Genomic DNA, 206,947 nt, shown 5'->3' on the forward strand with positions numbered 1-206,947 from the left:
CACGCGCTTTGTCCCCGTTCGACGCCGACGGCGGGCGGGGCCTGCAACGCCAGGCTCCCCGGACACGCTGAAGTAACCCCCTCCAGCCCAGTCCCGCTCGATCGCCCCCCGCCGCCGCATCGGTCGCTGGCCATGCGCCCTTTCCCTGCGACGAGGTGGGTCAAGGATACGGGTGGTTTGGAGGGTGAGGATAAACTCGGGTCGAGAAAGTTCAGGGCGTTGAAATTGCTGAACTCTGATCGCTGAGCGCCGAGCGTATACGCAGGCCGGGCCCCCGCTCACCTGTGCTCTTTGCGTCGCATACCCGACAAAAGCGCCGGAAAGCGCCGCAGGACGGGAACGGTTTGCGGCGTCGCCCGTACATCCCCCCATGTCGCGGGCAAGAATCCTTATCGTCGAAGACGAATACTTGGTCGCCGCTGATCTCGAGGCGGCGCTGGAAGAGCGTGGCTATACATCGGTGGGCATCGCGCCGGACCTGGATGCGGCGCTGCGTCTGGCTGCGGAGAAGCCTGACTTGGCCCTGGTCGACATCCACCTGCGCGACGGTCAGACCGGCCCGCTGATCGCCGAGCGCCTGGCGCGCGATTACGGCATCGCGGTGCTGTTCGTGACGGCCAATCCGCGCATGGCGCTGGCGGCCACGGCGCCTGGCCTCATCGGCGTGTTGAACAAGCCCTGCCACGAAGAGGTCGTCGCGGCCGCAGCGGCCTATGCCCTGGGCGCCGTCAAGGGCGCGCCCCTGCCCTCGCCTCCCGTCGGCCTGACCCTTCTCGAGGGCGCCACCCCGCTCTAGAGCCTTTTCAGGCGAAGCGGACACCGGCTCGAGCCTCGACCTGATGCAATCAGGTCGGGAAATGCTCCAGGTCGCGGCTGAGGCGCTTTATCAGCACCTTGATCTCCAGGCGCAGCCCGTCGCGGCTCCAGTCGCGCTGGATCACCCCGCCCAACTGCTGCTCCACGCTCATCTCGGCCAGTCGCGTGCCGAAGCCGATCCGGCCCGGCGGACCGTCGATGGCGGGCCCGCCGCTCTCGCGCCAGGCGATGCGGATTTCGGGGTCCTGACGCGTGATCTCGATCTCGATCCGCCCGTCGGCCGTCAACAAGGCGCCGTACTTGGCCGCGTTGGTCGCCAGTTCGTGGAATACCAGGGCGATCGGGGTCGCGCCCCGGTCGTCGACATCGACATCGTCGCCGCTGATCGCGATGCGACCCTCGGTGAAGGCGGGATAGGGACTGCAGATCTCGCTCAGCAGGCCCTTCAGCGTCGACCCGCCCAAGGCGGGCCGGGACTCTTCGCTATGGGGTCGAGCGAATTCGTGGGCGCGACCCAGGGCGGCGATCCGCTCCTGAAGGCCCTTGGCGAAGGTCCGCACCGAGGGATCCTGGCGGCTCGACAGGCCGATCAGACCGGAAACGACCGCGAAGATGTTCTTGATCCGGTGGCTGAGTTCGCGGCTGAGCAGCTCGTTCTGTTCGGCGGCCTGCTTGGCGTCGTGGATGTCGGTGCAGGTGCCGATCCAGCGCGAAATGGCGCCGTTGTCGTCGTAGACCGGCAGGGCGCGGCCCAGCGTCCAGCGGTATTCGCCCGACCGATGGCGCAGCCGATACTCGATCTCGTAGGGCTCGCCGGTCTCCAGGCTGCGGCGCCACCGCGCCCAGGCGCGATCTTGGTCGTCCGGGTGGAACATGCCGTTCCAGCCTTCGCCGTCGGTCGAGCCGTCGGGAACGCCGGTGAACTCGTACCAACGGGCGTTGTAATAGTCGTGGAAACCGTCGGCCCGCGTCGACCACACCATCTGCGGCATGGCGTCGGTGAGCACCTGCAGTTGGGCCCTGCTCTGGCTCAGAGCCTCGGCGTCGCTCGGCGCATCCAGCCACGGCGCGCGCATGACTTCCTCGCCCGCGCCGGCCGGGTTGGCGGTCGCCATGGTGTCGCTCTGCTTCAAAAACTCACCTTTCAGACCGCCCATTGCCCCTGCGTGGCGACACATCTCGGGCATGAGGCTCTCGGACGCCACAACAAAGCTGAGCTGGATCGATAAGGTTCCCGACGTTATCGGCGATAACGCTGTTGGGGACATCGCCCGAAAGCGTCGCCTATTCCCCCAGCCACGCCGCCAGCTTCTTCAGGCTTTCCTTCGAGCCTTCCGCATTGTCGGCCGGCTTCAATCCGGGCGGCAGGTTCTCCGACAGCATGGTCACCCGCGTGCCGCCCGGCGCGGGCTCCAGCGACACGGTGATGGTCATCTCGCCTTTCAGCGACGGATCGTCGGTGTCGAACAGCACCGCCCAGACCACTTGGCGGCCCGGCTTGATGGCCGCGAAGCGCACGCGGGTGCGGTCCTCGCGTTCGGCGGTCTTGCCGACGGCTTCGGTCTCGCCCTCCGGATAGTAGAGCGACATCTCGAACCCGCCGCCCACCCGGCCGTCGAAGGCGTGCATCTGGCCGGTCATGTCGCCGGGCGGCAGCCATTGGACCAGGACCTTGGGGTCCATCAGGGCGTCCCAGACGGCGTCGGGCGCGGCGGGGATCAGGCGGCTGGCGTGGGTGGTGGGTGCGGGCATGGGCGAACCTTATACCCTCTCCCATGGGGAGAGGGAGGGACCCAAGCGAAGCTTGGGAGGGTGAGGGGGTAAAACGCCGGACGGCGCGCCGGCAGGGCGTTCGGCGTGAAACCGGACACGGCGTCACCCCTCACCCTCCCACGCCTTCGGCGCGGGCCCCTCCCTCTCCCCTCCGGGAGAGCGTTTCAGGTCAGGGCGCCCTGGCCTTCATCGCGCCACCGCATCCGGTAGGCCATCATCGCCGTCTTCCCCAGGTGCGCCGTCAGCCGCCAGTTGACCACGGCCCCGACCGGCGCGCCGACCACGGGCAGCATCTGGGCCAGCTTGGCCAGGTCGATGTGGTCGCGATACTGCTGCTGGAACGAGCGCCAGTCGAAGTCCTTCAGGTCGGCGGGGTGCGGGCGCGTGTCCCAGTCGTCCATGGCCTCCAGCACCTTGATGCGATGCTCCACGTCCGAGAAGGCCAGCTCGAAGATGTGCAGGATATAGAGCCGCTCGCTCAGCACGCTCCCGTCATGGCCGTAGAGGGCGGCGATCTCGAACAGCAGCTTCAGCTTGAAGCTCATCAGCAGCGGGAAGTCGGCCGCCGCCAGCAGGAACCCGCCCGCCCCGGCCACCCCGCCCTCGGCCCCGGCGGCGGTCTTCCAGCCCTGGATGGCGGTGGCGACCTTGGCCTCGCGCTGCTCCAGGCTGGCGTTCTGGAGCGGAGACGCCGTGGCGAAGTCCGCCCCGGTCAGTATCGCCCGGGTCATGCCCTCCATGGCGGCGGTGATCGCGGCGTGGACCTTCTCGGGAATGATCGTGTTGATCTTCCGCTGGACGGCGCGCGAGGCCTTGCCGAGGGGCCCGGCGGGCTTGGTGATGCGGGCGCGCCAGGCGGCGAGATCTTGAGAGGTGGTCATGAAATCATTTTTGAGCGCGGGAGCCCTGAACTCGATCATCAGTTGTGCATAGCCTCAAGGTTCTGCAAACTCCACGCGACATACAAGCGAGCAAATCGCAGATCCCCGGGGGGAACAATGACCATATTCGAGCTTGTCAAAATAGCACTGGATGAACTCTATGCTGAAGGTAAATCGGAATATGGAGATAAGCTGGACGAAGTTATAATTGAAAGAATTAAGTATCTATCAAAAAGTTACACAGATCTCTGCGACACAAATCGGAATCCGGTGGATTATAAAGACCCTGCCACGCGATTTGCGTATGTTTATAAATATGTTGCCGCGCACGGGGACTATATTGTGCAGGTGATGAATAAGTTTTCGGATAAATTTGGCCCTATATTTTCCTCAGAGACTGCCAGAATTTCGTGTATCGGCGGAGGACCCGGGAGCGATATTATCGCGACGCTTAAATATCTTTCCGAGCACGGGGAAGAGCCAGTCAAGAAGGTCATCTGCTATTTGCTCGACAGAGAGCAAGCGTGGGCTGACACATGGACTGAACTAGATGAATCTCTCGACACAAAGGTGAAGTTGAATGCAAACTTTCAACCACTGGACGTAACAGATACAGAATCCTGGCAATCACAGAAGAAGTTTCTTCAAGCCGACTTATTCACGATGAGCTATTTTGTATCTGAAGTTATGTCGCTTGATAAAGATCATACTGTTACAGAATTTTGGCTTCAGCTGTTTCAGCATGCCAAGCCAGGGGCATTGTTTCTGTACATAGACAATGGGCATGACGATTTCAATAAATACATAGATAAAATATCTGCAGCTGCCGGCCTTGAGATTTTGCAGGGATCAGACAATGCCAGCTACACCCCTAGTTTCAAAGAGCAGAAATCCGAGCTTGATGTTTATAGCAAGAAATTCTCACATAATCCAAAATTGAAATCAACTCTGAGCGTCAGGATAATGCGGAAGCCGTAAAATGGCCGACTTATTTTCAAATGATGCGGAATTTGAAACTTTGCCGCTTCAGGGGGCTGAGGTCCTCATGTTTCGAAATCTACCTCTTAATGCTGGAAGTCCCGAATTCCTGCTTCATTTAATTATGAAGGAGACGACTTGGAAGCAAGAGCATGTCTCGGTTTGGGGCAAGCGGCACCTGCAGCCTCGCCTGATCGCTTGGTACGGCGACGCCGGAAAGGGGTACTCTTATGCCGGAATATCATTAAGTCCTGAGCCTTGGACCCCAACGTTACTTTCGATAAAAACTCAAATAGAAGAATTTTCCAAATCTTCATTTAACAGTGTTTTACTCAATCTTTACAGAAATAACAACGACAGTATGGGGTTTCATAGCGACGATGAACCTGAGTTGGGGGCTAGACCCACGATCGCGTCTCTTAGCTTAGGGGCAACTCGGGTTTTTTCTATGAAGCCGAAGCATGATGACCATTCTGGATCTACCAAGATCACTTTGGAATCTGGAAGCTTGTTGGTGATGAAGGGGGATACGCAAAAAAACTGGAAACACGGGATTGCGAAAGAGTCGAAGCCTTGTGGACCAAGGCTGAATCTAACTTTCCGCCGGATAGTCGGATAGCTCATACGCCCATCCACACCTCCCCGCCTCTCATCCCCAGCCAAGCCGCCCCGCGCCCTCGCCCTCCCCCGCGACGCGGCCTATATCTCCGGATACCGAGTAACCACGTCCGGACGCCGCCTTGCCCCGTCAGTTCCGACTGCCGCTGACCGCTCCGCCCTGTTGGGACCGGGAGTCGTTCGCGTCGTCGCCGACCAATCTGGAGGCGCTGGAGAGCCTGGACGCCTGGCCGGCCTGGCCCGATGGACGGCTGGCCCTGGTCGGGCCGGCGGGCACGGGCAAGACGCACTTGGCGCGCGACTGGGCGGCGCGGACCGGGGCCGTGACGATCGAGGCGGCTTCCAAAGGTAATGCATCCCTCGACCTGGCCTCGCTGCGCGGCCGACCGCTGCTGGTCGAGGACGCCGACCGCCGGTCCGAAGGCGACCTGGTCGACGACGAGACCCTGTTCCACCTGATCAACATGGCCGGGGTCGACGGCGGCAGCCTGCTGCTGACCGGCCGCCTGGCCCCCGTGGCCTGGGAGGCGGCGGTGCCCGACCTGCGCTCGCGGCTCAACGCCCTGACCGTGGCGCGGATCGACGAGCCCGACGACGTGGTGCTGCAGGCGGTGCTGCGGCGCGGCTTCGAGGCCGCGGGCATCCGCCCGGCGGTGGACCTCTATGCCTATCTGATGGCGCGGTTGCCTCGGTCGGCGCCGGCGGCCCTGGCGGCGGTGGCGGCCCTGGACGAGGCGTCCATCGAGCAGGGGCGCGAGGTGAACAAGGCGCTGGCCTTGGCGGTGCTGGATTTCGGCGGGGATCCGGAAGACGACGAGGACTGAGGCGGCTAGCACTTGCCCCCTACGGACCGCTTCGCGGTCGTCTTCCCCCATAGGGGGAAGAGGTGCTTCGGCGCCGGCGCGTGTCCTCCGCCCCCTCGCCGCGACAGGCGACGAAGTCGCCAGGTGGGGGCAAGTGGGTGAGCCTCAAACCTTTGGGAACTTCTCTCAGGCAAAGCTTGCGTCGCCGAAGTGTCCGGGGGCGTTTGTCTTGCTCCTGTCACTCCCCTCGGTCACTCTGTACCCGGTAGACCGGAGCTTTCCATGACCGACGCCGCCACCGCCCTCGACCTGCCCGCCGCGCCCTCGCCGGCCGCGCCGGACCTGGCGGGCCTGCGGCTGGACGAGGAGCTGGCGGGCTCGCCCGAGCGGTTCTTCAACCGCGAGACCTCGTGGCTGGCCTTCAATGTGCGGGTGCTGGAAGAGAGCGCCAATCCGCGCCACCCGCTGCTGGAGCGGCTGCGGTTCCTGTCGATCTCGGCCAACAACCTCGACGAATTCTACATGGTCCGCGTGGCCGGCCTGAAGGGCCAGGTGCGCGAGGGCGTGCGGGTGGTCAGCCAGGACGGGCTGACGCCGGGCGAGCAGCTGGCGCGGATCAACGCCTCGGCCGCCGAGCTGATGGCCGAGCAGCAGCGGATCTGGAGCGGCGTGCGGGCCGAGCTGTGGGGCGAGGGCCTCAAGCTGCTGGACGCCAAGGACATCGTCGGCCCCGACCGCGAGCGGGCCGAGGAGCTGTTCCTGACCCGGATGTTCCCGGTGCTGACGCCCCTGGCGATCGATCCGGCCCACCCGTTCCCGTTCATCCCGAACCTGGGCTTCTGCCTGGCGCTGAAGCTGCGGCGGATCGCCGACGACAAGCACCTCTACGCCCTGGTGCCGGTGCCCAGCCAGGTGCAGCGGTTCTGGGAGCTGAGCCAGGCGCCGGCCAAGAGCACGCGCAAGCGCGAGCGGCGGATCGTGGCGCTGGAAAGCTTCATCATCCTGTTCCTCGACCACCTGTTCCCCGGCTACGAAGTCGAGGGCCGCGGCCTGTTCCGCCTGATCCGCGACAGCGACCTGGAGATCGAGGAAGAGGCCGAGGACCTGGTGCGCGAGTTCGAGGCGCGGCTGAAGAAGCGTCGCCTGGGCCGCGTGGTTCGGGTCAAGATCCAGACCACCATGCCGGAAGACCTGCGCAACTTCATCATCGAGGGCCTGCGCGCCCAGCCCGAGGACGTGATCCTGGTCGACGGCAAGCTGGGCCTGGCCCAGATGGCCGAGCTGATCCCGCCGGACCGTCCGGACCTGAAGTTCAAGCCCTACAACGCCCGCTTCCCCGAGCGCGTGCGCGACCACGGCGGCGACTGCTTCGCGGCGATCCGCGAGAAGGACATCCTGGTCCACCACCCGTTCGAGAGCTTCGACGTGGTGGTGCAGTTCATCCGCCAGGCGGCCCGCGATCCCAACGTGGTGGCGATCAAGCAGACCCTGTACCGGACGTCCAAGGACAGCCCGATCGTCGCGGCCCTGATCGAGGCGGCCGACAACGGCAAGAACGTCACGGCCCTGATCGAGATCAAGGCGCGGTTCGACGAAGAAAACAATCTGAAGTGGGCTCGAGACCTGGAGCGCGCCGGCGTCCACGTGGTGTTCGGCTTCGTCGACTGGAAGACCCACGCCAAGCTGTCGGTGGTGGTGCGGCGCGAGGGCGAGGCCCTGCGCACCTACTGCCACTTCGGCACCGGTAATTATCACCCGCAGACGGCCCGGGTTTACACCGACCTGTCGCTGTTCACCTGCGACCCGGCCATGGGGCGCGACGCGGGCAAGCTGTTCAACTTCATCACCGGCTACGCCCAGCCGCACGGGCTGGAGAAGCTCAGCTTCTCGCCCGAGACGCTGAAGCCGGACCTGCTGACCCTGATCGCGGCCGAGGCCCGCAACGCCCGCGAGGGCAAGCCGGCGGCGATCTGGGCCAAGATGAACGCCGTGGTCGACCCGCAGATCATCGACGCCCTCTACAGCGCCAGCCAGGACGGCGTGCAGATCGACCTGGTCGTGCGCGGCATCTGCTGCCTGCGCCCGGGCATCAAGGGGCTGTCGGAGAACATCCGGGTCAAGAGCATCGTGGGACGGTTCCTGGAGCACGCCCGCGTGGTGGCCTTCGCCTGCGGCGGTCCGATGCCCAGCGCCCAGACCCGGGTCTTCATCAGCTCGGCCGACTGGATGCCGCGCAACCTGGACCGCCGGGTCGAGACCCTGGTCCCGGTCGAGAACCCCACCGTGCATCAGCAGGTTCTGAACCAGATCATGGTCGCCAACCTCAACGACGAGGCCCAGAGCTGGAACCTGGACCCCGAGGGCCACTACGCCCGCGACCCGGCCTGGGACCGCAAGGGCGCCTTCTCGGCCCACGAGTACTTCATGACCAATCCCAGCCTGTCGGGCCGGGGCCACAAGGTGAAGGACCTGCCGCAGGCGTTCGACCACGTCGGACCGCGCAAGCGGGGCTAGAGGCGCGGGTGCGGCCTTTCCTCGTCGTCCTCGCGGCGCTGGGCCTGACCGCCTGCGGGCCGCGCCCGGCCGAGCAGGCGCAGATCTGCGCGATCTTCGCCCTGCCCGGCGTTCCCGGCGACACCGATGTCGGCGACGCGGGCGACCTGGCCTGGGCCAAGGTCCACGAACGCGCGCTGTTCAAGTCGGGCGTGATCTACGGCCCGGGCTGGCAGGTGATGGGTCACGGACGCTCGTGGGGCCATTGCCGGGTCCGGCCCAAGCCGATCGAGCACCTGCTGGTCAGCCCCGACGGCGCCTACGCCATGACCAAGGGCGGGCGCCGGGCGAACGGCCATCCCGTCAGCTTCGGCTCCTGCTACTACGAGAAGGGCCCGGCGGGCTGGCGGCTGCGCGCCTGCCGGCGAACGCTCAACGATCCGGCGCCTTTGGTCGGCTTGAAGCGTTGACCTGTGGAGCTTGAAAGCTTTTTACCCGTCCCGCCTTCCCCTCCCCGCCCAATGCGCTAAACCACCCCCATGCCTTTTGCGGCGCCGCGCGACGCGGCCGTTATCGATATCGGCTCCAACTCGGTCCGCCTCGTGGTGTACCGACTGGAAGGCCGCGCCATCTGGACTGTCTTCAACGAGAAGGTCCTGGCGGGGCTCGGTCGTGACCTGGGAGACGGCGGCAAGCTGAACCCCGAGGGCGTGGCCCAGACCCTGGCGGCGCTCAAGCGCTTCCGCGCCGTGCTGGAGGCCGTCAAGCCGGCCGAGACCTTCATCGCCGCCACCGCCGCCGTGCGCGAAGCCAAGGACGGCGCCGACTTCGTCCGCCAGATCCAGGTCGAGACCGGGTTTCCCACCCGTGTGCTGTCGGGCGAGGAAGAGGCGCGCTACGCGGCCCTGGGCGTGCTGGCGGGCGCGCCCGACGCCACCGGCGTGGTCGGCGACCTGGGCGGCGCCAGCCTGGAGCTGATCCGACTGGAGGCCACCGGCGCGGGGCTGGGCGTCACCCTGCCGCTGGGCCCGTTCAGCCTGGGCCTGTCGGACGGCTTCGACCTGGAGAAGGTGCGGCGGCTGTGCGCCCAGCGCCTGGCTCCCGTGGCCGAGGCCTTCAAGACCGACGTCTTCCACGCGGTCGGCGGCGCCTGGCGCAACCTGGCCCTGCTGCACATGCGCCTGACCGGCTATCCGCTGCACGTGGTCCACCAGTACAGCATCAGCCGCGCCGAGGCCCTGGACGCCGCCCGCCTGGTCGCCCACCAGTCGAAAAGCTCGCTCGAGCGCATCGAGGGCATGAGCAAGAAGCGGTCGGAAACCCTGCCCTACGCCGCCGTGGTGTTGGAGCAGCTGATCGAGAGCCTGGACTTCAAGCGCATCGAGATCTCGGCCTACGGCGTGCGCGAGGGCCTGCTGTTCGAGGCCATGCCGCCCGGCGTGCGGCGGCTGGACCCGTTGATCGAGGGCTGCGCCTCGCTGGGCGCCAGGCAAGGCGTGGCCGACGAGCTGGGCGCGGCGCTCGACACCTGGCTGGCCCCGGCCTTCGCCCAGCTGCCGCCCTGTTTCGGCGAGCGCGACGGCGTCCTGGCCTCGGCCGCCTGCCGACTGGCCGACCTGGGCGCGCGCCTGCACCCCGATCATCGCGCCGACCTGGTGTTCGAGCAGGTGCTGCGCGCCCCGATCGCCGGCCAGACCCATCCCGAGCGCGCCTTCCTGGCCGCCGCCGCCTTCGCCCGCCACGCCACGGCCTTCGATCCTCCGGAGATCGACGTGCTGGAGCGCCTGCTCTCGCCCGCCCGCCTCCGGCGCGCCCGGGCCGTGGGCGCGGCCATCCGCCTGGGCTGCGACCTGTCGGGCCGCAGCGCCCCGCTTCTGGCCCGATCGCGCCTGACCATCGACAAGGGCGACCTGCTGCTGACCGCCGAGCCGGGCTATGCCGACCTGCTTCTGGGCGAGCAGACCGCCAAGCGGGCGGGCGCCTTGGCCTCGATTTTAGGCTTGAAGCTCAAAATTACAGCACTGTGAAATCTTAGGGTGGGTGCGCCCTGAGGTTGCGGCCCTGGCGTCGCAACGCCAAATTTCTGCGCCCGCGCGATTGCACATATCGAATAACGAGCAATTCCACGCCCTGACGTTGAGGGTTGGTAAGTGCCGATATGTGTCTAAAAAACAACGTTACGTTTCAGTAATGCAATGATTGTTGACCGAACGTCCCATCCGTCAGTAGCCCTTCTGCAACCGCACTCAGAAAACCTGAGTCGCTGGCCGCCATAGCGCCGTCAAAAGGCGCCTGAAACATTGGGGGTTACCACCTTGCAAACTAAACCCATGCGCGCGCGCCTCATGGCGTCGACGATGATTTGCGGCGCCGCCTTCGCCGTCCTCGGTGCTGGCCAGGCCATCGCCCAGACCGCACCCCAGGCCGCGCCGGCTCCCGAAGACACCCAGGTCGAAGAGATTGTCGTCACCGGCTCGCTGTTCCGCCGCACCGACACCGAGACGCCCTCGCCGGTCACCGTGATGACCTCGGAGAACCTGCAGCGCGCCGGCCTGACCACGGCCACCGACGCCATCCGCTCGGTTTCGGCCGACGGCGCCGGTTCGATCGGCACCGGCTTCCAGAGCGGCTTCAGCGCCGGCGGTTCGGCCGTTTCGCTGCGCGGCCTGGGCGTCTCCTCGACCCTGGTCCTGATCGACGGCCTGCGCTCGGCCAACTTCCCGATCAACGACGACGGCCACAACGCCTATGTCGACCTCAACAGCATCCCGTTCAGCCTGATCGAACGCATCGAAGTGCTGAAGGACGGCGCCTCGTCGACCTACGGCGCCGACGCCATCGGCGGGGTCGTCAACCTGATCCTCAGGCAGCAGTTCGAAGGCGTTTCCGGCAGCGCCGAAGTCGGCCAGAGCCAGGAGCGCGACGCGCGCCACAAGGCGTTCGACCTAACCCTGGGCTATGGCGACTACGCCGAGAAGGGCTGGAACGTCTATATCAACGGCGAGTACCAGAAGGACGGGCGGGTCACCAACCACAGCCGCGGCTTCCCCTACAACAACCAGGACCTGACCTCGATCGGCGGCCTGGACAACAACACCGCCGACAGCACCCTGACGACCGCCACCCCCACGGCCGTCGTCGTGCGCACCACCCAGAGCGACCTGAACAACCCGCTGACAGGCGGCGTGATCCCATTCGCCGACGGGACCTATATCGACTCCACGGGGGCGACCCAGCCGTACAGCAACTACTCCTCGCTAGGTTTGGGCACGTGCCTGGCCGGGACCTACACCGTCACCGGCGGTGGCGCCCGCGGCACGGGCTGCAAATACAATCTGGTCGATCTCTACAACCAGATCGCCCCGAAGCAGGAGCGCTACTCGGTCAATGGCCGCCTGAGCTTCCGGTTCAACGAGAACGTCGAGGGCTACCTGACGGGCAGCTTCTCGCACGACATGGTCAGCATCAAGAACCAGCCGCGCGCCCTGCGAGCCACCCAGCCGTTCGGCGGTTCGGCGAGCCTGGCCTCGACCAATCCCGGCATCGTGCTGCCGGTCTGGATCTGCACCTCGGGCGTCAACTGCGCCGACCCGGCCGCGGCCGGCCGTCGCCTGAACCCGAACAACCCCTACGCCACGGCCTTCGCCGGCAATCCGTCGCAAGGCGCCGCGCGGATCTACTACCTGTTCGGCGACATCCCGGCCGGCAGCGACCGCACCAACGAGGTCTTCCGCGGCACGGCCGGCCTGAAGGGCAGCATCGACGGCGACTGGAACTGGCGCGTCGAAGCCGTCGGCGCCAAGGACGAGCTGGAAATCGAGCAGTTCGGCTTCCTGAACATCGCCAACCTGCTGAACGCGATCAACACCGGCAGCTACGACTTCGTGAACCCGGGCAACAACAGCGCCCAGGTCCGCAACTTCATCTCGCCCACCGTGACCACGCCGTCGCACTCGACGATGTATTCGCTGGACGCCTCGATCACCAAGAAGCTCTGGACCCTGCCCGGCGGCGACATGCAGCTGGCCGTCGGCGCCCAGATCCGCAAGGAAGAGCTGGTCAACAACAACCAGAACGCCAAGCTGGACACCTATACGCTGACCACCTCCTCGGCGTTCGGCAAGCACACCGTCTCGGCCGGATATTTCGAAATCCTGGCTCCGGTGCTCGACCAGCTCGAGATCAACGCCTCGGGCCGGTACGACCACTATTCGGAAGGCTTCAGCCACTTCTCCCCGAAGGTCGGCGTCAAGTACACGCCGATGCGCCAACTGGCCTTCCGCGGCACCTACTCCCAGGGCTTCCGCGCCCCGACCTTCGCCGAATCCGGCGCCCGGTCGCAGTACGCGGGCTTCTCGACCTTCACCCCGCCGACCTCCTTCCAGAACGCCCACGGCGGCACGGTGGCGGGCGGCAACACCAACCCGTACGCCCAGGCCTATTCGCTGGGCGGCGGTTATGTCGGCAATCCGGACCTCAAGCCGGAAACCTCGCGCAGCTTCACGGCGGGCGTGATCGTTCAGCCCACCCCGTGGCTGAGCATGACGGTCGACTACTACGACGTGAAGAAGTCGGACCTGATCGTCGCCGGTCCGGCGCTCGGCGCGGCGCGCACCGCCTACTACACCAAGACCAATGTCACCGACGCGTGCGCCGCGGTCGCGGCCGTGGGCCCGGGCTATTCGTGCAACCTGGTCGACGGAATCGACCCGCTGTTCCCGACGGCCCTGCCCCGCGTGCTGATCATCAACGCGCCGTTCGTCAACGCCGACTACTCCAAGACCTCGGGCGTGGACTTCTCGGCCACGGCCAGGGCCGACCTGCCCTACGACGCCAAGCTGACCAGCCGCCTGGAAGTCACCCACGTGCTGAAATATGACCTGCACACCGCCACGGGCGTGCAGAAGTACGCCGGTACGCTGGGCCCGTACCAACTGTCCTCGGGCAACGGTACGCCGGACTGGCGGGGCAACTGGCAGAACACGGTCGAGTGGGGCCGCTACAGCCTGTCGGCCACCGCCTACTATGTCGGCAAGATCAAGTCGGTCGCCGCGGACCAGCGGGCCGACGTCAGCTGCGCCACCGGCAATCAGTACTATCCGGGGACGTCCGCCGCGAACCAGGAGATCGGCAACCGCTTCTGCTACATCAAGAAGTTCGTGAACGTCGATGTGAACGGCACGGCCCAGATCACGGACGCGGTTCAGGTCTACGGCAACATCGGCAACGTCTTCGACAAGGAGGCCCCGGTCGCGCCGGGCGCCTATGCCAGCGCCCCGAACTACCTGACGACCTTCCACTATCCCGGCCTGATCGGCCGGACCTTCAAGGTCGGCGTGCGCTTCACCTACTAGGCGCCGCATCCAGACGAAGAGACGGGGCCGGTTCCGAGAGGAGCCGGCCCTTTCTCTTTGGGCGTTTCGGCGCCCCGCGACATGCCGCCACACAGAACCTTGCTCGACGAGCACGGTTTGTTATCCACAGGCGTCGCAAGCTCCACCACATCAAAGGGGAGCACATCCATGCAGAAGCAGCGGATCGCCGAAGTCGAACACGTCGAAGACCACATCGTCGCCTTTCCCGCGCCCCGCGCGCGGCCTGAACTGAGACTCGCCAACGAAAACGACGTGTCGGTCGTCGGTCCTGCCCGCCGCCTGCAGAGCGACCTGGCCTACGCCTTCGCGGTCGACGCCGGTTGGTCGGTCAAGCGCACGGTCATCGTCGGCTGCGTGTTCCACGCCGTGATCCTGGGCTCCCTGGCCCTGGCGGCCAGCAACCTGATCCCGCACATCGCCCGCTAAGGAAGCGGAACGCCCTGTCGTCGAACGACGTTACGCAGGCGCGCAACCTTTACCGTTTCAACACGCGCGCATGCAATCTGGGGACATGGGCAGGGGGATAGACATCTTGAACGGCATGCCGGCGGGTCGCCGCGCGGTGCGCAGTCTGCTGATCCTGGGGGCGATCGTCGTGACGATCGTCGTCCTGGGCGGCTGCGCCCTGCTGGCTTTCGCCGCCGTGGCCGTCGACCGGCTGCAGGCGCGCGAAGAGCACGTCGTCGTCGAGCAGACGCTGGAACGATCCCTGGACCGGCTCGACAGCGACGTGGCCGCCGCGGCGGTCTGGGACCAGGCCTTCGAGACCATCCGTCCAGGCGTCGACCTGGCGTGGATGGACGGCGAGATGGGCTCCTACTACGCCAACAACCGCGGCGACGATCTGTCCGTCGTGCTGGATTCCGGCAACCGCCCTTTCTACGCCTGGGTCGACCAGGCCCGCGCGACGCCGCAAAGCCAGGCGAAGATGGTCGCCGCCGCCGCGCCCCTGATCGCCGAAGTCCGCCGCCAGGAAATCGCGGCGGCCAGGCTTCCCAAACCGACCGATCCGAACATCGCCACGGTCGCCGAAACCGCTCACGGCGTCGTCCGGGTGGACGGGCGGATCTATCTGGTCGCCCTTTCGACGATCACGCCGGAAAAGGCCGCGAGGCCGCGCGGCGAGAGTCCGGCGATGATCGTGATCTGCGCGCAGTTGGCCGACCGACACCTGCTGCCCGCCCTGGCCAGCGAGATGCGCATTCGCGGACCTCGCCTGCTGGCGGACCGTCCCGCCGACGGCGTGGCCGTCGCCCTGCGCGGCGCGGACGGCAAGACGCTGAGCTGGCTGGCCTGGTCGCCCAAGCAGCCGGGCCTGGACGCCGTTCGCCAGGCCGCGCCGCTGGTCCTGCCGGGCGTCCTGCTGCTGCTCGTCGCCGGCCTGGCCCTGGCGCTGCGCATCCGCCGGGTGCTGCGCGAACTGGACGCCTCGGAAGCCGGTCAGAAGGCGGCCCTGGTCGAGGTGCTCGAGGCCCGCGACCGCGCCCAGAGCGCCAACCTCGCCAAGTCGCAGTTCCTGGCCAATATGAGCCACGAAATCCGCACGCCCCTGAACGGCGTGCTGGGCATGGCCCAGGTGATGGAGCAGAGCGGCCTGGGCTCGCCGCATCGCGAGCACCTGAAGATCATCCGCGACAGCGGCGAGACCCTGCTGGCCATCCTCAACGACGTGCTGGACCTGTCGAAGATCGAGTCCGGCCGTTTCGAGCTCGACGACCACGTGTTCGACCTGGCCCAGACCGTGGCCGCCGCCTGCCGGCCCTTCGCCCTGCTGGCCCACCAGAAGGACGTCCAGTTCGTCACCGAGATCGCGCCCGACGCCCATGGGGCGTGGTGCGGCGACAGCGTGCGCCTGCGTCAGGTGCTGTCGAACCTGGCCTCCAACGCCGTGAAGTTCACCCCCGACGGCCGGATCCGGCTGAGCGTGGAGGCGACGCCCGAGGGACTGACCTTCACCCTGACCGACACCGGCATCGGCATCGCCCCCGAACACATCGCCAGCCTGTTCGAGAAGTTCGTCCAGGCCGACAGCTCGACCACCCGCAGGTTCGGCGGCACCGGCCTGGGCCTGGCGATCTCGCGCGAGCTGGTCGAGCGGATGGGCGGGACCCTGCGGATGGACAGCGCCCCGGGCAAGGGCTCGACCTTCGTCTTCCGCCTGCCGTTCGTGCGGGCCGACGCCGCCGACTATCTGGATCCCGAGCCTGGCGAGGGCGACATCCGCTCGCTGCGCATCCTGGCGGCCGAGGACAACGCCACCAACCAGTTCATCCTGCGCGCCCTGCTCGAGCCGGCCGGCGTCGACCTGCACACCGTGGCCAACGGCCGCGAGGCGGTGGACGCCTTCCACGCCGACGACTTCGACCTGATCCTGATGGACGTGCAGATGCCGGTGATGAACGGCATCGAGGCCACCCGGGCGATCCGCGAGCGCGAGACCGAACACCGCCTCTCGCCGACCCCGATCTTGGCCCTGTCGGCCAATGTCATGAGCCACCAGGTGGCCGAGTACACCCTGGCCGGCATGGACGGCGTCGTGGCCAAGCCCGTGGACGCCGGCAAGCTGATCGAGGCGATCGCCGCGGTGATGGAACGCGGGGCCGCCCAGGCGGTCTAGACCGCCTGCCCCTCCAGGGCTCGGGCCAGCGCCGCGTGCAGTCCGACGACCTCGAACGGCTTCTCGACGCAATCGGTCATGCCCGCCGCCGCGCAAGCCTCACGCTCGGCCGGCGAAACGCCGGCGGTGACCGCGATCACCGGCGTGACCGTGTTCGGACCCTGGGCGCGCAGGCGACGCGTGGCGTCCAGCCCGTCCAGTCCCGGCATGTTGACGTCCATCAGGATCACGTCGAAGCGCCGCGCGCTGGCGATCGTCAGGGCCGCCTCGCCATCGGCGGCGGTCTCGACCCGCAGCCCGAGCGCGCGCAGGATCTGGTCGAGAACCCGGCGATTGACCTCGTGGTCGTCGACCACCAGGGCCGTCGGAGCTCCGGTGAAGGCCTGGGGCGCAGTCGCCTGGGGCGTGGGCTCGGTCGGCGCGACGCCTTCCGGGGCCGGCAGGCTCAGAACGAAGCGCGCGCCGCCGCCGGCCGGAGCCTGGGCGATCAGGTCGCCGCCCATCAGCTGGGCCAGGTCGCGGCTGATCGACAGGCCCAACCCCGTGCCGCCAAAGGTCCGCGCGGTGTCGGCGCCCAGCTGGTCATAGGCGGTGAACAGGCGCGACAACTGCTCGGCGGTGAGACCCGGCCCCGTGTCGCTGACCGCCACGCTCAGCAGCCAGGCCTCGCCCTGGCGATGGGCCTCGACGGCGATCTCGACCCGGCCCTCGGCAGTGAACTTGATGGCGTTGGACAGCAGGTTGTTGAGGATCTGGCGGATGCGGACGGGATCGCCGCGCAGCCAGGCCGGCAGATCACGGCCGCCCGTCATCTTCAGCGACAGGCCCTTGGCCTTGGCGCCCGCCCGCCAGAACCGCACGGTGTCGCTGACCAGGGCCTTGGGATCGAAATCCAGGACCTCGACGCTCATGCGGCCGGCCTCGATCTTGGAATGGTCGAGCAGGTCGTTGAGCAGGCTTCGCATCATGGCTCCGGCGTCGGCGATCAGGGCGCCCTTGTCCTGGGTCCGGGCGTCGGCGGTGTCTCGCGCGAGATCAGCGGCCCCGCTGAGGATCGCGCCCAGCGGCGTGCGCAGTTCGTGGCTGACCATGGCGATGAAGGCCGACTTGGCCGCCGTCTGGGCCTCGGCGATCCTACGCGCGGCGCGTTCGGCCGCGAAGGTGCGGTGCGACCAGGCGAACACCAGACCCAGCACCAGGGTGAACAGCCCCACGCCGACGATATAGTACGGCGCCATCCGGTCCTGCGCCGTGTCGCTGACGAACGGCAGGACGAACATGTAGGCCATGTGCGGCGTCACCGCCGCCACGAAGGCCGCCACGCAGCCCTCAGCGCCCATCAGGGCGGTCAGCACCGAACCGGTGGCCAGCACCACGGCGGCGGCGGACGCAATGGGCGTTCCGATCGCCCACATCGGTACGACCACCCAACCGAATACGACGGCCAGGAGGACGTCGGCGGCGATGGCGTACGCCACGGCGCGACCGGGCGCGGGCCGTTTCAGGAAGTCCCTGAGCGCGGCGTATTCGACGAGCTGGGCCACCAAGCTGGCGACGCCCCAGGGGATCAGGAAGGCGAAGGTGGACCGCCACCCCAGCATCGCGCAGAGCACGACGATGATGAAAACGCGCAGCGGAATCTGGCGCTGATGGGAAACCGCCGCGGGCCTATAGGCTTCGGCCAAGCTGTCCCATGTCACACGCACACCAAAGTCCCCCGACCGAGCTGACGCCGGACGCTGGAGGACCGCGATCCTCCCGCGCCCTTAGTCCGGCTTGGGCGCGCGGCGCACTTCCACCACACGAACACGGGTCCCGTCCAGCACTAGAGCCAGTTCGCCGCGCTTGATCTTCAGGGCGTCCGAACCGAACGCCTCCAGACGCCAGCCCTGCAGGGCCGGGGTGTCGGCCTCGTCGTTGGCGGCGATCTTTTCCAGGTCCGAGACCGTGGCGATCAGCTTGGAGGCCACGCCGGCCTCCTCGGCGCGGGCCTTGAGCAGCACCTTCAGCAGTTCGACGACCGCGCCGGCCGAGGCGGGCGGCGGCGGGCCGGACTTTTCGAGCACCGGGGCGTAGCCCTCGGGATCGGCCAGGGCGGCCTTGATCGCGGCCAGCAGGTCGGGACCGAACTTGGAGCCGCCGAAGCCCTTGGGCACGCTGCGCAGGGTGTTGAGCCCGTCCAGCGAGGTCGGGGCCTGGGTGGCCAGCTCGTCGATGGCCTCGTCCTTCAGGATGCGGCCGCGCGGCTGGTCGCGGGTCTGGGCGGTGCGCTCGCGCCAGGCGGCCACGGCCTTGAACACCGCCAGGTACTTGGCGGCGGTCTTGCGCGGACGCAGGCGGCGCCAGGCCTTCTCCGGATCGACGTCGTAGGCCGCCGGATCGTTGAGCGCCTTCATCTCCTCTTCCACCCAGGCCAGGCGTCCGGCCTTTTCGAGGCGGTCGCGCAGGATGGGGAACAGGGTCGCCAGGTGAGTGACGTCGGCGACGGCGTAGGTCAGCTGGGCGTCGCTCAGCGGGCGACGGGCCCAGTCGGTGAAGCGGCTGGACTTGTCCAGTTCGATCTTCAGCATCTGGCGGACCAGGGCGTCGTAGGCGATCTGCTCGCCGAACCCGGCGGCCATGCCGGCCACCTGGGTGTCGAACAAGGGCGTCGGCATGGCGTTGAGATTGTTGAAAATCTCGACGTCCTGGCGAGCGGCGTGGAACACCTTCAGGATCGAGGGATCGCGCAGGACCTCGAGCAGCGGCTCAAGGTCGATGCCATCGGCCAGCGGGTCGATACAGGCTTCGGTGTCCGGCGAGGCCACCTGGATCAAGCACAGCTTGGGCCAGTAGGTGGTTTCGCGCATGAACTCGGTGTCCACGGCGATGAAGGGCTGTCCCTTCAACTCATTACAGAACGCCGCCAGCTCAGCGGTAGTGGTGATCGTCGTCATCGGCTGCTAATAGCCTCGCGCACCCCCGAGTCTGCAAGCACAAGCTTGAGGTGTGCGGCAAGTTTCCTTTCAAAAACGGCCCGTTGGGCCGTCTTCGAGCCAGAGCGAACGCATGAGCGACCCCCAAAACGGCCTTACCTACGCCCAGGCCGGCGTCGATATCGATGCGGGCAACGCCCTGGTCGAGGCGATCAAGCCCCTGGCCAAGGCCACCCGCCGCCCCGGCGCGGACGGCGGCCTTGGCGGCTTCGGCGCCCTGTTCGACCTGAAGGCGGCCGGTTACGACGACCCGCTGCTGGTCTCCACCACCGACGGCGTCGGCACCAAGCTGCGCATCGCCATCGACGCCAAGATGCACGCCACGGTCGGCATCGACCTGGTGGCCATGTGCGTCAACGACCTGCTGGCCCAAGGCGCCGAGCCGCTGCTGTTCCTCGACTACTTCGCCACCGGCAAGCTGGACCTCGAGGTCGCCAAGAGCGTGGTCGCCGGCATCGCCGACGGCTGCAAGCTGGCCGGCGCGGCCCTGGTGGGCGGCGAGACGGCCGAAATGCCGGGCATGTACAGTGACGGTGAGTACGACCTGGCCGGCTTCTCGGTCGGCGCGGTCGAGCGCGACGGCGTGCTGCCCAAGCTGGACAAGCAGCGGGCCGGCGACGTGATCATCGGCATCGGCTCGTCGGGCCCGCACTCCAACGGCTATTCGCTGGTGCGCCGCGTGGTCGAGCGCTCGGGCCTGGCCTGGGACGCCCCCTGCCCGTTCGAGGACGGCAAGACCCTGGCCGAGGCCCTGATGGCCCCGACCCGCATCTATGTGAAATCGATCCTGCCCCTGCTGCAGTCGGGCCGGGTCAAGGGCGGCGCCCACATCACCGGCGGCGGCCTGATCGAGAACCCGCCGCGCTGCATCGCGCAGGGCCTGGTCCCCGAGTTCGACTGGAACGCCTGGCCCCTGCCCCCGGTCTTCGACTGGTTGCAGCGCGAAGGCGGCATCACCGACCACGAGCTGCGCCGCACGTTCAACTGCGGCGTCGGCTTCATCCTGGTGGTCGCGGCATCCGACGCCGAGCCGGTGCTGGCCGCCCTGCTGAACGCCGACGAAGATGCGTTTATCTGCGGGCAATTGGTTCAAGCCTAGCGCCTTCCTTCTCCCCTTGCGGGAGAAGGTGGCCTGCGAAGCAGGTCGGATGAGGGGTCGTACCGCCGTTCGCGGCTGACCTTGCCTTCGACCCCTCATCCGTCGGCCTTCGACCGACACCTTCTCCCGCAAGGGGAGAAGGATTGGGAAGCGATATGACCCAACGCACCAAGGTCGCCGTCCTCATCTCCGGCCGGGGCTCCAACATGGAGGCCCTGGTCCGGGCCGCCCAGGACCCCGCCTGCCCGTTCGAGATCGCCCTGGTGCTGTCGAACAAGCCCGAGGCCGGAGGCCTGGTCACCGCCGCGGCCGCCGGGATCGAGGCCCTGGCCGTCGACCAGAAGCCCTTCGGCAAGGACCGCGAGGCGCATGAACGGGCCATCGACGCCGCCCTGCGCGAGCGCGGGATCCAGGTCGTGGCCCTGGCCGGATACATGCGCATCCTGACGCCGTTCCTGGTCGAGGCCTGGGAAGGCCGGATGCTGAACATCCATCCGTCCCTGCTGCCCGCCTATCCGGGCCTGGACACCCACGGCCGGGCCCTGAGCGCCGGCGAGGTCGAGGCCGGCTGCACCGTCCACCTGGTGACCGCCGGCGTCGACGAAGGCCCGGTCCTGGGCCAGGCCCGCGTGCCGATCCTGCCCGGCGACACCGAGCACATGCTGAGCGACCGCGTGCTGGAGCAGGAGCACAAGCTCTATCCGGCGACCTTGGCCGAGTTCGTTCGGAGCCTCTAGCCGGCGCCAGCCCGCCGCTCGGCCCAGGCGCTGCTCGCCGCCAGGACCGCCAGCAGGCCCGCCGGCGCCCATAGGGCTGAAGTCCCCATCCTGAGATAGGCCGCCGCGCCCAGCGCGCCGCCGAGGCTGAGGCCCGCCCACAGCAGGACATAGGGACCCCAGGCCCAACGATCGCCGCCGCTCAACGCCGCGGCGATGCGCTGCCCGGCCTTGACCAGGGCCCCGGTCATGTAGGTCAGGCCAACCCCCACGTCGCCGTTGCGCTGGAACACCGCGTTCTCCGCGCCCATGGCCAGAACCATCGCCGCCGCCCCGGCCACGTCGAAACCCGTCGCGAAGAGGCCGGCGCTCGCGGTCAGCAGCGCCGCCTCCAGGGCCAGGATGGCTGACCGCCTGTCCTCGCCGACCCGTCGGGCGACCAGCGCGCCCAGGACGACGCCGACGACGAACAGGCCGATCAGCGCCAGGGCGGTCCGCGCCGTCGTCCAATGCCCCATCGCCAGACCGACCCCCAGCCGGGTGGAGTTGCCGCTCATGAACGAGACGAAGAAGCCGCCGAGCTGGAGAAAGCCGATGGCGTCGACATAGCCGGCGATCGCCGACAATCCGGCGGCCAGCACCACCTCGCGTCGGCGATAGTCCTTCATGGGCGCCCCTCGATGGTCTTCGTCCGATCGTCGCCGATCCCCACGCGGCCTGTCATGGAAAATCAGCGACCACCCTTCTCGTGGGGTCTCGGCGAACCGAAACGCCCTCGACTTGCACCAGGGCGAACTTCGGTGCGTTGCGACGCCGGGAAAAGCGGCTGTGGCTGCGTCCCTGGGCGGCGCCTCGCGACAAGCCGTCAAATCGACGCCGCCCTAAATTGACGCACGGTCTGTTGCGGATCTGACTGGCAGTGCTCTCGCGGGAGAGATCGGGCCCCGGCCCGGCGCTGAAGGCGAAACCGCCCCGGAAACGCTCAAGCAGAAGGACCGCGACGGCCTCGAAACGCTGGAAAGCAGGGCGCGTCTGCGTGCGTCCTCGCCGAAGGAGCAAGGCGCCCTCGTCGATCGGACGAGGCGCTGAATCTCTCAGGCGCCAAGGACAGCGGGGGTGCGGAAGGCGAGCCACGTCGGTTCGCCACGACCCTCGCGTGGACCTTCATGACCTGATCCTCAAATCGGATATCGTCATTTCGAACGTATAGACGTTTTGCGTGATAGTTTCCGTAACTATCGCGCCGCAACTATTTGCATCTACAATCTAGCAAATGATCGATGGTCATAATTTATACATGAATGTGCCAATTTTGACCGTGCATTTATATTCGCAACTCGGACAGTCTTTCTAAGTTTACTGCGATAGGCAGACCATCGAGCTTGGCCTCAGTCAAAAGATTGGGGATAATCATGACGAACACGCGTCTTTCACCGGCCTCGCGCCATTTCCGGGCCTTGCTGCTGGCCGCCTCGGTGCTCGGAGGCGCGACGCCCGCCCTGGCCCAGGAAGCCGACAAGAGCTCGACCGTCGACGAACTGGTGGTCACCGGGGCCCGGGTGTCGGAGGCCAGCGTCGCCATCGGCACCGACCACGCCACCGCCACGGTCTCGATCACCCGCGAGGCCCTGCTGTCGGCCCCGGCCGGCGTGACCGGCCTGAAGATGCTGGAGAGCCTTCCCGGCTTCAACGTCCAGGCCAACGACGCCCTGGGCATGTACGAGTTCGGCAATTCGGTCTCGGTGCGGGCCTTCAACTTCCAGCAGATCGGCTTCCTGCTGGACAACATCCCGATGGGCCGCAGCGACCAGTTCGGCGGCAGCCCGATCTACCGCTACGTCGACAACGAGAACCTGCTGCGCGTGACCGCCTCGTCGGGGGCCGGCGACGTCTCGCTGCCCAGCTATGCGTCGCTGGGGCCCATCGTCGACTACTTCACCCAGAAGCCGTCCGACGAATTCGGCGGCGCGGCCAGCGGCACCCTGGGCAGCGACGCCCTCAAGCGGGGCTTCCTGCGCCTGGAGACCGGCAAGATCGGTCCGGTTTCGGCCTATGTCAGCGGTTCGTGGATCAAGGGCGACCTGTGGCGCGGCCCGGGCACGATCGACCGCAAGCACTATGAGGGAAAGCTGCGCTACGAGCTGCCGACCGGCGGCGACATCACCTTCCAGACCGTCCACAACGACTATTTCGACTACGACAGCCCCTCGATCACCAAGCTGCAGTACGGCGGCCGGGCCGGCGACGTGTTCGGGCGATCGGGCCGCGACTTCGCCTATATCGGCTATGTGCCGCCGTCGGGCGCGCCGGGCACCGCGGCGTCGTCCTCGAACCTCCCGCGCACCCTGATCAACGGCGTGGAGGGCCCGACCTATTCCAACGCCAACTACGCCCAGTACTACAAGTTCGCGGTCAACAAGCGGAAGGACCACCTCTACGGCCTGACGATCGACACCCCGATCACCGAAACCCTGAGCGTGGTCGCCACCGGCTATTACGAGGACAAGGGCGGCTACGGCGTGTCGCCCGAGGCCTACGCCACCTCGCTGACCAGCTACAACAACGAGCGCCTGATCGTGCCGGGCCTGACCGCGCCCAAGGGCATCCAGTACGGGCTGTCGGGCGTGGACGGCACGCGCAAGGGCGTGACCGGCAAGCTGGCGTGGGAAGTGGGCTTCAACACGCTGGAGGTCGGCCTGTGGCTCGAGGACGACGACTATCACCGCACCCAGGCGCGCTACAACGTGGAGAACGGCAATCCGGACGGCGCGCCGCTGCTGAACGAGCCGGTCCACCTGCAGCGCAACTACACCTCGACCCGCCAGACCACCCAGTACTTCGTCAAGGACACCCTGAGCCTGATCGACGACCGGCTGAAGATCGAGCTGGGCTTCAAGGGTACGGACATCGACTACGAGATCAGCGGTTACCGCAATCCGGCCGACTACATCAACAAGCGCCAGCCGACCCTGAAGGACAACTGGAAGGACGGCTTCCTGCCGCAGGTCGGCCTGGTCTACAACGTCAACGGCCGCGACCAGGTGTTCTCGTCCTATTCGGAGAACATGGCCCTGCCCCGCGGCGCCGACGACGTGTTCTCGGCCGCCAGCCCGCTGGTGGCCGGCCCCGATCCCGAAACCGCCAAGAACCTGGAACTGGGCTATCGCGCCAACCGCGCGACGTTCAACGCCTCGTTCGTGGTCTACAGCACCAAGTTCGAGAACCGCCTGCAGTCCTTCGCGGCCGAGGTGCCCGGCAGCGGCGGCCAGACCGAGACCTTCTTCCAGAACGTCGGCGCGGTGAAGGCCTACGGGGCCGAGTTCAGCGGCCAGTGGAAGCCGGACCTGCTGGGCGGCAAGGTCTATTTCAACACCAACCTGTCGTACAACAAGTCCAAGTTCCAGGACGACATCCCCAACTACTTCGCCACCGTTCAGCCGGCGACAGGCACGCGCACCCTGTATCTGGACGGCAAGATCGTGCCCGACTTCCCCACCTGGGTGATGCAGGCCGGGGTGACGGTCGAGCCCTTCGACGGTTTCGTGTTCAACTTCTCGGGCCGCCGGATCACCGACCGCTACACCAACTTCGACAATTCCGAGGAGGTGGGCGAGTACACGATCTTCAACGCCTATCTGGACCTCGGCGACGGCTTCGGAGCCGGCCCGTTCAAGCAGATCAAGACCCGGGTCAATGTCGATAACATCTTCGACAAGGACTATCTGGGCACGATCGGGACCACGGTGAACACCGCGGCCACCTTCCGGCCCGGCTCGCATCGGACGATCCAGTTCACCCTCTCCGCCGACTTCTAGGTCCACGATCCGGCCGGTCTCTCGCGAGGCCGGCCGGACAGTTTTCGAGTGCTCGCATGACCCGCTTTCCGCTGTTGGCCGCCGTCTCGGCCCTGGCCGTCCTTGCCTCTTCCTCGCTTTCCTCGCCGGCTTGGGCCGCCGAGACCGCCGCCTCGGTCCGCAAGATCCACGAGGGCCTGCTGACCCTCGACACCCACCTGGACACCCCGGCCAATTTCGGCCGCCCCGGCTGGGACATCCTGGACCGCCACGACGCGGCCAAGGACGGCTCGCAGATCGACTATCCGCGCATGGTCGAGGGCGGGCTGGATGGCGGCTTCTTCGCCATCTACACGCCCCAGGGGCCGCGCACGCCCGAGGCCACCCGCGCCGCCCGCGACGGGGCCCTGATCCGCGGCGTCGAGATCCGCGAGATGGTCGCCAAGCACGGCGACAAGTTCGGCCTGGCGCTGAAGGCCGACGACGCCGCCAAGATCGCCGCCCAGGGCAAGCGCGTGGTCTTCATGAGCGTCGAGAACAGCTATCCGATGGACGGCGACATCACCTTGCTGTCCAGCTTCTACGCCCTGGGCGTGCGCATCTCGGGCTTGGCGCACTTCAAGAACAACGACATGGCCGACAGCGCCACCGACAAGCCCGAGTGGAACGGCCTGTCGCCGCTCGGAAAGTCGTTCGTGGCCGAGGCCAACCGGCTGGGCGTGGTGCTGGACGGCTCGCACTCGTCCGACGCGGTGCTGGACCAGCTGATCGCCCTGTCCAAGACCCCGGTGATCCTGACGCATTCGGGCTGCAAGGCGGTGTTCGACCACCCGCGCAACGTCGACGACGCCCGCATCAAGGCCCTGGCCGACAGCGGCGGGGTGATCCAGGTCGACGCCTATTCCAGCTATCTGATCGACACGCCCAAGAATCCCGACCGCGAAGCCGCCATGGCCGCCCTGATGGCCAAGGTCGGGGCCCGCAACAAGATGACCGAGGAGCAGCGCGCCGCCTTCATGGCCGAGCGCAACGCCATCGACGCCAAGTGGCCGGTGACCAAGGCGACCTTCCAGGACTTCATGAACCACCTCAACCACGCCCTGAAGGTGGCCGGGGTCGACCACGTCGGCATCGGCATCGACTTCGACGGCGGCGGCGGGGTCACCGGCCTGAACGACGCCTCGGACTACTGGAAGATCTCCCAGGCCCTGCTGGCCGAAGGCTACACCCGGGCCGACCTGGAGAAGATCTGGAGCGGCAACGTCCTGCGCCTGCTGCGCGCGGCCGAGGCGGCGAAGGCGCCGGCGGGGTGACCCGCCGGCCCGCCGGTCACTTCCCCGGGAAGACCTCCACGGTCACCTTGTCGATCCTGCCGGTGAACTTGAACGGCAGCTTGTAGGTCCAGTCGACGGGCGAGCCGTTGTCGAGGCCGATGTCCAGCCCCTCGAAGATGGCGAACTGGATCGGCACGGAGTGTTCGATCCGCCCGCCGGCGACCTTCTTGCCGCCGGCCTTGAGCGTGATCTCGCCGCCCTTGCCCATGCCGCCGCCGTCATACTTGAAGTCGACCTCGATCACCGTCTTGCCGGCCGGCAGGGCTTCCTCGGCCGCGAAGGTGGGCCGCGCGAAGCTCAGGTAGTTGTAGACGAACACCGGCTTGCCCTCGCGCAGATACAGGCCATAGCCGCCTTCCGAACCACCCTGGGTGATGATCATGCCGCTGGCCTTGTCGTCGGGCAGATTCACCTCGGCCTTGATCGACCACGACTTGTTGAGCATCGGCAGGCAGGCCGCGCCCGGCAGCGCCGTCATGCCCTCGTAGTAGACGGCCTTGGTCCGCTTGCCGACCGGGTTGGGACGGCCCATGGCCTCGGCGTTCATGCGGATAGTCGCGCGCCAGTCCAGCGGCAGGACGCTGTACTTGGACGCCTCGGCCCACCACAGGTCCTGGAGTTCGCGCAGCTTCTCCGGATTGTCCTTGGCCAGGTCCCTGGCCTGGGAAAAGTCCTCGTCGACCTTGTAGAGCTCCCAGATGGCGTGGTCGGGATTCCAGTTCTCGTCCCGGGCCGGCGCCCAGGGCACGAAGGACGGCGCCGAGGCCATCCAGCCGTCGTGATAGAGGCCGCGGTTGCAGCCCAGCTCGAAGTACTGGGTGTTGCGCTTGCTCGGCGCCTTGGCGTCGTCGGCGGTGAAGGCGAAGCTGATCCCCTCGATCGGCTTCTGCGGCACGCCGTTGAGCTCCACGGGCGCGGTGACGCCGGCCCACTCGTAGAGGGTCGGCACGATGTCGATCACGTGCAGGAACTGGTCGCGCAGTCCGCCCTTGTCCTTGATGCCCTTGGGCCAGCTGATGATCAGCGGATTGCGGGTGCCGCCGAAATGGCTGGCCACCTGCTTGGTCCACTGGAACGGCGTGTTCATCGCGTGGGCCCACGACGACGGGAAGTGGTTGAAGTGCTTGGGTCCGCCCAGTTCGTCGATGGCCTTGAGGTTGTCCTCCCACTTCTCGGGAAAGCCGTTGAAGAACAGGTTCTCGTTCAGCGAGCCCTCCAGCCCGCCCTCGGCGCTCGAGCCGTTGTCGCCGGCGATGTAGAGGATGATGGTGTTGTCGGCGTCGGGCAGCTCCTTCACGGCGTCGATCACCCGGCCCATGGCCTCGTCGACCTGGGCGCCGTAGCCGGCGAAGCACTCCATCATCCGGGCGTAGAGCCGCTTCTGGTCGGCGTTCAGGCCGTCCCAGGCCGGCAGGCCCTTGGAGCGTTCGGTCAGCTGGGTGTCGGGCGGCACGACGCCGAGCTTGATCTGCCGCTCGAGGGTCTTCTCGCGATAAGCGTCCCAGCCGTCGTCGAACTGCCCCTTGAACTTGTCGATCCAGTCCTTCGGCGCCTGGTGCGGCGCATGGGTGGCGCCCGGGGCGACGTAGAGGAAGAAGGGTTTGTCCGGCGCGATGCTCTTGGACCGGCGCACCCACTCGATGGCCTTGTCGGCCAGGTCCTCGGTCAGGTGGTAGTCGGGATCGTCCCAGGCCGGCACGAGGTTGTGGTTCTCGTACAGCACCGGATGCCAGTGGCTCATGTCGCCGGCGTTGAAGCCGTAGAAATAGTCGAAGCCCAGGCCGTTGGCCCAACGCTCGAAGGGACCGATCGGGCTGGTCTCCCAGGTGGGCGTGTTGTGGTTCTTGCCGATCCAGGCGGTCATGTAGCCGTTCTGGCGCAGCACCTCGCCGACCGTGCCGCAGGTCTTGGGCAGCACGCAGCAATAGCCGTCATAGCCCGTGGCCAGCTCAGTGATGCCCGCGAACGAGGTCGAGTGGTGGTTGCGGCCGGTGATCAGGGCCGCCCGCGTCGGGCTGCACAGGGCCGTGGTGTGGAAGCGGTTGTAACGCACCCCCTCCTTGGCCAGCCGGTCCATGGTCGGCGAAGGCACGCCGCCGCCGAAGGTCGAGAACTGGCCGAAGCCGACGTCGTCCAGCAGGATCAGCACGATGTTCGGAGCGCCCTCGGGCGGGGGCGCCGGCTGGGGAAACTGCGCGGGATCGGAGTCCTTGAACGTTCTGCCGACCTGGCCGGTGAAATGGAAATCGGGGCGTGGCAGGTGGTCAGGGGTGGTGGGCGCGGCCATGGCGGGTCCTCGACATCGGAAAAATCGCTGGACCGGACGCTAGGAGGCGAAACCCAAGGGGGACATCGGAGCGATCCCCTCGGCTCGTCGGGAAAATTACGGACCAGGTTTCCCGAGTCGCCTCACGCGCACGAAAAAGGCCGGCGGATCGCTCCGCCGGCCTCTTCGGTGTCGGTAGGGCGCGAGCCTTAGCCGACGATCTCTTCGTCCTTGAAGAACTGGGCGATTTCGATGCCCGCGTTCTCGAGGCTGTCCGAACCGTGGACCGAGTTCTCGCCGATCGACAGGGCGAACAGCTTGCGGATCGTGCCCTCGTCGGCGTTGTCCGGGTTCGTGGCGCCCATCACTTCGCGGTACTTCAGGACGGCGTTGTCGCCTTCCAGCACCTGGACGACCACCGGTTCGGCGGTCATCTGGGCGACGAGTTCGCCGTAGAACGGGCGCTCGGCGTGGACTTCGTAGAACTTCTTGGCTTGAGCGTCGCTCAGCTTCACGCGGCGCTGGGCCACGATGCGCAGGCCGGCTTCCTCGATCACGGCGTTGATCTTGCCGGTCAGGTTGCGACGCGTCGCGTCAGGTTTGATGATCGAGAAGGTGCGTTCGGTCATGATCCGAAAATCTCACAGAGAAAGTTTGTCGATTGGGAGGTTGCGGGCTTATAGCCGGGCGCCTCCTCCCCGCCAACCCGCCGCGTAACCTTAAATCATATGCTCCAGATCAAAGACCTGACGTTCAACGCCTGGGGTCGGAAGTTTTTCGACCGCGCCAGCGTCAGCCTGCCGCCCGGCGCCAAGGTCGGACTGATCGGGCGCAACGGCGTCGGCAAGTCCACGCTGTTCAAGCTGATCCTGGGCCAACTGCACGCCGGCGACGACGAGATCAGCCTGCCCAAGAGCGCGCGGATCGGGTCGGTGGACCAGGAGCACCCGGCCACGCCCTTCACGCTGCTGGAGACCGTGCTGGAGGCCGACGAGGAGCGCCACCGCCTGCTGACCAGCCTGGACACGGCCGATCCCGAGGAAATGGGCGAGATCTGGGCCCGGCTGATCGAGATCGACGCCGACGCCGCGCCCGCCAAGGCCTCTGAAATCCTGGTGGGCCTCGGCTTCACCCAGGAAGACCTGACGCGGCCGATGGCCGAGTTCTCCGGCGGCTGGCGCATGCGCGTGGCCCTGGCCGCGGCGCTGTTCGCCGAGCCGGACATGCTGCTGCTGGACGAACCGACCAACTACCTGGACCTGGAAGGCGCCCTGTGGCTGGAGGCCCGCCTCCAGAAGTACCCGCACACCGCCCTGATCGTCAGCCACGACCGCGAACTGCTCAACAACAGCTGCACCCACATGCTGCACCTGGCCGGCGGCAAGCTGGAGCTCTACACCGGCGGCTACGACGACTTCGAGGAGCGCCGCGCTGAAAAAGCGCGCCTCCAGTTGTCGGCCAAGGCCAAGCAGGACGCCGAGCGCGCCCACCTGCAGGCCTTCGTCGACCGCTTCAAGGCCAAGGCCTCCAAGGCGGCGCAAGCACAGTCCCGCATGAAGCGCCTGGCCAAGATGCAGCCGGTGGCCACCACGATCGAGGAGCGCGTCGCGCCCTTCACCCTGCCCTCGCCGCCCCGCCCGTTGCCGCCGCCGCTCATCCGGCTGGAGCGCGCCAATGTGGGCTACGAGGAAGGCCGCTCGATCCTCAAGAACCTCAACCTGCGCATGGACCTGGACGACCGGATCGGCCTGCTGGGCGTCAACGGCGCGGGCAAGTCGACCTTCGCCAAGATGATCGCCGGCGCGCTGGGCGTGCAGTCGGGCGAGTTCCACCGCGACCGCAAGATGCGGGTCGGCTGGTTCCACCAGCACCAGATCGAGGCGATGGATCCGGACGACACCCCGCTGGAGATCATCCGCCGAGCCATGCCGGACGCTTCGGAGAGCTCGCGCCGTTCGAAATTGGCCCAGTTCGGCCTGGGCTTCGAGAAGCAGGAGACCACGGTCGCCAACCTGTCGGGCGGCGAGCGTGCCCGCCTGCTGCTCAACATGGTGGCGATGGACGCGCCGCACATGCTGATCCTCGACGAGCCGACCAACCACCTGGACATCGACAGCCGCCGCGCCCTGCTGGACGCGCTGAACGACTACGAGGGCGCGGTGATCCTGATCACCCACGACCGCTCGCTGATGGAGCTGGTCGCCGACCGCCTGTGGCTGGCCGCCGACGGCACCGTCAAGCCGTTCGACGGCGACATGGACGAGTACGCCAAGTTCGTGCTGGACCGCGCCAAGCAGGCCGTGAAGCCGACCCAGGTCGACCGCGAGCCCACCAAGGCCGAACCGGCCGCTCCGGCCAGGAAGACCGTCGCCATCGAGCCCCTGAAGCGCAAGATCGAGGCCGCCGAGCAGGTGGTCACCCGCCAGACCCGCCAGATGGCCGAGCTGGACGCCCAGTTGGCCGATCCGCAGCTCTACAAGAACCCGACCAAGGTGGCCGAACTGACCAAGCGCCGCGACAACGCCAAGTCCAAGCTGGACGAGGCCGAGGCGACCTGGATGGCGCTGGCCGAGGAACTGGCGGAGGCCCAGGCCTAGGCTTAAGCTTCCGGGCGTTTCTTGCCCGGAGCCCTCGCCGTGACCGACGTCGTCGACCGAAGCGCCGTCTTCGAGGCCATCTGGGCCGAGAACCTGTGGGGCTCGTCCGAAAGCCGCTCGGGTCCCGGCTCGGAGATCGAGCGGACCGCGCCCTTTCGCGCCGCCCTGGCCGATTTCCTGGTTCGGGTCGGCGCGCGCAGCCTCTACGACGCGCCGTGCGGCGACTACCACTGGATGCGCCGCGTGGCCCTGCCCGAGGGCCTGGCCTATGTCGGCGCCGACATCGTCGCCCCGATGATCGACGCGCTCCAACGCGACCACGGTGGCGAGCATCGCCGGTTCGTCGTCGCCGACATCGTCACCGATCCGCCGCCGGCAGTCGATGTCTGGCTCTGCCGCGAAAGCCTGTTCCACCTGAGCCTGGACGAAGCTCGGCGAGTGATCGCCCACTGGCGGGCCTCGCCGATCACCTACCTGCTGGCGGCCAGCACCCCGACCGTGACTCGCAACGGCGACATCCGGGCGGGCGAGTGGCGGCGCTGAACATGGAGCTGGACGATTTCGACCTGGGCCCGCCCATCGCGCGCATTCCCGACGGCTCGCCGCGCGACGTCCACAAGGTGATCGGGGTCTGGGCGCGGGATTCACGGTAAACGCGTCTAAACCACGTCTCTTAGCCAATATGTGAGATCCAAGGGCCTATTCCTGCTCGCATGAGTTCAGGAACCGCGTCCCGAAATCACATCGTCGCCAACCCGGAAGGCCTGTCGGCCGAGTCGGTGCTGGCGGCTTTCGGCCAATGGCTGGACCAACGCCTGGCCGACGCCATGCGCCTGGACATGGACCTGGCGTTCCGCGACCGCCCGTTCGACATCGAGATCGGCCGCACGCCGCCGCTGGTCGGCTGGGAGCATCGCTATCTGCAGCCCGGCGCCCCGGCCCCGCGCGGCAAGATGTGGACCGTCTATCGCCTGCAGGACCAGACCGGCCGCCCCGCGCCGCTGCTCAAGCACGCGGATGACTACGCCGACACCATGACCCCGCTGCTGGGCGAGCTGGGCTATCTGGGCGTGTTCGACGGCGAGCCGGCGCTGTTCCCGGGTGTTGGAACGCGCTAGCAGCGGACTAGGGCTTCAGCGCCAAGCTCTTCACCTGAACCGCCGCGCCGTTCGAGCGCAACACGATGGTGTTCCGCCCCGCCAGCAGGCGCGCTTTCGACAGCTGAACCGCCGTCCAGGCGGCCCCGGCCGTCGTGACCGCCACGTCGGCCGCCTCGCCGTTCACCGCCGCCGACAGCTTGCCCGCGCCACGCGCCGACACCGTCAGGTCGTAGGCGCCCGCCTTGTCGGCCACGACCGTGTACTTCACCCACTCGCCGTCGCCGAAGTCCTCGACGTAGGGCGTTCCGTCCGCCTCGCGGGCGATGTCGACGCCGTCGTTGCGGTAGGTCCGGCCGTTGTTCCACAGGGTCCGCTGGCCGCCGGTCGAGACGTGGTAGTTGGCCGTGTCCTTGTCGGCATAGGCCTGACCCAAGGCGCCCAGGTCGTAGTCGACGGCGGCGATCGTCGCGCCCTTGGCTCCGATCCGGTGATCCTTGAACGGTCGCGTCGTGTCGTCATGCGGCTGGCGGATCATGGCGTCGACCACGTCCGGATGCTGGAGGTTGTTCTCGAACCGGACGTCCTTGGACGCCAGGGTCATCAGCGCCCCATAGGCCTCGTCGGCGGTCGGCTGCGGGCCCTTCTTGGTCCAGTAGTCGACCAGCTTGGCGTAGGCGGGATTGGGCGTCACCTCGAGCGGCTGGTTGAAGCCGATCTTCTTCAGCGGCCAGAACGCCCAGCCGATCTCGTGCTTCTCGACCAGGGCGATGGCGTCGCGGAACCAGGCGTTGGAGTTCTCGCCGCTCTCGCCCAGCCACAACGGCAGGCCGGTCTCCTCGCGCAACTTCAGAACCGTGGCGATCGAGGCCTCGTCGTTGACGTTCCAGTACTTGTGGAACGACAGGGCCAGGTTGTCGTCCCAGGCCGCCGGCATGCCCTTGTAGTTGTTGCCCCAGCAGTTGCCCTCGAGGATGATCATGTGGCGCTTGTCGATCTCGCGGACCGCCGCCGTCAGTTCTCGGTAGTAGTCCCACAGCGCCGTCTGCTTCTCGTCCTTGCAGCCGTGGTCGCCACCGGGAGCGTCGAAGTCCCAGTTGGGCTCGTTGATCAGGTCGTAGGCCCCGATCGCCGGCTCGTCCTTGTAGCGGGCGGCCAGCTTGCGCCAAAGGGCGACCGTCTTGCGGCGGTTCTCGGGGCTCTGCCACAGCGAGGGCTTGGAAGGGTCGCGGTCGGCGATCGGCAGGTCGTTGCCCTGCCCGCCCGGCGCCGCGTGCAGGTCGAGGATCAGATACATGCCGTTGGCCTTGGTCCAGGCCAGCAGGTCGTCGATGCGCTTGAAGCCGTCCTCCTTCCAGGTTTCTTGGCCCGGGATCGGCTCCTGGTCGGCGGCCAGGGTCAGCAGGCCGTAGTGCATGGGCAGGCGCACGGAGTTGAAGCCCATGGCGGCCATGGCGTCGATGTCGGCCTTGGTGGTGTGGTTGTCGAGCCAGGCCTGGTGGATCGCGGCCTCGCGCTGGGCGCCGACCAGCTTGGCGGTCTCGGCGCGGATCACGTATTCCTGGCCCCGGCCCAGCTCTCCGAGCTTGAGCATGTAGCCTTCCTGCAGCATCCAGCCGCCCAGGCCCATGCCGCGCAGGATCACCGGCCGGCCCGTCTCGTCGACGATCCGCTTGTCCTTCGTCTTCAGCCAGCCGTCGGCCAAGGCCGGCGTGGCGGAGAGCAAGGCGAGCGACGCCGCGGCGGCGAACAAGGCTTTCATCTGGGCAACCTCCCGACGTCGCCTCTGGCGGGCGAACTGGTCAGGCCACTTTAGGTCGCCGATGACAACGTTGTCTAGATTTAGAAGACGATGTCGGTCCGGGCTCCGCGCAGCACCCTGTTCCGCGCCATCGGCCGGATCGGCACGACGCCTTGGCAGGTCGCGCCGGTCGAACTCACCGTGCAGCTGTCGACGACGACGGCCCGGACGGCGAACTGGCTGGTGCTGATCAGGCCCGAGGCCGTCGGGGGCTTCGGCGGTGCGGCAGGCTGCGCGGCGCCCAGGATCAGGGCGGAGATGAGTGTCGGGATCATCGCTCCTCCAGGTCCTCAGAAGATCAGTGTCACGTATACCGTGTCGAAATAGGAGCCGGGCGGAGCGAATTGACGCGGATCGATCGCGCCATACAGGTCCACCTTCTTCGTCCCAAGGCCGCCCCCGACCGCGTCGAGGAATACGGCCGTCGTGCCGGACGAACCGTCCCCGACGATCTGGGTCAAGGCCCGATCGGCGTAGATGTTGTAGGTCAGGACATGCGGGCCCGAGCGCTGGGTGCGGCTGATGAAGCTCTGCGACGAGCCGGTGCTGAGCTCGACCCTGGGCCTGATCCTGCTGTCCTCGCGGCCGCAGTCCACCAGGATGCGGGTGACAGCCTCGGTTGGGCTCGCGCTGAAGACGTCGTACTCGCCGAACACCAGCTCGTAGACCGTCAGGCTGCAGCCGCGACGGCGCGCCTGGGCGTCGCTGGGCGCCGGCAGGGCCAGGGCCATGAGCAGAACCGCGCTCGCCAGGGTCCGGGATGTCAGGAGGTGCATGTGTAGGGTCCCAGCCTGGGGATCGCGCCCAACTCGTCCGGCAGGGTGACGACGACGTCGCAGGTGAATTCGCGCCAGACCACCGTGATCACGTTGCGCCCCACTTCCAAGCCTCGCAAGTAGACCTCGCCGCCATAGCCCAGCGGGAACACCCGGTCGCCGAGATGGACCTCGGCGCCGGCCGGCGGCGTCTTTCCATCCTTGGTCACCAGCGTCACGAGCGCCGAACGCTCCTGGACGACATCGAAGACCACGGGCGCGCCGCCGCCGCGCCGCGGCGCGACGGTCCTGGAGGTGGACTCCAGGGCGGCGTCCAGGGGCAAGGCCGCGGGATCGATCGACAGGCCGTTGCTCTCGTAGGCGCGCAGGTGGTTGACGAACAACCGCCCGCCGGCGTCGGTGCGCCCGACCGACTGGTTCTCGCGGAACACCTCGACGCCCGGGTTCCGGCCCACCTGGACGACGGCGAAGGCCTCGTCGACCCGGTCGGCCACGTACAGCCGTCGGTCGAACAGCACGAACGACTGGGCCGCCTCGACCTGCGCGGCCGAGGTCTTCTCGTCGTTCAGCAGCCTGACCCGGCCGTCGAGGGTCGAACCGTCCCAGCGCAGCTCGGCTGACCGCGCCGGCACCGGCCCTTCCACGTCCCGCAATTGCCAGATCAGGCGGTTGTCCAGCCTGGAGCCGCGCACCTCGGCCTCGTAATACTGCCCTTCCCTGCGCCGCTGGACGCCGCCGGTGACCAGTCCGTTCTCGCCCAGGGGCACCGAGATCGTGAGGCCGACGCCCCATTGGTCCTTCTGGTTCAGAACGTCGTAGGCCGTCGCCGCCAGACGTGCGCGGCGGTTGAACAGGTCGACGCCGTAGCTGGCGGTGGCGACGGGGGTTTTGGAGCCGTCGGCGCGCGTTTCGGACACATAGGCCAGGTTCAGGGTTCCGACGCGCCCCATGTTCAGGCCGACGGAGGCGCTGTCGCGCACGCGGACGTGCGCCTCGTCCTCCAGGTCCGCGACGTCCCGGAACCCGGCGGAGGACTCCTCGTGCCGTCCCGCCAGGCTGAACCTCTGGGTGGTGCGGTCGAAGCCGACGGCCCACAGCGTCCCGTTGCTCCCGTCCGGCCCGTTGCTCGCCGCCACCGCCCCGCCGATCACCAGCAGGTCGCGCACCGCCACCGCGCCGGACAGGCCTCCCATCGCCAGCCCCTTGGCCGCCTCGCCGTGCGCCTCCAGCGTCAGCGCGTCGGTCAGGCCGCGCCGCCAGACGCCCGAGACGAAACGTTCGCCGTACTCGCCGCTTTTCGTTCCGAACTCCTGGCGCACGGCGCCGGCCTCGACGCTGAAGTCGTTGATCCCCCGCCCCAGCAGCCGGGTGGTCATGTAGAACGGCAGGTTCACGGTGCGCTCGCGACCGTCGAGGTCGGTGATGACGATCATGACGGTGTTGGCGCCGGTCAGCACCGGCAGCTGACCCAGCTGGAAGGCGCCGGGCCGCACGTTGTTCGTGTAGCGTTTGACGCCGTTGATGTAGAGATCCAGCACCGAAGGGGTCGTGACCCCATCCAGGAACTCGGGCATCGGCGTCGTGACGATGTCGGGGCGCAGGGTGTAGTTGCGCTGATACTGGACGCCGGCGAAGCGCAGGTTGCGGCTCCAGCTCAGGGCGGCGGTCGTGCTGTCGCCGACCCGCAGGGTGCGCGCCTTGTCCTGGTCGTCGAAGGCGAAATAGGTTTCGTAGCGGACGACGCGGCTGCCCGCTTCGGACAGCCCGGCCGTGCCCGTGGACACCATGGTGAAGCGCCGGGAAAACAGCCGCCCCTCCAGCGTCGTGCTCACGCTTCGGCCATAGCTGCCCGCGTCGGGATCCTCCGCCCATTCGCCGAACAGGTCATAGCTGAGAAGCATCCCGCGCCCCGATTGCGCCTCCACGTGCGCCGGCGCCGGGGAGACGGCCAGGCGGTTGGGGACCAGGATCGCGAACGGGGCGGTGATGGCGATGGTCTGGGCCTGCGGGTCGACCCGCCAGCTCAGGTTCGGGACGCGATCCAGATAGACCCGCCTCGCCTCGCCCTCTCCGCTGACCCAGGCCTCGTCTAGACGAAAGCCCAGGCCTTCGAACTGGTCCGCCGGAAGCGAGAGACGGCCGCCCTCGTCACGGAACCTGGCCACCAGCCGCGAAGGCCAGTCGTTGATCCGCACGTCGAGATAGTAGGTCGCCGGCGCCGCGCGATCGACGGTCGCCTCGGGGATCGCCGGCCCGTCCGGGACCTGAGCTTGTCCGGCGACGGCCCACAGCGCGGCCCAGGGGCAGATCGCCCAGAACCCGGGTCGCCGCCGCGACGTCACGGCGGCGGCTTAGGGCGAGACGTCGGCCTTGATCGGCGTGAACAGGCCTGTCCCGCTGACCGAGACCTTGGACGTCCCGGCCCCCGCGCCGCTTAGCGACCAAGAGTGGCTGGCCCCCGCCAGCACGTAGCCGCTGAGCCCCTGGTCGCCCGCGACCTCGGTCGCGCCGCTGGTCACCTTCAGGCCGACCACGCGCTCGCGGGCGTCGCCCGTGTTGCTGGCCGTCAGCACGCCGCCGGACGGCGCGGCGTTCAACTTCCAGGAAAGCTTGGGGCGCGAAGCCACGGACGGGGTCAGGAACACGGGCAGAAGCACCCGGATCGGCACGATGACGCCGGCCTCGCCCTTGAGCGGCTCCTTCTGGATCTGGTCCAGGATCAGACGAAACGCCTTCTCGGTGGCGATCGTGGTCACGCCCTCGACGACGACGCGCACCGTCTGGGTCTCGCCGGACTTGAGGGTGAAGACCGGCGGACTGACCGCCAGGGTCCTGGACGGCGTGTAGATGTCCTCGCCGTTCGCCTGCGACCAGTCCACGGCGCGCAGTTGCAGCGTGATCGGCGCCGCCTCGGTGTTGCGGACCCTCAGGGTGGTGGTGCGCTCCTTGCCGACCATCTGCAGGGTGATCGGCGACAGCTCGACCGAACCGGCCAACGCCCGCGGCGCGGCGCCCAGGGAGAAGGCCGTCAACCCGGCCGCGACGGCGTGAACCCAGACGGCTTTCATCGCTGTTCTCCTCAGTACGTCACGGTCACGGTCACGGTGTCGAGATAGTTGCCCGACGGAACGACCTGGGCGGCCGCGATCTGGCCGTAGAGTTGATAGGTCACCGCCGTGCCTTGAGGATCGCTCTGGCCGGTGAAGTCGGAGCCCGTGGTCTCGGTCGGCTGGGTGTAGCCGCCGTCCTTGAAGAGGCGGTAGCGCAGGGTGCCGGGACCGCTCATCCAGCGATCGAAGCGACTGCCCGAGCCCCCGGGGCCGATTTCGACCGCGAACGGCGTCAGCGGCGTGCACTGCACGGACAGATTGGTCGAGGCCCGGCTCTGCTGGGACGAATTGTAGACGCCGAAATCCAGGTCATTGGCCACGATCGTGCAGGTCTTCTGGACCTGGGCCCGGACCTGGAAGGTGTCGGTGGCGGTCTGGGCGATCGCCTGTCGCGCCCCCAGCAGCAGGCCCAGCATGCTCAGGATCATCGCCAGGAACGCCGTGAGGATCAGGGATCTCATGATTTGCCCTTTCAGTAGGTGACCGTGACCACGACCACGTCGACATAGGATCCTTCGGGCTCCTGCTGGCCGGCCGGGGCCTCGCCATGCACCAGGACGTGCTGCGGCAGCCCCGTCGTGCGCAGGACCTGCATCTCGGACAGGTTGCGGTCGGCGAACACCTGGGTGCGCGCCTCGTCCTTGTAGAGCTGGTAGTGCAACTGGCCCTTGGCCCGCATGAAGCGGTTCATCGGATCGCCCGACATGCCGCCGTTCAGCCCGATGCGCGCGACGACGCCGGGCGTGCACTGCAGGTCGATCGAGGACGTGGCGCGGGAGGCCCGGTTCGCGGTGTAGACGCCCAGGTCCAGGTCGCCGGCCTGGATCCGGCACTGCGGACGGATCTCGGTGCGGACGCTCAGGATGTCCTGATCGGTCTCGGCCATCGCCGAAGGCGCGCCGGCGAGGGCGAGCAGCAGAACGCACCAACGGTGACCAGATACGCAGCCCATAAGGCCACGCTGCCACTATCGCCGATTGACGCCTATGCGTTGCGTGCCAGTGAAAACTCTACCCGCACTTGATCTGCTGGACGACGCCGGTGTCGGGGTTGAACAGGATGTTCAGCCGGTCGGGGCGGTAGTCCATGGTCACCGGGCAGGTGGTGCAGGCCACCCGCCAGCGCGAGGGATCGACCGGGGCCGGCAGCTCGGTGCGGTTCTTGCCGACGAACGCCTGGGCGTCCTTCAGGCCGCACTGGTCCTTCTCGGATTCGGTGGGCTTGGACGGCAGGGCGATGGCCGGCGGGGCGGTCGGGGTGGCCGGCGGCGGCATCGGTGCGGGTTCGGGCGCGCTGGAGCACGATGCCAAAACCAGGACGACGCCCGCCATCAGAAACCGCTTCATGCCTGCTTCTCCCATCCGCGTTCAGCGCCCTGACGCCAGTAGGACACGGGGTGGCCCGCGCCCTTGAAGGCCTTCCATCGGCCCCGCGCCAGGCGCAGGGCTTCTTCGTCGCGACCGTCGAACAGCAGGATGCAGCGTTCGAACGCCGAAAGATCGCCCGGCTCGGCCCCGTCGAGCAGGAACAACGCCTGACCGCCGTTCGGGTTGTCCAGCTTGTCGGTCAGCAGCACCGGCTGGCGGTCGGCCATCGGCTCGTCGTCAAGGCCGTGCGGCAGGAAGCTGTCTTCCCGCCAGGTCCACAGATGGGCGTCCAGGGCGCGCAGCCGGGCGGGATCGCCGCCGCGCACCAGGGCCCGCCAGCCGCGCCCCAGGGTCTTCTCCAGCAGCCCGGGCAGCACCTCTTCCAAGGGGCTGCGCTCGAGGTGGTAGAACCAGATGTCGCAGAGCGCGGCGGTCAAGATCAGCCTTCGTAGGCGTCCGCCACGAGGCGGTTCAACAGGCGCACGCCGAAGCCGACGGCGCCGTCCGGGACGGTCGGATCGGTCGAGGGCTTGCGCCAGGCCACCGAGGCGATGTCCAGGTGGGCCCACGGCACGCCGTTGACGAACTTCTGCAGGAACAGGGCGGCGGTGATCGAGCCGGCCGGACGGCCGCCGATGTTCTTCATGTCGGCGATCGGGCTTTCGATCTGCTTTTCGTAGGCGGCCGGCATCGGCATCCGCCACAGCGGCTCGCGCTCGGCCTTGCCGGCGGCCAGAAGTTTTTCCGACAAGCCGTCGTTATTGCTGAACAAACCGCCCAGGTCGTGACCCAGCGAGATGATGATCGCGCCGGTCAGGGTGGCCAGGTCGACCATGAACTTGGGCTTGAAGCGGTCCTGGCAGTACCAGAGGGCGTCGGCCAGCACGAGGCGGCCCTCGGCGTCGGTGTTGATGACCTCGATCGTCTGGCCCGACATCGAGGTGACCACGTCGCCGGGACGCTGGGCGTTGCCGTCGGGCATGTTCTCGACCAGGCCCAGGATGCCGATGGCGTTGACCTTGGCCTTGCGGCCGGCCAGGGCGTGCATCACGCCGGACACGGCGGCCGCCCCGCCCATGTCCCACTTCATGTCTTCCATGCCGTCGGCGGGTTTGATCGAGATGCCGCCGGTGTCGAAGGTGACGCCCTTGCCGACGAAAGCCACGGGCTGGGCCGACTTGTCGGACGCGCCGGTCCACTTGATCACCACCAACTGGCTCTCGCGCCGGCTGCCCTGGCCCACGCCCAGCAGGCTGCCCATGCCCAGCTTGGCCATCTCGGCCTCGCCCAGGATCTCGACCTCGAGACCCAGCGTCTCCAGACCCTTCACGCGGGCGGCGAACTCTTCTGGGTGCAAGATGTTGGCCGGCTCGGCGACCAGGTCGCGGCTGAACAGGATCGCGTCGGCGACCGGCTCGAGCGCGGCGAAGGCCTTCCGCGCCTTGGCCGGATCGGCGGCGGCCACCTTGACCACGCTGACCGACGGCTTCTTCTCGGCCTTCTCGGTGGTGCGGTACTTGTCGAAGCGATAGGCCGCCAGCTTGACGCCGAACGCCGCGCGGGCCGCCGACTCGGCGTCGCCGCCGCCCAGCTTCAGCACCAGTTCGGTGACGCCCGAGGCCTTCAGCGCCTGGAAGGCGTGGCCGGCGGCGATTTCGACGGTCTCGGGTTCGAACGCGCCGTCGCCGTCGACGCCGACCAGCAGCACGCGGGCGGCTTCCAGGCCGGCGGGGGCGATCAGGTCCAGGGTCTGGCCMTTGGCGCCGGTGAAGCGGCCGCCGGCGACGGCGCGCGCCAGGGCGCCGCCGGTCGCGTCGTTGACGGCCTTGGCTTCGGGCGACAGGGCGGCGGCTTCATAGGCCAGAACCGCCAGCGCGGCGTTGGCGCCGGCCTGGGTGTCGGCGGTGACGAACTCGATACGCATGACGCGCTCCTGAAAACCGATGGAGCCCTAGCAGGACCTTCAGCCCGTTGGATTGACGCAAACCCGAACCGAAGAAAAGCACCAATCGTCGGGGTCGTCGGGGCGGCGGTCGTCGAATGCGGATGAACGCCGCTTTCTCGCCTGACTTGAGCGGTTGTGCGCACGCGAACACGCCGTGTAGAAGAGACCCTTCCCTGGGGGCGCGCCGCGCGACTCCGCCTCTTCTCCCTTCCCAGTCGGTCCCCTGCCCCAACGTCGATGCGCCTGATCGAACGCTACCTTTTCCGCCAGTTCCTGGGCCCGACGCTACTGGCGACGCTGGCCCTGGTGGCGCTTGCCCTGCTGGCGCGGAGCCTGTCGGAGTTCGATGTGCTCATCGAACAGCGCCAGAGCGCGACGGTGTTCCTGAAGATCATCGCCCTGGCGCTGCCCCAACTGCTCAGCATGATTCTGCCGATCGCCCTGTTCGTGGCCACCCTGGTGGCCCTGAACCGGCTGCATACCGAGCAGGAGATCGTGGTCTGTTTCGCGGGCGGCATGAGCCGCTGGCGGGTGATCTCGCCGGCCATGCGGCTGGCGGTGTTCGCGACCCTGGTGTCACTGGTCATGAGCCTGTGGGCCGCGCCGTGGAGCTCGCGGGCGATTCGCGAGACCTTCTTCGACATCAAGTCCGACCTGGCCTCGACCCTGGTGCGTCCGGGCGAGTTCACCGAGCCGGGCCCCGGCCTGACCGTCTACGCCCAGACGATCGACCGTGATCAGATCATCCACAACCTTTTTATCCACCAGGAAAAGGCCAACGGCGGCGCCATCACCTACACCGCCCGCGAAGGCGTCATCGCCGAACGCAAGGGCCTGCCGGTGCTGATCCTGCGCAAGGGCTCCAACCAGGAGTTCTCCAGCTCGGGCGTGCTGCAGTACCTGTCGTGGGACGAATACACCTTCGATCTGAGCTCGCTGTTCCAGAGCGACGAGCTTCTGCACTACAAGATCGGCGACCGCTATCCGCACGAGCTGTTCTTCCCCGACCTGACCCAGGAGTGGGAGCAGCAGAACCGCGAGAAGCTGCTGGCCGAAGGCCACTGGCGCCTGGCCAGCCCGCTCTACAACCTGGCCATGATGTCGATGGCCGTGGCGGCGGTGATCGGCGGATCGTTCAGCCGGATGGGCTATGGCAAGCGGATCGCCATCGTCGGCGCGGTCGCGGCGATGATCCAGATCCTCGGCTTCGGCGTGAAGGCCGCCTGCGACAACGACGTCTGGCTCAACCCGCTGCAATATATCGTGCCGCTGGCGGCGATCTGGTGGGGCCTGAGCCAGATCTTCCGCCAGAAGGTCCAGCGCTACATCGCGATCGACGGACACGACGGCCTCGAGCCTCTCCAGCCCCTGGGGGCGCGATGATCGGCGTCGGCATGATCGAGCGCTATGTGCTGCGGAAGACCCTGGGCGGTCTGGCGGCCGCCCTGGCCGTCGTCAGCGTGCTGGTCATGCTGATCGCCTTCGTCGACATCTCCAAGAACGTCGGCACCCGGGCCGAGGTCGGCTTCGCCGAGCTGCTGTTCCTGACCGTGCTGCAGGCGCCGGCCACCATCCTGGTGCTGACGCCCTTCATCTTCCTGTTCGGGACCCTGGGCGCGTTCGTCGGCCTGAACCGCCGCAGCGAGCTGATCGCCATGCGGGCGGCGGGCGTTTCGGCCTGGCGCTTCATCATGCCCGCGGCCGTCGCCGCCTTCGTGATGGGCCTGGTGACCCTGACCCTGCTCAACCCGCTGACCTCGGCGATGAGCGCCCAGTTCGAAACCTCGCGCAACGCGCTGATGGAAAGCTACCTGAAGTCCGCGCCCAAGGGGCTGTGGCTGCGCCAGGGCGACGAGAAGACCCAGGTGGTCATCCGCGCCCAGGCCCGCGACCAGATCGACGGCGCGGTCCGCCTGCGCGGCGTGTCGCTGTTCGTCTACGCCGTGCAGCCAAACGGCGCCCTGCAGTTCTCGCAGCGCATCGAGGCCGACGAGGCCCGGCTGGAGCCCGGCTTCTGGCGCCTGTCCGGGGTGCGCGTGGCCATGCCCGGCGCCGGGGCGATCCGGTCCGAGACCCAGACGATGCCCTCGAACCTGGACGATCGGACGGCCTCGGAGCGGTTCAACAACCCCCAGGCCATCGCCGTCTGGCTGCTGCCCGAGACCATCAAGCGCACCGAAGCCGCGGGCTTCTCGTCGATCCCCTTCCGGCTGCGGTTGCAGCAGGTGCTGGCCACGCCGCTGCTGTTCGCGGCGATGTCGGTGCTGGCGGCCGCCTTCTCGCTGCGGCTGATGCGGCTGGGCGGATTGGCGGGACTGGCCGGCGCCGGCGTGACGCTGGGTTTTGGTTTCTTCTTCTTTAACGAGCTGTGTGGCGCACTGGGCAAGGCCGACGTGCTGACGCCGGCCATGGCCGCGTGGACCCCGCCTATCGTGGCGCTTTTGGCGGGACTGACGCTGCTTTGCTATACCGAGGATGGTTGAGTCTGTGTCGGGATCGAGGTCGTTGATGATGGAGCTTCGCTGGGGGGCGAGAGAAAAGGGCCGAGCGGTCCTGCTGGCCGGAGCGGCCTGGCTCGCCCTGGCCGGCTCGGCCCAGGCGCAGCAGCCGCTCGCCACGATCCCGGCCGCGCCCGCGCCGGCGCCGGCCGTGGACGACGGCCTGGGCGACACCGGCTACTATCTCGAATCCGACCTCCTGATCCGCGACGACGCCAATCAGAAGATGATCGCCCGCGGCGACGTCGAGGCCCGCTACCAGGGCCGCACCCTGCGCGCCGACGAGGTGATCTACGACACCAAGACCGAGGTGGTCACCGCCCACGGCCATGTGACGCTGATCAACGCCGACGGCACCGCCCAGTTCGCCGACGACATGACCATGGACAAGGACCTGAAGGCCGGCTTCGCCCGCGGCTTCTCGGCCCGTCTGGACAAGAACATCAAGATCGCCGCCGACAGCGCCGTGCGCCGCAACGAGAAGATCACCGAACTGAACAAGGCGATCTACACCCCCTGCGAGGTGTGCGCCGAAAAGCCCAAGCCGACCTGGAGCATCCAGGCCGACAAGGTGGTGCAGGACAAGAACAAGCACCTGGTCTACTACCACGGCGCGACGATCCGCATGTTCGGCGCGCCCCTGATGTACCTGCCGGTCTTCTGGCATCCCGATCCGCAGACCGAGCGCCGCTCGGGCTTCCTGGTGCCCAAGATCGGCGTCTCCAAGAAGCGCGGCTTTGTCTACCAACAGCCCTATCTGTTCGTGATTTCGCCGTCTCAGGATTTGGTCGTAACCCCTCAATTCAACACGAAAGTTAACCCGTTCCTGAATGCGCAGTACCGCAAGCGGTTCTACTCGGGTTACGTCGAGGCGCGGGTCGGCGGCACCTACGACAAGGACTTCGACAACCACGGCGACCGGTTCGGCGAGGCCACGGCCAAGAGCTACATCCTGGCCAAGGGCCTGTTCGACATCGACGAGAAGTGGAAGTGGGGCTTCACCGCCGAGCGGGCCTCGCAGGCGCTGATCTTCGACGACTACGACATCGGCGACGTCTACGCGCAGCGCGGCCAGTACTCGGCCGACGACCATCGCCTGATGTCGCAGATCTACGCGACCCGTCAGTCGGATCGGTCCTATTTCTCCGCCTCGATGGTCTCGGTGCAGGGCCTGCGCGTCGTGCAGGTCGATCCCGGTACGGGCCTGGCCAACCAGTTCGAGAACAGCGGCGCCTTCCCGCTGATCGGGCCGTTGGTCGAGGGGCGCTGGGAGCCGGAATCGCACATCCTGGGCGGCCGTCTTCGCATTAACGGCTCCGGCGTGGTGCTGACCCGCTCGGAGTCCCAGTTCGGCGAGCCGCCCTACTCCTACCCTGGCTACAAGGGCGAGGCGGGCGTGGATTCGATGCGCGGCACGATCGAGGGCGACTGGCGCGCCAGCATGATCCTGGGTCCGGGCCTGCGCGTGGAGCCGTTCGCTCAGGCGCGCGGCGACGCCTATCGCGTCGACGACGTGTTCCTGCCGCCGAGCGCCCTGGCCGCCGGCGACACCAAGACCGGCATCAACTATTCGCGCGGGCTGGGCGTGGCCGGGGTCGATCTGAGCCTGCCGATGTTCAAGCCGCTCAAGGGCGGCGGCAGCATTGTGCTGGAACCTCTAGTCCAATTCGCGACCGGTTCGGACAGTTCGCAGGTGCCGATCATCGTCGCCCGCGACGCGGCCGGGAATCCGGTCTACTTCAACGAAGACAGCACCAACTTCGAACTCGACGAAACCAACCTGTTCGACGTCAACAAGTCGCCCGGCTTCGACCTCTACGAAGGCGGCACGCGCATGAACGTCGGCGGCCGGGCCACGGTGAAGCTCGCCGACGGTCGGGGCGGCAGCGTGCTGCTGGGCCGGAGCCTGCGCACCAAGGTCGATCCGTTGATGCCGACCCGCGCCGGGCTCGATCAGAAGGCCTCGGACTGGATCGTGGCGGCGACGCTCACGCCGATCCGCGGGGTCAACGCCTTCACGCGCGCCCGCTTCGACGACGACACCAGCAAGCTCAACCGCCTGGAAGCGGGCGTCGACGCCTCGGTCGCCCGCGGCTTCGCGTCCCTGCGCTACCTGAAGGACAACAGGGACACCTCGGGCCTGCGTCAGGAGAACCTGGACTTCCTGGGCGACTACAAGGTCAGCGAACACTGGGGGGTGACGGCCCTGGGACGCCTGTCCTATCAGGACGCCCGCGCCTTCGGCCTCCCGGCCGAGCGGAGCGAATGGTCCTGGACCCGCCGTGACCTGGGCGTCTATTACAAGGACGACTGCATCCGCGTGGATGTGATCTATCAGAACGAGGACCGCTACACCCAGACGGCCGACGCCGGCCTGAGGTTGAGGGCCGATCAATCCGTGGTGCTGCGCCTAACGCTCGCCACATTGGGCGACACACTGTACACCGATTAGAATGTCATCGCGTCGGGGGACGCGCGGTTAAGCGCGCGCCTTCCTTTGGACGCGTCTAGAGGAACGACAATACCGATGCGGTCTGCGCGTAGCGTGACAACCCTGGCGGCCAGCGCCGCCTCCATCCTCGCCTTGACCGTGGCGAGCCTCGGTTTGCCGGCCCAAGCTCAGGAAGCCACCCCGGCCCCGGCCGTGGAAGCCCCGGCCGCGCCGGCGGCTCGCAATCCCCTGTCTGAAAGCGTCGCGGCGGTCGTCAACGACGACATCATCTCCAGCTACGACCTGATGCAGCGCATGCGCCTGCTGATGGTGACGTCGGGCATGCAGCCGACCCAGGAGAACCTGCCCCAGCTGGAGCAGGAAGCCCTGCGCTCGCTGATCGACGAGCACGTCCAGATGCAGGAACTGCGTCGGGTCGAGAAATCTCAGAAGATCACGATCATCTCCACCGACAAGGAGATCGAGGAGCAGATCCAGGACATCGCCAAGGGCAACAACATGACGCCCGAGCAACTGACCCAGTCGCTGCAGGCGCAAGGCGTCGGGATCGACACCTGGAAGGCGCAGATCCGCGCCGACAGCAGCTGGCAAGCCTGGATCAGCGGCCGCTACGGTTCGCGCCTGCGGATCGGCGACGACCAGATCAAGGCCTTCGAGCGCCGCCAGGCCGAAGCCTCCGCCAAGCCGCAATATCAGGTCAGCGAAGTGTTCATCGACGCCGGGCGCGTCGGCGGCATGGAAGTGGCCGAAAACGGCGCCAAGCAACTGGTCACCCAGATGCAGCAGGGCGCGCCCTTCCCGGCCGTGGCCCGCCAGTTCTCGGCCTCGCCGACCGCGGCCAACGGCGGCGACGCCGGCTGGATCAGCCCCGGCGAAATGCCGCCCGAGGTCGACGCGGCGCTCGAGCAGTTGCGCCCCGGCCAGCTGTCGGCTCCGATCACCGTGCGCGACGGCGTCTACATCATCTATCTGCGCGAGAAGCGTTCGGGCGCGAAGACCGCCCTGGTCGACCTCAAGCAGGTCGCCGTGGCCCTGCCCCGCGACGCCGCCCAGCCGCAGGTCGACGCCGCCAACAAGCTGCTGGTCGACCTGAAGCCCAAGATCACCAGCTGCGAGACGCTCGAAGCCACCGCCGGCAAGATCGATGGCGTGGTGGCCGGCGACCTGGGCGAGGCCGAGATCACCGATCTGGCCCCGGCCTTCCAGGAAGCCGCCAACACCCTCAAGGTCGGTCAGATCTCCGATCCGATCCGCACCGACGCCGGCCTGCATTTGATCGCCGTCTGCGGCAAGCGCCAGTCGGGCGCCCAGGCCCCGACCCACGATCAGATCGAAAATCGCCTGCGCGGCCAACAGCTTGCGCTGATCTCCAAACGTTATCTGCGAGACCTGCGCAACTCGGCGACCATCGAAACCCGGTGAAGACCGCGGCCCTCGCCCTGAGCGCAGGCGATCCGGCCGGCATCGGGCCGGAAATCATCGCCAAGGCCTGGTCGGTCCTGCGCGCCGAAGGGCCGACGTTCATGGTGGTGGGCGACGCCCAACTGCTGGCCTCGGCCGGCGGCGGGGTGAAGGTCCGCCCCGTCACCGGACCGGTCGAGGCGATCAAGGTGTTCGGCGAGGCCCTGCCGGTCCTCGACATCCCGCTGCAGTCCCCCGTGGTGGCCGGTCAGCCGTCCAGCGCCCACGCCGCCCAGGTGATCCGCTGGATCGAGACCGGGGCGGGCCTGGCCCTGTCGGGCGCCGTGGCCGGCCTGGTCACCGCCCCGATCGCCAAGGCCCCGCTCTACGACGCCGGTTTCGCCTTTCCGGGCCATACCGAGTTCCTGGCCGAACTGACCCATGTGGGCGAGCGCCAGCCACCGCACGGCCCGATCATGATGCTGGCGGCCCGCGACCTGCGCGCCACCCTGGTGACCATCCACACCCCGCTTTCAGCGGTCCCCTCGGCCTTGTCCATCGAGGCGATCGTCAACGCCGGCTTGGTGACCGTCGAGGCCCTGCGCAAGGACTTCGGCATCGCCGTGCCGCGCCTGGCGGTGGCGGCCCTGAATCCGCACGCGGGCGAAGGCGGGGCCCTGGGCGGCGAGGAGGCGGCGATCATCGAGCCCGCCGTCCGCGCGCTTCGCGAGCGGGGCGTCGAGGTCAAAGGCCCCGCCCCCGCCGACAGCCTGTTCCACGCCGAGGCCCGCGCCACCTACGACGCGGTGCTTTGCATGTATCACGACCAGGCCCTGATCCCGGTCAAGATGCTCGACTTCTGGGCCGGGGTGAACATCACCCTGGGCCTGCCGATCGTGCGCACCTCGCCCGACCATGGTACGGGTTTCGACATCGCCGGCCGGGGCCTGGCCCGGGCCGACAGCCTGATCGCCGCGATCCGGCTGGCGGCCGAGATCGCCGACCGCCGCGCCATTGCCTGAAGTCTCGAGACGTCCATGAGCCTCGCCGACCTGCCGCCGCTCCGCGAGGTTCTCGCCGAGCATGACCTGCTGGCCAACAAGAGCTTCGGCCAGCACTTCCTGCTGGACCTGAACATCACCCGCAAGATCGCCCGGCTGTCCGAGGTGGGCGAAGGCGACGTGGTGATCGAGGTCGGCCCCGGCCCCGGCGGCCTGACCCGGGCCCTGCTGGAGACCGGCGCGCGGGTCGTGGCCGTCGAGATGGACAAGCGCTTCATCCCGCTGCTGGAAGAGCTGGCCGTCGCCGCCGAGGGCCGTCTGGAGATCGTCCAGGGCGACGCCCTGAAGGTCGACATGGCCGCCATCGCCGGCGGTCCGGCCCACATGGTCTCCAACCTGCCCTACAACGTCGGCACGCCGCTGCTGATCAACTGGCTGACCGGTCCGTTCCGGCCGCTGTCGATGACCCTGATGTTCCAGAAGGAGGTCGCCGACCGGATCGCCGCGGATGTCGACGACGACGCCTACGGGCGCCTGGCCGTGGTCTCCCAGACCGTCTGCAGCGCCAAGGTGGTCATGGACCTGCCGGCCCGCGCCTTCACGCCGCCGCCCAAGGTGGCCTCGGCCGTGGTGCGCCTGGTCCCGCTGGAGCCGGCTCCCGACAAGGCGATGGTCGCGGCCCTGGAGAAGGTCACCGCCGCCGCCTTCGGCCAACGCCGCAAGATGCTGCGCTCCAGCCTCAAGGGTCTGGGCGGCGCGGCGCTGTGCGAAAGGGCCGGGATCAATCCCGATGCTCGCGCCGAGACGATCGACGTGGCGGGCTTTCAGGATCTGGCGCGAGCGGTGATGGCGGGCGGCTGAAAATCGTCACCGCGCCATGATCCTGGATAGGCTCACGCCCACTCCTGTGTCGCAACATTGCGGGATCTGCTGACTGTACCGTGCCGTGTGCCCGACCTGCGCGAACCGGCGAAACCTGCACCTTTCCACGAGACCTGCACAATGGCTATTGACCTGCAACACCTGCGGTGAGAGGTATATTCCTGCAGGACCGTGGTCGGCCTGCTATTCGCCGGCCGGCCTGCAACAAGGAAGCTCTCCGATGAACGACTTGCTTTCCAGCGACTTGGACAAGGTTCTAGAAATCCACCGCAAGGTGGTTTTGGAGGGGTTCGTCAGTGAAGCAAAAGTCGATCCCAAATGCTACGCAGTGTCCAACTTGCGCGGCGGAGTCGGGAAGACGTCTATAACGTTCAATTTGGCTTATGAAATGTCTAGAAGGCAGGCTGTCCTATTGGCGGATGTCTGCCCTCAAGCGAATTTGACCGAAGTCATTATGAAGGGCGAGAAGCCGAAAGTTACTATTTATAATGCACTTCAGCCGAGAGTTCTGGGGCCAGCCTTTGGCGATGAGGCTAAGGATATTGCATTCAGGGTAAGTCAGTTTGCGCCAAGCTTTGCTGGTGGAAAAGGCTGTTATTTTATTGCCGGAGATGCTGAACTCTACGAATTTCCATCGTACCTCTATCAACAACTTGGCGTTGCAAACACGAGAAGCAATACATCCATCGTGAAGACGCTCCTCTGGTCCCTGAGAGACATTCTTCGTCAAGAAGCAAAGGAGCTAAAGTGCGACTCTATACTTATAGACACTAGTCCATTCTATTCTGGCGGCACACATTTGGCTTGGTGCGCTGCTGATGCGCTAATCGTACCCGTTCGGGTTGATGAACACTCAGTCGAATCATTAGGACTTTTGCTCGACCTGCTTAGCGACCAGACGCGGGACTTTGCCCAATGGAATACGCGCGGCGGAGGTCTCACTACACCTAAGGTCGCTGCTATCGTCATGACAATGGCCGGAGCAAAGAGCCAAAAGGAAGCTACCCCCGACGCTGCATCTCGCATGTTCATTGAGCGAGCGTTGCGGATCGCCAGCAAGCACCCAAACCTGTTCTATTCCGACCCCACCGACGCATTTGTCATTACCGATGACTTTATGTCGGCGGGTAGGATCAGCGGTGCCAAGAGCATTCCGATCTCAGAACTGAAGGTCGGAGGCTTCCACACCGTCTCGGAGCGCAGGTTGCAGGTCAACCAATCAGCTGAGCGCTATCAGCGCGAACTCGCATACCTAACGAGCATTCTATAACGCCCGGATCTCGCCTGTTGTGCGGGCGGCAATCCCCGTGTCCAGCAGATCGCAGGGCCTTCTCAAGCCGCCTGCCGCTCTCTCGGATGACAGCGAGCGGCGCACATACGCGCGCGAAAAGAATACGATCCCCTAGATCTCTTCCCTCAGCAGATCGCCCACCAGGTTCCCGATCCACGGGTTGCGGGCCCGTTTCTGGCGTTCGGCGTGGTAGATGTGGGCCAGGTCCGAATAGGCGCGGTCGAAGTCGTCGTTGAGGATCACGTAGTCGAACCGCTCCCAGGCGGCGACCTCGTCCTTGGCGCGGGCGAGACGCTTGGCGATGACCTCTTCGCTGTCCTGGCTGCGGGCGTGCAGGCGGCGGCTCATCTCGGCCAGCGACGGCGGCAGCACGTAGATCAGCACCGAGTCCTGGGGCAGCTGGGCGTGGACCTTCATCGCGCCCTGGAAGTCGATGTCGAACAGCACGCTCTCGCCGCGCTCCAGCGCCTCGACGATCGGGTCGCGCGGGCTGCCGTAGTGGTTGCCGTAGACCTCGGCCCATTCCAGGAAGGCGTCGTCCTGGATCATCACCTTGAACTTGTCGTGGCTGACGAAGTGGTAGTCGCGGCCGTCGTGCTCGCCCGGACGCGGGTCCCGAGTGGTGGCGCTGATCGACAAGTGCAGGTCGTTATGATCGGCCACCAGGCGGCGGGTCAGTGAGGTCTTGCCCACGCCCGACGGGGCCACGACCATCAGCAGCAGGCCGCGCGTGCGTCCATGCGGATTATTCGACATTCTGAACCTGTTCTCGGAATTGTTCGATCGTGGCCTTCAGATCCAGGCCGTGCGTGGTCAGCGCCGTCAGCGCCGACTTGCTGCAAAGGGTGTTGGCCTCGCGCATGAACTCCTGGCTGAGGAAGTCCAGGCGACGGCCGGCGGCCGCGTCGGCGGCCAGCAGTCCGCGCGCGGCGGCGACGTGGCTGGACAGGCGGTCCAACTCCTCGCGGACGTCGGCCTTCACGGCCATGGCGGCGGCTTCCTGGACGATGCGCTCTTCCGACGCCGCCTCGCCGATCAGCTCGGCCAGCTTGCGGGCGTAGCGTTCCTTCAGCACGGCCGGCTGGCCGGCGGCTTCCTGGGCGGCCAGGACGGTCAGGGCCTCGATCCGGTCGACCGCGCCGGTCAGGATCGGAGCCAGGGCCGCGCCCTCCTCCAGCCGCGCCGCCTTCAACCCGTCCAGGGCCTGGGCGATCGAGGCGGCCATGGCGGCCTCGACCTCGGCGCGATCCTCGGCGGCGTCGTCCTCCTCGCGGGCGTCGATCACGCCGCGCAGGGCCAGCAGGCCGTCGAGCGTGGGCTTGGCGACCATGCCGGTGGCGACGTAGGGCGCGCCGGCCTTCAGGTAGCGTTCCATCGCCTCGACATTGATCTGCACGTTGCCTTGCGCCTCGGCGCGCTTGGCCTGCAGGTTGACGGTCAGCTGGCCGCGCTGGAAGCGGGCCTGGGCGCCGTCGCGGGCAGCGCGGTCCAGGCTCTCGAAGCCCGGCGGGCCGCGAAAGCGGGTCTCGAGGTTGCGGCCGTTGACGCTGCGCGCCTCCACCGCCCACGTCCAGGCCCCGTGCGAGCCCTCGACGCGGGCGAAGCCGGTCATGCCTGACAGCGCCATCCTAGCCTCCGGCGAGCGGGGTCTTGGCCGTCACGGGGCCGGCCGCCTTGGCGCGTTCGACCTGGCGCCACTTGGCGACATTGCGCTCGTGCTCCTCGTAGGTCGAGGCGAAGACGTGACCGCCCGTGCCGTCCGCGACGAAGTACAGGTCGTCGCTCTTCATCGGGTTGAGCACCGCCTCCAAGGCGGCCTTGCCCGGATTGGCGATCGGGGTCGGCGGCAGGCCGTCGATCAGATAGGTGTTGTAGGGCGTCTGGCGCTGCAGTTCCGACTGCAGGATGCCCCGGCCCAGCGGCCGCCCGCGGGTCAGGCCGTAGATGATCGTCGGGTCGCTGCCCAGGCGGATGCCCTGGCGCAGGCGATTGATGAACACCGCCGCCACGTGCGGGCGCTCGCTGGCCAGGCCCGTTTCCTTCTCGACGATCGAGGCCATGGTCACGGCCTGGTCCTTGGTCTCGAACGGCAGGCCCGGCTGGCGCGCGGCCCACAGCCGGTCGAGCAGTTCGTCGCGGTCGTCCATCATCCGCTGCAGAACCGCCGCGCGGTCCTCGCCGCGCTGGACCTGATAGGTCTCGGGCAGGATCGAGCCCTCCGGCGGGGTCGGGACGGTGCCGGTCAGTTCCGGCGCGCGCATCAGGATGTCGACCACCATGTCCGAGGTGAGGCCCTCGGCGATGGTCACCTGGTGGCGGACGATCTTGCCGTCGCGGATCTTGCCCAGCACCTGGCTGAGCGAGGCGCGCGAGGCGAATTCGTATTCGCCGGCCTTGAGCTTGCGCGCCGCGCCGGTGGTCTGGGCGGCGGTCAGGAACAGCGAGGAGGAGCGGATCACCCCCGCCTGCTCCAGGGTCGAGGCGATCTCGGGCAGGCTGGCCCCACGCCGCAGGACGACGCTGGTGACCTCGCCCGATCGGGCGGCGGGGCCGGGGCCCTGGTAGACCCACATCGCGCCCAGCACGACCACCATGGCGGCCAGGCCCAGCATGGTCAGCAGGCCCGCGCCCATGGCGGCGATGCGGCGTCCGACCGGCGCGGATTCGCGCCGGCGCGGGTTGGCCTTGCGGGGAGCCCCCGTCTTCGGTGTCGGACGCGGCGTCCGGCGCTGGGGCGAGGGCTTGCGGCTCACGAGACTTTGCGGAACACGACCGAGGCGTTGGTGCCGCCGAAGCCGAAGCTGTTGGACACCGCCACGTCGATCTTGTGCGGCACGGCCTTGTTCGGCGCCAGGTTCATGGCGACGTTCACGTCCGGATTGTCCAGGTTGATGGTCGGCGGGGCGATCTGGTCGCGGATCGCCAGGATCGAGAAGATCGCCTCGATCGCGCCGGCCGCGCCCAGCAGGTGGCCGGTCATCGACTTGGTCGACGACATCACCACGTTCTTGGCGTGATCGCCCAGGAAGCGCTCGACGGCCCCGGCCTCGATGCCGTCGGCCATGGTCGAGGTGCCGTGGGCGTTGACGTAGTCGATATCCGAGGGCTGCAGGCCCGCGTCCTTCACGGCCGCCGACAGGGCCCGGAAGCCGCCGTCGCCGTCCTCGGACGGAGCGGTGATGTGATAGGCGTCGCCCGACAGGCCGTAGCCGATCACTTCGGCGTAGATCTTGGCGCCGCGCGCCTTGGCGTGCTCGTACTCTTCCAGAACGACGGCGCCGGCGCCCTCGCCCATCACGAAGCCGTCGCGGTCCTTGTCATAGGGGCGCGAAGCCTTCTCGGGCGTGTCGTTGAAGTCGGTGGAGACGGCGCGGCAGGCGATGAAGCCGGCCATGCCGACCTTGCAGACGGCGGCTTCGGCGCCGCCGGCCACCATGACGTCGGCGTCGCCGTACTTGATCAGTCGGCAGGCGTCGCCGATGGCGTGGGCGCCGGTGGCGCAGGCCGTGACCACCGAATGGTTGGGCCCCTTGAAGCCGTAACGGATCGAGACCTGGCCCGAGATCAGGTTGATCAGGGCCGAGGAGATGAAGAACGGGCTGATCCGGCGCGGGCCCTTGGCTTCCAGCTCCAGCGCCGTGTCGGCGATCGTCGACAGGCCGCCGATGCCCGAGCCGAGAATCACGCCGGTCCGGTACTTGTCTTCCTCGGTCTCCGGGACCCAGCCCGAATCCTTCACCGCTTCGTCGGCGGCGGCGATGCCGTACAGGATGAAGTCGTCGACGCGCTTCTGGTCGCGCGGGCTCATGGTCAGGTCGGGATTGAACGATCCCTCGATATCCGGACCGCCGCCGCCGCGTCCGTCGACACGCGGCACTTCGCAGGCCACCTGACAGGCGTATTCGGTCGGATCGAAGGCCGAGATCCTGTTCGCGCCGGACTTGCCGGCCAGGATGTTCTTCCAGGTGATATCGACGCCCTGACCCAAGGGGGTCAGGAGGCCAAGCCCGGTGACGACGACTCTACGCATGGATCACTCCTAACCTTCGCATCGCGGACATATGGGGAGGGTGCTGACGAATCCGACACGCCCCCCGACACCGCGAATCTCGGCCACATACGAAAACCGCCGCGCGCACGATGGCAAGAGCCCGTGCGACGCGGCGGTTGATAGTCCTGTTCGCAGAAATACGCGAACCCGACGCCTTAGGCGCCGGTCTTTTCCGTGATGAACTTCACGGCGTCACCGACGGTCTGGATGTGCTCGGCGGCGTCATCCGGAATTTCGATGTCGAATTCTTCTTCGAACGCCATGACCAGCTCGACGTTGTCGAGGCTGTCGGCGCCCAGGTCGTCGATGAAGCTGGCCTTTTCGGTGACCTTTTCCGGATCGGCGTCCAGGTGCTCGATGACGATCTTACGCACGCGCTCGAGAATGTCGGACATTCTGTTAGTCCCTCGTTTTGAATCTTGCAGTTCCGTGGACGGCTCGGACAAGCCTCACCACCCACGGGAATTGTCGGGCCACCGCCTATCACGTTCTTTTTCGAGTGACTAGCGGCACGTCCGGATAGAAATGTGGGCTTTCGTCTTTCCAAGCAGAAAGGCGACGAGCCCAGGAAAAGACGACCCGTCAGATCATGGTCATGCCGCCGTTGACGTGCAAGGTCTGACCCGTGACGTAGCCGCCCTGGTCACTGGCGAGGTAAACGCACGCAGCGGCGATATCGCTCCCCTCACCCAGACGGCCGGCCGGAATGGTCGACAGGATGCCGGCCTTCTGCTGCTCGTTCAGGGCGTCGGTCATCGGACTGGCGATGAAGCCGGGGGCCACGCAGTTCACGGTCACGTTACGGCTGGCCAGCTCCTGGGCCAGGGCCTTGGAGAAGCCGATCATGCCGGCCTTGGAGGCGGCGTAGTTGGTCTGGCCCGGATTGCCGGTGACGCCGACGATCGAGGTGATGCCGATGATCCGGCCCGAACGGCGCTTCATCATGCCCTTGGCGGCGGCGCGAGACAGGCGGAAATAGCCTTCCAGGTTGACCTTGATCACGGTCTCCCAGTCCTCGTCCTTCATGCGGACGATCAGGCCGTCGCGGGTGATGCCGGCGTTGGCGATCACGATGTCCAGCGGCGCGCCGGCGGCTTCCTCGGCCTTGGCGACCAGGCCGTCGACCTGTGCGGCATCCGAGAGATTCGCGGCCACGAACGAGACGCGCTCGCCGAACTGGGCGGCCAGCTCGGACAGGGCCGATTCGCGGGTGCCCGAGAGCACGACGTGGGCGCCTTGGCCGTGCAGGGCCTTGGCGATGGCCCCGCCGATGCCGCCCGTGGCGCCGGTGACGAGGGCGGTCTTGCCGGTGAGATCGAACATTTTGGGTTTCCTCCCCAAGGAATGGATGGGGTTAGAGCGATTTCGCGAAGGCTTCGAGGTCGGCCGGGCTGTTCAGGGGAACGGCTTCGGCGTCCGGAGCGATCCGCTTGGCCATGCCCGACAGCACCTTGCCGGCCCCGGCCTCGGCGAAGCGGGTGACGCCGCCCTCGTTGGCCAGCCAGGTCATGCTTTCGCGCCAGCGGACGCGGCCGGTGACCTGCTCGACCAGCAGCTTGCGGATGACGTCGGGATCGTGGACCGGCGCGGCGGTGACGTTGGCCACCAGCGGGGCGCGCGGCGAGACGATCGTGGTCTTCGACAGGGCCTCGGCCATCTCGTCGGCGGCCGGCTGCATCAGCGGGCAGTGGAACGGGGCCGAGACGTTCAGCGGGATGGCCCGCGCGCCCAGCTCCTTGGCCTTCTCGATGGCCTTGTCCACGGCGGCCTTGGCGCCGGAGATCACGACGTTGCCGTTGTTGTTGTCGTTGGCCACGACGCAGACGCCGACCTCCGAGCCGGCGGCGGCGGCGGCTTCAGCCAGGGCCAGGTCGGTCTTGGGGCCAATGAGGGAGGCCATGGCGCCCTCGCCCACCGGCACGGCGCGCTGCATGGCCTGGCCGCGCAGCTTCAGCAGGCGGGCGGTGTCGGCCAGGGTGATGGCGCCGGCGGCCGCCAGTGCGCTGTATTCGCCCAGGCTGTGGCCGGCCACGAAGGCGGCCTTGTCGATCCCGACGCCGAATTCCTTTTCCAGCACACGGGACACCGCCAGGCTGACCGCCATCAGGGCCGGCTGGGCGTTCTCGGTCAGGGTCAGGTCGGTCTCCGGGCCTTCGACCATCAGCTTGAACAGCTTCTGGCCCAGGGCGTCGTCGACCTCCTGGAAGACCTCGCGGGCGGCGGCGAAGGCCTGGGCGAGATCGGCGCCCATGCCGACCGTCTGGCTGCCCTGCCCCGGGAAGATGAAGGCGATGCTCATGGCCCGCTCCGTCGTTACAAATCCAAGGGCGGGAGGGTTATGGGATCACCGCGTCACGGGCAAGGATCAGTTTTGCCCCTCGATCGCCTCCGGCGCGGCGGCGATGACCGTCTCCGACGCCAAGGACGGAGGCGGCGGGGCGAGCTCCAGAACCGGCCGTGGCGTCAACCCGGCCGGCGGACAGCCCTTGCGCGCCAGCTTCTTGGCGCTCCAGGACAGATCGCAGGGACGCCGCTGCTCCTGGGCCCGCAGGATCGACATCATGACGATGTTCTGCTGGATCAGGGCCATGGTCCGCTTGTTGTGGTCCGGCTTGGGAATGCTCACCGAAAGCGGCGGTTTGGGCGGCTGGGGCGGGCAATGCGGCGTCTGCGCCGTGATCGGGGTCCGGAGCGGCGTCGAGGTACGGGTCGGGACCCGCGGCATGACCGAAGCCGGCATCGGCGGACGCGGCGTCACCGGAACCGCGACGCGGGACGACGGAACGGCCCGGAAGGCCCGGATCGGCGGCGTCTCGGCCTGAGCCGGAGCGGTCGCCGCGGCCATCAGGACCGCCATGGAAAGGATCGCGCCGCGCATTCGAGCCGCCTCCGCCTACGTGTCGCTCCTCTACCATGGCGAGAGGCAAAGCGCGATAGTCGACCGAGTCTCAGCCCAGCCAAGGTCCGCCCGGCGGTCCCCAGCCCCAGACCGGCATCGGCGGGTTGTCGACGGGGGCCTGGACGCCCGGCGCGGAGTTGATCACCGCCAGCCGCGTGCCCCACTCCAGATAGCCGACGAAGGCCGCTCGGAATTCCGGATCGGCCGGCAGTCCGACGGCATCGGCGGTGTCCAGCATCAGCGACACCCAGGCCCGGCGCTGTTCCTCGGTCAGATGCCGGCCCAGATGGTGGCCGATCATCGAGGCGTGCCCGCCGCCGGCCTCGCTATAGGCCTTGGGCCCGCCGAACACCTCGGTGACGAAAGCGGCCACATGCTCGGCGTGGCGCGGGTTCATGCCGGCGAACACCGGGGCCAGCACGGGATCGTCGGGCACGGCGGCGTAGAAGGCCTCGAACAGCGCCCTGAACCGCTCGGGCCCGCCCGCCCAGGCCGCCAGGGTGGGGATTTCCGTCTCGCCGAGCGCCATGGCCGCCTCCCGTTTCCTACTTTGGTCTTACGGGCGCAGGTTGACGTTTGGAAGGCGAAGGAATGGCGTTATTGAAATCGTGACGCAGCTGGCTGCGCCCTCGCCTTCCCTGGAGCCTACGCATGCAACGCCTGCTTACCGGTCTCGCTCTTTGCGGCGCCCTTCTGGCCGCCTCCCCCGCCCTGGCCGCCCTCAAGGTCGGCGACACGGCGCCCGACTTCACCGCCCCCGCCGCCCTGGCCGGCAAGGACTTCTCCTTCACCCTGGCCAAGGCGCTGAAGAAGGGCCCGGTGGTGCTGTACTTCTTCCCGGCCGCCTACACGTCGGGCTGCACGGCCGAGGCCCACGAATTCGCCGAGGCGACGCCCGAGTTCGAGAAGCTGGGCGCCACCGTGATCGGCGTCACCGGCGGCAATGTCGACCGCATCAAGGACTTCTCCAAGGAGCACTGCCGCGACAAGTTCGCGGTGGCGGCCGCGAACGCCGACCTGATCAAGAAGTACGACGTCGTGCTGCCGATGAAGGACAACCTGTCCAACCGCACGTCCTACGTCATCGCCCCCAGCGGCAAGATCCTGCTGGCCTACAGCGACCTGAACTTCCAGGGCCACGTGACCAGCACCATGGACGCGGTGAAGGCCTACAAGGCCGGAAGCAAGACCGGAAAGAAGAAGTAGTTCCGGTTTCGGCCAGCCTCTTTCGAAATCGACGCGCGCGGGCCGGATCGGTCCGCGCGCGTTTCGTTTAGAGTGCCGGCCATGGGCGACACGATCCTCTTCGAGACCTTGGCCCGCGGCGTCGCCATCGGCGGTTTCGCGGTCACCGGACTGGGCCTGGTCCTGGATCGGCGCACGACGCCCGCGCGCTGGGTCGGCGGGCTGTTCTTCGCCTGCGCCATGGCCCATGTCATCGAGGGCTACAGGCCGGGCGGCGTGGCCGTGGCTTCCCCGATCGTCTGCGCGCTGTCGGTGGCGACCACCGGCCTGTTCTGGGCCCTGGCCTACGCCGTGTTCGCCGACGAGCGGCGCTTCTCGCCGCATCGCCTGTGGCCGGCCGTGGGGCTGGTGGCGCTGTGGTTCCTGGCCCGGTCGATCCCGCCGACGATCTGCAAGCCGTTCTGGCTGGTCTTCAACCTGGCCTCGGCCGGACTGGTGCTGCACGCCTTGCTGGTGATCTGGCGCGGCTGGCGCGACGATCTGGTGGCCCAGCGCCGCCGCATCCGGGGGCCGGTGATGATCGCCGCCGCCGGCTACATCCTGCTGCTCAGCATTCGGGACATGGCCTGGATCGGCGGCCTGCCGGGGTTGCCCGCCGCCGGCCTGCTGCAATCGCTGACCCTGGCCGCCCTGGCCGTGGCCGCCTCCGCCGCCCTGCTGCGCGCCGAACCGCTGCTGGTGGTGGTTCCCATGGCCGGCGAGGCGGCCACGCCGACGCCCGCGCCCTTGATGGACCTCACCCCCGCCGACCGCCTGGTGCTGGCCCGGCTGGAGACGGCGATGGACCAGGACGAGGTCTGGCGCGGCGAGGACCTGTCGATCAGCGCCCTGGCCGCCCTGGTCGGCGCGCCCGAGCACCGCCTGCGCCGGCTGATCAACGGCGTGCTGGGCCACCGCAACTTCGCCGACTACGTCAACGGCCGCCGTATCGAGGCGGCCAAGACCGCCCTCGCCGCCCCGGACCTGGCCCTGAAGTCGATCTCGACCATCGCCTACGACCTGGGCTTCGCCTCGCTGGGCCCGTTCAACCGCGCCTTCCGGGCCGCGACCGGCGTCACCCCGACCGAATGGCGAGCCGCCAACACCCCGGTTCCGACCCGGCTGAGGCTGGTCGAAACCGGCGATCCTTCGTCGAAATCCGACAAGACGGCCTGATTTCGCGATCGGCGCGACGCGCGGCGGCCGGCGCGTCTTCCTCCGGGCGTCGTTCATCCGAGGAAAGCCCGATGTCGTTACTTCTTCCGCTCGCCGAGAACTGGCTGCAGTCCACCTTCACCGACGTCAGCCGCTACGTGATCTTCGCGGTCGGCGTCTGGCTGGCCCTGTGGGTCGTGCTGGCGGTCCCGCTGGCCGGCCGCAAGATCCGCGAGGGGCGCCCGCCGGCCCGCCAGCTGCTGATCGAGTTCGCCACCTCGATCCGCTCGATCATGATCTTCTCGACCGTCGGCCTGATCAGCTTCGGCCTGTTCCACGCCGGCCTGATGCCCGGCCCCTACATCGCCCGAAGCCTGGGGCCCGTCTGGTTCTGGACCAGCCTGGCGTTGATGATCGTCGCCCACGACGCCTGGTTCTACTGGACGCACAGGCTGATCCACGACCGGCGGCTGTTCCGGACCTTCCACCGCCGCCATCACCGGTCCAACAGTCCCTCGCCGTTCACCGCCTACAGCTTCGACCTGGGCGAGGCGGCGATCAACGCGCTGTTCGTGCCGCTGTGGATGCTGCTGGTCCCCACCCAGTGGCCGGTCGCGGGCCTGTTCATGCTGCACCAGATCATCCGCAACACCCTGGGCCACAGCGGCTACGAGCTGTTCCCCGCGAGCCGCGACGGCCGCCCGCTGCTGCCCTGGCTGACGACCGTCACCCACCACGACCTGCACCACGCCCAGGCCGGCTGGAACTACGGGCTCTATTTCACCTGGTGGGATCGGATGATGGGAACCGAGAACCCGCGCTACCTGGAGCGGTTCGCCCAGGCCGTGCGGCGCCCTAAGCAAAACTTGGCGGGACGCGGGTTGGCGGAGGCGGCGGCCGAAGCCGCCTGAACCCTACCAGGTGGTGCGGACCAGCTTGACCATCAGCCGGCCGTCCTGGACCCGCTCGTCGGCGGCGCGCAGGCTGACGGTGAACTCGGCGGGGATGTCGAACGGCCGGGTCAGGCTGAAATCGACGCCCTCCTCGCCCATCGTGCCGCCGCCGACGGCGATCGAGGCGACCGGCCGGCCGTCCAGGGTCAGTTCGGATCGCACATTGGCCCGGGTCACCGGCGTGGCGCCGCGCAGATAGACCGGTTGGCTGGCGTTCATATCCATCGACAGGCGCACATAGTTGGTCTTGGGCAGCAGGCCAAAGCCGAACGAGCGGGCCAGGGACGAGCGGATCGCCGCCTCGCGGGCGTTCCAGGACGCGCCGACGCCGACCGCGCGGTTGGCGGCGAGATGTTCGTCGGGCTTCTGGTTCAGGTTGAGGTCGAAATTATAGGTCGGGTCGTCGATCGCCCCCGCGACCTTGGCGGTGAAGGTCGCCTTCTCGGCGTCGCTGGACAGGTCCAGGGTCTGGGCGGCCGAATAGCCCTGGAAATGGCCGTCGGCGCCCCACACCGACAGGTCGGGCTTGCGCACGACGTCGCCCGCCGTCGCCGGCGCGGCGGCGACCGTCAGCAAAGCCACGATCAGGGAAGTCGTCCTGAGCCCCATGAACGCCCGATAGCACAAGGCGGCGACAGGCTGAAGCCTGTCGCCGCCCAATTTATATGACAGTTGTTCGACAGCCCTTTTTCCGGGCGCGATCAGGACTTGGCCGCCTTTCGGGCGGGCGCGCCGGCGGCGTCGCAGCCGAGCTTGGCGCACAGCTTCTGCAGCATCTTGGTCTGCGTCTCGGCCATGATCGCGGGCATCTGCGTCATCATCTTCTGGGTCAGTTCGGGCGTCTTGGCGATCAGGGCCTGACCGGACGGTCCCTCGTAGAACGCCACCAGGTCGCGCAGCTCCTGCTCGCTGAAGACCTCGGCCACGGCGTCGAGCATCGGCGCCTTCATCTTGTCGGTCATCTCGTGCGTGGTTTCCAGGACGGTCTCGCTGATCAGGCGGCTCTGCTCGTCGGTCACCGACGGAGTCTGCTTGCGCATCGTCTCGATCATGGTCGGGACCATCTGGTCCATCATCTGGTTCAGCAGCGTGTCGTAGTGGATCGCCTTGAAATAGCGCTCGGCCAGGGCGCGGGTCTCGGGCGAAGCCTTGGACGCGGCGGCGGCGGGCGGCGGCGAAGCCTGCCGGGCCTGGGCCGCGTTTCCGGCCAGGCACAGGGCCGCCGCGGCGACGAGAACAGCGAGACGTTTCATGACAGATCCCCCGACGGTGAAGCTGCATCTCATTGCCCCAGAGCTACCTAGGGATGCAAGCCCGCCGCGCGACTTGTACTTCCGCGCCCTTTCCTGTATTAGCGCGCCCATCTCACGGATGGCGGTCTTGCACGCAGCCCTTTGGGTCGGGATTTCCCGCTCGGCATGCAGGATCCATCGTGGTCGACGGACTTCCGCCGTCGCCCACGCCGCCTTCCAAGCCGGAAGAAGGAAAACATGGCGTTCTACGAACACGTGGTCATCGCGCGGCAGGACATCTCGCCGCAACAGGCCGAAGCTCTGAACGAGCAACTCAAGGCTCTCCTGGAAGAAAATGGCGGTCACATCGCCAAGATCGAATACTGGGGCCTGCGTAACCTCACCTATCGCATCAAGAAGAACCGCAAGGGCCACTACTCCCTGCTCGCCATCGACGCTCCGGCCGCGGCCGTGAAGGAGATGGAACGTCAGCTGCTGATCAATGAAGACGTGCTGCGCTTCATGACCATCCGCGTCGAAGAGCTGGACCTGGAACTGTCGCCGGTTCTGGCCCGTCGCGACCGCGAACGTGGCGAGCGCACCGAGCGCCCGCGCGACGACTTCGCGCCGGCCGCGTAAGGGAGAAGAGAGATCATGACCGATACCACTGCTCCCGAAGCCGGCGCTCCCGCCGCCGGTGGCGGCGCCCGCCGCCCGTTCTTCCGTCGCCGCAAGGTTTGCCCGTTCTCGGGCGCCAACGCGCCGAAGATCGACTACAAGGACGTGAAGCTGCTGCAGCGTTACGTTTCCGAACGCGGCAAGATCGTGCCGTCGCGCATCACCGCGGTGTCGGCCAAGAAGCAACGCGAACTGGCCAAGGCCATCAAGCGCGCCCGCTTCCTGGCTCTGCTCCCCTACGTCGTGAAGTAAGGGAGACACCACGATGAAAGTCATTCTGCTCGAACGCGTCGAAGGCACCGGCGTCCTCGGCGACGTGGTCACCGTGAAGGACGGCTTCGCCCGTAACTTCCTGCTGCCGCGTCACAAGGCCCTGCGCGCCAACTCGACCAACCTGAAGACCTTCGAAGCTCAGCGCGCTGAGATCGAAGCCCGCAACGTCAAGAACCGCGAAGCTGCCGGCAAGTCGGGCGAAGGCCTGGACGGCAAGCAGTACGTGATGATCCGTCAAGCCGGCGAAAGCGGCCAGCTGTACGGTTCGGTCGCGGGCCGCGACGTCGCCGACGCCATCAAGGCCGAAGGCGGCAAGGTCGACCGCTCGATGATCGTGCTGGACAAGCCGATCAAGACGCTGGGCGTCCACGAAGTGAAGGTGAAGCTGCACGCCGAAGTGACCGTCACGGTCACCCTCAACATCGCGCGCAGCCAGGACGAAGCCGATCGCCAAGCGCGCGGCGAAAACGTCATCGCCGCTCAGTTCGAAGAAGACCGCGCCGCTGACGCCGAAGCCGCCCAAGACATGGCGGAAGGCGGAGCCGGTTCGTTCGAAGGCGACCACTACGAAGCCTAAGCCGGCTTAATAGCGTCTAGAAAAACTGAAGAACGGCGCGGAGAAATCCGCGCCGTTTTTTTCTGCGCGTTTAACCAGAATTGCTCAGCTTGTGAGCGGATGCACGCATCCCCATCCTTTCCCTAGGGGGAGAAGGGCTCCTCCGCTTCCGGAACAAAAGGCCTTGAGCCTCTGGAAGCCATGCGAGGGGATTTCGCAATGCGTTTCAAAAGCTTCCTTCTGGCCGCCGCCTCCATCGCGGCCGTTTCCGGCGTCGCCCAGGCCCAGGACGTCGCCGCGCCGACCGACTCGACCGAGGTCGATCAGGTCGTCATCACCGGCACCCGCGTCGCCCGTTCGCGGCTGGACACCGTCTCGCCGGTCGACGTGGTCGACAACAAGGCCCTGACCCGGCAGGGCACGCCGGAACTGGCCCAGGCCCTGGCCAATCTGGCGCCCTCGATCGATTTCCCGCGTCCGGCGGTGACCGACGGCACCGACTCGGTGCGCCCGGCCACCCTGCGCGGCCTGTCGCCCGACCAGACCCTGGTGCTGCTGAACGGCCACCGCGCCCACACCTCCGCCCTGGTCAACATCAACGGCTCGATCGGCCGAGGCTCCGCGCCGTTCGACCTGAACACCATCCCGACCGCAGCCCTGGACCGCGTCGAGATCCTGCGCGAAGGCGCGGCCGCCCAGTACGGGTCGGACGCCATCGCCGGGGTGATCAACCTGCGTCTGCGCGAAGCCAGCCACGGCGGCGGCGCCAGCGCCACCTACGGCATCTACAACACCGACGTGAAGACGGCCCGCGACCGCGACGGCCGCAAGGCGCACGACGGTCCCACCTACAGCGCCTCGCTGTGGCAAGGCTTCGCCCTGCCCAACGAAGGCTTCCTGACGGTCACCGGCGAATATTCGTTCCGCAACCCGACCAACCGCGCCGACCGCGACCCGCGCGTCTCGCCCCAGAACGTGACCGGCGTCTACGGCGACCCCCAGGTCGAGACCAAGACGATCTACGCCAACTTCGGCCTGCCGCTGAACGAGGCCTGGAGCCTGTACGGCCTGGCTGGCTACCAGAACCGCAAGGGCGAGAGCTCGGCCTTCCCGCGTCTGGCCGACAACGCCAACAACTATGTCAGCGTCTATCCGACCGGCTACGTGCCGCGGATCACCACCAAGATCGACGACTACAACCTGGCCTTCGGGACCAAGGGCGTGATCGGCGGCTTCAACGTCGACGCCAGCGTCACCTACGGCAACAACAAGGTCGAGTACGGCACGATCAATTCGCTGAACGCCTCGTTGGGCCCGAGCTCGCCGACCCGCTTCAAGGACGGGTCGATGCAGTACGGCCAGACGGTGGCGGCGATCGACGTCAACCGCCCGCTGGAGCTGTTCAACTTCGCCAAGCCCAGCACCCTGGCCTTCGGGATCGAATACCGCGACGAGACCTACAAGATCGAGGCCGGCGAGACCGCCTCGTGGATCAACGGCGGCAACGGCAAGGGCGCCGGCGCCCAGGGCTTCCCCGGCTTCCGGCCGGCCAACGAAGTCGACGTCAGCCGCAACGCCACCAGCCTCTATGTCGACCTGGACAACCAGATCACCGACAAGCTCGATATCGACCTGGCGGCCCGCTACGAGGACTATTCGGACTTCGGTTCGACCACGACGGGCAAGATCGCCGCGCGCTACGACTTCACCGACAACTTCGCCCTGCGCGGCGCCTTCTCGACCGGCTTCCGGGCTCCGGCGCTGCAACAGCAGTACTTCACCACCACCTCGATCAACATCGTGTCGGGCGGGGCGGCTGTGGACGTGGGCACCTTCCCGGCCACCAGCGCCACCGCCGCGGCCCTGGGCGCCAAGCCGCTGGAGCCGGAAAAGTCGAAGAACTATTCGCTGGGCGCGGTCTATCACAAGGGCCCGTTCGAGCTGACGGTCGACGCCTACCAGATCGACATCGACAACCGCATCGTGCTCTCGGAGAACATCCAGGGCGTGAACGGCGGCACCCCGACCCAGCAGGCGATCTACAACCTTCTGCAGCCGTTTGGCGTGACCACGGCGCGGTTCTTCGTCAACGGCGTGGACACCACCAGCAAGGGCGTGGATGTGGTGGCGCGCTACCGCCTCGACGCCGACGAGGCCGGCCGCTTCGACCTGACCCTGGCGGCCAACTACAACCAGACCGACGTCAACAAGGTGCCGACCACCAGCATCCTGTCGGGCCTGCCGGTGCCCCCGCCCCTGTTCGCCCGGGTCAACGTCCTGACCTACGAGCAGGGCACGCCCGACCACAAGTTCGTGGCGGCCGGCGACTGGAGCAACGGCCCGTGGGGCGCGACCCTGCGGGGCACGGCCTACGGCTCGGTGCTGATCCCCAACGCCACCCCGGCCCTGGACTACAAGTCGGGCGCCAAGACGGTCTGGGACGCCGAGGCGCGCTATACCTTCCTCAAGGACGTCACCTGGGCGTTGGGCGTGAACAACCTGTTCGACGAGTACCCCGACCAGGCCCCGGCGCCGGTCAACACGACCGGGGTGGTCGCCTTCCCCAGCTACTCGCCGTTCGGCTTCAACGGGCGCTTCCTCTACACCCGTCTCAGCTACAGCTGGTAGGTTGACCTAGGGTCATGACACAACGGCGCGGGAAGCGATTCCCGCGCCGTTTTCGTACGTCCGATTCCGACGTCTCGGGGTGGCAGAACATACACAGAATATCCCCGTTCATCTTCGTCGGAGGCTCGCTGCGTCCGCGCGAAAAACCAGGCTTGGCGTTAACCTGTGGCGATGTCTCTCGTTCCTGCTCTTGACCTCCGCCCACCCTCCGCGATGGGCGACATCGTCGTCTCCGTCGCGCCTCACAATCTGGAGGCCGAACAGGCGCTGCTGGGCGTGCTGCTGTACGACAACTCGGCCTATGAGCGCCTGACCGACAGCCTGCAGGGCCGCCACTTCTACGAGCCCTTCCACGCGCGTCTGTTCAGCTCGATCGAGACCCACATCCGCAAGGGCCAGCTGGCCGAGCCGATCCTGCTGGCCGACGAGTTCAAGCACGATCCGGCGTTCGAGGAGCTGGGCGGCCTGCGCTACCTGGCCGACCTGGTCGACCGTGCCCCGCCCGCCGCCAATGTCGGCGACTACGCCCGCGCCGTGTTCGACCTGGCCCTGCGCCGCGACCTGATCCGCATCGGCGGCGAGATCGCCTCCACCGCCCACGGCGGGGTCGGCAAGGACGACGTCAAGCTGCCGGCCCGCGACCAGATCGAGCAGGCCGAACAGCAGCTCTACACCTTGGCCGAAAGCGGCGTGGCCAGCTCCGGCTTCGTCAGCTTCGGCGACGCCCTGCGCGGCGCGGTCGAGATGACCGCCGAGGCCTATAGCCGCGACGGCGGCATGTCGGGCCTGGCCAGCGACCTGATCGACCTGGACACCAAGATCGGCGGCCTGCACCCCTCCGACTTGATCGTGCTGGCCGGTCGTCCGTCGATGGGCAAGACCGCGCTCGCCACCAACATCGCCTTCAACGTGGCAAAGAAGTACGCCTGGGAGCCCCAGCCGGACGGCACCAAGAAGACCGTCAGCGGCGGCGTCGTGGCCTTCTACTCGCTGGAAATGAGCGCCGAACAGCTGGCCCTGCGTATGCTGGCAGACGCCTCGGGCGTGTCGGGCGACAAGCTCCGCAAGGGCGAGATCGACGCCAGCGAGTTCGGCCGGGTGCGCGACGCGGCCATCGAGCTGCAGGAAGCCCCGCTCTATATCGACGCCACCGGCGGCATCTCGATCGCCAAGCTGACCGCCCGGGCCCGTCGCCTGAAGCGCCAGGTCGGCCTGGACCTGATCGTCGTCGACTATCTGCAGCTGGTCACCGGCTCGGACCTCGGCTCCAACGCCAACCGCGTGCAGGAAGTCTCGCAGATCACCATGGGCCTGAAGGCCTTGGCCAAGGAGCTGGCCTGCCCGGTAATCGCCCTGTCGCAGCTGTCGCGTCAGGTCGAGCAGCGCGAGGACAAGCGGCCTCAGCTGTCCGACCTTCGCGAATCCGGCTCGATCGAGCAGGACGCCGACATGGTCTGGTTCGTCTATCGCGAAAGCTACTATGTCGGCCGTTCGGAGCCGCGCGAAGGCACGCCCGAGCACCTGCAATGGCAGGAGGACATGGACCGCCTGCAGGGCCTGGCCGAGGTGATCATCGCCAAGCAGCGTCACGGCCCCATCGGCACCGTGCGCCTGTCGTTCAACAGCGACACCACCCGCTTCGGCAACCTGGCCCGCGACCACTACTTCCACCAGATGCGCAGCGGCGACGACGAATAATCCGAGGACCCACGGCGAGGATTCCATTGTGGCCCATCAGCTCGTGCTCCAGTTTCCGCACGCTTCCCTGGCGGACTACGATGCGATGATCAGCCTGGAAGACCGGATCATCGAAGCCCTGAGCGGTTGCGGCGGCGACCTCGGCGATCTCGACGGCCACGACGCGGGTTCCGGGGAGATGAACATCTTCATCATCACGCCGGAGGCGCGGGCAACCTTTGCCCTCGTTGCGGAACTGTCGGTGATGAAGCCGCTCATGGCGGACCTTAAGGCGGCCTATCGAGACCTGGGGGCGGATGATGATCACTACGTCGTGCTGCATCCGACCGGATCGACCGGCTTCTCCGTCACCTGAGATTTGACCCGGGACGCATCGATCGGCCAGGGTATGGCTGTCGTCGAAACGAGACCGCCCAATGGATTTCAATCCCCTGCCGACGTCCACGGTCGTCGGCGCGTTTCTGCTGGCCTTCCCGGCGCTGTTCTCGATCGTCAATCCGGTCGGGGCCTCGCTGATCTTCCATCAGGTGCTGGCCGACCGTACGGCGCACGAGCGCCATCAGCTGGCCTTCCGGATCGCGACCTACGCCCTGGCCATCCTGCTGGGATCGCTGTTGCTAGGCGGCTACATCCTCAACTTCTTCGGCGTCAGCCTGGGCGCCCTGCGCGTGGCGGGCGGCCTGGTGGTGGCGATCCGGGCCTGGGGCCTGCTCATGCAGCCCGAGGCGCACGAGGACCGCAAGAGCGACGCGGCCTCCCCCGCCGAGCGCCGCACCGAGGACATCGCCTTCTTTCCGCTGACCATGCCGTTCACGACCGGACCCGGCTCGATCGCCGTGGCCATCGCCCTGTCCTCGCAGCGGCCGGCCGGCGGCCACACGGTGGTTCCGTTCTTCCTGGGCGCCAGCCTGGCCGCCCTGGCGGTCGCCCTGCTGATCTGGGGCCTCTATCGCGGGTCCGACCGGGTCATGGCCCTGCTGGGCGTGTCCGGCGCGCGGGTCATGTCGCGTCTGGTCGCCTTCCTGCTGCTGTGCATCGGAGTGCAGATCCTGGCCAGCGGGCTGGAGAGCCTGGCGGGCGACTTCCTGGCGCGACACCCGCTGCACTGAAACAGCTCGCCATCCGCACTGGCTTTGCGCGGCGTGCTCGGCTACGTCCCGCCTCGTGACCGAAGCCAGCCTCCTGACCCTCGACCTCGACGCCCTGGCGTCCAACCACGCCGTGCTCAAGGCCGCCGCCGGCGGAGCCGAGATCGCGCCCGCCGTGAAGGCCGACGGCTACGGCCTGGGCGCGGCCGTCGTCGCCGGTTTCCTGTGGGACGATGGCGCGCGCGCCTTCTACGTGGCCAGGCTGTCGGAAGGCCTGGCCCTGCGCCGGGCCCTGGGCGAGCGCAAGGCGACGATCTATGTCCTGGACGGCGTCACGCCGGGCTCGGCGCCCGCCCTTGAGGCGGCCAGGCTGACGCCGGTGCTCAACAGCTTGCCGCAGATCGAGGCCTGGAACAGCCACGCGCGCGGCCGCACCCTGGACGCCGCCCTGCACATCGACACCGGCATGAACCGGCTGGGCCTGCGCCCGGAAGAGGCCGTGGTCCTGACCGGGGCGATGGACCGGCTGAAGTTCCTGAACATCACCCTGGTGATCAGCCACCTGGCCTGCGCCTGCGAGCCCGACCACGCGCTGAACGCCCGCCAGCTGGCCAGCTTCATCGAAGCCGCCGCGCTCTTCCCCAACGCTCGCCGCAGCCTCGCCAACTCCGGCGGCATCTTCCTGGGCGAGGCCTTCCGCTTCGACCAGTGCCGGCCCGGCATCAGCCTCTATGGCGGCGGTCCGCGCGACGTGCCCGACGCCCGGATCAAGGCGGTGGCGACGCTTGAGGCGCCGATCCTCCAGGCCCGGGTCGTGCCGCGCGGCGAAAGCATCGGCTACGGCGCGGCCTTCACCGCGCGGGACACCACCCGCGTCGCCATCCTGGCGGCCGGCTATGCCGACGGGGTGCCGCGCGCCGCTCATCCGCGCGGCGCGGTGTGGTTCGACGGCGCCCTGCGCCCGATGCTGGGCCGGGTGTCGATGGACCTGATCGCCGTCGACATCACCGACTGCGACGCCGCCCGCCCGGGCGCGATGATGCAGATCATCGGCCCCGACCTGCCGGTGGACGACGCGGCGGCGGCGGCCGGCACCACGGCCTACGAGTTGCTGACCCGCATCGCGCCGAGGGCTCGACGGGTGGTCAAGGGCGGCTGAGAGACGGTGCGTCCGGCTTTGGCGCAGCGGGCGGCCAAGCTGTAGTCTCCAGTCATCTTCGAATCAGGAGCCCCCATGGCCCGTGACGGCGCCGTCTACGCCTGCCAGTCCTGCGGCGCGGTCACGACCAAGTGGTCGGGTCAATGCTCGGCCTGCCAGAGCTGGAACAGCTTGGTCGAGGAAACCGGCGTCCGCGCGCCCGGCGCCTTGTCGGTCACCAAGGCCAGCCGCACGCGCGGCCTGCAGTTCACTGGCCTGGAAAGCGACACCCCGGCCCCGCCCCGCATCATCACCGGCGTCGACGAGTTCGACCGGGTCTGCGGCGGCGGCGTGGTGCCCGGCTCGGCGATCCTGATCGGCGGCGACCCGGGCGTCGGCAAATCCACCCTGCTGCTGGAGGTGGTCGCCAAGGCCAGCCTGAAGGGCGTGAACTGCGCCTACATCTCGGGCGAGGAGGCCGTGGCCCAGATCCGCGGCCGCGCCGAGCGCATGGGGTTCGCCCAGGCCCCTGTGAAACTGGCCGCCGAAAGCAGCCTGCGCGACATCCTCGACGGCCTGAAGCGCGACAACTTCGATCTGGTGGTCATCGATTCGATCCAGACCATGTGGAGCGACGCCCACGAGGCCGGGCCCGGCACGGTCACCCAGGTCCGGGCCTGCGCCCAGGAGCTGGTGCGCCTGGCCAAGAAGAAGGGCGTGGCCATCCTGCTGGTCGGCCACGTCACCAAGGACGGCCAGATCGCCGGCCCGCGCGTGGTCGAGCACCTGGTCGACGCGGTGCTCAGCTTCGAGGGCGAGCGCGGCTATCCGTTCCGCATCCTGCGCGGCGCCAAGAACCGTTTCGGGGCCACCGACGAGATCGGGGTGTTCGAAATGGGCGATTCCGGCCTGCGCGAGGTCAAGAACCCCTCGGCCCTGTTCCTCAACGAGGGCGGCGAGCGGGCGGCGGGCGCGGCGGTGTTCGCCGGCATCGAGGGCTCGCGGCCCGTCCTGGTCGAATTCCAGGCTCTGGTCGCCCCGTCCGCGTACGGAACGCCCAGACGCGCCGTGGTCGGATGGGATTCCGGGCGCCTGGCCATGGTCTTGGCTGTGCTCGAATCGCGTTGCGGCCTTGGTTTTGGCAACAAGGACGTCTATCTGAACGTCGCTGGCGGCCTGCGGATCACCGAGCCGGCGGCGGACTTGGCGGCGGCGGCGGCCCTGGCCTCTTCGGCCCTCGACATCGCCCTGCCGCAGGACTGCGTCGTCTTCGGCGAGGTCAGCCTGTCCGGTGAAGTGCGGCCCGTGAGCCGTATGGAGACACGTTTGAAAGAGGCCGCGAAACTCGGCTTTGGCCGAGCTCTGGGACCGTTGTCGGGGCTTCCCGAAGGCGGCGGAGCCCTGCCTGTCGCCGGCGTGGCGCGACTGGCCGACGCGGTGCGCCGCATCGGCGACGAGATCTGGGGCCAGCTGACGTGACGCCTTTCGACATCATCTTCGGCCTGATCCTGCTGGTCTCGGCCCTGGTCGGCTTCGCGCGCGGCGCCTCGCGGGAGCTGACCTCGGCCCTGTCGTTCATCGTCGCCGCCCTGCTCGCCCTGCTGGCGCTGCGCGTCACCGGCCCGCTGTTCCGGGGCATGATGGATCCGGACTGGGCGGCCACGGCGGCCGCCATCCTGGTCGCTTTCGTCATCATCTTCGTGCTGCTGCGTCTGGTCGGCGCCCAGATCACCAAGACCCTGCACGCCGACGGCGCCCTGGGCACGCTGGACCGCCTGATGGGCCTGGCGTTCGGCGTGCTGCGCGGCCTGGTGGTGCTGGGCGTGTTCAGCCTGGTGTTCCACATGGCCACCCCGCCCGACCGTGTCCCCGGCTGGATGTCGAAGTCGGCGCTGTATCCGCTGTCCAACGCCGCCGGCCGCGTGCTGAAGGTGTTCGCCCCCAAGGGCGCCGGCCTGGCCGGCAAGCTGGCCCCCGCCATTGAAGACGCCGTCCACGATGGAACAAGAGATGGCGGCGCCAGCGACAAACCGTCCGAACGCAAGTCGGGCGATCCGGGTTATGATAAGGACCAGCGTCGCTCCGTCGACGAGCTGGTGGAGAAATCGCGATGACGTCCTTCGGCCAGTCGACCGACCGCTTCTCGTCCAAGCCTTGGCGTGATCCGGAAGATGACACCCTGCGCCTCGAATGCGGGGTCTTCGGCGTCTACGGCGTGCGTGACGCCGCCGCCGTCACCGCCCTGGGCCTGCACGCCCTGCAACATCGCGGCCAGGAAGCCTGCGGCATCGCCGCCTTCGACGGCCAGCGCTTCCACACCGAACGCCACATGGGCCACGTGGGCGACGCCTTCACCGGCAACGACCTGGTCCAGCGCCTGCCCGGCGGCATGGCCATCGGCCACACCCGCTACTCCACGGCCGGCGGCAGCGGCATCCGCAACGTCCAGCCGATGTTCGCCGATCTCGAGACCGGCGGCGTGGCCATCGCCCACAACGGCAACCTGACCAACTTCCTGACCCTGCGCGAGCGCCTCGTCCAGGAGGGCGCGATCTTCCAGTCGACGTCGGACAGCGAGGTGATCCTCCACCTGATCGCCCGCTCGCGGAAGGCGCGGATCGTCGACCGCTTCATCGACGCCGTCGGCCAGATCGAGGGCGGCTACGCGATCGTGGCCATCACCAACAAGAAGATGATCGGCCTGCGCGACCCGCTGGGCATCCGCCCGCTGGTGCTGGGCGACCTGGACGGTCAGCCGATCCTGGCGTCCGAAACCTGCGCGCTCGACATGATCGGCGCCCGCTTCGTGCGCGACGTCGAGCACGGCGAGATGGTGGTGATCTCCGAAACCGGCGTGAAATCGCTGCGTCCGTTCCAGAACGTCGCCGCCCGCCCCTGCGTGTTCGAATACGTCTACTTCGCCCGCCCCGACAGCGTCGTGAACGGTCGCTCGGTCTATGACGTGCGCAAGCGCATGGGCCAGCGCCTGGCCATCGAGACCGGCGTAGAGGCCGACGTCGTGGTGCCGGTTCCCGACAGCGGCGTGCCCGCCGCCATCGGCTTCGCCCAACAGAGCGGCCTGCCCTTCGATCTGGGCATCATCCGCAACCACTATGTGGGCCGCACCTTCATCCAGCCGACCCAGGGCGTGCGCGAACTGGGCGTGCGCATGAAGCACAGCCCCAACCGCGCGGTGCTGGAAGGCAAGCGCGTGATCCTGATCGACGACTCGATCGTGCGCGGCACGACCTCGCTGAAGATCGTGCGCATGGTCCGCGAGGCCGGCGCCAAGGAGGTTCACCTCCGCTCGGCCAGCCCGCCGATCAAGTGGCCCGACTTCTACGGCATCGACATGCCCGAGCGCGACCAGTTGCTGGCGGCCAACAAGTCGCTGGAAGAGATGGCCAAGTTCCTGGAGGTCGACTCGCTCGGCTTCCTGTCGGTCGACGGCCTCTACCAGGCGCTGGAAGCCGGTCCGCGCGACCCGGCCCACCCGCAGTTCACCGACCACTACTTCACCGGCGACTATCCCACGCGCCTGACCGACCGCGAGATCGCCGAGGGCCGCAACGACCAGGCCGAGAAGCAGCTGTCGCTGCTGAGCGCCTAGCTCCGCCTCACAACCGCATCGTCCCCCGACTTGTTCGGGGGACCAAAGCTGCGCTAATCCAGATTTCCAGGCGGCTCGGCTTGGGTTCCCCGAAGATGTCGGGGAATGACGTATTGAGAGGCGCTAGTGGCCAATCCCGTTTCCACCCTCCTCGCCAAGCTGAAGATCGACGGCTACATCCTGGCCCTGTTCGGCATGGTCGTGCTGGCCTCGATCCTGCCGGTGCGCGGCGAGGCCGCGACGATCGTCGGCTGGGTGGTCAAGATCGCCATCGCCCTGCTGTTCTTCCTGCACGGCGCCAAGCTGTCGCGCGAGGCCGTGGTCGCGGGCCTGACCCACTGGCGCCTGCACCTGACGATCCTGGCCTTCACCTTCGTGCTGTTCCCGCTGCTGGGCCTGGGCATCAGCAAGTCAGGCGTGCTGTCGCCCACCCTGTCCAGCGGCATGCTGTTCCTGTGCTGCCTGCCGTCGACCGTCCAGTCGTCGATCGCCTTCACCTCGATCGGCCGGGGCAATGTCGCCGCCGCCGTCTGCGCGGCCTCGGCCTCCAATCTGCTCGGCATCTTCCTGACGCCGGTGCTGGTGGGCCTGCTGATGCACGCCCACGGCGACGTCGGCGGCTGGGACTCGATCAAGTCGATCGTCATCCAGCTGCTGGTCCCGTTCGTGGCCGGCCAGCTGGTGCGACCCTGGGTCAAGGGCTGGATCGAGAAGCACAAGGCCCTGGTGGGCCAGGTCGATCGCGGCTCGATCCTGCTGGTGGTCTATTCGGCCTTCAGCGCCGCCGTGGTCGGGGGTATCTGGAAGATCGTCTCGATCCCGGAACTGGGCGTCCTGCTGGTCGCCTGCATGCTGCTGCTGGCCGTCGTGATGGCCGCCACGGTGTTCGGCGCGCGGGCCCTGGGCTTTTCCAAGCCCGACGAGGTGGCCATCGTGTTCTGCGGCTCCAAGAAGAGCCTGGCCACCGGCGTGCCGATGGCCGGCATCCTGTTCCCCGGCGCGACGGCCGGCATCCTCGTCCTGCCGCTGATGCTGTTCCATCAAATCCAGCTGATGGCCTGTTCGGTGATCGCCCAGCGCTACGGCGCGCGGCCCGCCGACGAGGCCTGATCGCCGGTTTCAATCGTCCGGCTTAGCCACTAGAACCCGCCCATGACTTCCGACTCCGAAAAGCCGCTGGCCGGCCGCATCGCCCTCGTCACCGGCGCCACCCGCGGCATCGGCGAGGCCATCGCCCTGGGCCTGGCCCAGGCCGGCGCACACGTCATCGCCCTGGGCCGCGCGCAAGGCGCCCTGGAAGCCCTGGACGACGCGATCTTCGCCGCGACCGGCGAGCACGCCACCCTGGTCCCGCTGAACCTGCTGGAACCCGACGGCCTGGATCAGCTGGGCGCGGCCCTCTACGAGCGGTTCGGCAAGCTGGACATCCTGGTCGGCGCCGCCGGCGTGCTGGGCGCCCTCACCCCGGTGGGCCACCTGGACCCCAAGGGCTGGGACATGATCATGGCCACCAACCTGACGGCCAACTGGCGGCTGATCCGGTCCATGGACCCGCTGCTGCGCCGCGCCGAGGCCGGTCGGGCCATCTTCCTGACCAGCAGCGTCGCCAAGACCCACCGCGCCTTCTGGGGCGGCTACGCGGCCTCCAAGGCCGGCCTGGAGGCCATCGTGGCCTGCTACGACGACGAGATGGAGAACACCACGGTGCGCGCCGTCTGCGTCGATCCGGGCGCCATGCGCACCCGCATGCGGGCCGGCGCCTTCCCCGGCGAGGACCCGCAGACCGTGCCCGCGCCCGACACCATCGTCCCGCTGATCGTCGACCTGGCCCGCCCCGACCGCGTGCCCCCCAAGGGCGTCGTGAAGTTCAAGGACCGCGGCCAGGAATCGGCCAGCGTCGGCTGATCCCGAGGGCKGCGATTTCTGATCGCCGTTAACTTATCGGACGCACGGCGGGTCTCACGGTCCACCCGCCGAGGCAAAAGTCGACAATCCGACAAAATCTCGCAAAAACAGAGCTTTACGGCCAGGCAGTCTGTCGAACCGTCAGGGCGGCGAAATATCCCTTAGATTGAGTTGCGCCAAACTGCCGCATCGTCGCGCGTGGATCAGGGCGACAACGTTAACGCCTCCTCAACCCCGCCGACGCACGTTCACTCGTGCAGTGCGGCCCTCGATGCGGCCCCACCGGGGGAGTTCATCGATGTCGCTTTTCTCGCCGAAACGTCCTGATCAGAAGGCGGCTCAACGCCTCGCGGACCTGGAGGCCACCGTCGCCGCCATCGACCGTTCGCAGGCGATGATCGAGTTCCAGCTCGACGGCACAATCATCACCGCCAACAAGAACTTCCTGAGCACCGTGGGCTATTCGCTCGACGAGATCGTTGGGCGCCATCACGGCATGTTCGTCGACCCCGCCTACGGCCGCAGCGCCGAATACAAGGCCTTCTGGGCCAGCCTGGCGCGCGGCGAGTTCTTCTCCGACAAGTTCCAGCGCGTGGGCAAGGGCGGCAAGGACGTCTGGATCCAGGGCAACTACAACCCGATCTTCGACGCCGCCGGCAAGCCGCACAAGGTCATCAAGTTCGCCGTCGACATCACCCAGGTCGAACTCGAGCGGATCGCCAACGAAGCCCGCCGCAAGGCCGAGGAAGAGCAAAGCGCCGTGGTCTGCTCGCTGGCCGGCTATCTGAAGCGCCTGGCCGGCGGCGACCTGACCGCCCGGATCACCGAGAACTTCGAAGGCCGCTTCCTGGCCATCAAGGAAGACTACAACGTCGCGGTCGACAGCCTGCGCTCGGCCATGAGCCAGATCGTCGGCTCGACCGACGGCCTGCGCGCCAGTTCCGATGAAATCGCCGCCGCCTCCGACGACCTGTCGCGCCGCACCGAGCAGCAGGCCGCCAGCCTCGAGGAAACGGCCGCCGCCCTCGACGAGATCACCGCCACGGTCCGCCGCAGCGCCGCCGGCGCCAAGGAAGCCTCGTCCGCCGCCTCCAGCGCGCGCGAAGAGGCCGCCCGCTCCGGCACGGTCGTACGCGACGCCGTCGCCGCGATGGGCGAGATCGAGCAGAGCTCGGGCCAGATCACCCAGATCATCGGCGTCATCGACGAGATCGCCTTCCAGACCAACCTGCTGGCCCTGAACGCCGGGGTCGAGGCGGCTCGCGCCGGTGACGCCGGCCGCGGCTTCGCGGTCGTGGCCCAGGAGGTGCGGGCCCTGGCCCAGCGCTCCGCCGAGGCCGCCAAGGAGATCAAGACCCTGATCGCCAACAGCACCTCGCAGGTGGCGCGCGGCGTCCAGTTGGTCGGCGACACCGGCCAGGCCCTGAACGGCATCGTCGGCAAGGTCGCCGAGATCGACACCCTGATCTCCGAGATCGCCAAGTCCTCGCAGGAGCAGGCCACCGGCCTCAACCAGGTCAACGCCGCCGTCAACCAGATGGACCAGGTGACCCAACAGAACGCGGCCATGGTCGAGCAGGCCACGGCCGCCGCCACCAACCTCAAGTCCGAATCCTCCGCCCTGGCCGGACTGGTGTCGCGCTTCGAGACGGGCGAAGCGGTCCGGCGTCCCGTGGCGGCGCCCGCCGCCCGCCCCTATGCGGCGCAATCGGCCCGCCCGTCGGCCCGCCCCGTCCCTCAGATGCGTCCAGGATCCAGCGCCGCCGTCGCGACCGAATGGGAAGAGTTCTAGGCCAGGGTGCGGAAGGTCACGGAGTAGCGCAGCGTCTCGACCGGCGGGATGCTGTGCTCCCAGGCCGAACGGGCTTCTCCGGCCAGCCAATAGGCCGAGCGCGGCTCCAGCGTCAGGGACCGCCGTTCCCAGCCGGCCCCGTCCGGCCGCCGGAACCGCAGGACGCATGGCGACAGCAGCGAGACGCCGACCACCTCGCCGAACGCCGCCTTGTCGCGATGCCAACCGATCGGCGCGCGGGGCGGATATTCGTTGACCAGGGCGTGGACCAGGGCCTCCGGCGCCAGACCCGCCAGATCGGCGGCCTTGCGCCGCAAGGACTGTAGGAAATCGGGGATCGGCGGGCCGTGCCGCAACTCCTCGGCCGGACCGTCATAGCGCCGGCCGAAATAGGCCACCCGACGACGCGCGCTGTAGCCCCGCATCTCGAAGGCGCGAAGATCCAGGCGGCCCAACGCCTCCGCCAGCGCGGCCTCCTCGTCCGGATCGATCAGGTCGGGCCGATAGACGAAACCGGGCGGTCCCGGCGCCGGATCGTCGAACAGGCTGGCTTGTCGTGGGCTCATGGTCGGCAAATGGGCCCGCCGACCTCCCCGTTCCAGTGCAACCCTTGGCGGACTGGCGCGTCTATCGGCGTCGGAGACCCCATGACGACCAGCCCGCCTGCCATCAGCCCCGATCACCTGGATGCGATCATCGTCGGCGCGGGTCCCGCTGGACTGACCGCCGCCCTCTACATGGGACGCTTCCGGCGGCGGGTGCTGGTCATCGACGGCGGCGACAGCCGCGCCGCCTGGATCCCCACAACCCACAACCATCCGGGCTTTCCCGACGGGGTGGCCGGGACGAAGCTGCTTGACCTGCAGAGGGAGCACGCCCTGCGTTACGGGGCGCGGATCCAAGCGGGAACGGTTCAGGCGCTTTCCATCGGGGACGACGGCTTCACCCTCGAGATCGACGGCGACCGCCTGCAGGCCGCGACCGTGCTGCTGGCCTGCGGGGTCGAGGACAACGCCCCGGCCCTGCCCGAGGTCGACGAATCCGTCCGGCGCACCCTGCTGCGGATCTGCCCGATCTGCGACGGCTACGAGGTCACGGGCCAACGGGTCGGCGTGATCGGCCATGGCCCGCTGGGCGCCCGCGAGGCCCTGTTCCTGCGCACCTACGCCGACCAGCTCACCCTGATCCACGTCGCCGCGCCCGACGCCCTGCCCGCCGAGGAGCGCGCCCTGCTGGCGGAAGCCGGCGTGACGCTGATCGAGACGCCGATCGAAAGCGTCGAACTGCAACCCGACCGCCCGCGCGCTCTGTGCTTCTCGGGGACGGGACGCATGGAGTTCGATGCGCTCTACAGCGCCCTGGGCGTGACGCCGCGAACGGGTCTGGCCCTGACGGCCGGGGCGCGTCACGACGACCAGGGCCGGCTGGTGGTCGACGACCATCAGCAGACCTCGATTTCTGGGCTCTACGCGGCCGGCGACATGGTGCGCGGCCTCAACCAGATCACGACGGCGCAGGGCGAGGCCGCGATCGCGGCGACGGCGATGCACAACCGCCTTCGCCTCACGACGCCCGGAGCTGCTTGAGCAGCAGATTGGCGGTCGCCGTCGCCGAGCCGTCGCCCGTCAGCGCCACGGCCACGAAGGCGCGATCGGCAGGCGAATAAAGCGCCATCGCGCCGACACCCGACGCGCCGCCCGCGTGGCCCAACCAAAGCGTGGCGCCGCCCGCGCTTTCCGGAGCGTCCATCGCCATCACGCCCAGGCCGTAGAACGTGCCGGTGTCGAACATCGGGTAGAGCGTCGCGAACATCGCCTCCACCCGCGGCTGCTTCAGGAGCTGACCGCCCAACAGCGCCCGCCAGAACGCGACCATGTCGTCCGCCGAGGCGACGATCGGCCCCGCCGCGCCGGGCTCCGACAGGGCGATGACCGGCGCCTTGGCCGAGAACAGCGGCGCGACATCGCCCGGCGGCGCGTCGGCCCGGATGGTCTTCATTCGCGTCAGACCCAGCGGCTTGATGACCCGCGCGTCTATCGCGTCGGTATACGCGCGGCCGTCGACCCTCGCGATGATCTCGCCCAACAGGGCGTAACCGGTGTTGGTGTAGCGCCAGCGCTCGCCCGGGCAGAACATCGGGCCGTGACGGCGCGCGATGCGCAACTGCTCGGCGAGGTCGGGCGCGCGATGCTCGGCGCGAACCCTGAGGTCCTCGTTGGCGCTGAACAGGCCGCTGGTGTGGGCCAGGAGATCGCGAACCGTCACGATCTGGCCGTTGGGGACGTCCCGCACCCACTTCGAGACTGGATCGTCCAGCGAAAGCTTGCCCTCCTGGGCCAGTTGCAGCACGACCGTCGCGGTCATCGTCTTTCCGGCGCTGGCCCAGAACAACATCGAAGCGTCGCCGGTCGCCTCGGTCCGCGACCAGACGCCCCGACTCGGGACCATGACCGCCGCCGTGATCGAAGGCGCGCCGGTCGCCGCCTTGGCCTTGTCGAAGGCGGCGTCGAGCCTGGCCTTGGTGGACGCGTCGAAGGGCGCGGCCGCGGCGTCGCCGACTGGGCCGATCATCACCGGGGCGTGGAGCGCGGCTCCGACATAGGGCTTTCGGCCCGAGCAGACGGCCGGCCGATAGTCGTCGGCCATCGCCACATTCGCCACGCCGGCCAACGGCGTCGCGAGCGCGCCAAGGACCAGACTTCGTCTCGCTAGCATCGCCTGCCTCCCCGGATCCGCCTCAGGGTGAGGCGAAGTCCGAGGCTATCTTGTGGCGTGGCTCAGCGCCCCTTCGGCGGCGCTTTGTTGCCGCGAACGGTGCGGGCGCCGGCGACGGGACGACGCGGCGCGGTCTTGGAGCCCGCCGCCTTGCCGCCGGCGGCCTTGAAGCCGACCTTGTAGCTGGGCGTGGTCGACTTCTTCTGGGCCCGGGGGCCCTGCTTCTTGACCGACTTGACCGCGCCCTTGCCGGGCTCGGCCGCCGGTGTCGCGGCGATCTCGGTCGGCTTGGGGGCCTTGGACGCCTTGGCCGCCTTCGAGACAGGCTTGCCGCCGCTCGGGGCGCGCACGGGCAGACCGGCGGCCACCGCGGCCGCCGCCGCGGCGGCTTCGGCCACGCGCACCGACTTCTTGACGGTGTTGCGCGATGCGCGGATGCGTTCGGCTTCGCGTTCACGCCGCTCGAACTCGCGCTTGCCCTTGCCCGAGTGGCCCTTGGCCTCGCCCTCGGCATAGGGGTTGGCGCCCGACTTCAGGGTGATGCGCAGCGGCACGCCCGGCAGGTCGAAGCTTTCGCGCAAGGAGTTGATCAGGTAGCGCCGATACTGCTCTGGCATCTGGTCGGCGCGGCTGGAGAACAGCACGAAGGTCGGCGGACGGGCCTTGGTCTGGGCCATGTACTTGGGCTTGATGCGCTTGCCGCCGACGCTGGGCGGCGGGTGGCGCTGCATGGCCATCTGCAGCCAGTCGTTCAGGTCGCGGGTCTTGACCTTGGTCGACCAGTCCTTGTGGCTCTTGAGCACGGCCGGCATCAGGCGCTCGACGCCCTTGCCGGTCTCGCCCGACAGCGCCACCACCGGCGTGCCGCGCAGCTGCGGCAGCATGCGCTCGGCGTGCTCGACGAAGCCCTTCAGGGTCGCGCCCGGATCCTCGACCAGGTCCCACTTGGCCAGCACGAAGACGACGCAGCGCCCTTCCCGCTCGGCCAGGTCGGCGATCTGCAGGTCCTGGGTCTCGAAGGGGTGGGTGGCGTCCATCACCAGCAGCACCACCTCGGCGAAAGTGATCGAGCGGATGGTGTCACCGGTCGAGAGCTTCTCGAGCTTCTCGTTGACCTTGGCCTTCTTGCGCAGGCCGGCGGTGTCGACCAGCCGCACCTTGCGCCCGCCCCAGTCCCAGTCGACCGAGATGGAGTCGCGGGTGATGCCCGCCTCGGGACCGGTCAGCAGGCGCTGCTCGCCGATCAGGCGGTTGATCAGGGTCGACTTGCCGGCGTTGGGACGGCCGACAATGGCGATCTTGATCGGCTTGTCGTCGTCCAGCTCGTCGTGGTCGCTCTGCAGCTCTTCCGGCGCGATGGCGATCAGGGCCGCATAGAGCTCGGCCATGCCTTCGCCGTGCTCGCCGGAAATCTGGATCGGCTCGCCCAGACCCAGGACGTTGGCCTCGGCCGCGCCGTGGTCGCCCGCCTTGCCCTCGGACTTGTTGGCGGCGACCAGCACCGGCTTGTTCCGCTTGCGCAGGATCTCGGCGAAGATCTTGTCCAGCGGCGTCAGGCCCTCGCGGGCGTCGAACACCAGCAGGGAGACGTCGGCCTCCTCGATCGCCAGCTCGGTCTGGGCGCGCATCCGCGCTTCCAGGCTCTCGTCGGTGACGTCCTCGAAGCCGGCGGTGTCGATCAGCTCCAGGTCCAGGTCGCCCAGGCGGCCATGGGCGAAGCGGCGGTCGCGGGTGACGCCGGGCTGGTCGTCGACCAGGGCCAGCTTGCGGCCGGCCAGACGGTTGAACAGGGTCGACTTGCCCACATTGGGGCGGCCGACGATGGCGAGTTTCAAAGGCATGGGCTGTGATTAGTCGATTTCGGGGACAAAAGCGACAAACCCGGACTGGTAAGGACCAGCCCGGGTTCGCGACGCTTGGATTGTGGGTCCGGGCGAGCCCGGGGAACGCCTAGCGGATGGCGATCAGATCGGCTTCGTCGGTGGCGACATAGACTGTGTCGCCCATCGCCATCGGGCCCAACAGGACACGCTGGCCGAGCTTCAGGGTCTTCAGCGTCTCGCCGGTCTTGGGGTTCAGGGCCACGGCCTGGCCTTCGCTCGACACGGTGATCAGGCGGCCCGAAGCCAGGATTGGCGTCGACCACAGCAGCGGGTGCTTGGCGCGCTTCTTCTTCTGCTTCTTGCTCAGTTGATCGGTGTTGTTCAGGTCGCGGATCCAATAGACCTGACCGGCTTCACGCGACACGCAGATCACCTGGCCGGCCTTGTCGACCACGAAGACCACGTCGCCGGCCGCCCACGGGCTGGTGATGGCGGTGACCGGCAGGCTCCAGCGGGCCTGGCCCGTGCGCAGGTCGGTGGCGGCGAAGACGCCCGAATGGCTGACGGCGAAGACGTCGCCCTTGAAGATCACCGGACGACCGGCGATGTCGCGGATTTCCGACAGGGCGTTGGTGCGGCTGGCGCGGCTGAGGGCCTCGCTCCACAGGTCGTTGCCGTTGGTGGCGCGCAGGGCGACCAGTTCGCCCGAGGCGAAGCCGGCCACGACCGTGTCGCCGCTGACGGCGGGGCTGGTGGCCCCCAGGATCCGGGCGGGCTCGATCAGGGCCTGATAGGTCCAGCCCGGCGCGCCGTCGGCGGCGTTGAAGGTCAACAGTTCGTTGTCGGTGGAGATCGCGAACACCCGGCCGTCGGCGACGGTCGGCGCGGCGTGGATCGCCGTGCTGGTCTCCTGACGCCAGGCCTCGGCGCCGGTTGCGGCGTCAAGCTGGGCGACGAAACGGAAGCCCGACGCGACGTACAGCTTGCCGTTGGCGTAGGCGACGCCGCCGCCGAAGCCCGTGCGGTCGGCCGTGCTGCCGCCAATGCCCAGGAAACCGTGCTTCTTGCCCGGAGCCTTGGCCGGACGCAGGTCCTTCTTCCAGATCGTCGAGCCGCTGCGGGCGTCGATGGCGCTGACGGTCGCTTCACCGTCCATGACGAAGATCTTGCCGTCGGCGGCCACGGGCGGCGCGGTGACGTGATAGCGGCGATTGGCCTTCTGGCCGAAGCCCTTGCGCCAGGCGACGTCGAAATTGGCGGCCGCGGCCACGTGCTCGACCGACTGCTCGGCGTTGCCGCCCGGCAGCGGCCAGTCGGCCTGAACGGTGGGCTCGGGCAGGAAGAAGTCGACGCCCTTCAGCGCTTCGGCCTGCTCGACCTTCTGGTCGAAGGCGATGACCGAGATCCGCTGACCCTGGGTGGCCAGGGTCTTGTTGGCCTCCTTCTTGTCGAAGGGGTTGATCTTCGAAATCGTCGAACACCCGGCCACCGACACCGCGGCGGTCATCATCGCGGTGAGAAGCAGATAGCGCTTAGTCGTCATGGGGCGGCGGCTCATTGGGCGGTATTGGGGGCGGCAGCGGGGCCGACGTCGGCTTGCACGCCGGGCGGAAGCGCCAGCGCGGAGGGCGGCGGCAGAGCCATGGCCGCCTTGACCACGGCCGGCAGATCCTTGGCGGAGCCTGAATCGATCATGGCCATGGCGGCGCGGGCGCGCTCGCGAATTTCGTCGGAGGAGTTGTCGAGCGAGCTGGACAGCACGAGGAAGTCGCCGCGCGCGCCGGCCAGGTCACCGGCCTGCAGCTTGGCGAAGGCCAGCGCTTCCTTCGCCTGCACGCGATAGGGACTCGTCTCGCCCATCAACGGATTCAGCCTCGCCTCGACTTCCTTGTAAGGAGCCGTGTCGAGGAGCGCCAAGGCGGAATTGAGGCCGGCTTCGTCCGCGAGCACCGGATTGGTCGCAAGCTTGGCCGCTTGGTCGAAATAAGCCACCGCTTCGGCGGTTTTGTTCTGTTCCAGACGCACGCCGCCCATCTGCATCAGGGCCAGGGCCTTGTAGGTGGGCGTGCCGGTCTTGGAGATCGCCTCGAACGCCGGGAAGGCCGTGACCGGACCCGTCTTCTGGGCGCTGGTCAGGGCCGCTTGGTAGGCCTCGGCGGCCTTGTCGGTCTGATTCTGCTGGTAGCTGGTCCAGCCCATCCAGCCGCCGGCGCCCAGAATCGCCACCGCGGCCAGCGCGCCCACCCAGGGCAGCGACTTCAGCGCGAGGGACTTGTAGCGGTCGGAGCGCAGCTGCTCTTCGACCTCGTCAAACACATCGACCACGAACGAGGCTCCGATAGGGGCGAAACAGCGCCCTGAGGCGGCGATACGGGATCACTCCAGAATCGACGCGCGAAATGAAAACCATGGCGAGCGAACCCACCGAGGCGGCGAACCTATAGCGTGTCTGGGCCAGCCGCAACGGGGCGGAACCGGTGCGCGCCCCAGTCTTTGGGTCTGCTAGCCCTTCTTCGCGTAGTACGTCTCGGCCTCGCCCGGGAAGGTGCGCGCCTTGACGTCGCGGGCGTAGTCGGCGGCGGCCCGCTCGATCTCGCCCTTCAGGTCGGCGTAGCGGCGCACGAACTTCGGGGTCCAGTCGAACAGGCCCAGCATGTCGTCGACCACCAGCACCTGGCCGTCGCAGCCGGCCGAGGCGCCGATGCCGATGGTCGGAACCGAGATGGCGGCGGTCACTTCACGCGCCAGGCCCTCGGCCACGCCCTCGACCACCACGGCGAAGGCCCCGGCCTCGGCGGTGGCGCGGGCTTCCTCCAGCACCTTCAGCCGGCCGGCCTCGTCCTTGCCCTTGGCCTTGAAGCCGCCGTCTACCAGCACCGCCTGGGGGCGCAGGCCGATGTGGCCCATGACCGGAATGCCGCGCTGCACGAGATAGGCGATGGTGGACGGGACGGTGGAACCGCTCTCGACCTTCACGGCCTGGCAGCCCGTCTCCTTCATGATCCGCACGGCGTTGGCGTAGGCGTCTTCCGGCGCGCCCTCGTACGAGCCGAACGGCATGTCGACCACGACCATGGCCTTGCGCGAGCCGCGCATCACCGCCTGGCCGTGCAGGATCATCATCTCCATGGTCACGCCCACGGTGTTGGGCAGGCCGTGGACGACCATGCCCAGCGAGTCGCCGACCAGCAGCACGTCGCACGACTCGTCCAGCGCCGCGGCGATCGGCGCGGTGTAGGCCGTCAGACAGACGATGGGCTCGCCGCCCTTGCGCGCGGCGATGTCGGGAGCCGCCAGGCGGCGGACCTTCTCTTCACGATGGGCGGACAGGACGAGCACTCCAGCGAAAAACGCGTGCCGTTTTCCGCCAGAACGTTCGGCGCCGCAACATGATCGTTGAAAACTTTGCCTAGACCTCGTCCATCAGCCGGGTGACGGCGAAGGCCAGGGCCAGGCCCGCCAGCCCGACCGCCAGCCAGATGGTCTCCGCGCCGCCCAGGGTGAACAGCTGGTCGTAGCGATGAGTGAGCTTGTCCAAACCCAGGTCCAGCTGACGCGCACTGTCATGCGACATCTCCGAGAACTCGCTGGAGAACCGGGCGCTGACCAGCTGGGCGGCGGCGGCAACCCCGGCCACGACGCCGGTGGCGCCGATCAGCACGCGGCGCAGCGCCCAGCCCCGATCAAGCTTGTTGGTCACCTGCTGCGCGAACAGCTCGGCGTCGCGAAACACTGGAGCCTGACCGTAGAGGCGCGTGAGTTGGGTTTCGAAATCCAGGTCAGCCACGGTTTTCCCTCCTCGCGGAGTCGTTCGGTGCGCTTTCGGACGGCGGGGCCATCCGGGCTCTGAGTTTATCCAGACCACGTTTGACATGGGATTTGACCGTCCCAAGGGGGATGTTCAAGACCTCGGCCGCCTCGGCGTGCGACCAGTCGGCCCCGTAGCAAAGCGACACGCAGAGCCGCTCGGCTTTCGACAGATGTTTCAGCGCTTCGTCCAGGTCCAGACGATCCGCCGTCGCGGCGGAACCGTCCGACGCGACCGGAGCCTCGTCCTCGGGGGCCTCGGTCAGCACGAAACGCGCCTCCCGCTTGACCTTCCGCAGATAGAGCCGCGCGGCGATCTTCTTGATCCAGCCCGCGAAGCTCCCCTCCCCGCGATAGTCGACGATCTGCTCGTAGCCGACCAGGAACGCGTCCTGGGCGATGTCGTCGGCCGTGGCCGGATCGGCCCCCAGCCGGCGCAGCAGTCCCCGCACGGCCGAGCCGTGGCGGCGCACCAGCTCGCCGAAGGCCCGCCGGTCGCCGGTCGCCGCCAGGGCGGCCAGTTCGACGTCGTGGCCTGTGGGTGGGCGTTCAGTGCCCATGAATTCGTCCCCTCTTCCCCGCGGTGCGCTTAAGCCTCGGGCGCACGCTTGTTGGGGTTGAAGAAGCTGAGGATGACGAAGGCCAAGCCGATCATGCCGGGGATGGCGGCGCCGCTAACGGTGCCGAACATCGCATTATCGTTGATGCCGCCCAGCGCGACGCCGGTCAAAACAACGCCGCCGGAGGCCGCCAGCAGGATTACGCCGATGCGCAGATCGCGGTGTGCCGACGACACCCTTCGCGGCCTCACATCCTTGGTCATCGCCTCGATCAGTTCGGGCGGCAGCGGCTGTCCCTTTTCGATGGCCGCTCGCACCGTTTTCTGCATCTCGCGTCGCTCGCGGATCCTCAGATAGTTGGGAACGATGACGATGGCGGCGATCATCGTGAACAGGCCCAGCGGAACCAGAATCTCTTCCATCTCAATTTCTCGCTTTCCCCGACAAGAGCGTGTTGCTTGCCGTTCTTGTAGGTAAGAGACCTGGGCCACGCCGTTTGGAGGCGCCGGGTCGGATGAAACTTTCGTAAGGCTACGCCCCTCGAAGGATTCGAACGATTCCCCGGGGAATCCAGCGCCTAGCGTCGCATCAGGACCTGTCCGCCCAGCAGGCTGACCGCCGCGGCCAGGGTCAGGATCCCGGCGGCGGGCAGCAGGGCCGGCGCCAGTGTTTGGACCGCCAGGTTCAGCACCGGCGCGCAGGCCCACAGCACCGCGCCGCCGGCGACGGCGGTCACGGCGGCCGAGGCCAGCTTCAACCGCAGCTCGCGCCGCGCCACGCCCTGCATCACCTCGGCGACGAACGCCGCGTCCACGGCCGGCCGCGCGGGGGCGGCGTCGGCGGACAGAAAAGCGGCCAAGCGGTCTTCGGGGGTCATGACGCGTCTCCCAGTACGGCCAACAATCTCTCACGTCCTCGGTTCACATGCGACTTCACGGTGCCCAGGGGCAGGTCCAGCACCTGCGCCGCCTCGCCGTGCGACCAACCTTGGCCGAGGCAGAGGGTGACGCAGGCCCGCTGATCCGGCGGCAGGTCGGCCAGCGCCGCCTCCAGCGCCATGCGATCGGCCGGGTCGACGTCGCGCGGGGCGTCCTCGGCCTGGTCTTCGCTCCACGCTTGGTCGCGACGCGCGGCCCGCCGGGCGGCGCGGCCGTGGTCCAGGGCCTTGCGCCAGGCGATCCCGAACAGCCAGGCGCGAAAACCCTCGTCCTCGCGCAGCCGGCCGAGGCTGGACCAGGCCGCCAGGAAGGCCTCCTGGGCGATGTCGTCGGCGTCGCCGAAGCCGCTCTTGCGCAGGAACCCGCGCAGGGCCCGCTCGTGCGTCGCCACGAGCCGGGCGAAGGCGGATTGAGATCCGTTTCGCGCGGCTCGAACGAGCGGTCCGTCCATCAGACCCGCGGCCCTCGGTCCACAAGGATCGCCACCGCAGACGCCACGGCCAGCGCAGCCATGACGAAGGCCGCGATGATGAAGGCGGGCCCGGCCTGGGCGAGGTCGGTCACCGACGCATAGGTGAAGCCCGCGCAGAGGCAGCCGAACAGCGCGACCCGCGACCAGGTGTGCTGGTGGCGATAGCGTCGACGATGGCGGCGACGCGAACGTTCATCCTCGTCCGCCTCCGCGAACTCGTCGCCGTCGTTCCAGCGCTTGCTGAGCTTGGCCAGCAGCTCCGGCGGCGGCTCGCGCCCGGCCTGGGCGTAGGTCTTGATCAGGTCCAGGGTGTCGCGGTTGGCCCTGTAGGACAGCCAGCTCTGATAGGCGCCGAACACGAACCAGCTCAGCGGAAAGATCAGCCACCAGAACTGCCGAAACATCTCTTCCATGGTCCAGGTCTCCTAGATGCTTCGGATCAGCAGGCGTCGTGGGCGCGCAGGCGCGCCACGAGCGCGGCGGGCGGCTCGCGGCCGGCCTCGGCGTAGGACTTCAGGACGTCCAGGGCGTCGCGGCGGGCGCGATAGGCCAGCCAGGTCTGGAAGGCGCCGACCATCATCCAGCTCAGGGGGAACACCAGCCACCAATAAGAGCGGAACAGCTCTTCCATCGGTCTCATCTCCAGATCGACGCGACCCTTCGCGCCGTTTCTGAAGACTAGTCGGCGCCGACCCCGTGGTTGGATGCGGCGACCCGCGAAATAATTTCGTCCATGGCCGCGAACATCATGGTCGGGCTGTGGTCGGCCAGGGCGCGGCGGGTGGCGTAGCCCCATTCGACGGCCCCGCAGGCCAGGCCCGCCTCGCGCGCGGCCTCGATGTCGCGGGTCTCGTCGCCGATGCACAGCACCCGATCCTTGGGGATACGGGCGGCCTTGACCACGGCCTTGAACTTGGAGGCCTTGCCGAAGATCGCCGCGCCGCAGCCGTAGTGGTCGACCAGGCCCGCCAGCTCGGCGCCCAGGATCGAGCGGATCGTCGCCTCGGAATTGGAGCTGACGATCGCCAGCCGCAGCCCCGCCGCCGACAGGCCGCGCAGCAGGTCGCTGGTGCCGGCGAACAGCGGGATCGCGTGGGCCTCGGCGGCCATCATCTTCTTGCCGTGGGCCGCGACCAGCGGGACCTTCCACAGCGGCAGGCCCAAATAGTCGATGATCTCGCGACTGGACCGGCCGCGCAGCATGGCGATCTCGTCCTCGGTCACGGCCTTGAACTTGAAGCGTTCGGCGAGCGGTCGCACGGCGCGGATGGCCCAGGCCGTGCTGTCGGCCAGCGTACCGTCGAAGTCGAAGATGACCAGATCGATCTGGGCGTCCATTCAGCCCCCCGAACCCATGACTCGACCATACACGTCAGGCTTGAATCCGACCAGCAGTTGATCGCCCGTTGCGAGAACCGGCCGCTTGATCATCGAGGGATTGGCCAGCATCAGGTCGATGGCCTTGGCCTGGTCGATCCCCTGCTTGTCGGCGTCCGGCAGCTTGCGGAAGGTCGTGCCGGCCTTGTTCAGCAGGACTTCCCAACCCACGGCCTTGCTCCAGGCCTCCAGGCGCGGCCGGTCGATGCCCACGGTCTTGTAGTCGTGGAAGGCGTAGGCGACCCCGTGACCGTCGAGCCAGTCCCGCGCCTTCTTCATCGTGTCGCAGGCCTTGATGCCGTAGATCGTGGTCGTCACGCCTGATTGCTCCGTGCGCGTCAGATTCTCGAGTCTGACAGCCTAGAGATCGTGCGCCATCGGGCAAAACGGAAAAAGACCGGGGAAACGCCCCGAGGTCAGGCCAGGGCCAGCAGGCCTGCTCGCAGGGCGTCGCCGCCGCCGTCCGGCAGCCCGGCCTCGACGTCCGCGTGGGTCTGCGTCCAGAGCGGCAGGGCCCGCGCCAGCAGCGCCATGCCGGTCGGCGTGAGAGCCAGGCGCCGGCTGCGGCGGTCGCCGGGATCGACGCTGACCGTCAGCAGGCCGCGCCGCTCCAGCGGCTTGAGATTGGCGGTCAGGGTCGTGCGGTCCATGGCCAGCAGGCCGGCCACCGAACCGATGGTCGGCGGCTCGGGCCGGTTCAGCGACATCAGCAGCGAGAACTGGCCGCTGGTGATGTCGAACCGCTTCAGGGCCACGTCGAACCGCCGCGCCAGGGCTCGCGCCGCGCGCTGGGCGTGGAGGCACAGGCAGGTGTCCTTCACATGGAGGGTGGCGGCGAACGGGACCTGCAGCGGCTTTGACACGCTCCATTTATGTTGATATCAACGTTATCTGTCAAGGCCGAGCGGCTGGACGGGCTCACGAACAGGGAGAAGGACGATGGCGAACCCCAAGGTCGCGTCGCGTGAGGAATGGCTGCAAGCGCGCAAGGCGCTGCTGATCCATGAGAAGGAAGAAACCCAGCTGCGCGATCGCAATGCCGCCGAGCGGCTGGCCCTGCCCTGGGTCAAGGTCGACAAGACCTACACATTCGACACCCCCGCCGGCCGCAAGACCCTGGCCGAGCTGTTCGACGGCCGCGGCCAGCTGGTGGTCTACCACTTCATGCTGCCGCCCGAATGGGAGGCCGGCTGCCCGGGCTGCTCGTTCCTGGTCGACCATCTGGACGGGACCMTGCCCCACCTGAACCATCACGACGTGACGCTGATCGCCGTGGCGCGGGCGCCGCTGGACAAGATCGCCGCCTACAAGGCCCGGATGGGCTGGAAATTCCCGTGGGTCTCGTCGTTCGAGAGCGATTTCAACTACGACTTCGGCGTGTCGTTCACGCCGGAAATGGTCGCGGCCGGCGCGACCTACAATTTCGAGCCCGTCGGCGAGGACGCCGGCGAGTCGCCGGGCATGAGCTCGTTCTACAAGGACGAGACCGGCCAGATCTTCCACACCTATTCCAGCTACGGTCGCGGCGGCGAGGAGCTGATCGGGACCTACATGATCCTCGACCGCGCGCCCCTGGGCCGCAACGAAACCGGCAATATGGGCGACTGGATGCGCCGTCACGACGAATACGAGGACGCCGCCCCCGCCAAGGCCTGCCACGCGCAAGCCGTCCCGGCCTAGGCGTCCGCCATGCTGTGCTGCGCGCTGGGACTGCTGGCCTTGTTGACCGGAGCCTCGGCGCGCGGCCTGCGGGCCCTTCTCGGCGCGTGGCCGGTGGCGATCGTCGCCGGCGGCTCGGCCACCGCCCTGGCCGTCCTGATCCCGCACCACTTGGAGCACTACCGCCAGCGCGCCTTGGCCCACGACCGCACGACGCTGGCCGAGATCGTCGCCGCGCCGCTGTGCTCGGGCGGGCCTTCCTAGACGCCGGCCCGGCGCGCCACCTCGCGGCGGCGGGCCTGGATCTGGGCCTTGGCCTCCTCCAGCGCGTCGGCCTCGACCACGGCCATCAGGTTCTCGATGACCCGGCCCAGGTGCTCGCGCATCGCCGTGCGCGCGACGGCGGGATCGCGGGCCTTCAGCGCGTCCAGGATCTCCTGGTGGTCGTTGACGAGGGGCTTGTCCCTCACCCGCCCCGCCCGCTCAAGCAGGTCGCGACAAGTCGGCTGGTAGCGCAGGTCCCACAGGTTCTCGACCATGGCCACCAGCACGCCGTTGCGACTGGCCTTGGCGATGGCGACGTGGAAGCGCCGGTCGGCCAGGTCCGCCAGCGCCCCGAAGTCATGCTCCTCGGCCATGTCGTGCAGGATGACCGTCAGCTCGTCGAGCTGCTCGTCCGTCATCACCGCCGCGGCCAGGGCGCAGGCGTCGCCCTCGATCAGCCGCCGGGCCTCGACCAGCTCGAAGGCGCTGACCTCCAGCTGGGGCGCCGACACCTCGGGGCGCGGAGCGTCGGCGACATAGACCCCCGCCCCATGCCGCGCCTCGACCAGGCCGCGCGCCTCCAGGACGATCATCGCCTCGCGGATGGTCGGCCGGCTGACCTTGTAGTCGTCGGCCAGGTCGCGCTCGGAAGGCAGGCGCTTGCCCGTCGCCCAGCGCCCGTCGCGGATCGAGGCCGCGATCAGGTTGGCGATGTGCTGGCGCAGCTTTCTCGAGTCGGCGACGGGCTCGCTCACGGCGGGATCAAACCTTGGCGGGCTTGCTCCACAGCGCGCGGGTGCGATGGGCGACCAGCTTGGGCTTCCGTTCGCGGGTGAAGAAGCCTTTGTGGTTCAGCGCCCCGATCCGCATGATGCTCTGCGAGGTGCGGAAGTCGGCGAAGGCCCAGGGATGGGTGCCGAAGATGAACGGGTACTCGCCCAGCACCCGGATATACATCTCGACCATGTCGGCCTGGTATTCCTCGGTCCACATCTCCGGCGGATGGGCGTGCATGCCGGCCACGGCGTCGGCCCCGAACTCCGTGAACATGATCGGCTTGTTCGGATGGCGCGCGCGCAGCTTGGCCACGTCGCCCTTCAGCGCCTCCTCGGCCAGGTCCAGTTGGCCCGACAGCGAGTACCAGCCCTGGTAGGAGTTGACGCAGACCACGTCGCCCAGCGCCTGCCAGTCGGTCGAGCCGCCCTGGACGCTGACGATGGTCACCGGCCGGGTGTCGTCCAGCTGACGGGTCAGGTCGAACAGCGGGGTGAAGAACTTCAGGCCGGTCTCGTTGCCGCCGGCCGGCTCGGGATCGGTGGTGTGGAAGGGCTTGACCAGCGGTTCATTGGCCAGCGACCACATGATCACGCAGGCGTGGTTCTTGTCGCGACGGACCAGGTCGATGATGTCCTGGCGCAGCTGCTTGGAGCGGGCTTCCTGGATCTCCGGCGGATCGGCGAACACCAGGCTGACGGCCGGGGTTTCGTCGATGACCAGCAGGCCGTGCTCGTCGGCCAGCATCATCGCTTCCTCGCTGTACGGGTAGTGCGAGGTGCGGAAGCTGTTGCCGCCGATCCATTTCAGCAGCTCGAAGTCGCGGATGATCGAGGGCACGTCCAGGCCGCGGCCGTGGATCGGGAAGTCCTCGTGCTTGCCGAAGCCGCGCAGGAACACCGGCTTGCCGTTCAGCAGCAGCTTGTCGCCCTTGGCCTCGATGGTGCGTACGCCGATCTTCAGGGCGTACTCGTCGGGCGTCGCGCCGTTCTCCAGGCGGATGGTCAGGGTGTAGAGGTGCGGATCCTCGGGGCTCCACGGCCGCGCGCCCTTGAGCGCCACCACGGTCGAACCCTTGCCGCCGCTCAGGGTCACGGAGCCCTTCTGCTCGCCCTTGTCGTCCGAGATCGTCACGCTGGCCTTGCCCGACCAGGGCGCGCTGGCCTCAAGGTCGATCGACACCTTGCCGTCCAGGCTGGCCTTCACCGTCACGTCCTTCAGGTGGACATCGGGCGTCGTGAACAGCAGCACCGGGCGGTGGATGCCGGCATAGGGGAAGAAGTCGTAGGCCGTCTGCGGGAAGTGGACGGTGTGCATGTGCCAGCGCGCCCGGTCGGGCGTGGAGGGCACGCGGTCCAGCTGGATCTTGTTCTCAACCAGCACGGTCAGGACGTTGTCGCCGTCCAGCGACACGGCGTCGGTGATGTCGAAGGCGAACGGCAGGTGGCCGCCGACATGGCCGCCCAGGAGCTTGCCGTTCAGCCAGACCTTGGCGGTGTAGTTCACCGAGCCGAAGCGCAGGTGGATGCGCTGGCCGTCCCAGCCCTTGTCGACGCGGAAGTCGGTCTCGTACCAGGCCGAGCCGACATAGTTGCGCACGTCGTCGAAGATGTCGTTCCAGCTGGCCGGCACCGGAATCAGGCGGAAATCCTTCAGCCCCTTCTGCCAGCCCTCGGTCTCGCCCACGTCCTTGGGATCGGGCCGGAAACGCCAGGTCGCCGCCAGGCTCTTGGTCGAGCGGGTCGGACTTTCATGCGGATAGAGGATGCTGGGAACGCCGCTGGCGGGGCCGGGTTTGGCCGCCCGCGCCTGGGCCTGGCTCGCGCCGGCCACCAGACCGGCCAGGGCCATGCCGCCCGCCGCGCCGACCGCGCCTCTACGAGTGACCAGACCGCGCCGGGTCTCGCCGTCGTTCCGCGAATTGTCCGCCATGCCTACGCCCTCGCCTGATTGGAAACGTCTTTTGAACTTAAGCCTAGCGGCGAATCCCGCCGTCAGGAGCAGAAAGAAAGCGGCGGGCCTGAAGCCCGCCGCACAGGGGCCCTGGGAGAACGCCCTAGTAGGAAAGCGACAGGCGCACGCCCGCATAGCGGTGGAAGTCGCGCGCCGGCTGCAGTTCAGTGACCGTCTGGCTGCCGAAGTTGCCGAACTGGTTGGCCCCGTTCACGCCGTAGCTCTTGTCGAACACGTTGTTGACGAAGGCCACGACCTGATAGCCGCCGCCCGGCTTGCGGAAGCCGCCCGAGACGTTGACCACGCCATAGGCCTTCTGGACCGTGCCCGGGTCGGTGTTGAGCGAGAAGTTGACCTTGGTCTGATAGGCGTAGGCGGCCGAGAACAGCATCTCGTAGTCGCCGAGCGGCTGGGTGAAATCCAGGCCCGCGTTCAGCTTCCACTTGGGCGCGTTCGGCAGGGTCGCGCCCTTCAGGTCCTGGAACGAAGGCGAACCGGCGACGCAGCCCTGGGCCGCGGTCTGGCCGGGCCAGCAGGCCGCCTTGGGGAACGAGGTGATCTTGGCGTCGACATAGGCAACCGAGGCGTTGAACCGCAGCTCCTTGGTGGCGATCGCCGTCGCCTCGATCTCCACGCCCTTGGTCAGCACCTTGCCGACATTGGTCAGGCGGAAGTTCTGCGTCCCGCCGATCGTGTCGATGCCCTGGGCCTGGTAGTCGTCGTACTTCACATGGAAGACGGTGCCGTTCAGCTGGATCCGGTGATCGAGCAGCTGGCTCTTGATCCCCGCCTCGAACGACTTGGACTCTTCGGGGGCGATCGGTCCGACGTTGGCGCGGGCCTGGTTGAAGCCGGTCGTCAGATCGTAGGTCTGGCCCTTGTGGCCAGTGGCGAACGAACCGAACACCATCAGGTCGTCGGTGACCTGCTGGCGCAGACCGAGGCGATAGGTCGCCGAGCTGTCCGAGGCGCTGCCCGAGAACTTGGCGTTGCCGTTGTAGATGTCGTTGAAATAGTAGCCGATGTCTTCCTTCTGGTAGCGCAGGCCGACGATCGCCGTGGTCTTGGGCAGGAAGGTCCATTCGCCTTGACCAAACGCCGCCTTGTTCTCGGACGTAGCCTGGGCGTACCACTGCGCCTGTGAGAAGAACGGGCCGCGCTTGAAGCTGCGGCGCAGGTCGTTGTAGCCGTAGAACAGGCCCAGGGTGTAGCGGAACGGTCCGTCGCCGGGCGACAGCAGGCGCACTTCCTGGGTGTTGGCCTTGGCCTTGAAGTAGCCGCCCTGAGCGTTCTTGATCGCCGTGTACGAGGTCCGGTCGGAGTCCAGCTGGTCGTCCAGGTGGAACTGGTCGTGCGACGTGATCGAGACCAGGCTGAAGTCCTTGGGCAGCTCGTATTCGATCTTCAGCGACTGGCCGAAACCTTCACTCTTGGCGTAGGGCGGCGTGTCGTTGCTGACGGTCAGGTTCTCCTCGCCCGGCACGACGCCCGGCATGGTGACGTTGGCGGTCAGGCCCGGCGTGCCGCGCAGGGTCGCGCCCGGGGCATAGGTGCGGATCGTGGCGTTGGAGGTGGCCACGCCGTCGAGGTAGCTGGCGCCCAGTGTGACCTTCAGGTCGTCGATCGGCCGCCACAGCAGCTTGCCGCGGATCGAGGTCTCGTCGCGGCCGTTGATCTTCTTGCCGTCGTAGAGGTTTTTGACGTTGCCGTCATATTCGCTGCGGCTGGCGCTGATGCGATAGCCCAGGGTCTCGCCGATCGGACCCGACAGGCTGACCGCGCCGCGATATTCGTGGTCGTCGGTGGCCAGGACATTGGCCAGGACGCTGAACTTGGCGCTGGGGTCGCGGGTGTAGATGTTGATCAGGCCGGCCGAAGCGCTCTTGCCGTAGAGGGTGCTCTGCGGACCGCGCAGCACCTCGATGCGCTCGACGTCGGTCAGGTCGGAGAAGGCCCGGGCCTGGAACGAGACCGGCACGTCGTCCAGCTGGACCGCGACGCTGGGCTCGACGCCGATGCCGTAGGCGAAGGTGCCGATGCCGCGCAGCGCCACCGAGGCGTTGATGGGCTGGTCGGCCTGGCGAATGGTCAAGGACGGCGCGACCCGCGAGACGTCGGTGAATTCCTTGACGCCGGCGCTTTCCAGCTGCCGGGCGGTGACGACCGAAACCGCCAGGGGCACGTTCTGGACGTTCTCGGCCCGCTTCTGGGCGGTGACAACCACCTCGTCCAGCGCGATGGCGTCGGGCGCGGCCTGGGCGAAGGCGGTGGTGGACATCGCCAGCAGGAGCGCGGGCGTGGACGCGCAGCAGAGCAGCCGCTTCATGGATTTCCCCTCTTCTTTCGACTTGTTGGTGGCTTGGTCGCCGTGTCGATGTGGCGAAACCCTACCAAGTGGCCTGGCCACTTTCAAGACATTCCCCTGGACTCTCGCTCAAAATCGATGACACCGGTTTCCGAAATTATGGGGCTTTCTGGTTATGTGACCGTTATAACTGGCGAATTCTCTGCAAGAAGTGTTCGAGGAGTCGGCGGCAGCGAGAGGCATCGGCCGCGACTCGCTTGACACCAGGCCGAGAACCGACACAATTGGCCAGGCCACTTTTGAACCCATTCGCGAACCCCAAGGGGAACGCGAGGGCGCGCCGGCCGGCCGAAACGACCGCCGCGCGACCAGGACCCACGGAAGAGTCGAATGCTGAAAATCACCGACGCCAAGGTCATCGTCACCTGTCCGGGGCGCAACTTCGTCACCCTGAAGATCACCACCGAGGACGGGACCTACGGGATTGGCGACGCCACGCTGAACGGGCGCGAGCTGGCCGTCGTGGCCTATCTGCAGGAGCATGTCGTTCCGTGCCTGATCGGCCGCGACGCCCACCAGATCGAGGACATCTGGCAGTTCCTCTACAAGGGCGCCTACTGGCGTCGGGGGCCGGTGACGATGTCGGCGATCGCCGCCGTCGACGTGGCGTTGTGGGACATCAAGGCCAAGGTCGCCGGCCTGCCGCTCTATCAGCTGCTGGGCGGCGCCAGCCGCACCGGCGTGATGGTCTACGGCCACGCCAACGGCGCGACGATCGATGACACGATCAACGAGGCGCTGAAATATCAGGCCATGGGCTACAAGGCGATCCGCCTGCAGACCGGCGTACCGGGCCTGCCCAGCACCTACGGCGTCTCCAAGGACAAACTGTTCTACGAGCCGGCCGACGCGGCGATCCCCACCGAGAACGTCTGGTCGACCAGCAAGTACCTGCCCACCGTGCCCAGGCTGTTCGAAGCCGCCCGCAAGGCGCTGGGCGAAGAGGTGCACCTGCTGCACGACAGCCATCACCGCCTGACGCCCATCGAGGCAGGCCGCCTGGGCAAGGACCTGGAGCCTTATCGCCCGTTCTGGCTGGAGGACGTCACCCCGGCCGAGAACCAGGCCAGCTTCCGCCTGATCCGCCAGCACACCACCACGCCCCTGGCCGTGGGCGAGGTGTTCAGTTCGATCTGGGACTGCAAGCAACTGATCGACGAACAGCTGATCGACTACATCCGCACCACCATCGTCCACGCCGGCGGGATCTCGCACCTGAGGCGCATCGCCGGCCTGGCCGAGATCAACAACGTGCGCACCGGTTTCCATGGCGCCACCGACCTGTCGCCGGTCTGCATGGGCGCGGCGCTGCATTTCGACCTATGGGTTCCGAACTTCGGCATCCAGGAATACATGCGCCACACGACCGACACCGATCGGGTGTTCCCGCACGCCTACACCTTCAAGGACGGCGAGCTGCATCCGGGCGAGACGCCCGGCCATGGCGTCGACATCGACGAGGACCTGGCCGCCCAGTTCCCCTATCGCCCCGCCAGTCTGCCGGTGAACCGCCTCGAGGACGGCACCCTGTTCAACTGGTGACACGGGTCGCGCGTCGCCTTTGGGCGGCGCGCCGGAGGGGACGTCCGCCCCGCCCCCGTCGTGGGCGTCCCCTCTTCTACCGCTTCTGAACGCTGGAGGCGCCGCCCTCGCTGGCTTTGTGAATGTACTGCTCGGCGACCAGCCACGCCTTCACGGGGCGCAGCGTGCCCAGACAACCGATCAGCAGAGTGGGAAAGACGGTCGCGAACTGGACCCACAGCGGCGGACTCCAGGCAATCACCGCCCAGCCCCAGATCGCGATCACCAGGACGCCGACGCCGGTCATGACAAAGAAGGCGGGGCCGTCGGCCGGGTCGGCGAAACCGTAGTCCAGGCCGCAGCGGTCACAGTGCTTGGCCAGGCGCAGGAAGCCGCCGAACAGCTTGCCCTCGCCGCAACGCGGACAACGGCACTGCAACCCAGCCTGAAGGCTGGTGGGGCTGTCGAAGTGAGTGATGAGCGGCCGTTCCATACAATGCGAGCCTTGTTGCATACATTACATACACAATGTATGTACCGCGCCATGGAAAAGCAACCATGACCCGTGACCGCCCGACCTCCGGCTGGCTGAGGCACGTCCGCACGGGCGGCGGCCAACCCATCTATCTGGCGCTGGTCGACGCCCTGGAAACGGCCGTGCACGAAGGCGAGTTGCAACCCGGCGACCAGCTGCCGCCCCAGCGCGCCGTGGCCGACCAGCTCGGCATCGACTTCACCACGGTCACCCGCGCCTATGGCGCCGCCCGCGCAAGTGGGCTGATCGAGGGCGCCGTGGGACGCGGCACCTTCGTGCGTCGCCGCGCCGTGGACGACGAGGCGGGCCTCGTGGACCTGAGCATGAACCTGCCGCCCCCGCCCCAGGGCGTGTCGCTGGCGGCCCTGCTCAAGGAGACGACCGCCGCGATCCTGGACCGCACCGACGTGGCGACCCTGATGGCCTATCACGCCGGACCTGGAACGCCGGGCCAGCGGGCCGCAGGCGCGGCCTGGCTGGCGCCGGTGTTGGGCGAGATCGGGCCGGAGCGGATCGTGGTCTGCCCGGGCGCCCAATCGGCCCTGACCGCCGTCCTGACGACGATCGCCCGATCCGGCGCCTGCATCGTGGTCGAGCCCCTCACCTATCCCGGGGTCGTCGCCCTGGCCGCCCGGCTGGGACTGCGACTGCTCGCCTGTCCGGTCGACGACGAAGGCTTCCTGCCCGAGGCCTTGGCCCGACTTTGCGCCGAAGAGCGACCGGCCGCCGTCTACCTGGTTCCGACCACCCGCAACCCGGTCGCCACGACCATGGGCCTGGACCGGCGGCGCGCGATCGCGGCCATCGTCGCCGAGAGCGACGCCTGGCTGATCGAGGACGATCCCTACAGCCGACTGTTCGACAGCCCCCTGCCCGCCCTGGCCTCGCTCGCGCCGGAGCGGACCTTTCACATCGCCACCCTGTCCAAGACCCTGTCGCCCGGCCTGCGCACCGCCTTCCTGGCCGCGCCGCCCGGACCGACGGCCGCGCGGATCGCCGAGGCCCTGCACGCCACGGCGCTGATGGGATCGCCCCTGACCACGGCCGTCGCTGTTCGCTGGATCCGCGACGGCGCCGCCGAGCGGATCCTGGCCGGCGTACGGCTGGAAGCCCGCGCCCGCCGCGCCATCGCCGCCGAGATCCTGCCCGCCGCGCGCGGCGACGCCGAGGGTCTTCATGTCTGGCTGGACCTGCCGACCGGTCTCGACGCGGGCGGACTTCGCGCCTCGGCCGCCGCCCGCGGTCTGGCCCTGGTGACGGCCGACGCCTTCGCCGCGGCACCCGACCATCCCGCCGGATTGCGCATCTCGCTGGGCGGACCGGCCAAGGCGTCGCTGCTGCGCGAGGCTTTGGGCAATGTCGCGGCCTTGCTGACGCCGGCGGTCGTCGTCTGAAACGACAAAAACCCCGGAGCTGAGGCTCCGGGGCCAGTTCAAATCAAGGGGGGATACAGCTAGACAATGCGCGACGCGGCGATTGGTTCAGCTTGATCGAAAAATAGGTATGCGCCTTCAGCGCAGCGCCCAGTTTCCCAAGACCACGTGCTCGGTCCGCCCCAGCAGGCTGTGGATCAGCGTGAAGCCGCCGACGGTCCATCTGATCGGCGCGACGGCCTGATCAGGGACCAGGCGCCTGTCGTAGAGCATCGTCACATGCGGCGTGAAGCTCTTGTCCACCAGCTTGCCCAGACCCGCTCGCGCCATGGTCAGGCCCAGGTCGCGCTGGAACCCCTTCAAGGCTTCGAGACCCTCGCCGCCCTGCAGGACGAACGGATTGTTGCCGCCGTTGTGGAAGCTGGCGGCGCGATCGAACGCGACCTCGAACGGCGCGGCGGTCATCGCCTCGGCCGCCTCGCTAGCCATCGCCACGATGTCGCGCCGCACGCCGGCATGATCGCCCAGGTGATGCAGGGTGATGTGGAACCGCTCGGGCGCCAACGGCCGGCCGCCCAGCTGGTGCGTGGCTCGTAGCGTGTCGGCCTGCCGGGCGATCTCGGCCGCCGTGGCCGGATCGGGGAAGATCGCGAAGAACAGCCGGTCGGTGATCGGCGGCGCGTCGAAGAGGGAAAACTGGTCGGACACGCGCGCACCCTGCCCGGATTCCGGAACCGGCGCCAAGACGCTGGAGGGGGCTGGCGCACAACCGCGCCGAGTGGTCATCTCTGCGGATGCAGATCGCTCCTCCCAGCCACGATCTCCTGGTCCACGCCCGACGATGATCAGCATCATCATGGGCCTCAGCCTGGCGCGACTGCTGAACGGCGTGGCCGGCCTGATCCAGCATCCCAAGAAAGAGCACCTCTGGTGGCCGCACCTGTGCTGGGTGCTCTACATGATGGTGACGATCACCTCATTCTGGTGGTGGCAGTTCCTGCTGAGCGAACTGCATGTCCTCACCTTCGAGACCTACATCTTCCTGATCTCGGAAGCGGCCATGATCTTCCTGCTGTGCAGCGTGATCTTCCCCACCGAGATCAGCGAGTATGACGGCTACGGCGACTACTTCATGTCGCGGCGGGCCTGGTTCTTCGGCCTGCTGATCGTCAGCTTGCTGATGGACATCCTGGACACCTTCCTGAAGGGCGTGCCGCACTTCCTCGGCCTCGGTCCCGAATACCCCATCCGGATCGGCCTGATGATCAGCCTGTGCCTCGCCGGATGCTTCATCCGCAACCCGCGCTTCCACATCCTGTTCTCGGCGGGCGCCCTGGTCTATTTCGCGGTCTATATCGCCCGCCACTACGGCCACATTCAGTAGTCGCCGCTCTCGAAATTCTCGCTTGGATTGTGCTGGTTAAACGCTAACCTTCCGCGACATCAGAAGGGGCGGCCATGAAACTCAGCGCGCATTTCTCGCTCGAGGAATTCACCATCTCAAGCAAGGCGCTGTCGATGGGGGTCAAGAACGACCCCACGCCGCCGCATCTGGAGAATCTCAAACGCCTGGCCGAGCGCATGGAATCCGTCCGGGCGCTGTTCAACCGGCCGATCGAAATCACCAGCGCGTACCGCAATCCGCAGGTCAACGCCGCGGTCGGCGGCGTGCCGACCTCGGCCCACGCCGTGGGCCACGCCGCCGACTTCCATGTGGACGGCATGACCGATCTCGAGGCCGCCAAGGCCATCCGCGACAGCGTGCTGAAGTTCGATCAACTGATCTACGAGAAGAGCCGCTGCGTGCACATCAGCTTCGATCCCAGGCTGCGCGGCCAAGTGCTGCGCCAACCCGGCGGTCCCGGCTCGACGGTCTATAACGGCCTCGAGCCCTAGTCTCGCGCCCATGCGGAACGGCGACCGCGGCGGGAGGCCGATCCCGGACGTTCAGGAACAAAGATCTCCGCTTCGGATTTCACGACGGGCGTTCTTTACGCATCTTCCAGTCGCGTTCGAAATATAACGTCGAAACTTCAAGCGCGCGGCAGTAAAACATGCGCGTTCTCGTCGCGTCTCCGGGCGCGCGAATCCTGTACGGCGGCCTGCGTGACGCTAACAATCAAAATAAAAGGCTAAATACCGAAATGCACACAGCTCACGAGATGAGCGAATGGTCCGCGTTCAGTTTGCATGAATCCATACTCGATACTGTCACCGCGAATGTTGCGATCCTGGACGATCAGGGCGAGATCATCGCGGTCAATGACTCTTGGATACAGTTCGTTGAATTCAACGAACTTCCCCTCGAAAACTACGGACTGGGCCTCAACTACGTTTCGTGCTGCGAACAGATGGGCGAACCCGATGGGGCGACCGCGGCGGCGGGACTGCGAGGGGTGCTGGCCGGTGAGTCCGGCCCCTTCCGTTTCGAATACCAGGTTCCGCTGATGAACGGTCCGATGTGGGTCCGAATGACCGCGACGCGCGTCTCTCGCGACGACCGGACACTGACTATCGTGGCCAACGAGGACATCACCGTTCAACGCCACGCCCAGGCCGCCTTGGGCCGGGCCACCGCGGCCCTCCTCCACGCCGAGGACGACGAGCGCCGGCGCATCGCGCGCGAGCTTCACGACGGCACCGCCCAGTACCTGACCGGCGCCAAGCTGATGCTGGGGGCGATGAAGGTCGAGGGGCGCGCCGAAAAGGTCCGGGTCGAGGTCGAGGCCTTGCTGGCCCACGCCCTGGAGGAGATCCGCAGCCTGTCCTACGTGCTGCATCCTCCCGCCCTCGAGGAGATGGGTCTCGGCCCCGCCATCCGGCAGATGGCCGAGGGCTTCGCGCGCCGGACCGGGCTGAGCCTGCAGATCGACATCGCCGACGACTTCCCGAAGATGGAGCGGACGACGGAGGTGGCGCTGTATCGTGTCGCCCAGGAAGCCCTGGCCAACGTGCACCGCCACTCCGGCAGCCCCCGCGCCACGATCGGCCTGCGGCAGGCCGGCGAGATGGTGCTGCTGTCGATCCGCGACTACGGCGTGGGCCTTCCGGAGAGCGACGCCCCGACCCTCGGCGTGGGCCTGGCCGGCATGCGCCTGCGGCTGGAGTTCGTCAGCGGCCACATCTCGCTCAACAGCGCCCAGCCCGGCGTTCTGGTCGAGGCCTGGGCGCCGTTCCTGCCGAAGACCGAGGGCTAGGCCGGGCGGCGGCGCGAACCCTCCCATGGCCGCTCCCGCCGCTAGACCTGAAGGCTGAAGCCGGGCGCGAAGCCGCAGGCGCCGTCGCAGCATGAAGCCCGGGCGTGGTCCAGGAAGCTAGGCTCGTGCCACCAGTATTCGGGCGTGGCCTCGCAGGCGAAACGCCGCCCGCCGCCGCCCGGACCCAGGGCGGCGTGCTGGGCGTGGTCCGCGAACGGGCCAACCAGGTCGGCGATCGTGTAGACCTCGCCGTGCTTGATCACCTTGGCGACCTTGGCCGCATCCTCGATCCGAGCCAGCGGGTCGCCGTCGACCACGACGAGGTCAGCGTAGTTACCGGTCGCGACCGAGCCCAGCGGCTCGTCCAGATATTCCGCAGAGGCGCTGGTGGCGGTGACCAGGGCCTCGTAGGGGGTCATCCCGTAGCGGACCATGGCCCGCAGGTTCATGTGCAGGCTGACGGCGTTGAAGTCGATCGGCGAGTCCGTGCCGGTGGTGATACGGCCGCCCGCACGGACGGTGCGCGCCACCTCAGCGACGTTGCGGGCCAGCGAGGCCAGGATGGGGGTGCGGTCCATGGCGGCCATCTGCTTGGCGCGCTCCAGCAGCCGCGCGTACTCCCACGGCGGATACAGCGCCTTGATCCGTGCATCGTCGACCAGCGAGCGGTCGTCGGCCAGCAAGGCCGTCGAGGTGAACAGGGTCGGGGTGCGCGCCGCCTTGCTGGCCACGAAGGCGGCGTTGACGTCCTGGTAGGTGTTCCCCAGCGCGCTGACCGTGCGCGAATAGCCGGTGCGGCTGGTCGCGCCCAGGTGCTCCATGCCGTCCATGCCCAGGCCCAGGGCCGGATAGTGGTAGTGCGAGGTCAGCGGCAGGCCCTTGGCGTGGGCCCAGGCGATGACCTCCTTCTGGCGCTCCCCCGAAAGCCGGACATAGGTCTTGATCAGGTCATAGGACAGCGCCTCGGCGCGCCTCATCTCCAGCGCCATCTGACCCGCCTCGGTGACCGGCCGCATGAAGTTGTAGAAGATCCGCGAGCCGTCGATCGCCTCACCGGTGGCGTAGTAGCGCGGACCGACCCGCTTTCCGGACTCGATCGCCTCCTGGTCCTCGACCGTGTGATAGGCCGGGCCTCCGGGCGAGCGGGTGGTGGTCACCCCCAGGGAAAGCCACAGCCGCCCTTCCCGGTCGCCATAGCCGTAGCCCTGCATCTGGCGGTGGGTGTGCATGTCGATCAGGCCGGGCATGACCGTGCCCGTCGGCGCGTCGACGACGGTCACATCGGCCGCCACCTCGCCGCGCGGGGCGACACCGGCAATGCGGCCGTCCGAGATCAGGACGTCGACGTTCTCCCGCACCGCCGGCGACTTGCCGTCCCACAGGCGGGCGGCGCGGACCACCATCCGCCCCTTGGGCCGGACATTGGCCCAGGTCAGGCCGTGCGGCACGGTCTTGGGCGCGCCGCCGGCGACCGAGATGAGCTTCAGTTGGCCGGCGCAGACGTAGATCAGGCTCTTGCCGTCGCCGCTCCAGCTGACGGCGTCGGTGACCTCGTCGTTGAGCGGCTTGGGCGGGCCCAGCAGCTTGCCGGTCTCGTCGACCGGCGACAGATGCAGGCGGCTGGCGAAGACATAGGCCAGGGCCTTGCCATCCGGCGACCAGACCGGGCCGTCGTCGCCGCGCGTGCCCAGCGAGCGGTCAGGCAGGATCGGGGCGTAGGTGCCCTTCCCGCTTGCCACGTCGACGGTCAGGATTTCGCTGAGCCCTTCGCGGAACCGGGCCGAGTACGGCTTGAACGCGGCGTAGGCGATGGTCTTGTCGCCCGGCCCCCAGGTGGGCTTGCCGGGCTCCCAGAGATCGCCATAGACGCGGCGGGTCTCGCCGGTCGCCGCGTCGGCGATGAACAGGCCGCCGTTCTGGCTGAGGAAGGCGATCGACTTGCCGTCGCGCGACCAGGCGCTGGACACCGCCGCGCCGTCGAAATGGGTCAGCTGGCGGCTGGCGCCGGTGGCCATGTCACGCAGCCAGATGTCCAGCGACCCGCCCTTGTCGGTCGAATAGGCCAGGGTCTCGCCGTCGGGCGACCAGGCCGGGTCGACCTTGCTGAAGGCGTCCTTCGTCAAGGCCTTGGCCGGACCGCCGCCGATGTCGAGCAGGTAGAGGTCGTTGAGGGCGCGGAACACCACCTGGCGACCGCTCGGCGACAAGGCCGGACTGCCGATCCCGATGACCGGCCGGGTCTTGGCCGACAGGAAGTCGCGGCTCTTCTTGGTGTAGCGCGGCGTCAGCACGGGCACGGCGGCGGCGAAGGTCACGACCTTGGTTTCCCCGTTCGCGGACCGGCGCTTGATCTGGCCGTCGGCCGTGTAGAGGAATTCGCCGGACGGCAGCCAGGCGGCGCGGAACGGAAATACGTCCTCGCCCTGCACCACGACGCCAGCGGCGTTGCGCAGCTCGGCCTTGCCGTTCTCGATGGCGGTGAAGATCACGTCCTGGCCGTCCGGCGTGAAGACGGGGCTGCCCACCGAGGCGGCGTTGAACCGGTCGGCCGAGGCCTTGACCTTGACCACCGTCCGCCGCGCCCCGTCCAGCCCCTGGACGTCGATGCGGACCTTGTCGACGGTGAAGGCGATGCTTTTGCCGTCCGGCGACCACGAGGGTTCAAACTCGTCGGTCGGTCCGGAGCTGAAGGCGGTGATCTCACCGCTGGCGACATCCAGCAGGTGCACGCCGTAACGGCCCCCGCGATCGCTCGAGAACGCGATCTTGCGTCCGTCCGGCGACCAGCGCGGCTCGCGGCAGTCGAAGGCGCCCTTGGTGAGCTGCTTCAGGCCCGTCCCGTCGGCGCCGATGGTCCAGACGTGGAAATTGCCGTCGCGATACGACTGGAAGGCCAGCGTCTTGCCATCCGGCGACCAGTCGGGCTGTGCGATCTCGTAGATCTCCTCGGTCAGCCGCCGGGCCGGACCGCCCTCGACCGGGATCAGCCACAGCATGGCGTAGACGTCGAAGGCCACGGTCTTGCCGTCCGGCGAGACGACCGCGCAGATGTTGGTGCCTTCGGTCGCCGTGACCATGCGGGTGTCGGCGGCCAGCGGCTGATCGGCCGCCTTGGCGCCGGGCGGCGTCAGGGCGGCGACGCCCGAGACGGCGATCGCTCCGCCGCCGATCGAGAACAGCCGGCGGCGGCTGACGCCGCGCGAGGAACTCTTGGTCATCATGAACTCCGAGAGGACCGGTCCGGGCCTGCGCCCGGACCGGCGGCAAGCCTAGAAGCGGGCGGCGACGCGGGCGTAGTAGAAGCCGCCGCTGATCCCGTACGGAGAGTACTGGTTGTAGTAGGCGAAAGCGGGCGTGCCGCGGTTGGCGGCGCGAACGCTGTCGGGATAGGCGTCGAGCAGGTTGTTGGCTCCGACGCTGACCGTGACGTTCTCGGTCGCCGCGTAGCTGAGGTCCAGGTCGACGATCAGCTTGGGGCTGACGGTCTCGTCGTTGGCCGGCAGCGAGGTGCGCTGGATGACCTCGCCGTAGCGGGTCAGGCGCAGATTGGTGTCGAACTTGCCGAGGGTCCAGTCGGCGCCCACGATGTACTTGTCCTTGGGCGTGCCGACCGTCAGGTCGCCGATCTTCACCCGGTCGATATAGACGATGCCGGCCGCGGCCAGGGCCGGCGGCGGTTGGACCACGCGGGTGAACTCGTTCTTGGTGTGGTTGGCCGAGACCGTCCAGTGCACCGAGCCGAAGTCGCCGAAGTCGCTGTGGTAGTCGACCACCAGGTCGATGCCGCGCGTCTTGGTGTCGGCGAAGTTGCCGTAGTAGAAGGCCGCCTGCTGGGGGTTCAGCCCCTGGCTGGCCAGGGCGTTGCTGACCGCCGCGTTCGGCCCCAGCGTGCCGCTCTGCAGGATGCGGCTGTCGATCTTGATCTGGTAGACGTCGAGCGTGACGTTCATCCGCCGCAGCGGCTGGGCCACGATCCCGATCGAGTAGTTGGTCGACTTTTCGGGCCGCAGCGGCTTGGCGCCCAGCGCGATGGCGGCGGGGTTGTCCGGCGGCAGCAGTTGCACCGGATAGAGCTGGGTGGTCGTGGCCGGCGGCACGATCACGCCGATGGTGCTGGACGAGGCGTAGTGCTGCTGCTGCAGGGACGGCGCGCGGAAGCCCGTGCTGGCCGTGCCCCGGATCGCCAGGTTGGGCAGGATCGCGTAGCGGCTGGACAGCTTGAAGGTCTTGGCGTCGCCGAAGTCCGAATAGTGCTCGAAGCGGCCGGCCAGGGCCATTTCCAGCTTGTCGGTCAGCTTCTGCTCGACGTTCAGATAGGCGCTGATGTTGTCGCGCGAGAACGAGCCGGCCGAGAACGGCGGGAAGCCGGTCACGCCCTGGGAGCCGCCGGCGAACACGACGCCCGCCTGCGGGCTACCGGCCGGGGCGACATAGCCGCCGTTGATGTACGAGGCAGGCTCGCCGGCCACGATCCCGAACTTGTCATCACGATATTCCAGGCCCGCCGCCACGAACATCGGCTCGGCCAGGACACCGGTGTCCAGCTCACGCGTCAGATCCAGGTTCGTGGTCCATTCCTGGAACTTCAGCGTGCCGATGAAGAAATAGGTGGGGCTGGCCGGGCCGAGCGACGCGTTCAGCGAGTTCTCGTAATAGTCGACGTCGTCGCGGCTGAAGGTGGTCGACAGGTCCCAGTTGAAGCCCAGGACGTCCAGGCCCTTGGCGCCGGCGGCCACCTGGAAGTCGCGGTCCTTGAGGAACAGCTTGGGCGTATAGCCGTCCGGATTGACCGCCGTGATGTTGTTGCTGGCGTTCGGGTTGCGGAAGGTCAGCCAGGCCGCGGTGTTGCGGCTGGAGAACGTGCCGAACGAATAGAGGTCGACCTTGTCGCCCAGCGGCGCGCCGGCGCTGTAGCTCAGCGAGAACAGCTGCACCTGGGGCGAACCTGGGTGGCTGGTGTGGCGGTTGGCCGTGGCCTCGCGCGGATCCAGGGTCGCGCCGGGCGTGCCCACCCGCACCGGCTGGCCCAGGGCGTTCAGCGGGAAGTACATCTGGGTGGTGTTCAGCGTCTTGTCGCCCCGGTCCGTCATGTCGCTGATGCGGACGTCGGTCGTCAGGTTCAGATAGCCGTCCTCGCCCAGCTTCATGCCGAGGTTGCCGGAGAACTGGCCGGTCTCGCCGTCGCCCGCGCCGGTCTTGCCGTAGAGCGCGGAGATCGAGCCGCCGTCGGGGCTCTTCTTCAGGATGACGTTGATGACGCCGGCCAGGGCGTCCGAGCCGTATTGGGCCGAGGCGCCGTCACGCAGCACCTCGATCCGCTCGATCGCGGCCGACGGGATCAGGTCCAGGTCGGGCGGCGACTGGCCGTTCTGGGTGGTGCCGTTGACGAACAGGATGGCGGTGTTGTGCCGGCGCTTGCCGTTGACCAGCACCAGGGTCTGGTCGGCCGACAGGCCGCGCAGCGACACCGTCTTGATCGCGAAGCTGGCGCCCGCGCCGCTGTTGGAGGTGTTGGCCGACGGCACCAGGGTCGAGATCAGGTCGCGCGTCGACTGCTTGCCGCTCTTGCTCAGCTCGGCGGCCGAGATCACGTCGATCGGCGCCATGCTCTCGGTCACCGTGCGCGAGGTCGAGCGCGTGCCGGTGACGATCAGCTCCTCGATGATGCTGGGCGCGTCGGGTTCAGGCGGCGCGATCGGCTCGGGAGCCGCGGCCATCGTCCCGCCGCCGGCGCCTGACCATCCCGTGCGGATGAGGCCCGTGCGCGGCGGCGCCAGGACAATCGTCTTGCCGTCATTGGAGACCACCGTCAGCCCGGTGCCGGCCAGCAGCTGCTCCAGGGCGCGGTCGACCGGCAAGGCGCCGCGCACCGGGGCGGTGCGCCGGCCCTCGGCGGCGTCGGACTGGACCAGGATCTGCACGCCGGCCTGCCGGGCGAACTGGCGGATCCCCGCCGCCGCCGGCTGGGCGTCGATCCTGAACGGCATGGCCTGGGCCAGGGCGGTTCCCGCGCTCAGCGCCCAAACGGCCGAGGCGCATAGCAGCCCCCGCCTGGCGGAACGGTTCCAGTCACGCATCGACAATCCCCCATCGTTCCGAGGCGCGCCAGACGCGGCCTCCTGACAGCACGAGGCTCAGGGGTCGGATTTCCGGTGGGTGTTCGTGTGATTGGTCCGATCACGGCCCAACACGCCCGCTTTCGCGCCAGCTTTGCAGCGCGGCGCCCGTTTCCGATGCGCGACGGGCGGTTGGTGACGGGAGACGCCGGGTCAAATCCCGGGGGCCGGCTCAGGAGCTGTGAGCGCGGCTGATCCGGATCGACCGCGCGTCGTCGCTGACGACGGCGTCGAGCGTCGCGGCCACGGCGGCCGCGAAACTTTCGGGTTCGTTGGTCTGGAACAGGCCGACGAAGCGCTCCTGGGCCAAGGTCGGGTCTTCGATCACGATCTGGCGGCTGTTGTAGCGATTGAACAGACGGGCCGCCTGTTCGAGGCTCTCGCCGTCCAGGGCGATCTCGCCGTTGCGCCAGGCCAGGCTGCGCTCGATCTCGGACGGCGACTCCGCCACGGTGGGCGAAACGGCGCTGGCCAGGATGATCCGGCTGCCCGCCGACAAACGCCGCCGCGGAGCCTGCTCGCCCTCGATCCAGGTCTCGACCACGCCCTCGGTGACCATCACGTCGACGCCGGCGCCGGCCTCGTCTCCACGCCGCACCGAGAAGGCCGTGCCCACGGCCCGGACCCGGACGGGACCCGCAGCGACCACGAACGGGCGCTCCGGATCCTTGGCGACCTGGAACCAGGCCTCGCCTTCCTTCAGGACGACGTGGCGCGACTTGGGCTTCATGGCCACTTCGAGCGCGGTCTTGGTGTTGATCGCCACCAGCGAGCCGTCGGCCAACGGCACGCGCCGGATCTCGCCCAGCCGCGTGTCCAGCCGCTGCGGCCGCGCGGTCCACAGGCCCACCCCGCCGACCAGCGCGGCGGCGGCCGCAGCGCCCGCGCCGACGATCAGCCCGCGACGGTTGGGACGTTCGGCGACGACGGCCTCGACCGCCGGCGCGACATTGGCCAGGGCCCGGCCTCGATCCAGGAAGCTGATCGCCGCCTGGGCGCGCAGCAAGGCCCCGGCCCGGCGCGCGTCGCCGCTCAGCCAGGCCTGCACTTGAGGGTCATGCTCGACGTCCAGTCCATGCGCGTCGACGCGGGCGGCCCAATCGGCCGCCTCCTCGTCAATCTCGCTTGCGGACCGATTGGAGCTCATGAGCCTTGCCAACTTCCGATTGATCTTGCGCCGTCGCCTCCGATAACGCCCGCAGGATTAAACGCAACCCCCGCGCCGACTGTGTCTCCACGACATTCTCGGTCACGCCCAGGCGCGCGGCGATCTCCTTCTGCGACAGGCCGTGGATCCGGCGAAGGGTGAAGATCTGCCGACACCGCTCGGGTAGCCCCTCGATCAACTGCTGCACCCTGCCCAGTTCGCGGCGCCCCGCGACCACGCGTTCCGGAGAAGGCTCATCATCTACGACGTTCAGGGCGTCGATTTCCGTGACGCAATCGATGCGAACGATGCGCGCGCGACGAATTTTCTCGATGGCGATGTTGCGCGACGTCCGGAAGAAGTAGGCGCGGCCGTTGGCGATGTGGGCGACGCTGTCCAGGGCGGCCAGGCGGCAGTAGGTTTCCTGGATCACGTCGTCGATGTCGGGGGCGAGACTGCCCGATCGCCGCAGCCAGGCGCGCACGTCGGCTTCATGCGGAAGGATCTGTCCTCCGACGAAGGCGACGATCTCGGCGCGGCTCTGCTTCAACTGACCCTCGACGAACGGCTCCAAGCTGAGCGAACGGTGGGATCGGCCGTCCGGGTCGGCAACACCCGACCAGGGCATTCATCCGATGTTCGCGGCTCGGCGCCGTCGCAGGGAGCAGAAACCGAAGGTCGGCGCCTCGCGCGGGCCATCGCGCCCCTCGCGGGGCGGACCCGCGAGGCCCGCGCCTACTCCCACTCGATCGTGCCGGGGGGCTTGGATGTCACGTCGTAGACGACGCGGTTGACGCCGCGGACCTCGTTGATGATCCGGGTGGCGGTCTTGCCCAGGACATCCCAGGGGAACTCGAAGAAGTCGGCGGTCATGCCGTCGGTCGAGGTGACCGCGCGCAGGGCCAGGACGTTCTCGTAGGTGCGGGCGTCGCCCATCACGCCGACCGTCTTCACGGGAAGCAGCACGGCGAAGGCCTGCCAGATCTTGTCGTAAAGGCCGGCGTTGCGGATCTCTTCCAGATAGATGGCGTCGGCGTCCTGCAGGACCTTGACCTTCTCGGGCGTGATGTCGCCCGGGATGCGGATGGCCAGGCCCGGGCCGGGGAACGGGTGGCGGCCGACGAAGGCCGGGGCCAGGCCCAGCTCGACGCCCAGGGCGCGGACCTCGTCCTTGAACAGCTCGCGCAGCGGCTCGACCAGCTTCAGCTTCATGAAGTCGGGCAGGCCGCCGACATTGTGGTGGCTCTTGATCACCGCCGAGGGCCCGCCGCGCGCCGAGACGCTCTCGACCACGTCGGGATACAGCGTGCCCTGGGCCAGGAACGCCGCGCCTTCGATCTTGGCGGCTTCCTTGTCGAAGACCTCGATGAACAGACGGCCGATCGTCTTGCGCTTGGTCTCCGGATCGCTGACCCCGGCCAGCTCGCCCAGGAACATGTCGCCGGCGTCCACGTGGATCAGCGGGATGTTGTAGTGGTCGCGGAACAGGGTGACGACCTGGTCGGCCTCGTTCTTGCGCAGCAGACCCGTGTCGACGAACACGCAGGTCAGCTGGGCGCCGATCGCCTCATGGATCAGGACGGCGGCCACCGAGCTGTCGACGCCGCCCGACAGGCCGCAGATCACCTTGCCGTCGCCGACCTGGTCGCGGATCTTCTGGACCATTTCCTGGCGGAACGCCGCCATGGTCCAGTCGCCGGTCAGGCCGGCGATGTTGAACAGGAAGTTGCGGTAGATCTTCGAGCCGTTGACCGTGTGGACCACCTCGGGGTGGAACTGCACGCCGTAGATCTTGCGCGCGTCGTTGGCGATGGCGGCGAACGGCGCGCCGGTCGAGGTGGCGATCACCTCGAAGCCCTCGGGGATGGCGGTGACGCGGTCGCCGTGGCTCATCCAGACGGTTTCCAGCTCGCCGATCCCGGCCAGGCCCTGGAACAGCGGGCTTTGCTTGCCGATGGTCAGTTCGGCGCGGCCAAACTCGCCGGCGTGGCCGCCCTCGACCTTGCCGCCCAGCACGTCGCACAGCAGTTGCTCGCCGTAGCAGACGCACAGCATGGGCACGCCCAGGTCGAACAGCTTGGTCCCGATGCGGGGGCTGTCGGCCTCCAGCACGCTGGCCGGACCGCCCGACAGGATGATGGCGCTGGGGGCGTAGGCGTCGACGATCTCCTCGGCCTTGTCGAACGGATGGATCTCGCAATAGACGCCGGCCTCGCGCACCCGGCGCGCGATCAACTGGGTCACCTGGCTGCCGAAATCGACGATCAGAACGCGCTGGTGATGGGTTTCGGCAGTCATGGGTAGTCGTTCTCCAGCGTGTCGTTTCGGTTGGGTCTCCCTGTCGGGAGCAATCTTGTTAGGGCGCGTAGGACCCGCGCTCGATCACCGCGGCGAAGAAGCCGTCGGTGCCGGCGCGATGCGGGGTCAGACGCAGATAGCCTTCCGGCGTGATGTGTTGCTCGACGCCGGCCAGGGTGATCGGCTTGACCGAGAACCCGGGATGGCGCTCGACGAAGGCCGCCACGCGGTCCTCGTTCTCCTCGGCCAGCAGCGAGCAGGTGACGTAGATCAGGCGGCCGCCCGGCTTCACGAAGTCGGCGGCGTCGGCCAGCACGGCGTCCTGCTCGATCTGGCGCTTGGCCAGTTGGTCGGACGACAGGCGCCACTTGGCGTCAGGGTGGCGGCGCCAGGTGCCCGAGCCGGTGCATGGGGCGTCGACGAACACCAAGTCCAGCTTGCCTTCCAGCCCCTTCAGCGGCTCGCCCTCGATCGGCGAGCGGATCTGCAGGTTGCGGACCCCTGCCCTTTGGCTCCGGCGGATGGTGTCGGCCAGGCGGCGGGCGTCGCTGTCGTGGGCGTAGATCTGGCCGCTGTTGCCCATGGCGGCGGCCAGGGCCAGCGTCTTGCCCCCGCCCCCGGCGCAGAAGTCCAGCACCTGCTTGCCCTTGATCGGACCGGCCAGGGCCGACGCGATCTGCGAGCCCAGGTCCTGGACCTCGAACCAGCCCTTGGAGAAGGCCGGCACGGCCTCGACCGACGGCGTGCGGTCGGCGGCGCCGGGCGCGGGAATGCGGAAGGCGGTATCCAGGACGCCGGCCGGCTCGGCCCCGATCAACGCCACGGCCTTTGCGCCGCGCTCGACGTCGGTCTTCAGCAGGTTGATGCGCAGGTCGACCGGTGCGCGTTCGGCCAGGGCGGCCATCTCGGCCGTATGACCTTCACCCAGGGCCCGCGTCAGAGACGGCTGCATCCAGTCGGCATAGTCGCCGGCCACCGGGGCTGGCGCCTCGGCCAGCGAACGCGGCGCAGTGATCCGTTCGCGCTCGGCGTCGGTCAGGGCGCCCGGTCCGTGCTCTTCACCGACGGCTTCCGCGATACGGTCGGCCGACCACTTCCAGTCCTGGGCCAGCACGCCCAGCACCACGCCGCGCGGGCTGTCGTCGCCCATCATCCAGCCCAGCGAGCGTTTGCGGCGCAGGGCGTCCAGCGCCAGGCCCGAGACGAAGGCGCGGTCCTTGGAGCCCGCGTACCGGGCGCTCTCGCCCCAGCGCTTCAGCGCCATCCGTACGGGGAAATGACGCGTCTCGATCTCGGTGAGGACCTCGATCGCCGCTGCTAGTCTGCCGCCGTCACGCATTTTTGCTTTCAGATCACCAAGGCCGCCAGGACCAGGCAGATGCCGATCAGGGAAGCCAGCCAGACCAGCGACCGGATGACCGGCACGCCGAAGGCATAGAGAAAGATGTAGACCGCCCGCGCCCCGACATAGAGCACCGCTCCATGGGCCGAGAGCATGCCGAGACGGCCGCCGAGATAGGCGACCAGCACGGCAGCGGCGAAGAGCGGGAAGGTCTCGCGGAAATTGGCGAAGGCGCGTTCGAGGCGCCCCGCCATTCCCGTCAGCACCACCGGCGTGTCGCGCGGCCCGACGTTCCACTTCAGGCCGCGCTGCGGCTGGGCGGCCGCGGCCGCCCAGAGCAGGTGGATGAGACCGATGATCACGGCCGCAGCCAGCAGCTGAAGTTCGAGGGCCATTCGCACGGTGCTAGACCGCGCTCGGATAGTTCGGCGCTTCTCGCGTGATCATCACGTCGTGGACGTGGCTTTCACGCAGGCCGGCGCCGGTGATCCGCACGAAACGGGCCCGCTTCTGGAATTCCAGGATGTCCGGCGCGCCGACATAGCCCATGGCCGCCCGCAGACCGCCGACCAGCTGGTGCAGCACCGGGGCGATCGGGCCCTTGAAAGGCGTTTGCCCCTCAATGCCTTCCGGCACCAGCTTGAAGCTGTCGGTGATGTCCTTCTGGAAGTAGCGGTCGGCCGAGCCGCGGGCCATGGCGCCCACCGAGCCCATGCCGCGATAGCTCTTGTACGAGCGCCCCTGGTACAGGAACACCTCGCCGGGCGCCTCTTCGGTGCCGGCGAACATCGAGCCCATCATGGCGGTCGAGGCCCCGGCCGCGATGGCCTTGGCCAGGTCGCCCGAGTACTTGATGCCGCCGTCGGCGATGACCGGGGTGCCGCTTTCGCGGGCCGCGCGAACGGCCTCGGCGATGGCGGTCAGCTGCGGCACGCCCACGCCGGCGACGATGCGGGTGGTGCAGATGCTGCCCGGGCCGATGCCGACCTTCACCGCGTCGGCGCCGGCGTCGATCAGGGCGCGGGCGGCGTCGTAGGTGGCGATGTTGCCGGCCACGATCTGCACGCGGTTGGCTTCGCGCTTGAGACGCGAGACCGCCTGGGCGACCTGGCTGGAGTGGCCGTGGGCGGTGTCGATGACGACGACGTCGACGCCGGCGTCCACCAGGCCCATCGAGCGCTCGAAGCCGGCGTCGCCGACGGTCGAGGCCGCGCCGACCAGCAGCCGGCCCTTGTCGTCCTTGGCGGCCAGCGGGTGGGCCTGGGCCTTCTCGATGTCCTTGACGGTGATCAGGCCGACGGCGCGATAGGCGTCGTCGACGACGATCAGGCGCTCGATCTTGTGCTTGCGCAGCAGCTCGCGCGCCTCGCGATGATCGATGCCTTCCGAGACCGTGATCAGGTTGTCGCGGGTCATCAGCGCCGAGGCCGGGACCTTGTCGTCGCCCTCGAAGCGCATGTCGCGGTTGGTCAGGATGCCCACCAGCTTGCCGCTCTTGGCCTCGACCACGGGAAAGCCCGAGATCTTGCGGCGGGCCTTGATCTCGCGGATCTCGGCCAGGGTGGTGTCGGGATTGATGGTCAGCGGATTGATGACCATGCCGCTTTCGTAGCGCTTCACTTCGCGCACGTGGTCGGCCTGTTCTTCGACCGTCAGGTTGCGGTGCAGGATGCCCATGCCGCCGGCCTGGGCCATGGCGATGGCGAGCCGGCTTTCGGTGACCGTGTCCATGGCGGCGGACACGAGCGGGATGTTCAGACTGATTTCACGCGTGAACTTGGTCTCGGTCGTCACCTGGGTGGGCATGACGTCTGACGGACCGGGTTCGAGCAAAACGTCGTCGAAGGTGAGCCCTTCGCGAATCTCCATTGGAGTCTCCATTTTGCGGCGCGGGTATAGCGTCGGGGGGCGCTCTTGGGAAGGGCCATTTCGCGGCGGGACGCGCACGCGACGATTGCTCGACACCCCTTCCGTTCGCTAAGGATGCAAGACGTCAATTGGGGGACGCTTCGTGTTTTACAACCGCCTGCTGAGCGGCCTGATGGCCGCGACCATGATCTGCGCCGGAACCCAGGCGGTCGCGGCTCCGCCTCCTCCTCCAGCCCCCGCCGCGAGCCAGAACGTCGCGATGGAACGGGCCAACGCGATCATCGAGGCCATGGACGAGGTCGGCAACGCGTTCAAGATGATCGACCGCAACGCGATCCAGGCCGGCAAGACCCTGCAGGAAAAGGCGGCCATCCTGGACGCCCAGATCGTCCAGGCCCAGCGCACCGTGGACCAGGGTTCCAGCAAACTGAACGCGATGGCGCCGCTGCCGGGCGACGACGAGCTGACCACGACGGTCAATCAGGTGCTGAAGGACGGGAAGCTCTACGGGCAGCGCATCCAGAAAATCGTCGGCGACATGCGCGAGGTGTCCCTGGCGATGAAGGCCGGCGATCAGCCGCGCCTGCAGAAATCCCTGGCCTCGATGAGCGCCGGCATGGTCGCCATGCTCGAAGGACAGGCGATCATCTATCGCTCCAGGAAGGTGTTCGTCGAAAAGGACGCGTCCGACGCCTATCAACTGGACGCCTCGGCTTACCTCTATGAAGGGATGGCCGCCATGGCGAAGGCGGCGCTGCGCCTGTCGCCCCCGGCCCAGACCGTCCAGCCCATACGCACCGCCCGCGACTCGGCTCGAGCCGCCGTCGTAGCCGGACGCGCCCGGCTGCGGATCGAACTGGCCGCCACGTCGGGCCTGTCGGCAAGCGAGCGCAAGCGCCTGGCCGACAACGGCGTGCTTCAGGCGCAGATCTTCGACTCCATGGACGAAAGCGCGGCGATCCTGAGCCGGGCCTCCGACCGCCTTGCGGCGGGCGATCTCTCGCAGCTGCAGGCCGACGTCGCCGCGCTGGGCGCGGAAGAGGACCGGCAGCAGCAACTGACCGTCCAGCAGTTCAACGCGACCTAGGCGTTCAGCGCCCCTTGAACCCGGTCGCCACCAGGAAGACCTCGGAGCTGTCGCTGCGGCTGGCCTTGGGCTTGAAGTGGACCACCTTGGTGAAGTGCTTCTTGAGCCGGGCGATCACGTCGGCGGTCTCGCCGCCCTGGAAGGCCTTGGCCACGAAAGCCCCGCCGGGCTTGAGCACCTCGATGGCGAAGTCGGCGCCGATCTCGATCAGGCCGACGATCCGCAGGTGGTCGGTCTCGCGATGGCCGACGGTGTTGGGGGCCATGTCCGACATCACCAGGTCAGGCGCGCCGCCCAGCAGCTCCAGCATCTTGGGCGGACAGGCCGGATCGGTGAAGTCCATCTCCAGGATATGGGCCGGCGCCACCGGGTCGACCGGCAGCAGGTCGACGCCGACGATGTCGGTCACGCCGCGCTCGGTGGCCATCTGCAGCCAGCCGCCCGGCGCGCAGCCCAGGTCGATGACCTTCGCGCCCTTCTTGAAGAACCGGTACTTGTCGTCGATCTCGCTGATCTTGAACGCCGCGCGGCTGCGATAGCCCAGGGCGCGGGCCTTGGCCGAGAACGGGTCGTTGATCTGCCGCTCCAGCCAGTGCTGTTGCGAGGGCGTGCGACCGAAGGCGGTCTTCAGGCGCGCCGGCTTCGTGCGGCCGCTGTCATTGCCGCCGGCCGGCGGCTTGACCATGCGCTTGCGGGGAGGTTCGTCGTTCATGCGTTCACCGTTGCGGGGTGGGACGACCGACCAGAGCCGCCTCGCCGACGCCGGCGCGGCTTCTTCTGCTGATCGGACATCAGGGACATCAGAAGACCCTCTCTAAGCCCCCGATCGGCGACACGCACGCGAGAACACGGCCAAAGCTCCTGAACGGCCTGCAGGATCGCCGCGCCGGCCAGCACCAGATCGGCCCGATCGGCCCCGATGCAAGGCTCCAGCGCCCGTTCCTTGGCGGTCAGGGTCAGCAGGCGATCGGCCGCCGCCTCGCATTCGTGGCGCTGCATCCACAGGCCGTCGACGATGTTGCGATCGTAGCGCGGCAGGCCCAGGTGCAGGCCGGCCAGGCTGGTGATCGCGCCGGACGTGCCGACCATGTGGGCCCGGTCGTCCTGGAACAGGCCGCGCATCGACTCCGCGTGCGGGAATTCGTCGATCCGCGCCTTGACCGCGTCGACCATGGCCCGGAACCACCCCTCCTCGACCCGCTCGCCCTCGGGAAAGCGCTCGGCCAGGGTGACCACGCCGATCGGGATCGACAGCCAGGCCTTGATCGGCAGCTTCCAGGTCGCGAACTGGCGCGGCTTGCTGTCCAGCCCGCCGCCCTTGAGATCCACCCACGACAGCTCGGTCGACCCGCCGCCGACATCGACCACCAGGGCCGCCTCGGCGTCGCGGTCGAACAGGCTCATGCAGCCGGCCACCGACAGCTGGGCCTCTTCCTTGGGGGTGATGATCTGCAGCCGCAGGCCGGTCTCCTCGGCGACGCGGCGGACGAAGTCGGGACCATTGGCCGCACCCCGGCAGGCCTGGGTGGCGACGGCCTTGACCCGCACCACCTTGCGGCGGCGGATCTTCTCGGCGCAGACCTTCAGCGCCGCCATCGAGCGGTCCATGGCCTCGTCGGAGAGCTGTCCCGTCTGGGAAAGACCCTCGCCCAGCCGCACGATCCGGGAATAGGCCTCGACGACGCGGAAGCCGCGCGGCGAAGGCGTCGCCACCAGCAGGCGGCAATTGTTCGTACCCAGGTCGAGCGCCGCATAGCACGACTGCTCGCCTGGCGGCCGGCGCCGGCCCGAGCCCGAAGGCTGAGGCGCGCCGGGCGCTCTCGGCGCCTCCGACATGGTCGTTCCACCTTGTCTCGCAGGCGATTCGAGCCGAACCGCCTCACTTCGGGAGCGAGCATAGCGGCCAGATTCCCGCGCCGAAAGGCCTCGCCTTGTTATCCGATGACGGAACTCTACGTTCAGGTTCTAGTCAGGAGACTCGTGTAGGCTTGTCGACATGAATTCGAGACTCGCCAAATTCGCGATCGGCCAAGTGGTCAAGCATCGGATCTTCCCCTTCCGGGGCGTGGTGTTCGATGTCGACCCGGTGTTCGCCAACACCGACGAATGGTGGAACTCCATTCCCGAGGACATCCGGCCGACCAAGGACCAGCCGTTCTACCACCTGCTGGCCGAGAACGACGACAACACCTATGTCGCCTATGTTTCCGAGCAGAACCTGCTGGCCGACGAGACCGGCGAGCCAGTGGGTCATCCGCAGACGGCGGTGATCTTCGAGAGCTTCGACCACGGCGCCTACAAGCTTCGCCCCCGGATCTCGCACTAGGCGCAAGGTCTCTCCGAGCGAACCCGGTTCTCACGCAAAATCCGAACGGATTTTGCCACGAACCGGGCGTAACGTCGTTTCATGAGCGCTGACGGTTTTAGCAGCGGCCCGCCTCCCGGCGCGGCCGCCGATTGGACGATCGACCAGGGCTGGGAGAACTACTCCCGAGCCGAGCACGACGTCTGGATCACCCTCTACGAACGCCAGGCCGCCTTGCTGCCAGGCCGGGCCTGCGACGAGTTCCTGCGCGGCCTCGACGCCCTGGACCTGCATCGCTCGGGCATTCCGGACTTCAAGCGGATCAACGAGGAGCTTCAGCGTCTGACCGGCTGGACCGTGGTCGCCGTGCCGGGCCTGGTGCCCGACGACGTGTTCTTCGACCACCTGGCCAACCGCCGCTTCCCGGCCGGTCAGTTCATCCGCAAGCCGCACGAACTGGACTACCTGCAGGAACCCGACATCTTCCACGATGTGTTCGGCCACGTGCCGATGCTGACCGACCCGACCTTCGCCGACTACATGCAGGCCTATGGCCAGGGCGGCCAGCGGGCGCTGGATCTCGGACGGCTGGCAAGCCTGGCCCGGCTCTACTGGTACACGGTCGAGTTCGGCCTGATGGAGACCCAGGCGGGCCTGCGGATCTACGGGGCTGGCATCGTCTCCTCGCGCACGGAGTCGATCTTCGCCCTCGACGATCCCTCGCCCAACCGCATCGGCTTCGACCTGGAGCGGGTGATGCGCACGCCTTACCGGATCGACGACTTCCAGCAGGTCTATTTCGTGATCCCCTCGATCCGGACGCTGCAGGACGTGACCCTGCGCGACTTCGGACCGCTGTACGAGCGCCTGGCCGGCGCCAGCGACCTCGGCATCGCCGAGATCACCAGCGCCGACCGGGTGATCACCGCCGGAACCCAGGCCTATGCGAAGACCGGCGGCCGCTTGGCTTCGGCGGCCGGCTGACCTTTCAGGCCGAACAGGATCCGCACGCCGGGAATGCGCCGGACGATCTCGTAGGTCGCGAAACAGCCGGCGAAGGTCAGGACGATCAGGATCGCGGCCTCCAGCGGCTGGGGCAGGTTCAGCTTGGCTAGATGGTGCGCCATCACCACGATCAGGGTCTGGTGCACCAGATAGAACGGGAACACCCCCAGGGTCAGGTAGCGCAGGGCCGCCCCGCCGCGGTTCAGATGCTTGGCGCCGAAGCCCAGGATGGCGACGATGGCGCACCAGGCGTCGGTCGCATGCACGAAGCGCATGGCCAGCTTCAGGCCGGGCGGCGGGATGGGCGTGTCGCCTCGATAGATCCAGACGAAGGTCGCCCAGCCGGCATAGGCGGCGACGGCCAGGGCCAAGGCCGGCCAGCGCGCGGCGATCAGGCGCTGGCGCAGCACCTCCGACTTGGCCAGGCCGAAGCCCAGCAGGAAGGCCGACAGCGACACCGCGTGCACATAGTAGTCGCCGACCAGGGCGTGGGTCTCGCCGTAGCGGACATAGAGCGTGCCGCGCAGCAGGCCCAGGAACAGGATGGGCCAGGCGAGCAGGCCAAAGCCCTTCAGGATCCGCTCGGCCCCCGCCTGAATGTGCTCGCCCAGACGACGCCAGACCAGCAGCAAACCAGCCAGCCCCAGGGTGTAGAGGAACAGATAGGCCACGAACCACATGTGGTTGTAGGTCGGGGTGATCAGGCAGCCGTCCGGGCTGCACCAGTGACCCGAGGCGGTGGCGTAGCGGACCCAGAAATTGTCGACGCTCAGCGCCGTCCCCGGATGGGCGGCGATGTATTCAACCACCTGGTAGTAGGACTGCGGCGGCACGATCACGAACATCGCGAACAGCAGCGGCGGAAGCAGCCGCGCCACCCGCGCGCCGGTCAGCTTTCCGACAGTGGTCTTGTCGGCCATGAACCGCGTCGCGGCGCCGGAGACCAGGAACAGCAGGGTCAGCCGCCACGGATTGGTCAGCAGCATGAACGGTTCGAGGGCTTCCACCGGATGCGGCGTCTTCACGTGCCAGTCCCAGGGCACATAGAACATCCCGACGTGGTACAGAATCAGCAGGAAGAACGCGCCGACCCGGATCCAGTCCAGGTCGTATCGGCGGTCAGGATTTGAAGCGGTCGAAGGCATGACGAGGCGTCCGGCTTGAAAAACGATGCGAACGTCGTGAACCGGACCACGGCCGGGAGCCAAGAGCCCGGGGACCGACGGCCGCCGGCAGGGACGAACGGAAAACCTTCAGGGACGAACGGCGGCTTTTTCGGGCTGAGCGGCGAAGAGCGCCAGGGCCTCTGGCGCGCCTGGCTGCTGGGCGTGTCGCTGATCTCGTGCATCGCCGTGGTCAATGTCCTGACCATCCGGCACGACGCGCCGCGCCTCGGCACGCTGGGCCCGGCCATCTGGGAGCGCAGCAGCGCCCTGGTGACACTGGCGATCTTCATGATCCCCGCCGCCGTCGCCGTCTGGATGACCCGGACCTCTCCACGTTGGTGGCGGGCCGTTCCCGTCCACCTGGTGGCGGTCGTGCTCTATTCGGTGCTGCACGTGTCGGGCTTCGTGGCGCTGCGCAAGGTGGCCTATCTGGCCTTCATGGGCGGTCCGTACCAGTTCGGCCCGCTGTCCACGGAATTCCCCTACGAGTTCCGCAAGGACCTGATGGCCTACGGCCTGGCCTCGATCATCTACTACCTGTCGCTGAGACGCAGCGCCCGCGAGGCGGCCGCACACACTCAGACCGCGTCGACCTCGGCCAGCTTCGACATCCGCGACGGCGCACGGCTGGTTCGCGTGCCCGTCTCCGAGATCCTGGCTGTGCGTTCGGCCGGCAACTACGCCGAGTTCCTGCTTGCCGACGGCCGGCGACCGCTGATGCGCTCATCGCTGGGCGCCCTCGAGACCACAATGGCGGAGCACGGCTTCCTGCGCGTCCACCGATCCTGGCTGGTCAATCCGACCCGGGTGACGGGTCTGCGCCCAGAAGGCTCGGGCGACTACGCGATCGAGTTGGGCGCGGTAGAGGCGCCGCTATCGCGCCGCTTTCCCCAGGCCCTGGCGGCGCTGCGCGGCTAGAGCATTTTCAAGCGAAGTGGATACCGGTTCGCGTGAAGAAAATGCGCCAAAGCTCTAGTCCAGCAGCAGTCCCATGACGATGTCGTCGTCGACCGTGCCGTCCGGCAGTCGGCCGCGACCGGTCATCCGGCCCTCGATCTGGAAGCCCAGCCGCTGGTAGAGCCGCTGGGCGCCGAGATTGGCCGCGCCGGTCCATAGCTCGATCCGACGGACCGGCGGCGTCAGAGTCCTGGCGGTGTCGATCAAGGCGCGGAACAGGGCCGAGCCGACGCCCCTGCCCTGCCAGTCCGGATCGACCGCCACGGTCAGGTCGGTCAGCACATGGGCGAAGATCGCGATCTTCATCCGCTCGACATGCAGCTCCCCGCAGAGCGCGCCGGCGGAATCCACGGCGACTAGGTTCACGCCGCCGTCGCCCGCGACGGCCATGGCGTGGGCGACATAGTCGGCCGTCACCTCGTCCGGCTGGCGCGCCAAGCCGCCAGGTTGGGCGGCGACCTTACGATGCAGGGCCAGTATACCGGCCGCGTCCTCGGGCACGGCTGGCCGGACGGTGAAGGCGCTCATGCTAGGCGGCTCGCTGGAACGGATAGAAATCGCCGCCAAGGTCGAGGATCGCGGTCAGTTCGTCCAGAGCGGCGCGGCTCTCGACGATCAGCGCCGGGTCGGTGAGGTCGGCCGGGGCCAGGCGGTCTCGATAGTGGCGCTCGGCCCAGGCGTTCAGGCGATCGTGCAGGGTCGCGTCGAACCGCTGGCCGGGATTGGTAGCCGCCAGCTCGGCGTCGGTCAGCACCACCCGCAGCCGCAGGCAGGCCGGACCGCCGCCGTTGCGCATGCTCTGGCGCACGTCGACATACTCCACCCGCCCGATCGGACCGTTCGAGCCGGCCAGGGCCTGGGCGGCCGCATGGGCCCGCGGGTTGTCGCGCGTCTCGCCCGGCGCCAGCAGGACCAGGCGGTCCTCGCCGGGCAGGACCAGCAGCTGGGAATTGAACAGATAGCTCTTCACCAGGTCGTCCATCGGCAGGTCGGCCTCGCTGATCTCGACGAAGACCGGCTCGAACAGGCCGTCGGCGGTGCGGCGGACACCCGTCTCCATGGCGGCGCGATCCTCGAAGGCGCGCTCGTGGAACAGCAGGCAGTCGCGCGTGCCGACGCAGACCACGTCGTTATGGAACGCGCCAGCATTGATCGCCGCCATGCCCTGGCGGGCGAAAACGCCGCGCGCCGCGCCGTGGCGGCGCTCGACCGCCTCGAAGGCCTCGCGGGTCTGGCGGGCCGGATAGCGGCCTTCCCAGCGTTCCCACGCCTCGCGCCCCCACACGAACAGGTTGACCCCGGGCTCGCCGTGGTCGGCGCACAGCCGCACATGGTTGGCCGCGCCCTCGTCGGCGAAATGCGGCTGGGCCGGCAGCGGGTCGTGCACGGCGAACCGCGCCTCGTCCGGGAACAGGCGGCGCAGGCTGCGCGTGGTCTGTTCGCCCTCGAGACTGCGGTGCAGGTTGGTCAGCAGATTGGCCGGGGTGAAATGCACGCGGCCGTCGGCGGTGTCGGCGCTGGGCGTGACGGTGGCGGCGTTGGCGGCCCACATCGGCGAGGCCGAACAGGCGGCGGCCGCCAGGGCCGGCGCGTCCTTCCAGGCCTTCTCCAGCACCTGGGCGTCGGAGCCGGACAGCCCGACCGCCCGCAGCAGCGCCAGGTCCGGCCGCTCGTGCGGCGGCAGCACGAACTGCGGCACGCCCCAGTCGGCCAGCTTGCGCATCTTGGTCAGGCCCTCCAGCACCGCGGCGCGCGGGTTGGAGACCTCACCGGCATTGGTCTGGCTGGCGATGTTGCCCGGCGACAGGCCGACATAGGAATGGGTCGGCCCGACCAGGCCGTCGCAATTGGCCTCGACCGCGCGCGAGGTCATTCGCGCAGGCCCTTGATGTCGCCCAAGGTATTGGCCACGCCCCGCGCTTCGAAACTGGCCACCGGATAGGCGCAATAGTCGGCCGCGTAATAGGCGCTGGGCCGGTGGTTGCCCGAGCTGCCCAGGCCGCCGAACGGCATGGTTCCGGCCGCGCCCGTGGTCGGGCGGTTCCAGTTGACGACGCCCGCTCGGATGCGCTTTAGGAAATGATCCCAACGCTCTGTTTCGTTGGAGATAAGTCCGGCCGACAGCCCGTAACGCGTGGCGTTGGCGGCGGCGATGGCCTCCTCGAACGACCCGACCCGACGCACCTGCAGCAGCGGCGCGAACAGCTCCTCGTCGCGCACGGTCTCGCCGGTCACGTCGACCAGGGCGGGCGAGACGAAGGCCCCGCTCAGCCCCTCGACGCCGGTCATGGCGCGCACTGGCCGGCCAGGCACGGCCTTGGCGCCGGCCAGCGCCATGGCGGCGGCGCGGTCGGAGATCAACGGCCCCATGAACGGCTCCTCGCGGCCGTTCCAGGGACCGATCACCAGGCGCTGGGACAGGGCCGCGACGGCGTCGATCACCGCCCGCCCCGCTGCGTCGTCCGAGACGATCAGGCGACGGGCGCACGAGCAGCGCTGGCCGGTGGTGATGAAGGCCGACTGCACGACCAGAGCCGCCACGGCCTCGGCGTCGCCGGCGTCCCAAACCACCAGCGGATTGTTGCCGCCCAGTTCCAGGGCCAGGATCACGTTCGGCCGATCGGCGAAATGGCGACGGAAGAAGGCGCCGGCGGCGGCCGAACCGGTGAACAGCAGACCGTCGATCTCTTGGTCGATCAGGGCCTGACCGACCTCGCGGCCGCCCTGCACCAGGTTGATCACACCGGGCGGCACGCCGGCCGCCTCCAGCGCCTCGACCAGCAGCTGGCCAGCCAGGGGCGTCTCTTCCGACGGCTTGAAAACCACGGTGTCGCCCGCCAGCAGGGCCGGCACGATGTGGCCGTTGGGCAGATGGCCGGGGAAGTTGAACGGTCCCAGCACCGCCATCACGCCATGCGGGCGATGGCGCAGCACCGCGCGGCCGAACGCCATGTCGCTGGCGTGCTCGCCGGTGCGCTCGTCATAGGCCTTGATCGAGGCCTCGACCTTGCCGGCCATCGAGCCCAGCTCGGCCTTGGTCTCCCACAGCGCCTTGCCGGTCTCGCGGCTCAGGGCCTCGGCGAAGGCCGCCGTACGGGCCACCAGCACGTCCTTGTAGCGGCGCAGGACGGCGATCCGCTCCTCGCGCGGCAGGTCGGCCCAGGCGGGGAAGGCCTTGCGGGCGGCCTCGACCGCCGCCGCCACGTCGGCCGGACCGGCGGTCGCCTGGCGCCAGATCACCTCGCCGGAGGTGGGATCGACCGAGGTCGCCTCGGAACCCGCGCCCGTCCGCCAGACACCGTCGATGAACACGCCGCTCATGCCTTCACCCGCACCATTTCGCCGTCCTTGACGCCCAGGGCCGCCGCGGCCTCCCGGCCGATGATCGCGCTCTCGCCGTCGATCAGCACCGGCGCGCGCACCGCCCTGAACTGGGCGATCGCGCCCGAGCAGATCAGGGCCTCCTCGCCATAGGCGTCCTCGCCCAGCCGCACCCGCAGCCGACGGCCCTCGCGCACCGTCTTGATGTCGTCGCGGCGCGCGGCCACCGTCGGGCCGGCGTCGAAGATGTCGACCAGGCCCGAGAACCGGAAACCCTCGGTCTCCAGCATGGCCCGCGCCGCCTCGCCTTCGCGGTGGACCCGACCGATCGTTTCGGCGGCGGGTTGCGGCAGCAGCTCGGCATAGATCGGATGGCGCGGGGCCAGGTCCAGGATGAACTGGCCGTCGGTCGAGGCGCTCATCATGTCGGCCTCGTCGAACTCCAGCCGGAAGAACTTGCTGGCCACGTGGTCCCAGAACGGACAACTGCCGTCCTCGTCGAACCAGCCGCGCAGCTCAGCCAGCACCATCTCGGCGAAGCGCTGCGGCTCCAGCCCGATCAGCATGTAGCGCGACTGGGCCAGCAGACGCCCCGCCCCGCCCTTGCGGCGCTCGGGCTTGAGGAACAGCGAGCCGACCTCCGACCAGCCGGCGCATTCGTTGACCAGCACCAGGGCCCGGTGGTCGAAGCGTTTGTCCAGGGTGGGAGAAGACTGCGCCAAGGTCACGACTCGGAACGAGAAATGCGGGCGCTTCAGACCCACCCCCGCCTTGACCCCGGCCACGCCGACCACGTCGCCGGCCTCCAGGTCCTCCAGCATCAGGGTGTACCAGGCCTCGGGCGCGGCGACCTCGGAATGGAAGCTGGCTTGGGACAGGTCCAGGCGGGCGCGCAGGGTGTGCTCGTCCTCCGGCAGGCTGGTGAAGCCGCGGCCCGACAAGACGGCCAGCTCCATCAGGCTGTCGAAATCGGCGGGCATCGCGGGACGGACGACAAGCATACTCAAACGGTCTCCGCGAGGTCGGTCATGGCGGCGCGCAGGCCGGGACCATCGATCTCGCCGCTGGCCAGTTTCATCAGGATCAGGGCCGACAGCTGGGCGCGCTCGACGAAGCTGTCGGGCCAGGCATGCTCGGCCTCGCTGTGGATGTCGCCGCCGCGCACCCCCAGGGTGTCGACATTGGGCAGGCCGGAGGCGAACAGGTTGTTGCCTTCGCAGACGCCGCCGGAGGGCTTCCAGGCGATGTCCTGGCCCAGCAGCGCGCCCGCCGCCTTCACCGCCCCGAACAGCCGCTGCTGGGCGGCATTGAACGGCTTGGCGCCGCGGGTGATGCGGCCGTGCAGATGGGCGTGCAGCCCCTCTCCGGTCGACGCGACGATCTTGTCGACCTCGCCCTCGAACCAGGCCGCGTCCTCGGCCGCCGGGAAGCGGACGTTGAAGCGGACCACGGCGACGTCGGGCACCATGTTCAGCGGCGAGCCGCCGTCGATCTTGGCGATGTTGCAGGTGACGCCGTCACGGAGGCCGTTCAGCGCGTGCAGGGCCTGGGCGATCCGCGCGGCCTCCATCACCGCGTTGCGGCCGGCGGCGAAGTCGCGACCCGCGTGGGCGGCCTTGCCGTGGACCACGATGTGGAAATTGCCCGAGCCCTTGCGGGCGCTGGCCAGGGCCCCGTCCGCCAGGGCCGGCTCGTAGGTCAGGCCCACATGCCCCAGGTGCGCGAACTGCGCCAGGATCGGGGCCGAGGCGACCGAGCCGATCTCCTCGTCCGGCGACAGCAGCACGCGATAGCCGACGTTGTTCGCCAGCGGATGGCGCTCGAAGGCCTCCAGCGCCGCCAGCATCACCGAGATCCCGCCCTTCATGTCGGCGATCCCCGGCCCGTGCAGGGCGCCGTCCGGCCGCGTCGTGACGGTCTGGAAGCCGGAGGTCTCGGGATAGACGGTGTCGTAGTGGCCGGTCAGGACGACCTGGACCGGGGCCTCGGGCCGCACGACCACGGCGATCGCCGCCGGGTGGGCCTGCTCGCCGATCCGGCCGTCGGCTCCCACCTCGGGCGAGGCGCCCAGCGGGATGTCGGCGGGCGCGGCCGGCAGGTTTCCGAAGGCGTCGAGCAAAACTTGCCGCTGGCGCTCCAGACCGCCCAGATGCCGGCTTCCGGAGTTGATGGCGCACCAGGCCACCGCCCGATCGATGATCAGTGGTCCCTGGTCGGCCAGATGTCGCAGAACGGCGCGATCCTCGTCGTTGAGTCGCATGAAATCGTTGTCTCCCTCAGTTCAAACTAAACCAAGGGCCGCGGGCAATTCGTGCTTCCTCGCTCAAGGAAACCGGTAGCCCGCGCAACAGCCTTGCTCCGAATGGGAACCGATCCGGGTCGAGGCCAGGAGCGGAATCCGGATCTGTCACTGCATGCTTCCCGCCGCCGTTTCCGGCCTGGAGCACGGAACGGGCGGAAGCGGGCTAGTTGTAGTCCTTTCTCCAGCGGACCGAAAGCTGGGCGTCGCCCTGGCTGCCGAGCTTGGAGATCAGCGACAGGGCGCGGCGGACCCGCCATTCGACCTGGGCCGAGGACCCTTCCCGGCCGCCGCCGATGATCTCGACATAGACGTCGTCGGTCACGTACTTGCCGCCGGCCACGGTCATGCCGGTGGCGCTGTCGGCGAAGGACAGGCGGTCCAGCCCGGCCAGGTTGCGCAGGTTGCCGATCACGTCGAAGCCGCCGCCGCCCGCCAGGGCCGCCAGGGCCGAGGCCAGCTGCGCGGCCTCGATCGGGGTCAGGTTGGCGGCCGACGAACCGAACAGCACCTGCGACAGCACCTCGTCCTGCGGCAGTTCCGGCTTGGAGGTCAGCGTGATCTCCGGCTTGGCGGCGGTGCCCTGCACCTTGACCACGGCGGTCAGGCTCGGATCCTCGCGCACCGCGGTCAGGTCCAGCCGGATGCGGTCCAGCTGGGTGGCCAGGCGCACCGTGCCGGTCTCCTCGAACTCGAAGCGCTTGCCGGCGAAGTCGTATTCGCCGCGCACCATCCGGGCCTCGCCGTCGAGGATCGGGCTGTTGGTCGAGCCGCCGACGTGGGCGTCGAGCGACAGCTCCACGTCCAGGCCCCGCCCGCGCACGAAGATCCGGCGGGGGGCCTTCAGAGTGACGTCGAGCAGCATGCCGCTGCCGGGTGCGACCTTGCGGACCTCGATGCCCTGATCCATCTCGTCCGGGCGATTGCGCTCGATCACGTCCAGCGAGACCACGCCCGCCGGGGTCTTGGTCTGGGCCGAGACGTCGGCGCGGTCGATCGTCAGGGCGCCGACCATCTTGACCTTGCCGTCGGCCCCGCGATTGACCGTGGTCTGGCCGCTGGCCGTGGCCGTGGCCAGTTCGTTGTCGATGACGCGGAAGCCCTTCAGGTCCAGCTTGAAGCTGCCGAGCCCTTCGCGCGCCAGGCTGATCCGGCCCGAGCCCGACATCGTCCCGCCCTGCCCGTCGCCGGCCGACACCTGGCTGACGTCGATGGCGTTGTCGGCCAGGGCCACGCGGACGATGACGTCGCGCAGGCTGAGGCCGGTCTGGCCGTCGTCGACCCGGCCGCCCTCCAGGCTGGCGCGGCCGGTCAGCCGCGGATCGGCCAGGGTGCCGGCCAGTTCGCCCTCGGCGTCGATCTTGCCCGACACGCTGCGCTCGGAGCTGCCCAGCAGGTCCCAAAGCGGCTTGATCTCGCCCTGGGCCGTGAACTGGCCGCGGACCGGACGCTGGCGATTGATCGCCAGGTGGAACGGCTTGGCCGAGGCTTCGGTCGGCAGGGTCACCTCGGCCCTGGCCTGCAGGCCCTGGCTGTTGGAGCTGCTGGCGTTGATGGTCATCTGGTTGTCGCGCAGCACGCCGCGGATCTCGGCGTTCAGCGAACGGTCGGCGCGAGAGCCGCGCTCGCGGGCCCCGATCAGGTTGGCGTCGAACTCGCCGGTCAGGGTCGGGCCCGAACCGGTGAGCGTCACGTGGGCGTCGACCTTGCCGGCCATGTCGGGATTGAGCGCCGTCAGGCTCACCCCAGTCAATTGCGCGCGAAGCGTGGCCAGGTCGCCGCCGACGTCGGCGTCCAGATCGGCCGCGCCATCGCCGACCGACAGCCGCAGACGGGCGTTGGTGCGCGGGCCGCCGAACCGGATCTGGGCGGTCTCGCGGGTCTTGATCTCGGTGCGCGCCATGGCTCCGGCGGCGTCCAGCGCCAGCAGGTATTCCTCGCCGGCCTGGGTCAGCACGCCCGAGCCGTTCAGCTTCCAGCGACCGGACGGAGCCTCGCCCCGCGCGTCGATGGTCAGCGGCAGGCGGGCCGTCGGACCGGCGGCCTTGATCGCCGCGTGCCGGACCTTCCAGGCCCCGCCCACGACGTCGTCGGCGACCAGGTCGAGCTGCGCCGTGGGACCGGCCGCGCCATCGGCGATCTTGGCCGTGCCGCTGATCCGGCCCTGGGCCAGGAAGGCGCCGGGGCCGATCGCCACCGTCAGGTCCGCCGTGGCCGGGCGGCCGCTGCGCAGGGAAACCGCGCCCTTGGCCTTGGCCCCGCCGGCGTCGACGTCCAGGTCGGAAAGCTCGAGCCCGCCCGTCGCGAAGTTGAAGGCCGTGCGGGCCTTGGCCGGACCGTACTGGCTGCCGGCCTCGATAGAGGCCGTGCCGTCGCCGCCGTCCGGACGCTTGGCGAAGGACAGCACCACATGGGCGTCCTTCAGCGGCAGGCGCGGCACGTCGATGGAGTCGAAATCCGCGATCAGGTCGGCCTTCGGCGCCGCCAGGGTTCCGGTGACGGCGCCCGTGCCCTTGGCCTTGCCGGCGACCTCGATCGGACCGGCGACGAACGGCCCCGTGGCGGTCCAATCCAGCTTGAACGCCATGGCCGTGCCCGGACCGAACACGCCGGAGGTCCGCACCGAGGCGGCCGCGCCATCCAGCTTGGCGTCGGCGACCGACAGCCGCTCGTTGGCCCACGACGCCCGCGCATTGAGCCGCGGGGTCTTGCCCAGCAGGCGATCCAGCTCCGCCAGACCCGTCGCGAAATTGCCGCCGCGCGCGTCGACGGTCAGCATCCAAGGCTTGTTCGCGCCCTGGCTGGCAGACCATTTCGCCGTGGCCTGTCCGGCCATGCCCACCCGGATGGGAGCCAGGGAGGCGACCCTGGCGTCCCCCTTGAAGGACAGGCCGCCCAGCACCCCGCGTTCGCCCTGGGCGACGACGGTCAGGTTCGGGGCCTGGACCTTGGCCGAGCGGATCAGGAAGCGGCCGTCCTTCAACCGCGTCCCCTCGAACTGGGCCGAGGGCGAGCGGCCGAGGACCGCCAGCAGCCCCTGCCCGCCGCCGCCCTCGGTCGTGGCGTCGGCCTTGATGCTCAGCTCGCCGCGCTTCCAGCCGACGCTGGCCGGGCCCTTGGCCCGCGCCAGGCGATAGCCCAGCCAGGAAAGGTCACGGACGTCGACCCGGCCATCGACCAGGAAGCCGTCGCCGGTCAGGTGGAAGACCCCGTCCGCGGCGCCGGCCCCCATGGTCGGCAGCGGCGTGACGCGGGACAGATTGCCGATCTTCGCGGAGAAGGTCAGGCCGGCGGGCGCGGTGATCCGCTTGCCCAGGTCGGCCAGGCCATGGGCGGTCAGGTCGAGATTCTGGCTGTCGATCTTCAGGTCGAGATCGTTGAACGCCCCGGCCTTACGGCCGACGATCGAGAAGCGGGCGTCGGCGCCGAACATCTTCTCCTCGCGGTCGGTCAGGGTCGAGGCCGCCAGATCGATGTGACCAGTCGCCGAGCCGCCCTGCGGCGTCCAGGCGCCGCCGGCCTTCAGCGGCGTCGCGTCTCCGGACCGCGCCAGGATCGTGAAGGCGCCCTGGCTGGTGGTGCCGTGGGCCTTGGCGTTCAGGTCGAAGGGCCGGTCGGGCGACAGGCCCAGCGCCCCGGCCACGGCCCCGCCGTTGGCCTCCTGGGCCTGGGCGTCGAGCAGCAGGGTCTTGTCGCGCCCGAGGTCGAAGACCAGCTTCAGGTGATCGCCGGCGTGCAGTCGGCTGAGCGCCCGCAGATTGCCCTTCAGCCCGCCGAATCTCTGAGATTCGTAGTCACCGCTTAGATCGAAATCGCCGGCCTGGCGGCTGAACTCGGGCCGGGTGATCAGGCGCAGGGCGACACGATCCAGGTCCACCGACAGCGGCGCGGCGCTGGACTTGCCATTGGGGGTCAGGGTCGGGCGGCGCAGCACCACGACTTGACGGGCGGAGATCGTGTCGGCGTGGAAGCGGCGGTAGAACAGCTCGGCCGGCCGCCAGTCGATGTAGAGATCTGAAGCCTCGAGCCAGACGCCCTTCTCGTCGCTGATCGTCAGGCGCCGAACGCCGAACGCGTCCCAGATGTCGCCGCTCAGCCCCTCGATCTTCAGGCGGCCCATGCGGCCCAGCTTCAGGCCGCTGGTGCGGGCCTCCAGGAAGGCGCGACCCTGCGGGGTGACGGCCCCGAAGCGCACGCCGCCCAGCAGCACGGCGACCAGCACCACCAGGCTCACCGAAATGATGATGATCAAGCCCGGCCAGCCGATCTTGCGCGCGACCTTGGTCGCCGTCTCGGCGACGACTTCCGGGATGTCTTCGGGCGGCGGCCCGCCAGATGGTTTTTCGGCGTCGGTCAAAAGGCCTGCCCGATGCTGATATAGACCTGGAATGACGGATCGCCCTCGCGCTTGCTGATCGGCATGGCGATGTCGGCCCGGATCGGTCCGAAGCCCAGGTCGTAGCGCACGCCGACCCCGACGCCCACGCCGAAATCATCGCCGTTGGGCCACTTGTCGACGCCCACGCCGCCGGCGTCGATGAAGGCCACCCCGCCCCATCGGTCGGTGAACTTGTGACGCAGCTCCAGCGAGCTCTCCAGCAGCGACAGGCCGCCCTGCGGCGTGGTGGTGTTGTCGATGCGCGGACCGATGGCCTGATAGGAATAGCCCCGCACAGAGCCGCCGCCGCCGGCGTAGAAGCGGTTGGAGGCCGGCACCTCGGGCATGGTGCCGCCCAGGATCTGACCGGCCTTGAACCGGCCCGCCAGCACGGTGCGCCTGCCTTCGCCGAACGGCAGATAGGCCGTGGTCTGCGCCTGGACCTTCAGGAAAGCCATGGTCAGGTCGCCGGTGATGGCGGTGGGTTCGGCCCGCGCGTCCAGCCGCCAACCCTTGGTCGGGTCCAGGATGTTGTCGGACTTGTCCCAGGCTTGCGCGCCCAGCAGGGTGAAGGTGGCGAAGTTCTGCTCGACGTCGGTGGTGACGCCGTTGACCGTGGTGGGCGAGTCGACCTGCGTCAGGTCCAGCGAGACGCCGTAGGTGCGATAGACGGTCGTTTGCAGCTTTCGGGTCAGGTCCGCGCCGATATGGGCGCCGGTTTCCACATAGGCGTCGGTGTCTTCGCGAAAGACGGCGGTGTTGAGCTTCAGGGTTTGCTGGCTGCGTCGCCAATGCGGCAGGGCCAGTTCGGCTTCAAGACGGCTGTCCAGCCTGGATAGTCGCGCCGTCAGGGTCGTGGTGTCGGCCCGATGGAAACGATTGTAGTGGATCCACTTTGCGTCCGCGCCCGGCCCGTCGATGCTCGAATAGTTCGCGGCCAGCTCCACCGTCCTGGCCTTGCGGTCGGACAGGGTCACGACCACGGGGCGCAAGCCGTCGGGCAGCGCCTTCTCCTTGGGGGCCAGCGAGACCGACACCGTGTCGTAGACGCCGGTGTCGCGCAGCCGGCGCTCCAGTTCGGCGATGTCGTCAGGCTCGTAGATGTCGCCCGAGCTCCACGGCGCCAGATGCTTGATCCAGGCGGGGTTCGATCGCCCCTGCGTCACAACCTGGATCCCGTCGACATGGGTCAGCTCGCCCGCCGCGATGTGGAAAGTGGGGCGCACGGTGTGGTCGGCGTGGTCGACGACCACCTCGCGCGGCTCGGCCGCGGCGTCGGCATAGCCCAGCTGCTGCACCTGGGAGACGACTCGCCCCTCGGCCGCCAGCACGTCGACGGCGCGGCCCGGGGCGCCCGGCACCAGGCGGATGACGCTTTCGGCCCGCTTGACGACGCCTTCGTCCGGCTCGGCCCCGCTCCAGGCCAGCTTGGGGTCGGCGATCACGAAGACCGGACCGGGGTTGATCTTGAGAATCGCGCGCGGCGGATCGGCTTCGGAGACGTCCGGCTCGACGACATAGGCGTAGTAGCCTTCCGAGCGCAGCACGGCGACGGCGTCGTCGCCGGCGTCCCGGGCCCGGCGTCGGGCCTCCGAACGGCTGCGGGGCGGCGCCTTGGCTTCGATCATGGCGCGCTGGATCGCTTCGCGCAGCGCCTTGTCCTCGACGCCGGTGATGCTGGCCGCGGGCTCGGCCGCATTGGCGTGGCCCGCGGCCAACAGGGCCGCGGTGGTCACACCAAGGGCAAATCTCTTACGCACCAAGCCTTCCAAGTCCCCGCGCGGAGCGCCCCCGAACCCCTGTAGTCGCCCCCCCGCCGACTGTCACGCGGTGAAATGTACTAGAACAGTTCCGGGCCATGACCCCACGCGCACCAGAAGGGCGCCCAAAACTTAGGCAGCCCCCCGCATCCCGTCATCGCGACACGAAAAGCACCGCTTCTGGCCTTCGCGCGTTCTAGGCTGGATCGGGACGCGCCCCCTCAATGCGGCGCGCAGGGTGGACAAAGTGGACACGGGCGTGGCGGCGAAAATCCAGGACATCGACGATACTCCCACCTTGCCTATGACGGGGGCCGCGTACCTGCCCGGCGTCGCGTATGACGAGATGATCGCCCAGGGCGGCGACGTGCGCGCCCACTATGCGGCGCTGCAGACCCGAATCTCCTCGCTGGGCGCCAGCGAACTGGCGGACAGGCAGCGGATGCTCGAGCGTTCGTTCCTGCTGCAGGGCATCACCTTCACCGTCTACGGCGCCGACAGCGCCACCGAGCGGATCATCCCGACCGACCTGTTCCCCCGCATCCTGCCGGCCCAGGAATGGGCCAAGATCGAGGCCGGCCTGACCCAGCGCCTGCAGGCGTTGAACATGTTCCTGGCCGACATCTACGGCGAGCAGCAGATCCTGATGGACGGGGTGGTGCCGCGCGAGCTGGTGCTGGGCGCGCCCTCGTACCGCCGCGAGATGCAGAACCTCTACGTGCCGCACAAGGCCTACGCCAATGTCTGCGGCAGCGACCTGATCCGCGGCCAGGACGGCGAGTTCGCCGTGCTGGAGGACAATCTGCGGGTGCCGTCCGGCGTGTCCTACATGCTGGCCAACCGCGACGCCTCCAAGCGGACCTTCCCAGGGGCCTATCGCGAAGCCGGCGTGCGGCCGGTCGAGCGCTATCCCGATCTGCTGCTGGCCACGCTGAAGAGCATGAGCGCCGACTGGCGGCCGAACCCGCAGGTCGTGGTGCTGACCCCCGGCGTCTACAATTCGGCCTATTACGAGCACGCCTATCTGGCGCGGCTGATGGGCGTGCCGCTGGTCGAGGGCCGCGACCTCGTGGTCCATGACAACATGGTCTACATGCGCACCACCACGGGCCTGCGCCGCGTCGACGTGATCTACCGCCGGGTGGACGACGACTTCATCGACCCTCTCACCTTCCGCCGCGATTCGTCGCTGGGCGCGGCCGGGCTGTTCAACGCCTATCGGGCCGGCAACGTGGTGATGTGCAACGCGCCGGGCACCGGCGTCGCCGACGACAAGGCCGTCTACGCCTTCGTGCCCGACATCATCCGCTACTATCTCGGCGAGGACCCGATCCTGCCCAACATCGAGACCTTCCTGTGCCGCGAGCCGGCCCAGTTGAGCCACGTGCTCGACAACCTCGACAAGCTGGTGGTCAAGGCCGTCGGCGCCTCGGGCGGCTACGGCATGCTGGTGGGGCCTCACGCCTCGGCCAAGGAGCGGTCCGAGTTCGCCGACGCCCTGAAGGCCGATCCGGCCAACTACATCGCCCAACCGACGATCCAGCTGTCGACCGCGCCCTGCCTGGTCGACGGCCGCATCGAGCCGCGCCACGTCGACCTGCGGCCCTTCATCCTGTCGGGCGAGAAGACGGTCGTCACGCCCGGCGCCCTGACCCGCGTGGCCCTGAAGCGCGGCTCGCTGGTGGTCAATTCGAGCCAGGGCGGCGGCAGCAAGGACACCTGGGTGCTGGCCGAGGAGAACGGCCACAACGGCAATGGCCACGAAAAGGGAGTCGGCCAATGATGCTCGCCCGCGTGGCTGACAGCCTCTACTGGCTGGGCCGCTACATCGAACGCGCCGAGCACCTGTCGCGGCTGTCGACGGTGATGCTGAACGCCACCCTCGACCAGACCGACACCGGGGCCGAGGCCGTGCGCATCGCCCTGTCGGCGGTCGGCGAGACCGAGCTCAGCGCCGGCGCCTTCGAGGCGGCCAGGGGTTTGGTGCTTGATCGCTCCGATCCCAACTCGGTCGTCTCGTCGCTGTCGCGGGCCCGGGAGAACGCCCGCCAGGTTCGCGACCAGATCACGACCGAGACCTGGGAGCGGTTGAACCTGCTGTACCTGAAGGTCACCGACCGCAACGCCGGCCGCGAGTTCGCCGACAATTCGGTGACGTTCCTGCACGACATCATCGCCGACGTGCACCTGTTCAAGGGCGCGGCCGACACCACCATGAGCCACGGCGAGAGCTGGCGGTTCATGATGGTGGGCATGTATCTGGAACGCGCCCAGCTGATCGCCAGCCTGCTGGAGGCCTGCTTCGCCGAGGACAGTCCCAAGGTCAACGACCACCTGGCCCTGGTCAGCCTGCTGCGGATGGGCTGCGCGCTGGAGCCCTACCTGCGGGTCTACACCGCCGAGATCGAGCCGCGGCACATCCTGGAGTTCATGGTCTTCGACGAGGACTTCCCGCGCTCGATCCGCTTCGCCACCAGCCAGATCGAGAAGCACCTCAGCGAGCTGGCCCGCCACGTCGAGGCCACCGGCCGCGCGGCGCCGGAACGGCTGGCCGGCCGGCTGAAGGCCCGGCTGGAGTTCGCCGACGTCGGCGAGCTGGAAAGCCAGGGCGCTGGCGAACTGCTGACCACCGTGGCCAACGAATGCGCCCGCATCCACCTGGCGATCTACGAGACTTTCGTCGCCTATCCCCTGGAAATGCGCCTCCCCGCCTAGGGACGACGCTTAGGAATACCGCCCGTGTTGCTCGAGATTCGCCACGTCACCCAGTACCATTACGAGCGGCCCGTCCGCGAAAGCCTGATGGAGCTGTGGATGCAGCCCCAGAAGGGCGCGCGCCAGCGGCTGGTCAGCTTCGAACTGGACATCGAGCCGGCCGCCCAGGTGTTCTCCTACGCCGACAGCTTCGGCAACGCCGTCTACCATTTCGACGTGCCCCAGCCGCACGACGGCCTGACCATCATCGCCCGCTCGGCCGTCGAGACCGAGCCAGTGCACGAATGGCCCCAGCCGCTGGACATGGGCGAGTGGGAGCGGCTGAAGAGCGCCTTCGTGAAGGGCGAATGCTTCGACTACCTTCAGCCACACGGCTTCGTCCAGGTGACGCCCGCCCTGGAGACCTTCATCACCGAGCACGACATCGACGCCCTGCGCCGCCGCGATCCGTACTCGGCGGTCCAGGCCCTGTGCGACACGATCTACAAGGCGTTCGAGTACCAGCCGGGTGTCACCGACGCCGACAGCCCGATCGACCTGGCGCTGAGCGCCGGCCGCGGGGTCTGCCAGGACTTCGCCCACATCATGCTGGCGGTCTGCCGGGCGTGGGGCATCCCGGCGCGCTACGTCTCAGGCTATCTGTTCACCGACCGCGAGGCCGGCGATCGCTCCGACCCCGACGCCACCCACGCCTGGGTCGAGGTGTTCCTGCCCAGCTACCGCTGGGTAGGCTTCGATCCGACCAACAACGTCATGACCGGCGAGCGTCACGTGGCCGTCGCCGTGGGCCGGGACTACAGCGACGTCACCCCGTCGCGCGGCGTCTACAAGGGCGACTCCGAGAGCCACCTGGCCGTCGGCGTCTCGGTGCGACGGGCCCGAGCGGCGGTGGCCGAGCCGGAATTCCTGCGCCTGCCCCGCCCCTCGGCGCCGTTCGGTTCGGCCAACCGCCGCCGGGCCAGCGCCGACGCCATCCGCGAACAGCAGCAGCGCCAGCAGCAGCAGTAGACCTCCCGCCGCGACGCACCCTAGGTTAGCGCTAACAAAGCGACAACCTGGGGAGGGCGCGGATGTCAGAAGAACCGAACGGGGCGTCGCCGCGCCTGGCCATCGTGGACGCCTTGCGGGGCTACGCCCTGATGGGCCTGTTCCTGGTCCACATGCTGGAATATTTCGAGCTCTACTGGTCCGATCCGGTCCGGAACCCGGTGACCACGGCGGTCTTCACCCTGTTCATGGGCAAGACCTTCTCGCTGCTGGCGCTGTGCTTCGGCTTCAGCTTCTTCGTGATGATGGACGGCGCCGCGCGGCGGGGTCAGCCGTTCGCGGGCCGGTTCGCCTGGCGCCTGACCCTGCTGGCGGTGATCGGCGTGCTGCACGGCCTGGTCTATCGAGGCGACATCATCATCGTGCTGGCCCTGGCCGGCTTCGTCCTGATCCCGTTCGACAAGGTCCGGTCCAACCGCGTCCTGCTGACCGTGGCCACGTTCTGCTTCCTGCAGCCCTACATCCTGCTGTGGATCGCGGCGGGCGGCCTCGGCGCGCCTTGGGCCCTGGCCAAGCCGCACTTCTTCTCCGACCCCGCCATGGCGGTCTATCTGGCCGGCGACATCGGCCAGGTGTTCCGGGCCAACCTCTGGGACGGCCAGGTCAACAAGTGGTGGTTCTTCATCGAGACCGGCCGCTGTGTGCAGGTGCTGGGCCTGTTCCTGATCGGACTGGTGCTGGGCCGGATCGGCTTCTTCGCCGATCCCGGACGCTTCCGTGGGGGTCGGACGATCGCCCTGGTCGCGGTCGTGCTGTTCGCCGCCCTCTGCCACGTGCTGAAGACCCGGACGACCGGCCATGACAGCGGCCCGGCGTTCTGGACCAACATGCTGGCGGGCGGCTGGTTCGACCTGTCGTGCATGGCCGCGTCGGTGCTGATCTTCGTCCAGCTCTGGCGGATCGGCGGCGAGCGGGTGCTGAGCGCCCTGGTCCCGGTGGGGCGGATGACGCTGAGCCTCTATGTCGGCCAGTCGCTGGTCTTCATCCCGCTGTTCTATCCGCTAGGCCTGGGCCTCTACGCGCGGATGACCCCTGCCCTCGCCCTCTCGATCGGCCTCGTCGCGGTGGCGGCGCAGCTGCTGCTGGCCGCGGCCTGGTTCAAGGCCTTCCACTACGGCCCGCTGGAGTGGCTGTGGCGGTGCGGAACGCGGCTGTCGTTCGACATCCCGTTCCGGCGCAGGCCGGCCTAGCTAGAGCGGATAGACGTGGCTCTTGCGGGCCGCGATCTTGATCGTCCCGGCGAACCTGGCGGCCTCGGCGCGCGAGGCGCTGATCTCGATATGGCGGCCGTCGGCGCTGGTGGCCGACACGGCGGTCAGGGCGCCCTGCACATGGGCTCGGGCGACCTTGACCTCGAAACCGCCGTCGTCCAGCGCGAAGTCGTGCGGCCGCACGAAGCCAACGGCCGGGCCGTCGGCGACGCCGTTGGCCGAGAACGACACCGCGCCCGAGGTGAAGCGCCCGCCCGAGACCGTGCCCTCGAAACGGTTGGCCTCGCCGACGAAGCCGCAGACAAACGGCGTGGCGGGATTGTCGTGCACCTCGTCCGGCGTGCCGATCTGCTCGATGCGGCCGGCGTTGAGGATGGCCACGCGGTCGGCGAGGCCCAGGGCCTCTTCCTGGTCGTGGGTGACGAAGATGGTGGTGACGCCGGTGGCGTCGTGCACGCGGCGCAGCTCCTTGCGCAGCGACTTGCGGACGGTGGCGTCCAGGGCGCCGAACGGCTCGTCCAGCAGCAGCACGCTGGGCTGCACGGCGAGAGCCCGCGACAGGGCCACGCGCTGGCGCTGGCCGCCCGACAGCTGCGAGGGGTAGCGCTTGCCCAGGCCGTCCAGCTCGACCAGCTTCAGCAGTTCCTCGACCCGACGGGCGATCTCGGCCTTCGGCGGCTTGTCGGCGCCTTTGCGGACGTCCAGGCCGAACGCGATGTTGCGGGCCACGGTCATGTGCTTGAACAGCGCGTATTGCTGGAACACGAAGCCGACGCGGCGCGCGGCGGCCGAGGCGAAGGTCACGTCCTCGCCCTCGAACAGCACTTGGCCGGCGTCGGGGAACTCCAGGCCGGCGATCGTGCGCAGCAGCGTCGTCTTGCCCGAGCCCGACGGACCCAGCAGCGCCACGAGCTCGCCGTCGGCGATCTCCAGATCGACGTGGTTCAGGGCCGGATAGCGCCCGAACTTCTTTTCGACGGAACGGATGGAGATGGTCATGGGGTTCGTTCGTTCCGAATCTAGTGTCCGCCGCCGCGCTTGACGTCGGGTTGGGCGATCTCGAGCACGCTCTTGAGCACCAGGGTCACGATCGCCAGCAGGCAGAGCAAGGCGGCGACGGCGAAGGCGGCGACGAAGTCGTATTCGTTGTACAGAATCTCGACGTGCAGCGGCATGGTGTTGGTCAGGCCGCGGATGTGGCCGCTCACCACCGAGACGGCGCCGAACTCGCCCATGGCCCGGGCGTTGCACAGCAGCACGCCGTACAGCAGGCCCCAGCGCACGTTGGGCGCGGTCACCCGCCAGAAGGTGTAGAGGCCCGAGGCCCCCATCGAGACGGCCGCCTCCTCCTCCGACACGCCCTGCTCCTGCATCAGCGGGATCAGCTCGCGGGCGATGAACGGGAAGGTCACGAAGATCGTCGCCAGCACGATGCCGGGAATGGCGAAGATGATCTTGATGTCGTGGTCGATCAGGCGCTCGCCGAACCAGCCCTGCAGGCCGAAGACCAGCACGTAGATCAGGCCCGCGACGACCGGCGAGACCGAGAACGGCAGGTCGATCAGGGTGATCAGCAGCGGCTTGCCGGGAAACTCATGCTTGGCGATCGCCCAGGCGGCGCACAGGCCGAACAGGGCGTTGAACGGCACGGTGATCCCGGCGGTGATCAGGGTCAGCTTGATCGCGGCCCAGGCGTCAGGCGTCGTGATCGCGTCGAGCGCGGGCTGCAGGCCCTTGCGCAGGGCCTCGGCGAACACCGCCGCCAGGGGCAGGATCAGCACCAGGCCCAGGAAGGTCAGGACCAGGCCGATGATCACGACCTTGGCCCACAAAGGATCGTCGGTCGGGTGGCGGAATTGCGCCTTGGTCGGAGCGGCCATCAGACGAACCTCCGCGACCAGGCCTGGATGGCGTTGATGACCAGCAGCATCAGGAACGAGACGCCCAGCATGACCAGGGCGATGGCCGCGGCGTTGGCGTATTCGAACTGCTCCAGCTGGATGATGATCAGCAGCGGCGCGATCTCGGACTTGTAGGGCATGTTGCCGGCGATGAAGATCACCGAGCCGTACTCGCCGACGCCCCGGGCGAAGGCCAGGGCGAAGCCGGTCAGCCACGCGGGGCCCAGGGCCGGCAGGATGATCCGGGCGATGGTGGCGATCCGGTCCGCGCCGAGGCTGGCCGCGGCTTCCTCGACGTCGGCCGACAGGTCACGCATCACCGGCTCCAGGGTGCGGACCACGAACGGCAGGCCGATGAAGATCAGGGCGATGGTGACGCCGATCGGGTTGTAGGCGGCCTTGATCCCCAGCGGCGTCAGGTACTGCCCGACCCAGCCATTGGGCGCGTAGAGGGTGGCCAGGGCGATGCCGGCCACGGCCGTCGGCAGGGCGAACGGCAGGTCGACCAGGGCGTTGACGATGGCCTTGCCCGGAAACTCGTAGCGGACCAGCGCCCAGGTGGTCAGCACGCCGAACACCCCGTTGATCACCGCCGCCACGAAGGCCGCGCCGAATGTCAGGCGGTAGGCCGCCATGGCGCGTTCGGAAAAGGCCGCGGCGACGAACTGGGCCGGCGACAGATCCGAAGCCTTGATCGCCACGGCCGACAGCGGGATCAGCACGATCAGCGACAGGATCGTCAGGGTCACGCCCAGGGTCAGGCCGAAGCCCGGGATCGCCGAGCGGCGACGGAATAGCGGGCGTCGTGGGGCGCGTGTCGGAGCGGGTGCGGGAATCGTCTCGGCGGTCATCGGGTGATCGTCGTCCAGCATCCGCGTCGGGCCCCGCAACGGAGCCATGAAAACAAGAACGCGCCAAGCCGCGAATTGGGCGAAGGGCGTGGTGAAGCTGGTGCGGCTTAAATCCCTACACGGCCGGTCGGGTCAATTGAGTTCGTCGAGGGGGGCGGCCAGAAAAACTGTGATGGCCAAAGCCGTGCGGCGATCACTTGCCCCCTACGGACCGCTTCGCGGTCGTCTTCCCCCACGGGGGGAAGAGGAACCGCCGCCGGCGCGTGCGCACGTCCTCCGCCCCCTATGGGGGCGGACAGACCGCGCAGCGGGTGTGATCTCACGCCTCAGCTGTGAGCTTGATGGGAAGGGTGCGAAGCGCCCGGGCCTCGCCCGGATGAGCTTTGATATGAATACCGTTTCGACGAAGTCAGACGCTTCGCGCGGCCGTTATCCGGAAGCCTTCGGATCGCGGATTCTTAACCCGCTCCGATGGAGGCCCCCGACGGGCAGGACGTTGGCGCGTCCTGGACCGCATGAGCGATTTCAGCCCATGCCTGCCACGTCCGCCGATCCCTCGCCGCCTGGGTTTCGTCCTGTGTTGCAAGGAACCTGCCCAGGACCGTCGCGAAGGCCGCCATTCAAGGCAACCGACAAACGCTTCCCACTCGACCACCCCCGAAAGCCGCATCGGTCGCCGTACGTGCGCCCTCCCCGTGCCTTCAGGTGCAAGCATTATCCGCCAGCCTGGAAGCTCAAGGATCGGAAACGTGCGTTTTCCTACAGGCCACTGATTTTATTGAGCTTAATTTCCAAGACAGCGGGGATAGAAGCTCCACCGATGGACACCCCGTTCACCGCATGGTCGAACAGGGCCAGTAGCTTTGGGGGAACTTCAGACATGACCGACACGACCACGGGTTCGCGCCGCTTCGAGATGGGCCGGGTGATTTCCGGGACCTTCGAGGTCATCGGCCGCAACTTCGTTCCTTTCACCCTGCTGGCCCTGCTGCTGGGCGGCCTGCCCAACCTGCTGGTGGGCCTGGTCCAGATGCGCTTCCTCGCCGGACAGACGACGTTCGAGCCCCGGGTGGTCGGCGGATCGGTCGTGGGCGGCCTGATCATGCTGGTCGCCGCCTTCGTCCTGCAGGCCGCGATCGTCCACGCCACGGTGACCGACCTGAACGGCCGGCGCGTCGCGCTCGGCGACAGCCTGAAGGTCGGCCTTCGCAACTGCCTGCCGCTGATCGGCCTGGCCATCCTGATGGCCCTGGGATTCGCGGTCGGTTTCGTGCTGCTGATCGTCCCGGGCTTCATCCTGATGGTCATGTGGTCGGTGGCGGTTCCGTCCAAGGTGGTCGAGAAGATCGGCGTCTTCGACGCGCTGCGGCGCAGCGGCGACCTGACCCGCGGCCGCCGCTGGCCGATCTTCGGCCTGTTCGTGCTCTATGCGATCGCCAACTGGATGCTCAGCGCGCTGGTCGTGGTCGCCGCCGGGCCGTTCACGCCTCTGGCGGCCCCAACGACGGACACGACCAGCGTCCTCGTCAGCACAAACTCGCTCATCCACGTGGTCGCCTCGGCCGTCATCGCCACGGTGGGCGCGCTGGTCAGCACCGCCGGCGGCGCGGTGCTCTATTCCGAGCTGCGCGGCTCGCGCGAAGGCGTCGGTCCGGAAGCCCTGGCCTCGGTGTTCGACTGATCATGGCCATCGACGCAACCCAACCCCGCTTCAATACCGGCCGCGCCGTCAAGCGCGCCACGGAACTCCTGAAGCGCGATCCCCTGAAGCTTCTCCTGTGGTCCGTCGTCTTCGCCGGCTTGCCCGACGCCGCGATGACCTATGTCAGCAACCACGCCTTCCGCGCCGATAACGCCTTCGCCTCGCCGACCGCATGGCTTCTGCTGGCCGCGACCGCATTGGCGTCGATGCTCGGCCTGGTCGCCCTCCAGGCGGTGATCGCGCGCCGCATCGCGGGCGATCATGGCGGTTCGCGCGCCTATTCCGGCGAGGCGGCCTTCGGCGGCCCGAGCGACTATCTCGCCCTGGCGACGCTGGGCGTCGTCACCAGCCTGGGGATCCTCGCCGGCTTCATCCTGCTGGTCATTCCGGGGATCATCCTGTCCCTCGCCTGGATCGTGGTGACGCCCGTCATGGTGATCGAGCGCCTGGGCGTGATGGACTCGATCCGCCGCAGCAACAGCCTGACCGGAAACGCCAAGGGCCCGATCTTCAGCCTGTGGGTCGCGACCGGCGTCATCGGAGGGGGCGCCTCCTGGCTTCTCGGCCTGATAACCAAGGCCCTGGACATCAGCGTGGTCACCCAGGTCTCCGGCCCCGCGCTGCAGGTCGTGGTCGGCCTGATCAACTCGGTCCTGGCCGTCGCGATCTATCAGGAGCTGCGCTGGAGCAAGGAAGGCGGCCCGTCGGAGCGCCTCGCCGAGGTCTTCGCCTAGCGTCCCGGCCCGGCCGCCCGCGAGGGCGGTCAGCCCTGGGCCGCGCCGCCCTCGCCCGGCGTCTTGAAGAAGCTGTTGGCCTTCTCGATCAGCCATTTTAGCGCGTTCTCGGAGGCCAGGCCGGCGAACAGGCCGAGGGAAGCCAGCGCGGGCGGCGACAGCTGGTTGATCGCCTGGGTGGCCTCCGCCGCCTGGGGCTGGATCAGGAAACTGGCGCCCGCCGAGATGACGAAGAAGACCGTGAAGCCGGCCAGCGCCCCCAGCAGCGGCCTGACGGCGAACGCCATCCAGGTCCGGTCGTACGCCGGCTGCCCCTTGGGCGCCGCCAGGACGCCCAGCTCGACGTACAGCGAATAGACCGCCGCCCCGATCGCCCCCATCAATCCGGTGAAGCTGGCGACGATCACGCCCGACGGCAGGAAGAAGGCGAACTCGAACAGCGGGATGGCGCGCTGCTTGTTGTAGCTGAGGGCGACGGCCTTCTGGTCCTCGGTCGCCACGTCGTCCGGGGCCGGATCCTCGACAGCCGCGTCGCCGCCGTCGGCGCTCGCGCCGCCGAGGGTCGGGGCCGGCTGGTCCGCGAGCTTGGCGGCCTGGGTCCCGTGATACTCGGCCTTGGCGGCGGCGAGCGCGACTTCCGCGTGGCCGTTCCTGTCCTGCAGGTCGTTGGTGGTGAACAGAGCGCTGCGATAGACCTCGTAAAGCTCCTGGGCCAGCTGGACCCGCCTGGGGAGTTCAGCCCCCTCCGGCCAGTCGCGCTCCTCATTCTCGGTGACGATGTCGTCCAGGCATTTCTCGATCGTGTCGCAGGTCGGCTGGGTGTTGTGGAGCGTGATCCACACCGAATTGATCGCCGCGGTGCTCTTCTGCTTGGCGGCGTCGACCTTCTCCTGGGATGCCCTGATCTTCTCGTCGAGCAGGGTCAGTTCGGCGCTGGCCCGGGCGATCTCGGTCTCCAGGGCGTTCAGGCGATCGGCCAGCCGACTGATCGTGAAAGGCGCCAAGCGCGAGCTCTCGCCGACCGCCACCCGCGCCGCCGACTGGGTCTCGATGACGGTGTAGAAGAAGGCGAAGATCGCTGGAACGCAGATGAACCAGACGAAGCCCAGCAACACCCGGTTGGCGATCTGAACCCAACGGAAATCCATGCCGCCCGCCCCTGACGTCGGCGCCCGATGAGGCGCTACGTCAGATTGTGTCATAAAATTCCTCTACCGCAACGTTCGCGTTGCGATCCTGTGTCGGCGCCCGTTAGCTCTTGTCGTGCTTGTCCTTGCGGCGCTTGCCCAGCAGCAGGCGCGACTCCAGGCGGCCGCGCAGGGCGGCGTAGTAGGCCGCCAGGAAGTCGCCGTCCGACTCGTGGGGCGCGGCCTGCCAGCCGATCTTCAGGCGGATGCGGGCGGCGACCAGGGCGATGGTCTTGATCTCGTAGCGGCGCAGCACGTCTTCCAGCACATGCAGCTCCTTGACCCCGTAGGCGTCGAGCTGGGCCATGGTGAACTTGAAGCGTCCGACCGACGGCCGCGAGGTCTGCACCAAGTCGGGCGCCAGCTTGCGGGCCGGCGCCTTGACCACCCAGGTCCCGGCCACCAGGTCGCCCACCCGCAGGCGGTCGCGGTTGAACAGCGGGAACAGCACGAAGACGCCGCACCACACCAGGCCCGCCAGGCTGATCCACGCCCCCACCTGGTCGCCGTTGGAGACCAGGAAGCTGAGCGGCAGGTACAGCTCGATCTCGCGCATGGCGTTGCGGGCGAAGATGGCGTCGGCGGTCAGGCGGCCGCCGTTGCGCGCCGCCACCCGCAGGCCCATGGCCCGCTTGCCCGGCGTGGCCGCTCCGGGGGTCAGCTCGAACAGCACGAAATAGAGGTTCCGCAGCACGAAGAACACCAGCAGCCCCGCCGTGCCGATCAGCTCCCAGCCCTTGCCCTTCGACCCGATCATGGCCAGCAGGGCCAACAGCGAGAAGGCGATCAGCACGCCCAGCATGATCGCCAGGTCGATCATCAGGGCGGAAGCCCGCTCGCCCGCGTCGCCCAGGCGCAGCTTCAGGTCGACGCCCTCCGGCGTGACCAGCGACCGGGCGCGGGCGTCGTCGTGAAGCGCCGGGTTCGCGATCGTCGCCGCCGCGGCCTTGGCCTTCTTCTTTCGGCCCAGCGCCATCACGCGGCGCTCCGGCGGCGAGGCAGGTACAGATAGGCCGGCCAGGCGACCAGGGTGGTCAGTCCGATGCCGTAGCGCACCAGGTCGTTCTGGATCACCTGCCGCCCGACGCCTTCCAGGATGCCCGCGCAGAACAGCATGACCACGACCCCGGCCATCAGGGTGGCCGACTGCCGGCCCGCCTGGGCCATGGCGGCCGGACGGCTGAGGTCGCCGGGGAAGGCCAGGGTCCAGCCGATCCGCAGGCCCGCGGCGCCGGCCAGGATCACGGCCGAAAGCTCGGTGACCCCGTGGATCGCCAGCCAGCCGCCGGCCTCGAAACCCAGGCCGCGCATGGCGAACGCCGCCAGGAAGGCCCCCAGCATCGCGCCGTTGTAGCCCATCAGCAGGGCCGTCGGCAGGCAGAAGGCGAAGCCCAGCGCGAAGGCGAAGAGCGCCACGCCGGAATTGTGGGTGAACAGGAAGGCGGCGAACACCGACAGGCCCTTGTGCCCGCCCGTGTCGTAGAGGGTCGCCCGCATCGACTCGACAGACGCCGTCGGGCCGCGCCCATTGGCCAGGCTGTCCGGCACGAAGGCGCTGAACCAGTCGGGGTCGTGCAGGGTCAGGAAATAGGCGGCCAGCACGCCGATCAGGGTCAGCAGGAAGCTGACCAGGGTCTCGCGCCACAGCGCCTTGGCCGCCTCGGGCCAGGCCCGGGCGAAGAAGCCGCCCACCCGCTCGACCAGGTTCGACCGCGTGCCGTAGACCAGGAAATAGGCCCGGGTGCTGAGGCTCTCCAGATAGTCGACCAGCCCCTGGTCCAGCGAGGTGGCGCGCGCCACCGACAGCGACGACAGCGCCTGGCGGTAGAGCACCGGCATGGCCAGCAGCTCCTCGTCGCTCAGCGCCTTGGCCGAGCCCTTGCCGACCTTGGTCAGCAGCCTCTCCAGACGCCGCCAGTCGTCCTCGCGCTCGGCGCGGAACCGGTAGCTCTTCAGCTGAAGTTCGGCCATCAGAGCAGGTCCCGTCGCTTGAGGTCCAGATAGCTCGCCAGCAGGGCCGGCCCGACCTGGTCGGCCGGCGCCTCGACGATCTCCACGCCCATGCGGCGCAGGCGGGTCACCACCACGTCGCGTTCGCGCAGCAGCGAAGCGGCGACCACGGCGCGCGAGACGTCGTCGGCGGTCTGCGGCGCCTTGCGCTCGATCGCCTCCAGCTCCTCGTCGCGCATCATCACGAACAGCACCAGGTGCTGGCGCAGCAGGCGGCCGACGTTCTCGAGCATCAGCTCGGCGCTGGTGGAGTCGGCGATGTCGGTGAACACCACGATCAGCGAGCGCCGCGACAGCTGGCCCGACAGCTGGGTCAGGCCCAGGGTGTAGTTGGTCTCTTCGGTCGAGTAGTCGATCTTCGAGGCCAGGCGCTGCAGCGCGCCGAAGGCGTTGGGACCGGACGTGACGCCGCTCGACACGTTGGGCCGGGCGTCGAAGCCGAACAGCCCGACCTTGTCGCCCATCTTCAGGCCCACATAGGCCAGCAGCAGGGTGGCGTTCAGCGCGTGGTCCAGGCGCGGCCGGCCCAGCAGCGACTGGCTCATCAGCCGGCCGGTGTCGATGGCCGCCACGATGTGGTGGTTGCGCTCGACGTGGAATTCCTTGGCCAGCAGCGCGCCGTGGCGGGCCGACTGCTTCCAGTCGATGGCCCGGCGGTTCATGCCGGGGCGGAAGTCGGTCAGGGCGTGGAAGTCGCTGCCGCCGCCCAGGTCCAGCTGCAGGCGATGGCCCACCGACGGGTCGCGGGAGAACAGCCGCAGGGCCTCTTCCTTGACGGCGGCGATGTCCAGGGTGACCGGGATCACCTGCTCCAGCGTGTCGTCGCGCTGCTTCCAGGTCAGGCCCAGCGGGCCACGCCAACGGGCCGAGATGCGGTGCACCCTGCCCTCCCCGCGCCGGACGGCGGTCAGGGTCAGCGGCAGGCCGGCCTGGCGCTCATGAGTGCGGGCCCGGCCATGGGCGGGCTCGGCGGTCAGGCGGTCGTCCAGGTCGACGGCGAACTCCACGCTCCACGGCGCGACGCCGCGCGGGAACGAGGCCCGCAGCAGGGCCGGCTTGGTCGCGCCGCTGGACATCGAGCCGGGCGCCGTCAGGCTGAGCTGCATCTTGCGCCGGCCGGGCGCCAGCAGGGCGTCGATGAACAGCAGGGCCGCGACCAGCGCGATCCAGGCGGGTCCCACCAGCCACAGGCGCGCGGAGACGAGCGCCGCCGCCAGGGCCAGGACCGCGCCCAGGACCATCAGGAAGATCGCTCGCGCCGTGGGATAGATCCGCACGCTCGGCCCCTAGCCCGCCCAGTTCGTCACAAGGTTCATCGCGGGGCCTCGACCTGGTCGACCAGGCCGCGCACCACGTCGTCGACCTTGCGGCCCTCGATCTCGGCGGCGGGCGACAGGATCACCCGGTGGCGCAGGGCCGGCAGGGCCAGGGCCTTGACGTCGTCGGGGATCACGTAGTCGCGTCCCTCGAGCGCCGCGCGGGCCCGGCCGGCGACGGCCAGCATGGCCGCGCAGCGCGGCGAGGCCCCGCCCGACAGCTCACCGGTCTCGCGGGTGGCCCGCACCACGCCGACGATGTAGCGGACGATGTCGTCGGTCAGCCGCACGGTCGCCACGGCCGCAACGGCCTCGGCGATGGTCTTGGCGTCTGCGGCCGGCTCGACGCCGAACCCTTCGGGCGAAGGCTGGCCGGTGCGGCCGCCATGGCTGGCGACGATCGCGGTCTCTTCGGCCAGGCTGGGATAGGCCAGCACGTGCTTGAACAGGAAGCGGTCAAGCTGGGCCTCGGGCAGCGGATAGGTGCCCTGCTGCTCCAGCGGGTTCTGGGTGGCCACCACCATGAAGCGGTCGCTGAGCGGATGGCGCTCGCCGTCCAGGGTGACGTTGCGCTCCTGCATGGCTTCCAGCAGCGCCGCCTGGGTCTTGGGCGGGGTGCGGTTGATCTCGTCGGCCAGCAGCAACTCGCAGAAGATCGGCCCCTTCACCAGGGTGAAGGCGCTGGTCTGGAAGTTGAACAGGTTGGCGCCTAGGATGTCGCCGGGCATCAGGTCCGGCGTGAACTGGATGCGGCCGAACTCCAGGTTCACCGCCGTGGCGAAGCACTGGGCCAGGAAGGTCTTGGCCGTGCCGGGCGGACCTTCCAGCAGCACGTGGCCGCCGGCGAACAGGGCCGTCAGCATCAGGTCGATGGTGTCGTTCTGGCCGATCACGGCCTTGGCGGTCTGCGCACGGATTCTGCCGGCGAGCGCCTGCACCTCAGCGACGTTCACGGGTCATCTCCAGTCTCCACTGATGCCATTTTGCGGCGACCTTCATCAGGTCGCCCAACGAACGGACCGTTCGGGTTTCTTCATCCAGGCTCGAGGCGCTGTCGGCCGCGCCGAAGCGCTCGCCCTGGCGGTCCAGGAAATCGGTCAGGGCCTGGCCCTCCAGACGCGAGCCTCCGGCCCGTAGGCCCCCCAGGGCCTTGGTCGCGGCGGCGCGCTGCAGCTCGGCGTAGCGCGGGGCCAGGGCCGGCTCGCGCCTGGCCATGCGGATCAGGCCGGCGGAATTGTCGATCAGGGCGTCCTTGCCCAGGGCCAGGGCCCGCTCGCCGCGCCGCACCGCCCGGAACCGCGCGGCGGCGTGCAGGCCCATCAGCAGGGCGGCGGCCACCAGGCACAGGGTGGCCCCGACGAACGGCGCCTCGAAGGCCAGTTTCAGCACGTTGCGTGAGCGGGCGAAGCCGTTGAGGGTGACGTCGAAGGCGATGGCGCTGGTGTCGGTGTCGCGTCCGATCGCGTCGTCGCGCAGCAACCGCACGACGCCAACCCCGGCCTTGGCCGTGCGGATATCCTTCAGCCCCATGGTGTTCAGGAGGTCCGGCTCGGCCAGGAAATAGGTCTCGGTCGGCATGCGGCGGGCCAGGACCATCCGGCCCTTGCCGTCGGTCAGCACCGGCGTCAGGCCGGGACCGGACAGGGTCTGCAGGTTCTTGATGGGCCCGGTCTCGAACACCAGCCCTTCGGCCACGCTGCCCGGCGCGCCGAACAGCCGCTGCGGCGCGGCGCCCTTGTCGATCGTGGTCGAGGCCTTGGCGATGCCGACGGCCTTGAGCAGGCCGGCCAGGTCCACGGGGCGGACGGGCTTCAGGCCGCCGACCCAGCCCGGATGGCGCGGATCCAGTCCGCCCGTCCACTTGGGCAGCACCACCAGGGTGCTCGACGACAGCTTGGCCGCCTTGACGTAGGCGTCCCGCGAGACGTTCGATTCCGGCGCGAAGATGATCAGGGCCGGCTCGTCGCCGCTCAGGTCCCGACGGCTGACGATCACCGGCTCGTTCAACCCGCGCAGCAGGCGCACCATGCCGCCATAGCCGATCGCCGACTTCGACAGCGCATGGGCCCGGCCGTTGTCGCCCGACTGCAGGTCCGGTGCGTAGGTCGAGAGCACGACGAAGGCCGAGAAGGCGAACACCCCGGCCACGATCATGCCCAGCACGACCTTGGGCGAGAACAGGCGGCCGTCGCCGTCGCGCAGCGGCTGCGTCGCCGTCGTGGTCTCCACCGCGCTCATCGCCACGCCTCGGCGAAGGCGAAGCCCTCATAGGCCTTGCGGCAGGCGGCGAATTCCTCGGCGCCGACGGACCGGCCGCCGAAGAAGCTGCGCTCCACCACCCGGGCGATCTCGCTGAAGGTGCGGCGCAGCCGCTCGGGCACGCCGTCCAACTGGGCGATGTCGCGGCTGGTCAGGGCGGGCTTGATCAGGTCCGGGCGCTTGCCCTCGATGTCCTCGATGCTGCGGAACAGGATCAGGTGCACGGCCTCGGCGAAGCGGCCGGCCGCGGCCAGCCGGTCGGCGTCCTCCAGCAGGGTGCGGGCCTTGGCGGCGCTGGGCCGCCAGACCTCGTCGTCCAGGACGGGACCCCTGTTCGGCTTCAGCGAAGGCCAGCGGGTGGTGATCAGTTCGCGCAGCAGGAAATACAGGATCAGCGCCGCGCCCAGGATCAGGCAGCCCCAGAACACGTAGGCCAGAAAGGGCGCGATGTCGGCCAGGACCTTGCCGATCGCCAGCAGCCAGTCTGGGACGTTCGGCGGCTTGGGCGCGGCGGTCGGTTCGAACTGCAGGTCCTTGCCGCGCAACAGGGCGCCATGGGCGCGCGCGAAAGCGTCCGACGCGCCGTCGAAACCCGGCGACGCCGCGTTGCGATCCACACCAGCCCCCGCCCTCAAACGCCTACTCCCGACTGCCCCGTCGATACTGCTAGACGATTCAACTTTCGGTGTCGCCTTCAACCGAACGCCGACGATCATCTCGCGTCGATTTGCGAAAATCGATTCGTCCGGAAAAGACGCCGCGCACGCGCCGTTGAGGGCCGCCCAACGCGCCGCGCCGCGCTCGACCGGCGACTTCCCCATCACTGGAGAGCGCCGCCGAAGCGGTGATTTTAGTCAATCATTTCAACGGGAGGATTGGTGGGCCGGCTGGGATTCGAACCCAGGACCATTCGATTAAAAGTCGAATGCTCTACCACTGAGCTACCGGCCCGCATCGACACGGCGGGAGGCCGGTGGAAGCGGCGCGGACCATAGTCGGGGGGCGCTCGCGTCGCAAGCGCGCTTTCGCACCGAGAGGGAGATGACGAACGCGCCTTTCGCGCGTTAGGCTGACGCTATGCGCAGTCTGCTGCTTCTCGCCGTCGCCGTTCCCCTGTTGGCCGCCTGCGCGTCCAAGTCGGAGCCCCCGCCGCAGAAGATCCAGTCCACCTCCGACGCCAACAAGGACGGCATCGCCGGCGCGGCCCAGGCCCCGTTGCGTGACATGAACCTGGTGCGCACCAAGATCCCCCCGGTCCTGCTGGAGGCCATGGCCGATCCCTATGCCCGGCCGCCCGGCAAGAAGATCACCTGCGAGACCCTGATCATGCTGGTCGCGCCGCTGGACCTGGCCCTGGGCGAGGATGTCGACCGCCGCCCGCCGGAGGACAACGAGGACTTGCTGGACCGCAGCAAACGCATGGCCGGCTCGGCCGCCTTCGGCGCCATGGCCAGCGCCGCCCAGGACCTGATCCCGATGCGCGGCTGGGTCCGCAAGCTCAGCGGCGCCGAAAAGCACGACAAGCTGGTGCAGCACGCCGTGGCCTCGGGCGCGATCCGCCGCGCCTATCTGAAGGGCCTGGGCGAGGCGCGCGGCTGCAATCCGCCGGCCACGCCCCAGCACCTGGCCAAGCCGGCCGCGCCGGTGGTCGAGAAGCGCTTCCCGTGGATGAAGGATGAACCGGTGGCGGAGACCCCGGTGGTCGAGACATCGGAAGCCGGCGCCGCGCCAGTGGACACGCCGTCCGCCGAGCCCGCTCCGCCTCCGACCAAGAAGAAGAAGCCGATCTACAAGTTCTGGTAACGGCTCCTATCCAAAGCGGAAGGCGGGCGCGTGTCGCCCGCCCCGGCCTTGGCTAGGTCTTCGGGGACACGCCCTCGCGCCTCAGAGCCGCCTGCACGGCGGGACGCGCTTCGATGCGCGCGACGTAGTCTTCAAACTCCTCGCCCAAGGCGAAGTCCAGCTGGAGCGCTCCGCGCGCCATGACGAACAGATAGGCGTCCGCCACGCTGAACGTTTCTCCAAACAGGTAGCCGCGCCCAAGACCCGGCGCGACGAAGGCGAACCAGCGGACGATGTCTTCGGCGATCGGCGTCCGCGCGTCTTCGGAAAGCGAAAAATAGATCGGAAACCGCTTGTGAATCTCGCTGGCGATGAAGCTCAGCATCTCCAGCAGCCGGTAGCGGCCGAGATCGCCCGCTGGGGCGAGATGCGGAGCCCGGTCCGCGACCCAGGCCAGGATCGCCGCATTCTCGGTCAGCACCTGGCCGTCATCGAACATCAGGGCGAGCACCTGTCCCTTCGGATTGACGTCGAGATAGGCGCCCCCGTCGCTTAATCGTTTCGTCTCCAGGTCCACCTCGGCGATCTCGACCTGAAGCCCGGCCTCCAGCAGCGAGATGTGGTCGGCGAGGCTGCTGAATTCGGGCGCGAAGAACAGTTTCATCGGATCAATCTCCAGTCTGGCGGCGGGGCCAAGCGAGCCTTCGACCTCTGCCCGCCGTTGCACGGCGCTTCCACGCCGCGTTCCTTCGTCACGCCGCCCTATTGCTGGGCGTCCTCGATCCGCGCCCCGCCTGGGCCAGCGCCATCACGAGCGCGGGCGCGATGCAGCCGGCGGAGGCGAGCGCGCAGCCGGCGAAGCCGAAGCGTGCGAACAGCGGCTGATAGAACAGCGCTCCCGCCGAGACGGCCAGATAGGTGACGGTGCTGTAGAGACCCAGGATCGCGCCGGTTTGAGCCGGGTCGAGCGCCGTCAGCCGTCCGACGATCAGGTTCAGGCCGATGTGGTTGGCCAGGCCCCAGACGAGGCAGAGGGCGATGAGAACCGCCGCGTGGGCCGAAGCGATCGCCAGGGCCGCGTAGACGAGGCCGAGGCCCAGAAACGCGACCGGGGCGGCGACGGCGCCATGGCGATCCAGCAGGCGGTCCAGGAAGGCGGCAGCCCCGAATCCGAGGCCATAGGCGGCGGGCGCCAGACCGGCCAGGGCCGTCGACAGCCGCAGGGCTCCCGTGAAATGCGGGCCGAGATAGGCGTAGAGGCCGTAGAAGGCCGTCATGTAGGCGGCGACCGTCAGCAGGGCCGGACCAACGCCGCGAACGCGGAGCGCGGTCAGGGGGGAGCTGGCGCGCGCCGAGGAGACCGGCAGGGCGAAGCCCCGGTGACGATGGACCCCGACGGCCAGCCCTCCCGCCGCGACGGCCAGCCCCACGAACACCAGGCGCCAATGGGCGAAATCGGCGACGAGCGCCGAGACGCTGACGCCCGCCACCAGGCTTATGGTCCATCCCGTAAGCACCATGCCGAGGGTCTGGCTCTCGCGCCCCTTCTCGGCGACCTGAGCCGACAGCGCGTAGATCGCCGGCAGGGCGCAGCCCGCGGCCAGGCCGGCGAGCACCTGGCCCAGGCTCAGCACCAGGAGGTTGGGCGCGCAGGCGGACAGGACGAGACCCGCCGCCAGGACGAGCAGCGCGCGCAGGAGCGCTGCCTGCCGCCCGATCCTGTCGATCACCGGAGCCAGGACCAGGGCGCTGGCCGCCGTCGCGAGTCCGTAGGCGGCGGCCGCCTTCATCACGCCAGCCGCGTCCACGCCGGAGAAGGAAGCGGCGACGGCGCTGGCGATCGGGCTCAGGGTCAGCGAGTTCGCACCGATCACCGCGATCGAGCCGGCGAGCAGGAGTATCTTGCGGGTGAACATTTCGCTGCCCTAATGCTATTAGGAGAACAACAGAAACGTCCGAATGGCATTCAGGAAAGCACGAACATGTCGAATGCGGAAAAAACAGATGTCGTTCGGCAGCCGCACGCCGTGGGGCGCGTGCTCGATGGGTTCGACCGAAAAATATTAAGCGCGCTGGCCGCGGACTCGGACGTCAGCTACGCCGAGCTCGGCCAGAGGGTGGGCCTGTCGGCGCCCGCGGTGCATGACCGGGTGAAGAAGCTGCGCGCGTCCGGGTGCCTGCGCCGCACGGTGGCCCTGCTCGACGGGCCGGCGATCGGCAAGCCGCTGCTCGCCTTCGTCCATGTCGACACCGCCGGCTGGGGCGGGACCCAGGACTTCGTGGCGATCGGCGACCTGCCGGAGGTGGAGGAGATCCACTCGGTGGCCGGCGACACCTGCATGCTGCTCAAGGTGCGCTGCGCCTCGAGTCGGGCGCTGGAGGGCCTGCTTGCACGGCTTTACGCGACGCCCGGGGTAAGGAGCACTCGCAGCTACATAGTCCTGTCGACCTACCTCGAACGTCCCGCTCAAGGCGGTGTCAGCGAGATCCTGGACGCGAGCTGACGTCCCTAACCGCCCTGCTGGCGCGCCGCGAAGTCTTTGCGGAATTGCTCGAACCGGCCTTCGGCGATCGCCGCCCGCATGGCGGCCGTCAGGGCCTGGAAGAAGGCGATGTTGTGCCAGGACAGCAGCACCTGGCCCAGGATCTCCTCGGCCTTGAACAGGTGGCGCAGATAGGCCTTGGAATAGTCGCGGCTGGCCGAGCAGGTGCTGGTCGGATCCAGCGGCTCCTCGTCGTCGGCGTAGCGGGCGTTCTTGATGTTGATCGCCCCGTTCCAGGTCCAGGCCTGGCCGTGGCGGCCCGAGCGGGTGGGCAGCACGCAGTCGAACATGTCGACGCCGCGATAGACCGCCTCCACCAGGTCGATCGGCTTGCCCACGCCCATCAGGTAGCGCGGACGGTCGGCCGGCAGCATGGCGGGCGCGTAGTCCAGCACCTCGCACATCGCCTCGTGGCCCTCCCCGACCGCTAGGCCGCCCAGGGCGTAACCGTCGAAGCCGATCTCCTGCAGGCGTTCGGACGACTCCTGGCGCAGGTTCTTGAACGTCGAGCCCTGCTGGATGCCGAACAGGGCCTGGGTGTCGCGGGTCCCGAAGGCGTCCTTGGAGCGCTTGCCCCAGCGGGCCGACAGCTCCATGCCCTGGCGGGCCCTCGCCTCTTCCGCCGGCCAAGCGACGCATTCGTCCAGCTGCATGACGATGTCGCTGCCCAGCAGGTCGGCCTGGATCTCCATCGACCGCTCGGGGCTGAGCACGTGCTTGGAGCCGTCGATGTGGCTGGAGAAGGTGACGGCCTCCTCGGTGACCTTGCTGATCCCCGACAGGCTCATCACCTGGAAGCCGCCGCTGTCGGTCAGGATCGGCTTGTCCCAGCGCATGAACTTGTGCAGCCCGCCCAGGCGCTTCACCCGCTCGGCCGTCGGCCGCAGCATCAGATGGTAGGTGTTGCCCAGGATGATGTCGGCGCCGGTGTCCTTGACCTGGTCCACGGTCATGGCCTTGACCGTGGCGGCGGTGCCCACCGGCATGAAGGCGGGCGTGCGGATGTCGCCGCGCGGGGTCTTCAGCACCCCGGTGCGGGCCGCGCCGTCGGTGGCCGAGATCTCGAAGGGAAAGGCGACCATCAGGCGTGCTCTGAATCGGCGCGGAACAGCAGCGATCCGTCGCCATAGGAATAGAAGCGATAGCCCATGGCGATCGCGTGCTCGTAGGCCGCCTTCATCGTCGCCTGGCCGGCGAAGGCGCTGACCAGCATGAACAGGGTCGACTTGGGCAGGTGGAAGTTGGTCATCAGCACGTCAGCGGCGCGGAAGCGGTAGCCGGGCGTGATGAAGATAGCCGTCGCATCGGCGAACGGCTTGATCACCCCATCCTCGCCGGTGGCGCTTTCCAGCAGGCGCAGGCTGGTCGTGCCGACGCAGACGATGCGGCCGCCGTCGGCGCGCGCGGCGTTCAGGGCGTCGGCGACGTTGGCCGGAACCTCGCCGAACTCGGCGTGCATCTTGTGTTCGGAGACCACGTCGGTCTTGACCGGCAGGAAGGTGCCGGCGCCGACGTGCAGGGTGACGAAGTGCAGGCTGACGCCCCGGGCCTTCAGTCGCTCCAGCAGCTCGGGCGTGAAGTGCAGGCCGGCGGTCGGGGCGGCCACCGAGCCGTCCTCGCGGGCGTAGACGGTCTGGTAGTCGGCGCGGTCGCGGTCGTCCTCGGCGCGCTTGGCGGCGATGTAGGGCGGCAGCGGCATCTCGCCGTGGGCGGCGACGGCCAGGTCCAGGTCGACGCCGGCGAAGTCGAAGGCCAGCTCGATCTCGCCGCCCTCGTGCTTGGCGATCACGGTGGCGTCCAGCATGCCCGCCTGGCAGGCGCGGTCGGCGTCATGGCCGAAGGCGATGCGGTCGCCTTCCTTCAGGCGCTTGCCGGGCCGCATGAAGGCGACCCAGCGGTCGGGGGCGATCCGGCGATGCAGGGTGGCCTCGACCGCCACCGGCGATCCGTCGCCGCCGCCGGTCTCGCGCCCGGCGCGCAGGCCCATCAGTCGGGCGGGGATCACGCGGGTGTCGTTGAAGACCAGGGCGTCGCCAGGCCGCAGGAAATCCGGCAGCTCGCGAACGATCCGGTCTTCCAGGCCTTCGCCCGGCCCCGCTTGAGGCTTGACGACCAGCAGGCGCGCGGAATCCCGCGGCTCGGCCGGCCGCAGGGCGATCGCCTCGTCGGGCAGGTGGAAATCGAAGTCGGACAGGCGCATGGGGCGGCTTCAAGGCCACGACGGGGCGTCGAGGTCAAGCGTCCAGGCGCCGCGCCTCCGGTCAAGCCTCGATGGACAAACCCCGCCTTCCACCGCCATCCTACGTCCTCGACGTCTCACGGGGGGAACCATGACCGTCACGACCCAGCGCTTGTCCGCGCTCTGCGCCTGTCTCTTGCTGACCGCCTGCCAACCGGCGACCGAGACCAAGAAGGCCGAGACGGCCCCCGCGCCGTCCACCGCCCCGGCCGCGACGCCGCCGGCGCCGGTGACCTTTTCGCACGACCCGGCGCTGGACAGCCTGGGCTTCTATTTCACCGACACGGACGTTCAGTCGGGCAGCCTCAAGCTGGAATCGCTGAGCATCGGCCAGGCCAGCGACTTTGCCGATTGGGAGGCCGGCAAGCGGCCCGCGACCTACGCGCCGATCTTCATGACGTTCGACGACGTCACCAGCCCTACGGCCGAGAACGAGCTGGGCCAGACCTATCACACGGTCTCGGTGCGGGTGATGCCGACCGCCTATCGGGTGGACGACCGGGAGGTCAGCTTCCACGGCGTCGATCCCCGTCTGGGCCAGGTGACCTTCACCGGCGCGTTCGACGTGGAGGCCCTGAAAGCCGCCAAGGCCGCGGGCCCAGGCCAGACGCAGCGCGTGCTCAAGGGCGGCCTGCAGGTCGGCGACCAGCAATTCCGCAATATCAGCTTCATGTACTTCGGCGGCGAGTAAGCCTGGCGCGGACGCCATGCGACCGTGCTAAGGCCAGACCCGATGAGTCTGATCCTGAACCTCGCCAGCCTGTTCCTGCGCGGCACCGCCCTGATGTTCGGTCTGGTCGGCGCGGTCGCCGGCCTGGCCTGTTGGGGCGGCCTGTTCAGCGACCGGCTCGACGCCCTGGCCCATCTGGCGCCGATCTGGCTGGCGTGCGGCTTCATAAGCCTGGTCCTGACCGCGATCTTCGCCCGGGATCTCGAGCGGCGCGCGATCATGGGCCTGGCCCTGACGGCGATCTGCGCGCTCGGCGTCCTGATGGCGCCCGAACTGCTGGCCGCCGTTAGCGCCAAGACCCGGCCGCCGACGACCTCGACCGTCAAGCTGGTGCAGTTCAATGTCTGGGGCCAGAACAGCGACCCGGTAGAAACCCGGGACTGGATCCTCGCCCAGAAGGCCGACATCGTCGTCCTGGAGGAAGGCGGCGGTTCGACCTGGCCGATCGTCAAGCAACTGCGCAAGACCTATCCGAACTACGTGACCTGCGACGGCCGGCAGGTCTGCGACACCTGGATCTTCAGCCGCTGGCCGTTGGCCGACCGGCGCGGCTTCTACCAGGACCACCACCCGCTGGCCGGCGCCTGGGCGACGATCCGCCATCCGGACGGCGCCTTCACCGTGGCCGGCGCCCACTATGTCTGGCCGATCCCCGCCGGGCGGCAGCAGGGCCAGAGCCGGATGCTGGTCGATCTGCTCAAGCGGTTTCCCCGCGACAGCCTGATCGTGACGGGCGACTTCAACTCCACGCCCTGGTCCTGGACCCTGCGCCGCCAGGACAAGGCCCTGGGCCTGGAGCGGCGCACCCGCGCCCTGGCCAGCTGGCCCACCGGCGAGTTCTCGCGCGTCGCCAGCGCCCCCTTCCCGATCCTGCCGATCGACCACGTCTATGCCGGCAAGGCCTGGAAGACCGTCAAGGTCGAGCGCGGCCCCAGCCTGGGTTCGGATCACCGAGCGATCGTGGTGACGCTGGCGCGCTAGACGCCGCGAAGCTAGGGCGCCACGAAAAAGGGCCCCGGTTTCCCGAGGCCCTGGTTCATTCAACGTTCGACGCGACGACTATTCGTCCGAAGCGATCTTGGCGCTGATGATCTTGCCCGGGGCGCGCGGCGGCTCGCCGGTCGGCAGGGCGTCGACGTTTTCCATGCCTTCGACCACCTGGCCCCAGACGGTGTACTGGTTGTCCAGGAAGGTGGCGTCGTCGAACACGATGAAGAACTGGCTGTTGGCCGAGTTCGGATCGGGGGTGCGGGCCATCGAGCAGACGCCGCGCACGTGCGGCTCCTTGGAGAACTCGGCCTTGATGTCCGGCTTGGCCGAACCGCCGCGGCCGGTGCCGGTCGGGTCGCCGCCCTGGGCCATGAAGCCCGGGATCACGCGGTGGAAGACCACGCCGTCATAGAAGCCCTCGCGGACCAGTTCCTTGATCCGCTCGACGTGGCCGGGGGCCAGGTCGGGACGCATCTTGATCGTGACGGGCCCGGACTCGAGCGTCAGCAGCAGGGTGTTTTCGAGGTCGGCCGACATGGTCATCCCTTGAGGCTTGAAGAGGGGGAGGCTTGAAGAGGGGGAGGCTTGAAGAGGGGGAGGCTTGAAGAGGGGGAGGCGTGAACAGGGGGAGGTGGAAGTGAGTCGGAGAGGCTTCTAGCCCGCTTTCCATAAGGGGGAAACCGCTCGGTTGGATCCCGAGGGCGGATCAATTGTCACAGCCCAGCTTGTGATCTACCGGACGTCCACGGCCAGATCGACGTCGCAGACCGAGAAGTCGGCCCCACGCTCGGCGCGCTTGCGGGCAACCTCGGCCTTGAACCAGGCGCTGGCGGTGTCGACCACGCGGACGCTGGGCCGCTCAGCCGCCGGGATGTCGGCCAGCAGGCGCACCTTGGTCATCTGGTCTTGCGGCTTCTCGACCGGCTCGCCGGTCTTGATCGCGCGCACCACGTCCAGGCCCGTCAGCACGCGGCCATAGGCGGTGTAGCGCTTGTCGAGCGACGGGTACGGCTGGCGCATCAGGAAGAACTGGCTGTTGGCCGAATTGACATCCTCGTCGCGGGCCTCGCCCACCACACCGGGGCAATAGGTTCCCCAGGCCGAGACCTTCTTGTCCGAAGTGACCTCGGCCCAGCTCCAGGCCTGGCTGACGACCGGCAGCGACTTGAGGAAGCCCACCTCGGTCCCGGCCGGGGCGGCGGCGGCCACGAACGGCGTCGAGGCGTCGCGGCGGAAGGTGAACTCGGCCTTGAGGTTGGGTTTCTTCGAGCCGCCCTCCCCGGTGTCGTCCGGATCGCCGGTCTGGGCCATGAAACGGTCGATCACCCGGAAGAAGGTGCGGCCGTCATAGACGCCCTCGCGGGTCAGCTCCTGGAAGCGCGCCACGTGGCCGGGCGCGACCTCGGGGATCAGCTCCACGACGATCCGCCCCTTGTTGGTGTCGATCACCACCAGGTTCTCGGGCGCCGGGGTCCGCCATTCATTGGCCTTGGGCGGGGTGATCTTCGGAGCGGCGTACTCTTCGCCGGCCGCCGTCAAGCCGGAAAGAACCGCGACGGAAGCGACCAGGGAATGGATCATTATTTCACCTGCACGGGTACGGTGACGTCGCACGGCCCGAAAGCCCCGCCCATCTCGGCGCGCTTCTTCTCGATCAGCGCCGCGAAGGCCGCCGAGCGGGTGTTCATCACCTGGATGCTGGGGCGCTGAGCGGCGGGCATGTCGGACAGCACGCGGACGGTCGTCATCTGGTCCTGCGGCGCGGCGACCGGCTCGCCGGTCTTGATGGCGCGGATGGCCTCGATGCCGGTCAGCGCCCGTCCGAACGGCGTGTAGGTCTTTTCCAGCGAGGCGTAGTGCTGGCGCATGAAGAAGAACTGGCTGTTGGCGCTGTCGGGATCGTTGGCCCGGGCCATGCCCAGGACGCCGGGGCAGAAGGCGCCCCAGGCGGCCACCTTGCCGTCGGCGGTCATCGCCGCCAGGGCGCTGTTCTGGCTGTAGACCGGCAGTGAACCGACGAAGCCCATCTCCGTCGTCCCCGCCTTGCCGGCGGGCACGTAGTCGGGGCCGCGGCGGAACAGGAACTCGGCGGTCAGGTTCGGCTGGTCGGAGCCGCCGGTGCCGTCGTTCTTCGGATCGCCCGTCTGGGCCATGAAGCTGTCGATCACGCGGAAGAAGGTCAGGCCGTCATAGAAGTGGGCCTTGGCCAGTTCGCGCACCCGCGCCACGTGGTTCGGCGCCGTCTCGGGCGACAGCTCGACGATGATCCGGCCCTTGTTGGTGTCGACCACCAGGATGTTCTCGGGGTCGGGCGTCCGCCAGTCGGAGGCCTGCTGGGCGCTGGCGGCGGAGGCCGCGGTGAGCGCCAGGACGGCGGCGATGGACGCAAGCTTCATGGATATCCCCGATAGAACTGGTCTGACGGCGTAGAACGCCGCCGCGCGAACGACAAGTGGCGGCGCGTTAGACCCGACGATTCCGGCGAGTTTGGGGTGCGAGGCCTCACGACTTCGGCCTTCGCGAAAGAGCGAGTTGGGACGGACGGAATCACTCTCGATAGCTGTTGCGCGAAGCGTCACGCCCTTGGGTTGACTCCCTTCGAGGGATGAGTTCCTTTTATCGCAAAGCGTGAGCTGATCGATACAGCAAGCAAGCGCGATCACTTGCCCGTTGGGGGGAGACCATGCGTCCGACAATCATAAGCGTCGCGGCCGTCGCCGGGACGGTGCTCCTGTTCTGCGCCGACGCCGCTGTCGCCCAGTGCGTCGACGCCACGCCCGGCCGCTGCAGCGTCCAGCAGTGCAGGCTAGAGACATGACGCTCAGGTCAGGGCTTGTGGAGCCATCTCTGGTCCGCCCTATGCCTACAGGTGCAACGGCGCCACGCGAGCAAAGGACAGGTCGGACTTCGCCGCGAAGAACCTGAGCTGCCTGCGGGCGCGTCGCGGCACCAGCGAGTGCTTCGACAAGATCGACGCCGGTCACTTGCATCAGATCACGACCTTGAAGACCGCGATCCCGACCTGCGGCGGGGTCGTGCCTCCGAACCCCGCCGGTCCGGCCCGTCCATAGGTCCGCCTTCGAGACGCCGACCGGGCGCCTGACGCGAAGTCCGTCACGGGGGGCCGGCGCCTTCGGGATCAATCCGGGCGATCGATTTCATAGCGATCCCTCCGCGCTGGGAGGGCGAACCGCCGAGCGGCGGCAAAGGGGGTTTCATGGCGCGACCGTCATTCGGCGGAGGACCGCCTTCAGGTCCAGCCAGGCGAAGCGGCGTCGGCGCCTCCATCCGCCGGACCGCCGCGACCCTGGCCTGGATGGTCGCGCTGCTGGTCGGCCTGGCGGGATCGCCGACCTGGGCGCGCGGCGACGAAGCCCTCACGCCGGCGGCGATCGCCGAATTCGAACAGAAGCTGGGCGCCGCGCGCGCCGCCCAGGCGGTCGTCGCCGGTCGGATCGCCTGCTTCGAGCGGCAGGACCGCGATCTCGTCCTGGAGCGCGACGCGGACCAAAGGCGTCTGGGCGAGCTTGTCTCGCACAAACGAGACCTCGAAGGCCTGATCGTCCAGCAAAGATCCGAATACGAAGGCTTCTCGCAGGAATACAACGAAGGCAGACGCCAGGTACAAACCATACAGAACGAGCTCGTCAGGCTCAGAAATTACAAAGCCGCCAAGGAAGAAGCCCTCCGCATCTGCAAGCGCCAGTGGGGATTCATGGGCTTCATGTGCGATCTCTCGATGGAGATCGCCCAAGCCACGGGCATGATCGAGAAGAACGATCACCAGATCGCCGTCGCCCAGAGCCGCGTCGTCGCCGCCGAAACGGGAATGAGACAGGCCGAGGCGCGCTACCGTCAAAGCGAGGCGGCGCTCGCTCAAAGCCAGCAGGACGCCGCCAGGACGCAGGAGGAGATCAGGGTCGCCGAGGCCTCGATCAGCCGTCTGCAGGCGACGCTGTCGACCCTCCGGCCCGAGGTTCACAACAACAGGGTGCTGCTGGACGACTTCGCCAGCGCCCTGGACGAGGCGAAAAACGTCGACACTTCCGACGGTCGCGCGCGAACGGCCCGGATGGTTCGAACCCTGGCCGTCAGAGTGGACCAGTCCACGCGGCAGTCGGACGCCCTGGTCGCCCAGGCCAGGACGGTCCTGACCGAACAACAGTTCGCGGTGTGCTTTCGATAATTCCCATTGAACTCGCACGCCCCGACAGGAGGAAACCATGGCCGACATCGCCCCCTTCAGAAGCCAAGCCGCGCTGCTCTCGGATCGCATCGAGGATGAGGTGGACAAGCTCCGCGCCAGAGACCCGCTCGAGCTGGCCGCCTGGGACAGTCAGCTCGTCAGGCTCTACGTCCAGAAGATCGAGGGCACGTACAACGTCGACCGGGCCAAGACCGACACCGACAACGCCATCGACCTTCTCTACATCGCCTACAACACCACCCCGCAGGAAGAAGGCGAGATCCGCGTCAAGATCGCCGCGATCATGGACAAGCTGATCGTGGCGCAAGGCGATAGCGAGCGGACGATGCGCGATGCGATGCGCGCGGCCAACAATGTCCTCCGCGTCCTGGACGACACGCTCCCCGTGTGGGTGGACGCGCGGGAGGACCAGCAGGCCGACCCCATCAAGACCTTCGTCGCCGAGGACCTGCTGGAGCTGGCCACCGACATCAAGGCCCGGGCCACGGTCATCAAGGAGCAGTTGCTTCGGATCGCGGCGTCGTATGATCACATCATCGCCGAGACCGCTTCGGCGTCCGCGGTCAGTGAGCGGGCGCTCGGCCGTCGCCTGATCGACCAGCAGGCCCTCCAGGCGGAGATCGACGAGGCCAACGCCGACCGCGAGCAGTTGGAGTCCCTGGTCAGGGACCTGAGGGAGGAAGTCCAGAAGTTCGAGGCCCGGGCGCGCCAGTACGAGCAGCGCGCCACGACCGCCGAACAGCGGGCGTTCATCATGCAGATCGTCAAGATCGGCGCCCAGGTGGTGGCCGCGGCCATCCCGCCGATCGCCATGGCGGCCGGCGGCGCCGCGACGGGCGGCGCGTCGGTGATCGCCGCCTCCACCTTGAACACGGTGAAACAGGTCACCGAGGCCGGGGGCGACGACGAGGGCGAAGGCGACGACACGCCCAAGCCCGACGTCACCGCCGAAACCATCCGGACCAAGCGGGAGATCGCCGAGACCAAGAAGGAGCTCGCGGTCGCGGAAAAGAAGGTCGGCGAGATCGAGGAAAGAGTCGAAGGCCTGCGACGGGACCTCACCAAGGCCCAGGAGGAGGACGAGACGCCGGTCGACGCCGAGACCCCCGACGAGGCCGTCGAACAACCCGCGGACGGCGAGGCGGTCAAGGCGATCAGGCGACGGCTGAAGGACGCCAAGGCAGAGCTGGAAGCGGCCCAGAAAAAGACCCGCATGCTGGTCGGCGTGCTGTCCGGGCTTCAGGATTCACTGAAGGCCCTGGCCCAGGGACTTGGCGAACTTTCACAGGCGCAGAAGGACGAAGCGGCCGGACTGCGCGAGATCCAAATGAGCATGCTCGACAAGGCCGAAGCCTATGAGCGGGAGCGTCGCGAGCAGGCGGCCAAGCTGGTGAGGATCACCGCCCTCATGAGGGGCAAGCTCACCAAGGACGAAGCGATCAAGCTGGCGATCAAGTCGCTCAACATCAGCCTGAGCGCGCTGAAGCGCACCAAGGAGATCGTCGAGGAGATCGCGTTCTTCTTCAAGTCGTTCGCCGACTTCATGGACCAGGTGGCCGACGAGGCGAACAACGAGATCGTCAGGGCCAACCGCGTGGCCGCAGGGTCGCCCCCCGGCAGAGCCGTACTCAGGCAACTGATCAGGACGACCGACGGGTTCTTCATCCGGCAGAGCGGCCAATGGCGCGCGGTGCACCACGTCTCCGACGCCTTCAGCCGCAGCTTCGCCGACGGTCGCTCGAAACTGAACCAGCTCAGCGGCAGGTACATCAACGGCGACGAGCTCACGGCCTATCTGCAGGCGGCCGCGGTCCTGCTCAAGCAGATCGCCGACGAACGTGACGACGCGTCCAGGGCGCGACTTCTCCTCCTCGAGGAGAGCCGCCGGGCGCTGTACGACAAGGCGACCAAGGAAAGCGCCTAGGGGCAGGCCCCGCGTGCGGAAGCTCTGAGGGCTTCCGCACGAGGGTCGCCAGCGTCGCCGCCCTACTTCGCTAGCTTGGCCAGCAGCTGTTCGGCCACGCCCGGCGGCACGAACTTGTGGACGTCGCCGCCCAGGGCCGCGATCTCCTTGACCAGCCGCGAGGCGATGGCCTGGTGGCGCGGGTCGGCCATCAGGAACACGGTCTCGATCTCGCGGTCGAGCTGCTGGTTCATGGCCGTCATCTGGAATTCGTATTCGAAGTCGGCCACGGCCCGCAGGCCGCGCACGATCATCTGGGCCCCGACCTCGCGGGCGAAATACATCAACAGGCTGTCGAACGGCCGGACCTCGATCTCGGCGATCTTGGTCAGGTGGGCCGTTTCGCGGCGCACCATCTCGACCCGTTCGTCTAGCGAGAACAGCGGCCCCTTGCCGATGTTCACCGCCACCCCGATCACCAGCCTGTCGACCAGCTTGACCGCCCGACCGATGATGTCGAGGTGGCCGTTGGTGACCGGGTCAAACGTCCCCGGATAGAGACCGATCCGCATGCTTTTCCCTCACCCGGGCGTACGCCCGATGGCCCCCTGCTTTGGGTCGCTTACGAGGTCTCGTCCGCCTCGTTTTCGTCGCCCGTCCCATTTTCGCTACCCGTGTCGTCGCCGCCGGTTTCGGCGAGACGCTCGACGCTGACGACGTGTTCGTCGGCGGCGGTGCGGAAGATGGTTACCCCTTGGGTATTCCGCGCTGCAACACGAATTTGCGAGACCGGCACCCGGATCAGTTGACCGGCGTCGGTGACCAGCAGGATCTGGTCGCTTTCATCGACCGGGAACGAGCCGACCAGCTTGCCGCCGCGCTTGGACAGATCCTGGGCGGTCAGGCCCTGACCACCGCGACCGGTGCGACGATAGTCGTAGGCGCTGGTGCGCTTGCCGAAGCCCTCCGACGAGACCGTCAGCAGGATTTCCTCGGCCGCGCCCAGTTCGGCGATGCGCTCGGGCGTCAGGCTGGCCTCGCCGCCCTCGTCCTCGCCCTCTTCAGCGGCGGCCGGAGCCTCCTCGCCTTCCTCGCCCAGGGCCCGGGCCAGGGCCCGCTGGTGCTTGAGGTAGGCGGCGCGTTCAGCCGGGGTGGCGTCGACGTTGCGCAGCACGCTCATCGAGATGACGCTGTCGCCCTCGGCCAGGCGCACGCCGCGCACGCCGGTGGAGTCGCGGCTGGCGAACACCCGCACTTCGTCGGTCGAGAAGCGGATGCAGCGGCCCGAGGCGGTGTTGAGCAGGATGTCCTTGCTGCTGTCGCAGACGGCGACGCCGACGATGCCGTCGCCTTCGTCCAGCTTCATGGCGATCTTGCCGTTGCGGCGAACGTCCACGAAGTCAGACAGCTTGTTGCGACGCACGCTGCCCGAGCGGGTGGCGAACATCACGTCCAGGCCGTCCCAGGTGGCCTCGTCCTCCGGAAGCGTCAGGATCGAGGTGATGGTCTCGCCCGGCTCGATCGGCAGCAGGTTGACGAACGCCTTGCCGCGGCTGTTGGCGACGCCCTGCGGCAGACGCCAGACCTTCATCTTGTAGACCTTGCCGCCCGAGGTGAAGAACAGCAGCGGCGAGTGGGTCGAGGCCGAGAACACGCGGGTGACCGCGTCCTCGGTCTTGGTGGCCATGCCCGACTTGCCCTTGCCGCCCCGGTGCTGGGTGCGGTAGGCGGCCAGCGGCGTGCGCTTCACATAGCCGCCCAGGGTGACGGTGATGACCATGTCCTCGCGGACGATCAGGTCCTCGTCCTCCATGTCGGCGTCGCCGTCGACGATCGCGCAGCGGCGCGGGATGGCGAATTTCTCGCGCACCTCGACCAGCTCCTCGCGGACCACGGCCATGATGTTGGCGCGGTCCGACAGCAGGTCGAGATAGCCCTTGATGGCGTCCGACAGCGTGGCGGCCTCGTTGCCGATCTCGTCACGACCCAGGCCAGTCAGACGCGACAGCGTCAGGGCCAGGATGGCGCGGGCCTGTTCGTCGGTCAGGCGGATCAGGCCGCCCTCTTCCTGCGCCGTGCGCGGGTCGGCGATCAGCTCGACCAGCGGCAGCATGTCGCCGGCCGGCCAGGCCTTGGCCACCAGGCGCTCGCGAGCCTCGGTCGGATCCTTGGACGAGCGGATGATGTGGATGAATTCGTCGATATTGGCGACGGCGATGGTCAGGCCGACCAGGACGTGGCCGCGGTCGCGCGCCTTGCCCAGCTCGAACTTGGTGCGTCGGACGACCACCTCTTCGCGGAACTTGACGAAGATGTCGATCAGTTCGCGCAGGCCCATCTGCGAGGGACGGCCGCGGTTCAGGGCCAGCATGTTGACGCCGAACGAGCTTTGCAGCGCCGTGAAGCGGTAGAGCTGGTTGAGGATCACCTCGCCCGAGGCGTCGCGCTTCAGCTCGACCACGATGCGCATGCCGTCGCGGTTGGACTCGTCGCGGATGTCGGAAATGCCCTCGATCCGCTTATCGCGGACCATTTCGGCGATGTACTCGACCAGGTTCGACTTGTTCACCTGATAGGGGATGGCGGTGATGACGATGGCTTCGCGGCCGGTGCGGATCTCTTCCACCGTGGCCAGGCCGCGCATGATCACCGAACCGCGGCCGGTCAGCAGCGCCTGGCGCGGGCCGGCGCGGCCGATGATCTCGCCGCCGGTCGGGAAGTCGGGCCCCGGCACCAGGTCCAGCAGCTGGTCGGTAGTGACGTCCGGCTGATCGATCATCAGCAGGCAGGCGTCGATGATCTCGCCCAGATTGTGCGGCGGGATGTTGGTGGCCATGCCGACGGCGATGCCGCCGGCGCCGTTGACCAGCAGGTTGGGGATCCGCGACGGCAGGACGACAGGCTCCTGCTCCTTGCCGTCGTAGTTGTCCTGGAAGTCGACCGTGTCCTTGTCCAGGTCGGCCAGCAGCGACATGGCCGGCGGGGCCATGCGGCATTCGGTGTAACGCATGGCGGCGGGCATATCGCCGTCGACCGAACCGAAGTTGCCCTGGCCGTCGATCAGCACCAGGCCCATCGAGAACGACTGGGTCATGCGGACCAGGGTGAAGTAGATCGAGGCGTCGCCGTGCGGGTGATACTTACCCATCACGTCGCCGACCACGCGGGCCGACTTCACGTAGGGCCGCTCGGGCGTCTGGCCCTGCTCGTGCATCGAGAACAGCACCCGGCGGTGCACAGGCTTGAGACCATCGCGGGCGTCAGGAAGCGCCCGACTGACGATCACGCTCATCGCATAGTCGAGATATGAGCGGCGCAGCTCGTCCTCGATATTGATGGGGGTAACGTCCCCGCGGGACGCCGGCGAGGCCGGAGACCCGGGGATGGTGTTTTGATCGTCGCTCAAGGGAATTTTTCGCCGTCAGAATCGAACACGGAACCGTCAAAAACAGTTAGCATTCCCCTAGCCAAGACGCCACCTTCCCAGGCTCAACCCTTGGCATTCCGGGAGTTTCCGATGCGTTTGACCGCCCTCGTCCTGTCCGCCGGCCTGCTGGTCGCTTCCCAGGCCTCGGCCGCCGCCGCCAGCGCGACGGCGGAACTGAAAGGCGCCGACGGCAAGACGATCGGAACGGCCACCCTGACCGAGGCGCCGCACGGCGTGCTGCTGCGGATCGAGGCCAAGGGCCTGACGCCGGGCTGGCACGGCCTGCACTTCCACGAGAAGGGCGACTGCGGCACGCCGGACTTCAAGTCGGCCGGCGCCCACGTCCACACCACCACCGCCGTGGTCCATGGCATGCTGAACCCGGATGGCAACGACAACGGCGACCTGCCCAACCTGTTCGCGGCCGCCGACGGCGCGGCCACGGCCGAGGTCTACTCGCCCATGGTGTCGCTGAACGGCGCCGGCGGCCGCCCCGCCTTGCTCGACGCCGACGGCTCGTCGATCGTGGTCCATGCGAGCCCGGACGACTACAAGACCCAGCCGATCGGCGGGGCCGGGGCCCGGGTGGCTTGCGGGGTGGTGAAGTAGCGCCCTGCGTCCTTCGAGGCTCGGCTTCGCCGCGCACCTCAGGATGAGGAATTCAGCAAAAACGCTCCTCATCCTGAGGCGCCCGCGAAGCGGGCCTCGAAGGACGCACCGCCTTTAAGTCGCCTCGCCCTCAGCCGGCACGACCTTCTTGGCCGTCAGCGCCACCAGCGCCACGCCGGCCATGGTCGCGGCCGCGCCGATCACCAGTTGCGGCGACAGGGCGTCGCCCATGAACAGCACGCCGATCGTGCACGACACCAGCGGCGTCAGCAGGAAATAGGGCGTCACCCGCCCCGCCTCGCGGCGCTGGACCAGCCAGAACAGCAGCGCGCTGGCCCCGATGGTCGAGACCACGCCGGCGAAGGCCACGCAGGCCCAGGCGATCGGCGCGGCGGTCTTCACCCGCTCCACGACATTGTCCTCGAAGCCGAACGACATCACCAACAGGACCGGCGCGGCGACGACCGCCGTCAGGGCTTGGACCTGCAACGGCTTGGCGCCGGGCGTCTGGCGCACGAACACCGTGGCCAGGGCCCAGCAGGCGCTGGCGACCACGCCCAGCACGATGGCCGGCAGGTCGGCCGCGCCGTGCGGATCCAGCGTCATCCAGGCCACCCCGACGAAGGCCACCACCAGGCCGGCCACGGCCAGGGGCTTCATGGTCTCGCCCAGCATCTTCCAGGCGAACAGGGCCGTGAACGGGATCCACAGCTGGGTCGCCACCACAAGCGGGCTCAGCGACTTGGCCATGCCGAAGGCGACATAGATGATCCCGAAGTGGATCGGCCCCGACAGCAGGCAGATGGCCAGCAGCCGCCGCGACCAAGGGAACGGCGGTTTCAGGAACGGCGCCAGGAAGGCCAGGGCCAGGGCGAAGCGCAGGGCGCCGACCATCATCGGCGGCAGCTCGGCGGTCGCCACCTTGGCCGCGGCGTTGTTCAGGCCCCAGGTCAGGATGATGGCCGCGATGGCCAGGCGCTCTAGCGCCGACAAAGGGCCGCTCTGGGGCGTGTTCAACGACATGGCCTCGCTTGGATCAGACCCCGCCTGATCCTTCAACCCCGCCGGCGCCCACAACCTTGCGGATCGCGGCCATCAGGATGTCGAGGTCGGCGTCGGGCGTGTTGAAGGCCGGCGTCAGGTACACGGTCTTGCCCATCGGCCGGATCCACGCCCCTTCGGCGGCGAAGGCGTCGCACAGGGCGCCGACGGCCACCGGCGCGTCGAACTCCACCACCCCGATCGCGCCCAGCACGCGGACATCGACCACGCCCGGTGCGTTCCGGACCGCCTCCAACCCCTTGCCAAGCGCCGCCGACACCCGCGCCACGCCGGCCCGCCAGGCGCCGTCCTCGAACAGGTCCAGCGAGGCGTTGGCGGCGGCGCAGGCCAAGGCGTTGCCCATGTAGGTGGGGCCATGCATCAGCGCCGCCCCGGCGTCGTCGGACCAGAAGGCCTCGAACACCTTGGTCGAGGCCACGGCGGCCGACAGCGGAAGGGTCCCGCCGGTCAGGGCCTTGGACAGGGTGACGATATCCGGCTCGACGCCCGCCGCCTGCATGGCGAACAGCTGGCCGGTGCGTCCGAAGCCCGTGAAGATCTCGTCGAAGATCAGCAGCACGCCGTGCTTGTCGGCCAGGCGGCGCAGGGTTCGCAGCACCTCCGGCGCATGGAACAGCATGCCGCCCGCGCCCTGGACCAGCGGCTCGGTCAGGATCGCGGCGACTTCCCCGCCCCGCTCGGCCAGCAACGCATCGAGCGCGGCTTCCGACGTCGCGTCCACCGGCAGGTCGGCGATCACCTGGCTGGGCATCACGCCGGAGAACAGGCTGTGCATGCCCTCCTCCGGGTCGCAGACCGTCATCGTCGCCAGGGTGTCGCCGTGGTAGCCGCCCCGGAACGACAGGAACTTGGTGCGCCCTGCCCCATCCTTGTTTTTTGGCCCCTGATTGATGTGGAACTGCAGCGCCATCTTCATGGCGATCTCGACAGAGACCGAACCGGACTCGGCGAAGAAGGCGTGGTTCAGGTCGCCGGGCAGCAGGTCGGCCAGGCGCCTGGCCAAGCGATAGGCGGGTTCATGCGCCAGACCGCCGAACATCACGTGCGGCATGCGCTCCAGCTGGTCGCGGACGGCGGCGGCGATGTGCGGGTGGTTGTAGCCGTGGCAGGCGGTCCACCACGAGGCCAGGCCGTCGACCAGCTCGCGCCCGTCGTCCAGAATCAGCCGCGAGCCGCGCGTGGCCACGACCGGCAACGGCGGCCGCGCGGTCTTCATCTGGCAATAGGGCCGCCACACATGAGGCGCGCTGGCGACAAGCCAGTCGGGGCCCACTCTTTCCAGATAATGGGCGGTCATGGCGCGATCCTTCGTTGCCTAGCGGGGGCGCACTGCCTATGCCCTCCCGCTGCGAGGGGCAAACAGGAACCGTGATGCACAGTCTGGACACCTACGCCGCCGACAAGATCGAACGCCTCGAGGCCGCCAGCCTCCTGCGCCGCCTGAAGCCCACCCAGCGCTCCGCCGGGGCCTTCGTCGAGCGCGACGGCCGCAAGCTGCTGTCCTTCTCCTGCAACGACTATCTGGGCCTGGCCCACCACCCGAAGGTCAAGGCCGCCGCCCAGGCCGCGATCGAGACCTACGGGGCCGGCTCGGGCGCCTCGCGGCTGGTGACCGGCGACCACCCGCTGCTCTCCGAACTCGAGGCGCGGCTGGCCCGGTTGAAAGGTACGGAGGCCTGCGTGGTGTTCGGCTCGGGCTATCTAGCCAACACCGGGGTGATCCCCACCTTCGCCGGCAAGGGCGACATCGTGCTGGTCGACGAACTGGCCCACGCCTGCATCTGGGCCGGGGCCCAGCTGTCGGGCGCGCGGATCATCCCGTTCGCCCACAACGACAGCGACCACCTGGCCGACCTGCTGGCCGAGCACCGTTCCAGCGCCCGCCACGCCATCGTCGCCACCGACGGGGTGTTCTCGATGGACGGCGACATCGCCCCGCTGGACTGGCTGTCGGCGGTCTGCGAGGCCAACGACGCCTGGCTGCTGTCGGATGACGCCCACGGCGTGGGCGTTCTGGCCGAAGGCCGAGGCTCGGCCGCCCTGTTCCCCGAGGCCCAGATCCCGTTCCAGATGGGCACCCTGTCCAAGGCCCTGGGCTCGTACGGCGGCTATGTCTGCGGCTCGCGGGCCGTGGTCGACCTGATCAAGACCCGGGCCCGCACCCTGGTCTACACCACCGGCCTGCCGCCGGCCGCCGCCGCCGCCGCCCTGGCGGCGCTGGACATGATCGAGGCCGCGCCGGCCCTGACCGCCCTGCCCCTGGCCAAGGCGCGCGCCTTCACCGAAGCCGTGGGCCTGCCTTCCGCGACCAGCCCGATCGTGCCGGTGATCATCGGCGAGGCCCAGGACGCCCTGGACGCCTCGCGCGCCCTGGAGGCCGAGGGCTTCCTTGTCGTGGCCATCCGCCCGCCCACCGTTCCGGCCGGCGAGGCCCGCCTGCGCATCGCCTTCAGCGCCGAGCATCCCGACGCCGAGATCGCCCGCCTGGCGGCCCTGGTGAAGCCCTATGTGAAGGCGCGCGCCTGATGCCCGCCCTGTTCGTCACCGGCACGGGCACCGACATCGGCAAGACCTATGTCAGCTGCGCCCTGATCCGCGCCCTGAAGGCCCGGGGCGCGACCGTCGACGCCTTCAAGCCGGTGGTCAGCGGCTTCGCCCCCAAGGACGCGGCCGGCAGCGACCCGGCTCGACTGGCCGCCGCCCTGGGCGATCCCGGCGCGGTGTTCCGCATCGCCCCCCGCCGCTACCTCGCCCCGCTGTCGCCCAATATCGCCGCTCGGCTGGAGGGCGAAACCCTTGTGCTCGACGACATGGTCATCGACGCCGTGGCCCGCGCCGCCGAGATCCGCGACGGCCTGTTGCTGGTCGAGGGGGCCGGCGGGGTGATGTCGCCCCTGACCGACGGCGAGACCAATCTGGACATGATCGCCGCCCTGGGCGCGCCCGTGCTGCTGGTGGCGGGCTCGTACCTGGGCACGATCAGCCACGTCCTGACCGCCCTGGTCGCCCTGCGCGCCGCCAAGGCGCGGGTCGCGGCGGTCGTCATGAGCGAGAGCCTCGACGCCCCCAACCTGGCCCAGACCGCCCAAGCCCTGGCGCCGTTCCTGGAAGGCGCGGCATTGTTCCTCGCGCCCCGGGCCGACGCCTGGGACGCCGCCGCCCTCGCCGACCACCTCCTTGCCTTGGGGATTTCATGACCCTCCGCATCGCCATGATCGGCCTGGGCGACATCGCCCGGAAAGCCTATCTGCCCGTGCTGGGTCCGCGCCCGGACGTCGATCTGGTGTTCGTCACCCGCAACGCCCAGGCCCTGGCCGACCTGGGCGCGGCCTGGCGGGTGGAGCGGCTGCACGGCGCGCTCGACACGGCCTTGGCCGAGGGCCTGGACGGCGCCCTGGTCCACGCGGCGACCTCCGCCCATCCGGACATCGTCCGCCGCCTGCTGGAGGCCGGCGTGCCGACGATGGTCGACAAGCCGCTGGCCGACAACGCCGCCGACAGCGAGGTCCTGGTCGACTTGGCGCAGACGCGCGGCGTCTCCCTGATGGTCGGCTTCAACCGCCGTTTCGCCCCAACCTACCAGGACGCCGCCGCCCTGGATCTGCCGCTGGTGGTGATGCAGAAGAACCGCGCCGACCAAGCCGACCAGACGCGCCGCGTGGTGTTTGACGACTTCATCCACGTGGTCGACACCCTGCGCTTCCTGGCCCCCGGCGCCGGCGACGCGCGGGTGCACGGCCGGGTCGTCGATGGCCTGCTGCAGCACGTGGCCCTGTCGCTGTCGGGCGACGGCCGCGACGCCCTGGGGGTCATGAACCGGGTCAGCGGCTCGAACGAGGAGACGCTGGAGGTGTCGGGCGCCGGCGCCAAGCGGCGGATCGTCGACATGGCCCAGGTCGTCGACCAGTCGGCCCAGGACTGCCTCACCCGGCGCGGCGACTGGACCTCCGTCGGTCGCCAGCGTGGGTTCGAAGAGTTGTGCGAGCACTTCCTGGGCGCGGTGCGCGACGGCCGCCGGCTGTCGGCGCTGGACGCGCTGGAGACGCACCGGCTCTGCGAGACGGTGGTGCGCGCGCTAGGCTGACCGCCGCCACGCCGTCGGCGACAGCCCGAACGCCCGGCGGAACGTGGCGTTGAAGTGCGAGATGTCGTTGAAGCCGATGTCGAAGGCGATGCGGGTGATCGGCTCGGCGGTGTCGGTCAACCGGTCGGCGGCGGCCCGCAGCCGCGCGCCGATCAGGTACTGGCGCGGGCTCTCGCCGGTCACCGCCCGGAACAGCCGGATGAAGTGGAAGCGGCTGACCTGGCCCATGGCGGCCAGGCTCTCCAGCCCGCAAGGCTCCGCGTAGGCGACATCTAGATGCCGGACAACCTCGCGGATCCGCCGGCGCTCGACCGCCGACGGCGCGGCCCGGCGCGTGCGGCGTCCCAGGGTCAGGGCGCGGGCCGTCAGGTTGATCACCTCCTCATCGCCCAGCCGCAATCCGCCCGCCGCCCGGCGCACCGCGCCGTACAGCGGCGCGGTCTCGCGCGATGGGGCCAGGGCCGAGACCGCGAAGTCGACGTCGTCCAGCCCGCAATCGTTGGCCACCTCGGCCAGCAGGTCCGGATGCAGGGCGATCACCGCCCGGCGGTTGCCGCCGGCGTCCAGGTGACGACAGTCGAAGGCCTCGCCGGCGTTGCCCAGCAGGATCGCGCCGGGGGTGGCGCGGGTGCGTCCGTGGCGGCCGGCATAGTCGAAGGTCCCCGCCACGACGACGCCGATGGCCGGGCCGACGTAGTATTTCTCGATCGGAGCCGAAGCGTCCGTGGCGCAGCGCGCTTCGCCCGCGCCATACAGCGTCGAGCGGGCGGGCAAGGCGGGGCCGTGGGTCTCGACGCGGAACATGCGGCGCCTCCGTCAGGGTGCGCGGCTATAGAACCCGCCTCCCTGGTGTTGGGCAACAGGCCGAGCGCAACAAACCCCAAGTCACGCAACGAACGGCGGGCCAACCTCGCCCTTTCTGGACGGGAGGGTTCATGAACCGCGACGGCGTTCCCTATGGCCTCGGCGCGATGGCGCTGGGGATCATCGGCCTGGTCTTCGGCGACTTCGCGCTGCAATGGCAGCCCGTGCCCAAGGACCTGCCCGGGCATCATGCGTTGGCCCTGCTCAGCGGGGCGGTGATGCTGGCGCTGGGCCTGGGCGTGCTGTGGTCGCGCGCCGCCCGCCCGGCCTCGGTGGGGCTGGCTGTGGTCTATCTGGTCTGGGTCGCCCTGCATGGCCCCGAAGCCGCCACCGCGCCCGGCAGCGTCGGCTCGTGGCTGGGGATGGCCGAGACCCTGTCGCTGTCGGCCGGCGGCCTGGCCCTGTTCGCGATGTCGGCCGAGCCGGCCAACGACCGGCTACGCCTGGCCGCGCGGTTGATCTATGGCCTGTGCCCGCTGGTGTTCGGGCTGAGCCACTTCGCCTATGCCGACTTCACCGCCAAGATGGTGCCGGGCTGGATCCCCTACCCGCTGTTCTGGGCCTATGCGACCGGCGCCGGCCACCTGGCGGCCGGGCTGGCGATCCTGTTCGGCGTCATGCCCCGGCTGGCGGCCGGCCTGCTGACGACGATGATGGCCAGCTTCGTCGTGCTGCTGCACATCCCGCGCGTGATCGCCGCACCCGACAGCCACCTGGAATGGACGATGACGGCGGTGGCCCTGTCGCTGACCGGCGCGGCCTGGGCCCTGCGCCAGTCCCTGCCGCCGTCAGAACCTTCAGGCGCTCTGGCGTTCGACCGCGTCGGCCTCGACCGGTAGGGGCGCGCCGGCGCGGCGGAACAGCTTGCCCAGCGCCAGGAACAGGCTCTTCTCCTCGACCCGGTGATAGGGCGAGGTCTCCGCCAGTTGGGCCGACAACCGCGCATGGGCCTTGCCCAGGTTGTGGTACGGCAGGCGCGGCAGCAGGTGGTGCAGGGCGTGGTAACGCAGGCCCACGGGGGCCCACAGGAACGGCAGCAGGGCCGGCGGCGGCAAGTTGACCGAGTCGAGGAACTGCTCCTCGAAGCTCATCCGCTCGCCGTCGTTCTCCCAATAGTGGGCGACCAGGGTCCGCAGCTGGTTGACGAAGGTGGCCAGTGAGAACAGCGCGAACCAGGTCACCACCGCCCGCACGGGCACGACGCCGGCGATCGTCAGGGCCGCCACGCTCCAGCACCACAGCCAGCCGCCCAGCTCCTGGGCCAGCCAGTCGGGCCGGGTCTTGTCGTTGTCCTCGCGCACGAAGTCGGGATTGATCACCAGGGCCGACAGCTTGGTCTTCACCAGGCGCCGCACGCCCGGGATCACGAACGACAGCGGGATCAGGATCCCTGAGCGCAGGATCACGCCCAGCGGGGCCAACAGCGAGATCAGGGCGAACAGCCCCAGCTTGAACGGCGAATAGCGGCCCAGCGGCAGGTATTCCGGGTCGCGGGCGGTGCCGAAACGGTCCTTGGCGTGGTGCAGGTTGTGCACGCCCTCGTACATCATCGACGGCGTCATCAGCGGCACGCCGATCAGCAGGTTCCAGCCCAACCGGAAGCCCGGTACGTCCTTGGGGCGCAGATGGCTGATCTCATGGATGAAGCTGAGGCCGCGATAAAGGGCCAGCAGGCCGACCAGGCCGGCGGCGACGATCACGTCCGGATGATGGGCCGTGGCGGCCAGCCACAGACCGCCCCAGGCGGCCGTCGCCGTCAGGACCAGATCCAGCCAATAGATCGTGCGATCCGGCGTCGTCAGGTCGGCGGTCAGCGCATGGGCCTGGCGCACCAGACCCGTCTCGTCTTTCTGGGGTCGTCCCACGGTCTTCTAGATCCCCGATTCCGACTTGAGCGTTCCGACCGCCCGCCTTCAGCGCTTTCGAATTGGCGCCGCGCGCCTCGAAATTCAATGCCCACACGGACAAAAGACGCCTCACGGACATAAAGCAAAGCGGCCGGCGTCGAAACGCCGGCCGCGTGCGGAAAATCACGCTCCGGGGGCGCGGCCCTCGAGGATCAGGCCGGCTCGTCGGAGCTAGGTCGTTTCGCCGGTCGTCACCTTCTTGCGCACGCCGGTGGCCGGATCCGTGCGGTGCAGGCTGAACGCCCGCCCCTTGAACGGGCCGTTTATCAGGTCGAGCAGCATCACTTCGGTGAGCTTGTTTTCCGGCGTGGCGAAGGGAGAAATCATCTCCACCAACCACAACCGGTCGCCCGAAGTCCAATCGCTCGCCGACAACCGCTCGCCGGCCTCCAGACGCGCCTCGGCTTCCTCCGAGAGCAAGGCCCAAAGCGCCAAGCCCAACGGCAGACGCTCCAGTTCCTCACGGGTCATGCCAAGCTTCAGAAACTCCGAAGGGTCCGAGCCTGCGAAAGCCGGCGTCGGCCCGAACCGGAAGATCCGGAACTGACCGGTCAGGATCGCCGGCGCGATCGACGAGGTCAGGTCCTTGATCTTCAGTTCACGGTGCAGCGGCGACTGATCGAACAACCAGACGATCTGTCCCAGCGCCTCCGCCGCGGTGGAGGTCGGCGGCCGCTGCGGCGTCTCTGTGGAAATCGTCGTCATGTAATCTGTCCGTAACTGGGAAGCGTGGTCAGCAGGGCCGCGGTCCTGGGTCTGTCGCGCGACGCGATGCCGATGTCCGCCCCGCCCGAAGGATTGAACGCCGCCATGGCGTTGATCATCTGGAAGCGCAACCGGCCGGCCAGGGCCACGTCCTTGTCCAGCGCCGAACGGCCGGCCTGGATCGAGGGCGCGACGTCGACATCGGCCTGCGAAAGCCGCGCCTCATAAACTTGGCTCGGCTCGGAGGCAAGCGGGCCGAAGCGATCGGCGTTGCGCCGGACGCCCAACTCGCCGGTCTCGTTGGGCAAGGGAGCCAGGGACGCGTCCCAAGCCTGGCCGCGAAGCTTCTGGGCGTTCGCTTCCATGGCCTGCCGTATCGACTGGGCCAGGCTCGCCTTCCTCGGCTTGGAAGTCTCGTCGGCGTTGCGGTCCACGCCCCCTGGCTTGGCCGCCCCGACGCCCGCGTCGCCGGAGGCGCCCGAGCCGGCGGGCGTGGTCGGCCCGTAGGCCAGCATGACGTCCCCGACCGTGCCCACCAGACCGCCGGCCCGCACCAGGGCCGAGGTGGCGTAGATCACGTTGTCGACCGCGCGTTCGGGCTTGGCGCCGGTCAGCGACAAGGTCAGGCCGATCGCGGTGACCCCATAGTCGGCCAGACCGCCCAGTTCGGCGGCTTGGCTGACGCCGTCCTGGTTGAGATCGCGCCAGACCTTGAACTCGCCAAAGCGCGCGTCGCCGCCGTCGAACCAGCCGTTCTTGTTGCTGTCGAACGCCGCCAGGCCTTCCAGGTCGGACACGGCGCCCGGCAGGTCGTTCTTGAACGAGATTTCCGAAGCGTCGCCGATCACCCCGTCGCCGTTGCGGTCGAGCACCAGCAGGCCGTCGTCGGAGGCGACCCAGCCGGTGTTGCGCCGGACCCCGTCGCCCAGCATGTCGAACGTCACGGATGACGACGCCCGCGACACCAGCTCCACCCCGTCGCCGTCCAGATCAAGGACGACGGGCGGGGTCTGGCCGCTGATGCGCGAAGCCAAGGTGGCCCACTCGCCGGTGCTGTCGAAGTAGACCGCCTCGATGCCGTCGACCGTGTCGATGCCCTCGTTTCCGCTCAGAGCCCGCACGCGCACGGTGCCGTCGGTGTTCTGGGTGAAGACGTAGTTGCTCATCCCCTGGTCATAGACGAGCGTGTCGTAGCCCGCGCCGCCGTGGATGACGTCGTTGCCGCCGCCGCCATAGAGGCTGTCGTCGCCGGCCAGGCCGTTGAGGACGTCGGAGCCGCCGGCGCCGGCCACCCAGTCGTCGTTGCCTGTCGTGCCGTTGACCGTCAGGCCGACCAGATCGTCGATGGCCGCCCAGGTTTCGTCGGCCTCGAAGTAGACCGCTTCCACATTGACCAGCGTGTCGTTGCCTTCCGAGCCCGCCAGGGCGGTGGCTTGGATGGTGCCGTCGGCGTTGCGCGAGAAGGTGTAGTTGGTCGAGGCGCCGTAGTAGAGCGCGGTGTCGTAGCCGGCGCCGCCGTCGATGCGGTCGTCGCCGCCCCAGCCGCGAATGCTGTCATCCCCGCCCAAACCGTACATCCATTCCTGGAGGGCGGTTCCTTCCATCAGCGAGTCGGCGCCGGCCGTTCCCTTCAGGGAGACGAGGTCGAGCGCGGCGACCCTGGTGTTGTTGCCCTGGAACAGGACGGTTTCCACGTCGTAGAGCGTGTCCACGCCGTCCGTCCCGCTGGTGGCGGTCACTTTCACCGACCCGTCGCTGTTGCGCGAATAGGTGTAGTTGGTGCGTTGAAGGGCGAAAACGGCCGTGTCGGCGCCGGCCCCGCCGTCGATCCGGTCGTTTCCGGCCAGACCCTGCAGCGTGTCGTCCCCGGCCAGGCCATACAGGCTCTCAGCGGCGCTGGTTCCGGTCACCGTGTCATTGCCGGTCGTGCCGTAGATGCCCGACGGCACAAGGTCGGTGATCGCCTTCCACACCCCGTCGCCCTCGAAATACACCGCTTCGATGTTGACGTAGGTGTCGGTGCCTTCGGCGCCGGCCACCGCCGTGGCCTTGATCGAGCCGTCGGCGTTGCGCGAGAAGGTGTAGTTGGTCGAGACGCCCAGATAGAGGGCGGTGTCGTAGCCGGCCCCGCCATCGATGAAGTCGTCGCCGCCCAGGCCGCGGATGCCGTCATCGCCCGCCAGGCCATACATCGTCTCGGCGTAGGACGTGCCCTGGAACAGGGCGTCGTTGCCCGCCGTGCCCTTGAGCGCCACCAGTTCCTGGACCGCGACCCGGGTGTTGTCGCCCTTGAACAGGACGGTTTCGACCCCGATCAGCGTGTCGACGCCTTCGGCGCCGCTGAGCGCGGTGATCTTCACCGAACCGTCGGCGTTGCGCACGAAGCTGTAGTTGGCGCGCAGGAGGCTGAGAGCCGCCGTGTCGGAGCCGTCGCCGCCGTCGATCCGGTCGTCGCCCCCAAAGCCTTGCAAGGTGTCGTCTCCGGCCAGGCCGTAGATGTTGTCCTTGCCGCCGGCGCCGTTGATGGTGTCGGCCGCCGCGGTCCCGTAGCCGACAACCACGTCGCTCATCATCGCGCCCGACGGATCGCCCGCGAAGTACAGGTATTCCACGTCGATCAGACGGTCGGTTCCTTCAACGCCGGTGCTGTCGACGACCGTCACCGACCCGTCGGCGTTGCGGCTGAACGTGAAGTTCACACGCTTGCCGGCGTAGCCGATCTCGTCGTCGCCCGCCCCGCCGTCGATCACGTCGTCGCCGGCTTGCCCGTAGATCAGGTCCTCGCCCGCGCCGCCGTAGATCTTGTCCTTGCCCGCGCCGCCGAACAGCTGGTCGGCGCCGCCCAGGCCATAGAGGTTGTCGTCGTTGGCCGAGCCGAGCAGGAAGTCGTCGTCGCCTTCGGTGCCGTAGTCGCCGACCATTTCCTGGATGCCGCGCCACTGGCTGTCGGCCTCGAACCAGAAGGCTTCCACGCCGTCGAGGGTGTCGACACCGTCGGAACCGGTCTTGGCGGTCACCTTCACGGTGCCGTCGGCGTTGCGCGAGAAGGTGTAGTTGGTCACCGGACCATCGTAGATGATGGTGTCGTAGCCCTCGCCGCCGGAGATCTTGTCGTCACCGGCGCCGCCGCCGATCTGGTCGTGGCCTTCGCCGCCGTAGATGACGTCGGCGCCGCCGAAGCCGAACAACACGTCGTCGCCGGCCAGGCCCGTGATGGTCTCCGCGCCCGCGCCGCCGAGGATGGTGTCGGCCCAGATCGTGCCCTGATTGCCCTGGCCGGTCTGGCCGTCCATGACCTGCTTGAAGATCTGTTCGCGGCTGAGCGACGCTCCGCCGGTGAAGCGGATCTGCTCGACGCCGCGTCCGGCGTTGTCGCCGGCGGTCAGCGCCAGATCCGTGGCGAACTGGCCCAGCACCCGGATGGTTTGTCCGGTCGCGTTGATACGGACGGTCAGGTCCGAGCCCGAGACGCCCAGGGTGACCTGCGCCGCGCCAAGGTCGCCAAGGTCCAGGATGTCGAAGCCTGGAACCCCGGCGCTGTCGGCCAGTTCGTCGATGACGTCGGCGCCGTCGCCCGACTTGTAGGCGTAGACGTCCGAACCGCCGCCGCCGACGAGGGTGTCGTCGCCCAGGCCGCCGATCAGGTTGTCAGCGGAGCTGGCGCCCTGCAGCGTCTCGCTCGCATTGGTCCCGCGAACCGCGATGCCGGCGGCGATCTCGCCGTCGACGCGGATCAGGTCCTTGAAGACCATGCGCTCGACGCCCGCGCCGCCGCCCGCCCGCTGGTTCTTCAGGGTCAGGGTCTCGCCGGTCGAGATCACCTTGAGCGTCACATCCTGGCCCGTCTGGGTGAGCAGCACGTCGTTGCTCATCACGTCGGTCATGTAGAGGGTGTCGACGTCGCCGCCGCCCGTCCCGTCGTCGGTGATCACATCGGCGCCGTCGCCGAGGTTCCAGACGTAGGTGTCGGAGCCGCCGCCGCCCTTGACCTGATCGGCGCCCTTGCCGGCGGCGATGATCTCGGCCTCGACAGACCCGTTCAGCGTCTCGGCCGCGGCCGTGCCGTTCAGGCGCGTGGTGACCTGGTAGTAGGGATCGGCGGCCTTGTAGGCCTCGACCGAGGCGTACTCGCCCAGATACTCGATCTCCAGCGCCGGAAGCTGATAGGCCAGCACCACGTCGCCCACGAGACCCTTGGTGCCGTTGGTGCGGACGAACTCGCTGGTGCCGTAGAGCACGTTGTCCGTCGCGCCTTCGGGGTTTTCGTTGGTCCGGGTCAGCGTCAGGTTGACCGCGCTGATATTGTAATAGCTCAGGGCCTTCAACTCGCTGGCCTGGCTGACCCCGTCCTGGTTGACGTCGTCCCAGACCCGGAAGGCCGAGAACTGGGCGTCGGCGCTGTCGAAGAAGCCGTTAGCGTTGCTGTCGTAGTGCCGCAGGCCCTCCAGGTCCGACACGCCGTTCGGCACGTCGGCGGTGAAGCTGATCTCCGAACCGTTGTTGATCACTCCGTCGCCATTACGGTCGAGCACGAGCATGCCGGTGCCCGCCTTGGCCCAGCCGGTGAGGTCCTTCTGTCCGTCGCCGTCCTGGTCGAACATGATCTCGCTGTCGGCGAGGCTGGTGAACTTCAGCCCCTGCCCGGTCAGATCGAGCATGATCGGCGACGACGGGCCGATGTCGTAGTTGTTGACGTCCGTGCGGCGACGGTAGGCGATCACCGCCACGCCCGAGGCGCCATGGTAGTCGGTGATGACGACGCCGACCTTACCCTCGTTATAGGCGCCGATCGGGAACTTGAACCGAATGCGATCATTGATCACGTCCTGGCCCTGAAGCGAGATCTCGCCAGTGGAGATGTGGTCCGCCCCCTCGATCGTGACCAGGCTCTGGCTCAGCGCGCCCGGCTCGTCATCCCAATACAACATCGTATGGATGGCTTCGATCACTCCGTTCTTGGCGCTGTTGTAGAACGTCCGACCGCCGATCGTTCCGCCGGGGCGCTCATTCTCGTCAGTCGCCTGGACGGTGAACCAACGGCTTTTGGTCAGCGCCGGATTGTCCCAATCCTGAACAGTGACCTGGACGGCCACACTGCCGACCGTCTCGAAGTCGATCTGACGCTGCAGACGCAGCTCGCCCGTTTCCTGGTTGATGGAGACATAGTCGTTGAGAGAGATCGAGAAGCGCTGCTTGCGGAAATAGGCCTGAGTGTCAGGATCCACGACCGCCACCGTGCCGATCGGGGACTGGCCCGCCGGCGTCGCATTCTCGCTGATGTAGAACGTGTCGCCTTGGCTGTAGTTGAAGTCGGCCGCCTCGTTCACGTCGCCGATCCACATCCATGAGGACGACGGGTCCGACCATAGTCCGCCCGCGTCCTGGGCCGCGATCCCGACCCGCAGGCCGATGTCCACTCGTCCGTCGCCGTTCTGGTCGCGGAAGACGCGGTTGCCGCTTTCCCCCAGCCTCCACTGCTCTTCGAAGTCGATGTTGACGCCGTACCGCATGTAGACGGCGCTGTTGGAGTCGTAGAAGTACCCGGACGGGTCGGACGTGACGTAGACGTTCGCGTAGCCGCCGTCCGGATCGGTGGCCATCAGGCCGCGCAGCGGGGCGGCCGTGTAGGTGCTCTCGTTGATCACCACGGCGCCGCTGGAATCATACGGCAGGTTGGGCTTTTCGTTGATGTTGCGGATCGTCACCGAGACGGTGGAGACGCCCGGCGAAAGGTACTGGCCATCGTAGCTGCGGACCTGGGCCGAATAGACGATCTGCTCCTGGCTGCCCACGCCCTGGACGCTCATGCCGTTCTGTCCGGCCCTGGCCTGGCCGATCAAGGCCTCGAAGTCCACCGCCCGGCCTTGCCAGGTAAGGGCTCCGGTATCCCTGTTGATGTTGAACAGCGACAGCGGATCGGAAACGAGCAGGTAGGTCGGGTTGGTTCCGTCGGGGTCGGTGGCTGAGAAGACCGCGACCGTCGCCCCCGCCGAGGTCAGCCCCTCGTCCATCACCCAGGACGCCGTGCCAGGCGTGGGCGTATTCGGCGCCTCGTTCACGTCCTCGACCCGAACCACGATCGCGTTGGTGACCGGCGAGCGCAGGCCGTCGACGCCATAGGCGCCGCCGTGCACCGTGTAGGTGACCTCCTGGCGTCCGTTATTGTCATCGTCGGTCAGGGTCAGGCTCGAATTGCCGGCGATGAGAGCCTTCAGCGCTTCGAAGTTCGGGACCACGCTCGGCTTGAGCTGCACCTGGCCGCCGTTGACGATCTGGAACCAGCCCAGATTGTCGTCCGCGATCTCGTAGGTCACGGTCGAGCCGTTGGCGAAGGTCGTGCCGTCGGGGTCAACCGAGCCCGACAGGGTGGCGACGATCTGCCCGCCGCCGGTGTTTTCCTGAAGCTTCAGCGAGCCGCCCGACAAGGTCGGACGGTTGGGCGCCTCCGGCTTGGGATTGATGCGAACCGTGAAGGTCGAATTGACCCACAGGCCGCTCGGATCCGTGGCGCGGACGACGATGTCGTAGGTCTGCTTGGCCTCGTAGTTCAGGCTCGCGCCGTCCTTGACCTGCAGCTGAGCGCCCACGAACTGGAAGATGTCGGTGAAGTTCTCCAGCGAGAAGGTCAGGCCGTCGCCGTCCGGATCGACGCCCGAGAAGGTGCCGATCGGCGTCCCCTGCGCGACGATGCTGGCGGTCGACTCGTCGACGGTCAGGGTCGCCGGCCCGCTGACGCTGGTGGGCTTGCCGTTGATGACGATGTTCAACGCCTGGCTGGTCGAGGCCGTTTGCGTGACGCCGGTTTCCGTGGCCGTCGCCGTGACGGTCAGGGCCGCGGTCCCCGTCAGGTCCGCCCAGGCGCTCGGCGAGCCTCGCAGCTTGAGGCCGTTCAGTTGGGCCAGTGTCAGTTCCCAGACCCCGTTGCCCTTGTCGGTCCCCTGGTTCAGCGACAGGCCGTTGACCAGGTTGGAGATCGTCACCTTGATGGTCTCGTTCGCGCCTTGCGGCGTGACCTGGATGTCCAGCCCGATCTCGGCGCCGCCGCTGAAGGTGTTGCCGTTGGTCTGCAGGCGCGAGATCAGCGGCGCGTCGGCCACGGCCGTCACGGTCAGGGTGAACAGCTGTTCGGAGATCAGCGTGCCGTCGGAGGCCAGGATCTTGATCGTGGCCGTGCCGTTGGCGTTGTGCCGCGGCTGCAGCACCATGGTGCGCAGGCCATTGGCGCCGGCGCTGCTGACCGTCGGCTGATAGACGACGGTGTCGTCGAGCTTGGAGGTGTCGCCCGCCTGCACGACCTGGGCCGTGACGTTCAGGTTGTCGAAGCTGACAATATCGTCGCGGACATAGAACGACACGGTGATCGTGCCGTCCTCGTTGATCGTCTGACCGGTGATCGCCACCTCGGCCGTCGTGCTGGTGCTGATGACCGGCTTCCTGTTGACGCCCCAATAGGTCTTCCAGGGCGTCTCGAACGCGCTGTTGGCATGCAGCGTCTGGTAGCCCGCCACCGTGGCCGGCTTGGTGTAGCCGGCCATCAGGTTGACCAGCGCCTCGGCGTTGACCGTGGGCGTGTAGTGTTCGCCCAGCAGGAAGAAGTCGATCTTGTAGTTGGCCCGGTCGCTGGCGTTGGTGGTGACGTACCAGTCCTTGACGGCGGTCACGACATTGGTCCCGACCACCGAGACGACCAGGTTGTTTCCGTCGCGGCTGAACCACAGCACGTTCTGGTCGATGTCGGCGTAACCGACGACGTCGATGTCATCGCCGGTCGGGTCGAAGTTCCAGATGATGTCCGAACCGGAATTGCTGTCGATGTAGAAGGTGTCGCTGCCCTCCCCACCGACCAGGGTGTCCGAGCCGGCGCCGCCGTACAGTTTGTCCGGCCCGGCGAAGGCTTGCAGCGTGTCGTCGCCGTCACCGCCGTAGAGGATGTCGACGCCGGCCCCGCCGACGATCAGGTCGTTGCCCTTCCCGCCCTGGATCTCGACGCCGCCGTCGCCGCCGGTCAGGCTGTCGTCGTAGTCCGTGCCGACCAGCACCTCGATGACGTCCTCGAACACGTCGCCGGTCGCTTCGCCGCCCGTGCCGCCGGTCACCAGATTGACGATGACCTCCGAGCCGGCTTCGGCGTAGCTGACGGTGTCGCGTCCGGCGCCGCCGTTGAAGCGGTCGGCTCCTGCGCCGCCGATCAGCAAGTCGTCGCCGTCGCCGCCCAGCAGACGGTCGTTGTCGACCTGGCCGCGCAGTTCGTCGTTGCCCGCGTCGCCTTGCAGCAGATCCGCGCCCAGCCCGCCTTCGAGCCTGTCGTCGTTGGCGCCGCCGCTCAGGGTGTCGGCCCCGTCCTGTCCGAAGAGGCGGTCCTTGCCGTCGCCGCCCGTCAGGGTGTCGACGCCCGCGCCGCCTTCCAGCTGATCGTCGCCGACGTCGCCGTCGAGCGTGTCGTCGCCGTCGCCGCCATAGAGCTTGTCATCGCCGCCGGCGCCCTTGAGCAGGTCGGTCCCGGCCTTGCCGTCGATGACGTCATTGCCGGACCCGCCGTCGATGATGTCCCGGCCGGCCGCGCCGTTCAGGACGTCGGCGTTGATGGAGCCGTAGATGTAGTCGTCGCGGTCCTGGACGTTGAAGGTGAAGGTGCGCGAGGCGGTCAGCCCGCCCTGGGCCCCGGCGCGGTCGGTGACGATGACCTTGACCGACACCGTCGGCGTCGTCTCGAAATCGAGCCTGGCGCCCGCCTTAAGGCGCAGGATCGCGTTGTCCACGATCTCGAACAGGGGGTCGTTGGGGTTCTCGAGCGTGAACTGCAGCGCGCCGAAGTTCGCGCCGGACAGGCTGTCGGGATCGCTGGCGCTGAGGGTTCCCAGCACGATCGGATCCAGGGCCTCGGTCGCGACCGGATGGTCGCGCTCGATGATCGAGCTCACCCCGGCCAGGGCCAGGTTGGTCGGGGCCTCGTTGACGTCCTCGACATAGATCGTCTGCTGGATGGTCGGCGAACTCATCTGGCCGTCGCCGGTGCGCAGCGTGACGGTGTAGGCCACGTCCTTGACCCCGTCGTGGTCGATGTCGCCCAAGGTCCAGCCGGAGGCCGCCAGGGTCTCGATGTCGATCTGCTTGCCGGTCTTGAACCGCAGCTCGCCGCCGACGACTTCCAGCCAGTCGCTGGGTTGGGAGACGATCTCCAGACCCAGGGTGTTGTTGCGGTCCGGATCGTTGAGGCGGAAAGTCACCGCGGTCTGGCCGCCCAGTGCGCCCTCGCCGAGGATCGCCGGCTGGGGCGTGGAGGCTTCGGGCACGTACGGCGTCTCGTTGACGTCGCGCACGGTGATGTCGAAGTTCTTCTCGGTCGCGGCGGTCCCGTCGGACACCTTCACCCGCACCGTGTAGACGCCGTTGCTGGTCTCGAAGTCCAAAGTCTGGCTGTTGAGGACGCTGAGCACGCCGTCGGCCGAGATCTTGAACCGATCGCCGGCGTTGTCGGCCAGCGAATAGGTCAGGGCGTCGCCGTCGGCGTCGGTCGCGTTGAACTTGCCCACGATCGTGTCGACCGCCGAGCCTTCGTCCAGCGCCATGACGCGGTCGACGGTCGGCTCGCCGGGGCCGTCATTGACCGGCGTGATGGTCAGGTCGACCACCTGGATGCTCTTGTTTCCCGAGGCGTCGGTGACACGCAGTTGGAAGCGGTCGGTGCCGTTGGCGTTGGGATTGGGGGTGTAGGTCCACGCGCCGGTGACGGCGTCGATCGCGACCGTGCCCTTGCCGCCTTGCGAAGCCACGCTGTAGCCGATGATGTCGTCATCGTCGTCACGCGCCACGACCTGGCCGTTGAGGATCGTGTCCTCGGCCAAGGTCAGGCTCAGATCCGACACGATCGGGGCGGCCGTGGTTCCCGCGTGCCAGTAGCTGGCCAGCAGGTCCTTGATCGCCGCAGGCATGACCGCCGGCGTCGGGCTCGAGGCCGAGGCCTGGGTCATCGCCAGGACGAGGGGCGAAGCAGCCCCGAGGAACAGGACGGAATCCGCCAGGGCGATGTGGCGAACGGCCGTGCCGCCCGCCAAGTAGAAGTCCTGCAGCGTCACGCTGGTGTCGCCGCCGATGACGCTGACGATCAGGTCGTTGCCCGCGCGGCGCAGCCACACCTGGTCCTTGGTCACGTTCGTCAGCTCGACGCGGTTGACGCCCTGGGCGTCGACGATCCGGTCGGAACCGGACTTGGCGTCGAAGAGGTAGGCGTCCGCGCCGGCGCCGCCGGTCAGCAGGTCCGAGCCCGCCTCGCCGGCCAGTTGGTCGTTGCCGTCGCCGCCAAACAGCTGGTCGTCGCCCGCCCCGCCCGCCAGGACGTCGTCCCCGGCTTCGCCGTAGAGCAGGTCAGCGCCCTCCTGGCCGCCCAGGGTGTCGTCGCCCGCCTCGCCGTGCAGTTCGTCGTCGCCGGCGTCGCCCGAAAGGCGATCGAGGCCGTCGCCGCCCAGCAGGACGTCTCGTCCCGCGCCGCCGCTGAGCAGATCGTCCCCGATCCCGCCTTCGAGGCGGTCGTCGCCCGCCTCGCCGGCCAGGGCGTCGACCCCATCGCCGCCGTAAAGACGATCCGCGCCCGCGCCGCCGACCAGGACGTCGTCGCCGCCGCGACCGTCGATGACGTCGTCGCCGCCCAGTCCCGAAAGCCGGTTGGCGCGCGCATCGCCGCTCAGGCTGTCGGCGAAGCCGTCCGAACCGACGATGTTCTCGATCGTGCTGACGCCCGAGACCGCGACGATCACGTCGCCCTGGGCGTCGCCGCCCGCGGCCGTACGCGCCGCCAGGTCGATGGTCACGCCGGCGCCCGAGCGCACGTAGCGGATCGTGTCGCCGCGCAGCTTGGTCTGGTCGTTCGCATCCACGGCCGTGTTCAGCGAGACGCTGTCGGCCCCGCCGTCGAGGGTGTCGGCACCCACGCCGCCCTCCAGGATGTCGTCACCGTCGCCGCCCCGCAGCACGTCATTGCCGCCCGCGCCGGACAGCACGTCGTCGCCCGCCAGACCGTCGAGCGTATCGGCGGCCGCGCCGCCGACCATCAGATCCACGCCGCTGGTCGCCGCTTGGCCGGGCAACCGCAGGGCGGTCAGGTCGACGGCCAGGCCATCGTCCAGACCCAGCGTCTCGACTCGCCGTTCGACGTTGGTTTGATCCTTCAACGTCACGCTGCCGCCGCCGGCGACGACGATGGTCACGTCCGCGCCTTGCTGGCTGAAGCTGAGATCCGAGAGACTGGCGCCGACGATATCGAGGACGTCGACACCCCCCTCCCCGGTTCGCGACGTCTGCCACACGGTCTGGAGGCCGTTGCCGGACCGGACCGCGCCGAGCTTCCATTGCCCTTCGCTGGCGGGCCATTCGCCGCCTGGCGGCAAGGCGTGGTCCGCGCCGTAGAGGAAGTCGACGTTGTCGCGGCTCTGATAGACCACCGCGCCGTCGCTCTTGCGGGTCACGGTCAGGCGATAACGATACCAGTTGGCGCCAACCACGGCGCCTTGGCCCAGATTGGTCCAGGTCGCCGTAAAATCGGCGCTGTTGAGCGCGCCGTCCGCCTTGAGGATCTCCTCGACGACGTAGAGGCCGTCGCTGACCACGTCGGCGCCGCCGTCGAAGATGTAGGTGTCGTCGCCGCCGCCGCCGAACAACGCGTCGGCTCCTAGACCGCCTTGCAGCACGTTGGCTTGGTTGTCGCCGCCCAGGACGTCGTCGCCGGACGAACCCGCCAGGCCTTCGATGCCGTCATAGACGTCGCCCACGGCGTCACCGGTGTTGGCGAAGCCGGCGCCGAGATAGGCCCTCAGCGGCTGAGACCCGGCATAGCTGGCCAGGTCGGTTCCTTCGCCGCCGAACAGACGGTCGGCTTCCGCGCCCCCAGCCAGCATGTCGTTGCCAGAGCCGCCATAAATGACGTCCACGCCCGCGTCGCCGCGCAGGGTATCGCTTCCCGAGTCTCCCACCAGGATGTCGGAACCGGCCCCGCCGGCCACCACATCATCGCCGGCGCCGCCCGTTATCCAGTCATCACCCGACGTCCCCAGAAGCGTATCGGCGCCGTCGCCGCCGCCCGCCAGGTTCAGCCCCAGCGTTGCGTGCCGTCCCGTGGCCGCGAACACGAAGTTCTCGATCGACTTGCCGACCGTGAACCAATCCTTGATCGTGATCTGATCGCCCACCGCATCGAAGGCGGTGAGATCGCCGTCCTTGGTGATGGCGATCTGCAGGTCGCCGCCATTGCGACGGAACACCAGATCCTGGATGTCGACGCCGACCCCGAACTCCAGCGTATCGACGCCGTTGTTGGCGGAGATCACGCCGTTCACCGCGCCCATATGCCGGCGCAGGGTCTGGGTCTGATCGTTCCAGTCGTAGCCGCCGCCCACCCAGTGCGAACCGTCGAAATAGACCACGCCGCCCTTGCGGACCTTGCCGTCCGTCCCGAGCTCGTAGCCGTTGACGTAGCCGGTTCCTGAATAGATCTGGTCCCAGTTGTCGATCAGATCGTCCAGCAGGACGTCGCGACCGTCGCCGCGATTGTAGTGGAAGACATCGTCACCCGAGCCTCCGACCACCTGGTCGTCGCCTTTGCCGCCGACCACCAAGTCCGACCCTGAGCCGCCATAGACGAAGTCCGCGCCCTCGTCGCCAAAGACCGTGTCGTTGCCCGAGCCGCCCAGGACCTGGTCGTCGCCGGCCCCGCCGGTGACCCAGTCCTGGTCCTCGTCGCCGGCGACAAGGTCGTTGCCCAGTCCGCCAGAGCCAAAGTCGTCGCCGCCCAGACCGCGAAGTTCGTCATCGCCGTCGCCGCCGTACAGGAAGTCCGCGCCATAGGTGCCGAGGATGACGTCGTTGCCGCCCGTGCCGATCACGTAGGACGTCATGTCGCCGATGCGCAGTTCATCGCCATTGGCGAACCGCAGCCACTCGACACGCCGCGTGCTTTCGAACCAGTCCTTGATCACCAGCTCGTCGCCCGTGAGGACTTGGGGATAGCGCCCGCCGACGGGAGCGACGGTCTTGTCCTCCGCCGTCAGCTGGATGATCAGGTCCTGTCCCGCCGCGCCTGAGCGGCGCAGGACAACGTTTTCCATCGTGATGCCCAGGCCGAACACCACGGTGTCTTCGCCGCCCTTCACGGAACCATCGACTTCGTAGTCGCCGCCGCCGGCCCAGTTACGCGCAATCTGGTTGGCGTTGAGCTGAGCCACCCGCTGGGACAGGCTGTCGCCATAGCCGACATAGGCGCCGGCCTCGTCAAGCGCGACATCCTTGCCGTCGCCATAGCCGAACACGTACTGATCCGATCCGGCGCCGCCGAGGATGACCGCTTCGCCGTTCGCGCCGCGGTCATTCCCGCCGCCGCCCTCGAGGATGTCGCCGCCGGCGCCGCCGACCAGCCGGTCAACGCCGCCACCGCCCTTGAGCCAGTCGGAACCGGTCCCGCCATAGAGCCGGTCGTCGCCTTCACCGCCGTCAAGAAGATCGCCGTTGCCGCCGTTGACGCCGATCGCGGCGGCCTCGGCCGCGAGGTCGCCAACGCCAAAACTGGAATTGGCGACGTCGCCGGCGAACAGCACATCATTGCCTGCTTCGCCGTAGAGCCAGTCGTCCAGCTTTCCCCCGACGATGGTGTCGGCGCCGTCGCCCCCGAGGACGTCATTACCGAGACTTCCCGCCCGGACCAGATCGTCGCCTCCTCCGGCTTCGATCGTCGCGGCCGTGCGTATGCTGACTTGGCCCGAGCTCGGAGCCGCGCCGTTGACCTGCAAGCCTGTCGTCGAAACCGTCCCGTCGCCATTCACGATGATGGTGTCGGCGCCGTCGCCGGCGGTGAGAACCGTCTTCTTGGACGACAAGATGGAATCGTCGAGCGTCGCCGCGACGGTGTCATCGAGGTCCAGGATACGATAGCTGCGCTCGTGCTGGGCGCGATCGAAATGGGCGTCGACCCGAGTGGCCACGAATGCGACGCCGTTGACGGCGCCGTCCGGGATCTCGTCGAAGAACAGGTTCCAGCCGCCTGTCCAATCGGTCCAGCTGCGTCGATCCAGCCCCAGTTCGTGAGCACGGGCGAACGTGGCCATCCAGCCGGCCGTGAACACGCTGTCCGGCTCGGCGTCCATCAGGGCGTCGATCGCGCTCGAGGCGACCAGGTATTTGGTGTAGTCCTCGGCGATCATGAGTTCGCCCGCCAAGGAAGTGGCGTCGAAGTTCAGGTTCGATGTCCGGTCCAGATAGCTGGCCAAGGCGCGCTTTTGCAGGATGTCGCCGCCGCCCAATCTGGCGACGGCGTCCCTGAGCACCACAGCGCCCGCGAACGCGACGACCTCTTCGAGGTCGCGCGAACGGAAAGTATTGGCTCCCGACTCGAAGAAGAAGTCCTTCTTCTTGCTGCCGAAATGAAACGCCGCGCCTTGCTGGCCCAACAGAACGCCGCCCGTCGAGGCCACGATGCTGTCTCCGAGTTCAGCGACCGCTCCGGCCACCGCCGAAATGACATCCTTGGGCGCCCCGTTCTTGCTCCAGACGTTGGCCACCTCGAAAGCCTGCTGATCGCCGCGCCAGTAGAGGTCGGCGCCCGATTTCGGCGTGCCGTTGATCAGGGTTCCGATGGCTCCGCCGAGCAGCCGGTCCAGCGCGACGATGGCCACGGCGATCGCAAAGGTCGGAAGCGAAACGCCGTTGGCGGCCAGGAAGCTCGCCGCGTGGAAGCCGCCGACAACGCCGCCCAGACTTGCGCCGATCTGCCCGCCGATGGTGTCGGGGCTCCACAGCGCGTCGGCGAGTTTGGCTCCCAGCAGGTTGACGCCGATCGAGATCGGGTCGACCGAGACCCCGCTGAACGCGGCCTGGCCGGTCGCGAGATTCTGCAGGACCGTGGAAAGCGCGCCGGCCAGCGCCGATTGTCCCAGTTCGCCGACGACGGTGTTCTCAAGGCCAAGCTCGTCGATGAGTTTGGCCACCAGATAGGACGACAGCGCGCCGGCGGCGTTGTCGAGGATGTCGAAGCCGAAATCCTCGAACGTGTCGCCCAATGCGGCCCGCATCTCGCCGCCCTCAAGGCTCCCCACGATATGTTCCGCGAGATTTTCGGCGACGGCGCCGACCAGAACGCCGGCCGCCTGAGCCTCGAATTGGTTGTGGAAGAAAAGGCTGCCGATTGATGAGCCCAGGCTGTTGGCCAGTTCGCCGACCTCCCAGCCCTTGACGTATACCGAGTCCGCGCGCCGCTGACCAAGTTGGACGCTTCCGTCGGCCAAGCGCTCGACATCGCGAACGACCGTGATCTCCGCCCCGGCCTGTTGCGTCGTCTCCGTCAGCCGGTCGTAAGAGCCGTTCCCATCCAGGTCCTGCCACACCTTGTTGACGAGCGTCGGTCTGCTTGCCTGCTCAAGCAAGGACCGGGTCAACTTGAGGCCGTCGTATTCGTATTCGATCTCGAGAACGTCGGTGTGAAGATCGGCGTCTACGTCCTTGCCCTTGATCCTGATGAGTTCGCCGTTCGCGCCAACCGCCGTAACCTCGGTATAACCGTTGCCAAGGTCCTTCTCGTCCCAAAAAACCGCGCCTTCGGGGACGTACTGCAGCAAAGACGTATTGTGGACCAACCATCCGTTGGCCACATAGGTATTGCAGGGCTCAACGGTGAAATTGAATACTTCGGTTTCCGCCGCGACATGCTCGACGACTTCGACTGTCCCAGCTGAAACGCCCTCAGCCGCCAAGCGCATGCCGTTGACGCCATCGGCCGCCATTTTCTTGACCGGGACGAAGTCGCCCCCTTCGCTCCAGAACGGGTGATCGGGCGTGCAAACCGTGCCGCAGGCAAGCCGAATAACGGCCGGAGCGAGATTGCGGTACGTCGCCGTGACGATCGCCGCCTGCAGCACGCCGTCAGCGTTGAAGGCCAGAACATCGTCGCCGACCGCGATATCCTCGATCAGCTTGACGCCGCCATCGGCAAGCGTGATCTGCGTCCCAGCGACGAAGCATTTGTTCTGAAATACTTGCTGGAACTTTGTTCTGTATTCCTGATCCTTGGCGATCCTCTGGCTTAGGCTGAGGTTTTCGTCTTGGTAGCCAGCGGACGTCTCGAAGGACCCGTCGCCGTTCATGTCGTACTGCGTGAACACGTACGGGCCGGACGTGGGCATGGTGCGAGACGCCCGCTTCGCGATCGTACTTCCATCCGGCGCCACGAGGATTTCGTAGGTCGTCTGGCCATCCACGGCGTTGGGGGACTTCGGCGCGTGCGTGACGAGGAACTTGCCGTCCGGCAACCTCTGTACGTACACGCTGTGGTTCAGCCACTCACCAGGCGTGACCTTCGAGTTGACCATCTCCGTTCCGGAAGGGTTCGTCCGCCGGTAGGCCTCAACGGCCGCGAAGGCGATGGTGTCGAAGCCGACGCCCCCCGCGCCTTTGGAGTACGTCGCGGTCATCGCCTGAAGCATATGACTCTTCAGTTGGGCGTCATCCTCGAATCCCGCCTCCTTGGTGTACTTGGCGGCGAGTGGAGCCATTTGCTGCTCCACGAGATCATGAATATCCGTAATGATGATCTCAGGTTCGACGGCTAGAGAGAGCTTCTTCCATTCCGGGGAATCAAATTCGAATTTCAAAAACAACTGATCATCGGTAATAGTTGTTTTCAGCTCTCCGAGCGGGGTGTCAACAACGCCACCAACTTCGAGTTCGAGAGCCCCGATATCAACATTGGCATACCCACCGGTGCCATTGCGCCTCAAGTAGGTAGCTCCGAGACCAAAAAGCAGCTGACGGCTCAGGAAATTATAAGACGCACTTACGTCTACTTCCACGCCAAATATTTTCGCGTCGCCAAGACCCCTCTTGACACCGACGCTGGCGTTTCCGGCAATGATCAAACCGGTTTTGCTGGCGATCTGCTGGCGAAGACCAGCAACAAGAGCAGCAAATTGCTGCTCGACCGGAACATTTTTCTGGATCTTTACGGTTCTAAAGTAGGCTTCAGCAATGGCGCGAGCTTCGCGGAGCTGATTGAGAGAAACCGGCATTATTTAATCTCCGCTCGCACAGCCTGAAGGCATTGATTGAATTTCGACAAAGGATTGACTTGCCAGCGATAGATCGCCTGGCCTGGGGCATGGGACGGCCCGAAAGTCACGGCGTCGGTCAGATCGTCACGCCAGAGGTCTTGCACACCCGCCGCAACGCCGACGGCGGCGACCACGCACCGTCCCTGCGTCAGGGTCACGGCGTCCGCGTCGCCGTTGGGCCTGGCCGGAACAAACACTGACAGCGCCGACACCCGTCCACCGTCCAACCGGCCTTCGAGGCGGCACCCGTCCGTCCTGCAGCCCTTCAAGGCTTGGCCGGCGGCGGAGACCTGGTTCGACGCGCACGGCGTGGGTCGGGCATAGTGAATGGTCAGCAACGTGGCTCGCGTGGACTTACCCGTGGCCAAACCCAGCGCGTCGGCGACATAGGCCTGATCGAGCATCATGCCGCCGGAAGCGATCCAGTCATGGTCGGAGGCCGATTGGCGATCATAGGCGAGCTCGAAGTCGATCGCGCGAGCCGCCGGCGCTTCTCCCTCCTGGCCAGAGGCGTGCCTCAGATCGGCGCAGATCGCCGAACGCGTGAAGATCGTCGTCGCCGCCGCGACCTTCGCGCCGCAGCCGCCTAGGCCGAGGCAAATCCAGCTCGCAACGAGTGTCAGGCCAAGAAGGCCCCGCCGCGGCGTCGCGCGTGGTCCTGTCATCGCTCCCTCCCCGCTTCCTTGACCCGCCGCGCCAAGGGCGAAAGCAGGTATTCGATGATCCGTCGCTGGCCGGTCTTGATCTCGGCCGTCGCGGCCAGCCCGGGCTCCAGCGCCACCTTGCGTTCGCCGATCTTGATCCAGGCCCGGTCCAGCCGGACCCTCGCCGAATAGACCGGACCCAGCTTCTCGTTTTCGACGGCGTCGCGGCTGATCTGCTCCAGTCGCCCCTCCACCACGCCGTAGCGCGTGAACGGATAGGCTTCGAACTTGACCTCGACCGGCTGGCCCTGGCGCACGAAGCCGGCGTCACGGTTCAGCACCATGACCTCGACCACCAGGTCCTGCCCGCGCGGCACCACGACCATCAGCGGATCGGCCGGCTTGACCACGCCGCCGATCGTATTGACCTGCAATTGCTGCACGACGCCGTCGTCAGATGCGGTCAGCACGGTCTGGGACGACTTCTCCAGCGCCTTCTTGAGCTCTTCGCTGCGCAGCCGGCGAGTCGCTTCGGCCTCGGTCAGGGCGTCCAGCGCCTCGCGCGCGAATTCGCCTTCGAGCTTGGCGATCTGCTGATCGACGCCGCTCCGCGCCGCGCCGGCCTTGGATTGCTCGCGGTGCCGAATGACCAGGTCCTGACGCATGCCGATCACTTCGCGACGCAGCTCGGAAACCTTCATGCGCGAGGCGTAGCCCTTGGCCGCCAGGGTCTCCATGCCGCGCAGCTGCTCCTCGGCGAGCGGGATCTGCGCCTGCAGCTTGGCGATCTCCGCGGCGACCATGTCGTCGTCGCCGAGGCGCTGCACGCCCTCGTCGCGAAGCGCCGCCTTGGCCGCTTCATGCTCGCGGATGCGCGCCTGGACCAGCGCCCTCTGGAGACGCACCGTCGTTGCATCGGCCCCTTGCGGCGCGACGAACACCGCGCGGTGTTCAAGGGCGTGACCGACCAGGGCGCGAGCGCGGGCGACATCGATTTCGGCGCTGCGCAGCGCCTGACGGGCCTGTTCGACCTCGGCGTTGGTCACCGTGGGGCTGAGCTCCACCAGCGCCTGCCCCTTGCGCACCGTCTGGCCTTCAGTGACATGCACGGCCCGCACGACGCCGTAGTCCGCGGCTTGGACCAGCTTGATCCGGCCGCGGGGAATGAGCTTGCCCTGGGCCGAGGCGACCATGTCGACCTTGCCGATCACCGCCCATCCCAGGGCCAGCGTCAGAAAGCCCACCACCGCCCATAGGACCGCGCGCCCCAGCGGATTGGGCGGCGTCTCCAGGATCTCCAGGGCCGGCGGCAGGAACGCCGTCGCCTGACGGCGCTCGCGTTCGGCCGGAGCCTCGCGCTCGAGCTTCAGCGTGTCTTTGACGATATCAACGTGCCGCTTGAGGGTGTCGAGCATCATCGCCTCACAGCACCGGTTCGACGGAGACGCCGCCCGGGTTCATCTGCTTGCGATAGAGCTGCGCGTAGCGGCCGCCCCGAGCCAGCAGCTCCTCATGGCGGCCCATCTCTGTGATCGCCCCGCGCTCGACGGTGATGATGCGATGGGCCTGGCGCACGGCCGACAGGCGGTGGGCGATGATGATCACCGTGCGGCCCGCGCCCATCCGCTTGAGGTTTCTCTGGATGATGTCCTCGCTCTCGGCGTCGAGCGCCGAGGTGGCTTCGTCGAGGATCAGGATCTTGGGATCCAACGCCAGGGCCCGGGCGATGGCGATCCGTTGGCGCTGACCGCCGGAAAGATTTGACCCGCGCTCCTCGATCTGGGTGTCGTAGGCTTCCGGCAGTTCGAGGATGAACTCGTGCGCGCCCGCCATCTCGGCCGCCTCCACCACCGCCTCCATCGGCATGGCGGGATCGGCCAGGGCGATGTTCTCGCGCACCGTGCGATTGAACAGGATGTTCTCCTGCAGGACGACGCCGACCTGGCGGCGCAGCCAGGTCGGATCGACCACCGCCAAGTCGACGCCATCGACGAGGACGCGGCCGCGTTCGGGCTGGTGCAGGCGCTGGATGAGCTTGGTCAGGGTGGACTTTCCCGAACCGGAGGGCCCGACGATGCCGATGACCTCGCCCGGCGCGATGTCCAGGCTCAGGTCGCGGAGGATTTCCGGGCCATCGGGCCGGTAGCGGAACGTCACCCGGTCGATCTCGACGTGGCCGACGATGGCCGGCAGGCTGGCGCGCGACGGCGACGAGGCCGGTTCGGTGGGCGTGTTGAGGATGTCGCCCAGGCGCTGCACCGACAGTTGGGCCTGCTGGAAGTCCTGCGCCAGCTGGGCGATCCGCAACACCGGTCCCGCCACCTGTCCGGCCAGCATGTTGAAGGCCACCAACTCGCCCACGGTCAGCTTGCCGTCGATCACCAGGCGCGCGCCGAAAAACAGCAGCGCCACCGATCCCAGCTTGTTGATCAGCTGGATGGTCTGTGAGCCCCAGTTGGCGATCATCGCGGCGCTGAAGCTGGCCTGGATGTAGCCCGCCAGTTGCTGGTCCCAGCGCGCCTGCATCTGCGGCTCGACGGCCAGCGCCTTGAGCGTTTCCACGCCCGTGACCGCCTCGACCAGGAAGGCCTGGTTTTCCGCCCCGCGCGCGAACTTCTCGTCCAGACGCCGGCGCAGCACGGGCCCCACCAGTGCGACCACGGCCGCGTAGAGCGGCAGGGTCATAAGCACGACGATCAGCAGCAAGGGGCTGTAGAGCCACATGACGGCCAGGAAGATCACGCCGAACAGCAGGTCGAGCACCACCGTCAGCGCCGAAGAGGTCAGGAACTCGCGGATCGAATCCAGCTCGCGAACCCGAGCCACCGAGTCTCCGACCCTTCGGGACTGGAAGTAGGCCATCGGCAGGTGCGTGAGGTGGGAGAAGAGCTTCGATCCCAGTTCGGCGTCCACGCGGTTGGTCGTGTGACCGAACAGATAGGTTCGCAGGCCTCCCATCAGGACGTCGAAGATCGACACCACGAAAAGGCCGAACGCCAGCACCTCCAGCGTCGTCAGGCCCTTGTGGACCAGGACCTTGTCGACGACGACCTGGAAGAAGAGCGGCGTGACCAAGGCCAGGAGCTGAATGAACAGCGACGCCACCAGCACATCGCGCAGCAGATGACGATACTTGACCAGGGCGGGGATGAACCAGGTCACGTCGAAGGCCCGGGCCGCGCCCGCGACCCGTTCCCGGGTCGTCATCAACACCAGCTGACCGGCGAATTCGCGCTGGAACTCGGCCAGGGGGACGACGTGCGGCGTCCCCTCTTCCGGACGCATCAGCAGGACGGTGTCCCCTCCAGCCTGCAGCAACAGCAGGAAGCGGCCGTCGCGCATCTGGGCGATGGCCGGCAGGGGATATTTGCTCAGCTGACCACGAACGAGTTGGCGGCGCGCCTTGACGTCCAGGCGCTTGGCCAGCAGCAGAAGCTCGTCGATCCCCAGCGCCGCGCCGCCCTTGCCCAGGCCATGGACCAGTTGGTCAGGGTCAGCGGGACGGCCAAGGAAGCCGAGCAAGGCCACGAAGCAGGCCAGGGCGGTGTCGACGACCGCAGGCGTTTCAGCCCCGCCGCCCTGCTCCGCCGATTGATCACGCATACGCCACGCCCCGAACACCCCTGGGTTGCTAAGGTGCACAGCTTGGCCGTCGTAGCAACGCTTCGCCGCTCACACTTGCCGACGTGTCGGGTCCTCGACGCTTTTGCTATTAATTCATATTTTCAAGGTCTTAGCCCCTCCTCGACGATCCTAGAGGCACGGTCGTTTCGAGCACTTCGCGAAAACCCGCATAAGTTTCAACAAATTACAGACTCGAAAAAAATTCCGGTTGAGCGGACACATTTCCGCCCTTTCCTGTGGAAAACGTGGGACGGTCAATCAACCCGCCTGCCGCGCGTTCAACCGGGTCAGGCTCAAGGCGATGCAGGACGACGGGCGCCGCGCGATCGCCCGAAGGCAGCGGAACGCCGTGTCGCGATCGACCAGGATCGGCGCCTGCTCTCCACACGGACGAACGTACGATCCGACGACGGACCAAGCCATGCGGGCGTTCTAGATGCGGCAGGCCTCGCGAGGCCACGGCCGACGATGAGCGTTGGGGTAGGCGCAATAAGAAACGGCCGGCTCCAGGGGGAACCGGCCGTTGTCTACGTTTCCAGCCTTGTTCGGCTTTAGAACGGGATTTCGTCGTCCAGGTCGGCCGAGAAGCTCTCGCGCGGGCCGCTGGGCTGGCTGCGCGGAGCGCCGCCGCCGAAGTTGCCACCGCCACCGCCGCCGCCGGCGTAGCCTTCGTCATAGCCGCCGCCCGGCGCACCGGCGCCCGCGCCGTCGCCGCGGCCGCCCAGCATGGTCAACTCACCGCGGAACTTCTGCAGCACGATCTCGGTGGAGTACTTCTCGACGCCCGAGGCGTCGGCCCACTTGCGGGTCTGGATCGCGCCCTCGATGTAGACCGTCGAACCCTTGCGCAGATAGCTCTCGGCCACCTTCACCAGGTTGTCGTTGAAGATCACCACGCGGTGCCATTCGGTCTTTTCCTTGCGCTCGCCCGAGGTGCGGTCACGCCAGGTTTCCGAGGTGGCCAGACGCAGGTTGGCGACGCGGTCGCCCGAGCTGAGGGTGCGGATTTCGGGATCGGCTCCGAGATTGCCGACCAGGATGACCTTGTTGACGCTGCCCGCCATGGGGGAGATTCCTTTTCACGCCCGGCGACCAACGCGCCGGCATCTGAGGCGGACGTTAACGGCTTCTTAAGTCGCAAGGCAAGCTTTGTTCTCGTAACGTTCCTGTGGAGCATCCGGGTTATCCCCGGATTTGGAACGCTCCTATTGAGCCGGCATCGCTCCCGGGACGGCCAGGCGGCCGTCGCCCGTGCGGACCAGCGACATGAACCGGGCGCCTTCGTAGGTGTCGCCCAGATAGATGCCTTCCTTCTGCAGGAAGATGAACTTGCCCTGATAGGCGCCGGTCATCTCGCGGCTGGGGCTGCCCATGCGCACGAAGCGCAGGCGCATGCCTTCCAGTTCGGCCGCGCAGAGCTCCAGGCTGGGCACGTTTCGCGCCACCGGATTGAACTTCAGCGTGCCGTCCTTCTGCTCGATCACGTGCATGCAGACGCCGGTCTCGAAGGGAGCCTTGGTCTGTTTCTCGCAGCCGGTCAGGCCGACGGCGGCGGTGGCGGCGATGAGCGAGAGGGCGACGACGGGAAGGCGCATGGTCTTGAATTCTCTCTAGGCCGACGGGATGGAGCAGTTGGGCCCCAGCTCGATGATCGAATGGAAGGTGCGGTTGTCGGACGAGGATTCCACCTTGCCCGGCACCAGGCGCAGGGTCTCGTCGCCCCAGCGGCCGTAGGTCGCCCCGCCCGCCTTCTCGCACTTACCGCCCGAGAGCTGCTGGGCGCAGGCGTTGACGGTGATCTCGCCAGGCAGCTTGCGCCACTCGCCGCCGGCATAGCGCCAGCAAACGGCCAAGGGCGTGCTCGAGACGGCTGGCGTGGTGATGGCGGGGGTCGCGGCCGGCGCGGGCACGGTCGGCGCCTCGGCGGGGGGCGGCAGCGGGGTCAACACCAGGCCAGCCTGGTCGGCGGCGGCCAGGGCCCCGGTCTCGTCGACGCCGACGTCCAGGGCGCCGGTCGCCACACCGTTCTTCTTGGCGCATTCGGCCAGGGTGGTCTCGCCGACGAACTGGCCGCCGACGAAGCAGCGCAACGGCCGCGCGGGATCGAGCTTGGTGTCGTCGGCCCGGCCGGTCTCGACGACCAGCCCGCCGCGCGAGGCCGGCGGGGCCTCGGTCGGCGACTTGCCGCCTTGCATCAGAGCCAGGGCGATGCCGAGGCCCGCGACCAGGGCCAGGGCGGCGCCGCCGCCCAGCAACACGCGTCGATCTTTGAGAAGTTCCATGATCCCTGGCTACGACGCGCTGATGACGCTTTCAAGTCCAGGCGCGCAGAACGGCCAAGCGGGCCTCGAAGGGCCGCGCGGATCGCGCCCTAGCCGCCGCCGGTCAGGCGATTGAGCGCGGCCTGGTAGTTGGCGATCTGGTTGGTCAGATAGGCCGGAACCGGGCCGTTGACGTTGTTCGACTTGGTCGCGTCTTCCCGCTTCACGCCGTTGGCGGTGTCGGCCATCTCGCGATAGGCGGTCCGTACGGCCGACAGGGCCTTGGTCATGGCGGCGGTGGCGGCGTCGCGGCCGGCCTTGTCGGTCAGGTCCAGGCTGGTGTCCAGCGAGAAGCCGTAGATCGGCCCCTTGCCGTCCGCCGAAACGACCTGGCCGTGGTCGGTCTTGGTGTTGCGCACGATGCCCGGCTTCAGGCCCAGGGACTCCAGCACGTCGGTGCCGCCCTTGCCGGGCAGGATCTCGACGGTCGAGGTGGTCTGGGACGGGCTGATCCGCAGCATGCGGTTGTTGCCGCTGCTGGCGAACTCCACCTTGGCGGCGTAGCCCGTCGCCTTGCGGATCTTGTCGGCCAGGGTGTCCAGCGTGTCGTCGGCCGCGATCTTGATCGTGGTCAGGGCGCCGCGCGCCCGCGTGCGGACCTGGAAGGTGTCGCCCGCCCGCGCCGAGGTCGACGAGACGATCTTGTCGGACTGGGTGAACTCCATCTTGCCGCGCGGAATGCCGAAGATGTCCAGCGCGCTGGAGCCGGAGGCGTCGACGGCGATCGAGGTCGGGGTGGCGTAGCCGTCCTTGCCGGTCAGCCGCTGCTCCCAGGTCGCCGCGCCCGTGGCGACGTTGATCTGGGCGACATAGCCGTCCTTGTCGCCGACCGTCGGCTGCCCGCCCAGGTCCTTGCCGGCCGAACCCACCAGCCAGGCCTGGCCGTTGGAGACCGCCATGCCGGTGACCGTGTCGTCGCCCGTGCCGCCGTAATAGGCCAGGGTGTCCTGGGTCTTGTCCGTCAGGTTCAGCGACATCCGCGCCACGAACCCGTCCGAGCCGCCCGAGGCGGCCTTGGTCTGGTTGTCGACGTCGAGCGCGCCGTTGGTGGTCGAACCGCCGATATAGAGCTGGCCGTTGTCGATCGTCAGGCCGGCGATGTTGCCGCCCTTCAGCGTGCCCAGGTCGCGCGTGGCTCCGGCCGTGAAGGTGGCCGCCTTGGTGTAGGTGACCGGCGCGGTGACCCAGACTTCCTTGTCGTTCAGGAAGGTGCGGTCCTCGGTGACGATGCTGGTCGCGACGTCGAAGCTGCGAAGCATCGCGTCGCTGCCTTCCTTGCTGGCGACCACGACCTGCGTGCCGTTGACGACGATGCCGGCGACCGTGTCGTCGTTCTCGCTGCCGAAATGGGTGGTGAACAGCGCCTTGGGCGTGCCGGCGATGTCGGTGGCGAAACCGGTCAGGTAGCTGTCGTAGCCGCCTTCCGTCGCCCCGGTCGCCGAGCCCGGGATGTCGGACTTGGTGCGGCCGCCCACATAGACGACGCCGTCCTGGCCGAACGCCACGGCGGTGGCCTCGTCCTCCAGCATGCCGCCGCGCCGCACCGTCCAGGTCTCGTCGCCCTTGGCGTCGTAGAGCGTGACGAAGCTGTCGGTGACCGTGCCGGCGGAATCGGAATTGATCGGGCCGTTGGTGGCGCCGGACAGCCCGCCGGCCACCGAACCGGCGATGGCCACCTTGCCGTCGTCCGAGATGGCCATGTTGTAGCCGGTGGCGGTGTTGGCGGCCCCCAACGTGCGGGCGTAGAGCAGCTTGCCGGACGAGTCGTACTTCAGCAGGGCGACGTCCTGGTCGCCCTTGATCGTCTGGCTGCTGGTGGTGCCGTCGACATCGGCCAGGACATAGAGCGAGCCGTCCGGCCCGGTCATGGTCTTGTGGACAGTGCTGATCGTGCCTTCCAGCGTGTCGGAGAACACCTTGGCGCCCGGCTGGCCGGCCGTGCCGGGGCCGTACTTGGTCAGGGTGTTCTCGATCACCGCGTCGTCGGTCTCGGACTTCTTGTCCGGATCGGGATTGCCGGCAGCGGTGGTGATGTAGACCGCCGGCTTGGCGGCCGGAGCCGAGAAGGTCAGGGCCTCGGTCGAGTCGCCGCGGATGCGCAGGGCGAAGTCGTCGCCGGTGGCCGGCAGCTTGACGGTCTGGCCGTTGACCGTGGTGGTCCGCTCCTGGCCGGCCGTGCGCTCGACGGCGAACTGGGTGTCGAACCCGGCGGCGGCCAGCTTGTCGTTGAAGAAGGTCACGACGTTGGACATCGTCCGCGGCGTGGACCCCATTTCCGACAGGTCCATGACCACGTCGGTGGAGACGCCGAATTCCTTGACCGACATCGTGAAGCTGACGGCGCCCTTGAATGTGGGCACCTCGTCGTCGCTCTGGCCGCTGTAGAGGGTGTTGGTGACGTAGCCGTAGTTGTTCTTGGGCACGCCGACGCTGGACTTGTCGCTGGTCATGACCGCGCCGGTCGTCAGCCGCATGCCGTCGGTGCTGAGGTTCTGGACGTAGCTGTTGACCTCGTTCAGCCCCTTGCTGAACGCGGCCTGCAAACGCTTGATCTCGCTGTCGGTGACGCCCTTCTCGGACGAGCGGTTGGCGATCGCCGACAGGGTGTTGAGCGCCTGGTAGGCGGCGAACAGCTTCTTGTAGTCGCCGGTGATCGTCGGGGCGGCGGCCACGGCCGCGCCTTCGTCGACGAACTTGCGGCCATTGAGGGCGGCCTTGACCAAGTCGCTAGGCTCGCTGGCCATGGTGGTCCAGGGCGAGCTGGGCACCGTCTTTCCGCCCGAGGAGGACGGGGCCGACGAAGAGGATGAGCCGGCCGACGCAGCCGCGTTCGCGGCCTGACCCGCGGTCTTGGCCTGATAGTAACCGAGCAGCAGACTGGAATCGAAGGTGATCACAGCAGGTCCCATCAGGGCGCACTACGCCCCTTGATTCCATCGTCGGCGAAGAACGCTGACGTTTCGTTAAGACGTATGAATCGGAAGCGTCACGGAGGCCGAAGGCCCTAGGCGGCGATCAGGTGCGCGTCGGTCAGCGAGCGGCGGACCTCGCCCCGCAGCTCGCGCCACTCCTCGGCCAGTATGCCCAGCAGGACGACGTCGCGCGGCTGGCCGTCCTTCAGGACGTGGCCGCGCAGATAGCCTTCGCGGCGGAAGCCGGAGGCCGCCTGGGCCTTCAGCGCCGCGTCATTGTCGGCCATGACCTCGGCGAACACTTTGTGCAGGCCCAGCTCGCCGAACGCGCGGTCCAGCCCCAGCACCTGGGCGGCCCGCCCCACGCCCCTGCCCCGCGCCTCGGCCGAACCGAGGAACCAGTTCCAGCCGGCCCGGCGGTGATGGCTGAGCAGGCCCGTCAGGGTCAGCAGGCCCGAAGGCTCGCCGGCCCGGACGATCATCCAGCCGCGCATGTCGGGATCGGAGCGGAGAGCCTGGAACCAGGCGGCATGGGCGTCGCGGCTCGGAAAGGCCGCGTCGGACATCCACCGATCGACTTCCGGTTCGCCCCGCCATTGGTAGAGGACCGCCTCGTCGCCGTCCGTCAAATCGCGAAGCTCGATCATACCGGGTCGATTCCTCCACATGTGGTTGCGGAAAGTCTACCCCGCCAATCGCGTCAGGCCTAGCTGCCGCCGTTGAACAGCGACAGGATGATCTGCGGCGCCTGATTGGCGATCGAAAGCGCCTGCGCGCCGAGCTGTTGCTTGACCTGCAGGGCCTGGAGGCGCGCGCTCTCCTTGGCCATGTCGGCGTCGACGAGGTTGCCCACGCCGGTCTCGAGCACGTCGTTCAGCTTGGAGACGAAGGTGTTGTGAGCTTCGATCTGCTTGGCCTGCGAGCCGATCGAGCCGACCGCCTGGTTCACCCGGGTCAAGGTCGCGTCGAGGCGCGTCAGCACGCCGGCGGCCAGGGTCTGGGTGTTGATGGTGTCGGTCGCTGTCAGGCTGTTGATCGTGCCGCTCAGCGACAGGTTCTGCAGGTTCAGCGTGATGACCGTCGCGGCGTCGGCGTCGGCCAGGAACGTGATGTTGGTCGGTTCGCTGCCGTTGAGGATGTTGGCGCCGTCGAAGGTGGCGCTGTTGATCACCTGGGTCAGGTTCTTCAGCAGGCCCTGGAAGTCGGCGTTCAGGGCGGTGCGCGACGAGGTGGACAGCGAGGTGTCCTTGGCCGCGACCACCTTCTCGCGCATCTGGGTCAGCAGGTCCGAGACCGATTCACCGGCGGCCAGGGCCACGTCGGTGATCGAGGTCGCGCGATCCAGGCTCATCTTCACCGCGTTCAGGGCCGAGCGGTCGGCGCGCTGATCCTGGGCGATCGACCAGACGGCGGCGTTGTCCTTGGCGCTGGAGATCGCCAGACCCGTGTTGATGCGGGACTGCACGCCCCCCATCTCGTCGTTGGTCTTGTTCAGATTTTGCAGGGCGATCAGCGCGGGCTGATTGGTGTTCACGCTCAGCGTCATCACGGTCTCCGAACGGCGGTTCTTGCCAATGTGGCTCGGGACGCGATTCGGCGGCCGAGCAGGTCGACCGTGAAATTGGGGCTGAGGGAGTAAGAATATGGTTAACGCGCGTAAACCATGTTCCACCTGCGACGCTGCGTCGCGGCGGGCATGGCGCGGAGACCGGCGACCCTGTTAGGTCAGACCGTCGAAGACCTCGCCCGGATCGTAGTGCTCGGCCTGCTTGAAGCGGAGCACGTCCTCGCGCGGGAACTGCTGGAGAACGTCGCCGGTCCGGCGGTCCACAGTCTTGTAGACGTAGGAGCCCGAAACGGGATCTTCCTCGATCACCAGTCGCAGATCGCCCGGCTGGGGACCCGCGGCGACGGCCGGCTGTTCCTTGGCCCCTGAAACGTCATGACCGCCCGCGGGCTGACCCGGGACGGCGAAGGGCGCGACCGAAGACGGCGCGGACGGTTCTGGGATCGACGGCGGTGTAAGTGCGGCTTTGGTTTCCATTGCTCCTTCGCCGCCGGTTTCGGCGGCCCTCTGGTGAACCCTCCCCTACGGCCTGGGCCGAGCGGAAGGCGGAGGCGGACCCGAAGGCCCGCCTCCTTCTCGTTCCTATCGGAACAGGCTCAGGATCGAACCGGTCGACTGGTTGGCGATGGAGAGCGCCTGGATGCCCAGCTGCTGCTTGGTTTGCAGCGACTGCAGCTTGGCGCTTTCCTTGGCCAGGTCGGCGTCGACCAGGTTGCCCACGCCGGCGTCGAGGCTGTCTTGCAGCTTGCCGACGAAGGTCAGGTGGGTGTCCAGGCCGGTCGAGCTGGTGC

General features: G+C 68.1%; 178 protein-coding genes, 1 tRNA gene, 2 pseudogenes and 1 riboswitch. Of the genes and pseudogenes, 76 read left to right on the forward strand and 105 right to left on the reverse strand.

The window, feature by feature from the left end; genetic code table 11:
* Window positions 1–71: 71 nt before the first annotated feature.
* Together AC1DMQ_RS07410 and AC1DMQ_RS07415 are read left to right on the forward strand one after the other, a co-directional pair.
* Window positions 72–160: pseudogene (locus tag AC1DMQ_RS07410) on the forward strand (hypothetical protein); the annotation flags it as partial.
* Between the two features lie 210 nt (window positions 161–370).
* Window positions 371–796, forward strand: coding sequence for a response regulator (locus AC1DMQ_RS07415; RefSeq protein WP_477032911.1), 426 nt, complete (start codon window positions 371–373; stop codon window positions 794–796).
* 49 nt (window positions 797–845) lie between these two features.
* Here the strand turns inward: AC1DMQ_RS07415 and AC1DMQ_RS07420 are convergent, their stop codons facing one another.
* From AC1DMQ_RS07420 to AC1DMQ_RS07430, 3 genes are all read right to left on the reverse strand, one after another.
* Window positions 846–1,931, reverse strand: coding sequence for a PAS domain-containing protein (locus tag AC1DMQ_RS07420; RefSeq protein ID WP_477032912.1), 1,086 nt, complete (start codon window positions 1,929–1,931; stop codon window positions 846–848).
* 169 nt (window positions 1,932–2,100) lie between these two features.
* Window positions 2,101–2,568, reverse strand: coding sequence for an SRPBCC domain-containing protein (locus tag AC1DMQ_RS07425; RefSeq protein ID WP_477032913.1), 468 nt, complete (start codon window positions 2,566–2,568; stop codon window positions 2,101–2,103).
* A 185-nt stretch (window positions 2,569–2,753) separates the two neighbouring features.
* Entirely contained in the window at window positions 2,754–3,470 is a 717-nt protein-coding gene (locus AC1DMQ_RS07430; RefSeq protein WP_477032914.1) for an EcsC family protein, read from the reverse strand.
* A gap of 117 nt (window positions 3,471–3,587) precedes the next feature.
* On the opposite strand from AC1DMQ_RS07430, the gene AC1DMQ_RS07435 reads away from it, so the two are divergent.
* The 9 genes from AC1DMQ_RS07435 to AC1DMQ_RS07475 all read left to right on the forward strand — a co-directional run bounded on the left by AC1DMQ_RS07435 (window position 3,588) and on the right by AC1DMQ_RS07475 (window position 16,354).
* On the forward strand, window positions 3,588–4,448 hold the full coding sequence (locus AC1DMQ_RS07435; RefSeq protein WP_477032915.1) for a hypothetical protein: 861 nt from the start codon (window positions 3,588–3,590) through the stop codon (window positions 4,446–4,448).
* Between the two features lies 1 nt (window position 4,449).
* Window positions 4,450–5,067 carry an alpha-ketoglutarate-dependent dioxygenase AlkB family protein gene (locus tag AC1DMQ_RS07440; protein WP_477032916.1) on the forward strand — a complete coding sequence of 206 codons (618 nt, stop codon included), beginning with the start codon at window positions 4,450–4,452 and terminating at the stop codon, window positions 5,065–5,067.
* A gap of 121 nt (window positions 5,068–5,188) precedes the next feature.
* The gene (gene hdaA, locus AC1DMQ_RS07445) at window positions 5,189–5,890 is read left to right on the forward strand and encodes a DnaA regulatory inactivator HdaA (protein ID WP_477032917.1); all 702 of its coding nucleotides are present in this window, start codon (window positions 5,189–5,191) and stop codon (window positions 5,888–5,890) included.
* Window positions 5,891–6,151: 261 nt separating this feature from the next.
* Window positions 6,152–8,383, forward strand: coding sequence for an RNA degradosome polyphosphate kinase (locus AC1DMQ_RS07450; RefSeq protein ID WP_477032918.1), 2,232 nt, complete (start codon window positions 6,152–6,154; stop codon window positions 8,381–8,383).
* Window positions 8,384–8,391: 8 nt separating this feature from the next.
* The gene (locus AC1DMQ_RS07455; protein ID WP_477032919.1) at window positions 8,392–8,832 is read left to right on the forward strand and encodes a hypothetical protein; all 441 of its coding nucleotides are present in this window, start codon (window positions 8,392–8,394) and stop codon (window positions 8,830–8,832) included.
* Window positions 8,833–8,901: 69 nt separating this feature from the next.
* Window positions 8,902–10,389, forward strand: coding sequence for a Ppx/GppA phosphatase family protein (locus tag AC1DMQ_RS07460; protein WP_477032920.1), 1,488 nt, complete (start codon window positions 8,902–8,904; stop codon window positions 10,387–10,389).
* A 318-nt stretch (window positions 10,390–10,707) separates the two neighbouring features.
* On the forward strand, window positions 10,708–13,716 hold the full coding sequence (locus AC1DMQ_RS07465; protein WP_477032921.1) for a TonB-dependent receptor plug domain-containing protein: 3,009 nt from the start codon (window positions 10,708–10,710) through the stop codon (window positions 13,714–13,716).
* 168 nt (window positions 13,717–13,884) lie between these two features.
* Window positions 13,885–14,163 carry a hypothetical protein gene (locus AC1DMQ_RS07470; protein ID WP_477032922.1) on the forward strand — a complete coding sequence of 93 codons (279 nt, stop codon included), beginning with the start codon at window positions 13,885–13,887 and terminating at the stop codon, window positions 14,161–14,163.
* A 115-nt stretch (window positions 14,164–14,278) separates the two neighbouring features.
* Window positions 14,279–16,354: a hybrid sensor histidine kinase/response regulator gene (locus AC1DMQ_RS07475; RefSeq protein ID WP_477033080.1), complete on the forward strand. Its 2,076-nt coding sequence runs from the start codon at window positions 14,279–14,281 to the stop codon at window positions 16,352–16,354.
* On the opposite strand, the gene AC1DMQ_RS07480 is transcribed toward AC1DMQ_RS07475, so the two are convergent.
* Both AC1DMQ_RS07480 and rnd read right to left on the reverse strand, forming a co-directional pair.
* On the reverse strand, window positions 16,351–18,039 hold the full coding sequence (locus AC1DMQ_RS07480) for a response regulator (protein ID WP_477032923.1): 1,689 nt from the start codon (window positions 18,037–18,039) through the stop codon (window positions 16,351–16,353). The two genes, AC1DMQ_RS07475 and AC1DMQ_RS07480, sit on opposite strands and share 4 nt — an antisense overlap.
* 81 nt (window positions 18,040–18,120) lie before the next feature.
* Window positions 18,121–19,290 carry a ribonuclease D gene (gene rnd / locus AC1DMQ_RS07485; protein ID WP_477032924.1) on the reverse strand — a complete coding sequence of 390 codons (1,170 nt, stop codon included), beginning with the start codon at window positions 19,288–19,290 and terminating at the stop codon, window positions 18,121–18,123.
* Between the two features lie 112 nt (window positions 19,291–19,402).
* Between rnd and purM the strand changes: the two genes are divergently transcribed.
* A complete protein-coding gene (gene purM / locus AC1DMQ_RS07490) occupies window positions 19,403–20,428 on the forward strand; it encodes a phosphoribosylformylglycinamidine cyclo-ligase (protein WP_477032925.1) in 1,026 nt (341 codons plus the stop codon).
* A 155-nt stretch (window positions 20,429–20,583) separates the two neighbouring features.
* Entirely contained in the window at window positions 20,584–21,165 is a 582-nt protein-coding gene (gene purN / locus AC1DMQ_RS07495; protein ID WP_477032926.1) for a phosphoribosylglycinamide formyltransferase, read from the forward strand.
* Here the strand turns inward: purN and AC1DMQ_RS07500 are convergent.
* Complete coding sequence (locus AC1DMQ_RS07500; protein ID WP_477032927.1) at window positions 21,162–21,812, reverse strand: YoaK family protein; 651 nt, start codon at window positions 21,810–21,812, stop codon at window positions 21,162–21,164. The genes purN and AC1DMQ_RS07500 overlap by 4 nt on opposite strands.
* Before the next feature lie 250 nt (window positions 21,813–22,062).
* Window positions 22,063–22,152: riboswitch (glycine riboswitch) on the forward strand.
* A 392-nt stretch (window positions 22,153–22,544) separates the two neighbouring features.
* On the opposite strand from AC1DMQ_RS07500, the gene AC1DMQ_RS07505 reads away from it, so the two are divergent.
* Window positions 22,545–24,959 carry a TonB-dependent receptor gene (locus AC1DMQ_RS07505; RefSeq protein WP_477032928.1) on the forward strand — a complete coding sequence of 805 codons (2,415 nt, stop codon included), beginning with the start codon at window positions 22,545–22,547 and terminating at the stop codon, window positions 24,957–24,959.
* Between the two features lie 56 nt (window positions 24,960–25,015).
* Window positions 25,016–26,251 carry a dipeptidase gene (locus tag AC1DMQ_RS07510; RefSeq protein ID WP_477032929.1) on the forward strand — a complete coding sequence of 412 codons (1,236 nt, stop codon included), beginning with the start codon at window positions 25,016–25,018 and terminating at the stop codon, window positions 26,249–26,251.
* 16 nt (window positions 26,252–26,267) lie between these two features.
* On the opposite strand, the gene AC1DMQ_RS07515 is transcribed toward AC1DMQ_RS07510, so the two are convergent.
* The gene (locus AC1DMQ_RS07515) at window positions 26,268–28,559 is read right to left on the reverse strand and encodes an arylsulfatase (protein WP_477032930.1); all 2,292 of its coding nucleotides are present in this window, start codon (window positions 28,557–28,559) and stop codon (window positions 26,268–26,270) included.
* A 188-nt stretch (window positions 28,560–28,747) separates the two neighbouring features.
* Window positions 28,748–29,167: a nucleoside-diphosphate kinase gene (ndk, locus tag AC1DMQ_RS07520; RefSeq protein WP_165187376.1), complete on the reverse strand. Its 420-nt coding sequence runs from the start codon at window positions 29,165–29,167 to the stop codon at window positions 28,748–28,750.
* A gap of 99 nt (window positions 29,168–29,266) precedes the next feature.
* Here ndk and AC1DMQ_RS07525 point away from each other — a divergent pair, with 99 nt between their 5' ends.
* The 4 genes from AC1DMQ_RS07525 to AC1DMQ_RS07540 are packed head-to-tail and all read left to right on the forward strand — an operon-like array spanning window position 29,267 to window position 32,253.
* On the forward strand, window positions 29,267–31,135 hold the full coding sequence (locus AC1DMQ_RS07525; protein ID WP_477032931.1) for an ABC-F family ATP-binding cassette domain-containing protein: 1,869 nt from the start codon (window positions 29,267–29,269) through the stop codon (window positions 31,133–31,135).
* Between the two features lie 39 nt (window positions 31,136–31,174).
* Window positions 31,175–31,678 (forward strand): class I SAM-dependent methyltransferase, encoded by a 504-nt coding sequence (locus AC1DMQ_RS07530; protein WP_477032932.1) that lies wholly within the window; start codon window positions 31,175–31,177, stop codon window positions 31,676–31,678.
* On the forward strand, window positions 31,666–31,788 hold the full coding sequence (locus AC1DMQ_RS07535) for a hypothetical protein (protein ID WP_477032933.1): 123 nt from the start codon (window positions 31,666–31,668) through the stop codon (window positions 31,786–31,788). Before AC1DMQ_RS07530 ends, AC1DMQ_RS07535 begins: the two co-directional genes overlap by 13 nt.
* A gap of 60 nt (window positions 31,789–31,848) precedes the next feature.
* On the forward strand, window positions 31,849–32,253 hold the full coding sequence (locus AC1DMQ_RS07540) for a hypothetical protein (RefSeq protein WP_477032934.1): 405 nt from the start codon (window positions 31,849–31,851) through the stop codon (window positions 32,251–32,253).
* 7 nt (window positions 32,254–32,260) lie between these two features.
* On the opposite strand, the gene AC1DMQ_RS07545 is transcribed toward AC1DMQ_RS07540, so the two are convergent.
* The 10 genes from AC1DMQ_RS07545 to AC1DMQ_RS07590 form a co-directional block, all read right to left on the reverse strand.
* Window positions 32,261–33,994, reverse strand: coding sequence for a cellulase family glycosylhydrolase (locus tag AC1DMQ_RS07545; RefSeq protein WP_477032935.1), 1,734 nt, complete (start codon window positions 33,992–33,994; stop codon window positions 32,261–32,263).
* An 80-nt stretch (window positions 33,995–34,074) separates the two neighbouring features.
* Entirely contained in the window at window positions 34,075–34,308 is a 234-nt protein-coding gene (locus tag AC1DMQ_RS07550) for a hypothetical protein (RefSeq protein WP_477032936.1), read from the reverse strand.
* Window positions 34,309–34,323: 15 nt separating this feature from the next.
* Window positions 34,324–34,809, reverse strand: a complete 486-nt coding sequence (locus AC1DMQ_RS07555; protein ID WP_477032937.1) for a spore coat protein U domain-containing protein — start codon at window positions 34,807–34,809, stop codon at window positions 34,324–34,326.
* Window positions 34,797–37,151 carry a fimbria/pilus outer membrane usher protein gene (locus tag AC1DMQ_RS07560; protein WP_477032938.1) on the reverse strand — a complete coding sequence of 785 codons (2,355 nt, stop codon included), beginning with the start codon at window positions 37,149–37,151 and terminating at the stop codon, window positions 34,797–34,799. Before AC1DMQ_RS07560 ends, AC1DMQ_RS07555 begins: the two co-directional genes overlap by 13 nt.
* Before the next feature lie 9 nt (window positions 37,152–37,160).
* A complete protein-coding gene (locus AC1DMQ_RS07565; RefSeq protein ID WP_477032939.1) occupies window positions 37,161–37,877 on the reverse strand; it encodes a fimbrial biogenesis chaperone in 717 nt (238 codons plus the stop codon).
* An 11-nt stretch (window positions 37,878–37,888) separates the two neighbouring features.
* Window positions 37,889–38,380: a Csu type fimbrial protein gene (locus AC1DMQ_RS07570; protein WP_477032940.1), complete on the reverse strand. Its 492-nt coding sequence runs from the start codon at window positions 38,378–38,380 to the stop codon at window positions 37,889–37,891.
* An 11-nt stretch (window positions 38,381–38,391) separates the two neighbouring features.
* On the reverse strand, window positions 38,392–38,805 hold the full coding sequence (locus AC1DMQ_RS07575; protein ID WP_477032941.1) for a spore coat protein U domain-containing protein: 414 nt from the start codon (window positions 38,803–38,805) through the stop codon (window positions 38,392–38,394).
* 124 nt (window positions 38,806–38,929) lie between these two features.
* Window positions 38,930–39,265, reverse strand: coding sequence for a peptidase inhibitor I78 (locus tag AC1DMQ_RS07580; RefSeq protein WP_477032942.1), 336 nt, complete (start codon window positions 39,263–39,265; stop codon window positions 38,930–38,932).
* Window positions 39,262–39,723, reverse strand: a complete 462-nt coding sequence (locus AC1DMQ_RS07585) for a DNA polymerase III subunit chi (RefSeq protein WP_477032943.1) — start codon at window positions 39,721–39,723, stop codon at window positions 39,262–39,264. Before AC1DMQ_RS07585 ends, AC1DMQ_RS07580 begins: the two co-directional genes overlap by 4 nt.
* Window positions 39,724–39,725: 2 nt before the next feature.
* Complete coding sequence (locus AC1DMQ_RS07590) at window positions 39,726–41,210, reverse strand: leucyl aminopeptidase (RefSeq protein WP_477032944.1); 1,485 nt, start codon at window positions 41,208–41,210, stop codon at window positions 39,726–39,728.
* Window positions 41,211–41,468: 258 nt separating this feature from the next.
* On the opposite strand from AC1DMQ_RS07590, the gene lptF reads away from it, so the two are divergent.
* The 7 genes from lptF to AC1DMQ_RS07625 all read left to right on the forward strand — a co-directional run bounded on the left by lptF (window position 41,469) and on the right by AC1DMQ_RS07625 (window position 50,735).
* The gene (lptF, locus tag AC1DMQ_RS07595) at window positions 41,469–42,614 is read left to right on the forward strand and encodes an LPS export ABC transporter permease LptF (protein WP_477032945.1); all 1,146 of its coding nucleotides are present in this window, start codon (window positions 41,469–41,471) and stop codon (window positions 42,612–42,614) included.
* Window positions 42,611–43,714: an LptF/LptG family permease gene (locus AC1DMQ_RS07600; RefSeq protein WP_477032946.1), complete on the forward strand. Its 1,104-nt coding sequence runs from the start codon at window positions 42,611–42,613 to the stop codon at window positions 43,712–43,714. Before lptF ends, AC1DMQ_RS07600 begins: the two co-directional genes overlap by 4 nt.
* 25 nt (window positions 43,715–43,739) lie before the next feature.
* Complete coding sequence (locus tag AC1DMQ_RS07605; protein ID WP_477032947.1) at window positions 43,740–46,181, forward strand: LPS-assembly protein LptD; 2,442 nt, start codon at window positions 43,740–43,742, stop codon at window positions 46,179–46,181.
* Between the two features lie 75 nt (window positions 46,182–46,256).
* Entirely contained in the window at window positions 46,257–47,603 is a 1,347-nt protein-coding gene (locus AC1DMQ_RS07610; protein ID WP_477032948.1) for a peptidylprolyl isomerase, read from the forward strand.
* Window positions 47,600–48,604, forward strand: a complete 1,005-nt coding sequence (gene pdxA, locus AC1DMQ_RS07615; protein WP_477032949.1) for a 4-hydroxythreonine-4-phosphate dehydrogenase PdxA — start codon at window positions 47,600–47,602, stop codon at window positions 48,602–48,604. The genes AC1DMQ_RS07610 and pdxA overlap by 4 nt, the downstream gene beginning before the upstream one ends.
* A 15-nt stretch (window positions 48,605–48,619) precedes the next feature.
* Window positions 48,620–49,444, forward strand: coding sequence for a 16S rRNA (adenine(1518)-N(6)/adenine(1519)-N(6))-dimethyltransferase RsmA (rsmA, locus tag AC1DMQ_RS07620; protein WP_477032950.1), 825 nt, complete (start codon window positions 48,620–48,622; stop codon window positions 49,442–49,444).
* A gap of 241 nt (window positions 49,445–49,685) precedes the next feature.
* Window positions 49,686–50,735 (forward strand): ParA family protein, encoded by a 1,050-nt coding sequence (locus tag AC1DMQ_RS07625; protein WP_477032951.1) that lies wholly within the window; start codon window positions 49,686–49,688, stop codon window positions 50,733–50,735.
* 132 nt (window positions 50,736–50,867) lie between these two features.
* Here AC1DMQ_RS07625 and gmk read toward each other — a convergent pair whose 3' ends face one another.
* The 9 genes from gmk to AC1DMQ_RS07670 form a co-directional block, all read right to left on the reverse strand.
* Complete coding sequence (gene gmk, locus AC1DMQ_RS07630; protein WP_477032952.1) at window positions 50,868–51,512, reverse strand: guanylate kinase; 645 nt, start codon at window positions 51,510–51,512, stop codon at window positions 50,868–50,870.
* Window positions 51,502–52,383, reverse strand: a complete 882-nt coding sequence (locus AC1DMQ_RS07635; RefSeq protein ID WP_477032953.1) for a YicC/YloC family endoribonuclease — start codon at window positions 52,381–52,383, stop codon at window positions 51,502–51,504. Before AC1DMQ_RS07635 ends, gmk begins: the two co-directional genes overlap by 11 nt.
* 1 nt (window position 52,384) lies before the next feature.
* Entirely contained in the window at window positions 52,385–53,509 is a 1,125-nt protein-coding gene (gene mltG / locus AC1DMQ_RS07640; RefSeq protein WP_477032954.1) for an endolytic transglycosylase MltG, read from the reverse strand.
* Entirely contained in the window at window positions 53,506–54,786 is a 1,281-nt protein-coding gene (gene fabF, locus AC1DMQ_RS07645; protein ID WP_477032955.1) for a beta-ketoacyl-ACP synthase II, read from the reverse strand. Before fabF ends, mltG begins: the two co-directional genes overlap by 4 nt.
* Window positions 54,787–54,962: 176 nt before the next feature.
* On the reverse strand, window positions 54,963–55,202 hold the full coding sequence (locus AC1DMQ_RS07650; RefSeq protein ID WP_007672577.1) for an acyl carrier protein: 240 nt from the start codon (window positions 55,200–55,202) through the stop codon (window positions 54,963–54,965).
* Window positions 55,203–55,389: 187 nt separating this feature from the next.
* A complete protein-coding gene (gene fabG, locus AC1DMQ_RS07655) occupies window positions 55,390–56,130 on the reverse strand; it encodes a 3-oxoacyl-[acyl-carrier-protein] reductase (protein WP_477032956.1) in 741 nt (246 codons plus the stop codon).
* A 31-nt stretch (window positions 56,131–56,161) separates the two neighbouring features.
* Window positions 56,162–57,106, reverse strand: coding sequence for an ACP S-malonyltransferase (fabD, locus tag AC1DMQ_RS07660; RefSeq protein WP_477032957.1), 945 nt, complete (start codon window positions 57,104–57,106; stop codon window positions 56,162–56,164).
* A 66-nt stretch (window positions 57,107–57,172) separates the two neighbouring features.
* Window positions 57,173–57,685, reverse strand: coding sequence for a hypothetical protein (locus tag AC1DMQ_RS07665; RefSeq protein ID WP_477032958.1), 513 nt, complete (start codon window positions 57,683–57,685; stop codon window positions 57,173–57,175).
* 70 nt (window positions 57,686–57,755) lie between these two features.
* Window positions 57,756–58,235 (reverse strand): group II truncated hemoglobin, encoded by a 480-nt coding sequence (locus AC1DMQ_RS07670; RefSeq protein WP_477032959.1) that lies wholly within the window; start codon window positions 58,233–58,235, stop codon window positions 57,756–57,758.
* Window positions 58,236–58,357: 122 nt separating this feature from the next.
* On the opposite strand from AC1DMQ_RS07670, the gene AC1DMQ_RS07675 reads away from it, so the two are divergent.
* The 3 genes from AC1DMQ_RS07675 (at window position 58,358) to AC1DMQ_RS07685 (ending at window position 60,996) form a co-directional block, all read left to right on the forward strand.
* Window positions 58,358–58,912, forward strand: a complete 555-nt coding sequence (locus AC1DMQ_RS07675; protein WP_477032960.1) for a peroxiredoxin — start codon at window positions 58,358–58,360, stop codon at window positions 58,910–58,912.
* An 81-nt stretch (window positions 58,913–58,993) separates the two neighbouring features.
* A complete protein-coding gene (locus AC1DMQ_RS07680) occupies window positions 58,994–60,106 on the forward strand; it encodes a helix-turn-helix domain-containing protein (protein ID WP_477032961.1) in 1,113 nt (370 codons plus the stop codon).
* Between the two features lie 71 nt (window positions 60,107–60,177).
* On the forward strand, window positions 60,178–60,996 hold the full coding sequence (locus AC1DMQ_RS07685; protein WP_477032962.1) for a sterol desaturase family protein: 819 nt from the start codon (window positions 60,178–60,180) through the stop codon (window positions 60,994–60,996).
* 3 nt (window positions 60,997–60,999) lie between these two features.
* Here AC1DMQ_RS07685 and AC1DMQ_RS07690 read toward each other — a convergent pair whose 3' ends face one another.
* Both AC1DMQ_RS07690 and AC1DMQ_RS07695 read right to left on the reverse strand, forming a co-directional pair.
* A complete protein-coding gene (locus AC1DMQ_RS07690) occupies window positions 61,000–61,647 on the reverse strand; it encodes a hypothetical protein (RefSeq protein WP_477032963.1) in 648 nt (215 codons plus the stop codon).
* 92 nt (window positions 61,648–61,739) lie between these two features.
* Complete coding sequence (locus AC1DMQ_RS07695; protein ID WP_477032964.1) at window positions 61,740–62,291, reverse strand: DUF2059 domain-containing protein; 552 nt, start codon at window positions 62,289–62,291, stop codon at window positions 61,740–61,742.
* Between the two features lie 237 nt (window positions 62,292–62,528).
* On the opposite strand from AC1DMQ_RS07695, the gene rpsF reads away from it, so the two are divergent.
* The 14 genes from rpsF to AC1DMQ_RS07765 all read left to right on the forward strand — a co-directional run bounded on the left by rpsF (window position 62,529) and on the right by AC1DMQ_RS07765 (window position 77,636).
* Complete coding sequence (gene rpsF, locus AC1DMQ_RS07700; protein WP_028038546.1) at window positions 62,529–62,909, forward strand: 30S ribosomal protein S6; 381 nt, start codon at window positions 62,529–62,531, stop codon at window positions 62,907–62,909.
* Window positions 62,910–62,924: 15 nt separating this feature from the next.
* On the forward strand, window positions 62,925–63,200 hold the full coding sequence (gene rpsR, locus AC1DMQ_RS07705) for a 30S ribosomal protein S18 (RefSeq protein ID WP_029914647.1): 276 nt from the start codon (window positions 62,925–62,927) through the stop codon (window positions 63,198–63,200).
* Window positions 63,201–63,213: 13 nt separating this feature from the next.
* The gene (gene rplI, locus AC1DMQ_RS07710; RefSeq protein ID WP_477032965.1) at window positions 63,214–63,798 is read left to right on the forward strand and encodes a 50S ribosomal protein L9; all 585 of its coding nucleotides are present in this window, start codon (window positions 63,214–63,216) and stop codon (window positions 63,796–63,798) included.
* 198 nt (window positions 63,799–63,996) lie between these two features.
* Window positions 63,997–66,405, forward strand: coding sequence for a TonB-dependent receptor plug domain-containing protein (locus AC1DMQ_RS07715; protein WP_477032966.1), 2,409 nt, complete (start codon window positions 63,997–63,999; stop codon window positions 66,403–66,405).
* A gap of 165 nt (window positions 66,406–66,570) precedes the next feature.
* Window positions 66,571–68,103 carry a replicative DNA helicase gene (locus AC1DMQ_RS07720; RefSeq protein ID WP_477032967.1) on the forward strand — a complete coding sequence of 511 codons (1,533 nt, stop codon included), beginning with the start codon at window positions 66,571–66,573 and terminating at the stop codon, window positions 68,101–68,103.
* A 28-nt stretch (window positions 68,104–68,131) separates the two neighbouring features.
* On the forward strand, window positions 68,132–68,458 hold the full coding sequence (locus tag AC1DMQ_RS07725) for a hypothetical protein (protein ID WP_477032968.1): 327 nt from the start codon (window positions 68,132–68,134) through the stop codon (window positions 68,456–68,458).
* Between the two features lie 61 nt (window positions 68,459–68,519).
* Complete coding sequence (locus AC1DMQ_RS07730) at window positions 68,520–69,212, forward strand: MarC family protein (RefSeq protein WP_477032969.1); 693 nt, start codon at window positions 68,520–68,522, stop codon at window positions 69,210–69,212.
* A gap of 55 nt (window positions 69,213–69,267) precedes the next feature.
* Window positions 69,268–70,350 (forward strand): alanine racemase, encoded by a 1,083-nt coding sequence (alr, locus tag AC1DMQ_RS07735; protein WP_477032970.1) that lies wholly within the window; start codon window positions 69,268–69,270, stop codon window positions 70,348–70,350.
* A 75-nt stretch (window positions 70,351–70,425) separates the two neighbouring features.
* Window positions 70,426–71,808: a DNA repair protein RadA gene (gene radA, locus AC1DMQ_RS07740; protein ID WP_422182696.1), complete on the forward strand. Its 1,383-nt coding sequence runs from the start codon at window positions 70,426–70,428 to the stop codon at window positions 71,806–71,808.
* Window positions 71,805–72,443, forward strand: coding sequence for a CvpA family protein (locus AC1DMQ_RS07745; RefSeq protein ID WP_477032971.1), 639 nt, complete (start codon window positions 71,805–71,807; stop codon window positions 72,441–72,443). The genes radA and AC1DMQ_RS07745 overlap by 4 nt, the downstream gene beginning before the upstream one ends.
* The gene (gene purF, locus AC1DMQ_RS07750) at window positions 72,440–73,939 is read left to right on the forward strand and encodes an amidophosphoribosyltransferase (protein WP_477032972.1); all 1,500 of its coding nucleotides are present in this window, start codon (window positions 72,440–72,442) and stop codon (window positions 73,937–73,939) included. The genes AC1DMQ_RS07745 and purF overlap by 4 nt, the downstream gene beginning before the upstream one ends.
* Window positions 73,940–74,065: 126 nt before the next feature.
* A complete protein-coding gene (locus AC1DMQ_RS07755; protein WP_477032973.1) occupies window positions 74,066–75,049 on the forward strand; it encodes a bile acid:sodium symporter family protein in 984 nt (327 codons plus the stop codon).
* 42 nt (window positions 75,050–75,091) lie between these two features.
* On the forward strand, window positions 75,092–75,844 hold the full coding sequence (locus AC1DMQ_RS07760) for an SDR family NAD(P)-dependent oxidoreductase (RefSeq protein WP_477032974.1): 753 nt from the start codon (window positions 75,092–75,094) through the stop codon (window positions 75,842–75,844).
* A gap of 298 nt (window positions 75,845–76,142) precedes the next feature.
* Window positions 76,143–77,636, forward strand: a complete 1,494-nt coding sequence (locus AC1DMQ_RS07765; protein WP_477032975.1) for a methyl-accepting chemotaxis protein — start codon at window positions 76,143–76,145, stop codon at window positions 77,634–77,636.
* On the opposite strand, the gene AC1DMQ_RS07770 is transcribed toward AC1DMQ_RS07765, so the two are convergent.
* Window positions 77,633–78,202: an alpha-ketoglutarate-dependent dioxygenase AlkB gene (locus AC1DMQ_RS07770; RefSeq protein WP_477032976.1), complete on the reverse strand. Its 570-nt coding sequence runs from the start codon at window positions 78,200–78,202 to the stop codon at window positions 77,633–77,635. The two genes, AC1DMQ_RS07765 and AC1DMQ_RS07770, sit on opposite strands and share 4 nt — an antisense overlap.
* A gap of 81 nt (window positions 78,203–78,283) precedes the next feature.
* Between AC1DMQ_RS07770 and AC1DMQ_RS07775 the strand changes: the two genes are divergently transcribed.
* Window positions 78,284–79,222 carry an NAD(P)/FAD-dependent oxidoreductase gene (locus AC1DMQ_RS07775; RefSeq protein ID WP_477032977.1) on the forward strand — a complete coding sequence of 313 codons (939 nt, stop codon included), beginning with the start codon at window positions 78,284–78,286 and terminating at the stop codon, window positions 79,220–79,222.
* Here AC1DMQ_RS07775 and AC1DMQ_RS07780 read toward each other — a convergent pair.
* The 15 genes from AC1DMQ_RS07780 to AC1DMQ_RS07850 all read right to left on the reverse strand — a co-directional run bounded on the left by AC1DMQ_RS07780 (window position 79,200) and on the right by AC1DMQ_RS07850 (window position 90,191).
* Window positions 79,200–80,351 carry a serine hydrolase domain-containing protein gene (locus tag AC1DMQ_RS07780; RefSeq protein WP_477032978.1) on the reverse strand — a complete coding sequence of 384 codons (1,152 nt, stop codon included), beginning with the start codon at window positions 80,349–80,351 and terminating at the stop codon, window positions 79,200–79,202. The genes AC1DMQ_RS07775 and AC1DMQ_RS07780 overlap by 23 nt on opposite strands.
* A gap of 62 nt (window positions 80,352–80,413) precedes the next feature.
* Window positions 80,414–82,192 carry a ribosome biogenesis GTPase Der gene (gene der, locus AC1DMQ_RS07785; RefSeq protein WP_477032979.1) on the reverse strand — a complete coding sequence of 593 codons (1,779 nt, stop codon included), beginning with the start codon at window positions 82,190–82,192 and terminating at the stop codon, window positions 80,414–80,416.
* Window positions 82,193–82,301: 109 nt separating this feature from the next.
* Window positions 82,302–83,717 (reverse strand): PQQ-like beta-propeller repeat protein, encoded by a 1,416-nt coding sequence (locus tag AC1DMQ_RS07790; protein WP_477032980.1) that lies wholly within the window; start codon window positions 83,715–83,717, stop codon window positions 82,302–82,304.
* Between the two features lie 11 nt (window positions 83,718–83,728).
* Window positions 83,729–84,499, reverse strand: a complete 771-nt coding sequence (locus tag AC1DMQ_RS07795) for a tetratricopeptide repeat protein (protein WP_477032981.1) — start codon at window positions 84,497–84,499, stop codon at window positions 83,729–83,731.
* A gap of 177 nt (window positions 84,500–84,676) precedes the next feature.
* Window positions 84,677–85,504, reverse strand: a complete 828-nt coding sequence (panB, locus tag AC1DMQ_RS07800) for a 3-methyl-2-oxobutanoate hydroxymethyltransferase (protein WP_477033081.1) — start codon at window positions 85,502–85,504, stop codon at window positions 84,677–84,679.
* A gap of 79 nt (window positions 85,505–85,583) precedes the next feature.
* Window positions 85,584–85,961 (reverse strand): hypothetical protein, encoded by a 378-nt coding sequence (locus AC1DMQ_RS07805; RefSeq protein ID WP_477032982.1) that lies wholly within the window; start codon window positions 85,959–85,961, stop codon window positions 85,584–85,586.
* Window positions 85,954–86,541 carry an RNA polymerase sigma factor gene (locus tag AC1DMQ_RS07810; protein ID WP_477032983.1) on the reverse strand — a complete coding sequence of 196 codons (588 nt, stop codon included), beginning with the start codon at window positions 86,539–86,541 and terminating at the stop codon, window positions 85,954–85,956. The genes AC1DMQ_RS07805 and AC1DMQ_RS07810 overlap by 8 nt, the downstream gene beginning before the upstream one ends.
* 29 nt (window positions 86,542–86,570) lie before the next feature.
* Window positions 86,571–86,963, reverse strand: a complete 393-nt coding sequence (locus AC1DMQ_RS07815) for a DUF6249 domain-containing protein (protein ID WP_477032984.1) — start codon at window positions 86,961–86,963, stop codon at window positions 86,571–86,573.
* A 155-nt stretch (window positions 86,964–87,118) separates the two neighbouring features.
* Window positions 87,119–87,418: a hypothetical protein gene (locus tag AC1DMQ_RS07820; RefSeq protein ID WP_477032985.1), complete on the reverse strand. Its 300-nt coding sequence runs from the start codon at window positions 87,416–87,418 to the stop codon at window positions 87,119–87,121.
* On the reverse strand, window positions 87,415–87,930 hold the full coding sequence (locus AC1DMQ_RS07825) for an RNA polymerase sigma factor (RefSeq protein WP_477032986.1): 516 nt from the start codon (window positions 87,928–87,930) through the stop codon (window positions 87,415–87,417). The genes AC1DMQ_RS07820 and AC1DMQ_RS07825 overlap by 4 nt, the downstream gene beginning before the upstream one ends.
* Window positions 87,930–88,364 carry a hypothetical protein gene (locus AC1DMQ_RS07830; RefSeq protein WP_477032987.1) on the reverse strand — a complete coding sequence of 145 codons (435 nt, stop codon included), beginning with the start codon at window positions 88,362–88,364 and terminating at the stop codon, window positions 87,930–87,932. The genes AC1DMQ_RS07825 and AC1DMQ_RS07830 overlap by 1 nt, the downstream gene beginning before the upstream one ends.
* Window positions 88,365–88,390: 26 nt before the next feature.
* On the reverse strand, window positions 88,391–88,582 hold the full coding sequence (locus tag AC1DMQ_RS07835; protein ID WP_477032988.1) for a hypothetical protein: 192 nt from the start codon (window positions 88,580–88,582) through the stop codon (window positions 88,391–88,393).
* 47 nt (window positions 88,583–88,629) lie between these two features.
* The gene (locus tag AC1DMQ_RS07840) at window positions 88,630–89,289 is read right to left on the reverse strand and encodes an HAD-IA family hydrolase (RefSeq protein ID WP_477032989.1); all 660 of its coding nucleotides are present in this window, start codon (window positions 89,287–89,289) and stop codon (window positions 88,630–88,632) included.
* Window positions 89,290–89,646: an ArsC family reductase gene (locus tag AC1DMQ_RS07845; protein ID WP_477032990.1), complete on the reverse strand. Its 357-nt coding sequence runs from the start codon at window positions 89,644–89,646 to the stop codon at window positions 89,290–89,292.
* Between the two features lie 98 nt (window positions 89,647–89,744).
* On the reverse strand, window positions 89,745–90,191 hold the full coding sequence (locus AC1DMQ_RS07850) for a MarR family winged helix-turn-helix transcriptional regulator (protein WP_477032991.1): 447 nt from the start codon (window positions 90,189–90,191) through the stop codon (window positions 89,745–89,747).
* Window positions 90,192–90,267: 76 nt separating this feature from the next.
* Here AC1DMQ_RS07850 and AC1DMQ_RS07855 point away from each other — a divergent pair, with 76 nt between their 5' ends.
* The gene (locus AC1DMQ_RS07855; protein ID WP_477032992.1) at window positions 90,268–91,008 is read left to right on the forward strand and encodes a DUF899 domain-containing protein; all 741 of its coding nucleotides are present in this window, start codon (window positions 90,268–90,270) and stop codon (window positions 91,006–91,008) included.
* Window positions 91,009–91,017: 9 nt separating this feature from the next.
* Window positions 91,018–91,251 carry a hypothetical protein gene (locus AC1DMQ_RS07860; protein ID WP_477032993.1) on the forward strand — a complete coding sequence of 78 codons (234 nt, stop codon included), beginning with the start codon at window positions 91,018–91,020 and terminating at the stop codon, window positions 91,249–91,251.
* Here the strand turns inward: AC1DMQ_RS07860 and AC1DMQ_RS07865 are convergent.
* From AC1DMQ_RS07865 to AC1DMQ_RS07875, 3 genes are all read right to left on the reverse strand, one after another.
* Window positions 91,248–92,006, reverse strand: coding sequence for a FadR/GntR family transcriptional regulator (locus AC1DMQ_RS07865; RefSeq protein ID WP_477032994.1), 759 nt, complete (start codon window positions 92,004–92,006; stop codon window positions 91,248–91,250). The genes AC1DMQ_RS07860 and AC1DMQ_RS07865 overlap by 4 nt on opposite strands.
* A 7-nt stretch (window positions 92,007–92,013) precedes the next feature.
* Entirely contained in the window at window positions 92,014–93,957 is a 1,944-nt protein-coding gene (gene uidA, locus AC1DMQ_RS07870) for a beta-glucuronidase (RefSeq protein ID WP_477032995.1), read from the reverse strand.
* 124 nt (window positions 93,958–94,081) lie between these two features.
* Window positions 94,082–96,304 carry a TonB-dependent receptor gene (locus tag AC1DMQ_RS07875; RefSeq protein ID WP_477032996.1) on the reverse strand — a complete coding sequence of 741 codons (2,223 nt, stop codon included), beginning with the start codon at window positions 96,302–96,304 and terminating at the stop codon, window positions 94,082–94,084.
* A gap of 369 nt (window positions 96,305–96,673) precedes the next feature.
* On the opposite strand from AC1DMQ_RS07875, the gene manD reads away from it, so the two are divergent.
* Complete coding sequence (gene manD / locus AC1DMQ_RS07880; protein WP_477032997.1) at window positions 96,674–97,885, forward strand: D-mannonate dehydratase ManD; 1,212 nt, start codon at window positions 96,674–96,676, stop codon at window positions 97,883–97,885.
* A 76-nt stretch (window positions 97,886–97,961) separates the two neighbouring features.
* Here manD and AC1DMQ_RS07885 read toward each other — a convergent pair whose 3' ends face one another.
* On the reverse strand, window positions 97,962–98,357 hold the full coding sequence (locus AC1DMQ_RS07885; RefSeq protein ID WP_477032998.1) for a DUF983 domain-containing protein: 396 nt from the start codon (window positions 98,355–98,357) through the stop codon (window positions 97,962–97,964).
* A gap of 65 nt (window positions 98,358–98,422) precedes the next feature.
* Between AC1DMQ_RS07885 and AC1DMQ_RS07890 the strand changes: the two genes are divergently transcribed.
* Window positions 98,423–99,793 carry an aminotransferase-like domain-containing protein gene (locus tag AC1DMQ_RS07890; protein WP_477032999.1) on the forward strand — a complete coding sequence of 457 codons (1,371 nt, stop codon included), beginning with the start codon at window positions 98,423–98,425 and terminating at the stop codon, window positions 99,791–99,793.
* A gap of 117 nt (window positions 99,794–99,910) precedes the next feature.
* On the opposite strand, the gene AC1DMQ_RS07895 is transcribed toward AC1DMQ_RS07890, so the two are convergent.
* A complete protein-coding gene (locus AC1DMQ_RS07895) occupies window positions 99,911–100,480 on the reverse strand; it encodes a 2'-5' RNA ligase family protein (RefSeq protein WP_477033000.1) in 570 nt (189 codons plus the stop codon).
* Window positions 100,481–100,613: 133 nt separating this feature from the next.
* Here AC1DMQ_RS07895 and AC1DMQ_RS07900 point away from each other — a divergent pair, with 133 nt between their 5' ends.
* The 3 genes from AC1DMQ_RS07900 to AC1DMQ_RS07910 all read left to right on the forward strand — a co-directional run bounded on the left by AC1DMQ_RS07900 (window position 100,614) and on the right by AC1DMQ_RS07910 (window position 102,969).
* Window positions 100,614–101,156 carry a hypothetical protein gene (locus tag AC1DMQ_RS07900; protein ID WP_477033001.1) on the forward strand — a complete coding sequence of 181 codons (543 nt, stop codon included), beginning with the start codon at window positions 100,614–100,616 and terminating at the stop codon, window positions 101,154–101,156.
* A gap of 74 nt (window positions 101,157–101,230) precedes the next feature.
* Window positions 101,231–101,668, forward strand: coding sequence for a D-Ala-D-Ala carboxypeptidase family metallohydrolase (locus AC1DMQ_RS07905; RefSeq protein ID WP_477033002.1), 438 nt, complete (start codon window positions 101,231–101,233; stop codon window positions 101,666–101,668).
* A 455-nt stretch (window positions 101,669–102,123) separates the two neighbouring features.
* Window positions 102,124–102,969, forward strand: coding sequence for a sensor histidine kinase (locus AC1DMQ_RS07910; RefSeq protein ID WP_477033003.1), 846 nt, complete (start codon window positions 102,124–102,126; stop codon window positions 102,967–102,969).
* Between the two features lie 41 nt (window positions 102,970–103,010).
* Here AC1DMQ_RS07910 and AC1DMQ_RS07915 read toward each other — a convergent pair whose 3' ends face one another.
* From AC1DMQ_RS07915 to guaB, 8 genes are all read right to left on the reverse strand, one after another.
* A complete protein-coding gene (locus tag AC1DMQ_RS07915; protein WP_477033004.1) occupies window positions 103,011–106,187 on the reverse strand; it encodes an amidohydrolase family protein in 3,177 nt (1,058 codons plus the stop codon).
* A gap of 51 nt (window positions 106,188–106,238) precedes the next feature.
* Window positions 106,239–109,046: a TonB-dependent receptor domain-containing protein gene (locus tag AC1DMQ_RS07920; RefSeq protein ID WP_477033005.1), complete on the reverse strand. Its 2,808-nt coding sequence runs from the start codon at window positions 109,044–109,046 to the stop codon at window positions 106,239–106,241.
* Window positions 109,047–109,257: 211 nt separating this feature from the next.
* Window positions 109,258–110,232 (reverse strand): FecR family protein, encoded by a 975-nt coding sequence (locus tag AC1DMQ_RS07925; RefSeq protein WP_477033006.1) that lies wholly within the window; start codon window positions 110,230–110,232, stop codon window positions 109,258–109,260.
* Window positions 110,201–110,782, reverse strand: a complete 582-nt coding sequence (locus AC1DMQ_RS07930) for an RNA polymerase sigma factor (RefSeq protein ID WP_477033007.1) — start codon at window positions 110,780–110,782, stop codon at window positions 110,201–110,203. Before AC1DMQ_RS07930 ends, AC1DMQ_RS07925 begins: the two co-directional genes overlap by 32 nt.
* A 185-nt stretch (window positions 110,783–110,967) precedes the next feature.
* The gene (guaA, locus tag AC1DMQ_RS07935) at window positions 110,968–112,530 is read right to left on the reverse strand and encodes a glutamine-hydrolyzing GMP synthase (protein ID WP_477033008.1); all 1,563 of its coding nucleotides are present in this window, start codon (window positions 112,528–112,530) and stop codon (window positions 110,968–110,970) included.
* Between the two features lie 58 nt (window positions 112,531–112,588).
* Complete coding sequence (locus AC1DMQ_RS07940) at window positions 112,589–113,869, reverse strand: RsmB/NOP family class I SAM-dependent RNA methyltransferase (protein ID WP_477033009.1); 1,281 nt, start codon at window positions 113,867–113,869, stop codon at window positions 112,589–112,591.
* A gap of 8 nt (window positions 113,870–113,877) precedes the next feature.
* Entirely contained in the window at window positions 113,878–114,273 is a 396-nt protein-coding gene (locus AC1DMQ_RS07945) for an MAPEG family protein (protein ID WP_477033010.1), read from the reverse strand.
* Between the two features lie 4 nt (window positions 114,274–114,277).
* Entirely contained in the window at window positions 114,278–115,741 is a 1,464-nt protein-coding gene (gene guaB / locus AC1DMQ_RS07950) for an IMP dehydrogenase (RefSeq protein ID WP_477033011.1), read from the reverse strand.
* A 142-nt stretch (window positions 115,742–115,883) separates the two neighbouring features.
* Here guaB and AC1DMQ_RS07955 point away from each other — a divergent pair, with 142 nt between their 5' ends.
* Complete coding sequence (locus AC1DMQ_RS07955; RefSeq protein WP_477033012.1) at window positions 115,884–116,828, forward strand: hypothetical protein; 945 nt, start codon at window positions 115,884–115,886, stop codon at window positions 116,826–116,828.
* A gap of 4 nt (window positions 116,829–116,832) precedes the next feature.
* Here the strand turns inward: AC1DMQ_RS07955 and AC1DMQ_RS07960 are convergent, their stop codons facing one another.
* Both AC1DMQ_RS07960 and AC1DMQ_RS07965 read right to left on the reverse strand, forming a co-directional pair.
* Window positions 116,833–117,540, reverse strand: a complete 708-nt coding sequence (locus tag AC1DMQ_RS07960; RefSeq protein ID WP_477033013.1) for an RlmE family RNA methyltransferase — start codon at window positions 117,538–117,540, stop codon at window positions 116,833–116,835.
* Complete coding sequence (locus AC1DMQ_RS07965; RefSeq protein ID WP_477033014.1) at window positions 117,537–118,664, reverse strand: Ppx/GppA phosphatase family protein; 1,128 nt, start codon at window positions 118,662–118,664, stop codon at window positions 117,537–117,539. The genes AC1DMQ_RS07960 and AC1DMQ_RS07965 overlap by 4 nt, the downstream gene beginning before the upstream one ends.
* 160 nt (window positions 118,665–118,824) lie before the next feature.
* On the opposite strand from AC1DMQ_RS07965, the gene hspQ reads away from it, so the two are divergent.
* Together hspQ and phhA are read left to right on the forward strand one after the other, a co-directional pair.
* Complete coding sequence (gene hspQ / locus AC1DMQ_RS07970; RefSeq protein WP_477033015.1) at window positions 118,825–119,154, forward strand: heat shock protein HspQ; 330 nt, start codon at window positions 118,825–118,827, stop codon at window positions 119,152–119,154.
* Window positions 119,155–119,235: 81 nt separating this feature from the next.
* Window positions 119,236–120,117, forward strand: coding sequence for a phenylalanine 4-monooxygenase (gene phhA / locus AC1DMQ_RS07975; protein ID WP_477033016.1), 882 nt, complete (start codon window positions 119,236–119,238; stop codon window positions 120,115–120,117).
* Here phhA and AC1DMQ_RS07980 read toward each other — a convergent pair.
* Window positions 120,075–121,283: an acyltransferase family protein gene (locus AC1DMQ_RS07980; RefSeq protein ID WP_477033017.1), complete on the reverse strand. Its 1,209-nt coding sequence runs from the start codon at window positions 121,281–121,283 to the stop codon at window positions 120,075–120,077. The two genes, phhA and AC1DMQ_RS07980, sit on opposite strands and share 43 nt — an antisense overlap.
* A gap of 183 nt (window positions 121,284–121,466) precedes the next feature.
* On the opposite strand from AC1DMQ_RS07980, the gene AC1DMQ_RS07985 reads away from it, so the two are divergent.
* Entirely contained in the window at window positions 121,467–122,222 is a 756-nt protein-coding gene (locus AC1DMQ_RS07985; protein ID WP_477033018.1) for a LytTR family DNA-binding domain-containing protein, read from the forward strand.
* Between the two features lie 54 nt (window positions 122,223–122,276).
* Here the strand turns inward: AC1DMQ_RS07985 and AC1DMQ_RS07990 are convergent, their stop codons facing one another.
* The 7 genes from AC1DMQ_RS07990 to AC1DMQ_RS08020 all read right to left on the reverse strand — a co-directional run bounded on the left by AC1DMQ_RS07990 (window position 122,277) and on the right by AC1DMQ_RS08020 (window position 133,995).
* Window positions 122,277–122,789, reverse strand: a complete 513-nt coding sequence (locus AC1DMQ_RS07990) for an N-acetyltransferase family protein (RefSeq protein WP_477033019.1) — start codon at window positions 122,787–122,789, stop codon at window positions 122,277–122,279.
* 1 nt (window position 122,790) lies between these two features.
* Window positions 122,791–124,134 carry an N-succinylarginine dihydrolase gene (astB, locus tag AC1DMQ_RS07995; RefSeq protein WP_477033020.1) on the reverse strand — a complete coding sequence of 448 codons (1,344 nt, stop codon included), beginning with the start codon at window positions 124,132–124,134 and terminating at the stop codon, window positions 122,791–122,793.
* Window positions 124,131–125,582 carry a succinylglutamate-semialdehyde dehydrogenase gene (gene astD, locus AC1DMQ_RS08000; RefSeq protein ID WP_477033021.1) on the reverse strand — a complete coding sequence of 484 codons (1,452 nt, stop codon included), beginning with the start codon at window positions 125,580–125,582 and terminating at the stop codon, window positions 124,131–124,133. Before astD ends, astB begins: the two co-directional genes overlap by 4 nt.
* Window positions 125,579–126,583, reverse strand: coding sequence for an arginine N-succinyltransferase (locus AC1DMQ_RS08005; protein ID WP_477033022.1), 1,005 nt, complete (start codon window positions 126,581–126,583; stop codon window positions 125,579–125,581). The genes astD and AC1DMQ_RS08005 overlap by 4 nt, the downstream gene beginning before the upstream one ends.
* A 2-nt stretch (window positions 126,584–126,585) precedes the next feature.
* The gene (locus AC1DMQ_RS08010; RefSeq protein WP_477033023.1) at window positions 126,586–127,842 is read right to left on the reverse strand and encodes a hydrolase; all 1,257 of its coding nucleotides are present in this window, start codon (window positions 127,840–127,842) and stop codon (window positions 126,586–126,588) included.
* Window positions 127,843–128,047: 205 nt separating this feature from the next.
* Window positions 128,048–132,238 carry a translocation/assembly module TamB domain-containing protein gene (locus tag AC1DMQ_RS08015; protein WP_477033024.1) on the reverse strand — a complete coding sequence of 1,397 codons (4,191 nt, stop codon included), beginning with the start codon at window positions 132,236–132,238 and terminating at the stop codon, window positions 128,048–128,050.
* Window positions 132,235–133,995, reverse strand: coding sequence for an autotransporter assembly complex protein TamA (locus AC1DMQ_RS08020; RefSeq protein WP_477033025.1), 1,761 nt, complete (start codon window positions 133,993–133,995; stop codon window positions 132,235–132,237). The genes AC1DMQ_RS08015 and AC1DMQ_RS08020 overlap by 4 nt, the downstream gene beginning before the upstream one ends.
* Window positions 133,996–134,278: 283 nt before the next feature.
* On the opposite strand from AC1DMQ_RS08020, the gene AC1DMQ_RS08025 reads away from it, so the two are divergent.
* The 4 genes from AC1DMQ_RS08025 (at window position 134,279) to AC1DMQ_RS08040 (ending at window position 138,971) form a co-directional block, all read left to right on the forward strand.
* Window positions 134,279–135,802 (forward strand): circularly permuted type 2 ATP-grasp protein, encoded by a 1,524-nt coding sequence (locus AC1DMQ_RS08025; RefSeq protein WP_477033026.1) that lies wholly within the window; start codon window positions 134,279–134,281, stop codon window positions 135,800–135,802.
* Window positions 135,799–136,734: an alpha-E domain-containing protein gene (locus AC1DMQ_RS08030; RefSeq protein WP_477033027.1), complete on the forward strand. Its 936-nt coding sequence runs from the start codon at window positions 135,799–135,801 to the stop codon at window positions 136,732–136,734. The genes AC1DMQ_RS08025 and AC1DMQ_RS08030 overlap by 4 nt, the downstream gene beginning before the upstream one ends.
* A gap of 24 nt (window positions 136,735–136,758) precedes the next feature.
* Window positions 136,759–137,742: a transglutaminase family protein gene (locus tag AC1DMQ_RS08035; RefSeq protein WP_477033028.1), complete on the forward strand. Its 984-nt coding sequence runs from the start codon at window positions 136,759–136,761 to the stop codon at window positions 137,740–137,742.
* 62 nt (window positions 137,743–137,804) lie between these two features.
* On the forward strand, window positions 137,805–138,971 hold the full coding sequence (locus AC1DMQ_RS08040) for a DUF418 domain-containing protein (RefSeq protein ID WP_477033029.1): 1,167 nt from the start codon (window positions 137,805–137,807) through the stop codon (window positions 138,969–138,971).
* On the opposite strand, the gene AC1DMQ_RS08045 is transcribed toward AC1DMQ_RS08040, so the two are convergent.
* From AC1DMQ_RS08045 to cysT, 3 genes are read right to left on the reverse strand one after another with little or no spacing between them, the layout of a single operon-like run.
* The gene (locus tag AC1DMQ_RS08045) at window positions 138,972–139,991 is read right to left on the reverse strand and encodes a sulfate/molybdate ABC transporter ATP-binding protein (RefSeq protein WP_477033030.1); all 1,020 of its coding nucleotides are present in this window, start codon (window positions 139,989–139,991) and stop codon (window positions 138,972–138,974) included.
* 20 nt (window positions 139,992–140,011) lie between these two features.
* On the reverse strand, window positions 140,012–140,875 hold the full coding sequence (gene cysW / locus AC1DMQ_RS08050) for a sulfate ABC transporter permease subunit CysW (RefSeq protein ID WP_477033082.1): 864 nt from the start codon (window positions 140,873–140,875) through the stop codon (window positions 140,012–140,014).
* On the reverse strand, window positions 140,872–141,744 hold the full coding sequence (gene cysT / locus AC1DMQ_RS08055; RefSeq protein WP_477033083.1) for a sulfate ABC transporter permease subunit CysT: 873 nt from the start codon (window positions 141,742–141,744) through the stop codon (window positions 140,872–140,874). The genes cysW and cysT overlap by 4 nt, the downstream gene beginning before the upstream one ends.
* A gap of 880 nt (window positions 141,745–142,624) precedes the next feature.
* Here cysT and AC1DMQ_RS08060 point away from each other — a divergent pair.
* Entirely contained in the window at window positions 142,625–143,425 is an 801-nt protein-coding gene (locus AC1DMQ_RS08060; RefSeq protein WP_477033031.1) for a DUF7847 domain-containing protein, read from the forward strand.
* A gap of 2 nt (window positions 143,426–143,427) precedes the next feature.
* Window positions 143,428–144,180: a hypothetical protein gene (locus tag AC1DMQ_RS08065; protein ID WP_477033032.1), complete on the forward strand. Its 753-nt coding sequence runs from the start codon at window positions 143,428–143,430 to the stop codon at window positions 144,178–144,180.
* 29 nt (window positions 144,181–144,209) lie between these two features.
* Here AC1DMQ_RS08065 and AC1DMQ_RS08070 read toward each other — a convergent pair whose 3' ends face one another.
* The 8 genes from AC1DMQ_RS08070 to AC1DMQ_RS08105 all read right to left on the reverse strand — a co-directional run bounded on the left by AC1DMQ_RS08070 (window position 144,210) and on the right by AC1DMQ_RS08105 (window position 151,903).
* Entirely contained in the window at window positions 144,210–145,328 is a 1,119-nt protein-coding gene (locus AC1DMQ_RS08070; protein WP_477033033.1) for a hypothetical protein, read from the reverse strand.
* Window positions 145,329–145,431: 103 nt separating this feature from the next.
* Window positions 145,432–146,343 (reverse strand): RDD family protein, encoded by a 912-nt coding sequence (locus AC1DMQ_RS08075; RefSeq protein ID WP_477033034.1) that lies wholly within the window; start codon window positions 146,341–146,343, stop codon window positions 145,432–145,434.
* The gene (locus tag AC1DMQ_RS08080; protein ID WP_477033035.1) at window positions 146,343–147,338 is read right to left on the reverse strand and encodes a stage II sporulation protein M; all 996 of its coding nucleotides are present in this window, start codon (window positions 147,336–147,338) and stop codon (window positions 146,343–146,345) included. Before AC1DMQ_RS08080 ends, AC1DMQ_RS08075 begins: the two co-directional genes overlap by 1 nt.
* Window positions 147,338–148,654, reverse strand: a complete 1,317-nt coding sequence (locus tag AC1DMQ_RS08085; RefSeq protein WP_477033036.1) for a DUF58 domain-containing protein — start codon at window positions 148,652–148,654, stop codon at window positions 147,338–147,340. Before AC1DMQ_RS08085 ends, AC1DMQ_RS08080 begins: the two co-directional genes overlap by 1 nt.
* Window positions 148,655–148,689: 35 nt before the next feature.
* Window positions 148,690–149,646 (reverse strand): AAA family ATPase, encoded by a 957-nt coding sequence (locus AC1DMQ_RS08090; RefSeq protein WP_477033037.1) that lies wholly within the window; start codon window positions 149,644–149,646, stop codon window positions 148,690–148,692.
* Complete coding sequence (locus AC1DMQ_RS08095) at window positions 149,633–150,931, reverse strand: hypothetical protein (RefSeq protein ID WP_477033038.1); 1,299 nt, start codon at window positions 150,929–150,931, stop codon at window positions 149,633–149,635. Before AC1DMQ_RS08095 ends, AC1DMQ_RS08090 begins: the two co-directional genes overlap by 14 nt.
* The gene (locus AC1DMQ_RS08100; protein ID WP_477033039.1) at window positions 150,928–151,569 is read right to left on the reverse strand and encodes a DUF4129 domain-containing protein; all 642 of its coding nucleotides are present in this window, start codon (window positions 151,567–151,569) and stop codon (window positions 150,928–150,930) included. The genes AC1DMQ_RS08095 and AC1DMQ_RS08100 overlap by 4 nt, the downstream gene beginning before the upstream one ends.
* A 259-nt stretch (window positions 151,570–151,828) precedes the next feature.
* Window positions 151,829–151,903: transfer RNA gene (locus tag AC1DMQ_RS08105), tRNA-Lys, on the reverse strand.
* Between the two features lie 126 nt (window positions 151,904–152,029).
* Here AC1DMQ_RS08105 and AC1DMQ_RS08110 point away from each other — a divergent pair.
* On the forward strand, window positions 152,030–152,755 hold the full coding sequence (locus AC1DMQ_RS08110; RefSeq protein WP_477033040.1) for a hypothetical protein: 726 nt from the start codon (window positions 152,030–152,032) through the stop codon (window positions 152,753–152,755).
* A gap of 52 nt (window positions 152,756–152,807) precedes the next feature.
* Here the strand turns inward: AC1DMQ_RS08110 and AC1DMQ_RS08115 are convergent, their stop codons facing one another.
* Both AC1DMQ_RS08115 and AC1DMQ_RS08120 read right to left on the reverse strand, forming a co-directional pair.
* A complete protein-coding gene (locus AC1DMQ_RS08115) occupies window positions 152,808–153,398 on the reverse strand; it encodes a glutathione S-transferase family protein (protein WP_477033041.1) in 591 nt (196 codons plus the stop codon).
* A gap of 88 nt (window positions 153,399–153,486) precedes the next feature.
* Window positions 153,487–154,650, reverse strand: coding sequence for an MFS transporter (locus AC1DMQ_RS08120; protein WP_477033042.1), 1,164 nt, complete (start codon window positions 154,648–154,650; stop codon window positions 153,487–153,489).
* 120 nt (window positions 154,651–154,770) lie between these two features.
* Here AC1DMQ_RS08120 and AC1DMQ_RS08125 point away from each other — a divergent pair, with 120 nt between their 5' ends.
* Window positions 154,771–155,238, forward strand: coding sequence for an Lrp/AsnC family transcriptional regulator (locus AC1DMQ_RS08125; RefSeq protein WP_477033043.1), 468 nt, complete (start codon window positions 154,771–154,773; stop codon window positions 155,236–155,238).
* Between the two features lie 5 nt (window positions 155,239–155,243).
* Here the strand turns inward: AC1DMQ_RS08125 and tgt are convergent, their stop codons facing one another.
* A complete protein-coding gene (tgt, locus tag AC1DMQ_RS08130) occupies window positions 155,244–156,359 on the reverse strand; it encodes a tRNA guanosine(34) transglycosylase Tgt (protein WP_477033044.1) in 1,116 nt (371 codons plus the stop codon).
* On the reverse strand, window positions 156,359–157,477 hold the full coding sequence (gene queA / locus AC1DMQ_RS08135; protein WP_477033045.1) for a tRNA preQ1(34) S-adenosylmethionine ribosyltransferase-isomerase QueA: 1,119 nt from the start codon (window positions 157,475–157,477) through the stop codon (window positions 156,359–156,361). Before queA ends, tgt begins: the two co-directional genes overlap by 1 nt.
* 130 nt (window positions 157,478–157,607) lie before the next feature.
* Here queA and AC1DMQ_RS08140 point away from each other — a divergent pair, with 130 nt between their 5' ends.
* Together AC1DMQ_RS08140 and AC1DMQ_RS08145 are read left to right on the forward strand one after the other, a co-directional pair.
* Window positions 157,608–158,207, forward strand: coding sequence for a hypothetical protein (locus AC1DMQ_RS08140; RefSeq protein WP_477033046.1), 600 nt, complete (start codon window positions 157,608–157,610; stop codon window positions 158,205–158,207).
* Window positions 158,208–158,249: 42 nt separating this feature from the next.
* A complete protein-coding gene (locus AC1DMQ_RS08145; protein ID WP_477033047.1) occupies window positions 158,250–159,227 on the forward strand; it encodes an endonuclease/exonuclease/phosphatase family protein in 978 nt (325 codons plus the stop codon).
* Window positions 159,228–159,305: 78 nt separating this feature from the next.
* Here the strand turns inward: AC1DMQ_RS08145 and AC1DMQ_RS08150 are convergent, their stop codons facing one another.
* The 3 genes from AC1DMQ_RS08150 to AC1DMQ_RS08160 all read right to left on the reverse strand — a co-directional run bounded on the left by AC1DMQ_RS08150 (window position 159,306) and on the right by AC1DMQ_RS08160 (window position 161,632).
* The gene (locus tag AC1DMQ_RS08150) at window positions 159,306–159,773 is read right to left on the reverse strand and encodes a peptidylprolyl isomerase (protein ID WP_477033048.1); all 468 of its coding nucleotides are present in this window, start codon (window positions 159,771–159,773) and stop codon (window positions 159,306–159,308) included.
* Between the two features lie 195 nt (window positions 159,774–159,968).
* Window positions 159,969–160,817, reverse strand: a complete 849-nt coding sequence (locus tag AC1DMQ_RS08155) for a peptidylprolyl isomerase (RefSeq protein WP_477033049.1) — start codon at window positions 160,815–160,817, stop codon at window positions 159,969–159,971.
* Window positions 160,817–161,632, reverse strand: coding sequence for a peptidylprolyl isomerase (locus AC1DMQ_RS08160; protein ID WP_477033050.1), 816 nt, complete (start codon window positions 161,630–161,632; stop codon window positions 160,817–160,819). Before AC1DMQ_RS08160 ends, AC1DMQ_RS08155 begins: the two co-directional genes overlap by 1 nt.
* A 920-nt stretch (window positions 161,633–162,552) precedes the next feature.
* On the opposite strand from AC1DMQ_RS08160, the gene AC1DMQ_RS08165 reads away from it, so the two are divergent.
* The gene (locus AC1DMQ_RS08165) at window positions 162,553–163,422 is read left to right on the forward strand and encodes a hypothetical protein (protein ID WP_477033051.1); all 870 of its coding nucleotides are present in this window, start codon (window positions 162,553–162,555) and stop codon (window positions 163,420–163,422) included.
* A gap of 37 nt (window positions 163,423–163,459) precedes the next feature.
* Window positions 163,460–165,367, forward strand: a complete 1,908-nt coding sequence (locus AC1DMQ_RS08170) for a hypothetical protein (protein ID WP_477033052.1) — start codon at window positions 163,460–163,462, stop codon at window positions 165,365–165,367.
* A 62-nt stretch (window positions 165,368–165,429) separates the two neighbouring features.
* Here the strand turns inward: AC1DMQ_RS08170 and coaD are convergent, their stop codons facing one another.
* Complete coding sequence (coaD, locus tag AC1DMQ_RS08175) at window positions 165,430–165,918, reverse strand: pantetheine-phosphate adenylyltransferase (protein WP_477033053.1); 489 nt, start codon at window positions 165,916–165,918, stop codon at window positions 165,430–165,432.
* 50 nt (window positions 165,919–165,968) lie between these two features.
* On the reverse strand, window positions 165,969–168,752 hold the full coding sequence (gyrA, locus tag AC1DMQ_RS08180) for a DNA gyrase subunit A (RefSeq protein WP_477033054.1): 2,784 nt from the start codon (window positions 168,750–168,752) through the stop codon (window positions 165,969–165,971).
* Between the two features lie 111 nt (window positions 168,753–168,863).
* On the opposite strand from gyrA, the gene sodC reads away from it, so the two are divergent.
* Together sodC and AC1DMQ_RS08190 are read left to right on the forward strand one after the other, a co-directional pair.
* On the forward strand, window positions 168,864–169,382 hold the full coding sequence (gene sodC / locus AC1DMQ_RS08185) for a superoxide dismutase[Cu-Zn] (protein WP_477033055.1): 519 nt from the start codon (window positions 168,864–168,866) through the stop codon (window positions 169,380–169,382).
* Window positions 169,383–169,508 (forward strand): annotated as a pseudogene (locus tag AC1DMQ_RS08190) (hypothetical protein); the annotation flags it as partial.
* Here the strand turns inward: AC1DMQ_RS08190 and AC1DMQ_RS08195 are convergent.
* Together AC1DMQ_RS08195 and AC1DMQ_RS08200 are read right to left on the reverse strand one after the other, a co-directional pair.
* Complete coding sequence (locus tag AC1DMQ_RS08195) at window positions 169,497–170,405, reverse strand: DMT family transporter (RefSeq protein ID WP_477033056.1); 909 nt, start codon at window positions 170,403–170,405, stop codon at window positions 169,497–169,499. The pseudogene AC1DMQ_RS08190 and the gene AC1DMQ_RS08195 sit on opposite strands and share 12 nt — an antisense overlap.
* Before the next feature lie 13 nt (window positions 170,406–170,418).
* Window positions 170,419–171,741 (reverse strand): adenosylmethionine--8-amino-7-oxononanoate transaminase, encoded by a 1,323-nt coding sequence (locus AC1DMQ_RS08200; RefSeq protein WP_477033057.1) that lies wholly within the window; start codon window positions 171,739–171,741, stop codon window positions 170,419–170,421.
* 74 nt (window positions 171,742–171,815) lie between these two features.
* Here AC1DMQ_RS08200 and bioF point away from each other — a divergent pair, with 74 nt between their 5' ends.
* From bioF to AC1DMQ_RS08215, 3 genes are read left to right on the forward strand one after another with little or no spacing between them, the layout of a single operon-like run.
* Window positions 171,816–172,970, forward strand: a complete 1,155-nt coding sequence (gene bioF, locus AC1DMQ_RS08205) for an 8-amino-7-oxononanoate synthase (protein WP_477033058.1) — start codon at window positions 171,816–171,818, stop codon at window positions 172,968–172,970.
* Complete coding sequence (bioD, locus tag AC1DMQ_RS08210) at window positions 172,970–173,641, forward strand: dethiobiotin synthase (RefSeq protein ID WP_477033059.1); 672 nt, start codon at window positions 172,970–172,972, stop codon at window positions 173,639–173,641. Before bioF ends, bioD begins: the two co-directional genes overlap by 1 nt.
* Window positions 173,638–174,528, forward strand: coding sequence for a Gfo/Idh/MocA family protein (locus AC1DMQ_RS08215; RefSeq protein WP_477033060.1), 891 nt, complete (start codon window positions 173,638–173,640; stop codon window positions 174,526–174,528). The genes bioD and AC1DMQ_RS08215 overlap by 4 nt, the downstream gene beginning before the upstream one ends.
* Here the strand turns inward: AC1DMQ_RS08215 and AC1DMQ_RS08220 are convergent.
* Window positions 174,520–175,332 (reverse strand): helix-turn-helix transcriptional regulator, encoded by an 813-nt coding sequence (locus tag AC1DMQ_RS08220; RefSeq protein ID WP_477033061.1) that lies wholly within the window; start codon window positions 175,330–175,332, stop codon window positions 174,520–174,522. The two genes, AC1DMQ_RS08215 and AC1DMQ_RS08220, sit on opposite strands and share 9 nt — an antisense overlap.
* A 131-nt stretch (window positions 175,333–175,463) precedes the next feature.
* On the opposite strand from AC1DMQ_RS08220, the gene AC1DMQ_RS08225 reads away from it, so the two are divergent.
* A complete protein-coding gene (locus tag AC1DMQ_RS08225) occupies window positions 175,464–176,231 on the forward strand; it encodes a DoxX family membrane protein (protein WP_477033062.1) in 768 nt (255 codons plus the stop codon).
* On the opposite strand, the gene AC1DMQ_RS08230 is transcribed toward AC1DMQ_RS08225, so the two are convergent.
* From AC1DMQ_RS08230 to AC1DMQ_RS08240, 3 genes are all read right to left on the reverse strand, one after another.
* The gene (locus AC1DMQ_RS08230) at window positions 176,190–177,257 is read right to left on the reverse strand and encodes a fatty acid desaturase family protein (protein WP_477033063.1); all 1,068 of its coding nucleotides are present in this window, start codon (window positions 177,255–177,257) and stop codon (window positions 176,190–176,192) included. The genes AC1DMQ_RS08225 and AC1DMQ_RS08230 overlap by 42 nt on opposite strands.
* A gap of 213 nt (window positions 177,258–177,470) precedes the next feature.
* Window positions 177,471–178,004, reverse strand: coding sequence for a toxin-activating lysine-acyltransferase (locus tag AC1DMQ_RS08235; protein WP_477033064.1), 534 nt, complete (start codon window positions 178,002–178,004; stop codon window positions 177,471–177,473).
* Window positions 178,001–193,081 carry an Ig-like domain-containing protein gene (locus AC1DMQ_RS08240; protein WP_477033065.1) on the reverse strand — a complete coding sequence of 5,027 codons (15,081 nt, stop codon included), beginning with the start codon at window positions 193,079–193,081 and terminating at the stop codon, window positions 178,001–178,003. Before AC1DMQ_RS08240 ends, AC1DMQ_RS08235 begins: the two co-directional genes overlap by 4 nt.
* Window positions 193,082–193,249: 168 nt before the next feature.
* Here AC1DMQ_RS08240 and AC1DMQ_RS08245 point away from each other — a divergent pair, with 168 nt between their 5' ends.
* Together AC1DMQ_RS08245 and AC1DMQ_RS08250 are read left to right on the forward strand one after the other, a co-directional pair.
* Window positions 193,250–193,717, forward strand: coding sequence for a hypothetical protein (locus tag AC1DMQ_RS08245; protein ID WP_477033066.1), 468 nt, complete (start codon window positions 193,250–193,252; stop codon window positions 193,715–193,717).
* 90 nt (window positions 193,718–193,807) lie between these two features.
* Window positions 193,808–194,068: a hypothetical protein gene (locus tag AC1DMQ_RS08250; protein WP_477033067.1), complete on the forward strand. Its 261-nt coding sequence runs from the start codon at window positions 193,808–193,810 to the stop codon at window positions 194,066–194,068.
* A 977-nt stretch (window positions 194,069–195,045) separates the two neighbouring features.
* On the opposite strand, the gene AC1DMQ_RS08255 is transcribed toward AC1DMQ_RS08250, so the two are convergent.
* The 7 genes from AC1DMQ_RS08255 to AC1DMQ_RS08285 all read right to left on the reverse strand — a co-directional run bounded on the left by AC1DMQ_RS08255 (window position 195,046) and on the right by AC1DMQ_RS08285 (window position 204,421).
* Window positions 195,046–195,753, reverse strand: a complete 708-nt coding sequence (locus AC1DMQ_RS08255; protein WP_477033068.1) for a hypothetical protein — start codon at window positions 195,751–195,753, stop codon at window positions 195,046–195,048.
* Entirely contained in the window at window positions 195,750–197,147 is a 1,398-nt protein-coding gene (locus tag AC1DMQ_RS08260; RefSeq protein WP_477033069.1) for an HlyD family type I secretion periplasmic adaptor subunit, read from the reverse strand. Before AC1DMQ_RS08260 ends, AC1DMQ_RS08255 begins: the two co-directional genes overlap by 4 nt.
* A 7-nt stretch (window positions 197,148–197,154) precedes the next feature.
* On the reverse strand, window positions 197,155–199,335 hold the full coding sequence (locus tag AC1DMQ_RS08265; protein ID WP_477033070.1) for a type I secretion system permease/ATPase: 2,181 nt from the start codon (window positions 199,333–199,335) through the stop codon (window positions 197,155–197,157).
* A gap of 572 nt (window positions 199,336–199,907) precedes the next feature.
* Window positions 199,908–200,420 carry a single-stranded DNA-binding protein gene (gene ssb / locus AC1DMQ_RS08270; protein ID WP_477033071.1) on the reverse strand — a complete coding sequence of 171 codons (513 nt, stop codon included), beginning with the start codon at window positions 200,418–200,420 and terminating at the stop codon, window positions 199,908–199,910.
* A gap of 141 nt (window positions 200,421–200,561) precedes the next feature.
* The gene (locus tag AC1DMQ_RS08275; RefSeq protein ID WP_477033072.1) at window positions 200,562–200,951 is read right to left on the reverse strand and encodes a hypothetical protein; all 390 of its coding nucleotides are present in this window, start codon (window positions 200,949–200,951) and stop codon (window positions 200,562–200,564) included.
* A gap of 15 nt (window positions 200,952–200,966) precedes the next feature.
* The gene (locus AC1DMQ_RS08280) at window positions 200,967–201,638 is read right to left on the reverse strand and encodes a hypothetical protein (RefSeq protein ID WP_477033073.1); all 672 of its coding nucleotides are present in this window, start codon (window positions 201,636–201,638) and stop codon (window positions 200,967–200,969) included.
* 89 nt (window positions 201,639–201,727) lie between these two features.
* On the reverse strand, window positions 201,728–204,421 hold the full coding sequence (locus tag AC1DMQ_RS08285) for a hypothetical protein (protein WP_477033074.1): 2,694 nt from the start codon (window positions 204,419–204,421) through the stop codon (window positions 201,728–201,730).
* Between AC1DMQ_RS08285 and AC1DMQ_RS08290 the strand changes: the two genes are divergently transcribed.
* Window positions 204,393–204,518, forward strand: a complete 126-nt coding sequence (locus tag AC1DMQ_RS08290) for a hypothetical protein (protein WP_477033075.1) — start codon at window positions 204,393–204,395, stop codon at window positions 204,516–204,518. The genes AC1DMQ_RS08285 and AC1DMQ_RS08290 overlap by 29 nt on opposite strands.
* Before the next feature lie 163 nt (window positions 204,519–204,681).
* Here AC1DMQ_RS08290 and pseH read toward each other — a convergent pair whose 3' ends face one another.
* The 4 genes from pseH to AC1DMQ_RS08310 all read right to left on the reverse strand — a co-directional run.
* Window positions 204,682–205,236 (reverse strand): UDP-4-amino-4,6-dideoxy-N-acetyl-beta-L-altrosamine N-acetyltransferase, encoded by a 555-nt coding sequence (pseH, locus tag AC1DMQ_RS08295; protein WP_477033076.1) that lies wholly within the window; start codon window positions 205,234–205,236, stop codon window positions 204,682–204,684.
* Between the two features lie 59 nt (window positions 205,237–205,295).
* The gene (locus AC1DMQ_RS08300) at window positions 205,296–206,135 is read right to left on the reverse strand and encodes a flagellin (protein ID WP_477033077.1); all 840 of its coding nucleotides are present in this window, start codon (window positions 206,133–206,135) and stop codon (window positions 205,296–205,298) included.
* 174 nt (window positions 206,136–206,309) lie between these two features.
* Window positions 206,310–206,633 (reverse strand): hypothetical protein, encoded by a 324-nt coding sequence (locus AC1DMQ_RS08305; protein WP_477033078.1) that lies wholly within the window; start codon window positions 206,631–206,633, stop codon window positions 206,310–206,312.
* 105 nt (window positions 206,634–206,738) lie between these two features.
* Window positions 206,739–206,947 (reverse strand): flagellin (locus AC1DMQ_RS08310; RefSeq protein ID WP_477033079.1); only part of this gene is annotated, 209 nt, incomplete at its 5' end.

The sequence above is a fragment of the Caulobacter sp. 05L422 genome (genome assembly GCF_056397765.1).

Excerpts from the sequence above, each read along its gene's own strand:
- AC1DMQ_RS07875 (WP_477032996.1), bottom strand. The coding sequence starts at position 96,304 with ATGAAGCGGCTGCTCTGCTGCGCGTCCACGCCCGCGCTCCTGCTGGCG.
- AC1DMQ_RS07435 (WP_477032915.1), top strand. The coding sequence starts at position 3,588 with ATGACCATATTCGAGCTTGTCAAAATAGCACTGGATGAACTCTATGCT.
- purN (WP_477032926.1), top strand. The coding sequence starts at position 20,584 with ATGACCCAACGCACCAAGGTCGCCGTCCTCATCTCCGGCCGGGGCTCC.
- AC1DMQ_RS08285 (WP_477033074.1), bottom strand. The coding sequence starts at position 204,421 with ATGGCCAGCGAGCCTAGCGACTTGGTCAAGGCCGCCCTCAATGGCCGC.
- AC1DMQ_RS07790 (WP_477032980.1), bottom strand. The coding sequence starts at position 83,717 with ATGACGACTAAGCGCTATCTGCTTCTCACCGCGATGATGACCGCCGCG.
- queA (WP_477033045.1), bottom strand. The coding sequence starts at position 157,477 with ATGCGCCTGTCCGACTTCGATTTCCACCTGCCCGACGAGGCGATCGCC.
- radA (WP_422182696.1), top strand. The coding sequence starts at position 70,426 with ATGGCCCGTGACGGCGCCGTCTACGCCTGCCAGTCCTGCGGCGCGGTC.
- AC1DMQ_RS07555 (WP_477032937.1), bottom strand. The coding sequence starts at position 34,809 with ATGCACCTCCTGACATCCCGGACCCTGGCGAGCGCGGTTCTGCTCATG.
- AC1DMQ_RS08200 (WP_477033057.1), bottom strand. The coding sequence starts at position 171,741 with ATGACCGCCCATTATCTGGAAAGAGTGGGCCCCGACTGGCTTGTCGCC.
- AC1DMQ_RS07775 (WP_477032977.1), top strand. The coding sequence starts at position 78,284 with ATGACGACCAGCCCGCCTGCCATCAGCCCCGATCACCTGGATGCGATC.
- AC1DMQ_RS07425 (WP_477032913.1), bottom strand. The coding sequence starts at position 2,568 with ATGCCCGCACCCACCACCCACGCCAGCCGCCTGATCCCCGCCGCGCCC.
- AC1DMQ_RS08260 (WP_477033069.1), bottom strand. The coding sequence starts at position 197,147 with ATGCTCGACACCCTCAAGCGGCACGTTGATATCGTCAAAGACACGCTG.
- AC1DMQ_RS08225 (WP_477033062.1), top strand. The coding sequence starts at position 175,464 with ATGAACCGCGACGGCGTTCCCTATGGCCTCGGCGCGATGGCGCTGGGG.
- AC1DMQ_RS08170 (WP_477033052.1), top strand. The coding sequence starts at position 163,460 with ATGGCCGACATCGCCCCCTTCAGAAGCCAAGCCGCGCTGCTCTCGGAT.
- AC1DMQ_RS08075 (WP_477033034.1), bottom strand. The coding sequence starts at position 146,343 with ATGGCGCTGGGCCGAAAGAAGAAGGCCAAGGCCGCGGCGGCGACGATC.
- AC1DMQ_RS07510 (WP_477032929.1), top strand. The coding sequence starts at position 25,016 with ATGACCCGCTTTCCGCTGTTGGCCGCCGTCTCGGCCCTGGCCGTCCTT.
- AC1DMQ_RS07965 (WP_477033014.1), bottom strand. The coding sequence starts at position 118,664 with ATGTCGGAGGCGCCGAGAGCGCCCGGCGCGCCTCAGCCTTCGGGCTCG.
- AC1DMQ_RS07550 (WP_477032936.1), bottom strand. The coding sequence starts at position 34,308 with ATGATCCCGACACTCATCTCCGCCCTGATCCTGGGCGCCGCGCAGCCT.
- AC1DMQ_RS07580 (WP_477032942.1), bottom strand. The coding sequence starts at position 39,265 with ATGAAGCGGTTTCTGATGGCGGGCGTCGTCCTGGTTTTGGCATCGTGC.
- AC1DMQ_RS08165 (WP_477033051.1), top strand. The coding sequence starts at position 162,553 with ATGGTCGCGCTGCTGGTCGGCCTGGCGGGATCGCCGACCTGGGCGCGC.
- AC1DMQ_RS07815 (WP_477032984.1), bottom strand. The coding sequence starts at position 86,963 with ATGGAAGAGATTCTGGTTCCGCTGGGCCTGTTCACGATGATCGCCGCC.
- bioF (WP_477033058.1), top strand. The coding sequence starts at position 171,816 with ATGCACAGTCTGGACACCTACGCCGCCGACAAGATCGAACGCCTCGAG.
- astB (WP_477033020.1), bottom strand. The coding sequence starts at position 124,134 with ATGACCTCGCGCGCGGTCGAGGCCAATTGCGACGGCCTGGTCGGGCCG.
- AC1DMQ_RS07460 (WP_477032920.1), top strand. The coding sequence starts at position 8,902 with ATGCCTTTTGCGGCGCCGCGCGACGCGGCCGTTATCGATATCGGCTCC.
- AC1DMQ_RS07545 (WP_477032935.1), bottom strand. The coding sequence starts at position 33,994 with ATGAAAGCCTTGTTCGCCGCCGCGGCGTCGCTCGCCTTGCTCTCCGCC.
- AC1DMQ_RS08140 (WP_477033046.1), top strand. The coding sequence starts at position 157,608 with ATGACCGTCACGACCCAGCGCTTGTCCGCGCTCTGCGCCTGTCTCTTG.
- lptF (WP_477032945.1), top strand. The coding sequence starts at position 41,469 with ATGCGCCTGATCGAACGCTACCTTTTCCGCCAGTTCCTGGGCCCGACG.
- AC1DMQ_RS07610 (WP_477032948.1), top strand. The coding sequence starts at position 46,257 with ATGCGGTCTGCGCGTAGCGTGACAACCCTGGCGGCCAGCGCCGCCTCC.
- AC1DMQ_RS07830 (WP_477032987.1), bottom strand. The coding sequence starts at position 88,364 with ATGGAAGAGATGTTTCGGCAGTTCTGGTGGCTGATCTTTCCGCTGAGC.
- AC1DMQ_RS07960 (WP_477033013.1), bottom strand. The coding sequence starts at position 117,540 with ATGAACGACGAACCTCCCCGCAAGCGCATGGTCAAGCCGCCGGCCGGC.
- AC1DMQ_RS07680 (WP_477032961.1), top strand. The coding sequence starts at position 58,994 with ATGGGCGACACGATCCTCTTCGAGACCTTGGCCCGCGGCGTCGCCATC.
- gmk (WP_477032952.1), bottom strand. The coding sequence starts at position 51,512 with ATGTCGAATAATCCGCATGGACGCACGCGCGGCCTGCTGCTGATGGTC.
- AC1DMQ_RS07860 (WP_477032993.1), top strand. The coding sequence starts at position 91,018 with ATGCTGTGCTGCGCGCTGGGACTGCTGGCCTTGTTGACCGGAGCCTCG.
- AC1DMQ_RS07730 (WP_477032969.1), top strand. The coding sequence starts at position 68,520 with ATGGATTTCAATCCCCTGCCGACGTCCACGGTCGTCGGCGCGTTTCTG.
- uidA (WP_477032995.1), bottom strand. The coding sequence starts at position 93,957 with ATGGCGGACAATTCGCGGAACGACGGCGAGACCCGGCGCGGTCTGGTC.
- astD (WP_477033021.1), bottom strand. The coding sequence starts at position 125,582 with ATGAGCGGCGTGTTCATCGACGGTGTCTGGCGGACGGGCGCGGGTTCC.
- AC1DMQ_RS08255 (WP_477033068.1), bottom strand. The coding sequence starts at position 195,753 with ATGACAGGACCACGCGCGACGCCGCGGCGGGGCCTTCTTGGCCTGACA.
- AC1DMQ_RS07835 (WP_477032988.1), bottom strand. The coding sequence starts at position 88,582 with ATGGAAGAGCTGTTCCGCTCTTATTGGTGGCTGGTGTTCCCCCTGAGC.
- AC1DMQ_RS07465 (WP_477032921.1), top strand. The coding sequence starts at position 10,708 with ATGGCGTCGACGATGATTTGCGGCGCCGCCTTCGCCGTCCTCGGTGCT.
- AC1DMQ_RS07685 (WP_477032962.1), top strand. The coding sequence starts at position 60,178 with ATGTCGTTACTTCTTCCGCTCGCCGAGAACTGGCTGCAGTCCACCTTC.
- AC1DMQ_RS08040 (WP_477033029.1), top strand. The coding sequence starts at position 137,805 with ATGTCAGAAGAACCGAACGGGGCGTCGCCGCGCCTGGCCATCGTGGAC.
- AC1DMQ_RS07840 (WP_477032989.1), bottom strand. The coding sequence starts at position 89,289 with ATGGACGCCCAGATCGATCTGGTCATCTTCGACTTCGACGGTACGCTG.
- AC1DMQ_RS08220 (WP_477033061.1), bottom strand. The coding sequence starts at position 175,332 with ATGTTCCGCGTCGAGACCCACGGCCCCGCCTTGCCCGCCCGCTCGACG.
- rnd (WP_477032924.1), bottom strand. The coding sequence starts at position 19,290 with ATGACGACGATCACCACTACCGCTGAGCTGGCGGCGTTCTGTAATGAG.
- AC1DMQ_RS08280 (WP_477033073.1), bottom strand. The coding sequence starts at position 201,638 with ATGGAACTTCTCAAAGATCGACGCGTGTTGCTGGGCGGCGGCGCCGCC.
- AC1DMQ_RS08030 (WP_477033027.1), top strand. The coding sequence starts at position 135,799 with ATGATGCTCGCCCGCGTGGCTGACAGCCTCTACTGGCTGGGCCGCTAC.
- rsmA (WP_477032950.1), top strand. The coding sequence starts at position 48,620 with ATGAGCCTCGCCGACCTGCCGCCGCTCCGCGAGGTTCTCGCCGAGCAT.
- fabD (WP_477032957.1), bottom strand. The coding sequence starts at position 57,106 with ATGAGCATCGCCTTCATCTTCCCGGGGCAGGGCAGCCAGACGGTCGGC.
- AC1DMQ_RS07760 (WP_477032974.1), top strand. The coding sequence starts at position 75,092 with ATGACTTCCGACTCCGAAAAGCCGCTGGCCGGCCGCATCGCCCTCGTC.
- AC1DMQ_RS07885 (WP_477032998.1), bottom strand. The coding sequence starts at position 98,357 with ATGGAACGGCCGCTCATCACTCACTTCGACAGCCCCACCAGCCTTCAG.
- AC1DMQ_RS08005 (WP_477033022.1), bottom strand. The coding sequence starts at position 126,583 with ATGCTTGTCGTCCGTCCCGCGATGCCCGCCGATTTCGACAGCCTGATG.
- AC1DMQ_RS07635 (WP_477032953.1), bottom strand. The coding sequence starts at position 52,383 with ATGGCGCTGTCAGGCATGACCGGCTTCGCCCGCGTCGAGGGCTCGCAC.
- AC1DMQ_RS07430 (WP_477032914.1), bottom strand. The coding sequence starts at position 3,470 with ATGACCACCTCTCAAGATCTCGCCGCCTGGCGCGCCCGCATCACCAAG.
- bioD (WP_477033059.1), top strand. The coding sequence starts at position 172,970 with ATGCCCGCCCTGTTCGTCACCGGCACGGGCACCGACATCGGCAAGACC.
- AC1DMQ_RS08095 (WP_477033038.1), bottom strand. The coding sequence starts at position 150,931 with ATGAGCGCGGTGGAGACCACGACGGCGACGCAGCCGCTGCGCGACGGC.
- AC1DMQ_RS08235 (WP_477033064.1), bottom strand. The coding sequence starts at position 178,004 with ATGACGACGATTTCCACAGAGACGCCGCAGCGGCCGCCGACCTCCACC.
- rpsR (WP_029914647.1), top strand. The coding sequence starts at position 62,925 with ATGACCGATACCACTGCTCCCGAAGCCGGCGCTCCCGCCGCCGGTGGC.
- AC1DMQ_RS07625 (WP_477032951.1), top strand. The coding sequence starts at position 49,686 with ATGAACGACTTGCTTTCCAGCGACTTGGACAAGGTTCTAGAAATCCAC.
- AC1DMQ_RS07940 (WP_477033009.1), bottom strand. The coding sequence starts at position 113,869 with ATGCGTGACGGCGGCAGACTAGCAGCGGCGATCGAGGTCCTCACCGAG.
- AC1DMQ_RS07565 (WP_477032939.1), bottom strand. The coding sequence starts at position 37,877 with ATGAAAGCCGTCTGGGTTCACGCCGTCGCGGCCGGGTTGACGGCCTTC.
- AC1DMQ_RS07670 (WP_477032959.1), bottom strand. The coding sequence starts at position 58,235 with ATGGCGCTCGGCGAGACGGAAATCCCCACCCTGGCGGCCTGGGCGGGC.
- AC1DMQ_RS07540 (WP_477032934.1), top strand. The coding sequence starts at position 31,849 with ATGAGTTCAGGAACCGCGTCCCGAAATCACATCGTCGCCAACCCGGAA.
- AC1DMQ_RS07905 (WP_477033002.1), top strand. The coding sequence starts at position 101,231 with ATGAAACTCAGCGCGCATTTCTCGCTCGAGGAATTCACCATCTCAAGC.
- AC1DMQ_RS07920 (WP_477033005.1), bottom strand. The coding sequence starts at position 109,046 with ATGCGTGACTGGAACCGTTCCGCCAGGCGGGGGCTGCTATGCGCCTCG.
- AC1DMQ_RS07440 (WP_477032916.1), top strand. The coding sequence starts at position 4,450 with ATGGCCGACTTATTTTCAAATGATGCGGAATTTGAAACTTTGCCGCTT.
- AC1DMQ_RS07715 (WP_477032966.1), top strand. The coding sequence starts at position 63,997 with ATGCGTTTCAAAAGCTTCCTTCTGGCCGCCGCCTCCATCGCGGCCGTT.
- AC1DMQ_RS08305 (WP_477033078.1), bottom strand. The coding sequence starts at position 206,633 with ATGGAAACCAAAGCCGCACTTACACCGCCGTCGATCCCAGAACCGTCC.
- AC1DMQ_RS08060 (WP_477033031.1), top strand. The coding sequence starts at position 142,625 with ATGACCGACACGACCACGGGTTCGCGCCGCTTCGAGATGGGCCGGGTG.
- manD (WP_477032997.1), top strand. The coding sequence starts at position 96,674 with ATGCTGAAAATCACCGACGCCAAGGTCATCGTCACCTGTCCGGGGCGC.
- AC1DMQ_RS07420 (WP_477032912.1), bottom strand. The coding sequence starts at position 1,931 with ATGGCGACCGCCAACCCGGCCGGCGCGGGCGAGGAAGTCATGCGCGCG.
- AC1DMQ_RS08195 (WP_477033056.1), bottom strand. The coding sequence starts at position 170,405 with ATGTCGTTGAACACGCCCCAGAGCGGCCCTTTGTCGGCGCTAGAGCGC.
- phhA (WP_477033016.1), top strand. The coding sequence starts at position 119,236 with ATGAGCGCTGACGGTTTTAGCAGCGGCCCGCCTCCCGGCGCGGCCGCC.
- AC1DMQ_RS07515 (WP_477032930.1), bottom strand. The coding sequence starts at position 28,559 with ATGGCCGCGCCCACCACCCCTGACCACCTGCCACGCCCCGATTTCCAT.
- AC1DMQ_RS07780 (WP_477032978.1), bottom strand. The coding sequence starts at position 80,351 with ATGCTAGCGAGACGAAGTCTGGTCCTTGGCGCGCTCGCGACGCCGTTG.
- sodC (WP_477033055.1), top strand. The coding sequence starts at position 168,864 with ATGCGTTTGACCGCCCTCGTCCTGTCCGCCGGCCTGCTGGTCGCTTCC.
- coaD (WP_477033053.1), bottom strand. The coding sequence starts at position 165,918 with ATGCGGATCGGTCTCTATCCGGGGACGTTTGACCCGGTCACCAACGGC.
- AC1DMQ_RS07650 (WP_007672577.1), bottom strand. The coding sequence starts at position 55,202 with ATGTCCGACATTCTCGAGCGCGTGCGTAAGATCGTCATCGAGCACCTG.
- AC1DMQ_RS07575 (WP_477032941.1), bottom strand. The coding sequence starts at position 38,805 with ATGGCCGAGACCGATCAGGACATCCTGAGCGTCCGCACCGAGATCCGT.
- AC1DMQ_RS07695 (WP_477032964.1), bottom strand. The coding sequence starts at position 62,291 with ATGAAACGTCTCGCTGTTCTCGTCGCCGCGGCGGCCCTGTGCCTGGCC.
- AC1DMQ_RS07990 (WP_477033019.1), bottom strand. The coding sequence starts at position 122,789 with ATGAGCGCCTTCACCGTCCGGCCAGCCGTGCCCGAGGACGCGGCCGGT.
- guaB (WP_477033011.1), bottom strand. The coding sequence starts at position 115,741 with ATGGAGATTCGCGAAGGGCTCACCTTCGACGACGTTTTGCTCGAACCC.
- AC1DMQ_RS07525 (WP_477032931.1), top strand. The coding sequence starts at position 29,267 with ATGCTCCAGATCAAAGACCTGACGTTCAACGCCTGGGGTCGGAAGTTT.
- purM (WP_477032925.1), top strand. The coding sequence starts at position 19,403 with ATGAGCGACCCCCAAAACGGCCTTACCTACGCCCAGGCCGGCGTCGAT.
- AC1DMQ_RS07925 (WP_477033006.1), bottom strand. The coding sequence starts at position 110,232 with ATGAGCTCCAATCGGTCCGCAAGCGAGATTGACGAGGAGGCGGCCGAT.
- AC1DMQ_RS07820 (WP_477032985.1), bottom strand. The coding sequence starts at position 87,418 with ATGACCCCCGAAGACCGCTTGGCCGCTTTTCTGTCCGCCGACGCCGCC.
- cysT (WP_477033083.1), bottom strand. The coding sequence starts at position 141,744 with ATGACCGCCGAGACGATTCCCGCACCCGCTCCGACACGCGCCCCACGA.
- fabG (WP_477032956.1), bottom strand. The coding sequence starts at position 56,130 with ATGTTCGATCTCACCGGCAAGACCGCCCTCGTCACCGGCGCCACGGGC.
- AC1DMQ_RS07765 (WP_477032975.1), top strand. The coding sequence starts at position 76,143 with ATGTCGCTTTTCTCGCCGAAACGTCCTGATCAGAAGGCGGCTCAACGC.
- AC1DMQ_RS07810 (WP_477032983.1), bottom strand. The coding sequence starts at position 86,541 with ATGGGCACTGAACGCCCACCCACAGGCCACGACGTCGAACTGGCCGCC.
- AC1DMQ_RS07900 (WP_477033001.1), top strand. The coding sequence starts at position 100,614 with ATGATCAGCATCATCATGGGCCTCAGCCTGGCGCGACTGCTGAACGGC.
- AC1DMQ_RS07770 (WP_477032976.1), bottom strand. The coding sequence starts at position 78,202 with ATGAGCCCACGACAAGCCAGCCTGTTCGACGATCCGGCGCCGGGACCG.
- AC1DMQ_RS07910 (WP_477033003.1), top strand. The coding sequence starts at position 102,124 with ATGGGCGAACCCGATGGGGCGACCGCGGCGGCGGGACTGCGAGGGGTG.
- AC1DMQ_RS08145 (WP_477033047.1), top strand. The coding sequence starts at position 158,250 with ATGAGTCTGATCCTGAACCTCGCCAGCCTGTTCCTGCGCGGCACCGCC.
- hspQ (WP_477033015.1), top strand. The coding sequence starts at position 118,825 with ATGAATTCGAGACTCGCCAAATTCGCGATCGGCCAAGTGGTCAAGCAT.
- fabF (WP_477032955.1), bottom strand. The coding sequence starts at position 54,786 with ATGCGTAGAGTCGTCGTCACCGGGCTTGGCCTCCTGACCCCCTTGGGT.
- rplI (WP_477032965.1), top strand. The coding sequence starts at position 63,214 with ATGAAAGTCATTCTGCTCGAACGCGTCGAAGGCACCGGCGTCCTCGGC.
- rpsF (WP_028038546.1), top strand. The coding sequence starts at position 62,529 with ATGGCGTTCTACGAACACGTGGTCATCGCGCGGCAGGACATCTCGCCG.
- AC1DMQ_RS08080 (WP_477033035.1), bottom strand. The coding sequence starts at position 147,338 with ATGGCCGAACTTCAGCTGAAGAGCTACCGGTTCCGCGCCGAGCGCGAG.
- AC1DMQ_RS07665 (WP_477032958.1), bottom strand. The coding sequence starts at position 57,685 with ATGCGCGGCGCGATCCTTTCCATGGCGGTCCTGATGGCCGCGGCGACC.
- AC1DMQ_RS07890 (WP_477032999.1), top strand. The coding sequence starts at position 98,423 with ATGACCCGTGACCGCCCGACCTCCGGCTGGCTGAGGCACGTCCGCACG.
- AC1DMQ_RS08155 (WP_477033049.1), bottom strand. The coding sequence starts at position 160,817 with ATGATCCATTCCCTGGTCGCTTCCGTCGCGGTTCTTTCCGGCTTGACG.
- AC1DMQ_RS07475 (WP_477033080.1), top strand. The coding sequence starts at position 14,279 with ATGCCGGCGGGTCGCCGCGCGGTGCGCAGTCTGCTGATCCTGGGGGCG.
- AC1DMQ_RS07450 (WP_477032918.1), top strand. The coding sequence starts at position 6,152 with ATGACCGACGCCGCCACCGCCCTCGACCTGCCCGCCGCGCCCTCGCCG.
- AC1DMQ_RS07675 (WP_477032960.1), top strand. The coding sequence starts at position 58,358 with ATGCAACGCCTGCTTACCGGTCTCGCTCTTTGCGGCGCCCTTCTGGCC.
- AC1DMQ_RS07470 (WP_477032922.1), top strand. The coding sequence starts at position 13,885 with ATGCAGAAGCAGCGGATCGCCGAAGTCGAACACGTCGAAGACCACATC.
- AC1DMQ_RS08110 (WP_477033040.1), top strand. The coding sequence starts at position 152,030 with ATGCGCAGTCTGCTGCTTCTCGCCGTCGCCGTTCCCCTGTTGGCCGCC.
- purF (WP_477032972.1), top strand. The coding sequence starts at position 72,440 with ATGACGTCCTTCGGCCAGTCGACCGACCGCTTCTCGTCCAAGCCTTGG.
- AC1DMQ_RS07500 (WP_477032927.1), bottom strand. The coding sequence starts at position 21,812 with ATGAAGGACTATCGCCGACGCGAGGTGGTGCTGGCCGCCGGATTGTCG.
- guaA (WP_477033008.1), bottom strand. The coding sequence starts at position 112,530 with ATGACTGCCGAAACCCATCACCAGCGCGTTCTGATCGTCGATTTCGGC.
- AC1DMQ_RS07600 (WP_477032946.1), top strand. The coding sequence starts at position 42,611 with ATGATCGGCGTCGGCATGATCGAGCGCTATGTGCTGCGGAAGACCCTG.
- AC1DMQ_RS08150 (WP_477033048.1), bottom strand. The coding sequence starts at position 159,773 with ATGTCGGCCGACCTCGAAAACACCCTGCTGCTGACGCTCGAGTCCGGG.
- AC1DMQ_RS08215 (WP_477033060.1), top strand. The coding sequence starts at position 173,638 with ATGACCCTCCGCATCGCCATGATCGGCCTGGGCGACATCGCCCGGAAA.
- pseH (WP_477033076.1), bottom strand. The coding sequence starts at position 205,236 with ATGATCGAGCTTCGCGATTTGACGGACGGCGACGAGGCGGTCCTCTAC.
- AC1DMQ_RS07825 (WP_477032986.1), bottom strand. The coding sequence starts at position 87,930 with ATGGACGGACCGCTCGTTCGAGCCGCGCGAAACGGATCTCAATCCGCC.
- tgt (WP_477033044.1), bottom strand. The coding sequence starts at position 156,359 with ATGGTCGCCTTTCCCTTCGAGATCTCGGCCACCGACGGCGCGGCCCGC.
- AC1DMQ_RS08010 (WP_477033023.1), bottom strand. The coding sequence starts at position 127,842 with ATGCGACTCAACGACGAGGATCGCGCCGTTCTGCGACATCTGGCCGAC.
- der (WP_477032979.1), bottom strand. The coding sequence starts at position 82,192 with ATGCCTTTGAAACTCGCCATCGTCGGCCGCCCCAATGTGGGCAAGTCG.
- ndk (WP_165187376.1), bottom strand. The coding sequence starts at position 29,167 with ATGACCGAACGCACCTTCTCGATCATCAAACCTGACGCGACGCGTCGC.
- AC1DMQ_RS08070 (WP_477033033.1), bottom strand. The coding sequence starts at position 145,328 with ATGGATTTCCGTTGGGTTCAGATCGCCAACCGGGTGTTGCTGGGCTTC.
- AC1DMQ_RS08300 (WP_477033077.1), bottom strand. The coding sequence starts at position 206,135 with ATGACGCTGAGCGTGAACACCAATCAGCCCGCGCTGATCGCCCTGCAA.
- AC1DMQ_RS08265 (WP_477033070.1), bottom strand. The coding sequence starts at position 199,335 with ATGCGTGATCAATCGGCGGAGCAGGGCGGCGGGGCTGAAACGCCTGCG.
- AC1DMQ_RS07605 (WP_477032947.1), top strand. The coding sequence starts at position 43,740 with ATGATGGAGCTTCGCTGGGGGGCGAGAGAAAAGGGCCGAGCGGTCCTG.
- AC1DMQ_RS08065 (WP_477033032.1), top strand. The coding sequence starts at position 143,428 with ATGGCCATCGACGCAACCCAACCCCGCTTCAATACCGGCCGCGCCGTC.
- AC1DMQ_RS08275 (WP_477033072.1), bottom strand. The coding sequence starts at position 200,951 with ATGCGCCTTCCCGTCGTCGCCCTCTCGCTCATCGCCGCCACCGCCGCC.
- AC1DMQ_RS08115 (WP_477033041.1), bottom strand. The coding sequence starts at position 153,398 with ATGAAACTGTTCTTCGCGCCCGAATTCAGCAGCCTCGCCGACCACATC.
- AC1DMQ_RS08160 (WP_477033050.1), bottom strand. The coding sequence starts at position 161,632 with ATGAAGCTTGCGTCCATCGCCGCCGTCCTGGCGCTCACCGCGGCCTCC.
- ssb (WP_477033071.1), bottom strand. The coding sequence starts at position 200,420 with ATGGCGGGCAGCGTCAACAAGGTCATCCTGGTCGGCAATCTCGGAGCC.
- AC1DMQ_RS07415 (WP_477032911.1), top strand. The coding sequence starts at position 371 with ATGTCGCGGGCAAGAATCCTTATCGTCGAAGACGAATACTTGGTCGCC.
- AC1DMQ_RS07980 (WP_477033017.1), bottom strand. The coding sequence starts at position 121,283 with ATGCCTTCGACCGCTTCAAATCCTGACCGCCGATACGACCTGGACTGG.
- AC1DMQ_RS08120 (WP_477033042.1), bottom strand. The coding sequence starts at position 154,650 with ATGTTCACCCGCAAGATACTCCTGCTCGCCGGCTCGATCGCGGTGATC.
- AC1DMQ_RS07690 (WP_477032963.1), bottom strand. The coding sequence starts at position 61,647 with ATGGGGCTCAGGACGACTTCCCTGATCGTGGCTTTGCTGACGGTCGCC.
- AC1DMQ_RS08045 (WP_477033030.1), bottom strand. The coding sequence starts at position 139,991 with ATGACCATCTCCATCCGTTCCGTCGAAAAGAAGTTCGGGCGCTATCCG.
- AC1DMQ_RS07570 (WP_477032940.1), bottom strand. The coding sequence starts at position 38,380 with ATGAGATCCCTGATCCTCACGGCGTTCCTGGCGATGATCCTGAGCATG.
- AC1DMQ_RS07915 (WP_477033004.1), bottom strand. The coding sequence starts at position 106,187 with ATGACCAAGAGTTCCTCGCGCGGCGTCAGCCGCCGCCGGCTGTTCTCG.